At 69.9% G+C, this 228,609-nt stretch carries 209 protein-coding genes, 3 rRNA genes and 7 pseudogenes (2 of these 219 running past the window's edge); 78 read left to right on the forward strand and 141 right to left on the reverse strand.

Going from position 1 to position 228,609, the window contains the following annotated elements; translation table 11 throughout:
- On the reverse strand, positions 1–78 hold the 5' portion of the coding sequence (locus M3Q35_RS21420; RefSeq protein WP_273943721.1) for a TetR/AcrR family transcriptional regulator. It extends 966 nt beyond the left edge of the window; 78 of the gene's 1,044 nt are visible here — the first part of the coding sequence; the start codon lies at positions 76–78; the stop codon falls past the left edge of the window.
- Between the two features lie 306 nt (positions 79–384).
- Here M3Q35_RS21420 and M3Q35_RS21425 point away from each other — a divergent pair, with 306 nt between their 5' ends.
- From M3Q35_RS21425 to M3Q35_RS21440, 4 genes are all read left to right on the forward strand, one after another.
- Entirely contained in the window at positions 385–1,503 is a 1,119-nt protein-coding gene (locus tag M3Q35_RS21425) for a cytochrome P450 (RefSeq protein WP_273943722.1), read from the forward strand.
- Positions 1,504–1,513: 10 nt separating this feature from the next.
- Positions 1,514–2,242: an aminoglycoside adenylyltransferase domain-containing protein gene (locus tag M3Q35_RS21430; protein ID WP_273943723.1), complete on the forward strand. Its 729-nt coding sequence runs from the start codon at positions 1,514–1,516 to the stop codon at positions 2,240–2,242.
- Positions 2,243–2,274: 32 nt separating this feature from the next.
- Positions 2,275–2,742 (forward strand): anthrone oxygenase family protein, encoded by a 468-nt coding sequence (locus M3Q35_RS21435; RefSeq protein ID WP_273943724.1) that lies wholly within the window; start codon positions 2,275–2,277, stop codon positions 2,740–2,742.
- A gap of 251 nt (positions 2,743–2,993) precedes the next feature.
- Entirely contained in the window at positions 2,994–4,262 is a 1,269-nt protein-coding gene (locus M3Q35_RS21440; RefSeq protein WP_273943725.1) for a ThuA domain-containing protein, read from the forward strand.
- A gap of 64 nt (positions 4,263–4,326) precedes the next feature.
- On the opposite strand, the gene M3Q35_RS21445 is transcribed toward M3Q35_RS21440, so the two are convergent.
- A complete protein-coding gene (locus M3Q35_RS21445; RefSeq protein ID WP_273943726.1) occupies positions 4,327–5,511 on the reverse strand; it encodes an ROK family transcriptional regulator in 1,185 nt (394 codons plus the stop codon).
- A 153-nt stretch (positions 5,512–5,664) separates the two neighbouring features.
- Here M3Q35_RS21445 and M3Q35_RS21450 point away from each other — a divergent pair, with 153 nt between their 5' ends.
- The 3 genes and pseudogenes from M3Q35_RS21450 to M3Q35_RS21460 all read left to right on the forward strand — a co-directional run.
- A complete protein-coding gene (locus tag M3Q35_RS21450) occupies positions 5,665–9,210 on the forward strand; it encodes a glycoside hydrolase family 3 C-terminal domain-containing protein (protein WP_273943727.1) in 3,546 nt (1,181 codons plus the stop codon).
- Between the two features lie 193 nt (positions 9,211–9,403).
- Positions 9,404–10,462, forward strand: a complete 1,059-nt coding sequence (locus M3Q35_RS21455) for a glycoside hydrolase family 71/99 protein (protein WP_273943728.1) — start codon at positions 9,404–9,406, stop codon at positions 10,460–10,462.
- Between the two features lie 38 nt (positions 10,463–10,500).
- Positions 10,501–13,245 (forward strand): annotated as a pseudogene (locus M3Q35_RS21460) (Bbp16 family capsid cement protein); the annotation flags it as partial.
- A 96-nt stretch (positions 13,246–13,341) separates the two neighbouring features.
- On the opposite strand, the gene M3Q35_RS21465 reads toward M3Q35_RS21460, so the two are convergent.
- Genes M3Q35_RS21465 through M3Q35_RS21475 form a run of 3 tightly spaced genes read right to left on the reverse strand, consistent with a single transcriptional unit; the run spans position 13,342 to position 15,187 of the window.
- Complete coding sequence (locus M3Q35_RS21465; protein ID WP_273944414.1) at positions 13,342–14,250, reverse strand: ribonuclease Z; 909 nt, start codon at positions 14,248–14,250, stop codon at positions 13,342–13,344.
- A 17-nt stretch (positions 14,251–14,267) separates the two neighbouring features.
- The gene (locus M3Q35_RS21470) at positions 14,268–14,858 is read right to left on the reverse strand and encodes a cation diffusion facilitator family transporter (protein WP_273943729.1); all 591 of its coding nucleotides are present in this window, start codon (positions 14,856–14,858) and stop codon (positions 14,268–14,270) included.
- A complete protein-coding gene (locus M3Q35_RS21475) occupies positions 14,840–15,187 on the reverse strand; it encodes an ArsR/SmtB family transcription factor (protein WP_273944415.1) in 348 nt (115 codons plus the stop codon). Before M3Q35_RS21475 ends, M3Q35_RS21470 begins: the two co-directional genes overlap by 19 nt.
- A gap of 159 nt (positions 15,188–15,346) precedes the next feature.
- Here M3Q35_RS21475 and M3Q35_RS21480 point away from each other — a divergent pair, with 159 nt between their 5' ends.
- Positions 15,347–15,730 (forward strand): VOC family protein, encoded by a 384-nt coding sequence (locus M3Q35_RS21480; RefSeq protein ID WP_273943730.1) that lies wholly within the window; start codon positions 15,347–15,349, stop codon positions 15,728–15,730.
- Positions 15,731–16,066: 336 nt separating this feature from the next.
- Here M3Q35_RS21480 and M3Q35_RS21485 read toward each other — a convergent pair whose 3' ends face one another.
- The 10 genes from M3Q35_RS21485 to M3Q35_RS21530 form a co-directional block, all read right to left on the reverse strand.
- Positions 16,067–17,197 carry an NAD(P)/FAD-dependent oxidoreductase gene (locus M3Q35_RS21485; RefSeq protein ID WP_273943731.1) on the reverse strand — a complete coding sequence of 377 codons (1,131 nt, stop codon included), beginning with the start codon at positions 17,195–17,197 and terminating at the stop codon, positions 16,067–16,069.
- The gene (locus tag M3Q35_RS21490; protein WP_273943732.1) at positions 17,194–17,391 is read right to left on the reverse strand and encodes a ferredoxin; all 198 of its coding nucleotides are present in this window, start codon (positions 17,389–17,391) and stop codon (positions 17,194–17,196) included. Before M3Q35_RS21490 ends, M3Q35_RS21485 begins: the two co-directional genes overlap by 4 nt.
- A gap of 11 nt (positions 17,392–17,402) precedes the next feature.
- Positions 17,403–18,614, reverse strand: a complete 1,212-nt coding sequence (locus M3Q35_RS21495; protein WP_273943733.1) for a cytochrome P450 — start codon at positions 18,612–18,614, stop codon at positions 17,403–17,405.
- Positions 18,615–18,705: 91 nt separating this feature from the next.
- On the reverse strand, positions 18,706–19,296 hold the full coding sequence (locus tag M3Q35_RS21500) for a TetR/AcrR family transcriptional regulator (RefSeq protein ID WP_273943734.1): 591 nt from the start codon (positions 19,294–19,296) through the stop codon (positions 18,706–18,708).
- Positions 19,297–19,311: 15 nt separating this feature from the next.
- The gene (locus tag M3Q35_RS21505) at positions 19,312–19,908 is read right to left on the reverse strand and encodes a LuxR C-terminal-related transcriptional regulator (RefSeq protein ID WP_273943735.1); all 597 of its coding nucleotides are present in this window, start codon (positions 19,906–19,908) and stop codon (positions 19,312–19,314) included.
- 3 nt (positions 19,909–19,911) lie between these two features.
- Positions 19,912–21,327 (reverse strand): ribosome biogenesis GTPase Der, encoded by a 1,416-nt coding sequence (der, locus tag M3Q35_RS21510; RefSeq protein ID WP_273943736.1) that lies wholly within the window; start codon positions 21,325–21,327, stop codon positions 19,912–19,914.
- Complete coding sequence (locus M3Q35_RS21515; RefSeq protein WP_273943737.1) at positions 21,324–22,001, reverse strand: lysophospholipid acyltransferase family protein; 678 nt, start codon at positions 21,999–22,001, stop codon at positions 21,324–21,326. Before M3Q35_RS21515 ends, der begins: the two co-directional genes overlap by 4 nt.
- On the reverse strand, positions 21,991–22,722 hold the full coding sequence (gene cmk, locus M3Q35_RS21520) for a (d)CMP kinase (RefSeq protein ID WP_273943738.1): 732 nt from the start codon (positions 22,720–22,722) through the stop codon (positions 21,991–21,993). Before cmk ends, M3Q35_RS21515 begins: the two co-directional genes overlap by 11 nt.
- 172 nt (positions 22,723–22,894) lie before the next feature.
- The gene (aroH, locus tag M3Q35_RS21525) at positions 22,895–23,257 is read right to left on the reverse strand and encodes a chorismate mutase (protein ID WP_273943739.1); all 363 of its coding nucleotides are present in this window, start codon (positions 23,255–23,257) and stop codon (positions 22,895–22,897) included.
- A gap of 25 nt (positions 23,258–23,282) precedes the next feature.
- The gene (locus M3Q35_RS21530) at positions 23,283–24,413 is read right to left on the reverse strand and encodes a DUF1015 family protein (RefSeq protein ID WP_273943740.1); all 1,131 of its coding nucleotides are present in this window, start codon (positions 24,411–24,413) and stop codon (positions 23,283–23,285) included.
- A 45-nt stretch (positions 24,414–24,458) separates the two neighbouring features.
- Between M3Q35_RS21530 and M3Q35_RS21535 the strand changes: the two genes are divergently transcribed.
- The 3 genes from M3Q35_RS21535 to M3Q35_RS21545 all read left to right on the forward strand — a co-directional run bounded on the left by M3Q35_RS21535 (position 24,459) and on the right by M3Q35_RS21545 (position 31,342).
- On the forward strand, positions 24,459–25,601 hold the full coding sequence (locus M3Q35_RS21535) for an epoxide hydrolase family protein (RefSeq protein ID WP_273943741.1): 1,143 nt from the start codon (positions 24,459–24,461) through the stop codon (positions 25,599–25,601).
- Between the two features lie 121 nt (positions 25,602–25,722).
- Positions 25,723–28,470 (forward strand): AfsR/SARP family transcriptional regulator, encoded by a 2,748-nt coding sequence (locus M3Q35_RS21540; protein ID WP_273943742.1) that lies wholly within the window; start codon positions 25,723–25,725, stop codon positions 28,468–28,470.
- A 133-nt stretch (positions 28,471–28,603) separates the two neighbouring features.
- Positions 28,604–31,342, forward strand: coding sequence for an AfsR/SARP family transcriptional regulator (locus M3Q35_RS21545; protein WP_273943743.1), 2,739 nt, complete (start codon positions 28,604–28,606; stop codon positions 31,340–31,342).
- Between the two features lie 3 nt (positions 31,343–31,345).
- Here M3Q35_RS21545 and M3Q35_RS21550 read toward each other — a convergent pair whose 3' ends face one another.
- Together M3Q35_RS21550 and M3Q35_RS21555 are read right to left on the reverse strand one after the other, a co-directional pair.
- A complete protein-coding gene (locus M3Q35_RS21550) occupies positions 31,346–31,654 on the reverse strand; it encodes a hypothetical protein (protein ID WP_273943744.1) in 309 nt (102 codons plus the stop codon).
- Positions 31,655–32,000: 346 nt separating this feature from the next.
- Complete coding sequence (locus tag M3Q35_RS21555) at positions 32,001–32,219, reverse strand: hypothetical protein (RefSeq protein WP_273943745.1); 219 nt, start codon at positions 32,217–32,219, stop codon at positions 32,001–32,003.
- 109 nt (positions 32,220–32,328) lie between these two features.
- Here M3Q35_RS21555 and M3Q35_RS21560 point away from each other — a divergent pair, with 109 nt between their 5' ends.
- The 6 genes from M3Q35_RS21560 to M3Q35_RS21585 all read left to right on the forward strand — a co-directional run bounded on the left by M3Q35_RS21560 (position 32,329) and on the right by M3Q35_RS21585 (position 35,105).
- Positions 32,329–32,541, forward strand: a complete 213-nt coding sequence (locus tag M3Q35_RS21560) for a hypothetical protein (RefSeq protein WP_273943746.1) — start codon at positions 32,329–32,331, stop codon at positions 32,539–32,541.
- Entirely contained in the window at positions 32,538–33,047 is a 510-nt protein-coding gene (locus tag M3Q35_RS21565) for a hypothetical protein (RefSeq protein ID WP_273943747.1), read from the forward strand. The genes M3Q35_RS21560 and M3Q35_RS21565 overlap by 4 nt, the downstream gene beginning before the upstream one ends.
- Before the next feature lie 21 nt (positions 33,048–33,068).
- Positions 33,069–33,257: a hypothetical protein gene (locus M3Q35_RS21570; RefSeq protein ID WP_273943748.1), complete on the forward strand. Its 189-nt coding sequence runs from the start codon at positions 33,069–33,071 to the stop codon at positions 33,255–33,257.
- Between the two features lies 1 nt (position 33,258).
- Complete coding sequence (locus M3Q35_RS21575) at positions 33,259–33,588, forward strand: hypothetical protein (protein ID WP_273943749.1); 330 nt, start codon at positions 33,259–33,261, stop codon at positions 33,586–33,588.
- Positions 33,589–33,804: 216 nt separating this feature from the next.
- The gene (locus M3Q35_RS21580) at positions 33,805–34,497 is read left to right on the forward strand and encodes a hypothetical protein (protein ID WP_273943750.1); all 693 of its coding nucleotides are present in this window, start codon (positions 33,805–33,807) and stop codon (positions 34,495–34,497) included.
- Positions 34,498–34,520: 23 nt separating this feature from the next.
- On the forward strand, positions 34,521–35,105 hold the full coding sequence (locus tag M3Q35_RS21585) for a hypothetical protein (RefSeq protein WP_273943751.1): 585 nt from the start codon (positions 34,521–34,523) through the stop codon (positions 35,103–35,105).
- A 9-nt stretch (positions 35,106–35,114) separates the two neighbouring features.
- Here the strand turns inward: M3Q35_RS21585 and M3Q35_RS21590 are convergent, their stop codons facing one another.
- The 4 genes from M3Q35_RS21590 to M3Q35_RS21605 all read right to left on the reverse strand — a co-directional run bounded on the left by M3Q35_RS21590 (position 35,115) and on the right by M3Q35_RS21605 (position 37,083).
- Positions 35,115–35,267, reverse strand: coding sequence for a hypothetical protein (locus tag M3Q35_RS21590; protein WP_273943752.1), 153 nt, complete (start codon positions 35,265–35,267; stop codon positions 35,115–35,117).
- A 5-nt stretch (positions 35,268–35,272) separates the two neighbouring features.
- Entirely contained in the window at positions 35,273–35,905 is a 633-nt protein-coding gene (locus M3Q35_RS21595) for a hypothetical protein (protein WP_273943753.1), read from the reverse strand.
- Between the two features lie 133 nt (positions 35,906–36,038).
- Positions 36,039–36,245, reverse strand: a complete 207-nt coding sequence (locus tag M3Q35_RS21600) for a hypothetical protein (RefSeq protein WP_273943754.1) — start codon at positions 36,243–36,245, stop codon at positions 36,039–36,041.
- A gap of 70 nt (positions 36,246–36,315) precedes the next feature.
- On the reverse strand, positions 36,316–37,083 hold the full coding sequence (locus tag M3Q35_RS21605) for a TauD/TfdA family dioxygenase (protein ID WP_273943755.1): 768 nt from the start codon (positions 37,081–37,083) through the stop codon (positions 36,316–36,318).
- Between the two features lie 152 nt (positions 37,084–37,235).
- Between M3Q35_RS21605 and M3Q35_RS21610 the strand changes: the two genes are divergently transcribed.
- Complete coding sequence (locus M3Q35_RS21610) at positions 37,236–37,652, forward strand: NUDIX hydrolase (RefSeq protein WP_273943756.1); 417 nt, start codon at positions 37,236–37,238, stop codon at positions 37,650–37,652.
- 9 nt (positions 37,653–37,661) lie between these two features.
- Positions 37,662–38,915, forward strand: a complete 1,254-nt coding sequence (locus M3Q35_RS21615) for a helix-turn-helix domain-containing protein (RefSeq protein ID WP_273943757.1) — start codon at positions 37,662–37,664, stop codon at positions 38,913–38,915.
- Positions 38,916–39,004: 89 nt separating this feature from the next.
- On the opposite strand, the gene M3Q35_RS21620 is transcribed toward M3Q35_RS21615, so the two are convergent.
- From M3Q35_RS21620 to xerD, 8 genes are all read right to left on the reverse strand, one after another.
- A complete protein-coding gene (locus M3Q35_RS21620) occupies positions 39,005–40,345 on the reverse strand; it encodes an MFS transporter (RefSeq protein WP_273943758.1) in 1,341 nt (446 codons plus the stop codon).
- Positions 40,342–40,761 (reverse strand): MarR family winged helix-turn-helix transcriptional regulator, encoded by a 420-nt coding sequence (locus tag M3Q35_RS21625; RefSeq protein WP_273943759.1) that lies wholly within the window; start codon positions 40,759–40,761, stop codon positions 40,342–40,344. Before M3Q35_RS21625 ends, M3Q35_RS21620 begins: the two co-directional genes overlap by 4 nt.
- A gap of 266 nt (positions 40,762–41,027) precedes the next feature.
- Positions 41,028–41,783 (reverse strand): pseudouridine synthase, encoded by a 756-nt coding sequence (locus M3Q35_RS21630; protein ID WP_273943760.1) that lies wholly within the window; start codon positions 41,781–41,783, stop codon positions 41,028–41,030.
- Positions 41,773–42,648, reverse strand: coding sequence for an SMC-Scp complex subunit ScpB (gene scpB / locus M3Q35_RS21635; protein WP_337960618.1), 876 nt, complete (start codon positions 42,646–42,648; stop codon positions 41,773–41,775). Before scpB ends, M3Q35_RS21630 begins: the two co-directional genes overlap by 11 nt.
- On the reverse strand, positions 42,645–43,478 hold the full coding sequence (locus tag M3Q35_RS21640; RefSeq protein WP_273943761.1) for a segregation and condensation protein A: 834 nt from the start codon (positions 43,476–43,478) through the stop codon (positions 42,645–42,647). The genes scpB and M3Q35_RS21640 overlap by 4 nt, the downstream gene beginning before the upstream one ends.
- Complete coding sequence (locus tag M3Q35_RS21645; RefSeq protein WP_273943762.1) at positions 43,471–43,788, reverse strand: hypothetical protein; 318 nt, start codon at positions 43,786–43,788, stop codon at positions 43,471–43,473. Before M3Q35_RS21645 ends, M3Q35_RS21640 begins: the two co-directional genes overlap by 8 nt.
- Entirely contained in the window at positions 43,785–44,735 is a 951-nt protein-coding gene (locus M3Q35_RS21650) for a ParA family protein (RefSeq protein WP_273943763.1), read from the reverse strand. The genes M3Q35_RS21645 and M3Q35_RS21650 overlap by 4 nt, the downstream gene beginning before the upstream one ends.
- Positions 44,736–44,865: 130 nt before the next feature.
- Positions 44,866–45,783 (reverse strand): site-specific tyrosine recombinase XerD, encoded by a 918-nt coding sequence (xerD, locus tag M3Q35_RS21655; RefSeq protein ID WP_273943764.1) that lies wholly within the window; start codon positions 45,781–45,783, stop codon positions 44,866–44,868.
- Between the two features lie 310 nt (positions 45,784–46,093).
- On the opposite strand from xerD, the gene M3Q35_RS21660 reads away from it, so the two are divergent.
- On the forward strand, positions 46,094–47,386 hold the full coding sequence (locus M3Q35_RS21660; protein WP_273943765.1) for a GGDEF domain-containing protein: 1,293 nt from the start codon (positions 46,094–46,096) through the stop codon (positions 47,384–47,386).
- Here M3Q35_RS21660 and M3Q35_RS21665 read toward each other — a convergent pair.
- Both M3Q35_RS21665 and M3Q35_RS21670 read right to left on the reverse strand, forming a co-directional pair.
- Positions 47,383–48,612 (reverse strand): GGDEF domain-containing protein, encoded by a 1,230-nt coding sequence (locus M3Q35_RS21665; RefSeq protein ID WP_273943766.1) that lies wholly within the window; start codon positions 48,610–48,612, stop codon positions 47,383–47,385. The genes M3Q35_RS21660 and M3Q35_RS21665 overlap by 4 nt on opposite strands.
- A gap of 265 nt (positions 48,613–48,877) precedes the next feature.
- Positions 48,878–50,098 carry an MFS transporter gene (locus tag M3Q35_RS21670; RefSeq protein WP_273943767.1) on the reverse strand — a complete coding sequence of 407 codons (1,221 nt, stop codon included), beginning with the start codon at positions 50,096–50,098 and terminating at the stop codon, positions 48,878–48,880.
- A gap of 153 nt (positions 50,099–50,251) precedes the next feature.
- On the opposite strand from M3Q35_RS21670, the gene M3Q35_RS21675 reads away from it, so the two are divergent.
- The gene (locus M3Q35_RS21675) at positions 50,252–50,659 is read left to right on the forward strand and encodes a nitroreductase family deazaflavin-dependent oxidoreductase (RefSeq protein ID WP_273943768.1); all 408 of its coding nucleotides are present in this window, start codon (positions 50,252–50,254) and stop codon (positions 50,657–50,659) included.
- A 9-nt stretch (positions 50,660–50,668) separates the two neighbouring features.
- Here the strand turns inward: M3Q35_RS21675 and M3Q35_RS21680 are convergent, their stop codons facing one another.
- Entirely contained in the window at positions 50,669–51,337 is a 669-nt protein-coding gene (locus tag M3Q35_RS21680; protein ID WP_273943769.1) for a GAF and ANTAR domain-containing protein, read from the reverse strand.
- A 271-nt stretch (positions 51,338–51,608) separates the two neighbouring features.
- Here M3Q35_RS21680 and M3Q35_RS21685 point away from each other — a divergent pair, with 271 nt between their 5' ends.
- Positions 51,609–52,466: a phosphotransferase gene (locus M3Q35_RS21685; protein ID WP_273943770.1), complete on the forward strand. Its 858-nt coding sequence runs from the start codon at positions 51,609–51,611 to the stop codon at positions 52,464–52,466.
- 92 nt (positions 52,467–52,558) lie between these two features.
- Here M3Q35_RS21685 and M3Q35_RS21690 read toward each other — a convergent pair whose 3' ends face one another.
- From M3Q35_RS21690 to steA, 4 genes are all read right to left on the reverse strand, one after another.
- Entirely contained in the window at positions 52,559–53,218 is a 660-nt protein-coding gene (locus M3Q35_RS21690) for an NUDIX domain-containing protein (RefSeq protein ID WP_273943771.1), read from the reverse strand.
- The gene (locus tag M3Q35_RS21695) at positions 53,215–54,888 is read right to left on the reverse strand and encodes a CTP synthase (protein WP_273943772.1); all 1,674 of its coding nucleotides are present in this window, start codon (positions 54,886–54,888) and stop codon (positions 53,215–53,217) included. Before M3Q35_RS21695 ends, M3Q35_RS21690 begins: the two co-directional genes overlap by 4 nt.
- 113 nt (positions 54,889–55,001) lie before the next feature.
- Complete coding sequence (locus M3Q35_RS21700) at positions 55,002–55,943, reverse strand: copper transporter (RefSeq protein ID WP_273943773.1); 942 nt, start codon at positions 55,941–55,943, stop codon at positions 55,002–55,004.
- On the reverse strand, positions 55,940–57,124 hold the full coding sequence (gene steA, locus M3Q35_RS21705) for a putative cytokinetic ring protein SteA (protein ID WP_273943775.1): 1,185 nt from the start codon (positions 57,122–57,124) through the stop codon (positions 55,940–55,942). The genes M3Q35_RS21700 and steA overlap by 4 nt, the downstream gene beginning before the upstream one ends.
- Before the next feature lie 263 nt (positions 57,125–57,387).
- On the opposite strand from steA, the gene M3Q35_RS21710 reads away from it, so the two are divergent.
- On the forward strand, positions 57,388–60,090 hold the full coding sequence (locus M3Q35_RS21710; protein ID WP_273943776.1) for a helix-turn-helix transcriptional regulator: 2,703 nt from the start codon (positions 57,388–57,390) through the stop codon (positions 60,088–60,090).
- A 61-nt stretch (positions 60,091–60,151) separates the two neighbouring features.
- Entirely contained in the window at positions 60,152–60,892 is a 741-nt protein-coding gene (locus M3Q35_RS21715; protein WP_273943777.1) for a MerR family transcriptional regulator, read from the forward strand.
- On the opposite strand, the gene M3Q35_RS21720 is transcribed toward M3Q35_RS21715, so the two are convergent.
- Genes M3Q35_RS21720 through M3Q35_RS21730 form a run of 3 tightly spaced genes read right to left on the reverse strand, consistent with a single transcriptional unit; the run spans position 60,871 to position 64,362 of the window.
- The gene (locus tag M3Q35_RS21720) at positions 60,871–62,331 is read right to left on the reverse strand and encodes a class I adenylate-forming enzyme family protein (protein ID WP_273943779.1); all 1,461 of its coding nucleotides are present in this window, start codon (positions 62,329–62,331) and stop codon (positions 60,871–60,873) included. The two genes, M3Q35_RS21715 and M3Q35_RS21720, sit on opposite strands and share 22 nt — an antisense overlap.
- 16 nt (positions 62,332–62,347) lie before the next feature.
- Positions 62,348–63,706, reverse strand: coding sequence for a DHA2 family efflux MFS transporter permease subunit (locus tag M3Q35_RS21725; protein ID WP_273943780.1), 1,359 nt, complete (start codon positions 63,704–63,706; stop codon positions 62,348–62,350).
- Positions 63,703–64,362 carry a VC0807 family protein gene (locus M3Q35_RS21730; RefSeq protein ID WP_273943781.1) on the reverse strand — a complete coding sequence of 220 codons (660 nt, stop codon included), beginning with the start codon at positions 64,360–64,362 and terminating at the stop codon, positions 63,703–63,705. Before M3Q35_RS21730 ends, M3Q35_RS21725 begins: the two co-directional genes overlap by 4 nt.
- Before the next feature lie 130 nt (positions 64,363–64,492).
- Here M3Q35_RS21730 and M3Q35_RS21735 point away from each other — a divergent pair, with 130 nt between their 5' ends.
- Positions 64,493–65,098, forward strand: a complete 606-nt coding sequence (locus M3Q35_RS21735) for a TetR/AcrR family transcriptional regulator (protein WP_273943782.1) — start codon at positions 64,493–64,495, stop codon at positions 65,096–65,098.
- Positions 65,099–65,232: 134 nt separating this feature from the next.
- Here the strand turns inward: M3Q35_RS21735 and recN are convergent, their stop codons facing one another.
- The 25 genes and pseudogenes from recN to M3Q35_RS21860 all read right to left on the reverse strand — a co-directional run bounded on the left by recN (position 65,233) and on the right by M3Q35_RS21860 (position 94,580).
- Entirely contained in the window at positions 65,233–67,023 is a 1,791-nt protein-coding gene (gene recN, locus M3Q35_RS21740) for a DNA repair protein RecN (RefSeq protein WP_273943783.1), read from the reverse strand.
- A gap of 83 nt (positions 67,024–67,106) precedes the next feature.
- Entirely contained in the window at positions 67,107–68,018 is a 912-nt protein-coding gene (locus M3Q35_RS21745) for an NAD kinase (RefSeq protein WP_273943784.1), read from the reverse strand.
- Positions 68,015–68,821, reverse strand: coding sequence for a TlyA family RNA methyltransferase (locus tag M3Q35_RS21750; protein WP_273943785.1), 807 nt, complete (start codon positions 68,819–68,821; stop codon positions 68,015–68,017). Before M3Q35_RS21750 ends, M3Q35_RS21745 begins: the two co-directional genes overlap by 4 nt.
- 2 nt (positions 68,822–68,823) lie before the next feature.
- The gene (locus M3Q35_RS21755) at positions 68,824–68,994 is read right to left on the reverse strand and encodes a hypothetical protein (RefSeq protein WP_273943787.1); all 171 of its coding nucleotides are present in this window, start codon (positions 68,992–68,994) and stop codon (positions 68,824–68,826) included.
- A gap of 43 nt (positions 68,995–69,037) precedes the next feature.
- Positions 69,038–70,039 (reverse strand): HAD-IIA family hydrolase, encoded by a 1,002-nt coding sequence (locus M3Q35_RS21760; RefSeq protein WP_273943788.1) that lies wholly within the window; start codon positions 70,037–70,039, stop codon positions 69,038–69,040.
- Positions 70,036–72,414, reverse strand: a complete 2,379-nt coding sequence (locus M3Q35_RS21765) for a hypothetical protein (protein ID WP_273943789.1) — start codon at positions 72,412–72,414, stop codon at positions 70,036–70,038. The genes M3Q35_RS21760 and M3Q35_RS21765 overlap by 4 nt, the downstream gene beginning before the upstream one ends.
- A gap of 162 nt (positions 72,415–72,576) precedes the next feature.
- Positions 72,577–72,693: ribosomal RNA gene (gene rrf / locus M3Q35_RS21770) — 5S ribosomal RNA — on the reverse strand.
- Positions 72,694–72,796: 103 nt separating this feature from the next.
- Positions 72,797–75,911, reverse strand: a 23S ribosomal RNA gene (locus tag M3Q35_RS21775).
- A 350-nt stretch (positions 75,912–76,261) separates the two neighbouring features.
- A 16S ribosomal RNA gene (locus M3Q35_RS21780) occupies positions 76,262–77,778 on the reverse strand.
- Together the 16S, 23S and 5S rRNA genes form the textbook arrangement of a ribosomal RNA operon.
- A 447-nt stretch (positions 77,779–78,225) precedes the next feature.
- On the reverse strand, positions 78,226–79,500 hold the full coding sequence (gene tyrS / locus M3Q35_RS21785; protein ID WP_273943790.1) for a tyrosine--tRNA ligase: 1,275 nt from the start codon (positions 79,498–79,500) through the stop codon (positions 78,226–78,228).
- 35 nt (positions 79,501–79,535) lie between these two features.
- Positions 79,536–80,150: a DNA-3-methyladenine glycosylase gene (locus M3Q35_RS21790; protein ID WP_273943791.1), complete on the reverse strand. Its 615-nt coding sequence runs from the start codon at positions 80,148–80,150 to the stop codon at positions 79,536–79,538.
- 12 nt (positions 80,151–80,162) lie between these two features.
- Positions 80,163–81,575 (reverse strand): argininosuccinate lyase, encoded by a 1,413-nt coding sequence (argH, locus tag M3Q35_RS21795; RefSeq protein WP_273943792.1) that lies wholly within the window; start codon positions 81,573–81,575, stop codon positions 80,163–80,165.
- A 25-nt stretch (positions 81,576–81,600) separates the two neighbouring features.
- Positions 81,601–82,050 carry an adenine nucleotide alpha hydrolase family protein gene (locus M3Q35_RS21800; RefSeq protein WP_273943793.1) on the reverse strand — a complete coding sequence of 150 codons (450 nt, stop codon included), beginning with the start codon at positions 82,048–82,050 and terminating at the stop codon, positions 81,601–81,603.
- Positions 82,043–82,534 (reverse strand): arginine repressor, encoded by a 492-nt coding sequence (locus M3Q35_RS21805; protein ID WP_273943795.1) that lies wholly within the window; start codon positions 82,532–82,534, stop codon positions 82,043–82,045. Before M3Q35_RS21805 ends, M3Q35_RS21800 begins: the two co-directional genes overlap by 8 nt.
- Positions 82,535–82,701: 167 nt before the next feature.
- Positions 82,702–83,616, reverse strand: coding sequence for an ornithine carbamoyltransferase (gene argF / locus M3Q35_RS21810; protein WP_273943796.1), 915 nt, complete (start codon positions 83,614–83,616; stop codon positions 82,702–82,704).
- Positions 83,617–83,619: 3 nt separating this feature from the next.
- On the reverse strand, positions 83,620–84,810 hold the full coding sequence (locus M3Q35_RS21815; RefSeq protein WP_273943798.1) for an acetylornithine transaminase: 1,191 nt from the start codon (positions 84,808–84,810) through the stop codon (positions 83,620–83,622).
- Positions 84,807–85,700: an acetylglutamate kinase gene (gene argB, locus M3Q35_RS21820; protein WP_273943799.1), complete on the reverse strand. Its 894-nt coding sequence runs from the start codon at positions 85,698–85,700 to the stop codon at positions 84,807–84,809. Before argB ends, M3Q35_RS21815 begins: the two co-directional genes overlap by 4 nt.
- Positions 85,697–86,868 (reverse strand): annotated as a pseudogene (argJ, locus tag M3Q35_RS21825) (bifunctional glutamate N-acetyltransferase/amino-acid acetyltransferase ArgJ). Before argJ ends, argB begins: the two are co-directional and overlap by 4 nt.
- Positions 86,869–86,885: 17 nt before the next feature.
- Positions 86,886–87,905: an N-acetyl-gamma-glutamyl-phosphate reductase gene (gene argC, locus M3Q35_RS21830; protein ID WP_273943800.1), complete on the reverse strand. Its 1,020-nt coding sequence runs from the start codon at positions 87,903–87,905 to the stop codon at positions 86,886–86,888.
- A gap of 32 nt (positions 87,906–87,937) precedes the next feature.
- Positions 87,938–90,775 (reverse strand): nSTAND1 domain-containing NTPase, encoded by a 2,838-nt coding sequence (locus M3Q35_RS21835; protein WP_273943802.1) that lies wholly within the window; start codon positions 90,773–90,775, stop codon positions 87,938–87,940.
- Positions 90,776–90,879: 104 nt separating this feature from the next.
- Positions 90,880–91,296, reverse strand: coding sequence for a PIN domain-containing protein (locus tag M3Q35_RS21840; protein WP_273943803.1), 417 nt, complete (start codon positions 91,294–91,296; stop codon positions 90,880–90,882).
- Positions 91,293–91,541 (reverse strand): type II toxin-antitoxin system VapB family antitoxin, encoded by a 249-nt coding sequence (locus M3Q35_RS21845; protein WP_273943804.1) that lies wholly within the window; start codon positions 91,539–91,541, stop codon positions 91,293–91,295. Before M3Q35_RS21845 ends, M3Q35_RS21840 begins: the two co-directional genes overlap by 4 nt.
- Before the next feature lie 109 nt (positions 91,542–91,650).
- Positions 91,651–92,610 carry an asparaginase gene (locus M3Q35_RS21850; protein ID WP_273943805.1) on the reverse strand — a complete coding sequence of 320 codons (960 nt, stop codon included), beginning with the start codon at positions 92,608–92,610 and terminating at the stop codon, positions 91,651–91,653.
- A gap of 106 nt (positions 92,611–92,716) precedes the next feature.
- Positions 92,717–93,433, reverse strand: coding sequence for a Clp protease N-terminal domain-containing protein (locus M3Q35_RS21855; RefSeq protein ID WP_273943806.1), 717 nt, complete (start codon positions 93,431–93,433; stop codon positions 92,717–92,719).
- Positions 93,434–93,521: 88 nt separating this feature from the next.
- Positions 93,522–94,580, reverse strand: a complete 1,059-nt coding sequence (locus M3Q35_RS21860; protein ID WP_273943807.1) for a CdaR family transcriptional regulator — start codon at positions 94,578–94,580, stop codon at positions 93,522–93,524.
- 80 nt (positions 94,581–94,660) lie between these two features.
- Here M3Q35_RS21860 and M3Q35_RS21865 point away from each other — a divergent pair, with 80 nt between their 5' ends.
- Positions 94,661–95,965, forward strand: coding sequence for an MFS transporter (locus M3Q35_RS21865; RefSeq protein ID WP_273943808.1), 1,305 nt, complete (start codon positions 94,661–94,663; stop codon positions 95,963–95,965).
- A complete protein-coding gene (locus tag M3Q35_RS21870) occupies positions 95,962–97,182 on the forward strand; it encodes an NAD(P)/FAD-dependent oxidoreductase (RefSeq protein ID WP_273943809.1) in 1,221 nt (406 codons plus the stop codon). The genes M3Q35_RS21865 and M3Q35_RS21870 overlap by 4 nt, the downstream gene beginning before the upstream one ends.
- 263 nt (positions 97,183–97,445) lie before the next feature.
- Here M3Q35_RS21870 and M3Q35_RS21875 read toward each other — a convergent pair whose 3' ends face one another.
- The 4 genes from M3Q35_RS21875 to M3Q35_RS21890 all read right to left on the reverse strand — a co-directional run bounded on the left by M3Q35_RS21875 (position 97,446) and on the right by M3Q35_RS21890 (position 102,588).
- Positions 97,446–98,075, reverse strand: a complete 630-nt coding sequence (locus tag M3Q35_RS21875; protein WP_273943810.1) for an RICIN domain-containing protein — start codon at positions 98,073–98,075, stop codon at positions 97,446–97,448.
- 209 nt (positions 98,076–98,284) lie between these two features.
- Entirely contained in the window at positions 98,285–99,511 is a 1,227-nt protein-coding gene (locus tag M3Q35_RS21880) for a chitinase (protein ID WP_273943811.1), read from the reverse strand.
- A 20-nt stretch (positions 99,512–99,531) separates the two neighbouring features.
- The gene (locus tag M3Q35_RS21885; protein WP_273943812.1) at positions 99,532–100,998 is read right to left on the reverse strand and encodes a carbohydrate binding domain-containing protein; all 1,467 of its coding nucleotides are present in this window, start codon (positions 100,996–100,998) and stop codon (positions 99,532–99,534) included.
- A gap of 177 nt (positions 100,999–101,175) precedes the next feature.
- Complete coding sequence (locus tag M3Q35_RS21890; RefSeq protein WP_273943813.1) at positions 101,176–102,588, reverse strand: phosphatidylinositol-specific phospholipase C domain-containing protein; 1,413 nt, start codon at positions 102,586–102,588, stop codon at positions 101,176–101,178.
- Between the two features lie 256 nt (positions 102,589–102,844).
- On the opposite strand from M3Q35_RS21890, the gene M3Q35_RS21895 reads away from it, so the two are divergent.
- Entirely contained in the window at positions 102,845–103,708 is an 864-nt protein-coding gene (locus tag M3Q35_RS21895; RefSeq protein WP_273943815.1) for a CHRD domain-containing protein, read from the forward strand.
- Positions 103,709–103,782: 74 nt separating this feature from the next.
- On the forward strand, positions 103,783–104,178 hold the full coding sequence (locus tag M3Q35_RS21900; protein WP_273943816.1) for a VOC family protein: 396 nt from the start codon (positions 103,783–103,785) through the stop codon (positions 104,176–104,178).
- Between the two features lie 62 nt (positions 104,179–104,240).
- On the opposite strand, the pseudogene pheT reads toward M3Q35_RS21900, so the two are convergent.
- From pheT to infC, 6 genes and pseudogenes are all read right to left on the reverse strand, one after another.
- Positions 104,241–106,714 (reverse strand): annotated as a pseudogene (gene pheT, locus M3Q35_RS21905) (phenylalanine--tRNA ligase subunit beta).
- A 5-nt stretch (positions 106,715–106,719) separates the two neighbouring features.
- Positions 106,720–107,787, reverse strand: a complete 1,068-nt coding sequence (pheS, locus tag M3Q35_RS21910; protein ID WP_273943817.1) for a phenylalanine--tRNA ligase subunit alpha — start codon at positions 107,785–107,787, stop codon at positions 106,720–106,722.
- Between the two features lie 74 nt (positions 107,788–107,861).
- Positions 107,862–108,674 (reverse strand): TrmH family RNA methyltransferase, encoded by an 813-nt coding sequence (locus M3Q35_RS21915; protein WP_273943818.1) that lies wholly within the window; start codon positions 108,672–108,674, stop codon positions 107,862–107,864.
- Between the two features lie 32 nt (positions 108,675–108,706).
- The gene (gene rplT / locus M3Q35_RS21920; RefSeq protein ID WP_184866759.1) at positions 108,707–109,087 is read right to left on the reverse strand and encodes a 50S ribosomal protein L20; all 381 of its coding nucleotides are present in this window, start codon (positions 109,085–109,087) and stop codon (positions 108,707–108,709) included.
- Positions 109,088–109,161: 74 nt separating this feature from the next.
- Positions 109,162–109,356 carry a 50S ribosomal protein L35 gene (gene rpmI, locus M3Q35_RS21925; protein WP_273943820.1) on the reverse strand — a complete coding sequence of 65 codons (195 nt, stop codon included), beginning with the start codon at positions 109,354–109,356 and terminating at the stop codon, positions 109,162–109,164.
- A 73-nt stretch (positions 109,357–109,429) separates the two neighbouring features.
- Positions 109,430–110,035 carry a translation initiation factor IF-3 gene (gene infC / locus M3Q35_RS21930; protein ID WP_273943821.1) on the reverse strand — a complete coding sequence of 202 codons (606 nt, stop codon included), beginning with the start codon at positions 110,033–110,035 and terminating at the stop codon, positions 109,430–109,432.
- A 223-nt stretch (positions 110,036–110,258) separates the two neighbouring features.
- On the opposite strand from infC, the gene M3Q35_RS21935 reads away from it, so the two are divergent.
- The gene (locus M3Q35_RS21935; protein ID WP_184866756.1) at positions 110,259–110,609 is read left to right on the forward strand and encodes a DUF1844 domain-containing protein; all 351 of its coding nucleotides are present in this window, start codon (positions 110,259–110,261) and stop codon (positions 110,607–110,609) included.
- Between the two features lie 76 nt (positions 110,610–110,685).
- Here the strand turns inward: M3Q35_RS21935 and M3Q35_RS21940 are convergent, their stop codons facing one another.
- Genes M3Q35_RS21940 through M3Q35_RS21950 form a run of 3 tightly spaced genes read right to left on the reverse strand, consistent with a single transcriptional unit; the run spans position 110,686 to position 113,948 of the window.
- On the reverse strand, positions 110,686–112,101 hold the full coding sequence (locus tag M3Q35_RS21940; RefSeq protein ID WP_273943823.1) for an amidase: 1,416 nt from the start codon (positions 112,099–112,101) through the stop codon (positions 110,686–110,688).
- Between the two features lie 19 nt (positions 112,102–112,120).
- On the reverse strand, positions 112,121–113,563 hold the full coding sequence (locus M3Q35_RS21945) for an ABC transporter substrate-binding protein (protein WP_273943824.1): 1,443 nt from the start codon (positions 113,561–113,563) through the stop codon (positions 112,121–112,123).
- Between the two features lie 49 nt (positions 113,564–113,612).
- Positions 113,613–113,948 carry an ArsR/SmtB family transcription factor gene (locus M3Q35_RS21950; RefSeq protein ID WP_273943825.1) on the reverse strand — a complete coding sequence of 112 codons (336 nt, stop codon included), beginning with the start codon at positions 113,946–113,948 and terminating at the stop codon, positions 113,613–113,615.
- A gap of 169 nt (positions 113,949–114,117) precedes the next feature.
- Here M3Q35_RS21950 and M3Q35_RS21955 point away from each other — a divergent pair, with 169 nt between their 5' ends.
- Positions 114,118–114,375, forward strand: a complete 258-nt coding sequence (locus M3Q35_RS21955) for a hypothetical protein (protein WP_273943826.1) — start codon at positions 114,118–114,120, stop codon at positions 114,373–114,375.
- Positions 114,376–114,432: 57 nt separating this feature from the next.
- Here the strand turns inward: M3Q35_RS21955 and M3Q35_RS21960 are convergent, their stop codons facing one another.
- The 3 genes from M3Q35_RS21960 to M3Q35_RS21970 are packed head-to-tail and all read right to left on the reverse strand — an operon-like array spanning position 114,433 to position 116,523.
- Entirely contained in the window at positions 114,433–114,810 is a 378-nt protein-coding gene (locus M3Q35_RS21960; protein ID WP_273943827.1) for a RidA family protein, read from the reverse strand.
- Positions 114,797–115,561: an IclR family transcriptional regulator gene (locus tag M3Q35_RS21965; protein ID WP_273943828.1), complete on the reverse strand. Its 765-nt coding sequence runs from the start codon at positions 115,559–115,561 to the stop codon at positions 114,797–114,799. Before M3Q35_RS21965 ends, M3Q35_RS21960 begins: the two co-directional genes overlap by 14 nt.
- Complete coding sequence (locus M3Q35_RS21970; RefSeq protein WP_273943829.1) at positions 115,558–116,523, reverse strand: sugar kinase; 966 nt, start codon at positions 116,521–116,523, stop codon at positions 115,558–115,560. The genes M3Q35_RS21965 and M3Q35_RS21970 overlap by 4 nt, the downstream gene beginning before the upstream one ends.
- Positions 116,524–116,647: 124 nt before the next feature.
- Here M3Q35_RS21970 and M3Q35_RS21975 point away from each other — a divergent pair, with 124 nt between their 5' ends.
- The 4 genes from M3Q35_RS21975 to M3Q35_RS21990 all read left to right on the forward strand — a co-directional run bounded on the left by M3Q35_RS21975 (position 116,648) and on the right by M3Q35_RS21990 (position 122,545).
- On the forward strand, positions 116,648–117,919 hold the full coding sequence (locus tag M3Q35_RS21975) for an amino acid deaminase (protein WP_379794635.1): 1,272 nt from the start codon (positions 116,648–116,650) through the stop codon (positions 117,917–117,919).
- Entirely contained in the window at positions 117,919–119,502 is a 1,584-nt protein-coding gene (locus M3Q35_RS21980; RefSeq protein ID WP_273943830.1) for an N-acyl-D-amino-acid deacylase family protein, read from the forward strand. Before M3Q35_RS21975 ends, M3Q35_RS21980 begins: the two co-directional genes overlap by 1 nt.
- Positions 119,499–120,899 (forward strand): GntP family permease, encoded by a 1,401-nt coding sequence (locus M3Q35_RS21985; protein ID WP_273943832.1) that lies wholly within the window; start codon positions 119,499–119,501, stop codon positions 120,897–120,899. The genes M3Q35_RS21980 and M3Q35_RS21985 overlap by 4 nt, the downstream gene beginning before the upstream one ends.
- A 65-nt stretch (positions 120,900–120,964) precedes the next feature.
- On the forward strand, positions 120,965–122,545 hold the full coding sequence (locus M3Q35_RS21990) for an AMP-binding protein (protein ID WP_273943834.1): 1,581 nt from the start codon (positions 120,965–120,967) through the stop codon (positions 122,543–122,545).
- A gap of 76 nt (positions 122,546–122,621) precedes the next feature.
- On the opposite strand, the gene M3Q35_RS21995 is transcribed toward M3Q35_RS21990, so the two are convergent.
- The 3 genes from M3Q35_RS21995 to M3Q35_RS22005 all read right to left on the reverse strand — a co-directional run bounded on the left by M3Q35_RS21995 (position 122,622) and on the right by M3Q35_RS22005 (position 124,619).
- A complete protein-coding gene (locus tag M3Q35_RS21995) occupies positions 122,622–123,329 on the reverse strand; it encodes a zf-HC2 domain-containing protein (RefSeq protein WP_273943836.1) in 708 nt (235 codons plus the stop codon).
- Positions 123,326–123,871, reverse strand: a complete 546-nt coding sequence (locus M3Q35_RS22000; RefSeq protein ID WP_273944420.1) for a sigma-70 family RNA polymerase sigma factor — start codon at positions 123,869–123,871, stop codon at positions 123,326–123,328. The genes M3Q35_RS21995 and M3Q35_RS22000 overlap by 4 nt, the downstream gene beginning before the upstream one ends.
- A gap of 154 nt (positions 123,872–124,025) precedes the next feature.
- On the reverse strand, positions 124,026–124,619 hold the full coding sequence (locus M3Q35_RS22005) for a hypothetical protein (protein WP_273943837.1): 594 nt from the start codon (positions 124,617–124,619) through the stop codon (positions 124,026–124,028).
- 107 nt (positions 124,620–124,726) lie between these two features.
- Here M3Q35_RS22005 and M3Q35_RS22010 point away from each other — a divergent pair, with 107 nt between their 5' ends.
- A complete protein-coding gene (locus M3Q35_RS22010; protein ID WP_273943838.1) occupies positions 124,727–125,887 on the forward strand; it encodes a hypothetical protein in 1,161 nt (386 codons plus the stop codon).
- Between the two features lie 93 nt (positions 125,888–125,980).
- Positions 125,981–126,820, forward strand: coding sequence for a C1 family peptidase (locus tag M3Q35_RS22015; protein WP_273943839.1), 840 nt, complete (start codon positions 125,981–125,983; stop codon positions 126,818–126,820).
- A 71-nt stretch (positions 126,821–126,891) separates the two neighbouring features.
- Here the strand turns inward: M3Q35_RS22015 and uvrA are convergent, their stop codons facing one another.
- Positions 126,892–129,753, reverse strand: a complete 2,862-nt coding sequence (uvrA, locus tag M3Q35_RS22020; protein ID WP_273943841.1) for an excinuclease ABC subunit UvrA — start codon at positions 129,751–129,753, stop codon at positions 126,892–126,894.
- Between the two features lie 191 nt (positions 129,754–129,944).
- On the opposite strand from uvrA, the gene M3Q35_RS22025 reads away from it, so the two are divergent.
- On the forward strand, positions 129,945–130,724 hold the full coding sequence (locus tag M3Q35_RS22025) for a maleylpyruvate isomerase family mycothiol-dependent enzyme (protein WP_273943843.1): 780 nt from the start codon (positions 129,945–129,947) through the stop codon (positions 130,722–130,724).
- A 69-nt stretch (positions 130,725–130,793) separates the two neighbouring features.
- Positions 130,794–131,471, forward strand: a complete 678-nt coding sequence (locus M3Q35_RS22030; RefSeq protein ID WP_273943845.1) for an MBL fold metallo-hydrolase — start codon at positions 130,794–130,796, stop codon at positions 131,469–131,471.
- A 47-nt stretch (positions 131,472–131,518) separates the two neighbouring features.
- Here M3Q35_RS22030 and M3Q35_RS22035 read toward each other — a convergent pair whose 3' ends face one another.
- Entirely contained in the window at positions 131,519–131,953 is a 435-nt protein-coding gene (locus M3Q35_RS22035) for a hypothetical protein (RefSeq protein WP_273943846.1), read from the reverse strand.
- A gap of 121 nt (positions 131,954–132,074) precedes the next feature.
- Positions 132,075–132,335: a hypothetical protein gene (locus M3Q35_RS22040; protein WP_273943847.1), complete on the reverse strand. Its 261-nt coding sequence runs from the start codon at positions 132,333–132,335 to the stop codon at positions 132,075–132,077.
- Positions 132,336–132,614: 279 nt separating this feature from the next.
- On the opposite strand from M3Q35_RS22040, the gene M3Q35_RS22045 reads away from it, so the two are divergent.
- The 3 genes and pseudogenes from M3Q35_RS22045 to M3Q35_RS22055 form a co-directional block, all read left to right on the forward strand.
- Positions 132,615–136,445 carry a DUF6531 domain-containing protein gene (locus tag M3Q35_RS22045; RefSeq protein WP_273943848.1) on the forward strand — a complete coding sequence of 1,277 codons (3,831 nt, stop codon included), beginning with the start codon at positions 132,615–132,617 and terminating at the stop codon, positions 136,443–136,445.
- Between the two features lie 26 nt (positions 136,446–136,471).
- Positions 136,472–136,900, forward strand: coding sequence for a hypothetical protein (locus tag M3Q35_RS22050; RefSeq protein ID WP_273943849.1), 429 nt, complete (start codon positions 136,472–136,474; stop codon positions 136,898–136,900).
- Between the two features lie 127 nt (positions 136,901–137,027).
- A pseudogene (locus M3Q35_RS22055) lies at positions 137,028–137,189 on the forward strand (MBL fold metallo-hydrolase); the annotation flags it as partial.
- A 45-nt stretch (positions 137,190–137,234) separates the two neighbouring features.
- Here M3Q35_RS22055 and M3Q35_RS22060 read toward each other — a convergent pair.
- Both M3Q35_RS22060 and M3Q35_RS22065 read right to left on the reverse strand, forming a co-directional pair.
- Positions 137,235–137,696 carry a type II toxin-antitoxin system VapC family toxin gene (locus M3Q35_RS22060; RefSeq protein ID WP_273943850.1) on the reverse strand — a complete coding sequence of 154 codons (462 nt, stop codon included), beginning with the start codon at positions 137,694–137,696 and terminating at the stop codon, positions 137,235–137,237.
- The gene (locus M3Q35_RS22065) at positions 137,686–137,955 is read right to left on the reverse strand and encodes a type II toxin-antitoxin system Phd/YefM family antitoxin (RefSeq protein ID WP_273943851.1); all 270 of its coding nucleotides are present in this window, start codon (positions 137,953–137,955) and stop codon (positions 137,686–137,688) included. Before M3Q35_RS22065 ends, M3Q35_RS22060 begins: the two co-directional genes overlap by 11 nt.
- Before the next feature lie 217 nt (positions 137,956–138,172).
- Here M3Q35_RS22065 and M3Q35_RS22070 point away from each other — a divergent pair, with 217 nt between their 5' ends.
- The 11 genes from M3Q35_RS22070 (at position 138,173) to M3Q35_RS22120 (ending at position 147,215) form a co-directional block, all read left to right on the forward strand.
- The gene (locus M3Q35_RS22070) at positions 138,173–138,313 is read left to right on the forward strand and encodes a hypothetical protein (protein ID WP_273943853.1); all 141 of its coding nucleotides are present in this window, start codon (positions 138,173–138,175) and stop codon (positions 138,311–138,313) included.
- Between the two features lie 468 nt (positions 138,314–138,781).
- Positions 138,782–139,537, forward strand: coding sequence for a glycoside hydrolase family 75 protein (locus M3Q35_RS22075; protein ID WP_273943854.1), 756 nt, complete (start codon positions 138,782–138,784; stop codon positions 139,535–139,537).
- A gap of 268 nt (positions 139,538–139,805) precedes the next feature.
- Positions 139,806–139,976 (forward strand): FDLD family class I lanthipeptide, encoded by a 171-nt coding sequence (locus M3Q35_RS22080; protein ID WP_273943855.1) that lies wholly within the window; start codon positions 139,806–139,808, stop codon positions 139,974–139,976.
- A 12-nt stretch (positions 139,977–139,988) separates the two neighbouring features.
- Positions 139,989–140,171, forward strand: coding sequence for a hypothetical protein (locus M3Q35_RS22085; protein WP_273943856.1), 183 nt, complete (start codon positions 139,989–139,991; stop codon positions 140,169–140,171).
- A gap of 211 nt (positions 140,172–140,382) precedes the next feature.
- Positions 140,383–140,583 carry a hypothetical protein gene (locus M3Q35_RS22090; RefSeq protein ID WP_273943857.1) on the forward strand — a complete coding sequence of 67 codons (201 nt, stop codon included), beginning with the start codon at positions 140,383–140,385 and terminating at the stop codon, positions 140,581–140,583.
- Between the two features lie 12 nt (positions 140,584–140,595).
- Positions 140,596–140,781, forward strand: a complete 186-nt coding sequence (locus M3Q35_RS22095) for a hypothetical protein (RefSeq protein WP_273943858.1) — start codon at positions 140,596–140,598, stop codon at positions 140,779–140,781.
- 12 nt (positions 140,782–140,793) lie between these two features.
- A complete protein-coding gene (locus M3Q35_RS22100) occupies positions 140,794–140,973 on the forward strand; it encodes a hypothetical protein (RefSeq protein WP_273943859.1) in 180 nt (59 codons plus the stop codon).
- A gap of 11 nt (positions 140,974–140,984) precedes the next feature.
- Positions 140,985–141,179 (forward strand): hypothetical protein, encoded by a 195-nt coding sequence (locus M3Q35_RS22105; RefSeq protein ID WP_273943861.1) that lies wholly within the window; start codon positions 140,985–140,987, stop codon positions 141,177–141,179.
- A gap of 87 nt (positions 141,180–141,266) precedes the next feature.
- Complete coding sequence (locus M3Q35_RS22110) at positions 141,267–142,448, forward strand: lanthionine synthetase C family protein (protein ID WP_273943862.1); 1,182 nt, start codon at positions 141,267–141,269, stop codon at positions 142,446–142,448.
- Between the two features lie 13 nt (positions 142,449–142,461).
- A complete protein-coding gene (locus tag M3Q35_RS22115; RefSeq protein ID WP_273943864.1) occupies positions 142,462–145,332 on the forward strand; it encodes a lantibiotic dehydratase in 2,871 nt (956 codons plus the stop codon).
- Positions 145,329–147,215 carry an ABC transporter ATP-binding protein gene (locus M3Q35_RS22120; RefSeq protein WP_273943866.1) on the forward strand — a complete coding sequence of 629 codons (1,887 nt, stop codon included), beginning with the start codon at positions 145,329–145,331 and terminating at the stop codon, positions 147,213–147,215. The genes M3Q35_RS22115 and M3Q35_RS22120 overlap by 4 nt, the downstream gene beginning before the upstream one ends.
- A 272-nt stretch (positions 147,216–147,487) precedes the next feature.
- Here the strand turns inward: M3Q35_RS22120 and M3Q35_RS22125 are convergent, their stop codons facing one another.
- Positions 147,488–148,057 carry a DUF7711 family protein gene (locus M3Q35_RS22125; RefSeq protein WP_420704766.1) on the reverse strand — a complete coding sequence of 190 codons (570 nt, stop codon included), beginning with the start codon at positions 148,055–148,057 and terminating at the stop codon, positions 147,488–147,490.
- Between the two features lie 32 nt (positions 148,058–148,089).
- Between M3Q35_RS22125 and rnhA the strand changes: the two genes are divergently transcribed.
- Complete coding sequence (gene rnhA / locus M3Q35_RS22130) at positions 148,090–148,539, forward strand: ribonuclease HI (protein ID WP_273943870.1); 450 nt, start codon at positions 148,090–148,092, stop codon at positions 148,537–148,539.
- Here rnhA and M3Q35_RS22135 read toward each other — a convergent pair.
- Positions 148,505–149,320 carry an alpha/beta fold hydrolase gene (locus tag M3Q35_RS22135; protein WP_273943871.1) on the reverse strand — a complete coding sequence of 272 codons (816 nt, stop codon included), beginning with the start codon at positions 149,318–149,320 and terminating at the stop codon, positions 148,505–148,507. The two genes, rnhA and M3Q35_RS22135, sit on opposite strands and share 35 nt — an antisense overlap.
- Before the next feature lie 11 nt (positions 149,321–149,331).
- On the reverse strand, positions 149,332–150,093 hold the full coding sequence (locus M3Q35_RS22140) for an alpha/beta fold hydrolase (RefSeq protein WP_273943872.1): 762 nt from the start codon (positions 150,091–150,093) through the stop codon (positions 149,332–149,334).
- A gap of 85 nt (positions 150,094–150,178) precedes the next feature.
- Between M3Q35_RS22140 and M3Q35_RS22145 the strand changes: the two genes are divergently transcribed.
- The gene (locus tag M3Q35_RS22145; protein ID WP_273943873.1) at positions 150,179–151,099 is read left to right on the forward strand and encodes a LysR family transcriptional regulator; all 921 of its coding nucleotides are present in this window, start codon (positions 150,179–150,181) and stop codon (positions 151,097–151,099) included.
- On the opposite strand, the gene M3Q35_RS22150 is transcribed toward M3Q35_RS22145, so the two are convergent.
- Together M3Q35_RS22150 and M3Q35_RS22155 are read right to left on the reverse strand one after the other, a co-directional pair.
- The gene (locus M3Q35_RS22150; RefSeq protein WP_273943874.1) at positions 151,055–151,927 is read right to left on the reverse strand and encodes a DMT family transporter; all 873 of its coding nucleotides are present in this window, start codon (positions 151,925–151,927) and stop codon (positions 151,055–151,057) included. The genes M3Q35_RS22145 and M3Q35_RS22150 overlap by 45 nt on opposite strands.
- Positions 151,924–152,550 carry a TetR/AcrR family transcriptional regulator gene (locus M3Q35_RS22155; protein ID WP_273943875.1) on the reverse strand — a complete coding sequence of 209 codons (627 nt, stop codon included), beginning with the start codon at positions 152,548–152,550 and terminating at the stop codon, positions 151,924–151,926. Before M3Q35_RS22155 ends, M3Q35_RS22150 begins: the two co-directional genes overlap by 4 nt.
- A gap of 59 nt (positions 152,551–152,609) precedes the next feature.
- On the opposite strand from M3Q35_RS22155, the gene M3Q35_RS22160 reads away from it, so the two are divergent.
- The 5 genes from M3Q35_RS22160 to M3Q35_RS22180 all read left to right on the forward strand — a co-directional run bounded on the left by M3Q35_RS22160 (position 152,610) and on the right by M3Q35_RS22180 (position 158,777).
- On the forward strand, positions 152,610–153,476 hold the full coding sequence (locus M3Q35_RS22160; protein ID WP_273943876.1) for an SDR family NAD(P)-dependent oxidoreductase: 867 nt from the start codon (positions 152,610–152,612) through the stop codon (positions 153,474–153,476).
- Positions 153,473–154,204 carry an SDR family NAD(P)-dependent oxidoreductase gene (locus M3Q35_RS22165; RefSeq protein ID WP_273943877.1) on the forward strand — a complete coding sequence of 244 codons (732 nt, stop codon included), beginning with the start codon at positions 153,473–153,475 and terminating at the stop codon, positions 154,202–154,204. Before M3Q35_RS22160 ends, M3Q35_RS22165 begins: the two co-directional genes overlap by 4 nt.
- Before the next feature lie 111 nt (positions 154,205–154,315).
- On the forward strand, positions 154,316–155,224 hold the full coding sequence (locus M3Q35_RS22170; RefSeq protein WP_273943878.1) for a hypothetical protein: 909 nt from the start codon (positions 154,316–154,318) through the stop codon (positions 155,222–155,224).
- Positions 155,225–155,574: 350 nt separating this feature from the next.
- Positions 155,575–158,169: a YCF48-related protein gene (locus tag M3Q35_RS22175; protein ID WP_273943879.1), complete on the forward strand. Its 2,595-nt coding sequence runs from the start codon at positions 155,575–155,577 to the stop codon at positions 158,167–158,169.
- Entirely contained in the window at positions 158,166–158,777 is a 612-nt protein-coding gene (locus M3Q35_RS22180) for an RraA family protein (protein ID WP_273943880.1), read from the forward strand. Before M3Q35_RS22175 ends, M3Q35_RS22180 begins: the two co-directional genes overlap by 4 nt.
- A gap of 157 nt (positions 158,778–158,934) precedes the next feature.
- Here the strand turns inward: M3Q35_RS22180 and M3Q35_RS22185 are convergent, their stop codons facing one another.
- From M3Q35_RS22185 to M3Q35_RS22235, 11 genes are read right to left on the reverse strand one after another with little or no spacing between them, the layout of a single operon-like run.
- Positions 158,935–160,155: an MFS transporter gene (locus M3Q35_RS22185; protein WP_273943882.1), complete on the reverse strand. Its 1,221-nt coding sequence runs from the start codon at positions 160,153–160,155 to the stop codon at positions 158,935–158,937.
- Between the two features lie 14 nt (positions 160,156–160,169).
- On the reverse strand, positions 160,170–161,408 hold the full coding sequence (locus M3Q35_RS22190; protein WP_273943883.1) for an ATP-grasp domain-containing protein: 1,239 nt from the start codon (positions 161,406–161,408) through the stop codon (positions 160,170–160,172).
- On the reverse strand, positions 161,405–162,637 hold the full coding sequence (locus M3Q35_RS22195) for an ATP-grasp domain-containing protein (protein WP_273943884.1): 1,233 nt from the start codon (positions 162,635–162,637) through the stop codon (positions 161,405–161,407). The genes M3Q35_RS22190 and M3Q35_RS22195 overlap by 4 nt, the downstream gene beginning before the upstream one ends.
- A gap of 2 nt (positions 162,638–162,639) precedes the next feature.
- On the reverse strand, positions 162,640–163,116 hold the full coding sequence (locus M3Q35_RS22200) for a flavin reductase family protein (protein WP_273943885.1): 477 nt from the start codon (positions 163,114–163,116) through the stop codon (positions 162,640–162,642).
- Positions 163,113–164,429: an LLM class flavin-dependent oxidoreductase gene (locus M3Q35_RS22205; protein ID WP_273944421.1), complete on the reverse strand. Its 1,317-nt coding sequence runs from the start codon at positions 164,427–164,429 to the stop codon at positions 163,113–163,115. The genes M3Q35_RS22200 and M3Q35_RS22205 overlap by 4 nt, the downstream gene beginning before the upstream one ends.
- Positions 164,430–164,459: 30 nt before the next feature.
- Positions 164,460–165,407, reverse strand: coding sequence for a D-2-hydroxyacid dehydrogenase family protein (locus M3Q35_RS22210; protein ID WP_273943886.1), 948 nt, complete (start codon positions 165,405–165,407; stop codon positions 164,460–164,462).
- Position 165,408: 1 nt separating this feature from the next.
- Positions 165,409–166,392 (reverse strand): mandelate racemase/muconate lactonizing enzyme family protein, encoded by a 984-nt coding sequence (locus tag M3Q35_RS22215; RefSeq protein ID WP_273943888.1) that lies wholly within the window; start codon positions 166,390–166,392, stop codon positions 165,409–165,411.
- Positions 166,389–167,771 carry a DUF6025 family protein gene (locus M3Q35_RS22220; RefSeq protein ID WP_273943889.1) on the reverse strand — a complete coding sequence of 461 codons (1,383 nt, stop codon included), beginning with the start codon at positions 167,769–167,771 and terminating at the stop codon, positions 166,389–166,391. Before M3Q35_RS22220 ends, M3Q35_RS22215 begins: the two co-directional genes overlap by 4 nt.
- The gene (gene acnA / locus M3Q35_RS22225) at positions 167,768–170,191 is read right to left on the reverse strand and encodes an aconitate hydratase AcnA (RefSeq protein ID WP_273943890.1); all 2,424 of its coding nucleotides are present in this window, start codon (positions 170,189–170,191) and stop codon (positions 167,768–167,770) included. The genes M3Q35_RS22220 and acnA overlap by 4 nt, the downstream gene beginning before the upstream one ends.
- A 26-nt stretch (positions 170,192–170,217) precedes the next feature.
- Complete coding sequence (locus M3Q35_RS22230; protein WP_476408950.1) at positions 170,218–171,549, reverse strand: citrate/2-methylcitrate synthase; 1,332 nt, start codon at positions 171,547–171,549, stop codon at positions 170,218–170,220.
- Positions 171,431–173,137: an amino acid adenylation domain-containing protein gene (locus M3Q35_RS22235; protein WP_273943892.1), complete on the reverse strand. Its 1,707-nt coding sequence runs from the start codon at positions 173,135–173,137 to the stop codon at positions 171,431–171,433. Before M3Q35_RS22235 ends, M3Q35_RS22230 begins: the two co-directional genes overlap by 119 nt.
- 323 nt (positions 173,138–173,460) lie before the next feature.
- Between M3Q35_RS22235 and M3Q35_RS22240 the strand changes: the two genes are divergently transcribed.
- Both M3Q35_RS22240 and M3Q35_RS22245 read left to right on the forward strand, forming a co-directional pair.
- Positions 173,461–176,391: an AfsR/SARP family transcriptional regulator gene (locus M3Q35_RS22240; RefSeq protein WP_273943893.1), complete on the forward strand. Its 2,931-nt coding sequence runs from the start codon at positions 173,461–173,463 to the stop codon at positions 176,389–176,391.
- 78 nt (positions 176,392–176,469) lie between these two features.
- A complete protein-coding gene (locus tag M3Q35_RS22245; RefSeq protein ID WP_273943894.1) occupies positions 176,470–177,369 on the forward strand; it encodes a hypothetical protein in 900 nt (299 codons plus the stop codon).
- Here the strand turns inward: M3Q35_RS22245 and M3Q35_RS22250 are convergent.
- A complete protein-coding gene (locus tag M3Q35_RS22250; protein WP_273943896.1) occupies positions 177,366–179,171 on the reverse strand; it encodes an HEXXH motif domain-containing protein in 1,806 nt (601 codons plus the stop codon). The genes M3Q35_RS22245 and M3Q35_RS22250 overlap by 4 nt on opposite strands.
- 6 nt (positions 179,172–179,177) lie before the next feature.
- A complete protein-coding gene (locus M3Q35_RS22255) occupies positions 179,178–179,330 on the reverse strand; it encodes a hypothetical protein (RefSeq protein WP_273943898.1) in 153 nt (50 codons plus the stop codon).
- Positions 179,331–179,659: 329 nt separating this feature from the next.
- Here M3Q35_RS22255 and M3Q35_RS22260 point away from each other — a divergent pair, with 329 nt between their 5' ends.
- Positions 179,660–180,286, forward strand: coding sequence for a Crp/Fnr family transcriptional regulator (locus M3Q35_RS22260; protein WP_273943899.1), 627 nt, complete (start codon positions 179,660–179,662; stop codon positions 180,284–180,286).
- A gap of 34 nt (positions 180,287–180,320) precedes the next feature.
- Here the strand turns inward: M3Q35_RS22260 and fxsT are convergent, their stop codons facing one another.
- The 4 genes and pseudogenes from fxsT to M3Q35_RS48940 form a co-directional block, all read right to left on the reverse strand.
- Positions 180,321–184,589: an FxSxx-COOH system tetratricopeptide repeat protein gene (gene fxsT, locus M3Q35_RS22265; RefSeq protein ID WP_273943901.1), complete on the reverse strand. Its 4,269-nt coding sequence runs from the start codon at positions 184,587–184,589 to the stop codon at positions 180,321–180,323.
- Position 184,590: 1 nt separating this feature from the next.
- Entirely contained in the window at positions 184,591–185,682 is a 1,092-nt protein-coding gene (locus M3Q35_RS22270) for an AAA family ATPase (protein WP_273943902.1), read from the reverse strand.
- Between the two features lie 23 nt (positions 185,683–185,705).
- Positions 185,706–186,473: a VMAP-C domain-containing protein gene (locus tag M3Q35_RS22275; protein WP_273944423.1), complete on the reverse strand. Its 768-nt coding sequence runs from the start codon at positions 186,471–186,473 to the stop codon at positions 185,706–185,708.
- A gap of 126 nt (positions 186,474–186,599) precedes the next feature.
- A pseudogene (locus M3Q35_RS48940) lies at positions 186,600–186,866 on the reverse strand (hypothetical protein); the annotation flags it as partial.
- Positions 186,867–186,868: 2 nt separating this feature from the next.
- Between M3Q35_RS48940 and M3Q35_RS48945 the strand changes: the two are divergent.
- Complete coding sequence (locus M3Q35_RS48945) at positions 186,869–187,492, forward strand: hypothetical protein (RefSeq protein ID WP_420704767.1); 624 nt, start codon at positions 186,869–186,871, stop codon at positions 187,490–187,492.
- A 215-nt stretch (positions 187,493–187,707) separates the two neighbouring features.
- On the opposite strand, the gene M3Q35_RS22285 is transcribed toward M3Q35_RS48945, so the two are convergent.
- The 5 genes and pseudogenes from M3Q35_RS22285 to M3Q35_RS48950 all read right to left on the reverse strand — a co-directional run.
- Positions 187,708–188,280: an HhH-GPD-type base excision DNA repair protein gene (locus M3Q35_RS22285; protein ID WP_273943905.1), complete on the reverse strand. Its 573-nt coding sequence runs from the start codon at positions 188,278–188,280 to the stop codon at positions 187,708–187,710.
- 13 nt (positions 188,281–188,293) lie between these two features.
- Complete coding sequence (locus tag M3Q35_RS22290) at positions 188,294–189,166, reverse strand: ABC transporter ATP-binding protein (RefSeq protein ID WP_273943907.1); 873 nt, start codon at positions 189,164–189,166, stop codon at positions 188,294–188,296.
- Positions 189,163–189,555, reverse strand: a complete 393-nt coding sequence (locus tag M3Q35_RS22295; RefSeq protein ID WP_273943910.1) for a GntR family transcriptional regulator — start codon at positions 189,553–189,555, stop codon at positions 189,163–189,165. Before M3Q35_RS22295 ends, M3Q35_RS22290 begins: the two co-directional genes overlap by 4 nt.
- A 36-nt stretch (positions 189,556–189,591) precedes the next feature.
- Positions 189,592–190,575: an ABC transporter permease subunit gene (locus M3Q35_RS22300; RefSeq protein WP_273943911.1), complete on the reverse strand. Its 984-nt coding sequence runs from the start codon at positions 190,573–190,575 to the stop codon at positions 189,592–189,594.
- Positions 190,576–190,940: 365 nt separating this feature from the next.
- Positions 190,941–191,435: pseudogene (locus tag M3Q35_RS48950) on the reverse strand (ATP-binding cassette domain-containing protein); the annotation flags it as partial.
- A gap of 181 nt (positions 191,436–191,616) precedes the next feature.
- Between M3Q35_RS48950 and M3Q35_RS22310 the strand changes: the two are divergent.
- Positions 191,617–192,093 (forward strand): DM13 domain-containing protein, encoded by a 477-nt coding sequence (locus M3Q35_RS22310; RefSeq protein ID WP_273943915.1) that lies wholly within the window; start codon positions 191,617–191,619, stop codon positions 192,091–192,093.
- Here M3Q35_RS22310 and M3Q35_RS22315 read toward each other — a convergent pair.
- Both M3Q35_RS22315 and M3Q35_RS22320 read right to left on the reverse strand, forming a co-directional pair.
- Positions 192,090–192,665 carry a helix-turn-helix domain-containing protein gene (locus M3Q35_RS22315; protein WP_273943916.1) on the reverse strand — a complete coding sequence of 192 codons (576 nt, stop codon included), beginning with the start codon at positions 192,663–192,665 and terminating at the stop codon, positions 192,090–192,092. The genes M3Q35_RS22310 and M3Q35_RS22315 overlap by 4 nt on opposite strands.
- 11 nt (positions 192,666–192,676) lie before the next feature.
- Positions 192,677–193,456 carry a class II aldolase/adducin family protein gene (locus M3Q35_RS22320; protein ID WP_337960619.1) on the reverse strand — a complete coding sequence of 260 codons (780 nt, stop codon included), beginning with the start codon at positions 193,454–193,456 and terminating at the stop codon, positions 192,677–192,679.
- A 67-nt stretch (positions 193,457–193,523) separates the two neighbouring features.
- Here M3Q35_RS22320 and M3Q35_RS22325 point away from each other — a divergent pair, with 67 nt between their 5' ends.
- Positions 193,524–194,225 (forward strand): SDR family oxidoreductase, encoded by a 702-nt coding sequence (locus tag M3Q35_RS22325; protein ID WP_273943917.1) that lies wholly within the window; start codon positions 193,524–193,526, stop codon positions 194,223–194,225.
- A 22-nt stretch (positions 194,226–194,247) separates the two neighbouring features.
- On the opposite strand, the gene M3Q35_RS22330 is transcribed toward M3Q35_RS22325, so the two are convergent.
- Together M3Q35_RS22330 and M3Q35_RS22335 are read right to left on the reverse strand one after the other, a co-directional pair.
- On the reverse strand, positions 194,248–194,811 hold the full coding sequence (locus M3Q35_RS22330) for a CGNR zinc finger domain-containing protein (RefSeq protein WP_273943918.1): 564 nt from the start codon (positions 194,809–194,811) through the stop codon (positions 194,248–194,250).
- Between the two features lie 15 nt (positions 194,812–194,826).
- Positions 194,827–195,936 carry an MFS transporter gene (locus M3Q35_RS22335; RefSeq protein WP_273943919.1) on the reverse strand — a complete coding sequence of 370 codons (1,110 nt, stop codon included), beginning with the start codon at positions 195,934–195,936 and terminating at the stop codon, positions 194,827–194,829.
- A gap of 73 nt (positions 195,937–196,009) precedes the next feature.
- On the opposite strand from M3Q35_RS22335, the gene M3Q35_RS22340 reads away from it, so the two are divergent.
- Positions 196,010–196,603 (forward strand): helix-turn-helix transcriptional regulator, encoded by a 594-nt coding sequence (locus M3Q35_RS22340; RefSeq protein ID WP_273943920.1) that lies wholly within the window; start codon positions 196,010–196,012, stop codon positions 196,601–196,603.
- A gap of 18 nt (positions 196,604–196,621) precedes the next feature.
- On the forward strand, positions 196,622–197,545 hold the full coding sequence (locus tag M3Q35_RS22345) for a ketopantoate reductase family protein (RefSeq protein ID WP_273943921.1): 924 nt from the start codon (positions 196,622–196,624) through the stop codon (positions 197,543–197,545).
- 48 nt (positions 197,546–197,593) lie between these two features.
- On the opposite strand, the gene M3Q35_RS22350 is transcribed toward M3Q35_RS22345, so the two are convergent.
- The 13 genes and pseudogenes from M3Q35_RS22350 to M3Q35_RS22410 all read right to left on the reverse strand — a co-directional run bounded on the left by M3Q35_RS22350 (position 197,594) and on the right by M3Q35_RS22410 (position 209,903).
- The gene (locus M3Q35_RS22350) at positions 197,594–198,409 is read right to left on the reverse strand and encodes a GNAT family N-acetyltransferase (protein WP_273943922.1); all 816 of its coding nucleotides are present in this window, start codon (positions 198,407–198,409) and stop codon (positions 197,594–197,596) included.
- Positions 198,410–198,495: 86 nt separating this feature from the next.
- Positions 198,496–199,962, reverse strand: a complete 1,467-nt coding sequence (locus M3Q35_RS22355; RefSeq protein ID WP_273943923.1) for a catalase — start codon at positions 199,960–199,962, stop codon at positions 198,496–198,498.
- Positions 199,963–200,057: 95 nt separating this feature from the next.
- On the reverse strand, positions 200,058–201,167 hold the full coding sequence (locus M3Q35_RS22360; RefSeq protein ID WP_273943924.1) for a serine hydrolase domain-containing protein: 1,110 nt from the start codon (positions 201,165–201,167) through the stop codon (positions 200,058–200,060).
- Positions 201,168–201,425: 258 nt separating this feature from the next.
- Positions 201,426–202,124: a DsbA family oxidoreductase gene (locus M3Q35_RS22365; RefSeq protein WP_273943926.1), complete on the reverse strand. Its 699-nt coding sequence runs from the start codon at positions 202,122–202,124 to the stop codon at positions 201,426–201,428.
- Positions 202,093–203,448 (reverse strand): annotated as a pseudogene (locus M3Q35_RS22370) (purine-cytosine permease family protein); the annotation flags it as partial. The pseudogene M3Q35_RS22370 and the gene M3Q35_RS22365, both read right to left, overlap by 32 nt.
- A gap of 64 nt (positions 203,449–203,512) precedes the next feature.
- Positions 203,513–203,770 carry a Rieske (2Fe-2S) protein gene (locus M3Q35_RS22375; protein ID WP_273943927.1) on the reverse strand — a complete coding sequence of 86 codons (258 nt, stop codon included), beginning with the start codon at positions 203,768–203,770 and terminating at the stop codon, positions 203,513–203,515.
- On the reverse strand, positions 203,767–204,579 hold the full coding sequence (locus tag M3Q35_RS22380) for an iron-containing redox enzyme family protein (RefSeq protein ID WP_273943928.1): 813 nt from the start codon (positions 204,577–204,579) through the stop codon (positions 203,767–203,769). The genes M3Q35_RS22375 and M3Q35_RS22380 overlap by 4 nt, the downstream gene beginning before the upstream one ends.
- Positions 204,576–205,352, reverse strand: a complete 777-nt coding sequence (locus M3Q35_RS22385; RefSeq protein WP_273943929.1) for a dihydrodipicolinate synthase family protein — start codon at positions 205,350–205,352, stop codon at positions 204,576–204,578. Before M3Q35_RS22385 ends, M3Q35_RS22380 begins: the two co-directional genes overlap by 4 nt.
- On the reverse strand, positions 205,352–205,846 hold the full coding sequence (locus M3Q35_RS22390) for a DUF6190 family protein (RefSeq protein ID WP_273943931.1): 495 nt from the start codon (positions 205,844–205,846) through the stop codon (positions 205,352–205,354). Before M3Q35_RS22390 ends, M3Q35_RS22385 begins: the two co-directional genes overlap by 1 nt.
- Positions 205,839–207,017, reverse strand: coding sequence for an aminotransferase class I/II-fold pyridoxal phosphate-dependent enzyme (locus M3Q35_RS22395; protein ID WP_273943932.1), 1,179 nt, complete (start codon positions 207,015–207,017; stop codon positions 205,839–205,841). The genes M3Q35_RS22390 and M3Q35_RS22395 overlap by 8 nt, the downstream gene beginning before the upstream one ends.
- Before the next feature lie 295 nt (positions 207,018–207,312).
- Positions 207,313–207,987 carry a DsbA family oxidoreductase gene (locus M3Q35_RS22400; RefSeq protein ID WP_273943933.1) on the reverse strand — a complete coding sequence of 225 codons (675 nt, stop codon included), beginning with the start codon at positions 207,985–207,987 and terminating at the stop codon, positions 207,313–207,315.
- A gap of 40 nt (positions 207,988–208,027) precedes the next feature.
- On the reverse strand, positions 208,028–208,918 hold the full coding sequence (locus M3Q35_RS22405) for an oxygen-binding di-iron domain-containing protein (protein ID WP_273943934.1): 891 nt from the start codon (positions 208,916–208,918) through the stop codon (positions 208,028–208,030).
- A gap of 16 nt (positions 208,919–208,934) precedes the next feature.
- Positions 208,935–209,903: a DMT family transporter gene (locus M3Q35_RS22410; protein WP_273943936.1), complete on the reverse strand. Its 969-nt coding sequence runs from the start codon at positions 209,901–209,903 to the stop codon at positions 208,935–208,937.
- A 106-nt stretch (positions 209,904–210,009) separates the two neighbouring features.
- On the opposite strand from M3Q35_RS22410, the gene M3Q35_RS22415 reads away from it, so the two are divergent.
- The 4 genes from M3Q35_RS22415 to M3Q35_RS22430 all read left to right on the forward strand — a co-directional run bounded on the left by M3Q35_RS22415 (position 210,010) and on the right by M3Q35_RS22430 (position 215,241).
- Positions 210,010–210,630 carry a TetR/AcrR family transcriptional regulator gene (locus M3Q35_RS22415; protein WP_273943937.1) on the forward strand — a complete coding sequence of 207 codons (621 nt, stop codon included), beginning with the start codon at positions 210,010–210,012 and terminating at the stop codon, positions 210,628–210,630.
- Positions 210,631–210,893: 263 nt separating this feature from the next.
- On the forward strand, positions 210,894–211,928 hold the full coding sequence (locus tag M3Q35_RS22420) for an AMP-binding protein (protein ID WP_273943938.1): 1,035 nt from the start codon (positions 210,894–210,896) through the stop codon (positions 211,926–211,928).
- A 25-nt stretch (positions 211,929–211,953) separates the two neighbouring features.
- Complete coding sequence (locus M3Q35_RS22425; protein ID WP_273943939.1) at positions 211,954–213,477, forward strand: aminotransferase-like domain-containing protein; 1,524 nt, start codon at positions 211,954–211,956, stop codon at positions 213,475–213,477.
- Positions 213,478–213,735: 258 nt separating this feature from the next.
- Positions 213,736–215,241 carry a hypothetical protein gene (locus M3Q35_RS22430; protein WP_273943940.1) on the forward strand — a complete coding sequence of 502 codons (1,506 nt, stop codon included), beginning with the start codon at positions 213,736–213,738 and terminating at the stop codon, positions 215,239–215,241.
- 5 nt (positions 215,242–215,246) lie between these two features.
- Here M3Q35_RS22430 and M3Q35_RS22435 read toward each other — a convergent pair whose 3' ends face one another.
- Positions 215,247–215,669, reverse strand: a complete 423-nt coding sequence (locus M3Q35_RS22435; RefSeq protein WP_379794630.1) for a VOC family protein — start codon at positions 215,667–215,669, stop codon at positions 215,247–215,249.
- 34 nt (positions 215,670–215,703) lie between these two features.
- Between M3Q35_RS22435 and M3Q35_RS22440 the strand changes: the two genes are divergently transcribed.
- Positions 215,704–216,066 (forward strand): hypothetical protein, encoded by a 363-nt coding sequence (locus M3Q35_RS22440; RefSeq protein ID WP_273943944.1) that lies wholly within the window; start codon positions 215,704–215,706, stop codon positions 216,064–216,066.
- On the opposite strand, the gene M3Q35_RS22445 is transcribed toward M3Q35_RS22440, so the two are convergent.
- Positions 216,063–218,228, reverse strand: a complete 2,166-nt coding sequence (locus M3Q35_RS22445; protein WP_273943945.1) for an FtsX-like permease family protein — start codon at positions 218,226–218,228, stop codon at positions 216,063–216,065. The genes M3Q35_RS22440 and M3Q35_RS22445 overlap by 4 nt on opposite strands.
- Before the next feature lie 22 nt (positions 218,229–218,250).
- On the opposite strand from M3Q35_RS22445, the gene M3Q35_RS22450 reads away from it, so the two are divergent.
- Complete coding sequence (locus M3Q35_RS22450; protein WP_273943946.1) at positions 218,251–218,379, forward strand: hypothetical protein; 129 nt, start codon at positions 218,251–218,253, stop codon at positions 218,377–218,379.
- Between the two features lie 13 nt (positions 218,380–218,392).
- Here M3Q35_RS22450 and M3Q35_RS22455 read toward each other — a convergent pair whose 3' ends face one another.
- On the reverse strand, positions 218,393–219,061 hold the full coding sequence (locus M3Q35_RS22455; protein ID WP_273943947.1) for an ABC transporter ATP-binding protein: 669 nt from the start codon (positions 219,059–219,061) through the stop codon (positions 218,393–218,395).
- 108 nt (positions 219,062–219,169) lie between these two features.
- Here M3Q35_RS22455 and M3Q35_RS22460 point away from each other — a divergent pair, with 108 nt between their 5' ends.
- Together M3Q35_RS22460 and M3Q35_RS22465 are read left to right on the forward strand one after the other, a co-directional pair.
- On the forward strand, positions 219,170–220,282 hold the full coding sequence (locus M3Q35_RS22460; RefSeq protein ID WP_273943948.1) for a sensor histidine kinase: 1,113 nt from the start codon (positions 219,170–219,172) through the stop codon (positions 220,280–220,282).
- A 1-nt stretch (position 220,283) separates the two neighbouring features.
- Positions 220,284–220,928 (forward strand): response regulator, encoded by a 645-nt coding sequence (locus M3Q35_RS22465; protein WP_273943949.1) that lies wholly within the window; start codon positions 220,284–220,286, stop codon positions 220,926–220,928.
- Here M3Q35_RS22465 and M3Q35_RS22470 read toward each other — a convergent pair.
- From M3Q35_RS22470 to M3Q35_RS22490, 5 genes are all read right to left on the reverse strand, one after another.
- Positions 220,908–221,576: an alpha/beta hydrolase gene (locus tag M3Q35_RS22470; RefSeq protein ID WP_273943950.1), complete on the reverse strand. Its 669-nt coding sequence runs from the start codon at positions 221,574–221,576 to the stop codon at positions 220,908–220,910. The genes M3Q35_RS22465 and M3Q35_RS22470 overlap by 21 nt on opposite strands.
- Before the next feature lie 82 nt (positions 221,577–221,658).
- On the reverse strand, positions 221,659–222,027 hold the full coding sequence (locus M3Q35_RS22475) for a hypothetical protein (RefSeq protein WP_273943951.1): 369 nt from the start codon (positions 222,025–222,027) through the stop codon (positions 221,659–221,661).
- A 95-nt stretch (positions 222,028–222,122) separates the two neighbouring features.
- Positions 222,123–222,929, reverse strand: coding sequence for a carbohydrate ABC transporter permease (locus M3Q35_RS22480; RefSeq protein WP_273943953.1), 807 nt, complete (start codon positions 222,927–222,929; stop codon positions 222,123–222,125).
- Positions 222,926–223,804, reverse strand: coding sequence for a carbohydrate ABC transporter permease (locus M3Q35_RS22485; RefSeq protein WP_273943954.1), 879 nt, complete (start codon positions 223,802–223,804; stop codon positions 222,926–222,928). The genes M3Q35_RS22480 and M3Q35_RS22485 overlap by 4 nt, the downstream gene beginning before the upstream one ends.
- Positions 223,801–225,063, reverse strand: coding sequence for an extracellular solute-binding protein (locus M3Q35_RS22490; protein ID WP_273943955.1), 1,263 nt, complete (start codon positions 225,061–225,063; stop codon positions 223,801–223,803). Before M3Q35_RS22490 ends, M3Q35_RS22485 begins: the two co-directional genes overlap by 4 nt.
- 133 nt (positions 225,064–225,196) lie before the next feature.
- Between M3Q35_RS22490 and M3Q35_RS22495 the strand changes: the two genes are divergently transcribed.
- Together M3Q35_RS22495 and M3Q35_RS22500 are read left to right on the forward strand one after the other, a co-directional pair.
- Complete coding sequence (locus M3Q35_RS22495; RefSeq protein WP_273943956.1) at positions 225,197–226,204, forward strand: LacI family DNA-binding transcriptional regulator; 1,008 nt, start codon at positions 225,197–225,199, stop codon at positions 226,202–226,204.
- Positions 226,189–228,456, forward strand: coding sequence for a beta-xylosidase/alpha-l-arabinosidase (locus M3Q35_RS22500; RefSeq protein ID WP_273943958.1), 2,268 nt, complete (start codon positions 226,189–226,191; stop codon positions 228,454–228,456). Before M3Q35_RS22495 ends, M3Q35_RS22500 begins: the two co-directional genes overlap by 16 nt.
- Here M3Q35_RS22500 and M3Q35_RS22505 read toward each other — a convergent pair.
- Positions 228,432–228,609, reverse strand: the final stretch of a protein-coding gene (locus tag M3Q35_RS22505; RefSeq protein WP_273943960.1) for an NAD(P)-dependent oxidoreductase. 488 nt of this gene lie beyond the right edge of the window; only the last 178 of its 666 coding nucleotides appear in the window; its start codon lies beyond the right edge, outside the window — the gene reads right to left on this strand; its stop codon occupies positions 228,432–228,434. The two genes, M3Q35_RS22500 and M3Q35_RS22505, sit on opposite strands and share 25 nt — an antisense overlap.

Here is a 228,609-nt window from a genome sequence, read left to right on the forward strand (position 1 = left end):
CGCGAACTCCGCCCTGGCCGCCGCCAGCACCCTGCCCCGGTTGCGCTCCTGCGCCTCCGCCCTGGTCAGCCGAGCCATGCCTCTCCTCGCTCACGCGGCACCGCCACCTGCGACCCGCCCCTCGCCGAGCCCGCCACCTTGTCACTGCTCCCCGCCGCCGGAACCGCCGCCGATCATGCCGCCGCGCCGCCAGGCCACTGAGCCGCTTGCCACCCGTCCCGCAACCACGCCGCTGCCGGCACCACGCCAGCCTTCTCCACCCACTCGCCGTCAGGCCCGCTTGCCGCGGCGACCAGCTCATGGTTGCACCGCTGCCTGTCGCGAAGATACCGTCATCACTCAGATGGTAGAAACATATGATCTCATCATCTGAATGGAGTGATCATGCGGATTGACCCGACCGACCCCGCTGCCCTGCTCGACCCGGTGGCCACCTATGCCCAGGCCCGGAAGGAGTCGGCGGTGGCGACGATGGAGGTGCCGGGGCTGGGCACGTTATGGATCGTGACCAGGCACGACGAGGCCCGGCAGGTGCTCACGGATCCCCGGTTCCGGCTGGCCCGGGAGAGCTACGCGATGCGGCCGGAAGGCCTGCCGGAGACGCCGAACCTGGGCGAGCTCGAAGGCCAGGACCACGCCCGGCTCCGACGGCTGGCGGCGCCGGCGTTCACGGCGCGCCGGATCGCCGAGTTTCGGCCACACATCGAACAAACGGTGGAGAGCCTGCTCAGGGACCAGCCGGACGTCTTCGATCTGCTCACGGACTTCGCCCACCCGATGCCGATCGAGGTGATCTGCGACCTGGTGGGCATCGCCGACGAGGAACGGCCGATGTGGCGCAAGGTCGGCATCGCGGTGGCCGGCGGTCAGGGGCAGGCGTTCCAGGAGGCGATCCCCGACGTGATCGCCGGCGCGAAGGCGGCGGTGGCACGGGCCAGGGCCAAGGCGGGCCAGGGCGTGCTCGCGGATCTGGTGCAGACCGAGGCCACGGACGACGAGCTGGTGGTCTTGGTGTGGCATCTGGTGCTGGCCGGGCAGGTCCCGGGCAACCTGATCGCCAACGCCGTGGCGGCGTTGCTCGACAACCCCAACCAAATCCCACTGCTGCAAGAAGATCCGGCGCGAGCGGTGGAGGAGCTGCTGCGCTGGTGCACGCCGCAGCTGCTGACGGTCCCCCGCTTCACCACGGAGGACGTGGAGATCGGCGGCGTACGCATTCCGAAGGGCGAGCGCGTCACGGTGTCGATGCTGTCGGCCAACCGCGACCCGGCGGTCTTCCCCGACCCCGATCGCCTGGACGTCACCCGCACCCCGGGACCACACCTGGCTTTCGCCCACGGCGCGCACTTCTGCCTCGGCGCAGCACTGGCCCGGCTGGAGACCGAAGTCGCCCTGACGACGTTGTTCGCACGCTTCCCCGACCTGCGCCTGGCCGCCGATCCGGTGCGCGTGCCCGACCCCGGCAACTGGCGGCTCGCCACCCTGCCGGTCCGGACGGCCTAATGTGGTGATCATGTTGCCACCACGGGCGCAGGACCTCGTCGACCGCTACACGCAGCGCATGGACCAGCGGAGCCCGGGCTCCCTGCAAGGCCTCTACCTGGTCGGGTCCCTTGCCCTGGACGACTTCCACGACGAGGTCTCGGACGTCGACTTCATCGCGGTCGTCGACGACCCCGACCCGGAGCTGCTGCGAGAAGTCCACCAGGGCCTGGACAAGCTCGACGGCCAGTACGTGACGTTCGACGATCTCCGCACCAGCCCGGCAAAACTGAGCGGCGGCTACTACCAGCTCGACGGCCGACTCAGCCTCGGCAACGAGGGCCGGTCGCCGGTGGAGTGGACCACGCTGGCCAAGTACGGCGTGACCCTGAGGGGCCCGCGGCCGGCGGAGCTGAACGTGCACGCGGATCCTGACGAGCTGCGGGAATGGGTGCGCGGCAACGCGAACACGTACTGGCGACAGCACCTCGACGACCCGGCCGACCTGGCCTACGCGGTCGGCATCGCCTGGGTCGTGCTGGGCATCAGCCGGCTGCACTACTCGATGGTCACGGGCGACATCACCTCCAAGTCGGGCGCCGCGAAACACGCCGTCCAGGCCTTCCCCGAACACCGGGCGATCATCGAGGAAGCGTTGCGGCACCGGACAACCCGGCTGGGCGAAGGCGGACCGCCGGACCCCGACCGGCAGGCCGCCGGCTTCGCCTACCTGCAAGCGGCGATCACAAGTTGCTGTTGACGCCAGGCCGCGCCTGAGCATCACTGGATGCCATGTTCGGACAAATCGTGCTCGTCCTCGCGACCGTGGCGACCGGCCTGGGCGCGGGCTTGTTCTACACCTTCAGCGTCGCGGTCATGCCGGGGCTGCGGCGCACCGACGACGCGGTCCGCGTGCGGACCATGCAGGGGATCAACGTCGCGATCCTGAACGGCTGGTTCGCCCTGAGCTTCGTCGGCGCACCGCTGCTCACGGCCGTGTCGATCGTCGTGGACGGGCTCGCCGGCAACTGGCCGAAAGCGCTCGGCGAGGCGGCCGGCCTTGTCCTGTTCGGCACGGCGCTGATCATCACCTTCCGCATCAACATCCCGCTCAACAACGCCATCGACAAGGCCGACCCGGCCGATCCCGGCACGGCGTGGCGCGAGTTCGAGCCGCGCTGGGTGCGCTGGAACAACGCGCGCACGCTGACCAGCACCGCCGGCCTGGTCGCATTGGTGGTCACGCTCGCGCTGAACTGAAACAAAGAAACACGACAATTCCCACCCCCTGAGTGCCGGTAAGGCACCCAGGGGGTTCTTTTCCCGATCGGCGCATGAGTCCATCCGGGGCCAAAAGGCGCAATGACCGTGACCGCCGCGCCGAACGTCGACCCTCCCCTAATTAGAGTCTTGAACTAAGTGGTGGATTTATGCTTCCTTGACTGCACGTCGCTCCGCAGACCGCCAGCTCGGACGGCCCCTACCCGTCGCCCTGAACGGAAAGGGTCCCAGTGAAATCGAGACTCGCGCGCGCGGTCGTCGCCGCGCTGTCCCTGGTGTTGCTGTTGTCCACGGCAGCCAACACCCCCGCCGCGCCGCAGGCGCCGCAGTTCAAGGTCATCGCCTTCTACAGCGGCACGTACGACGACGCGCACATCGCATTCGAAAAGGAGGCAGCGGTCTGGTTCCCCCAGGTCGCGGCGCAGTACAACTTCTCGTACACCCAGACCAACAACTGGTCGATGCTCACCAGCCTCACCACCGCGCAGGCCAATGTCGTCATGTTCCTCGACGATGTGCCGACGGATTCCGGCCAGCGCGCCGGGTTCCAGCACTATATGCAGAACGGTGGCGCCTACTTCGGTTGGCACGTGTCGGCCTACAATGATTCCGGCACCGGCTGGTCGTGGTTCAACAACACGCTGATGGGCACCGGAACCTTCAACAACAACACATGGTTCCCGACCACCGCCATTCTGCACACGGATTCGTCCCACCCGGCGACGCGGCGACTGCCGACGACCTGGATGGCCGGCGTGAGCGAATGGTACAGCTGGCACAACGACCTGCGACAGAACCCGAACATCCAGGTCCTGGCCTCGGTCGACGCGTCGAGCTTCCCGGTCGGCACCGACCCCAACCAGTCCTGGTACAGCGGCTACTACCCGATTCTGTGGACGAACAAGCAGTACAAGATGCTGTACGCCAATTTCGGCCACGACGCGATGAACTACCAGACGAAGACGCCACTGTCGTCCACTTTCGCGGATCCGACCCAGGACAAGTTCATCATCGACGGGCTGCTCTGGCTCGGCGGCGGCGCCACCACGGACGCCCCCACTGACCAGATCAATCCGGGCGGCTACTTCAGCCTGGTCAACAAGGGCAACAACAAGTGCGTCGACGCCCGCGGCGCCGGCACCACCAACGGCACCGCGATCCAGCAATACGCGTGCAACAACAGCAACGCCCAGCAGTTCCAGTTCCAGGGCACGAACGGCCCGTGGCTACGGGTGAACAACCGGGCCAACACCGCGGAATCGCTGGACGTGTCCGGCCGCTCCACCGCCGACGGCGCCGGCATCCAGCTGTGGGCCTACGGCGGCGGCACGAACCAGCAGTGGCAGGCGGTCCAGGAGCCCGGCGGCTACTGGCACTTCACCAGCATGGCCACCCAGAAGTGCCTGACCACCTCGGGTTCCGGGGACGGCACGCAGCTGACCCAGGCCACCTGCACCGGGGTCGCGTCGCAGTCGTTCCGCTTGCAGCAGCAGCCGTAGCAACGCAGGGAAGGACGCCTTACCTGCATTCAACGCAGGTAAGGCGTCCTTCCCTGCACCACTGTCACGCCGCGCTGGCGGCCGTCGCGAGCAGCCGGGGCGCGTTGGACAGCACGATCCCCGCGGCACCGCGTACCTCGGCCCGATCTCCCAGCTCCCCCGCCACCACGGACACCTGCTGCCCGCCCAGCGACAGCGCGTGCTTGCGGATGTTCCACCGGATCGGGGCCAGCACCAGCTCACCGGCCGAGGCCAGATCCCCGCCCACCACAACGAGTTCCGGGTCGACGAGGGTGACGACCGACGCCAGCACCCGGCCGACGGCCTCGCCGGCGTCCTCGATCGCCCGGCAGGCCCCGGGATTGCCCTCGGCGACCAGCCGCGGCAGGTCCAGCGGCGTCACCGGCTCGCCCCAGCTGCGGGCCAGCAGCTCGGCCACCGCGACCGGGCTGGCCACCGTCTCCAGGCAGCCCCGGTTGCCGCAGCGGCAGATCCGCCCGCCCGGCTCGGCCAGCAGGTGCCCGACCTCGCCGGCCAGGCCGCGGGCGCCCAGCATCAGTTGTCCGTCAACGACAATGCCCGCGCCGATACCGGCCGACAGCCGCACGTACACCATGTCCCCGGTGTCGCGGGCGACCCCGTAGAGCCGTTCGGCCAGTGCGCCGGCGTTGGCGTCGTTGGTGACCAGGCCGGCAAGACCGGTGCGCCGCTCCAGCTCCCACGCCGGTCGCAGGCCGGCCCAGGCCGACATGATCATCGAGTGGCCGAGCTCGCCGCTGCGCTCGACCGGAGACGCGATGCCGGCGCCGATGCCGAGCACCCGCTGCACCGGGATGTCGTTGTCCTGCAAGGCCTGCGCCACGAGATCGGCGACCAGGTCCAGGGTCTGGGACGGCTCACGGTCGACCTCCTTGACCACGAACCGGTCCCACAGCGGCGTGCCGAGCAGGTCACACAGCACCACCCGGACGTGCTGGTGGCCGATGTCCGCGCCGAGCGCGTACGCCGCGGTCGGCACCAGCGACAGCCCCTGGGCCGGCCGCCCGGTGCGGCGGGTCTCGCCCGTCGGCTCGTCGTCCTCGCGCACCAGCCCGCCCGCCATCAGGTCCGCGACGAGTGTGGACACCGTGGCCTTGGACAGCCCGGTCTGCCGGACCAGCTCCACCCGGCTGCTGTGGCCGGTGCGGTGCAGGGCCTGAAGGACCCGCAACCGGCCTTCTTCCCTGAGGTTGAGCGGAGCCTGCGCCATGCGGTCACGGTAACACCTTGACTTAGGTTCACTACCGGACAATCCTAAGCTTGTAGTCCTGCCGGGGCGTCACTTTTGGGCTAAAACCAGCCTTAGTGGCCTTGCCGCCAGCCCCGCACTCGAGCTTCTCCAACGACGGAGGCAGCCAAAGTCATGCGGATAACGGCGACTGTGGCCTCGGCGTGCGCGGTGGTCTGCGCCCTGGCCCTCACCAGCGGCAGCGCGGCTGCCACCGATCCCGCCCCCATCTACAAGGACACGCACTACTCCTTCGCCGAGCGCGCCGCCGACCTCGTGTCACGGATGACGCTGGAGGAGAAGGTACGCCAGCTGTCCACCAACAGCGGGCCGGCGATCCCCAGACTCGGTGTGCAGCAGTACACCTACTGGAACGAGGGCCAGCACGGCATCAACCGGCTCGGCGCGTCGACCAACCCCAACACCCCGCCGGAGCAGGTGCACGCCACCAGCTTCCCGACCAACTTCGCGTCCAGCATGGCCTGGGACCCCGACCTGGTGTACCAGGAGACGACGGCGGTGTCCGACGAGGTCCGCGGCTTCCTGGACAAGTCGCTGTGGGGCGTGAGCGCCAACAACATCGGGCCGGACGTGAACAACTACGGCTCGCTGACCTACTGGGCCCCGACCGTCAACATGGACCGCGACCCGCGCTGGGGCCGCACCGACGAGGCGTTCGGTGAGGACCCTTATCTGGTCGGTCAGATCGCCGGCGCGTTCGTCAACGGCTACCAGGGCAACAAGGCCGACGGCACGCCGGACAAGTACCTCAAGGTCGCGGCGACGGCCAAGCACTACGCCCTCAACGACGTCGAGCTCAACCGCACCGGCATCAGCTCGGACGCCAGCGACACCGACATCCGCGACTACTACACGGCGCAGTTCCGCGACCTGATCGAGAACGCGCACGTCGCCGGGCTCATGACCTCGTACAACGCGATCAACGGCACCCCGTCGGTTGCCGACACGTACACCACGAATGCCTTGGCGCAGCGGACTTACGGCTTCGGCGGCTACATCACGTCGGACTGCGGCGCGGTCGGCACCACCTACCGGCAGCCCAACGGCGGCCACAACTGGGCGCCGCCCGGCTGGACCACCGACGGCAAGGACGTCGGCGCGACGTGGACGAACACCGCCAGTGGCACCAAGGTTTCCGGCCCGGCCGGCGGTCAGGCGTACGCGCTGCGGGCCGGCACCGCGCTGAACTGCCCGGGCGAGGAGAACACCCTGCCCAACATCCAGGAGGCGATCAACGCCGGCGTGCTCAGCGAGGGCGTGCTGGATGCCGCGCTGGTGCCGGTGTTCACCATCCGGATGCGGACCGGCGAGTTCGACCCGGTCGGCAGCGTGCCGTACACGAACATCACCAAGGACACCATCCAGAGCCCGGCGCATCAGGCGCTGGCCCAGAAGGTGGCTGACAACTCGTTGGTGCTGCTGAAGAACGACCACAACGTGCTGCCGGTGACGCCGTCGAAGGTGCACAAGGTGGTGGTGCTGGGCGACATGGCCAACAAGGTCACCCTGGGCAACTACTCGGGCTCGCCGAACGTGCAGGTCGGGGCGGTCGGCGGCATCAAGGCCGCGCTGCCCGGGGCACAGGTGATCTTCGACGCCGCCGGCACGTCCACCGGATCCACCGGCCCCGCGGTGCTGTCGGCGCAGACCCAGGCCGACATCAAGAGCGCCGACCTGGTGGTGGAATTCGTTGGCACGGACGGAAGTGTGGCCAATGAGGGCCACGACCGCAGCACGCTGGCCATCCCGGGCAACTACCACTCGCTGATCACGCAGGTCGCGGCGCTGGGCAACCCCAACACCGCGCTGGTCGTGCAGTCCGACGGGCCGGTCGTGCTCGACGATGTGCAGGGTTCCGTGCCGGCGATCGTGTTCTCCGGCTACAACGGCCAGGCTCAGGGCGCGGCGCTGGCCGATGTGCTGACCGGCAAGCAGAATCCGAGCGGCCACCTCAACTTCACGTGGTACAAGGACGATTCGCAGCTGCCGCCGATGAACTCCTACGGGCTGACTCCTGGTGACACCGGCGGTCTGGGGCGGACCTACCAGTACTTCACCGGCACGCCGAGCTATCCGTTCGGCTACGGCCTGAGCTATTCGACTTATCGCTACTCGCCGGCGTCCATCGACAAGTCCACGGTCAACGCCGACGGCACCGTGAACGTCTCGTTCACCGTGACCAACACCGGTAGCGTCGCCGGTGCCACGGTCGCGCAGCTCTACGCGGCGCAGAAGTTCACCGTGCCGAACGTGCAGCTGCCGGTGAAGCGGTTGGCCGGCTTCAAGAAGACCGACGTGCTCAAGCCGGGGCAGTCGCAGAGGATCACCATTCCGGTGCGCCTTGCCGATCTGTCCCAGTGGGACGGTGCCAAGCAGGCCGTGTACGACGGCGTGTACCAGTTCCAGGTGGCGTCGAACTCCCGTGACGTCGCCAGTAGCGTGCAGACCACGGTGACGGGGGCGATCACGCCGAAGATCTCCTACGTCACCGTGCAGCCCGGGGCCGTGGTGTACCGGGCCGGCGACACGATCGACCTGACCGGCAGGAACAAGTGGATCGCCGACGACACCGGTCAGCAGCACGCCGCGGCCGACAACATCGTGCTGGCCGTGAACAACGACCAGTCCTTTGTGGACCTGTCCAAGGCCAAGGTGACCTACGCGTCGAGCAACACCGCCGTGGCCACCGTCGACGCCAAGGGCCTTGTCCGCGCGGCGGGCGACGGCGTGGCCACGATCAAGGTCACGGTCAACGGCGTCTCCGGCACTGCGGTGATCGTCGTCGGGCACTCGCTGACGCTGTCCATCCCGCCGATCGTCAAGGCGGGCAACAGCATCACCGCCACGACGACGTTCGCCAACGGCGGCAGCTCGGCCATCAGCAACGTGACGATGTCGATCACCGCGCCGGCCGGCTGGACGGCGACGGCGACCTCTCCGGCCACGTTCCCGTCAGTCGCCGGCGGCCAGACCGTGAAGACGACCTGGCAGATCACCGCCCCCGCTGACGCCGCGGCTGCCACTTATCCGTTCAGTGCCACGGCGACCACCAGTGCCGGCACCAGAACGGATGTCGGCCAGACCTCGGTGCCGTACCCGTCGCTTTCCGCCGCGTACAACAACGTCGGCATCAGCGACGACCACAACACCGGCGCCGCCAACCTGGACGGCGGCGGCCTGAGCTACTCGGCCCAGGCGCTGGCCGCGGCCGGGCTCGCCTCCGGCGGCGCCGTGCAGCACGACGGCCTGACCTTCACCTGGCCGACTTCCGGCGGCGGGCAGCTGGACAACGTGCTCACCGGCGGGCAATCGGTGCTGCTCAACGGGTCCGGCAGCAAGCTGGGCTTCATCGGCACCGGTGATTCGGGCACGCCGTCGGGCGGTGGCACCATCGTCTACACCGACGGCACCACGCAGCAGTTCGCGTTGGGCTTCAACGACTGGTGGCAGTCGCCGTCGATCCCCGGCGAGGACGTGGTGGCCGCGCTGCCGTACCTGAACAACGGTGGCGGGCAGCAGACGCAGAAGGTCAACATGTACTACTCGTCGGTCCCGCTCCAGGCCGGCAAGACGATCTCCGTGGTGACGCTGCCCAACGTCACCTCGGTCGCCACGCAGGGCCAGCCCAAGCTGCACGTGTTCGCCATCGCCGTCGGCTGACGGCCGTCGAGACCGCCCCGCCCGGTCAGCGTCGACCGGGCGGGGCACCCGCATGCCCGCACCGCTTCCCCGCACGTCCAGAGTCATTCGTGTCAGTATTTTGCGTTAGCCAGTCGCTCTCTTGCGGCTTTCCGTTCAGATGCCTATGGTCGGTGCACATCCGTGTCACCCCGGCTTCCGAATGGACCCTGCCATGCGAAGCTTGCGAAGCCTGATCGCGGTCGTGGCCCTGCTGCTCGGCGCCCTGGTCGCCGTGCACACCCCGGCGGCGCTCGCCCGCAATTCGGCCGGACTGTCCGACAAGGTCCAGCTGTTCTACTACCCCTGGTACGGCAGCCCGACCGTGAACGGCAGCTACCGGCACTGGGACCAGGGCGGGCACACCCCGCCCGACGACATCGGCGCCAACTTCTACCCCTCGCTCGGGCCGTACGACTCCGGCGACTTCGCCGGCGCGGTCGACCAGCAGATGACCTGGATCGCACGCTCCGGCGCGGGCGTGATCATCTACAGCTGGTGGGGCCAGGGGTCCTATGAGGACGGTCTGGCCGCCGGCGTACTGGCGGCCGCCGCCCGCCACGGCATCCGCGTCGCCTGGCACATCGAGCCGTACGGCAACCGCACCGGGGCCTCGGTGGCGTCGGACGTCAACTACCTCAACGCCCACTACGGTTCCAGCCCGGCGTTCTACCGGGATCCCTTGCACGGCAACAAACCAGCGTTCTACATCTTCGACAGCCTGAACATCACCGACTGGTCCGCACTGGACTCGGTGACCGGCAACAACATCGTGCTCGCGCAGACCACCGACACCACCAAGGTCGCTCACTTCAACGGCATGTACACCTATGACGGCATCGCCGCCGCGACCGCGCCCGGCTGGGCCAACGCCGGGGCGTACTGCCACCAGCACGGCATGGTGTGGGCACCTTCCGTTGCCCCTGGCTACCTCGACGACCGCGCGGTGCCCGGCAACACCACGCCGACCGTCAACCGGGACAACGGGGCCGAGTACGACAAGACGTGGAACAACGCGTTGAGCCCGAACATAGGCGGCAACCCGGACTGGGTGTCGGTGACCTCGTTCAACGAGTGGCACGAGGGCTCCCAGATCGAGCCGGCCAGCTCGAATCCCCTGCGGGGCAAGGATATCTCACCTACGACGGCGCATACGGCCAGACCGGCACCGCCTCGTCGACGGCGTACCTGGACCGGACCAAGTACTGGGTGGACAGGTTCGATCCGGCCGTGACGGTCCCGAACGACGTGAACCTGGCGCTGGGCAAGGCAATGACCGCCAGCGGGTCGCAAGGCGGCTTCCCACCGGGCAATGCCAACGACAACAACACCAACAGCTACTGGGAAAGCGTGAACAACGCGTTCCCGCAATGGCTTCAGGTCGATCTCGGCGCTGGCAGCCCGCTCAATTCGATCACCCTCACGCTGCCGCCGTCCACCGCGTGGGGCGCCCGCACGCAGACCCTGACCGTGAGCGGCAGCAGTGACGGCACCAACTTCTCCACCTTGGTGGCCAGCAAGGGTTACGGCTTCGATCCGGCGACCGGCAACAAGGTCACGATCTCGCTGCCCGGCAGCACGCAGCGGTACGTGCGACTGACGTTCACCGCCAACACCGGCTGGCCGGCCGGGCAGGTGTCGGAGTTCCAGGTCTACGGCACGCCGTCCGCGCCGCCGCCGACCGGCTCGCCGGAGCAGCGGGCGGATGCGCTGCTGGCCCAGATGACCACCGACGAGAAGCTGACCATGATGCACGGCGGGGCGTCCTGCGGCTACGGCGCCTGCGTAGATCCCATTGCCCGCCTTGGGATTCCCGGCCTGCACCTCCAGGACGGCCCGGCCGGTGTCGCCGACGGCGCGGTCGGCGTCACCCAACTCCCGGCGCCCGTGGCCGGCGCCGCAACCTGGGACAGCGCGCTGATGAAGCAGTACGGCGGCGTGATCGGGGCCGAGGAGTGGGGCAAGGGCGCGAACCTCGTCCTTGGTCCAACGATCAACATCGTTCGGGATCCACGTTGGGGCCGGGCTTTCGAGTCGTTGGGCGAGGACCCGTACCTGGCCGGCCAGCTCGGGGCGGCTGACCTGCAAGGGATTCGCACGCAGGGGCCGATGACACAGGTCAAGCACTACGCCGTCTACAACCAGGAGACGTACCGGAACACCGCCCAGGACAACGCGATCGTCTCCGACCGGACCGAGCAGGAGATCTATCTGCCGGCGTTCCAGGCGGCCGTGCAGCAGGGCCAGACCGACTCCGTGATGTGCTCGTACGCGGAGATCAACGGCACCTTCGCCTGCGAGAACGGCCAGCTGCTGAACACGATTCTCCGGCAACAGCTGGGTTTCTCGGGTTTCGTCACCTCGGACTGGGGCGGCACCCACTCCACGGTTCCGTCCGTGACCAACGGCATGGACATGGAGATGGACGGCAGCCAGTACTACGGCGCGCCGCTCACCCAGGCCGTGGCCAGCGGGCAGGTTTCCGTTGCTACCATTGACAGCCATGTGCGGGCCATCCTCGTGGCCATGTTCCGCGCCGGGCTGTTCGACCACTCCCCGACCGGCACGATCAACTCCGTGGTGACGTCCGACGCCCATGCCGCCGTCGCCCGTCAGGTGGCGCAGGAGGGCGCGGTCCTGCTGAAGAACAGCAACTCCGCGCTGCCACTGGGTTCCGGCTCCATCGCCGTGATCGGTGACGACGCCGGTCAGAACGCCCTGACCGCCGGCGGCGGCTCCGCGCACGTCAACGCCCCGCACGTCGTCACTCCGTACCAGGGCATCAAATCCCGCGCTTCGGGCTCTACCGTCACCTATTCCCAAGGCGTCGCCGCGCCGAACGGCGAGATCGTCGACCCGTCGGCCTTCGGCAACGGCCTCACCGCCACCTTCTACAGCGGCACCGGCCTGTCCGGGCCGCCGCTGCTGACCAGGACCGATCCGAACGTCGACTTCATCTGGGGCACCCAGTCGCCCACCGCCGGCGTGCCCGCCACCAACTGGTCGGCCAAGTGGACCGGCACACTCACCCCACCCACCACCGGCACCTACACGTTCTCGCTGACCAGTGACGACGGCAGCCGGCTGTTCGTCAACGGGCAGCAGGTGATCAGCAACTGGGCCGACCAGCCGCCGACCACCAAGACCGGCACCATCTCGCTGACCGCCGGGCAGGCCGTCAGCATCGAGGTCGACTACTTCCAGGACGGCGGCGGCAGCCAGCTCAACCTCGGGTGGCAGATCCCCAACCAGGACCTGTTGGGCCAGGCCGTTTCCGCCGCCCGCGCCGCCTCCACCGCCGTCGTCTTCGTCAGCAACGCCGGCTCCGAGGGCGGCGATCTCCCGAACATCGACCTTTCCGCCGACCAGAACACCCTGGTCAGCCAGGTCGCCGCGGCCAACCCCAACACCATCGTCGTCGTCAACTCCGGCTCCGCCGTCACCATGCCGTGGGCCGGTTCCGTGCGCGGCATCGTCGAGAACTGGTTTCCCGGTCAGGAGGACGGCACCGCCATCGCCTCACTTCTGTTCGGCGACACCAACTTCTCCGGCAAGCTCCCCGTCACCTTCCCCACGTCACTGGCCGACGTTCCCGCCCACACCACCGCCCAGTGGCCCGGCGCCAACGGCACCGTCCAGTATTCCGAGGGCCTCAACGTCGGCTACCGCTACTACGACAGCCAGCACGTGACCCCCATGTTCCCCTTCGGCTTCGGCCTTTCCTACACCAGCTACGCCTATTCCGGCCTCACACTGTCCACTCCGGACTCAGCGGGCAACGTCACGGTCGCCTTCGACGTCACCAACACCGGTTCACGCGCCGGCACCGAGGTCGCCCAGGTCTACGTCGGCCAACCCTCGTCCGTCGGCGAGCCGCCCAACAACCTGCGCGGCTTCACGCGCGTCACCCTCAACCCCGGCCAGTCCCAGCACGTTTCGCTGACCCTGGACGCCCGCAGCTTCCAGTACTGGGCCAACGGCTGGACCAAGGCCACCGGCGCCAACACCATCCGTGTCGGCGGCTCTTCCCGCTCTCTCCCCTGTCCGGCACGGTCACGATCTCGTGACCCCGCGCGGTGGCCGGCCGGTTCCCTTGTCCCGGCCGGCCACCGCTCAGCGGCGTTTGGGCAGCGGAATCGTCGCCAGGTCGACGGCCAGGTGGATCTCGCCCTTGAACTCCTGGGCGGCTTCGTCGCGGAAGCGTTCGGCCTCGTCGTACGGGTAGCGCTGGGAGAAGTGGGTCAGCACCAGCTCGCGGGCGCCGGCCTCAGTGGCGAGGCGGCCGGCCTCGCGGGAGGTGAGGTGGTAGTAGGTGTGGGCCAACTCGCGGTCGTCGTCGAGGAAGGTGGACTCGGCGACGAGCAGGTCGGCGTCCTGGGCCAGAGTCACAGCGCCCGGGCAGAGGCGGGTGTCCATGACGAAGGCGAAAACCTGGCCGGGCCGGGGGACGCTGACCTCGTCCAGGGAGATCGTGCGGCCGTCGACGGCGATGGTGCCGGCGCGTTGGAGCTGGCTGACGAGGGGGCCGCGAATGCCAAGGGCGGCAAGGCGATCGGGCAGCATGCGGCGGCCGTCGGGCTCGGCGAAGCGGTAGCCGTAGCAGTCGATGCGGTGCTCCAGCGCGGCGACGGAGAGCTGGTCGTCGACCGGACCGTCCACATGCAACGGATGAGTGACCAGCGTTGCCCGCTCGTGGAAGGAGGTCGAGTGCCGGAGGCGGTCGAAGTACACCTGCCCGGATGCCGGGTAGTAGCAGTGCACCGGGTGCCGCACGTCGTCGAGTGACAGCCGCTGGATGGTGCCGGCGAGGCCGAGGCTGTGGTCGCCATGGAAATGGGTGACGCAGATGCGGGTGATCTCGCTGGCCGCGCGCCCGGCCTGGATCATCTGCCGCTGCGTGCCCTCGCCGGGGTCGAAGAGGATGCCCTCGGCGTCGAAGCGCAGCAGGTAGCCGTTGTGGTTGCGGTTCCGGGTCGGCGTCTGGCTGGCCGAGCCGAGCACCACGAGTTCACGCTGGGACACCCGTCCATCCTGGCCAATCAGCAGCAGTCGTCGCCACGCCAATTCTCGATGCCTTCACGGACGGCGAGGCCGGCCACGAGCAGCGCCACCGCCAGGTCCAGCCACCAGAGGCCGAACAGGGCGTTGCCGAGCAGGCCCAGCAGCACCGCCCCGGCCAGGTACGCACACAGCAGGTTCTGCGTCCCTTCCCCGGCCGTCGCCCCCGAGCCCAGCCGCGCGCCCAGCCGTTTCTTGGCCACGCCCAGCAGCGGCATCACGATCAGGCTCGCCACCGCCAGGCCGATGCCGACCCAGCTCGGCTCCGGCCGTCCCGACAGCAGCACGTCGATCACGATGTACGGCGCGAGCAGGAAGAACGTCACCGCCACCGCCTTGCGCGCCCGCCCCTCCGCCTCCTCGGAGAACGTCCTGGCCCCGCTGAACCGCCAGATGACAATCATGCTGGCCAGGCCCTCGATCACCGAGTCCAGCCCAAACCCCAGCAGCGCCGCCGAATCCGCTTTCGCGCCCGCCCACAGCGCCACTGTCCCCTCGACCGCCATGTAGGCCAGCGAGATCCAGGACAGCAGCCGGGCCCGGGCCGCCAGCTTCAGTCGCAGGTCGGACACAGCGCCACCGCGTTGCCCGTCGCCGCCAACACCGACTCCGCCGCCGCCAGCAGCTCCACCACCGAGGGCTGCGTCAGCCGGAACACCGACGCCCGCCCCACCGGCTCCGAGTCCACCAGTTGGCAGCCGCGGAGGCAGGCCAGATGCTTCGACACCGTCGACTGCGCCAGGCCGAGCGCCGCCACCAGGTCCGTCACCCTCGCCGGCCCCACCGCCAGCCTTCGCAGGATCGCCAGCCTGGCCGGATCCCCCAGCGACCGAAACAACGCCGCCGCCGGCAGCAGCCCCTCCCGCTCAGCCTCGGGCGATTCCGCTTGCAGCGATATCATCGTCACTGAGCGATGCTAACACCGTCACATGCGGTCCGCAGGTGCCGCAGAGAGGCAAGTACGACGCGTATGTGACATTTGCTAGTGCGAGCTGAGGGGGTGTTTGCGCGGGAAAACAGCGCTGGACCTCCAGCGGACTTGAGGTTCTACCGTGGAGACATGGCCGTCGAACTGAACCACACCATCGTCCCCGCTTCCGACCCCCACAAGTCCGCGACGTTCCTGGCCGAGCTGCTCGGGGTGGCCGAGCCGGTGACGTTCGGGCCGTTCCAGGTGGTCACGCTGGACAACGGCGTGAGCCTCGACTTCATGCGCGCGGAGGGGGAGATCGGCTCGCTGCACTACGCCTTCAAGGTGGCGGACGAGCAGTTTCAGCCGATCTTCGACCGGATCCGGGCGGCGGGGCTGCCGTACTGGGCGGACCCGCACCGGCAGCAGCCGAACGAGATCAACACCAATGACGGGGGCCAGGGCGTCTACTTCCCGGACCCCGACGGGCACAACCTGGAGATCCTGACCCGCGACTACGGCAGCGGCGCCTGAGGAACGGCTCGCCGGACCCCGGTTCTGGGGGTCCGGGCCCGGCGAGCCGAGAGCCGCGGGGCGCGTCCCCTCCCCCAAGGACGCGATGCCCGTGACCGACGAGATCCATCCTGCCTGGCCGCGGTTGCCCGGACCAGGTCACCGACCGGTCATAAATGGCCGGTCGGGTGAGCTGGGCGAACCAGGGCGTTCAAGATCGACCGGAGCTGAGCCGCCCCCGAACCGAGCCAACCAGATCAACCTGGCAACGCCGGCCGAGTGGCGGTGCGCCGAGCTCGGCCGGGAGGGGTTCCCAGGTTGGGCCGGTAGAATGGATTCGGGGGCTGCTCAAATCGATCAAGCCGGCTCGCCGATACGGGCCCGCAGCTGCCGGGTCTCCCGGGGCAGGTTCCAGCCGACGACACCGGTCACCCGACCGTCGGCCACGTACACCGCCGCGAAACGGCCGGTGCCGACATCGCCGGCGGCGACGGAGGGCACGGCGTCGACCGGGAACGTGCCGTAGGCCTGGATCTTGACGTCGTACTGGTCGGTCCAGAAGTACGGGATCGGCGAATACGGCGACCCCTTGCCCAACAGCGTCCGAGCGGCGGCCATGCCCTGCTCGGTGGCGTTCATCCGATGCTCGACCCGAATCCGCCGTCCCTGCACTGGATGTGTCCACGAGGCGACATCGCCGCAGGCCACGACGTTGGGCGCGGCCCGGCAGAGGGAATCGCAGTCGACGCCATCGGTCAACGAAAGACCGCTGCCAGCAAGCCACGAGGTGTTCGGCACGGAACCAATGGCCACCAGCACCACGTCGGCCGGCAACGACGTGCCGTCGGCCAACTCCACCGCGGAAACCCGGCCGGAACCGACAAGCCCGGAAACGCCGACGCCCAAACGCATCCGTACGCCATGGTCGGCATGCAGCTTGGCGACAAGATCGCCGAGCCACGGCCCGAACTGACGGATCATGGGCGCTGCCAAGGGATCGACGACGGTGACGTCAGCCCCCAGCGACGACGCCACCGCGGCGACCTCGGAGCCCATGAAGCCGGCGCCGACGATCACCACCGACCGAGCGGCGGCCAGCTCCTCCTTGAACGCCAAGGCATCGTCCAAGGTCCGCAAGGTGTGCACGCCGGCCAACGAGGAGGGCAGCCGACGCGGCGAGACCCCGGTGGCGACGACGAGCTTGTCGTAGTCCAGAGAGTCCCCTGTGGACAGTGCGAGCCGACGACCCCCGACATCCAAACCGACGGCTCGCACGCCCAGCTTCCAGTCCACATCCTCCACAGTGGACGGCAACGACACCTTCGACGGTTCCCAAACGCCGGAGAGAACCTGCTTGGACAGCGGCGGACGGTCGTACGGCATGTGCTGCTCGTCGCCGATGACCGTCAACGGCCCCGTATATCCCTCACGGCGGAGCGTCTGGGCCGCGGTGAGGCCCGCGGCCGACGCCCCGACAACAGCGATCACTGCTCGTCCAGCTCGATGGCCAGCGCCGGACACACCCGGGCGGCCTGCCGGACGTCGTCGTGCAGCTCCGCAGGAGGAAACTCCTGCAACAGCACGACAACGCCGTCCTCGTCCCGCTGGTCGAACACGTCCGGGGCGAGCAGCACGCACTGCCCGGCGCCGACGCACTTGTCCTGATCGACGACAACCTTCATGACAGAAGTCCTTACCAGGTAACGGGAAGCGAGTGGACGCCGTACACGAACGCGTCGTGCTTGAACTGGATCTCCTCGAACGGGACGGCCAGTTCCAGCGTGGGAATGCGGCGGTACAACGTGCTGTAGACGACCTGCAACTCCATCCGCGCCAACGGCTGCCCGAGGCACTGGTGCACGCCGAAGCCGAAAGCGACGTGGTGGCGGGCCTGCCGGTGGATGTCCAGCCGGTCGGGCTCCGGAAAGGCGTCCTGGTTGCGGTTGCCGGCGTCGTTGGCCAGGATGACGCCCTCGCCGGCCCGAACGAGCTGCCCGGCGATCTCGACGTCCTCGGTGGCGACGCGACGACGCCCGCCGTGCACGATCGTCAGGTACCGCAACAACTCCTCGACCGCATTGGCGATCAGCCTGGGGTCGTCGGTGCCCCGCAGCTCGGCCAACTGGGCCGGGTGCTCCAGCAACGCGAGCGTGCCGAGGGCGATCATGTTGGCGGTGGTCTCGTGCCCGGCGATGAGCATCAGCGAGGCCATGCCGACGACCTCGTCACGGGTCAGCTCGCCGTTGGCCAGCTGGTCGGCGACCAGCCGCCCGATCATGTCGTCGGTCGGCTCCTTCTCCTTGGCCAGCACCAGGTCCATCAGGTACGAGCGCAGCTCCTCGGTGGCCTGGACGGCGTCCTCGACGGTCGTGCTGCGGCTGACGATCTTCTTGCTGCGGGCCTGGAAGAAGTCGTGGTCGGCGTAGGGCACGCCGAGCAGCTCGCAGATCACCAGCGACGGCACCGGCAGCGCGAAGTCGGCCACCAGGTCGGCCGGCTGGTCGCCGGCCAGCATGTCGTCGATCAGGCCGTCCACGATCTCCTGCACGCGCGGCCGCATGGCCTCGACCCGCTTGATCATGAAGTTGCGGGTGAGCATCTTGCGGTGCCGGTCGTGCTCCGGGTCGTCCATCGAGATGAACGCACGGCCGCGTTCGCGCCGGGCCCGCACCGCGGCCGACACGACGGGAAAGCCGTCCTTGCGGCTGTCGGCGCTGAACCGCTGGTCACCGAGCACGGAGCGTTGCGTCTCGTAGTCGGTGATCAGCCACGGCGTGCTGCCGTCCCAGATCCGCACCCGGCTGATCGGCTCGGCCGCCAGCAGCTGGGGCGGCGGGTCGAACGGGCAGCCGGCCGCCCGGGCCATGGGATAGGCGGGCAGGGTTTCGGTCCCAGCAGAAGTCATCGTGACCCCCAGTCACCAAACGATCGTTCACTGACTTGGCCAGCATAGCGTCATTTGGTTGCACTATCCAACTATGAGTGGGTGACCGGGGTCACTCCGTGACGAGCGAGATCAGCTCGTCGACGAACTCCAGGACCAGGTTCTCCTGGGCCGGGTCCTCGGAGGCGTGCCAGAGGGCGACCCGGCCGTGGGTGGCCACGAACACCACGACCGCGGCCCGCCGCGGCGGCACCCGCAGCCGCACCCCGGCCTGCTCGCAGCGCTCGAAGGCCGCGATCATCTGCTTCACCACGTCGACCAGCGGCCCGGTGCGGGTGGCCGGCCGGTTGTTGACCATCAGCCGGTAGTGGCCGGGGCTGTCCAGCGCGAACCGGCAGTACGCCTTCATCTGCGCCCGTACCCGGTCCAGCGCCGCATCGGCCGGGCACCGCTCCTCGGCCGCGGCCATGGCCGCCGTCAACTGCTGGTAGTCGTACTCGATCAAGCCCTTGACCAGCGCGGCCTTGTCGGCGAAGTGCTGGTAGATACTGGCCGGCGCGATGCCGGCGGCGCGGGCGACGCCCCGGATCGTCAGCCCCTCCTCGCCGCCCAGCTCGGACAGCAGGCGCGCGGCGGCCTCGAGGATCTCCAGGCGCAGCCGCTCACCCTGGCCCCAGGGATTGCGCACACGCTGCGAGGTCACGAGGCACTGTAACCGTTACGGCCGGATCTGTCGGACGATCAGCGCGGCCTGCACGCGGTTGCGCACACCGAGCTTGCCCAGCAGCGTCGACACGTAGCTCTTCACGGTCGCCTCGGTCAGCCCCAGCTCGACGGCGATGTCCCCGTTCGACCGGCCACCGGCGATCAGGTCCAGCACCTGACGCTCGCGTGTGGACAGACCAAAGTCGTTGTCCGGCAACGGATTCGTCCGCAGCGAAGGCAACAGCGAGACCACCACCCGCGGGTCGAAGACGGCACCGCCGGCGGCCAGGTCGAGCACCGCCCGGACCAGGCTCTCCGGTTCGGCGTCGGCCAGCAGGAAGCCCAACGCGCCGAGATCGATGGCCCGCCGCACGTCATCGTCCACAAGCGACGACACGAGCACCGCCGCCGGCGGGCCGCCGGCCAGCCCGCGCAGCGCCGACACGGCGTCGACCAGCACCACATCCGGCCGCTGCGTGCGGACCAGGGCCGGCAGTCCCGGCCCCGGCGAAGCCTCGACGACCTCGACCCGGCCACCGGCCTCCAGCAGCAGCCGCAGGCCGGCCCGCAGCGCGGGATCGCCCTCGGCCAGCAGCACCCGAACGGCCATGCGCTACCCCTTGCGCGGCTTCTTCTCCCGCACTCGCACCGAGATCTGGATGGGTGTGCCGACAAAACCGAACTGCTCGCGCAGCTTGCGCTCGATGAACCGGCGGTAGCCGGCCTCGAGGAAGCCGGACGTGAACAGCACGATCGTCGGCGGGCGGGTCTGGGCCTGGGTGGCGAACAGCACCTTGGGCTGCTTGCCGCCACGCACCGGCGGCGGCGTCGCGGCGATCAGGTCGGACAGCCACGAGTTCAGCGTTCCGGTCGGGATCCGGGAGTCCCACGAGGTCAGCGCCGTGCGCAGGGCCGGGGCCAGCTTGCGCACCGACCGCCCGGTGGCGGCCGAGACGTTGATCCGCTGCGCCCACGGCACCCGGACCAGGCCCCGCTCCAGCTCCTTCTCCAGCTGGTAGCGGCGGCCCTCGTCGACCAGGTCCCACTTGTTCATGGCCAGCACCAGCGCCTTGCCGGCCTCCACGACCATGGTGACCACGCGCAGGTCCTGCTCGGCGATCGGCTCGCTGGCGTCCAGCAGCACGATGGCCACCTCGGCCGCGTCGATGGCCGCCTTGGTGCGCAGCGAGGCGTAGTACTCGGTGCCGCTGGCGAAGTTGACCCGCTTGCGCAGGCCGGCGGTGTCGACGAAGCGCCACACCTCGTCGTCCAGCTCGACCAGCGAGTCGACCGGGTCGACGGTGGTGCCGGCGACCGAGTCGACCACCGCGCGCTGCTCGCCGGACAGCCGGTTGAGCAGGCTGGACTTGCCCACGTTGGGCTTGCCGATCAGCGCCACCCGGCGCGGGCCGCCGATGCGCTCGACGAAGTCGTCCCGCGGCGTCTCGGGCAGCGCCGCCAGGATGGCGTCCAGCAGGTCGCCGGAGCCACGGCCGTGCAGGCCGCTGACCGGGTACGGCTGGCCGAGGCCGAGCGACCACAGCGAGGCCACGTCGGCCATCAGCCGGTCGTCGTCGACCTTGTTGGCCACCAGCAGCACCGGCTGCTTGGACCGGCGCAGCACCTTGGCCACGGCCTCGTCGGTCGCGGTCGCGCCGACCGACGCGTCCACCACGACCATGATCGTGTCGGCGGTGCGCATGGCCATCTCGGCCTGCTGGGCCACCGAGGCCTGTAGGCCGGCCGCGTCGGGCTCCCAGCCGCCGGTGTCGACGACCGTGAACTTGCGGCCGCTCCACAGCGCGTCGTACGCGACCCGGTCCCTGGTCACGCCGGGCGTGTCCTGCACGACCGCCTCCCGGCGGCCGAGGATCCGGTTGACCAGCGTCGACTTGCCCACGTTGGGCCGGCCGACGACGGCCAGCACCGGCTGCGGGACCGCGCCCGCGTCGCCGTCGCCCTGCTCCGCACCGCCGTCGACGGCGGCCCACTCGGCCTCGTCGCTCCAGGTGCCGTCCAACTCACTCACGCCTCGTGCTCCTTGCTTGTGCTCGCCGGCGGGCGACCTGCCCGGCGGCGATCCAGTTCGGCCACGAGGTCGGCCAGCTCGACCCGGACCCGCTCGGTGGCGGCGGTCAGCGCGGCACGGCCCTTGTCAGCCGGAAGTTCGAACGGTTGGCCCACGAGCACGTCCACCGCGGGCCGGAAACGGCGCCTGCGCAGGCCGGCCGGGCGCAGCGTGCCGCGGCAGGCCACCGGCAGCACGACCGCGCCGGCCGTGCGGGCCAGCCAGGCGGCGCCGTTGTGCGCGGCGTCGACGTCGCCGGCGCCGCGGGTGCCCTCGGGGAAGATGCCGACCATGCCGCCGGCCTTGAGCAGGCGGACGGCGGTCATCAGCGGCTCACGGTCCGGCTCGCCGCGCTTGATGGCGATCTGGCCGATCCGGGGCAGCAGGAAACCCAAGGGGCCTTTGAACATCTCCTGCTTGATCAGGAAGACCGGCCGGCGCGGCGAGGTCGCGAACAGCACCGGGCCGTCGACCATCGTGCTGTGGTTGGCGATCATCAGCACCGGGCCGGTGGCCGGCACGTTCTCGCGGCCGTGCACCCGCAGCCGGTAGAACGGCACGAAGATGAAGGTGCCGAGCCAACGGGCGAACTCGTGCAGCCAGGGCCAGGAGCCGGCCGGTAGTTCAGTGTTCACGTGCGCTCCCGGTCGGGACCGCTCGCAGGCCGCGGTCCTCGACCATCGCCATGAGCTCGGCGAGCACGCCGGCGAGGTCGAGGTGCGTGGTGTCCAGCTCGACGGCGTCCTCGGCGGCCTTGGCCGGCGACACCGCGCGGGTCGAGTCGTACGTGTCGCGGCGGCGCACGTCGGCCAGCGTCGCGTCCACCGTCGCCTGCCGGCCGGCGGCCGCGTCCTGCCTGGTCCGGCGCTCGGCCCGGGCCTGCGCGTCGGCCGTCAGGTACACCTTGAGCGCGGCGTCCGGGACCACCACGGTGCCGATGTCGCGGCCTTCGACGACGATGCCGCCGACCTCGGCCAGCGCCTTGGCGATGATGGAGCGCTGCTGGGCCACCAGCTGGGCCCGGACCTCGGCCACCGCCGACACCGGGGAGACCGCGGTCGTGACCTCCTGGCTGCGGATCTCCGCGCTGACGTCGGTGCCGTCCAGCGTGGTCGCCTGGGCCCGCGGGTCGGTCGTGACCTTCAGGTCGGCGTGGGCGACGGCGTAGCGGACCCGGTCGGCGTCGGCCGGGTCGACGCCCGCGCGCAGCACCGCGACCGTGGCCGCGCGGTACATCGCGCCGGTGTCGAGGTAGCGCGCGCCCAGCTGCATCGCGAGCTTGCGGGCGACGGTGGACTTGCCGGTGCCGGAGGGCCCGTCCAGGGCCACCACACCACGCAGCTCGCCGCGTTCCACCGTAAGCCTCCTGAAGTCGCCGACCGTTCAAGCACCATTCTGCCTGGTGCCCCCGCTCAAGAACGAATCAGGCCGATACCGGCAACGTCAGGAAGGGCCCCTTACTGACGTTGAACGTCAGTAAGGGGCCCTTCCTGACGTTCAACGCGAGGATCGGTCCCTTGATCTTGGCTCAGTGCGGGAGGTCGGTACGGAGGGCGGCGGCGCCGCGGAGGTAGGCGTGCTTGATCTCCGCGCGGGTGAGATCGGTCTCCACGTGGGCCAGCAGCCGGATGACCCGGGGCATGGCGCCGGTCACGTCGATCTCGGTGGCCGACAGCAGCGGCACGTCGGCCAGGCCGGCGATCCGCGCGGCGTAGGCCGGGAACTCGCAGGTGATGTCCGGAGTGGCCGTCAGCACCACGCTGATCAGGTCGTCCGGCACCAGCCCGTTGCGCTTGAGCACCTCCTCGACCAGCTCCGCGGTCGCCTCGAGCAACTGCTCCCTCTCGTCGGCGTCGATCTGCGTCGCGCCCCGAACTGCCCGCACTGCCATGCCCCGACCCTAACGGAAGTCCCCGTCACAACGCCGCGAGCAACAGCCCGCTGCGACACTTCGGCGTGAAATACGTTGCCTTTCGAGGCATGCGGCGGCCTTCGGCGTGCACGGCCAGCACGTCGGCGAACGGCACCGGGGCCAGCTGGATGAGGATCCCGTCCGGCACGGGCCGACCGGCCGGCAGGATGCGAAGCGAGGAACCGTCGGGATCGATGCCGAGCGCCTCACGGACCAGCACCTGCTCGACCACACCGTGATCGATCTGCGGCTTGTCCCCGCCCAGGTCGGGCAGCACGACCCGGAGCCGCTCGTCGCCGGCCACCGCGACCACGACCCCGGGCCGCGGCGTGGGATCACCGCCACGGGTGACCGCGAGCCCGATGTCCCGCCACCGTCGATACAGCGTGTCCAGGGAGAGGCCGGTGCCGACCAGCACCCGGTGGATCGCCCCGATGTGCAGCGACGGACCGGCGGTGATCAGCGCCAGCAGGGACGGGCCGGCCGCGGCGACCCGGTGGTTGCCGTCGGCCACCAGCAGCGACTGCTCCTGGAGCAGCTCCAGCAGCTCGGTCTGCCGGGATCCTTTGCCCAGCAGCCACATCTGATGCCGCCGGCCGGCCGTGTCCACAACGGACACCGCCGGTTCGGCCAGTTCCGCGCACACGTCCACGAGCAGCGAGGTGAGGACCGCTCCGTCCGAGACCGGCACGAGCATGGCGGCGCTGGTGGCGCAGCCCAGCCCGGACAGCACGGCCGAGCGTTCGGCGACGACGTCCGGGAACACCTCCTCGGTGTGCCGGACTCGTCCCACTTCGGCCGGATCGACCAGGCACAGCACGCCGTGCGCGGACCCGTCCGGACCGTCCACCCGGTACGGCGCGACGACGTCGTGCACCTCGCGGTAGTGGTTGTCGCGCAAGTGATCCAGGGCCTCACGGGCGATCGGCAGCGCGTCGGTGAGGCTCAGCCCACGGGCTCGTGCGGCCGGCGTGCGGTGCGGGTGCTGCACGGCCAGCAGCGTGCCGAGGGTCGCGCCGGGCCGGGCCAGTTCGGCGGTGATCTGCTCCGGTTCGGCGAATTCGTCCACGTCCGGGCCGGGCACGAAGTCGCGCACCACCCACCCGGTTTTCACTGGACGCACCCAACCGTTCATGACCACCATGATGACCGGCACCGAGCGACCACTGGAGGCGAGGGCGTGAAGCCGTTTCGAATTTCGGTCCCCACCCGTGACCTGGACGACCTGCGCGAACGGCTGGCCCGCACCAGATTCGCGCCGGCGCTGTCCGAGGACTGGACGCACGGCACGCCGCCGGGCTACCTGGCCGAGCTGGTCGAGTACTGGCGGACGAAGTTCGACTGGGCCGCGGCCGAGTCGAGGCTGAACGAGCTGGCCCAGTTCACCGCGACCGTCCAGGACGCCGAGCTGCACTTCGTGCACGTCGAGGGCAAAGGCCCGAATCCGTTACCGCTGCTGTTCAGCCACGGCTGGCCCGGCTCGTTCTGGGAGGTCAGCAAGATCATCGGCCCGCTGACCGACCCGGCCGCGCACGGCGGCGACCCGGCCGACGCGTTCACCGTCGTCGCGCCCAGCCTGCCCGGCTACGGCTTCTCCCAGCATCCCGGCACGCCCGGCATCAGCCCGCTGGCCATCGCCGAGCGCTTCCACGAGCTGATGACCGGTGTCCTGGGCTACCAGCGCTACGCGGCGCAGGGCGGCGACTGGGGCTCGATCATCACGACCTGCCTCGGCCGGGACCACGTCGAGTCGCTGGCCGGCATCCACGTGAACATGATGGCCGCTCGGCCGATCGTCGGGGAGCACTCCGAGCCGCTGACCGAGGCCGAGCAGTCCTACCTCGACGGGCAGGCCGCGTGGCGCAACACCGAAGGCGCCTACGCCCAGATCCAGAGCTCCAAGCCGTCGACGCTCGGCGCCGGCCTGTCGGACTCGCCGGCCGGCCTTGCCGCGTGGATCGTGGAGAAGTTCCGCACGTGGAGCGACTGCGACGGCGACGTGGAGTCGGTGTTCAGCAAGGACGACCTGCTCACCAACATCAGCATCTACTGGCTGACCAACTCCATCGCCACCTCGACCCGCCTGTACTACGAGGCGTGGCGGGACCAGGCGACGCCGATCCTCAGCCCCGGCTACATCGACACGCCGACCGCGTACGCCAGCTTCCCGCACGAGATCTCGCGGCCACCGCGGGAATGGGTGGCCCGGGCGTACAACCTGAAGCGGTACACGGAATTCGAGCGCGGCGGGCACTTCGCCGCCATGGAGCAGCCGGCGGCGCTGGTCGAGGACATCCGGGCGTTCTTCCGCGACCTGCGCTGATCAACCGCGGCCGGCCCGCCGTTCCCGGCGACCCCTCACGCCAGGACCGGCGGGCCGGCTGTCGGCTAGTCTGCCCAATGGGGCGTCCGCAAACGTTGGATTCGGCTTGAATCCGCAGGTCATGGGGGTTGTCGTGGTGGTCGAGATCCGCCTGTTGGGCGGCGTCGATGCCACGGTCGACGGTCGCGCCGCGGCAATCGGGCATATCCGGCAGCAGCATGTGTTCGCCGCGCTGGCGATCGACGTGAACACCGTGGTCCCGGTGGACGAGCTGGTGGACCGGGTGTGGGGCGAGCGGCCGCCGCAGCGGGCCACCGGCACGTTGCAGAGCTACCTGACCCGGTTGCGGGCCGCCGGGCTGACGATCGTGCGCCGGTCCGGCGGCTACGTGCTGACAGTTGACGACCCGCTCGCCGTGGACGTGCTGCTGTTCGAGCACCTGGTCGAGCGGGCCCGGCAGGCGAGCGAGCCGGCGCGGGCCGTCGAGCTGTTCGAGCAGGCCATCGGGCTGTGGCGGGGTTCAGAGGCGTTGGCCGGTCTCGACTCGCCGTGGGCCGTCGCGACCCGTGAGCTGCTGGGCCGGCAGCTGTTGGCCGCCGAGCTGGACGTCGCCGACCTGCGGCTCCAGCTCGGCCGGCACGCCGCGCTCGTGCCGGAGCTGGTCGAGCGGGCCGCGGCCCATCCACTGGACGAACGGGCCGCCGGGCAGCTGATGCTGGCCCTGTACCGGAACGGGCGGCAGGCCGAGGCCCTGTCCCACTACGAGGCGTTGCGCACCCGGCTGGCCGTGGAGCTGGGCGCGGATCCCGGCGTTCAGCTGCGGCAGCTGCACCAGCGGATCCTCACCGCCAACCCGGTGCTGGCCGTGCCGGCGCGACAGTCGGACCAGGTCGTGCCCCGTCAGCTGCCGGCCCCGCCGATCGCGTTCGCCGGCCGTACCGCCGAGCTGGCGGCTTTGAGCGAAGCGCTGGGCGACACCGCCGGCGTGCCGATCGCGATGATCATCGGCAGTGGCGGTATCGGCAAGACCTCGTTGGCCCTGCGCTGGGCGCATCTGCGGACCGAGGACTTCCCGGACGGCCAGCTGCACGTCAACCTGCGCGGTTTCGACCCGTCCGCGCCGCCCGTGTCGCCTTCCGTGGCCGTGCGGGGCTTCCTCGGCGCGCTGGGCGTCGATCCCCGGGCCGTGCCGGCCGACCCCGACGCACAGGCCGCCCTCTACCGCAGCCGCGTCGCCGGGCGGCGGTTGCTGGTCGTGCTGGACAACGCCGCCGACGTCGCCCAGGTCGAGCCCCTGCTGCCCGGCAGCCCCGGCTGCGCCGTGATCGTGACCAGCCGCAACCGCCTGGCCGGGCTCGTCACCAAGCACGGCGCCCGCCCGCTCATCACCGACACCATGGCCGACTCCGAGGCGCGGACCTTGCTGGCCAACCGCGTCGGTGCGCAGCGACTGACCGCCGAGCCCGCCGCCGTCGCCGAGATCTTGGCTCTGTGCGGCGGTTTCCCGTTGGCCTTGAGCATCGCCGCCGGCCGCGCCCAGATCCGCCCCGGCCTGCCGTTGTCGCAGCTGGCCGCCGAACTCCGCGACGCCTCCACCCGCCTCGGCGTGCTGGACGAGGACGACCCCGGCTCCGGGGTCACCGCCGTGCTGGCCAGCTCGTTCGCCACGCTGACCGCCGACCAGGCCCAGGTCTTCACCCGGCTCGGCCTGGCCCCTGGCGACGACATCGACCTGCACGCCGCCGCCTCCCTGGCCGGCCTGCCCGCCGGCCGCACCGCGCAGGCCCTGCGTGATCTGGAACAGCGCAGCCTCGTGACGCAGGACAGCCCGGGCCGCTGGCGCATGCACGACCTGATCCGCCTGTACGCCGCCAACCGGGCCGAGGACCCCGAGGCGGCATTGACCCGGGTCGTCGTCTTCTACGCGAACAGCGCGGACGCCGGCAACCGAGCACTGGACCCCAGCTTCCCGTTCAGCGACGAGGAACTGGAGAACCCGCCCGGCTGCCAGCCGCTGGTGCCGGCCGAGCCGATGGCGTGGTTCGACGCGGAACGGCGCTGCCTGCTCGCCGCGCAGCGCGTCGCCATGGAGCGAGAGTGGTACGCGCCGGCGTTCCGGCTGGCTGAGGCGCAGGTCACCTACTACTACCGACGCGGCCGCCACCACGACAACCTCGCGCTCTGGCAGGTCGGGGCGGCCGCCGCCGAACACCTGGGCCTTGGCGCGCAAGGGGTCGCGCATCGTCAGCTCGGACGGGCCCACTCGCGGCTGCACCAGCTGCCCGAGGCCATCGACGAGCTCAACCAGGCGCTCGAGCTGTTCGAGCGGTCCGGCGATCGCGGCCAGCTGGCCCGCACCCACCAGGCCATGGCCCTGGTGCTGGAACGGCGCGGCGACGACCTGGCCTCCCTCGAACACGCCAGCAAGGCGCTCGACCTGGCGCTGTCGATCGGCCACCGGCTCTGGGTGGGCGAGATGCGCAATCTCGTCTCCTGGTACCTGGCCCGGCTGGGCAAGCTCGACGTCGCCCACGAGGAGGCCGAGCAGGCGCTGGCGGTGTTCCGGGAGCTCGGCGACCGGCCCGGCGAGGCCGATGTGCTCGATGCCCTCGGCTTCATCGCCGACCGCGACGGCCGGCACGCCGACGCAGTCGAGCACTTCCGGCAGTCCATCGAGTTGTACCGCGAGCTCGGCAATGTCACCGTCGTCGCCGCCCTGCACGACCGGCTGGGCCGGGCGCTGCTCGGACTCGGCGACCGACCGGCGGCCCGGCAGGCGTGGCAATACGCGCTGGAGCAGTTCCAGATCCAGCGCCGGGACACCGACTCCGAACGCATGCGCAACCAGCTGGCCGAGCTGGAACAGTGAGCGGTCACGCCGCGGCCGCGGATCCCCCTGGAGCCCTGGACGCGGCGTGACCTGGCCACATCGTGCGCCACCCGATGGCCGCGTTTCTTGCATTTCGCTTGAATCCGCAGGCCAGAGGCACTAAGCACGGAGTGTGACTGCGCGGTTTGCCCTGTTGGGCGGGATCGAGGTGACGGTCGGCGGGCAGCCGGTCGACATCGGGCACGCGCGGCAGCAGTGCGTGCTGGCCGCCCTGCTCATCGACGTCAACACGGTGGTGTCGGTCGACGAGCTGGTGGACCGGGTGTGGGGCGACCGGCCGCCGCAACGGGCCACCGGCACCCTGCACAGCTACCTGACCCGGCTGCGCCGGGTCGACGGCGTGACGATCGTGCGGCGGACCGGCGGCTACTCGATGGTCGTCGAGGATCCGTTGGACATCGACCTGAACCTGTTCCGCAGCCTGATCGCGCAGGCCCGCCGGGGCGAGGACCCGGCGCTGTTCGAGCGGGCGTTCGGACTGTGGCGGGGTGAGGCGCTGGCCGGGCTGGACTCGGACTGGGCCGTCGAGGAACGCGAGCAGCTGGCGCAGGAGCGGCTGGCCGCCGAGTTGGACCACACCGACCTGCGGCTACGGCTCGGGCAACACGCGGCGCTGGTGCCGGAACTGCTGGCCCGGGCCGCGGAACAGCCGCTGGACGAGCGCGTCGCCGGGCAGCTGATGCTCGCCCTGTACCGGACCGGGCGGCAGGCCGAAGCGCTGAGCCGGTACCAGGCCGTACGGCTGAAGCTGGCCGACGAGCTTGGCACCGATCCCGGCCCTGAGCTGCGGAAACTGCACCAGCGCATGCTCACCGCCGACCCGGCGCTCACGGTTGCCGCGCCGCGGCGGCCGGCCGTCGTGCCGCGCCAGCTGCCGGCGCCGCCGGCCTGGTTCTCCGGGCGGTCGCCGGAGCTGGCGGCGCTGTCGCAGGCGCTGGAGTTCCGCGACGGCACCATGCCCGTCGCCACGCTGTGGGGCAACGGCGGCATCGGCAAGACGGCGCTGGCGCTGCGCTGGGCCCACCAGCACGCCGACGAGTTCCCCGACGGGCAGTTGCACGTGAACCTGCGCGGCTTCGACCCGCTGGCCGAGCCCGTGCCGACTTCCGTTGCGGTACGGGCGTTTCTGGGCGCGCTGGGCGTCGCCGCCTCGGCCGTGCCGACCGATCTGGACGGGCAGGCGGCGCTGTACCGGAGCCTGCTCTCGGATCGGCGGATGCTGGTGGTGCTGGACAACGCCGCCGACTCCGCGCAGGTCGGCCCGCTGCTGCCGGGCAGCCCCAGGTGCGCGGTGATCGTGACGAGTCGGGACCGGCTGGCCGGGCTGGTGGCCAACCAGGGCGCCCGGCCGCTGCCCGTCGGCCTGCTCGACGACGCCGCCGCCGGGCTGCTGCTGGGAAACCGCATCGGCGACGCCCGGTTGGCCGCCGATCCCGGGGCCGTGCGCGAGTTGTTGACCCTGTGCGCCGGTTTTCCGCTGGCGCTGAGCCTGGTCGCCGGCCGGGCGCAGACCCGTCCGGGCTTTCCGTTGTCCGCCTTGGCTTCCGAGCTCCGTGATGCGCAGACCCGGCTCGGCGTGCTCGACGAGGACGATCCCGGCGCCGGCATCAGTGCCGTGCTTTCCTGCTCCCACAAGGCGTTGACCGTCGAGCAGGCCCAGGTTTTCGCGCTGCTCGGCCTGTCCCCCGGGCCGGACATCAGCCTCGGCGCAGCCGCCGCGCTGGCCGGCATGCCGCCGGCCCGGGTCAGCCGGGTGCTGCGCGCGTTGGAGCGGCTTTCCCTGCTGCACCAGGATGTTCCCGGCCGGTGGCGGATGCACGACCTGGTCCGGTTGTTCGCCGTCGAGCAGGTCGTGGACGCCGAGCCGGCCCTGCGGCGGCTGGTGGCGTTCTACGTGCACTCCAGCCTGCGGGCCGACCTGACCTTCGGCGTGCTGGCGCAGGACGTCGAATTCGTTGCCCTGCCGCCGGCTTGTCAGCCCGACGCGCCGACCGACGGCCTGCGCTGGTTCGACGCCGAACTCGGCTGCCTGCTGGCTGTGCAGCAGCTCGCCCTCGAACACGGCTGGCACGACGCCGTGTGGCAGATCGCGTGGAACGCCGTGACCCACGGCTATCGACGGGGCCTGCACATCGACAACCTGGCCTTCTGGGAGGCCGCGCTGGCCGTTGTGTCCCATGTGGACAATGTGACCGCGTCGGTGATCCACCGGATGGTCGGCCGGGCCTATTCCCGCGTGCAGCGGCTGCCCGACTCCCTCGACCAGCTCCAGTTGGCACTGTCGCTGATCGACCGGGAGCACGACGTCGTCAACCTGTGCCGCACCGAGCAGGCCATCGCCTTGGTGTACAAGCGACTTCGCGAATGGCCGGCCGCGCTGGACCACCAGCTGGCCGCCCTCGAGGCGGCCCGCCGCACCGGCGAGGAGATCTGGATCGGCGAGTCGCTGACCCTGGTCGGCACCTTCGCCACCCGCCTCGGCCGGCACGACTGGGCCCGCCAGTGCGGCGAGGAGGCGCTTTCCCTGTTCCGGCGGCACAACGACGTGGAGAACGAGGCCGACGTCACCGACGTGCTCGGCATCATCGCCGCCAACACCGGCGACCACGCCGCCGCCGTGCGCCACCACCAGCGGGCCCTCGACCTCTACCGCCAGATCGGGAACAGCACGGTCATCGGCGCCACCCTGGCCGACCTCGGCCGGGCCCACCGCGCGCTCGGCCATCTCGACGAGGCCCGCGACGCCTTCCGCGAGTCCATCGCCGTGTACGCGCGCCAGTCCCGCGACGCCGAGGCCGAGGACGTCCGGACCGAGCTGGCCGCCCTGCTGGTACCGATGCCGCGCTGTTAGGCGTCAGCCGGCCTGGCAGGACGCCCAGTTGTCCGCCGAGTTCGGGTCGCGGGGGTTGATCGGCTCCTTCACCGCGCCGTCACGCCAGGTGTTGTAGATCTTGAAGAAGCGGGTCTGGCCGCTCTGGTGGTCGAAGACCGCGTCCACGTCCTCGCCCAGCGGGTAGTTGTCGGGGTGGTAGAAGTAATGCGTGCCCATGCACCTGCCGCCGGGGAACGGGTACGGGTAGGCGTTGGCCACCCCCGCCGTCACCACCAGTGCCGCCGCGCTGGTCGCCAGCACCAGTGCCGCGCCGGTCAGCCGCTGATACATCTGTTTCCTCCCTTGACCGAGTACGACTGAAATTGAACCATGCTCGGTTGTGCCCCGTCCTGCGAACGACCTTGCCGAACGGTGAGCCGTGTGCGAAGTGCTGGCAGGCGTCACGGGACTCGGCGAAGGGGAAGACACGGTCGATCACCGGGACCAGCACCTCCATCGACTGCGTGATCCCGCCGCCGGCCGGTCCGTGCGGGCCACGTTCGCTCTGCTCGACACCGAGGCCTCCGAGGGCGGCATCGGGGCCGAGCTCATCGCCGGCCGGCTCGCGAGGGCGTCTCCCCTGGCGCGTGGCGCAGAGCCCGCCGGCACCCGGCCGCCGCTTGATCAGGCCGCCGTCTCAGGCTTTCTTGCGGCACAGGGGAACCACCGCCGCAACAAGGAGCAGCAGGCTGATCACCGAGATCACCATGGCCAGCACATGCAGGCCGGAGTCGGTGGCGTGGTCGCCAAGGCCCAACCCGACCAACGCCGCCGCGAGGTTGGCGCCGATGTACTGGGACGTCCGGTACAGGCCCGAAGCGGTGCCGACCTGCTCGGCGGGGGCGGCGGCGTACATGGCGGTCTGGTTCCAGTGACCTTGTGTATGGCATCCACTGGAGCCAAGACGGCCCCGCCCGGTGCTGGACACACCGAAACGGGGCCTCGACGGACGTAGGAGGTCCGCCGTGGCCAACGATCTTGCCACCTTGAACGCGCCCGCTGAGCGTATTCCCTTTGACATCAACCAGTTGACCCCCGCCCAGACTGACGGCCTGTCCTGTGTGGTCTGCGGTACCGACTACCTGACCGTGGCCGTGCCGCACCGCCCGGTTGGCCGCTCGGCGACCGGCGCCCAGGTGTTCGCCTGCTCCTGGACGTGTGCGGGCGGCCGGCCGTGAGCATCGAACCGATCTCGTGGGCGTTGAACAGCGCCCCGATCCCCCGCGACCGGCACGACGCGTTCCCCGCCGTGTCGACGCTGGTGCGGTACACGCGCCTGTCGGAGCGGTCCGTGCAGTACGCGTTGCGGTCGCTGGAAGTCCTGGACCTGATCTGCCCGTCCGACCCGGACATCGTCGCCGCCTACGTGAAGCGGGTCGACCGGCGGCCGAAAGGCTGGGACCTCGCCATCCACAGCGGGGTGCAGAGTGTGCGCCCCGCTGACCTGGACGGGGTGCAAACCCAGCGCCACGGGGTGCAGACAACGACGTCACAGGATGCAATGGTTGCACCCGATCCTTCCCCGTCGGACCAGAACGTTCCGCGTGACCTGGCGGCGGTCACGTCGAACCGGGAGTGTTTCGCGATCGGCGACAAGACCCGCAATAACTTCGTGTTGGGCGACAAGGCGCACGAGAACGGCATCTCCGCGTTGGGGTTGAAGCCGAAGACGAGGGCGCGTTGAACGACGTCGGCACGTTCGTGGGTGTCTGGGTTCCTGGACGTCGGACCCGGCACGGTGCGGACGTACTTCGTCAGCCCGGTGCAGCAGTGGCGCGTCACGAACATCACGAAGCAAGCGGACGGGTTCCGCCAGTTCGACGCGGTCAACGTCGACACGGGCGCGGGTGGCTACCTGTCCGGCCCGGGCGACCAGAAGCGCGAGGTCCGCTGATGTGCCGCACATTGCCACCCGCACCAGCGAGTTCAGGCCGTTCAAGTGGATCGGGGCCGCCGCCATGGCCTGCGCGGTCGCGTTCGTGCTGGGGCTCGGGTACGGCCAGCACGACGCGAACCAGGCCGGATCGAAAACGACCGCCGCGCCGGCCTGGCGTTCGGGGGCGCTGTCCGAGCCGTTCGACCAGTTCGTGCGTGACGGCTCGGCCCCGGGGAGCGTCTTGTACACGGAGTACCGGGCGGAGCTGGCCGGGATGCAGGGCTATGGCGTGCAAGGGCCTGTGGATCAGGGTGCGGTCCTGCTTGCGTTGGCGTTGCGCTGCTACTGACCGAACAGCACGGCCCCGTCCACTATGGACGGGCCGTGTGTGCAGACAGGATCCGGGCGGCCCTGAAGTCGCTGTGGCGACTGACAGAGGGTTCTGACCATGGACGAAACGGCGGGAGCCCGAAAGGGCAATCTCTCGGGTACCCATGGCGCTCACCGCACGTAACGGTCTCTCCATGAGCGACGACTGTCAGCACACCAGTCAGAGGAGACCAAGGTGGATACCACTGAGCTTGCGTTGATCGTCGCGGCCATCACGGGCGGCTCCGCGGTGGTGCAAGGAATCGTCCAGGGGGCGTTGACCGCTCGCAGCGCTCGTGTGGCAGCCCGCCAACAAGCCGTACGAGCCAATATCGAATTGCTCCAACGTCTTCAAGTCCAACTCGCCGAGTTGGGTCAAGCGGCGAACGTTTACATGATTGGCGTCGTCTTTGAGGCCGACTTCTTCACCGCAGAAGGATGGAATTCTAAGCGGCGACAGCCGGCCGAACGACTCCAAGAGGCTCACGGCAACACATACGCCTCCATTCACGCACTACCAGTGAAGTCGCCAGCCAGGGGCGCCGCTTTAGATGCAACCAACCTGATAGAAACAATCATGATACACGGCGATCCGAAAGATCTTAATTCCGAATGGAAACAAGGAAATCGCAAGATCGCCACCGCACTAGAAGCTGTCGGGTTAGCCCTGCGCGAACAGTACAAGGAACTACAAGAGGTTACCCATGGACCGGCGACACGAAGCGCAAGGTGGGCATTAAATCGATTGCAAAACCTATTCAGACCTAACACGGGAGAGGAAGTTAAGAATTCGATCGAAGTAAGCCCCGAAACATTTCAGGTCACCGGCAGCGAAAGCTTTATGCTGCCAACACCGGACACCAACGCCCGTACCGAATACCACGACTAGTCGGCGCCGCTTAAGAAGTCACTATGGACGGGTCAACGATTGTTGCCATCATCGCCGCAGTCATCGCGCTCGTGGCCGCCGGCTTCGCCTGGTGGCAAGCGCTCTCCGCGAAGCGCCAAGCCGTTGCTGCTGAAGAGAGCACCCAAGCCGCCAAGCGTCAGGCCGAAGCTGCCGAACGTTCCCTTGAGCTCGCACAAGAGCAGTGGGACGACGAGAAGCGCGACCGTGCAGCACTGGGACTCGCACAAGCCCGCATGATGCACGTGGAGATCGACAACTTCGGGGCGCTACGGGTCACGGTCACCAACTACGGCGAACACCCCGTGTTCTGCGTGGAGCTGGACAACATCGTCGCCGAGGACGCCCCGACGCTGCCGTGGAAGTTCAACAGCCGAACCATCGGCGCGGACACGGTCCGATCCGTTGTCGAACCAAACGACAAGGCAGAGTTCTGGATCGAGTTCCAGAACCCGGACGGCTCCCTGAACCGCTCGCCCGGCGAGCGATACGACATTACGGTCAGGTACACGGACTGGCTTGGCCAGCGATGGCAGCGAGACGGCAACGGCAATCCTGAACGTGTCGACGACCTCGCCAGCTCCTGCTGACCCTCGCAATCAGCCCTTGCCGACCGCACCCGCGTCCGCGTCCAACTTCACCAAGTCCTGCTCCACCTTCGCCGCCAACGCGCCCAACTCCGCCTGCGCCTTGTTCCGGACCTGGTAGTCCGCCGCCGCCGCCGACACCCAGTCGTTCAAGTCGAACGTCATCGGCGTTAGGTCGGTGCGCCAGTCCAGGATCGCTTGCGGCTCGGTCGTGGCCGTGAAATGCCATCCGCCTGGCCGAACGCGTCGTCACAGCTCAAATCCCGCTCCGGCCCCGGGTTCTGCCAGTAGTCCCGGAACCGGGCGGCCGCCGAGTTCGGGTCGTCCATCGCCGCCAGCCCAGCGAAGGCGTCCGCGTACTGGGTGTGGCCGATGATCGCCTGCCCCTGGTGGAACATGTCCCGGTAGTGCTGGGCGTTGGCGGTGAGGATCGCGACGGCCGCCGCGCGGTCCTGAGCGGAGGCGACCGGCGGTGCCGCCGACGTCGCAGTGGTCGTGGTCGGCCGGGCGCTCGATGACGATGCCGTGGTCGTTGTCGGCGGTGCCCTCGTGGTTGTTGTCGGTGCCGCCTTCGTACTCGTCGGCGCGGGCGTGTGTGTGCGGAACGCCGCCGGGTTCGACATGACCTCGGCCAGCGCCACCCAGAACATGACCGACAGCCCGAGGACCGGCACGGCCACGGCGACGATCGTGATCTTCTTCCACCGCGCCATCGGCCGTCTCGGCGGCCGAGGCGGGGAGACAACCACCTGCTCCATCGGCACCTGGACGGTCGGCTCCTGGCCGGGCTCGTCCGCGCTCACGTCCTGCACTCCTCACATGTCGTTGGCTGCCCGAACCGTCTGCCGAAGTCGATCAACCGTTACTCGCGCCCCCCGACCGGACGCGCACGGGCCGCACCGGGCAGCGGAGCCGGCCACCACCGGACTGCGCCGGTCACGGCTCCATCGGCGTGTGCGTGTGCACGGAGATCATGTCCATTACCGAGCTGTACATCTCGTCCCCGTCCCGGGACCGGACGTCCTTCAAGTAGTCGTCCGCGCTGCGCACGTCACCGACGGACAAGAACGCCATCGTGAAGTGGAAGTGCACCAATGCCCGGTTCGCGCGCTGCTGCTGCTCAGTCTGCTCACCGGTCGTCATCGCCGGCTCCCGGCGGTCGTGTGAAGCCCGGTCGACGCAGCGGCCGGGGTCTCGGTGTGGGAGTGCTGGTTCACCGTGCGGCCTCACGTAGTGGGACGAAACCAGCCGGAATGCGCCATGCGGGCCGAGGCCGAACCAAAGCGCGGCACACCATCCGGTGCCCGGCGAAAGCACGCCGGCCGTGCAGGAAGCGCCGGTTGTTCACGACGTAACCGGCACCAGCCGGCAACGGGAAGCTGACCGCGCAGTGGTCGATCGTGCGCCGCAGCAACGGAATCCACCGCTGCGCCTGCGGCGCGAACCGCGCAAGCTCGTCGAGCCGAAGACGCACACCGACAAAACCATCAGCGCTCGGCTCGAACACCGCCGCCAGCAACCCGGACGAACCGCCGAACAGCGCGCTTCTCGGTGCAGACAAGTCCACCAACGCGTCCGGCGCGGCGGCGGCGAGCTCGGCGTACACGGCCTGCCCGTCCACGATCACGCACTCGCCGCCCTGCTGACCGGCCCGGACGCAGGTCATGATGACCAACTCGGCCGGGTGCTGCTGGTCCGAGCAGTCCGTGTGCGGAATGAGGGCCTGGGCGGTGAAGCCTGCGTGCCCTGGTCGCCCCGTCGGCTGGCCACGGTCGGCGATCACCGTGACGCCGGAGGAGCCGCTGTCTCGGTGCCGCACGACCTGGCCCAGGCGTCCAGCGAGCTGGAGCAGCGCATCCTCACCGGGGACACCGTCGAATGTGGCGAAGCCGTGCATGGCCAGCACGGCGGCCAGCTCGCCGACGCCGCCAGCGGCGCGGAGTTCGACGTGGCGGTCGGAGAGCGGAGTGGCCGCGAGCATGGGATCCCCTCTCGACGGGTGCGGGTCGCAATGATCAGGAGATCGCACCAGGTCAGCGGGCGTCCACTGACAGATTGTCAACGTCGCCGGCCGGGGTGGCGGCTGCGTCCGCTGCTACCGTGCGGTCACTGGCCCACACGGAGAGGCAGATCATGACCAAGCCCGCCTACCCGGTGTCGGTGAAGGGCGTTCTCGTCCGGGACTGCCGCGTCCTGCTCGTCCGCAACGAGCGCCAGGAGTGGGAGCTGCCCGGCGGCCGCATCGAAGCCGGCGAGACGCCGGAGCAGTGCGTGGCCCGCGAGATCGCTGAGGAGTCCGGGCTGCCGGTGCAGGTGGTGGAGATCCTGGACGCCTGGATGTACCACATCACCGTCGCCGCCAAGGACGTGTTCATCGTGACCTACGGCTGCCGCTCCGACTCGGACGCGCCCCCGGTGGTCAGCCACGAGCACAACCGGATCGGCGAGTTCACCGAGGACGAGGTGCCCGGCCTGACGATGCCGGACGGCTACAAGCGGTCGATCGCCACGTGGTTCGACCGGCTCCGTGTCCTTCAGGCGGCAAGGTAGTCCAGGGCTATGGCGGCCAGGTGCGAACGCTGCGGGACGGCCCTGAGCCGCTACGCCGCGACCTCGGCGTGCCCGACATGCCGCGCCACCCTCGCCGCGCTGCCGGCACCGCCGCCACGGCTGGCACCCGCCGTGTGGATGTGGTCCGACCCGAACGCCGCCGCCGCGCTGTCCACTCGGGACCTGGCGTTGATCATGCGGGCCTACAGGCGGTCCAACCACCTGTCACAGGCCGCCGTCGCCCAGATCCTCGGCTACGACCCGTCGTACATCGCGATGATCGAGAAGCGGAAACGCGAACCCGGTGACGTCGCCGGCCGCCGGCACATCGCCCGCCGGCTCGGCCTGCCCTACCACCTGCTCGGCGTCACCGACCCCAACGACGGCGACTTCACGGCGATGGTGCAGTTCGGCGACAGCGTCATCCGGCTCGCCGAGATCGCCCGCCAGTCCGGCCGCGCCGTGGAGGCGGTCAACGAGCTGTGGCCGCTCGCCGCCCGGTTGGAGGCCCGCGCCGCCGAGGGCCGCTTGGAGCCGGACACGGTGCTGTTGCTCGCCTCGGCCCGGCTCGCGCTCGGGGTGTCGCTGGGCACCGTGCTGCCGGAGGAGCGGCTCAACGGCGCGGCCGTGTGGACCGGCAAGGCGCTCATGGTCGCCCGGCACGTCGAGGACGGCGCGTTTCTCGCGCACACGCTGCGGATGCACGGCAACGAGCTGCGGAAGGCGAACCGGTCGCGGGCGGCGGTTGCTCGGCTCGAACAGGCTGTTGCCGTGTCGGCCGACCCGACCGGGCGCGGCTCAGCGCTGACCCTGCTGGCGCGTGCCGCTGGGGAAGCTGGCCGTGGCGACGAGTTCTCCGCCGCCATCGAGGAGTGTCGGAGGCTGCTGGACGCCGGCACCGAGCACGGCATCCTGTTGAACCCGTTCACCGTCCGCGAGGTGCACGCCCGCGGACTGCTGGCGCTTGGCCAGCCACGGGAAGCGCTCCGTGTGCTCGACGGGGATCGTGTTGGTGAGCCGGCCGCGCCGCAGTGGCAGGTGATCGAGCGGGTGACGGCGGGCGAGGTGCTGGCCGCCAGCGGCGACCGCGACCGTGCCAGCGAAGCGCTGCTGAACGCGGTCGCCATGGCCGAGTACCGGCGGCTTCCGCACCAGCTTCAACGTGCGATCCGCGCGGCGGAACGCGGCGGCCTGGCCGCCGCCGTAGACGCCGGCAAAGCAGCCCTCCGGCGACTTCGTGGGCTCCTTGCGCCAGCTGTGTGAGGACATACCGGCCGCGATCGATGACCGCATCACCGGCGCCGCCTTGGGCCCTTCCTTCGCCGAGATGTTCGAGCAGGGCACCCGCATGTCTATCCCTGCCGCGGTCTCATCCTTCGAAGCCGCGCAGTAGGCCGAAACACCGCCGTCGCCAACAACCCCGCGCTGATCACGGAGATCACCACGGCCAGCACGTGCAGGCCGGAGTCGGTGGCGTGGTCCCCGAGGCCCAACCCGACCAACGCCGCCGCGAGGTTGGCCCCGATGTACTGCGACGTCCGGTACAGGCCCGAAGCGGTGCCGACCTGCTCGGCGGGGGCGGCGGCGTACATGGCGGTCTGGTTGCCGAGGCTGTTGAAACCGTTGGGAATGCCGAGGATGGCGGAGACGAGGACGAGGAGGACGACGGGGGTGGAGGCGCCGATGAGGAGCAGGGCGAGGGAGCCGACGAGGAGGCCGAAGGAGCCGATGACGAGGAGGGGTAGGCGGGGGTGGCGGGTGGCGACGACGGTGGCGACAATGCCCATGCCGGCGATGGGAAGCACGACGAAGCCGGCCTCGGCGCTGGAGAGCAGGCGGCCCTGTTCGAGCCACTGGGGAACGCCGTAGAAGATCGTGTAGAAGACGACGTAGGTGACGGCGACGCGGGTGTAGGTGCGGCTGAGGGCACGGTTGGCCCAGAGCATGCGGACGTCGATGAACGGGCGGGAAACGCGGAGTTCCCACCACAGGAGGACGGCGGCGAGGACGACAAAGGTGGCCAGGAAAAGCCATTGGAACTCAAGGAGAAACACCAACAGCCCGACCATCGCAGCGGCGAAAAGCAGGATTCCCAACGGGTCAAGGCCGACCGAAGTGGACTGACGGGGCCGGTCGCGCGGTATCCAGAGGAGGACGAGGATCATGGACAGGGCGGCGATCGGGAGGTTGACCCAGAAGATCGACCGCCAGCCGGCGAGCAGCACCAGCAGGCCGCCCAACGGCGGCCCGAGCGCGACGGCGACCTGGCCGGCGGCGGAGATGGCGCCGAGGGCTCCGGTGGCCTCGCCGCCGATTCCCCGGCGTATCAAGGAGATCCCCGACGGATACGCCGCGGAGGTGCCGATGCCGAGCAGGACGCGGGCGGCGACGAGCCAACCGAGACCGGGCGCGAACGGCGCGCCGATCGCGGCGGCCATGACGATCACCAGGCCCCAGCAGAACACCCGTCGCGCGCCGAACCGATCAGCCAAGCGGCCCATGGTCGGCTGAGCGACGGCGGTGGCCAGATACAGCCCGGACACCAGCCACACGACCTCGGCCCCGGCGTGGAACTCACGCTGGATGTCGACCAGCGCCACCGCGATCATCGACGAGTTCACGGCGTTGAGCAGCGTCCCGAGCACCACGGGCAGCACCAGCCGCAGCCCGGTGGAGCGCGAGAGCACGGTCATCGCGCCAGCACCTCGAGCAGTTTCGCCGAGGCCCGCAGGAATTCCCGCTCCGCCGGCGTGAGCCGCTGGGCGATCACCTCGGCCAGCCACGCGTCCCGACGCGAGCGGTCCTCGTCCAGCACGGCCCGCCCGGCCTCGGTGATGCTGATGACCGTCTGCCGACGGTCGGTGGGGTGTGGTTCACGGGCGACCAGGCCGCGTTCAACCAGGGTGGCCAGCGCCCGGGTCATGGACTGGGGTTGCACGTTCTCGGCGGCGGCCAGCGCCGACGGGCCGGCCGGGCCGAGCCGGTAGAGCCGCGACAGCACGGACAGCGAGGTCAGTCCCAGCTCGTGCGGCGGCCGCTCCTGGCGCAGCCGGCGGGCCAGCCGGGACACGGCCTCCCGAACCTCGACGGCCAGCTCGTTGTCGTCCACAAGTATTAAGCCTAGCTGATGACTTTCGCGGCACACTGCACCCCGACGCGGCGAAAGTCATCAGCTAGGGGAAGGAAGTTACCGCGGCACCGGCCACGGCTTGGGAGCCGGGTTCGAAGGTTCGCTCACGTGTTCGATTCTACCATCTCGACCATGAAAACAGGGGTCTTTCCGTGAAGGAAAGACCCCTGTGGGACAAGATCATTAGCCCGGCGACGACACCGCTCCCGGACGCTCATTTTCAGTTGTCGCTGAAGCGGTAGTGGTTACATACCCACGGCCGAGTAGAGCTGGCCGACCTCGGCCCGGGTGAGACGGCGCAGCGAACCGGGCCGCTGGTTGCCCAGCTGCACGCCGGCGATCTCGGTGCGCACCAGCCGCTGCACCGGGTAGCCGACCTCGTCCAGCAGGCGCCGCACGATGTGCTTGCGGCCCTCGTGCAGCACGACCTCGACCATCGCCTTGCCGGGCATGGAGTCGACCAGCCGGAAGGCGTCCACCTTGATCGGCCCGTCCTCCAGCACGATGCCGGACTTCAGCCGCTTGCCCACGTCCTTGGCCACCGGACCCGGCACCTCGGCCAGGTAGGTCTTCAGCACCCGGTACGACGGGTGCATCAGCCGATGGGCCAGCTCGCCGTCGTTGGTCAGCAGCAGCAGGCCCTCGGTGTCCACGTCCAGCCGCCCGACGTGGAACAGCCGGGCGCCTCCCGACTCGGCCCGTTCACGCACGTAGTCGCCGACGCAGGGCCGCCCCATCTCGTCGGACATGGTCGAGTGCACGCCCTTGGGCTTGTTCAGGGCGAAGTGCAGCACGTCCTCGCGGACGATGACCCGGCTGCCGTCCACGTGGATGACCGCGTTGTCCGGGTCGACGCGGCGGCCCATCTCGCGCACGACCTTGCCGTCCACGCTGACGCGGCCCTCGGCGATCAGCTCCTCGGCCGCGCGCCGCGAGGCCACGCCCGCCTGGGAGAGCACCTTCTGCAGGCGCACACCGTCATCAGAGTTCTTAGCCGACATCGTCGATCGCATCCACTTCGGGCAGCAGCGGAGCGATCGGCGGCAGGTCCTTCAGCGAGGACAGCCCCAACCGCTCCAGGAAAAGTTCGGTGGTCCGGTACAGGATGCCACCCGTGTCCGGGTCGTTGCCCGTCTCCTCGATCAGGCCCCGCGTCACCAGGGTCCGAATCACCCCGTCGACGTTCACGCCGCGCACCGCCGCGACCCTCGACCGGGTGACCGGCTGCCGGTAGGCGATCACCGCCAGCGTCTCCAGCGCGGCCCTGGTCAGCTTGGCCCGCTGGCCGTCGAGCAGCAGCTTCTCCACGTACGGGGCGTAGGTGTCGCGGGTGTGCATCCGCCAGCCGTCGCCGACCCGGCGCAGGTCGATGCCGCTGCCCGACTCGGTGTACCGGGCCGACAGCGCCTCCATCGCCTGCCGGATCCGCTTCACCGGCTGCTCCAGCGTGGACGCCAGCAGCTCGTCCTCGGCCGGCGAGTCCACGACCAGCAGCAGCGACTCCAGGGCGGCGTACAGCGTGGCGTCGTCGGAGAGATCGGGCAGGCCGGAGCCGACCAGCACCTCGTCGCCGGCTTCGTCCTCGGGGGTCTCGGCCTGGTAGGCGGCGGCCTCGTCCAGGATCGAACCCATCACCGCCGCGACGTCCACGACCTCGCCGTCCTCGGACGCGCCGTCCTCGGACGGCTCGGCCTCGGGCTCGGGCGCGGCGGTCTCGCTCGGCTCCGCGGTCTCGCTCGACTCCGCGGCCTCGCTCGGCTCCTCGGCCTCCACCGGCTCGACCTCGGCCGGCGCGGGCCTGGCCGCGCCACCGCCCGCCGGTCCCTCGAACTGCTGCTCGCCGCTGTCGTCCTCGGGTTCGGTCACCCGTACTCCTCCTCGTCGGCGAACGCCCGATCCACCTCGGCCGCCGCCCGTGCCTCCTCAAGGCTGCCGCCGGCCCAGCGCAGCGTCAGCTCCCCAAGCGCCTCGTCCTGCTCGAACAGCACGACGGTCTCGCGGTACAGCTCCAGCAGCGCGAGGAACCGCGCCACCACCTCGATCGTGTTGTCGCAGTCGGCCACGAGCTCGCCGAACGTGGCGACGCCGGCCTCGGCCAGCCGCACCCGCAGCACGGCCGCGTGCGCACGGACCGAGACGGCCCCCATGTGCAGGTGGGCCAGTGACACCGTCGGCGGCGGCTTCGGCCGGAACACCGTGGCCGCGAGCTCGGCGAACCGCTGCGGGCTCATGCCGATCATGACCTCGGGCAGCAGCGCGGTGTAGCGCTCCTCCAGCGACACCGACCGCGGGTACCGACGCAGCGCGCCCGCCTCCAGCTCGCCGAACAGCGCCGCGACCTGCTTGTACGCCCGGTACTGCAACAGCCGCGCGAACAGCAGGTCGCGGGCCTCCAGCAGGGCCAGGTCGTCCTCGTCCTCGACGTCGCCGGCCGGCAGCAGCCGGGCCGCCTTCAGGTCGAGCAGGGTCGCGGCGATCACCAGGAACTCGGTGGTCTCGTCCAGGTCCCACTGCTCGCCCATGGTCTTGAGGTGGGCGATGAAGTCGTCGGTGACCCGGCTCAGCGCCACCTCGGTGACGTCCATCTGGTGCTGCGAGATCAGCTGCAGCAGCAGGTCGAACGGGCCCTCGAAGTTGGTCAGCCGGACGGTGAACTTCCCGTTGGCCGGTGGGGACCCGGGGTCCACATCAGTCATCCCCGATGATGCCCTTGACCAGCTGCGAGTCGGCGCCGTGACGGCTGAAGTCGGCCAGCAGCGCGGCGATGGCGGCGCGCACCACCCGGCCGCGGTCCACGGCGATGCCGTGCGCGGCGCGCAGCGCCAGCCGAGCGTGTTCCAACGCCAGCAGCTCCTCGTCGGACAGGTAGACCGTGATCTTCGCCTCGTGCTTGCGGCGACCGGTTCCCGCCGAGGATACGGGCTCCTCGACCACAGGTAGTTCTCTGGGCACGCTGGTGGACCGGAACAACTCGGCCGCACCCGGAAGCTGGACGCGACGAGTCACCTGGCGATCACCTCGCGGGCCAGCGCGCGGTAGGCCTTGGCGCCGGAGGAGCGCGGCGCCCACGTGGTGATCGGCTCGCCGGCGACCGTGGTCTCCGGGAAGCGCACCGTCCGGTTGATCACGGTGTCGAAGACGGTCTCGCCGAAGGCCTCGACGACGCGCGCCATCACCTCCCGCGAGTGCAGCGTCCGCGGGTCGTACATGGTGGCGAGGATGCCCGTGATCTCAAGCTTGGGGTTCAACCGTTCCTTGACCTTCTCGATGGTGTCGATCAGCAGCGCGACCCCGCGCAGGCTGAAGAACTCGCACTCCAGTGGGATTAACACGCCGTCGGCCGCGGCCAGCGCGTTGACCGTGAGCAGCCCCAGCGAGGGCTGGCAGTCCACGAGCACGTAGTCGTAGTGGTCCATCACGGGTCGCAGCGTGCGCACCAGGGTGTGCTCGCGGCCGACCTCCGACACCAGCTGCACCTCGGCAGCGGACAGGTCGATGTTGCTGGGCAGCAGGTCCATCTCGGGGACGCAGGTCTGCATCACGACGTCCTCGATGCCGACCGTGCGCTCCATCAGCACGTTGTAGATGGTGCGGTCCAGTTGGTGCGGCTGGATGCCCAGCCCCACCGACAGGGCGCCCTGTGGGTCGAAGTCCACCAGCAGCACGCGGCGGCCGTACTCGGTCAGCGCCGCGCCGAGGTTGATGGTCGAGGTGGTCTTGCCGACGCCGCCCTTCTGGTTGCACACGGCCAGAATCGTGGCCGGGCCGTGGCTGGCGATCAGCGCCGGTTCCGGGACGTGGCGCACCGGGCGGCCGGTCGGGCCGATCTGGCCGTCGCGGGCGACGTCGGGCTCGTCGTTCTCGGGACGGGCGTGCGGCGCCAGGCTGAGTTCGACGGAGGGACCACGCACGAGCCGCTCCCCGGTTTCCCCGGAAGGCTGCGGTGTCGACATGGCTCCAGTCTCCTCGTGGCCTGACTCTCCCTGAGCCGCAGCGTAAGGCGCTACGGGTACCTCGGCAACGCGCCTCGCCGTGGCGTGTCGCGCGCGTTTGAGCTGCGGCGATTGATCTGAACGGCCTAAGTCAGGCCAGGGCCCTGGGGTGAGCGGTGGCGTAGACCTCGCGCAACGTGGTCACCGTGACCAATGTGTACACCTGGGTCGTGGTCACCGAGGCGTGGCCGAGCAGCTCCTGCACCACCCGTACGTCAGCCCCGCCTTCCAGCAGGTGGGTGGCGAAGGAGTGGCGCAGGGTGTGGGGCGAGACCTCCACGTCGATGGACGCCCGATCGGCCGCGTTCTTCAGCGCCTGCCACGCGCTCTGCCGCGACAGGCGGCCACCGCGGGAGTTCAGGAACACCGCTGGCGTACCTCGACCGTGGCGAGCCAGATCCGGGCGGGCGCGGACCAGGTACGCGTCGACCGCCGCCAGTGCCGGTCGCCCGATCGGGACCAGGCGCTGCTTGCCGCCCTTGCCGTCCAGCAGGACCGTGCGCTCGGCGCGGTCGATGTCGTCCAGATCCAGGCCCACGGCCTCGGAGATGCGTGCCCCCGTGGAGTACAGCAGTTCCAGCAGCGCCCGGTTGCGCAGCGATCGGGGATCTTCGCCGGTGGCCGTGTCCAGCAGGCGCAGCACTTCGTGCACCGGCAACGCTTTCGGCAGCCTTCGCGGCGGCACCGGCGGATGCACCTCCCGGGCCGGATCTTGCTGCGCGATGCCCTCGCGGAACGCGAACTTGTGCAGGCCGCGCACCGCCACCACCGCCCTCGCCGCCGACGAGGCCGCCAGCGGCGGGTGGTCCGGGTCCCCTTCGCGCAGCGCCGCCAGGAACTCCGTCACGTGCAGCTCCGCCACCTCGGCCAGTGAGGTCACGCCCTTCGACGCCAGGTGTTCGCCGTACCGACGTAGATCGCGGGCGTAGGAGTCGAGCGTGTTGCGCGCCGTCCCCCGCTCGACGGCCAGGTGGTCCAGGTAGCCCGCGGTGGCATCGCGGAGTGCCACGGGCAGCTCGGTGACGTGCGGCGCGCTCAGCGGGAGTTCACCTCATTCCGGGCCGGCTCACGCCGTAGCCTAGCCCCGCGATCAAGCCCCGGCCCGGCTAACGAACCGCAGGTGGCCGCCGACAACACGGGTGAGATCGACACTTATCGACGGCCACCGGGTCGGGGAGTGCTCAGCTGTCACGGTTGCTCATGGCGGCCGCACCTCCCCTCGCTGATCCATCCAGGTCACGGTGGCTGACCTGGCTCGCTCGGTGTGATTGGCTGACCGGGTCAGCGTCAGTCGCCGCAGGGAGTGCCGGAGCACGATTATGGACGACACGAGGCCGGTAGCCGGTGCCTCGCTGCACGTCCGTGACCTCCTGGTCACTCCCCGTCGCTGGACCCTGTGGCGGCAGCGGCCGCGGCTGATCGTCTTCTGTCTGGTGACCGAGGCCGTCGCGATCGGGAGTACGGCGCTGGCCGCCGGGTGGGTTCATCCGAGTGGCAAAGACGTGCTGGTGATGCTGGCCCTGGCGGTGCTCGGTGTCACGCAGGCGGAGCTGGGCCGGCAGGTGGAGCGGGTCCGTCGCCGGGTGAACGGCACGCCGCACATCAACATGACCTCGGTGTGGACGTTCGCCGGTGTGCTGCTGCTGCCGCCGGCACTGGTGGCCGCGCTGGTCGCGATCCTGTACGCCCACCTGGCGCTGCGCAGCTGGTACCGGCTCCAGCGGGTGCCGGCGTTCCGCAGCGTGATCAACGGGTCCGTGGTGGTGCTGACCTGCTACGTGGCCCGCCTGGTGCTGGAACTGTTCGGCGTGCACGGCATCGAGGGCGCCTTACTGGACGGCTGGCTCGGCGTGGGGGCGATCGCCGGCACCGTGGCGGCGTACTTCGTGGCCAACGCGCTGCTGATCCTGGGCGCGCTGAACATGACGTACCGCTCCATCCGCGAGCTGTTCGGCGGCTGGGCCGACAACCTCGTCGAGCTGGCCACGCTATGCCTGGGCACGCTGACCGCGCTGGCCATCACCACGCAGCCCGTGCTGGTCGTGATGGTCGTGCCGCCGCTGCTGGTGTTGCACCGCGGCGTGCTGGTCAAGCAGCTGGAAGTGGCCGCCACCAAGGACGAGAAGACCGGCCTGTTCAACACCCTCGGTTGGCACAACCTCGCCACCAGCGAGCTCGCCCGGGCCGGCCGCAGCAACGAGACCACCGGCGTGCTGATGGTCGACCTCGACCACTTCAAGCAGGTCAACGACACCTACGGGCACCTGGCCGGCGACCTGGCGTTGAAGGCCGTCGCCGACACCATCACCGCCCAGGTCCGTTCCTACGACTCCGTCGGCCGCTTCGGCGGCGAGGAGTTCGTCGTGCTGCTGCCCGGCGTCGGCGAGGAGCACGTGGTGACCGTCGCCGAGCGCATCCGCCACGCCGTCAGCGAGCTCGTCGTCCCCGTCGACTTCGCCGACGACGGCCGCGTCATCCGCGACCTCTCCGTCTCCATCGGCGTCGCCATGTACCCCAACGCCGGCACCGTCGTCGACCGCCTCCTGCACGCCGCCGACACCGCCTTGTACAGCGCCAAGAACACCGGCCGCAACAAGGTCGTCAGCTTCTAGGCGCTGCGCTCCCGAGCGGCCGCCGTCACGATGCGGCTGGCCATCACCGTGCGGTTGCGGCCCTGGCGCTTGGCCTGGAACAGCGCGCCGTCGACGGCCAGCAGCAGGTCGCTGAGCTCAGCCCCGGAAGCCGGATAGACGCCGGCGCCGATCGACACCGTCAAGTCGTTCACGGTGACGTCCTGGCCCTCGAGGTCGTGGATGTCGACGGTGAGGGCCTGCACGGCGGCGCGGACGCGTTCGGCGGCGGCGGTGAGCTCGTCGACGCCGACGGCGGGCACGAGCACGGCGAATTCCTCGCCGCCCCACCGCCCGACGAGGTCGAGGGACCGCACGGAGTGCCGCACGGTCTCGGCGACGGCAGTCAGCACCTGGTCGCCGGCGAGGTGCCCGTAGCAGTCGTTGACCTCTTTGAAGTGGTCGAGGTCGATCATCAGCACCCCGACGGTCCGAGCGAGCCGCCGGGCCCGGTCGAGCTGGTCGGCGGCCCGGTCGGACCACCACGCGGCGTCCACGAGCCCGGTCTTGGAGTCGGTGTGCGCGGCGATCCGGAACTGCGGCAGCAGCAGACCCATGTGCAGCGCGAGCACGGTGACGAGCAGGATCGGCATCGACCACGGCCGGTCCACGGTGAACACGCCGACGGCATAGCCGAGCCCGACACTGGCGGCGATGATCAGCTGGTCGGAGGCGTGCCCGAGGGCCTTGCGGGCCGGCTGCTCGGGATTGGAGGCGACGATGGCGCCGACCACCAGGGCGTAGTTGACCAGCCGGTACGCCAGCCCGGCGACGATCACGGCGACTGCGCCGAGCGGACCGTCGAGCTGGGCGGCGTACGGCGGCCCGTCGGACGGGAAGAACGCGGCGAACGCCAGCTGGCCGGCCCCGACAGCCAGCACCACGGTGGCGGCGGAGAAGACCTTCCGGTACGCGATCGCCTGCCCGCGGAACACCCGGAACCACTCATGGGTGAACGACAAAACGATCAACAACGCCAGCAGCGGCAGCGGCAACAACAGCACGCCGGCGAAATACCAGACGCTCTGCATATGCGTGTAAGGGCTGCCCTCAGCGGAGACTTCGCGAATACGTTCGATTCCCTGGGCGGCCTCGAGATGAATCACGGAAGCGCCGAGCAGCAGACCGAACCAGAGCCAGGACGAGGACGTAATCGGGGTCAGTGTTGCCGTCGCGACCAGCATGAGTACGGTCGCCAACTCCACCATGAGGACGTACGCGAGTAGTCCACGTGGGAGGGACCATAGACGCCAGCGGCGTGGGTCGACCCGATTCACGACGCGGCACCCCCGTCCCGGAAAACAGTCACTGTAATCAGGGATCGACACAGTGTCGTGCTCCGCTCGGGGGAAACGAAAATCACGTTCCACCCCCACACGGAGGCACATCATGATCAAGCGCAGCGAATCCCCCGCACCGGCCGTCCCTCCGAGTGGCGCCGCGTCGGCCGTCCCAGCGAATGGCGCTGACGGCTTAACCGGGGGCGGGCGTCGGCCGTGTCGAGGGCACGGCCGACGCGCCACCGGCCCCTCGCCAGAGCAGGCTGACGCCGACGGCCGCCGCCACTCCGACCACGCCGGCCAGCGCAACCGTGCCGTGCGCGGACAGCGCCTCGGCGACGACACCGGCCAGCCCCACCCCGATGCCCTGGGACACCTTCAACGCCGTCACGGCCAGCCCGAACGCCTGCCCACGGCGGTCGTCGGGCACGCTCCGCATGAACGTCGTGCTCGCCGTGACCTGGTAGCCGCTGGCGACGCCGCTGAACACGAACAGCAGCACCACGATCGGCGCCGGCGGGTCAATCAGGCACACGACCAGCGGCAGGCACGAGCCGATCGCCAGCAGCGGCAGCGCCCGTAGCTGCGTCGGCCCCGACAGCCGGGTCAGCACGAGCATGCCGGCGACCGCGCCTGCGGCGAAGCCGGCGAACAGCAGGCCGACCAGCGTCGGGCCGCCGCCCAGCTCGGCCGCGTACGGGGCGGCCAGCGCCTCCCCCGCGATGTAGATCCCGGAGATGCAGGCGAACGCGATCAGCGCGCGGAGCCGGGGCGTCCTCGCCACCAGCCGTGCGCCCGCGACCAGGTCACTCCCCCAGCCGCGCTTGACGATCTCGGTGGTCTTGGCCGACGCCTCGCGGGGGCGGATTCCGAGCAGCACGAGCGCCATGGATGCGCCAAACGTCGCGGCATCCGCCACCAGAACGCCGCTCGTGCCAATCGCCACCACGAGTGCCCCGCCGCCCGCGAAGCCCGCGACCTGGGCCGCCTGCCCCGCCGAGGACAGCCCGGCCTGCCCCGCCGGATAGTCGTCGTCGCCGAGGATCTGCGGCAGTAGCGCCCCGCGAGCCGCGTTGGCCGGCGCCCCGGCCAGCTGCACGACCACCAGCAGCACCGCGATCACCGGGAACGACGTGCCCGGTATCGCCATGACCGCCACCAGCACCGCCCGCAGCCCGTCCGCCGTGATCATCACGGTCGGCCGCGGGCACCGGTCCGCGATCCCCGCCAGCAGCGGCCCGCCGACCAGGTCGGGCAGGAAGGTCAGCGCGTAGGTCAGCGCCGTCAGGGCCGGCGACCGGGTCCGCTCGAAGATCAGCACCGACAGCGCCACCCGCGCGAACTGGTCACCGGCCATGGAGACCGTGTACGCGGACAACAGCGCGCGGTACTCGCGGCTGGCGAACACGGCCATGCACCCACCCCCAGGTGACCCACCGCAGCAAGGATGTGACGCAAGGTACACCGAACGGGCCATACGCCGACCCCGCCGATGGGGTGCATCCACGATCGCGGGAAATCCCGCCGGCCGGGGATGGATCTGGCCACCACGGTCGTTCCACCGCACATGAGCGACTTCAACACGCAGGTCATCGAGGAGTTCCGGGCCAACAACGGCAAGGTCGGCGGCAACTTCGCCGGCGCCAACATGGTGCTCATGACCACGGTCGGCGCCAAGAGCGGCGCCGAGCGGACCAACCCGGTCGTCTACTTCAACGATGGCGACCGCATCTACGTGATCGCGTCGGCCGGCGGCTCGACGAAGCACCCGGCCTGGTACCACAACCTGGCGGCGCACCCGGAGCTGACGGTGGAGGTCGGCGCGGAGACCTACCGCGCCAAGGCCAACCCGGTCACCGACGACGGCGAGCGGGACCGGCTCTACGCCGACGCCGTGGCGCAGATGCCGGGCTTCGGCGAGTACGAGAAGACGGCCAACCGCCGCATCCCGGTAGTGCACCTCGACCGAATCTAGGGACCGGGTCTAAGCGTCGTCGCGGTCGAAGCGCAGCCGCCCTTCGATCACGTCCTCGGCGACGTCGGCGAGGCCCCGCCCGGTGAGAAAGGCGTGGCCTCGCAAGCGAAGGAACGCCTCGCTCAGGCCGCTGCTGAGCTGCACGGAGATCACGCCGGTGGCCTGGTGCACCACGTCCCAGCGGTTGCCGAAGCCACCGGCGAACAGGTCCTCCTCCTGCCGGCTCGGCTCGTCGTCGACGTGCTCCAGCAGCAGCGCCATGGCCGCGTCGGAGTACAGCAGCGCGTCGCGGTACTCGACGGTCGTCAGGTCGCCGGGCACGGAGCGGTAGATCTCGAGCACGCCCACCGCGATCGAGCCCATCTGCAGCGGGAAAGCGAACACTGCTCGCACGCCGGCGCCGACGGCCGCCTGCGCGAACACCGGCCAGCGCGACGGCGCGGTCAGATCCGTGGTCACCATGGGGCGTTCCTCGGCCAGCGTGTCGACCGCCGGCCCCTCGCCCAGCGTCACCTGGAGTTCGGCGATCTGCTCGGCCGCCAGATCCGTGGCGTACACCGGCTCGCCCTGCCCGAGATCCGACACCACGTACTGGACGACACCGACCGCGCGCATCCGTTCGGCGCAGGCCCGGCACACATGACGAACGGCGACCGGCACCCCCTCGTCCTGCGCCATCTTGTTGATGGACGCAGTGACCTCACGCGCCCGGCCGTCCTCCACACGCCACCGTCCCCGGCCTTCGGGCCCCCCGCGTGCAGCGGTACCACGTGGTGCGCCAGGCTGGGAGGGCATTTCGTCCTCGGTCGACGCCACCGTAACAGCGGCCACTACAAAGCCCGTGTGAGCGTAGGTATCGTCGAAGCGCGTCGAGTCCCCGCGCGCTGGGTAACCCTGTTCGGCGGAAGGGGACACGATGCTCACCGGCGAGCCAACTGGCATCAGAGCGGTGCTGGCTCGTGCGTGCGCGGACGTCGGTCTCGACGACACCGGCGCGCGGGTTCTGCGCTGTGTCAACAACGCCGTGTACCGGCTGGATCGCCATCCGATCATCGTGCGGATAGCGCTCACGCCCGGCCTTCGCCGCCGCGCCTTCGCCGCCGTGGAGGCCGCTCGGCTGCTGGACCGGCACCGTGTTCCCGTCGTGCAGCCCGCGCGGGGCGTGCCACAGATCGTGCACGTCGAGGGACACGTCGTGACTTTTTGGCTGCGCGCCGCCGATACCGGTCGCACGCCGACCATTGTCGAGCTGGCCCGGCTGTTGCGGCGGCTGCACCGCGTGCCGTCAGCCGGGGCCGCACTGCCGCAGTGGGATCCCGTCACCGATCTGCGGATCCGGATCCACGACGCACGCCTGCGGGGTTGGCCCGACGCCGACCTGGACCTGTTGGCCCGTCGATGCGACGCCATCGAGGAGGCGTTGTCGACCGTTCGCTATCAGCTGCCCGAGAGCGTCATCCACGGCGACGCCCAGGTTGACAATCTGATCGCCACTCCCGGCGGCGCCATCTGGTGCGACCTCGACACCGCGTGCGTCGGACCCCGTGAGTGGGATCTCGTGCCCGTCGCCGTGCGGCAGCTGCGTTTCCGGCACCGCACCGATCAGCACCGCCAGTTGGCCGACGCCTACGGTTTCGACGTCATCCGCTGGCCCGGATTCCCCGTGCTGCGCGAACTTCGCGAGCTGAAGCTGGCCGCCGTCGGCATGCCCATCGCGCGCGATGTCCAGTCCCGCACCGAGTTGCGCCGCCGCCTGCACTCCATCCGCACCGGCGACACCACCACCCAGTGGACCCCCTACCGCTGAGCCCCCGCGAGTCCCGCCCACAGTCACACCGAACTGCTGAATCCGTTTCACACATTCGTTGTGACGCTAGGCGGGACTCGCGGGGGTGGGGATCAGCGGGCGGCGAAGCGGGTGGGGCGGTCGGTCCACGGGGTCTCGGCCGGGCGGGCTTCCGCCGCGCCGGACAGGACGGCGTGGGCGGCGAGGATGCCGCCGACCGACGCGCCGTTGACGATCTCGCCGGCCAGGGCCATCCGGACGGCCTCCGACAGCGGGAACTTCCGGGCCACGAGGTCGGTTTCCTCGTCGCCGTCGGGAATCTCGCGGCCGACCGACGAAAGCTCACGAGCCAGGAAGACCCGCACGACCTCGTCGGTGAAGCCGGGAGAAGCGGCGACATCCACCAGCGTCACCCACGACGCGGCGGCGAGACCGGTCTCCTCGGCCAGCTCACGCTGGGCGGCGAGCACGGGCTCCTCGCCGACGACGTCGAGCAGACCCGCCGGCAGCTCCCAGATCCGACGCCCCAGCGGATGCCGGTACTGATGGATCAAGGTCACCTGACCGTCGTCGTCCAGAGCAAGGACGGCGACGGCGCCGAGGTGCTCGACGACCTCACGGGTCGCCACCCCACCACCGGGCATCACCACGGAATCGGCCCGCAGGGCGATGACCCGACCCTGATAGATGTCCTTGGTAGCAGCGACATCGAAGACATGCGTCTGTTCCGGCGAGCTGGCAGTGCTGGATGGTTCGCTCGCAAGCTCGCTCACGCGTTCACCTCGGCCAGCTCGACGGGCAGCCGCTCGGCGGCGACGTAGTCCAGGGCCGCCCGGATGAACGCGGCGAACAGCGGATGCGGCCGGGTCGGCCGGGACTTGAGCTCGGGATGGGCCTGGGTGCCGACGAAGAACGGGTGCACCTTGGCCGGCAGCTCGACGAACTCGACCAGCCGCCCGTCCGGCGACGTGCCGGAGAACACCAGACCGGCCTTGCTCAACCGGTCCCGGTAGGCGTTGTTGACCTCGTAACGGTGCCGGTGCCGCTCGGACACCTCGGTCGTCCCGTACGCCTTGGCCGCCTGCGAACCGGCCAGCAGCTTGGCCGGGTACGCCCCCAGCCGCATGGTGCCGCCCATGTCCCGCTCGCCGGCGACGACGTCGGTCTGGTCGGCCATGGTGGAGATCACCGGGTTCTTGGTCGGCTCGCCGAACTCGTCGGAGTTGGCGTCGGCGATGCCGGCCAGCCCCCGCGCGGCGTCGATGACCATGCACTGCAAGCCCAGGCACAGGCCCAGCGTGGGAATGCCGCGGGTACGGGCGTACCGGATGGCGCCGATCTTGCCCTCGATGCCGCGCACGCCGAAGCCGCCGGGCACCAGCACACCGTCCACACCGGACAGTGCGTGGGCCGCGCCGGCCTCGGTCTGGCACTCGTCGGACGGGACCCAGCGGATCTCGACCTTGGCCCGGTGGGCGAAACCGCCTGCGCGCAACGCCTCGGTCACCGACAGGTAGGCGTCGGGCAGGTCGACGTACTTGCCGACCAACGCGATCCGCGCGGTGTCACCGGGGTTGTGCACCCGGTCGAGCAGGTCGCCCCACACGGTCCACGACACGTCGCGGAACGGCAGGCCGAGCCGCCGCACCACGTACGCGTCGAGGCCCTCGGCGTGCAGCACCTTGGGAATGTCGTAGATCGACGGCGCGTCCGGCGCGGCCACCACGGCGTCGGTGTCCACGTCGCACATCAGCGCGATCTTGCGCTTGAGGCCGTCCGGGATCTCCCGGTCGGCCCGGCACACGATGGCGTCGGGCTGGATGCCGATGTTGCGCAGCGCGGCCACCGAGTGCTGGGTGGGCTTGGTCTTGAGCTCCCCGGACGGCGCCAGGTACGGCACCAGCGACACGTGCAGGAAGAAGCAGTTGTCCCGGCCGACGTCGTGCCGGACCTGACGGGCGGCCTCGAGGAACGGCAGCGACTCGATGTCGCCGACGGTGCCGCCGACCTCGGTGATCACCACGTCCGGCGCCGCGCCGGACTCGTCCGGCTCGGCCATCGCCCGGATCCGCGACTTGATCTCGTCGGTGATGTGCGGGATGACCTGCACGGTGTCGCCCAGGTACTCGCCGCGGCGCTCCTTGGCGATCACCGCCGAGTACACCTGGCCGGTGGTGACGTTGGCCGACCCGGACAGGTCACGGTCCAGGAAGCGCTCGTAGTGGCCGATGTCCAGGTCGGTCTCGGCGCCGTCCTCGGTGACGAAGACCTCGCCGTGCTGGAACGGGTTCATCGTGCCCGGGTCGACGTTGAGGTACGGGTCCAGCTTCTGCATGGTGACCCGCAGGCCCCGCGCGGTGAGCAGCTGGCCGAGGCTGGAGGCGGTGAGCCCCTTGCCCAGCGAGGAGGCCACACCTCCCGTCACGAAGACGTGTTTGGTCATACGTGCCTGTGACAAGAGTGGCTCCCGTGGTGACTGGTCCGTACGTAGGCGATCGGCTGGGCCGACCGGCCTGTCCACGGGATTTCACAGTAGCAGCTCACCCGGTCCGCGACTCATCCAGTCTGCTGAGCGGGTGCCGGTGCCTGCGCGTTGCCGGCCGTCCCGTAGTTGCCGGACTTGCCGGCGGCCGCGTCGCGCAGCGCCAGCACCGTGACGACCTGACCGGCGGCGTTGTCGACGTCGTCCACGGTCGACAGCACCGACGTGCTCGCGCCGTCGGCCCGCACAACCGCCAGCGGCCCGAAGTTGTCGGCCGAGCCGGTACGGCCGGCCAGCACGGTGCCGCCGCCGGAGCGCTGAACCTGCGTCGCGAAGCGGGCGATCACCGCCGCCCGGTCGGCGGCCGAGTTGCCGGCGACGGAACCGCCGGTCAGTACGAGCGCCAGCTGGGCGGCGTGCAGGCCCTGGCCTTGCCGGACGTAGCCGCCGCTGGCCAGGCCGGTCAGCGCGGCGGCGGTCTCGTCCGGCGAGGCCTGCGGCTTGCCGGAGGACTTGTCGAGCAGCAGCAGGGGGCCGATCAGGCCGCCGGCCAGGGTGCCCGGATCGGACGCCGTCGGCAGCTGCACGCCGGCCGGCAGCAGCCGGGTGACCAGCGACCGCAGCTGGTCGGACTTGGTCGGGTCGGTGAACGCGTCGGTGAGCTGGAGCTCGCCGGTCACGGTCGCGCCGGCCGCACGGAGCAGGGCGGCGACGCCGTCCCGGTCGGTGGTCTTGGCGTCGGCGGTGGTGATCAGCACGACCGACTTGCCGTCCAGCGCGCCCTTCACCGCCAGCGGACCGGTGGCCAGCGCGTACCGGTCGGCGTCGGTGAGCCGGCCGGACAGGTCGGTCTGCCGGGACTGCAGGTCGGACACCTGTTTGCCGAGGTTGGCCCGGTCGTCGGCCAGCCCGCCGAGCACCCGGTTGCTCAGCGAGGTGGAGCCGAGCACCACGCCGACGGCGAGCGCGAGGAACACCGCGGCGATGGAGATGACGTGATTGCGCAACGAGATCACTGGAAGAGGCCCCCAAGCCAGCTGACGAAGTTCTGCCACGCGCCGGCCAGCAGCGCCGGGTAGACGCTGCCGACGTCGGACACCAGCAGCGCGACCGCGACCACCGCGGCCACGGCGAGCACCAGCAGCAGCACGGTGCCCGCGGACACCCGCGACCGGTGCAGCTCGGCGACCGCGTGCGAGTCGACCAGCTTGCTGCCCAGCTTCAGACGGGTGAGGAAGGTGGACGGGATGGACCCGCCGGTGCCGCGGTCGAGGAACTCCCGCAGCGTGGCCTGGAAGCCGACGGTGACGACCAGGCTGGCGCCGTGCGCCTCGGCCAGCAGCAGCGCCAGGTCCTCGGCGTTGCAGGAGGCCGGAAAGGTCACCGCGCCGATGCCGAGGTCCTGGATCCGCTCCAGGCCCTGCGCGTGCCCGTCGGGCTGCGCCGGCAGCACCACCTCGGACGCCGCGCGCAGCGCCTCGGTGCTGATGCCGTCCGGATCGCCGACGATCACGTCCGGGTTCAGTCCGACGTCCAGCAGCGTGTCCGCGCCGGCGTCCACGCCGAGCAGCACCGGCCGGAACTCCTTGATGTAGCGGCGCAGCCGGCGCAGGTCCTCGACGTGGCCGTAGCCCGGGGCGACCACGAGCACCTGCCGGCCGCGCATCGGCACGTACAGCTCGGGCACGCCGTGGCCGTCCAGCACCAGGCCGCGCTCGCGGCGCAGGAACTCGATCGTGTTGGCGGAGAACGCCTCCAGCTGCGCCGACATGCCGGCCTTGGCCTCGATCAGCTGGTCGGCGACGGATTCCGGGGTCTGTTCGACGCCGCGGGCCAGTTCCCGCTCGTTGTGGAAGACGACGCCGTCGTGCAGACGCAGCTTGGTGCCGTCCTTGATCGCGGTCAGCACGCCGGAGCCGACGTCGTCGATCAGCGGGATGCCGGCGTGCAGCAGCGCTTCGGGGCCGAGGTTGGGGAACCGCCCGGAGATCGAGGGCGACGAGTTGACCACGCCGACCACCTCGGCGGCGATCAGCGCCTCCGCGGTGCGGCGGTCGAGGTCGAGCGCGTCGAGCACGGCGATGTCGCCGGGCCCGATCCTGCGCAGCAGGTCGTCGGTGCGTCGGTCCACCCTGGCGACACCGGTGACGCCTGGCAGCACTTCCTGTGTCCGCGACAGCAGTCCGGTGAGCTTCATGTCCTCGATGGTCACTCAGCCCAACGGGTTGACCCGTTCGCCACGCCGCACTGGTGCCGGCAGGTCAACCGGTACGGGTGAGTTTTCACCGGGACCGCACGCAAGTTGCACTGACGGCAACGGACACCGCCTGACACAACCGACACCGGGAGAACACTCACATTCGGCCAGACCACCGGTCAGCCACAGTGGACTAATTGGCCGTTTCATGATCACTCTTTCCAGCGGTACCAGAGTGGACGGTCGGCGATAGCGTGTTTCCCGTGGTCATCGGGACGCCGTTCGTGGGCCGTCGGCACGAACTGGATCTGTTGCGGGGCAAGCTGTTCGCCCCCGGCCTCGGTACCGCGCGCTTCGTCGGGGTCACCGGAGAGCCCGGCATGGGCAAGACCCGGCTGCTGGCCGAGTTCGCCGACCTCGCCGCCGACGCCGGGGTGCTGGTGGTGGCCGGCCGGGCCGGCGAGTTCGAGCGCCACGTTCCTTTTGGCGTACTTTCGGGCGACACTTTGTCCACCGTGGACATCCACGGCGCGATCGATGTCGAGCGCTACCAACTGCACCGTGCAATCCGCACCCGGCTGGTCGAACTGGCCGCCCCGGCCGGGCTGGTGCTGCTGCTCGACGACGTGCACTGGGCCGACGACGCGTCCCTTGAGCTGCTCGACCACCTGGTCCGGCACCCGCCGCGGGCCCGCGTGGTGATCGTCGCGGCGTACCGGCCGCGGCAGGCGCCGCCGCGCCTGTCGGCCGCACTTTCCGACGGTGTCGAGGAGATCCGGCTGAGCGCGCTCACCTTCGCCGAGGCACAGGAGCTCGTCGGCGACGATCTCGACCGGGCCCGCTACGAGGCCGCCGGCGGCAACCCCCTGTATCTGGAAGCGCTTACCCGTCACCCGGACGCGGAAGGCAACGGTGCGCTGGCCGCCGAACTGGCCACGCTCGGCCACATCGACCTTCAGGTGGCACGGGCCGTCGCGGTCGTCGGCGAGGTCGCCGAGCCGACGCTGGTCGCCGCGGCGGCCGATCTCCCGCTGCCGGAAACGCTTGCGGCGCTTGATCGCCTGACCGAGCGCGACCTGCTTCGTCCACTGGGGACCTCGGGCGGCGTGCGCTACCGGCACCCGCTGCTGCGAAGCGTGGTATACCAAGGAATCGGCAGCGGCTGGCGGTTCGCCGCGCACGGCCGCACCGCCGCCGCGCTGGCCGCGAGCAAGGCCCCTGCCACGATTCAGGCCCACCACGTCGAGCAATCCGCCGTGCACGGCGACCAAGCCGCCATCGACGTCCTTGTAGAAGCTGCTGTCGCGTATATGAACACTGCTCCGTCCACGGCGGCGCACTGGCTGCGGACCGCGCTGCGGCTGCTGCCGGCCGACCCTGGGCAGGAGCCGACGCGCCTGATACTGCTGGGAATGCTGGCCAAGGCCCTCGGCGTGACCGGCGAGTTCGAGAGCAGCCGCGAGGCGCTGCACGAGGTGCTGACGCTCATGCCGGCCGAGCCGGCCGTTCCGCGGGCCCAGGTCGTCGGCTTCTGCGCGCAGATCGAGCGGCTGCTCGGCCGACACGCCGAGGCGCATGCGTTGGTACTCGGTGAGCTGAATGGACTGTCCGATCCGGACAGCGCCGCCGCCGCGGTGCTCAAGCTGGAGCTGGCCGCCGGCACGCTCGTCGGCGGCAACTTCGCCGACGCCAGGGACTGGGCCCGCGAGGCGCTGGCCACCGCGCGCCGCGTCTGCGACGCCCCGCTGCTGGCCGCGACCATCGGGGCCAGCGTGCAGCACTCGTACATCAAGGGCATGGTCGACGACGAGGTGCTCGGCCTGCTGGACGAGTCGACCACGATGGTGGACTCGTTGCTGGACAACGATCTCGCCCGGCACCCGGAGGCCGTGGTCCTGCTCGGCTGGAACGAGCTCCTGTACGAGCGGCTCGACGGCGCCCTGCGCCACCTCGCCCGCGGCCTGCACCTCGCGCGGACCACCGGCCAGAACCATCTCGTCACGTATCTGCGGATCGGGCAGGGCACCTCGTACGGGCTGCTCGGCCAGCTGCACGAAGCCGCCGCGTGTTTCGAGGACGCCGCCGAGGCCGCCGTGCTCACCCGCAGCGACGAGCTCCGCACCATGGCGCTCGCGCAGCAGTCGTGGATCGTCACCTGGCTGGGTGATCCCGCGGAGGGTGTCCGGCTCGGCGCCGAGGCCGTGCGGCTGGCCGGGCCGGTGCGCGACTGGTTCTCCGGGGTGGCGCACGGCATGCTCGCCCAGGCCAAGATGTACGCCGGCGATCCGGCCGGTGCCGTCGAGCTGCTGCGACGGGCCGGCGGCGACGCCGAGCTGTCCGGCTTCGAGCCCGTCACCCGGGTGAGTTACCTGGAGTTGTTGGCCGCCGCCGAAGCCGAATGCCAGCGTCCCGACGCGGCCTTGGCCTGTGCCGACCTCGCCCAGAAGGTCGCGGAGTCCGTCGGCCGGCAGCTCCCGCTGGCTTTCGCCGCGCTGGCCCGGGCCCACGCACTACGGACCGGGTCACCGTTGGAGGCGGCCGAGCACGCCCTCGCCGCCGCCGAGAGGTTCACCCGCATGGGTGACCGCGTCGACGCCGGGCGGGCCCGGCTCGTCGCCGCCGGCGCGCTGTGCGCGGCCGGCCGGGCCAAGGCCGCCCAGGTCGAGGGCGAACTGGCCAACTCACTGTTCCGTGCCTGCGGCGCGGCGCTGTTCGAACGCATCGCGGGCCGGTTGCAGCCCGCCGTGCAGGTCCTGCTGACGCCGCGCGAGCTCACCGTGCTCGCGCTGGCCGCCGAGTCGCTCACCGCCGAGGCCATCGCCCGGCGGCTGGGCATCGCGACCGGGACCGTGCAGAAGCACCTGGAGAACTCGTACCGGAAGCTCGGCACCGGCGACCGGCTCACCAGCGTGTTGCGAGCCCAGGCGCTCGGCTTGGTGCCGCGCGCTGAGGCCCAAACCCATTGACTCTGACGTTACGTCAACTTCTACCGTGGTTTTCACACCGAACGAGATCAGGAGGGCAGCGGTGGAGTGGTCGATCCAGGACATCGCCCGCTCGGCCGGCACCACCAGCCGGACCCTGCGCCACTACGGCGAGATCGGGTTGCTACAGCCCAGTCGCGTCGGCAGCAACGGCTACCGCTACTACGACCAGGACGCCCTTGTCCGGTTGCAGCGGATCCTGCTCCTGCGGGAGCTGGGGTTGGGGCTGCCCGCCATCGCCGAGGTGCTCGAGGGGCAGCGGGACACCGCGGCCGCCCTGCGCACCCATCTCGACCTGCTCGAGCAGGAGCGGCAGCGGATCACCCGCCAGATCGCTTCGGTGCGGACCACGTTGGAGAAGACGGAAGGGGGCCAGCAGCTGATGGCCGAGGAGGTATTCGACGGGTTCGACCACACCCAGTACAAGGAGGAGGTGGTCGAGCGCTGGGGGAAGGACGCCTACGACAAGGGCGACCAGTGGTGGACGTCGCTGAGCGAGGAGGACAAGCGGGCCCATCAGCAGCGGCAGCTCGACATCGCCGCCGACTTCGGCCGGGCCCACCAGGCCGGTCTCGGCGCCGACAGCGAGGCCGTGCAGGCCATCACCAAGCGCCTGCACGAGTGGATCGGCGCGGCCGCGACCGTGACCAAGCCGTACTTCATCGGCCTTGGTGAGATGTACGTGGCCGACCCCCGGTTCACGCAGAACTACGACCGACACGGGGCCGGCACCGCCGAGCTCGTGCGCGACGCCATGAAGGTCTACGCCGACCGCAACCTGTAGTCGGCCAGCGCCTTCTTGTCGACCTTGCCGGCGGCGGTGAGCGGCAGCTCCGGCAGCACCGTCACGGTCGCCAGTTGCGGGCCCCGGGCCACCTTCGTGTGGACCAGGGCCCGCAACTCGTCCGCCGTGACGTCACCGCGCAGCACCACAAAGGCGTGGATCGATTCGCCCGTGCCCGGATCCGGCAGCCCGACCACGGCCGCATCGGCCACGGTGGGGTGGGTCGCCAGGCAGTCCTCGATCGGCGCGGCGTAGTGGTTCACGCCGTCGACGATGACCATGTCCTTCACCCGTCCCACGAGCTGGAGACAGCCGTCGGCGGTCATGCGCCCGAGATCGCCGGTGCGGACGAAGCCGTCCCGCACGACCTCGGCGGTGAGGTCGGGGCGACGCCAGTAGCCCGTCATCGCCGCGGCGCTGCGCACCCACACCTCGCCGACCTCGCCGCCGCGCACCTCGACCGTGACACCGGGCAGGGGCCGCCCCACCGTGGCCAGCAGCTCCGGTCGTGACGTGACGGCCAGCGCGTGGTCTTCCGGCCCGAGCGCGGCGATGGCCGGCGCCTCGGTGCTCGCGTACGTCTGGAGCATGCCCGGCCCGAACTCGGCTATCGCCTGCCGCAGCCGTTCCGGCAGGATCGGCGCGCTGCCGTAGATCAGGAACTTCAGGCTCTCCAGGTGCTCGCCGGTGGCTTCGAGGTGGTCGAGCAGGCGGTAGATCCACGACGGGTACAGGTACGTCATGGCCAACGGCGCCCGGCGCACCGCTTCGGCGAACCCGGCCGGGTCGAAGCCGTCCAGCAGCTCCACGGTGCCGCCGGCCCGCAACACGTTGAGCGCGATGTCGCCGGACCCCGCGGCGAACGGCGAAGCCAGCACCATCCGCATCCCCGGCGGCAACGCCCCGCCCGCCTCCCAGGCCCGTGTCGCGTCACCGAGACCGCGATAGGTCGTCGGCACTCCCTTGGGCCGCCCGGTCGTGCCGCTGGTGTACAGCACACGGCACACGTCGTCCTCCCGCGCCGCCGACAGCATCGCTTCGGCGACCTCGTTGCGGGACAGGGCCATCAGCTCGTCGAGTTGGAAGACCACTCGGATGTCCGCGGCCACGGCGACCTCGCTCACCAGTGCCGCGGCGTCCACATCGGCCAGGATGTCCTTGGCGGTCAACGGGTTCTCGACGACTTCGGGCAGCAGCGGCGTCACCCGCAGCCCGAGCAGGCCCGCCGCGAGACGGACGGTCACGGCCTCCGGGCGGTTGCCGGACACCACGACAAGGCCGTCGCCGCGCGCCAGCCCGGCTCGGCGCAGGCAGCGGGCGACGCGGTACGCGTCGTCGCGCAGATCCTCGTAGCTGACGTGCTTCCCGTTGTGCAGCAGGGCAATGTTTCCCGCGTGCGCGGTCAGCCGCGCGAAGGTGCTTTCGACGTACCAGGACATGATGGAAGTTCCTCTCTCAGTTGGCCGCGACGGCGTGCGGCCGGTGGGTGCGCATCGCCGCGGCGGCCAGCGCGCCGAGCAGCAGGACTGCCACCGGCAGCAGCAGGCTCACGCGCACGGCGTCAGCCATCGAGCCGCCCGAGGCTTGCAGCAGCATTCCGACGGCGGCGGTGCCCAGCACCCCGCCGGCCTGCCGGACCGTGCTGAAGACGCCGGACGCGGTCGGAATCAGACGGGGATCGAGCGTGCTCATGGTCACCGTGCTCATCGGGGCGAAGACGCAGCCGATCCCGATGCCGGACAACAACAACGCCGGCTGCATCGCCCACGGGTCCGCGCCCGGGCGGAGCTGCCAGGCGGTGAGGGCCAGCCCGGCCGCGAACGCCAGCAGGCCGCCGACCACGAATCGCTGACCGGACATCCGCCCGGTGAGCCGGCCGACCAGCGGTCCCAGTGCCCCGGCGAGCAATGCCGACGGGGCGTTGAGCAGACCCGCCTCGGTGGGGCTGAGCCCCAGCGTCACCTGGAAATAGAGCACCAGCGGCAGCACCATGCCGGCCATGGCGAAGGCGAGCGCGCCGCCCATGAAGGTGCCGGCCGAGAAGTTGCGGTCGGCGAACACGCCGAGCGGAACGAGCGGCTGCCGGCGGTTGTGCCGCTGCCACACCACGAACGCCACCAGCAGGGCGACGCCGGCACCGAGAACCAGCCCCGGCGCGAGCCCGAACACCCGACCGCCCTGGAGCCCGCAGACGAGACCGGCCAGGCCGGCCGACGAGAGCACGATGCCCGGGATGTCGAAGCCCGTGGTCCGCCCCGGCCGCCAGTCCGGCACGAACAGCACGTTCAGCCCGACCGCCAGCACCCCGACCGGGACGTTGACGAAGAAGATCCACCGCCACCCGGCCCCGTCGACCAGCAGGCCCCCGATCACCGGGCCGGCCACCGTCGCGAGGGCGGCGACCCCGGTCCAGACGCCCCTCGCCGGGCCGCGCCGGGCCGGCGGGAACAGGTGGCTGATGAAGGCGAAGGTCTGCGGGGTCATCAGTGCCGCGGCCAGTCCCTGGACCGCACGGGCCGCGATCAGCAGGGCCGCCGAGCCGGCCAGGCCGCAGCCCGCCGACGCGGCGACGAACAGGACCAGCCCGGTCAGGTACACCCGCTTCGGCCCGAACCGGTCGCCGAGTCGGCTGCTGAGCAGCATCGGGGCGGTGTAGGCGAGCAGGTACGCGGTCAGCGTCCACACCAGCGGGTCAAGGCCCGACCCGAGCGATGTGCCGATCGCCGGCAGCGCGACCGCCACGATCGTGCTGTCGAGCAACAACATGAAGAAGCCGAGGCAGAGCGCGCAGAGGGCGGCCCAGGGACGGCTCACGGCGCCGGCACCCCTTCGACGCGGCGCCGCGCTTCGCCGGCTTTCCTTCCGTACCAGGCAGTCCAGCTCATCAGCGCGGCCAGCACGACAGCGGTCAGCACCGGTGACAGCGCGGCCGCGTAGGCCACCGGGAACCCGCCGTAGACGACCGCGATCCGCGTGACCGCCTCGACCAGCAGGCCGACGCCCCAGACCACGGTCATCGTGCGCATGCCGCGCCGAAACAGCGGCGACACCCAGGCGGCGTTCCACTCCGCGACCTTGGCCGGGTCGCCGTCCTCGGTCGCGAACGGCCGGATCAGGGCGAACATCAGCGGCCGCCGTGCGGCCAGGCTCACCAGCATGGCCAGCCCGAACACCGCGGTGTAGAGCGAGTCCTTGGCCACCCCGAACCGCGCGTCGCCGCTGATCCCGGTCAGCACCGCGCCCACCACCAGGCCGGCGACGACGCAGACCGCCGCCGCGTTGACCTTGCGGGTGGCCAGCAACTGGCCGATCGTCCACAGCGCGCCGACGCCGACCGAGACCAGCAGCGACGCCGCCGTGCTGGCGCCGGCCACCCCGGACATCAGGAAGAAGGCCAGCGGCGACACGCCGATGTCCAGGGTCAGCCGCACCGGCCATGGCAGGCCGCGGCGGTTCCTCGTGGGGCTCATGTCCGCTCCTCGCTCCCGGAAACTGAGACTCAAGTATCTACAGATATCTCAATCTCACAAGAGTGTCCCGTCTCACTCAAACTGAGACTCGGGTGTCAGATGACTCGGTCCGCGGGGTAGGCTGCCGGCCATGCCGAGCACCGCCGATTCCGACCCGCAGCCCCGGCCGGGCCTCCGGGAACGCAAGAAGCTCATGGCCAAGCAAGCCCTGCGCACCGCCGCACTGGAGCTGTTCGCCGGCCAGGGCTTCGAGGCCACCACGGTCGACGACATCGCCGATCGCGCCGAGGTGTCGCGGGCCAGCTTCTTCCGGTACTTCAGCGCGAAGGAGGACGTGCTCACCGTCGACGACGAGGAGCGCCGCCGGGCGTTCATGGCCGTGCTGGCGCGGCAGCGGGTCAAGTCGCCGGCCCGGGCGCTGCGCGAGGCCGTGCTGGCCCACGCCGCCGGGATGGACGAGGCCGACCGCGAGCGGACCATGGCCTACACCAGGATCATGCTCAGTTCCCGGGTCGTGCTGGGCCAGGCCTACGAGAACCGCATCAAGTGGCTGCGCGACATCGAGCAGTTCGTCCGGGAGCGCCTGGCCGGCGAGGACGACGCCGACCTGGTCGCCCCGCTGCTGGCCGACGCCGCGCTGGGTGTGCTGGAGACCGCCACCCGTCTCACCGCCGAGAACCCCTCGCGTTCCTTCGAGGAGGTCGTGGACCGCGGCTTCCGCATGATCCGGCTCTAGGTCCCGCGATAGAGGTCCCGCAGCAGGGCGGCCTCGGCCCCGTGATGAATCAGCTCGTCAAGGACGTGCAGCACGAAGGCCCGCCGGGTGTCCTTGGCGAAGAACCCGCCGCACGGCCCGATCGGTCCCCACGGCTACGACTTGGCGGCCTTCTTCCGGGTCTTCCGCACGGGCTCGTCGGCCTTCTTGTCGCTGCGGGCGGCGTCGAGCAGCTCCTCGGCGTGGGCCCGGCCGGTGTAGGTGAAGTCGAGGCCGGCGAGCATGCGGGCGAGCTCGACGACCCGCTCGGACTCGTCGAGGACCTTCACACCGCTGCTGGTGAGACCGCCCTCGGCGACCTTGTTGACGACCATGTGCCGGTCGGCGTAGGCGGCGACCTGAGGCAGGTGGGTGACGACGATGACCTGGTGGCTCCGGGCAAGGCGGGCCAGACGGCGGCCTACCTCCACGGCAGCACGCCCGCCGACGCCGGCGTCGACCTCGTCGAAGACGAGGGTCGGCACGGGATCGGCGTGGGAGAGCACGACTTCCAGGGCCAGCATGACGCGGGAGAGCTCGCCGCCGGAAGCGCCCTTGTTCACGGGCAGCGCGGGCGAGCCGGGATGCGGCATCAGGCGCAGCTCGACATCGTCGACGCCCTCACGGCCGGCGTGCAGGCGCTGCCCGTCGACCAGGAGCGCCACGGGATCGTCGGCCTCGGCGACCCGCGCCAGCACGGCAACCTCGACGGTGGCCTGGGCCATCGCCAACCCGGCCAGCTCCTCGGTGACAGCCTTGCCCAGGTCCTCGGCGGCGGCCACGCGCTCGGCGCTGACCTCCACGGCCGCCTCGGCCAGCTGGCCGGCGAGCTCGTCGCGACGGCGGGCCAGCTCGGCCAGCGCCTCCTCGGACGTGTCCAGCCCGGCCAGCCGCTCCTGCGACACCCGCGCCCACTCCAGCACGCCATCGATGTCGGCGGCGTACTTCCGGGTCAGCTGCTTGAGTTCCTGCTGCCGCGCCAACACCTGCTCCAGCCGGGCCGGGTCGGCGTCCAGCGACTCGAGATAGCCGACCAGCTCGGTCGCCACGTCGGTCAGCAGCACGGACGCCTCGGCCAGCCGGGGCTCCAGGTCACGCAGCTTCGGGTCCTCGGTCGACGAGAACCGCCGCCGCGCCTCGGCGATCATGCCCAGCGCGCCGACAGCCTCAACTTCGGCGTCGGCGGCGCCGCTCAAGGAGTACTGGGCGCCGGAGGCGACCTCGCGGAGCTGGTCCACGTCGGCGAGGCGACGGGCCTCGGCGTGCAGCTCCTCGTCCTCGCCCGGCTTCGGGTCGACGGCCTCGATCTCGGCCAACCCGTGCTTGAGCAGGTCGGCCTCGCGGGCCATCTCACGCGACTTCTCGGTGCGCTCGATCAGCTCGGTGCAGACCTGGACCCATTCCTCACGCAGCGCGCGATAGCGGCCCAGCGGCTCGGCGACGGCCTCGCCGGCGAACCGGTCCAGCACGGCGCGCTGCTCGGCCGGCCGCGTCAGCCGCAGCTGGTCGTTCTGCCCGTGCACGGCGATCAGCTGCTCGGACAGCTCCGCCAGCACCCCGACCGGCACCGACCGGCCGCCGAGGTGCGCGCGGGACCGGCCATCGGTGCTCACGGTCCGCACCGCGATCAGGCTGCCGTCCTCATCCGGGTCGGCGCCCGCATTGGCCGCGACCTCCGCGGCCGGGCTGCCCGGTGGCGTGTGGAAGCGCCCCTCGACCACGGCGCGCTCCACCCCGGTACGCACACGCGAGGCCTCGGCCCGCCCCCCGCTCAGCAGGTGCAGGCCCGTGACCACCATCGTCTTGCCGGCGCCGGTCTCGCCCGTGACCACCGTCAAACCCCGGTGGAGTTCGATGCTGGCCTCATCGATCACGCCCAGACCCTGGATACGCATCTCGATCAGCACAGGTCGAACACTAGTGCCAACCCCTGACGTTCCACGACCGGGGCGGGCCAAACCGGTCAGCGCCGCCAGCCCGAACGGGCTGGTCAGTCGAGAACGGGACCGCGCCATCCCTGCACCGGCAGGGCGAACTTGTTCACGAGGCGGTCCGAGAAAAGATCTTGCTTGAGCCGCACCAGCTTGACCGGCGTGCTGGAGTGGGCCACCTCGACACGGGTGCCGGCGGGCAGCTCGACCAGCCGGCGGCCGTCGCAGCACAGCACCGCCGGATGCCCGTGCGGGTCGATCTCGAAGGCCACCACCGAGTTCGGCGACACCACGAACGGCCGGGCGAACAGGGCGTGCGCGTTGCTCGGCACGACCAGCAGCGCGTCCAGATCCGGCCACACCACCGGGCCGCCGGCCGAGAACGCGTACGCCGTCGAGCCGCTCGGTGTGGCGCACAACACACCGTCGCAGCCGTAGGCCGACACCGGCCGGGCGTCGACCTCGACGACCACGTCCAGCACCCGCTCCCGGCTGCTCTTCTCCACGCTGGCCTCGTTGAGCGCCCAGGTGTGGGCGATGACCTCGCCCTGCACGGTGGCGGCCACGTCCAGCGTCATCCGCTCCTCGACGTGGTAGCTGCGGTCGATGACCCGCTGCACGGCCTCGTCCAGGTCGTCCATGTCGGCCTCGACCAGGAAGCCGACCCGGCCCAGGTTCACGCCGAGCACCGGCGTGCCGTACGGGCGGGCCAGCTCGGCCGCCCGCAGCAGCGTGCCGTCGCCGCCGAGCGCGAACACCAGCTCGGTGCCGACGGCGGCGGTGCTGGCCGGGGCCACTTCGGCGTAGCAGGAGCGGTCCAGGTCGGCGGCCTCGTCCTCGACCACCCGCAGCCGGATGCCGGCCTCGGCGAACCGGCCGGCGACCTTCTCGGCCAGCCGCAGGTTGGTCTGCCGGCCGGTCTTCACGACCAGCAGGATCTCGCGGTCGCCGTTCACGTTGAGCTGCGTCATTTCGGCCCCTCACGTACCGCGGTGGCGACCAGCTCCTCGGCCTGCTCGGCCGGCAGCGGCTCACCGCGCCGCAACCACACGAAGTACTCGACGTTGCCGGACGGGCCGGGCAGCGGGCTGGCGACCACACCGTGCAGGCGCAGGCCCAGCTCGGCGGCCTCGCCGACCACGCCGAGCACGGCCTGCGCGCGCAGCCGGCCGCCGCGCACCACGCCGCCGGGTCCGACGTTGTCCTTGCCCACCTGGAACTGCGGTTTGACCATCGGCACGATGTCGCCGTCCTCCGCTGTGCAGGACAGCAGGGCGGGCAGCACCAGGCCGAGCGAGATGAAGGAAAGATCGGCGACCACGAGATCGACGACGCCACCGGTCAACTCCGGGTTCAACGCCCGGACGTTCGTTTTGTCCAGAACCACCACGCGGTCGTCGGTCTGGAGCCGCCACAGCAGCAGGCCGCGGCCCACATCGGCGGCGACGACCTCACGCGCGCCGCGGCGCAGCAGCACGTCGGTGAAGCCGCCGGTGGACGCGCCCGCGTCCAGGCAGCGGCGGCCGTCGACCGGGATGTCGAACGCGTCGAGCGCGCCGACCAGTTTGTACGCGCCGCGGGACGCCCAGTTCGGGTCGTCGTCGTCCTCGCGCACGATGACCGGCGTGTCGGCCTCGATGGCGGTGGCCGGCTTCGTCGCCACGGTGCCGCGGATGGTGACGCGGCCGTTGGCGACCAGTTCCGATGCGTGCGCGCGCGACCTGGCCAGTCCCCGACGGACCAGTTCCGCGTCCAGCCGCGCCCTGCGGGTCACGGTCAGAACCCGTCGATGGCCGACAGCGCGTCGGTCAGCGTGGCGTGGACGGCCTCGAACCGCGCCGGGTGCTCGGCGACGTCGAGCGTGTCGAGCTCCGCCAGCCTTGCCACCGCGTAGTCGATGGTCGCGGTAGGTGAAGGCGGTGGACCCGGGATTGGCGGCTGGGTCATCTCTCGCTCCTGGATGGAGTAACTCGTGCGGCTCCGTATAACGCTAGCCGATATTCAGGGCGGCCAAGGCGGTCATTGACGCCTCATCGCCGGCCCGGACGGTTACTGGACCGCCACCGGCCTCCCACCACGTCGCGCACAGGCCACGCAGCAGGGCCAGCGGGTCGCCGGAGCCGGTGACGGCGAGCGTGTCGGCGTCGACCTGCACGTCCCAACCGGGCTGCTTGCCGACCTCCACGTCCGACACGGGGACCAGCAGGCCGCTCAGGTCGGCGGAGATGTAGCGGGGGCGCAGCTCCGGCTCGGCCTGCAGCACCTGGGCCGGCGTGGCGACGCCGGTGAGCACCAGCAGCGCGTCCAGCTCGGCGGCGGTGGCGCCGGCGATGTCGGTGTCCAGCCGGTCGCCGACGACCAGCGGCCGGCGCGCGCCGGCCGAGCGGATCGCCTGGTCCATCAGCGGCCGCGCCGGCTTGCCGGCGACGACCGGATCAGCGTCGGTCCCCGTGCGCAGGGCGGCGACCATGGAACCGTTGCCGGGCAACAGTCCCCGCTCGGTCGGCAGGGTCGCGTCCACATTGCACGCGACCCAGAACGCCCCGCCGCGGATGGCGATACCGGCCTCGGCGAGGTCGCGCCAGCCGGTGTCCGGCGAGTGTCCCTGGACGACCGCCGCGACCTCGGGCGAGTACTCCCGCGTCGTGGTCAGCCCGACCGCCTCGACCTCGTCGGCCAGCGCCTGGGTGCCGATGATCAGCACCAGGGCCCCCTGGTCGAGCCGGTCGGCCAGCACCGCCGCCGCGGCCTGCGAGCTGGTGCTGACCTCCTCGTCGGCGGCCTGGAAGCCCAGCTCGTTCAGGTGCGCGGCGACGCTGCCCGGCTTGCGCGACGCGTTGTTGGTGACGTACCGGATGCCGACGCCGCGGCCCCGGCTCGCCTCGATGGCCTCGGCGGCGCCGGGCACGGCCTCCCCGCCGCGGTAGACGGTGCCGTCGAGATCGAGCAGCAGCGCGTCGTACGCGGCGAGCAGGTCGTCCGGCTGGGTCACTCCCGCTCCTCGCCGACCGGGGCCAGGTTCTCGCTGTCCTCCACGCCCTCGCTCAGCTCGACGGCACGCTCCGAGGCGTCGGTCTCTTCCTCGTCGTCGAACTCGGCGGCCTGCATGAACCAGCGGATGGCCTCCTCGGTGCGGCCGACGGCCGCGAGGTTGTCCGCGTAGGCGTAGAACAGGCGGGCGCTCCACGGCTCATGCTTGGCCGGGTCGAGGTCGTCGCCCTGCAGCGCCACCACGGCGGCGTCCAGCTGGCCCATGTCGCGCCGGGCGCCGGCGGCGACGATGCGCAGCTCGATCTGCTCGGCCTTGGTCAGCTGCTGGACGTCGGCCTCCTTGGCCAGGTCCAGGGCCCGCTCCGGGCGGCCGAGGGCGCGCTCGCAGTCGGCCATCACAGCCAGGTGACCCGGGCCCGCGCTCATGCGGCGGGCCGCACGCAGCTCGGACAGCGCCTCGGCCCACTCACCCGCGTGGTACGCGGTCAGGCCGGCCGCCTCACGGACCAGACCGACACGGGCCGCCTTGGCCCGGGCGAACCGGGCGTGGGCCAGCGCCTCCTCCGGCTCGTCGTCGACCAGCATGCCGGCGGCGACCAGGTGCGCGCCGACGACCTCGGCCAGGGCCTTGGGCAGGCTGCGCAGCTCGACGCGGGCATCGGCGTCGAGCGCCGAGAAGACCGCGCCTTCCGGCAGCTCCGGCGCGCCGGAGCGGTCACGCGGCTGCTCGCGGGGCGCCTCGTCCGCACTCTGCGCGTCCTCGGACTCCGACTCGCCGGCCTCTTCGGACTCCTCGCGGTCCTCCGCAACGGCCTCGGTGTCAGCGGTCTCGACCTTCGCGACCTCGTCGGCAACCGCAGCCTCTACGGCTTCGGCCTGCTCGGCGATCTCCAGCTCCTCGAGCGGGGCGTCGTCCGACACCGCGCGCAGCGGAGCACGCTCCTCGAACGCGCGCGGGCTCTCGTGCTTCGACTCACGCCGAACCTGGTTGGCCCGCGGCTTGCGCTCGCCGTCGAACTTCTTGGGCCGGTCGTAGCTCGGCGCACCCTGGCCCGCACGGTTGCGGTCCTGGAACTTGGCCGGCCGCTGCGGACGGCTGCTCGCACCGTCACGGACGTCGTCGCGGTCCCGGTCGTTGACCCGACGGTCATCCCGGTCGTTGTACCGCGGCCGGTCGCCACCCCGGTCGTTGAACCGAGGGCGGTCGTTGCCGCGGTCATTGTTGCTGTGCTTGTTGAAGTGGGCAGGACGGTCACCAGAGTCGGAGCGGTTACCGCCACCGGAGCGCTGGTCGTTGCCCCGGTCGTTGTTCCAACGCGGGCGGTCGCCGCCACCACGCTGGTCGCGGTTCCCGTAGCTGGGACGGTCGCCGGAGCCGCCACGGTCGGAGCGGTAGCCGCCGCCCGAACGCTGGTCGCGGTCGCCGAAGGAACGCGGCCGATCGCCACCCTCGCGGTTGCTGTTGTAGCGGGGGCGCTCACTGTCCCGGTCGTTGTACCGAGGACGGTCGCCACCGCGGTCGTTGTTGTAGCTCGGGCGCTGGTTGTCGCGGTCGCCGTAGGAACGCCGCTCGCCACCACGCTGGTCGCCACGGTCGTTGAACGAGCGTCGCTCGCCGCCACGCTGCTCGCCGCGATCGCTGTTGTAGCGCGGCCGGTCGCCGGAGCCGGCGCGGTCGGAGCGGTAGCCGCCGCCGGAGCGCTGGTCGCGATCGTTGTTCCAACGCGGACGGTCGCCACGGTCATTGCCGCGGTCGTTGCTGCGCTCGTTGTTCCAACGCGGACGGTCGCCGCCATCGCGCTGGTCGCGGTTGCCGTAGCTGGGACGGTCGCCCCGGTCGCTGTTGTAGCGAGGGCGATCTCCCGAGCCGCCGCGGTCGCTGTTGAAGCGCGGCCTGTCGCCACCGCCGGAGCGCTCGCTGTTGTAGCGGGGGCGGTCGCCGGAGCCGGACCGGTCGCTGTTGAAGCGGGGGCGATCGCCAGAGCCGCTGCGCTCGTTGTTGTAGCGCGGCCTGTCGCCACCGCCGGAGCGCTCGCTGTTGTAGCGCGGACGGTCACCGCTGCCGGAGCGGTCGCTGTTGTAACGGGGGCGGTCGCTGCTGCTGCCGCCGCTGCCGCGCTGGTCGTTGCCGCGGTAGCCACCACCGCCGGCGCCGCCACGGTTGCCGCCGCGGTCGCTGCTGTTGTTGCTGTCCCGCGACCAGTTGCCACGGTCCTGGCGGGGCGCGCCACCCTGCTGACGGTCACCGAAGGACCGCCGCTCGCCGCGATCGCGCTGCTGCCCCCGGCCTTCACTTGATCCATAGCCGCCGGTGCGCTGCTGACGGTCACCCTGACCGCGCTCACGATCGCCGGGACGCTGCCCGAACCTGGACACAACAACCTCCTAGAACAACATGACAGAGCCCACGAAGCGATCTGTGTAGGGCTCCGGGTACCACGGTAGCCGTCACGTGACCCCGGGCGCCTCTTCGGGGCACATACGAAGAAGGCCCCTGCGCTCGTGTCGCCACGACGCAGGGGCCTTCCCCAACATTTAGTCCGGCGGCGTCCTACTCTCCCACACCCTCACGAGTGCAGTACCATCGGCGCTGGAGGGCTTAGCTTCCGGGTTCGGAATGGGACCGGGCGTTTCCCCTCCGCTAACACCACCGAAACACTATGAAGATAACCCACAGACCACAACCACAGACCCACACAGGTCCAGGTCATGCCTGATTGGTTCCCTCAGAACCACACAGTGGATGCGAAGCGTCTTTGTAGACAAGCCCTCGGCCTATTAGTACCAGTCAACTCCACCCATTACTGAGCTTCCATCTCTGGCCTATCAACCCCATCGTCTATAGGAGGCCTTACCCTCTCAAGGAGGTAGGAGATCTCATCTTGGAACAAGCTTCCCGCTTAGATGCTTTCAGCGGTTATCTCTCCCGAACGTAGCCAACCAGCCATGCCCCTGGCGGGACAACTGGCACACCAGAGGTCCGTCCATCCCGGTCCTCTCGTACTAGGGACAGCCTTCCTCAAATCTCCAACGCGCACGGCGGATAGGGACCGAACTGTCTCACGACGTTCTAAACCCAGCTCGCGTACCGCTTTAATGGGCGAACAGCCCAACCCTTGGGACCTACTCCAGCCCCAGGATGCGACGAGCCGACATCGAGGTGCCAAACCATGCCGTCGATATGGACTCTTGGGCAAGATCAGCCTGTTATCCCCGGGGTACCTTTTATCCGTTGAGCGACCACGCTTCCACAAGCCATGGCCGGATCACTAGTTCCGACTTTCGTCCCTGCTCGACCCGTCAGTCTCACAGTCAAGCCCCCTTGTGCACTTGCACTCAACACCTGATTGCCAACCAGGCTGAGGGAACCTTTGAGCGCCTCCGTTACCCTTTGGGAGGCAACCGCCCCAGTTAAACTACCCACCAGGCACTGTCCCTGAACCGGATCACGGTCCGAGGTTAGACACCCAGAACGACCAGAGTGGTATTTCAACGACGACTCCACCAGCACTGGCGTGCCAGCTTCACAGTCTCCCACCTATCCTACACAAGCCGAACCGAGCACCAATACCAAGCTATAGTAAAGGTCCCGGGGTCTTTCCGTCCTGCCGCGCGTAACGAGCATCTTTACTCGTAATGCAATTTCACCGGGCCTGTGGTTGAGACAGTCGAGAAGTCGTTACGCCATTCGTGCAGGTCGGAACTTACCCGACAAGGAATTTCGCTACCTTAGGATGGTTATAGTTACCACCGCCGTTTACTGGCGCTTAAGTTCTCAGCTTCGCCCCGAAGGACTAACCGGTCCCCTTAACGTTCCAGCACCGGGCAGGCGTCAGTCCATATACATCGTCTTACGACTTCGCATGGACCTGTGTTTTTAGTAAACAGTCGCTTCTCGCTGCTCTCTGCGGCCGAAAAACCCTAGCCCGCAAGGGGCTTCAAGTCCCTCGGCCCCCCTTCTCCCGAAGTTACGGGGGCATTTTGCCGAGTTCCTTAACCACAGTTCACCCGAACGCCTCGGTATTCTCTACCTGACCACCTGTGTCGGTTTGGGGTACGGGCCGCATAAACACTCGCTAGAGGCTTTTCTCGACAGCATAGGATCACTCTACTTCGCCTCAATCGGCTACGCATCACGTCTCAGCCTTAACGTCAGGACGGATTTGCCTACCCTGACAGCCTACACGCTTACACCAGTATTACCACTGACTGGCGGAGCTACCTTCCTGCGTCACCCCATCGCTTGACTACTACTAGATCGGATCCCGCGCAATTATTGCTTCCTCCGAAGATTCCACAACTCTCGGGCGGTTAGCATCACTAGCCTCACCATGGACGCGTTTACACGGGTACGGGAATATCAACCCGTTGTCCATCGACTACGCCTGTCGGCCTCGCCTTAGGTCCCGACTTACCCTGGGCGGATTAGCCTGGCCCAGGAACCCTTGGTCATCCGGCGGACGAGTTTCTCACTCGTCATTCGCTACTCATGCCTGCATTCTCACTCGTGTAGTGTCCACGGCTAGGTTCCCCTGCCGCTTCATCCCCCACACGACGCTCCCCTACCCATCCACACGACTGCACACGCTCCAAAGAACGCGCGGATCAATGCGTGAATGACACAGCTTCGGCGGTGTGCTTAAGCCCCGCTACATTGTCGGCGCAGGACCACTTGACCAGTGAGCTATTACGCACTCTTTAAAGGGTGGCTGCTTCTAAGCCAACCTCCTGGTTGTCTGGGCGACCCCACATCCTTTCCCACTTAGCACACACTTTGGGGCCTTAGCTGGTGTTCTGGGCTGTTTCCCTCTCGACTACGAACCTTATCGCCCGCAGTCTCACTGCCGCGCTCTCACGTAATGGTATTCGGAGTTTGGTTGACTTCAGTAAGCTTGTAGGCCCCCTAGGCCATCCAGTGCTCTACCCCCACCACGAAACACGCGACGCTGCACCTAAATGCATTTCGGGGAGAACCAGCTATCACGGAGTTTGATTGGCCTTTCACCCCTAACCACAGCTCATCCCCCAGGTTTTCAACCCTGGTGGGTTCGGGCCTCCACACGGTCTTACCCGCGCTTCACCCTGGCCATGGCTAGATCACTCCGCTTCGGGTCTAGAGCACGCGACTAAAACGCCCTATTCGGACTCGCTTTCGCTACGGCTACCCCACACAGGTTAACCTCGCCACGTACCACTAACTCGCAGGCTCATTCTTCAAAAGGCACGCCATCACCCCTGCAAAGGAGGCTCTGACGGATTGTAAGCACACGGTTTCAGGTACTCTTTCACTCCCCTCCCGGGGTACTTTTCATCTTTCCCTCACGGTACTAGTCCGCTATCGGTCACCAGGGAGTATTTAGGCTTAGCGGGTGGTCCCGCCAGATTCACAGCAAATTCCACGAGCTCGCTGCTACTTGGGAATATTGTAAGGAAGACAGCATGTTTTCGCGTACGGGACTATCACCCTCTACGGTCCAGTTTCCCAAACTGATTCCACTAACACACTGTTTTCTGACTCCCCGCCTGGTCAGCAGCCCAGACAAACAACATCCCACGACCCCACAAACGCAACCCCTGCCAGGTATCACACGTCCATGGTTTAGCCTCATCCGCTTTCGCTCGCCACTACTCACGGAATCACGGTTGTTTTCTCTTCCTGTGGGTACTGAGATGTTTCACTTCCCCACGTTCCCTCCACACGCCCTATATATTCAGGCGCGGGTGACCCCACATGACTGAGGCCGGGTTTCCCCATTCGGACACCCTCGGATCACAGCTCGGTTGGCAGCTCCCCGAGGCTTTTCGCAGCCTCCTACGTCCTTCATCGGCTCCTGGTGCCAAGACATCCACCGTGTGCTCTTCATAACTTGCCACAAAGATGCTCGCATCCACTGTGTAGTTCTCAAAGAACAACCAGGAAGAACGACCCACCACTGAGACACCTCTTCCGCGCGCTCCGCGCGGCCGGTTTGATCTCGGAGTCGAACCCTGCGGTTGAGTAACACCAAACCGCGTGTTCCCTCAGGACCCAACAGCGTACTGACAACCCCAACCAGCCCGCCGACACCGCGTTCCACGCTCTTACGAGCAGTACTAGCGAGCCGACCAACCAGCTCTGTTGCTTCTAGCCAGTATCCACATCTATGAGCAACCACCCCACGAACACTCGCCGTGGTAGGCGGTCCTCCGCTCGACCCTAGAGCCGGCGTTGGGTGCTCCTTAGAAAGGAGGTGATCCAGCCGCACCTTCCGGTACGGCTACCTTGTTACGACTTCGTCCCAATCGCCAGTCCCACCTTCGACAGCTCCCTCCCTTACGGGTTGGGCCACCGGCTTCGGGTGTTACCGACTTTCGTGACGTGACGGGCGGTGTGTACAAGGCCCGGGAACGTATTCACCGCAGCGTTGCTGATCTGCGATTACTAGCGACTCCGACTTCACGGGGTCGAGTTGCAGACCCCGATCCGAACTGAGACCGGCTTTATGGGATTCGCTCCACCTCACGGCTTAGCAGCCCTTTGTACCGGCCATTGTAGCATGTGTGAAGCCCTGGACATAAGGGGCATGATGACTTGACGTCATCCCCACCTTCCTCCGAGTTGACCCCGGCAGTCTCCCATGAGTCCCCGCCATTACGCGCTGGCAACATGGAACGAGGGTTGCGCTCGTTGCGGGACTTAACCCAACATCTCACGACACGAGCTGACGACAGCCATGCACCACCTGTACACCGGCCACAAGGGGGCCAATATCTCTACTGGTTTCCAGTGCATGTCAAGCCCAGGTAAGGTTCTTCGCGTTGCATCGAATTAATCCACATGCTCCGCCGCTTGTGCGGGCCCCCGTCAATTCCTTTGAGTTTTAGCCTTGCGGCCGTACTCCCCAGGCGGGGAACTTAATGCGTTAGCTACGGCACGGAGGACGTGGAAGCCCCCCACACCTAGTTCCCACCGTTTACGGCGTGGACTACCAGGGTATCTAATCCTGTTCGCTCCCCACGCTTTCGCTCCTCAGCGTCAGTATCGGCCCAGAGACCCGCCTTCGCCACCGGTGTTCCTCCTGATATCTGCGCATTTCACCGCTACACCAGGAATTCCAGTCTCCCCTACCGAACTCAAGTCTGCCCGTATCGACTGCAAGCCCACAGTTAAGCTGTAGGTTTTCACAGTCGACGCGACAAACCGCCTACGAGCTCTTTACGCCCAATAATTCCGGACAACGCTCGCACCCTACGTATTACCGCGGCTGCTGGCACGTAGTTAGCCGGTGCTTCTTCTGCAGGTACCGTCACTTGCGCTTCGTCCCTGCTGAAAGAGGTTTACAACCCGAAGGCCGTCATCCCTCACGCGGCGTCGCTGCGTCAGGCTTTCGCCCATTGCGCAATATTCCCCACTGCTGCCTCCCGTAGGAGTCTGGGCCGTGTCTCAGTCCCAGTGTGGCCGGTCGCCCTCTCAGGCCGGCTACCCGTCGTCGCCTTGGTAGGCCACTACCCCACCAACAAGCTGATAGGCCGCGGGCCCATCCTGCACCGCCGGAACTTTCCACCCTCCACCATGCGGTAGAGGGTCATATCCGGTATTAGACCCAGTTTCCCGGGCTTATCCCAGAGTGCAGGGCAGGTTGCCCACGTGTTACTCACCCGTTCGCCGCTCGTGTACCCCGAAGGGCCTTACCGCTCGACTTGCATGTGTTAAGCACGCCGCCAGCGTTCGTCCTGAGCCAGGATCAAACTCTCCAATAAGGTTTTGTTTGATCGAGACTAGTACAAACTGGCATTTTCAATCCAGTTTTAACCATCTCAAAGGAACCCACTAAGGGGTTATTCATTCAAGTACTGGCTATTACAGTACGCTGTTGAGTTCTCAAAGAACACACGCACACCGTCACTTGGCTCTTTCAAGCCGCGTTCAGGGGCCTTGGTGTTTCGCTTGTATTCGTAGCTTAGCCGGTTGTTTTCCACCTTGCAAATCGGCCTCTGAGAGGCGACTTGCCGGGGCTTCGGTCCCGGATCGTCAGGCTCGTCCTCTGCGTCCCAGCCGGGGAAGTCCCTGGCGGTCCGAGCGAGTCCGTGTTGCGCTGACTTGGAGAAAGTTACGCGCCGGGGAACGAGAAGTCAAATCGCGCCCGTAACCGCATCGGCAGAGCGGAAGTCCCAGCTCAGCGGCCTTCCGCCCGGCCGACGTCCACGCTAGTCGAGGACCTCGACACCAGCAGTGTGGCGCTTGCCACGTCGCAGCACAAGACACCGCCCGTGCAGCAGGTCCTCCCGGCCCGGAGTCCACTCCTCATCGGTCACCTTGACGTTGTTGACGTAGGCGCCGCCCTCCTTGACGGTGCGCCGCGCGGCCCCCCGGCTGTCGGCCAGACCAGCGGAAACGAGCAGGTCGACGACGGTGGGCTTGTCCGCGAGACGGACCTGTCCGGTGGGGATCTCCCGGAATGCCGCGAGCAGGGTGGACAGCTCCAGGTCCCGCAGCTCGCCCCGGCCGAACAGCGCCTGGCTGGCCACGGTGACCTGCTCGGTCTCCTTCTCCCCGTGCACCAGCGTGGTCAGCAGCTCGGCCAGCCGGCGCTGCGCGGTGCGCAGGTGCGGCCGCTCCCTGGTCTCCTCCTCGATGCCGGCCAGCTCGTCCCGGTCGAGGAAGGTGAAGATCCGCAGGTAGTTCAGCGCGGTCTCGTCGCTGACGTTGAGGAAGTACTGGAACCAGGCGTACGGCGAGGTCATCGCCGGGTCCAGCCAGACCCGGCCGCCGCCGGTGGACTTGCCGAACTTGCGCCCCTCGGCGTCGGTGACCAGCGGCATCGTGAAGGCGTGGACCTGCTTCTGCTCGACGCGCCGGATCAGGTCGACGCCGCCGAGGATGTTGCTCCACTGGTCGGAGCCGCCGATCTGGAGCGTGCAGCCGTGCCGCCGGAACAGCTCCAGGTAGTCGTTGGACTGCAGCAGCAGGTAGCTGAACTCGGTGAACGACATGCCGTCCGACTCGAGGCGCTTGCGGACGGTCTCCCGCGACAGCATGGAGTTGATCGAGAAGTGCTTGCCGACGTCGCGCAGGAACTCCAGCACCGAGGTCGGGCCGGTCCAGTCCAGGTTGTTGACCACGACCGCGCCGGTCGGCGAGTCGTCGAAGTCGACGAAGCGCTCCAGCTGGGCCCGGATCCGCACCCCCCACTCGGCAACCACGTCCAGCGTGTTCAACACGCGTTCGCCCTGGTCACGGGGGTCGCCGATCATGCCGGTGGCGCCGCCGGCCAGGACGATCGGGCGGTGCCCGGCGCGCTGGAACCGGTGCAGGCCCAGCAGCGGGATCAGGTTGCCGGCGTGCAGGCTGGGCGCGGTCGGGTCGAAGCCGCAGTACAGGGTGAGCGGGCCCGCCGACAGGTCTCGGCGCAGCGCGTCGAGATCGGTGGACTGCGCGGTCAGGCCGCGCCAGGACAGCTCGTCGAGGATGTGCTCACTCACGGGATCCATCATCCCGTACCAGGGCAAAGCAGTTGTCAGCGCCTCTTCGCGCGGCGGTAGGCGCTGACCGCGGGCGAGTCGATCCAGAACCGCCACGGCCGGTCCATGGCGGTGGCCACGCCGACCCGTGGGCCGGCGTGGATGGAGTCCAGCGGCACGGTGTCGCCGGCCAGCAGACGCACGGGCGAGTCCGGCAGCAGCAGGTTGACGCCGTTGTCCTCACGGGTCAGCGACAGCGTGCTGGTCAGCCGCGCGGGTCCCTTGGCCATCTCGGCGTCGCTACGCGCGCTGGGGCGCAGCTTGCGCGCGATCTCCACGCCCGTGACGACCTCCCCGGCGCGCACCAGCACCGCGCCGGGCACGCCGTCGGTCAGACACACGATGTTGGCGCAGTAGTGCATGCCGTAGACGAAGTAGACGTACAGGAAGCCGGGCGGTCCGAACATGACGTCATTGCGGGCCGTACGGCCGCGGTAGCAGTGCGACGCCGGGTCGTCGCCGCCGCGGTACGCCTCCACCTCGACCAGCCGCACGCCCACGGGACCGTCGGGCGTTTCGGCTTCCAGCACGCTCCCGAGCAGGAGCTTCGCCGCATCGACGGGGTCGATGGCGAGCTCCTGCTGGGTGAACTGGCGACGTGTGGCGGTCACAAGACCACAACCCTAAGGGCGCGCTGCCTGAGCGGACCACCCACGGGCAGCCGCCACCCGTTCACCCACTCGGACCAACTGCTCGGCGACGCGGATGGGCGCGGTGCCGCCGCGGCCGTCGCGCGAGGCGATGGAGCCCTCGACGGTGAGCACCTCTCGCACCTGCGGGGTGAGGTGCTCGGAGACCTTGGCGAACTCGGCGTCCGTGAGCTCGTCGAGGCCGACGCCGCGGCCTTCGGCCAGCCGCACGCACTCCCCCGCGGCCTCGTGCGCCACGCGGAACGGCACGCCCTGGCGCACCAGCCACTCGGCGATGTCCGTGGCCAGCGTGAAACCGGCCGGCGCCAGCGCCGCCATGCGCGCGGTGTCGAACGTGAGCGTCCCGAGCATTCCGGCGATGGCCGGCAGCAGCAGCTCCAGCTGGGCCACCGAGTCGAACACCGGCTCCTTGTCCTCCTGGAGGTCCCGGTTGTAGGCCAGCGGCTGGGCCTTGAGCGTGGCCAGCAGGCCGGTCAGGTTGCCGATCAGCCGGCCGGACTTGCCCCGGGTCAGCTCGGCGACGTCCGGGTTCTTCTTCTGGGGCATGATCGAGCTGCCGGTGGCCCAGGCGTCGTCGAGCACGGCGTAGCCGAACTCGGCGGTGGTCCAGATGATCACTTCTTCGGCGATGCGCGACAGGTTCACGCCCAGCATGGCCAGGCAGAACGCGATCTCGGCGGCGAAGTCGCGGGAAGCGGTGCCGTCGATGGAGTTCTCCACCGACTCCTGGAAGCCGAGCTCCTTGGCCACGGCGGCGGGGTCGAGGCCGAGCGAGGAGCCGGCCAGCGCGCCCGAGCCGTACGGGGACACGGCGGTGCGCGCGTCCCAGTCACGCAGGCGGTCGACGTCCCGCAGCAGCGACTGCACGTGGGCCAGCAGGTGGTGGGCCAGCAGCACCGGCTGCGCGTGCTGGAGGTGCGTGCGGCCGGGCATGACCGCGCCGGGGTGCGCCTTGGCCTGCGCGACGAGTGCATCGACGACATCGAGCGTCCCGTCGGCGACGCGGCGCGCGGCGTCACGCAGCCACATGCGGAACAGCGTGGCGATCTGGTCGTTACGGGAGCGGCCGGCGCGCAACTTGCCGCCGAGCTCGGCGCCGGCGCGGTCCATGAGGCCGCGCTCGAGGGCGGTGTGCACGTCCTCGTCGGCGACGACGGGCGTGAAGGTGCCGGCGACGACGTCGGCCTCCAGGACGTCGAGCGCCGCGATCATGCGGGTCAGCTCGTCGTCGGTGAGCAGGCCGGCCTGGCGCAGGGCACGGGCGTGGGCGCGCGAGCCGGCGATGTCGTACGTGGCGAGCTGCCAGTCGAAGTGCGTCGACAGGCTCAGCGCGGCCATGGCGTCGGCCGGACCGCTGGCGAACCGGCCGCCCCAGAGCTTGCTCACTGCCCTCTCCTCAATGTGGTTTCGATCAGGCGGCCGGGCTGAGCCGGTCGCGCGGGTCAAGGCGGACCTCGCCGCTGACCCGGTCCTGAGACGCGGCGATGAAGGCGTCGAGCGCCTCCTTCAGGGGTGACGCCCACCGGCCGTCGGCGACCAGTTCGGCCCAGCGGCGCTCGATACGGCGCTTGAACGCCAGCAGGTCCGGCTCGATGGTGGCCTCTTCGAGCCTCATGTGCGCGTCGATCAACGTGGCGGCGCCGGGCTGGTGGCGGCCGCCGACGCGCCAGTTCAGTTCCTGCACGGCCTGGGTCATGGTGACGGTCTCGCCGTCGATGGCGACCGGCACGCCGTGCTCGAAGGTGATCACGATCTCGACGTCGTCGGAGCCGGTGAACGCGGTGCTCGGCGACCAGAGTTCCGGTCCGGGGACGAGGGCGTTGGCCTGCACGGCCTGCCGGCAGAAGTCGGCGTCATTCATGGCCGGCCGCCAGGCCCGTGAAGCGCTCGGCCAGCTCGGCGCCGCTGAGCGGCTCGCGGGCCACCACGAAGATCGTGTCGTCGCCGGCGATGGTGCCGACCACGTCGTGCAGTGCGGCCCGGTCCAGGGCGCTGGCCAGGAAGTGGGCGGCGCCGGGCGGGGTGCGCAGCACGGCGAGGTTGCCGGAGGAGTCGGCCGAGACGAGCAGCTCGCCGAGCAGGCGGGTCAGGCGGGAGATGCCGCCCTCGACGCCGCGAACCGGGCTGCCGTCCTCGGGGATGACGTACACCGGCGCGCCGCCGTCGGCGCCGCGGAGCTTGACCGCGCCCAGCTCGTCGAGGTCGCGGGACAGCGTGGCCTGCGTGGTCTCGATACCCTCGGCGGCCAGCAGCTTGGCCAGCTCGGACTGGCTGCGCACGGCCCGCTGGGCCACCAGCTCGACGATCCGGCCTTGGCGGGCGGCGCGGGTGGTCGGCGAACTCATACGCATGAGTATGCACCAGAATGCGTAACTACTCAAGCACGCCCCCGCGAGTCCCGCCCACAGTCACACCGAAATACACGAAACGTGCAGAACCGAGCCGCGGGGCTCAGTTCTGCACGAAACCGACATTCGGTGTGACGCTAAGCGTGACTCACGGGGGTTGGGGGTCAGCGTAGGAGCCAGGCCAGCAGGGCCTTCTGGGCGTGCAGGCGGTTCTCGGCCTCGTCCCAGACGGCGCTGGACGGGCCGTCCAGGATGTCGTCGGTGATCTCCCAGCCGCGGTGCGCCGGCAGGCAGTGCAGCACGATCGCGCCGGGGTTGGCCCGGCCCAGCAGCTCGGCGTTGACCTGCATGGACCGGAACGGCCCGACGCGGTCGAGGCCGTCGTTCTCCTGGCCCATGGACGTCCACGTGTCGGTGACCAGCACGTCGGAGCCGTCGACGGCCTGGTGCGGGTCGACGATCACCTCGGCGCTGCCGCCGGTCTCGGCGGCGAGCTTCTGGGCGTCACGCAGGATGCTGTCGGCCGGCTGGAAGCCCTCGGGTGAGGCCACGCGCACGTGCAGGCCGGCGTTGATACCGCCGAGCAGCAGCGAATGGGCCATGTTGTTGGCGCCGTCGCCGAGGTAGGTCAGGGTGAGGCCGGCGAGCCGGCCGTGACGCTCGCGGATGGTCTGGAGGTCGGCCAGCACCTGGCACGGGTGGAACTCGTCGGTCAGCGCGTTGATCACGGGAATCCGGGACACCGAAGCCATGGCGTCCATGCGCTTCTGGGCGAAGGTCCGCCACACGACGGCGTCGACGTACCGGGAGAGCACCCGGGAGGTGTCCTCGATGGTCTCCTCCCGGCCGAGCTGCATGGACCGGCCGTCGATCATGATCGAGTGCCCGCCCAGCTGGGAAATACCGACGTCGAAGGACAACCGGGTGCGGGTGGAGTTCTTCTCGAAGATGGCGGCCACCGACTTGCCGGCCAGCGGCTTGTGCCCCAGGGGATCGGCCTTGAACGTGGCGGCGAGGTCGAGCACCTCGAGCTGCTCGGCCGGGCTGAGGTCGTCGTCGCGGAGGAAGTGCCTGGGCATGGTTCAGGACTCCGAACTGTCGAGGAACTCTGGCAGGGCGGCGACGAAGTCGTGCGCGTCGGCCTCGGCGAGCACGAGCGGCGGGGCGAGCCGGATGGAATCCGGCTGCACGCTGTTGATCAGGTAGCCGCCGGCCTGGGCGGCCTTGGCGACCGCGCCGGAAACCGGCTTGTTGAGGGCGATGGCCATCAGCAGGCCGACACCGCGGACGCCGGCGACCAACGGGTGGTGCAGCTGCTCGACGCGGGCGGCGATGTCCTTGCCCAGCACGGCGGCGTGTTCGTGCAGGCCCTCGGCGGCGATGGTCCGCACGGTGGCGAGGCCGGCGGCGCAGCAGATCGGGTTGCCGCCGAAGGTGGTGCCGTGGTGGCCGGGCTTGAACAGCTCGGCGGCCGCGCCGACCCCGATGCACGCGCCCAGCGGCAGCCCGCCGCCGAGGCCCTTGGCCAGCGTGATCACGTCCGGCACGATGCCGCTCTGCTGGTACAGGAACCAGCTGCCGCAACGGCCGAGCCCGGTCTGCACCTCGTCCAGCACCAGCAGCGCGCCGTGCCGGCTGGTGATCTCCCTGGCCGCCTGGAGGAAACCGTCCGGGGCGGGGATGACGCCGCCCTCGCCCAGGATCGGCTCGATGAACACGGCGGCCGTTTCACCGTCCACAACGGACTCCAGCGCGGCCGTGTCGCCGAACGGGATGTGCACGACCTCCGGCGTCAGCGGCACGAACGGGGTCCGCTTGGCCGGCTGCCCGGTCACCGACAGCGCGCCCATGGTGCGGCCGTGGAACGCGCCGTCGAAAGCGACGATCTTGGTCCGGCCGGTCAGCCGGGACAGCTTGAACGCCGCCTCGACCGCCTCCGCGCCGGAGTTGGTGAACACCACCTTGGCCGGCTGCCCGACCAGGCCGACGAGCTCTTCGGCCAGCTCCAGCGCGGGCTGGTTGACGAACATGTTGGAGGTGTGGCCGAGCGTGTTGACCTGCTCGGTGACGGCCTGCACGACGGCCGGGTGGGCATGCCCGAGGGCGTTCACCGCGATACCGGTGTACAGGTCGAGATAGCGTTTTCCGTCGGCGTCCCAGACATGCGCGCCGTCGCCTCGGACCAGGGCCAGCTGGGGGGTGCCGTAGTTGTCCATCAACGCCGACCGCCAACGGCTCCGGCTGTCCTCATTGGACAAGATGGTCACTGTCATGCCTCCTCGTCTGGTAGCACCATGGTCCCGACACCCTTGCTGGTGAACACTTCCAACAGCACCGAATGCGCAAGCCTGCCGTCGATCACGTGCGCGGCCGGCACTCCGCCGCGCACCGCTCGAAGGCACGCCTCCATCTTCGGCACCATGCCGCTGGTCAGGCCGGGCATCAGCTCCTCGAGCCGATCCGCGCCGATCTTGGCGACTAACGACTCGCGGTTGGGCCAGTCCGTGTAGAGGCCCTCGACGTCGGTCAGCACGACCAGCTTCTCCGCGCCCAGCGCGACGGCTAAAGCCGAGGCCGCGGTGTCGGCGTTCACGTTGTGCACCACGCCATCCGCGTCCGGCGCCACCGTGGAGACGACCGGGATCCGGCCGGCCCGGATCAGGTCGAGCACCGACTCCGGATCGACGGTGACGACGTCGCCGACCAGGCCGATGTCCACCGCCTCACCGTCCACAATGGCCGCTCGGCGCTCGGCCGTGAACAGCTGCGCATCCTCGCCGGAGATGCCGACGGCGTACGGGCCGTGGGCGTTGATCAGGCCGACGAGCTCCCGTCCGACCTGGCCGACCAGCACCATCCGGACCACGTCCATGGTCTCCGGTGAGGTGACGCGCAGGCCGCCGACGAACTCGCCCTCGATGCCAAGCCGCTTGAGCATGGCGCTGATCTGCGGGCCGCCGCCGTGCACCACGACCGGGTGGATGCCGGCCAGCCGCAGGAACACCATGTCCTCGGCGAAGGCGCGCTTGAGGTCCTCGTCGATCATGGCGTTGCCGCCGTACTTCACCACGACGACCTTGCCGTGGAAGCGCTGCAGCCACGGCAGCGCCTCGACGAGAACCTCGGCCTTGAGGGCCGCTTCCGCCTTCGTCACTTCGGTCATGAGGAGTATGCGCTGTTCTCTTCGACGTAGTCGTGGGAAAGGTCCGTGGTGAGCACGGTCGCCGTGGCGTCGCCGAGGTGCAAGTCGATCAGCACCTCGATGTCGCGGCCGGACAGGTCGGCGCCTTCGCGGTCGGCCGCGCGGACGCCGCCCGCGCACACGAGCACCCCGTTCAACGTCACGTCGATCTTGTCCGCGTCGACCCGCGCCGGGGCGTTGCCCAGGGCCATCAGGATCCGGCCCCAGTTCGGGTCGGAGCCGAAGAAAGCGGTCTTGACCAGGCTGTCCCGGGCGACCGCGCGGGCCACCGCGACGGCGTCCGACTCGCTGGCCGCGCCCTGCACGGTCACCGCGATCTCCTTGGTCACGCCCTCGGCGTCGCCCTGGAGCTGCCGGACCAGGTCGTGGCAGACGGCGTGCAGCGCCTCGGCGAAGTCCTCTTCGGACGGTGCGACGCCGGAAGCGCCGGAGGCCAGCACGAGCACGGTGTCGTTGGTGCTGGTTCCGCCGTCCACGTCGAGCCGGTCGTAGGTGACCTTGGTGGTGGCCTTGAGGATCGCGTCGAGGCGGGCCGGCGCGATCACCGCGTCGGTGGTGATCACCGACAGCATGGTGGCCAGGTTGGGCGCGAGCATGCCGGCGCCCTTGACGAAGCCGCCGATCGCGAAGCCGGTCGGGTGGGTCAGCGCCGCCTGCTTGGGGTGCGTGTCGGTGGTCATCACGCCGGTCGCGGCGTTCAGGCCGGCCTGTTCGGTGCTGTCCAGCGCCTGGGCCGCTTTGTCCACTCCGGACAAAAGCGCCTCCATCGGCAACCGCTCGCCGATCAGGCCGGTCGAGCACACGGCGACGTCGACCGCGCTGATTTTCAGGGTTTCGGCGACGTGTTCGGCCGTCTTGTGCGTGTCCTGGAAGCCCTCCGGGCCGGTGCAAGCGTTTGCGCCGCCCGAGTTGAGCACGACCGCGCGCAGCCGGTTGTCGCTGACCGCCTGCTGCGACCACAGCACCGGCGCGGCCTTCACTTTGTTGGTGGTGAACACAGCGGCCGCCGCGTCATCGGGACCGTCATTGATCACCAGCGTCAGATCGAGGGCGCCGGAGGCCTTGATGCCGGCGGCCACCCCGCGGCGCGGAACCCGGCCGGCGTGGTCACGCCCGAAGTGCGGGTCACGGCGATCTGCGAAGTGGTCACGGGGCGACTCCCACGGTGGAAAGGCCGGTGGTCTCGGGCAGCCCGAGGGCCAGGTTCATGGACTGCACGGCGGCGCCCGCCGTGCCCTTGGTCAGGTTGTCGACGGCCGCGACCACGACCAGCCGGTTGGTGTCGGGGTCGGTGACCACCTGGACGTGCAGGGCGTTGGCGCCCAGCGTCGCCGCGGTGGTCGGCCACGCGCCCTCGGGCAGCAGGTGGATGAACGGCTCGTCGCCGTAGGCCTTCTCGTACACCGCGCGCACGTCCACAGTGGACTTCAGCGGGGCCGTGCAGGTGGCCAGGATGCCGCGGGGCATCGGCACCAGCACCGGCGTGAACGAGACGGCGACCTTCTCACCGGCGATCTTGCTCAGGTTCTGGGCGATCTCCGGGGTGTGCCGGTGCTTGCCGCCGACGCCGTAGGCGCTGGCCGAGCCCATCACCTCGGAGCCGAGCAGGTTGGGCTTGAGCGACTTGCCCGCGCCGGAGGTGCCGGTGGCCGCGACGACGACCACGTCCGGCTCGACGATGCCGGCCGCGAAGGCCGGGGCCAGCGCGATCGAGGCGGCGGTCGGGAAGCAGCCGGGAACCGCGACGCGCTTGGTGCCCTTGAGCTTCTCGCGTGCGCCGGGCAGCTCGGGCATGCCGTACGGCCAGGAGCCGGCATGCTCGCTGCCGTACCAGCGCTCCCAGTCCTCGGCGTCGGTCAGCCGGTGGTCGGCGCCGCAGTCGATCACCAGCACGTCGTCGCCGAGCTGGGCCGCGAGCTCGGCCGACTTGCCGTGCGGCAGGGCCAGGAAGACAACGTCGTGGCCGGCCAGCTCGGCCGCGGTGGTGTCCTTGAGCACGCGGTCGGCCAGCGGAACCAGATGGGGTTGGTGCTGGCCGAGCGGGGTGCCGGCGTTGCCGCCCGCGGTCAGCGTTCCGATCTCCACCTCGGGGTGGCCCAGCAGCAGCCGGAGCAGCTCCCCACCCGCGTACCCGCTCGCGCCCGCGACAGCGACCCGTACCGTCATGCGAATGAGTATGCATGACGATGTGTATTTACTCAACCGTGAGCGTCCTCGCACGGCATCGGCGCGGCCAGCATGGGGAAGTAGGAATCCCACTGGGCCTGGGAGATCACGCCGGCGCGGGGCAGCTTGCACACGGCGTCGGCGGCGACCTCGGGACGCATCGTCCAGACGGTGACCGCGGTGTCGCCGACCGCGACCAGGTCGCCGCCGGGCGTGAAGAACGCCCGGTCGGCGCCGGCCGGGGCGTACCGGAGCTCGACGGTCTTGCTCAGGCTGTCGGCGTCGAGCTGCGAGACGAAGATGGTCGTGTCGGCCTCGATGTCGGCGATGGCGCCGCGGGAGCCGAACGCGGGGGCGACGGCCGCCGGGGCGTCCGACACGGTGTCGATCTTGAGCAGCCGGCCGTCCTGGATCCGCCAGAGCGTGCTGGCCTTGAGGTCGCCGGACACCGCGGTGACCAGGGAACCGTCCTCGCTGATGGACTCCTGCCGGCCGGCCTGGTTGTCGTCGGCCCGCCCGCGGTCGGTCTGGCTCTCGTCGGCGGGCAGCGTCGCCCAGTGGTCGCCGGTCCGGCGCCACACCTGCGGCGTGCTCGCCTCGCCGCCGCTGGGCACCGTGACGACCGTCTGGCCGTCGGCCGAGAACTCCGCCGGTCCCAGCGCCGAAGGCAGGGTTGCGAGGATGACCGGCTTGGTGGGGTCGGCCATGTCCCATAGCGCGGTGTCCATCGCGACCGGCGCGCGCGAGACCTCGTCGGCGGGATGCCCGCCCATGGCCAGCACGCTGCCGGTGCGGCTGAAGCTGACCACGACGCGTTTGCCCTGGTGGGACCACTTCCGCACGGGTGTCGAGCGGACGTCCCACAGCACTGTCGAGCCGTCGTTGTAGGAGGCGGCGAGGAGCCGACCGTCGGCCGACAAGGCCAGCGAGTCCACTGACGCACCGGAACCGGGGATGTCGATGCTGTGGCCGGACGCGAACTCGGTGAGCGTGACAGTGCCGTTCGTTGCGCTGGACGCCACCAGCGTCGCTTTCGCGTCAACCGCGATGCCCGGCCCGCCGCCGGGCACGGCACGCTGCCGGGCAGTGAACTCCAGCAGCCGGCCCAGGGTCTGCGGGCAGGGATTCAACCGGTACGCGGCCAGCGCGAGTTGGCCGGCGAGGTACTTGTTGGTGTGCGTCAGCGCCGGCACCTGGGCGTCGACGTTGAGCGCGGCCTGGGCCCGCAGGTGCTCCTGGCTGGTGAGCCAGGCCGTGCCGCCGGTGACCGCCGTGGCCACCAGCAGCACGCCGAGCAGAACCACCAGCTGCCGCAGGCGTCGAGTGCGCTTGCGGTCGAACCGCTGGCGCGTGCGCTCGGCGTACAGGCTGGCTTCGAAGAACCGGCGCTCCCGCGCCGACAACACCGGGCCGGCACGGTTGACCCAGTCCTCGGCGATCAGCAGCCGCAGGCCCCGGTACAGCGCGCCGGGGTCGTAGTCGAGCGCCGCCCACGCGGCGGCGGCCTCGGTGAGTTGGCGGTGCGTGCGCAGGCCCTGCCGGTCCTCGGACAGCCATTCGCGCAGCCGCGGCCAGGTGACCAGCAGCGCCTCGTGGGTCAGCTCGATACCGTGCTCGCCCAGCGTGATCAGCCGCTGCCGCACCAGTTCGGCCAGCACGGCGTCGGTGTGCCTGCTGTCGTCGAGCTCGGCGCGGTCGATGCGGCGGGTCGTGTCGCCGGTGCCGTCGCCGAGCGCGACGAGCCGTAGGAACAGCTGCCGGGCGATCTCCCGCTTGCTCGGCTCGAAGGCCAGGTAGGTCGTCTCGGCCGTGCGGGCGATCGCGTGCCGGATGCCGCCGGCTTCGTCGTACGCCGCGAGCGTGAGCGTCATGCCCTGCCGGCGGTGCCACGTCTCCTGCAACGCCCGCGACACCAGGGGCAGCGTGCGGCCGCGGTCACCGGCGTCGGCGATCACGCGGGCCACCAAAGCGGTTTCCAGTGTCAGTCCGGCCACCACAGCGGGTTTCGTGGCCGCCTCGCGGAGCTCGTCGACCGTCATCGCACGCATCGGGAACAGATGGGCGTCGGCCAGCTCGGGTCGGGCGAGGAAGTCGCTGCGGACACCCAACACGATCCGGCAGCGGCTGGTGGCGGCGGTGGCGGCGTGGGCCAGCGCCTGGACGAAATGGTCGCGCTCCGACTCGTCACGGCAGCGGGTGAACACTTCCTCGAACTGGTCGACGATCAGCAGCAGTTCGCCGTCCGCGGCGGCTTGGCGGATCCGCAGGTGCAGGTTGGCCGGGTCGGCCGCCAGCTCCTCGCGCAGCCGGGGCGCCGACCAGCCCGCGACCACCGCCAGGCGCACCGCGCACTCCTCGATCGGGTGCGGACCCGGCGTGAACACCACCACCTTGTGTCCGCTTTTCGCCGCCAAACCCGCTTTGAGCAGCGACGACGTCCCCGCGCCCGACGCACCGTGCACGCACACCAGCCGGTGCTCCCCCACCGCCGCCGTCAGTTCGTCGACCAACGCGTCCCGGCCGAAGAACCGATCCGCGTCCGTCTGCTCGAACGCCTCCGCGCCCAGGTAGGGCGCGTGGATCACCGTCTTCGACTCCACCGGCAGCAGCTCCGCCGCCACCTCCCGCCAGCGCTGCTCCCACTCCCGCGGGTCGCCGTCACAGGCCGTGACATAGGCCAGCGTCACCGCCAGGCTCGGCAGCTTCCGCCCGCCCGCCGCCTCCGACAGGACCGCCGTCGAGTAGTGCGCCCGCCGGCTCAGCTCCCGGTACACCGGGCTCCCCGCCCGTTCCCGCAGCCGTCGCAGGTCCGCCGCGAACCGCAGCAGCGGGCCGTCACCCTCGTCGAGCGGCCTTTCCCCCCGTGGCACTGACCCCACCCCCAGCGTGACCGTGACCGATGATTGTGGCATCGGACCCGGGCCCACCGGGGACGTTGGAGCCGTTCTAGGTCAAGTCCGAAACGCCGCCCGGATCACCCGGCCACAGCGCGGATGTCCCGCTCCCGTACCTCGGTGAGCACCGTGCCGACCGCCGCGAAGTCGTTGTCCACGTGGAGCACGGTCATGTCGTGGTGCACCGCCGTCGCGCACAACAGCAGGTCGATCGGGCCCGCTGAGCGGTGCTGCCCACGCTGGGTGAGCTTGTACTGAGCCGTCTCGACCCACCGCCAGGCCGCCTTGGGCACCGGCGCCAGATCGCACAACGCGTCCAGCTGTTCGGCCATCTCGTCGCGGTGCACGGGCCCCTTGGCGGAGCAGAGGAATTCGGTACGAGTGGCTTCGCAGACATGGAGTGCGCGTTCTCTTGCCGCGGACCGCCACTCCTCGGCCACATCGCGATTGCGGAAGATCTGCCAGAGGGCGGAGCTGTCCACCAGGTAGCGAATCACGCCTCGACCTCCATGCCCCACGCCTGCTTCCAAGCCTTCTTCGCGGCGGCGTGCGCCTCCGCGGCCTGGTCGAAGTCGCCGCGCTGCCCCATCTCAAGCAGCTGGTCGAAGGCCTCCATGCGCCTCTGGCGTTGCACGACCTCGCGCAGCGCCATGTTGATGGTTTCCTTCTTGGTCTTCGTCCCCAGCAGGCGCATGGCCTCGTTCAGCGCCTCGTCGTCCAGGTCGACCTGTGTGACGCTCACGGCTACCCCCGCTTTGTGGGTGATGTATGCAGTAATCACACTCTACCAACATCCTCATCAAAGTTTCGGGCCCCGTCCGGGCGCGTACGGCCGGAACCGGGGCTGGCGATCAGCTACGAAACATCTGACGGGCCGCGCGTACCCCGCCGTGGCCGAGGGCGACCATCAGCGCCACCCGCGCGTGGCCGGCGGTCATGCCCGTGGCGATGATCGCGCCGGCCTTCTCGGCCAGTTCGGCGCCGGTGGCGCCGTGACCGATCACCGGGACCCGCGGAACGACCACGACGGGGATCTCCCAGTGGGTGAGTTCCATGATCGTAGCGAAGAGCTCGATCGGGATGTTGCCGGCGCCGGAGCCCTCGAGGACGATGCCGCGGGCGCCGGCGTCGACGACGGTGTTGACGATGGCGGCGGGCATGCCGGCGTAGACCCGGATGACGGCGACGTCGCTCTCCGGCTCGGCCGGCGGGCGCGGGTGCAGCGGCGGGGGCGAGGTCGCAAATGCCGCTTTGCCGTCGACCACGGCACCGAGACGTGGATAGGGCGCGGAGGTGAAGGCGGCGGGCCGGGTGGGGTCGGCGAGGCGGGCCCAGCGGGCGGCGTGCAGTTCGTCGTCGAAGCAGACCAGGACGCCGGCGCCTCTCGCTGTGGGATCCGCCGCCACCGCCAGCGACGACGCCAGGTTGCGGGGGCCGTCGCTGGACAGGTCGTCGAGGAACCGCGTCGCGCCCGTGAACACGATGCCGCCGAGTGCCGCCGCCGGGCCGACCAGCAGGTCGGTCAGGTAGGCCGTTTCTTCCAGGTTGTCCACGCCGTGCGTGACGACAACGCCGTCGAAGCCGTCCTCCGTGAGCGCCGTGTGCACGCGGCGGGCGATCGCCAGCATCGTGGCCACCGAGGTGTCCCAGCTCGGTTCGGCCAGCAGGTCCTCGACGACCACTTCCGCCGATACCGGTCCCACGTGCGTCAGAAGGTCTTTGCCGGTGGCCACCTGGGACACGCTCGGCCGCTGGGCGATCGTGTCGCCCGTGGCGATCAGCAGCACCCGGTTGCTCACACGATCCCCCACACGATCAGCGTTGCGGCGACCACGACAAGCAGCATTCTCGCGCCGGATCCCCAAGCCGCTCCACCGGAATCGGGTGATCCGGCCCGGGGTCGGTCGTGGAGCATTGTCACTCCAGGCCCACGTGCCGTTCCAGCCGTGCGAGGCGGTCGAGCAGCGGCTTGAGCTGCTGGCCGACCAGCGCCGCGACGGCGGCGGCCGGGTTGGTCGGCGTGCTCTGGTCGCGATGGTGGACGAAGCCGGCGAGCGCCGCTGCCGTCGCGCCGCGGAGGCTGCGCAGCTCCGCCCCTGCCGCGCGCAGTGCCTGGCCGGCCGTGCCGTCCTGCTCGGCCACGAGCCCCAGCAGGAGGTGTTCGCAGCCGATGTAGTTGTGGCCCATGGTGATCGCCTCGGTCACCGCCAGCTCGAACGCGTTGGCCAGCGGTCCGCTGAACTTGTCCGCCCGGTGTTCCTGCGCCGTCGGCTGCGGCAGCTCCCGCAGCAGCTTCCGCGGCTCGATCTCCGACGCCGTCAGCACCCGCAGGGCCATGTTGTTGCCCTCTTTGATGATTCCTTGCAGCAGGTGCTCCGTGCCGACCAGCGCCGCCGCTTCCTCACGGGCGCTGTCGATCGCCAGCTTCACCGTCTGCCGAGCCCGTTCGGTGAAGTGCGGCAGCTTCTCCGTCGGGTCCCCGCCGTCGAGGTCCCCGATCGTCGCCTCGCGGATCGCCGTCACCCGCTTCACCGACGTCTCCAGCGCCCGCTGGCAGATCGCCGACACCGGCACCCCCGACTCCCGGACCGCGTCGGCCAGCTCGTCGGGCAGATACACGTTGATCTTGGGCATCACGATGTCTCCCCTTCCCGGTTCCGAGTGCTAACCCCATGTATACCCCTGACTGGGGTTACAGGCAAGAAGGTGCGCGGGCGGCCGGTCACACCACCAAGCACGCCAGATAGACCGCCAGGCCGACCGCTGGTTCCCGGATCGGGCGGCGGAGCAGGTTGGTGATCTTGTCGAGGCGGTAGAGCAGGGTGTTGCGGTGGATGTGCAGGGACTCGGCGGCGCGGACGAGGGTGAAGCCGGACTCGGCCCAGGCGACGGCGGTGGCGCGGAGGGTGGGCCACTCCGGTTCGGCGCGCAGCGGACCGATGGTGACCTCGGCGAAGCGAGAGCGGGCGTGCGGGCCGCAGCCGGCGAGGAGCTGGTGCACGCGGAGGTCGGAGATGGGGTGCAGGGGCGTGGTCCGCGGGGCGATGGCGAGGGCGTCGGAAGCGTCGAGGCAGGCGGCGTGCAGCTCGGCGACGCCGGTGGCGGGATCACTGAGTCCGATGTGGACCGCCGGCAGCAGCTCGGCCAGCCGGGAGCAGGGCGCCATTGGGTCGCCGAGGTGGAGGACGACGAAGCGGCCGGTGGCGATCTCGACGGCGTCCGGAAAAACCGAGCGGACGGCGTGTGGGTCCGCGGCGTGGATGAGGAGGGCGGTGCGTGGGCGGGAAAGGTCGAGGCCAAGATCGGCGGCGCGGCGAGAGACGGCCGCGGCGGAGACGACGGCGGGGTCGAAGGAGACGACGTCCCGCACGAGATCGGCGACCGCCCGGTCCCGCAGCAGCCGGGACCGCAGCAGGATGGCCTCGCGGACCAGGATCTCGGTGTGCCGCTGGACCAGCAGCCCGAACCTGCGGACCTGCCGCGGCGAGCCGGTGATGCCGACGGTGCCGAGCGCCTCGCCGTCGACGACGATCGGCAGCGTCATGCCGGGCCGCACGCCACGCAGCAGCCGCGCCTGGGCGGCATCGTGCCAGGCCGGCACGAGCGTGCGGACGACCTCGACCGAAGCCTCGTGCAGCGACCCGACCCGAGCCTGGTCGCCGCTGCCGATGACCAGGCCGTCCCGGTCGGTGACCAGCACGTTGAAACCGACGATACGACTGGTCTCGGCCGCTATCTCCTGCGCAACGGCGGCAGTGAGCGGACTGTGCGAATCGTCCAAGGAACACCTCGAAACGCCGGCAACGGTCATACGAAGCATACGATGACGGCCGGCCGAAGTGTGTCTACCGTCACAACACCATGGCGACCACACTGGAGCGGGCGAGACCGTCCCGCACGCACTGGCTCATCACGATGTACGCGGGCGGCGGGGAGTTCTGCGACGGGTACATCCTCAGCATCATCGGGGTGGCCCTGCCGCTGGTCACCGGAGCGTTCTCGCTGGACGCGGCCGGGGCGGGGCTGATCGGGTCGGCCTCGCTGATCGGGATGTTCGTGGGCGGCCTGGTGTTCGGCCGCGTGACGGACCTGGTCGGCCGGCAGAAGGTGTACCTGTTCGACATCGCGGCGTTCATCCTGCTGTCGGTGCTCCAGCTGTTCGCGGACGCGCCGTGGCAGCTGGTAGTGCTGCGACTGCTGATGGGAGTGGCGATCGGCGCGGACTTCGCGATCGCCGGCACGATCGCGTCGGAGTTCGCGCCGCAGCGCTCGCGCGGCCCGCTGCTGGTGGTGATGGTGACGATGTGGTCGGTCGGCGCGGCCGTCGCCTACGTGGTCGGCTGGGCGATGCTGTCGGCGGGCCCGGAGGCGTGGCGGTGGATGCTGGCCAGCAGCGCGATCCCGGCGGCGTTGATCCTGTTCCTCCGCATGGGCACGCCGGAATCGCCGCGCTGGCTGCTGTCCAAGGGCCGGGTCGACGAGGCGCGGGCGGTGGTGCGGCAGATGCTCGGACCGGACGCGGACCTCTCGGACATCGAGGCCGACACCGGTGCCACCGGTCGGTACCGCGACATGTTCCACCGGCCGTACCTGCGGCGGACGGTGTTCGTGTGCGTGTTCTGGGCCTGCCAGCTGCTGCCGATCTACGCGATCAGCACGTACGAGCCGACGATCCTGCACTCGTTCGGCCTGGCCACCGGCGACGCGGCGTACCTGGGCGCGGTGGTGATCCAGATCTTCTACGTGCTGGGTTCGCTGTCCGGGGCGCTGTTCGTCAACCGCGGCCGGCGCACGCTGCTGCTGTGGAGCTTCGCCATCTCGGCCCTGCCACTGCTCGGCCTGGCCGCGCTGGACGGGCCGTCGGCGATCACGGTGGTGACGCTGTTCGTGGTGTTCGGCGTGGCCTCCTTCGCCAGCCAGTGCCTCCAGGCGATCTACCCGTCGGAGCTGTTCCCGACCGGGATCCGGGCCACCGCCAACGGTTTCGCCACCGGCATCAGCCGGGTCGGGGCCGCGCTCGGCACCTTCGGCGCGCCGATCCTGCTCGGGTACAGCACCCGGCTGGCCATGCTGGTCGGCGCGGTGATCGCGGTGGTCGGCTGGCTGGTGTCGTACTGGCTGGCGCCGGAGACGAGCGGCAAGACGCTGAGCGAGTCGTCCCGGTGAGGGTGGCCGTGGTCGGCGGCGGCGTGATCGGCCTGTGCAGTGCGCTCTCCTTGGCGCACAAGGGTTTCGATGTCACGGTGGTGGAACGCGACCGGCTCGGCAGTGGGGCGTCGAGGGGCAACGCCGGGGAGATCTGCCCGGACCTGGTCGAGCCGCTGCCGGCGCCCGGCGTGATCGCCGGGGCGCTGCGGACCCTGCACCGGCCGGACGCCGCGTTGCACATCCATCCCGCGATCAGCCCGGGCCTGGTCCGGTTCCTGGCGGCCTTCGCCCGCAACGCGACCCGCCGCCGCTACCGGCACGGGGCGACCGCGCTGAGCACCTTGGCCGCCGGCACCTTCGAGCTGTTCGACGAGCTCGGGGTGTCGGCGATCCGTGACGGATTCCTGTTCGCCTACGGCTCGGCGACGTCGGCCCAGGAGGCTCGGCGGGGGTTCCTCGCCTTGGGAGCGCCGGTCGGCGAGGTCCGGCTGGACCTGGCCGAACCGTGCCTGGGCCCGGGTGCGGTGGCTGGATTCGTCGTGGAACGGCAGTGGTCCATCGATCCGGGCGCGTTCGTCGACGCCCTGGCGGCGCGGCTGCGTGGGCTCGGCGTGGAGATCGTCGAGGGGGCGCGGGTCACCCGCGTGGACGAGGCCGATGGGCGGGTCCGGGTGCACACCAGCGCCGGCGAGGTCGAGTCGGAAGCGGCGGTCCTGGCCGCCGGGGTGTGGACCCGTGAGCTCGGCCGCACGCTGGGCGCGGACCTGAACCTGTTTCCCGGCAAGGGATACAGCTTCTCCGTGGCCGCCGACAAGCCGCCGAGCCGACTGGTCCACCTCGGCGACGCGCACGTGGCCGTGACGCCGCTCGGCGACCGGCTGCGCATCGCCGGCACGATGGAGTTCGACCGCGACCACGACCGGTTCAACCCGCGCCGGATCGACGCCATCGTCCGCGCCGCCCGCCCCTACCTCAGCGGCGTCGACTGGGCGGGCCGCCGCGAGGAATGGGTCGGTCCACGTCCCATGACGCCCGACGGTCTGCCGGCCATCGGCCGTTTTCCCGATCGTGCCAACGTTTTTGTCGCCACCGGCCACAACATGCTCGGCCTGATGCTGGCCCCGGCGACCGGCCGCCTGGTCGCCGGGATGCTCGCGGGTGAGCCTGCGCCGGCGGCGTTCGATCCACGGCGGCTGGCCCGGCGTTGCGGCGACCGGCTCGGCGGCCGTGGGTGACGGTGCCGAGGATCAACAACCCGAGCACGACGTAGGGCAGGATCGAGGAGATGCCGACCATGGTCGACACGGGCAGGGTGTAGCTGAGGATGATGCAGCGGGGCCAGCAGGGACGCGAGCAGGACGAGCCCGAACAGGCCGGTCACGGCGGAGTCCTTGACCAGCAGCAGGCGGGCGTCGTTGAAGGCGAAGCCGACGACACCCTGCGCGACCCACGCGCGGACGGGGAGACGGGCCGCGGCCCGCCTCCCCGGATCAGTCACTTACAAACTGAACAGCTTCCAATACTGCCACGATTGACCGTTGCAGTCCCAGAGCTGGATCTTCCAGCCCCGATTGGGCGGGGAATAAGGATTGTTCGAGTCAACGCGTATCTCAACACACTTGCCACCGACACGGATCTCGCCGTAGCCGAGGGTGTTGGGCCCCGGGTCGTACCAACGGAAGTTCTGATTGGGCGGGATGCCGGTCTTGCAGGGAAACACCCCGACATCCTGACCGTTCCAGAACTGACCGGTATTGCCCGGATCGCCGGCGTCCATACACTTCTGACTGGCCTGGTTGATCAGCGCACAGCACGCTGTCCCGCCGGGCGAGTTCAAGGCGAACTGCTGGTTGTCCCCGAAGTTGCAGTCCCACACGGTCAGTGGAACCCAGGCCTCCTTGGCATTGTCCGACATATTGACATCCAGACACATACCCCCGTCCAGGCTCTTGAAGGTCGGATAAGCCTGGCTGGGCCGAAGAGCCCGATGCGCGGAGTGGGACACGCGGTCCGGGTTCGCTCCGGACGCCGATGCCGTTGACGTGCCACCAACGAGAGCGATGACAGCCACGAAGAGGAACACCGCCACAGCGCCGATCGAACGCCGCAGCAGGGAGAATCTGAGCATATCTTCTCCTGACATTCCGCTGGGATGACGTCACTCAGTGCTAGCAGCGGAAGGCTTGTCCAGCTTCGGCGAACGGAGAGTGGACAACAACGGCTGAACAACCGTAGTCGGCCATGGATTCCCGCAACGCTTGGGTCAGCGGCTCGGGCGGAGTTCTGCGTGTGCTGACCCCGCGGCTCACCCGGACGCCGGGTGAGCCGCGGGGTCGCTCAGCAGGCGCCGTTGTCCTGCCAGATGTTCCAGGCGATCGGCGAGCCGGGCGTCACGCCGGTCGACCAGTACAGCGACGTCCACTTGTGGCCGTTGTAGGAGACGACGTTGCCCGGCACGTAGGCGGTGCTGACACTCCACGCGGCGATGCCGGCGCAGCCGCCGCCGGGTGGCGTGGTGGTGGTTGTCGTCGTCGTGGTGGGCGGAGTGCTGCCACCCCCGCCGCCGTTGTAGCTGTCGAAGATCTTGCTGAAGTCCAGTTTTGACTGACTGATGTTGGTGCACGACGGCAGACCGCTCACGCCGCCGCCGCACGGCTGGTCACGGTCGACCGACCAGAACGCCAGCCGACCGATCCCGTTGGCATTGGCGAAGTTCACCACCGTGTGTGCGTCGTTCTCGCTGAACACCTCGGCCGCGTCGTCGTTCTGGCCGATCATCGGCGTGATGCCGATGTTGCCGTAGGTGTCGGACGGCCACAGGCCGCGGGCGACGTTCAGCGTGGCGGTGGCGGCCTGGGTGGCGTACGGGCCCATCGTCGGGTTGCCGTCCCAGGAGCCGTAGTAGTCCATCGTCATGATGTTGATCAGATCGATGCGCGCGCCGTCGTTCTTGGCGTCCTGGAGGAAGGTCTGCCCGTTGTTGTCGGGACCGCTGGGCAGCACCGGAATCGTCACCGACACCACGAGACCGGGGTTGGCGCTCTCCAGGCTCCTGATGGCGGCGAAGCGGTTGTTGATCGAGGTCGGGTCGGCGATCGCCGCGCCCTCCACATCGAAGTCGATGTGGTTGACGTGCAACGTGTTCACCACCGACTGGTAGGCCGCGGTGAGCGAGCTGGTGTTGGTGCAGGACTGCGCCAGTTCGACGCCGCCGGCGCCGCCGAAGGACACGATCGCCTGCGCACCGGCCGACACGGCCGCGCTGATCTCGCCGTTGACCGTCGGGTCGTTGCTGACCGGCAGCGTGTCACCCCAGATCGGGGTGCAGCCGGCGCCGATCACGAACGCGGCGGTGAACGCCTTGAGGCCGGCGCCGCTGATCGCGGCCGGCAGCATGGGCTCCTGGTTGTTGGTCATGTCGACGTACGGCGCCACGCCGAAGCCGGTCGCGGCCGGGGTCAGCACGGTCTGGTCGGCCGCGCCGGCGTAGCCGACCAGGCCGACGGCAAGCAGCAGACTGGCGGCCGCGGCCGGCCAGGCCACCTTGGGACGTAAGAGTTTCATCGCCACACCTCGCAGGGGAGTCAGTACTGGACGACGATCTTGGTGAAGTCGTAGGCGCCCTGCGTGATGTTGCTACAGGTGCCGGGCGCCCAGTTCTCGGGCACGCCCGCGGGACACTGGAAGTCCCGGTTGACCGACCAGAACGAGAACCAGGCGGGGTGGTTCGCCCTGGCGAAGGACAACAGCTGGCTGAAGGTGTCCTGGGTGAACAGCTCGCTGGGCTGGTCGCTGTGCCCGTTCATCAGCTGCAAGCCCAGGTGTGCCCACGCGGTCGCCGTGCTCCAGCCGTAGATGGCGGCCAGCTGCGAAGCCGCGGTGGAGGCGATGTTCTCGGTCTGCCCCACCTCGGTGCCGCTGGTCAGGCCGGTGTCGAAGTCCATGATGTTGACGATGTCCAGCCGCGCGCCGGCGGCGACCGCGGCGCGGATCTCGTCGGTGCCGCTGCCCGGGAAACCCACGGTGGTCATCGGGATCGTCAGCGAGACGACGAGGTTCGGGTTGTTGCGCTCCAGGATCGCGACGGCGCCGAAGCGGACCGCGGTGTTGGCGTCCAGCGCCCCGTTCTCGTAGTCGAAGTCGACGTGTTTGAGCTGGTACTTGGTGATCACCTGCTGGTAGGCGTTGGCCAGCGCGGCGGCGCTGCCGCAGGTGGTGCCCAGCTCGGTGCCGTTGTAGCCGCCGAACGAGACGGCCGCGTCGCCGCCGGCCGCGCGGATGGCGTTGATCTGCGCCGCGACGGCGGTGTCGGTCGAGACGAGCGAGCTGCTGCTGCCGTCCCACGCCGGCGTGCAGCCGCCGGAGTCCAGCACGAAGGCGAGGTTGAACTCCTTCTCGCCGGAGCCGGCCACGATGGCGCTGATCGACGGCGGCGTGTTGTCCAGCGGCATCAGGTACGACGGGTGGGTCCAGCCGGTGTTCGGCGGCGGCGTGACAGTGGTCGTGGTCGTTGTCGTGCTGGTCGGCGGCGGGCCGCCACCGGCCGGGCCGCTCAGGTTGACGTCGTCGGCGTAGTAGGTCGGCTGGCCGTACCAGCCGTGCACGAACACGGTGACGCTGGTCATCGACGCGCCGGTGGTGAAGCTGGTGCTGAGCTGCTGGAACGACGGCGCGGCCTGGGTCCAGGTGCTGGCGTTGACGCCGGTTCCGGTCGCGCCCAGGTAGACGTAGGAGCCCTGGACGAACGCGGTCAGCGTGTAGGCGCTGTTCGGGGCGACGCTGATGGTCTGCGTGCACTGGGCATCGGCGGCGCTGGACGGTGTGCCGGCCAGCGCCTTCGTGCCGGCGTGCACCGGCGAGGACACCGTGGTCGCGGTGCCGGCGTCGCAGGTCCAGCCGGTCAGGCCGGATTCGAAGCCGGGATCGGTAACCAGGTTGGTCGCCGCGGTGGCGGCCGGCGCCGTCGTCAGGACGGCGGCGGTGAGCAGGGCGGTCATGGCGGCCGCGAGGGCCGCCGCCAGGGCGAGGCGGGTGCGTGACAGGGACGGCATGTGTTGCCTCCAACGGCGGCCGTGGAGTACCACCCCGAAAGTGGACTAGACCACCTGGCGCCGTCAAGTGCTGTCAACTGTGAAAGCCCGCCGGGGGCGGACCACCGGAGCCGGTGGTCCGCCCTGGTAGTGCGTGGTAGTAAACGGATTGACCGAATCGTCACTATCCACAGTGGACTACGGCAGGGTCCACCGCTGGTTCGTGCCGCCGTTGCAGTCCCAGATGATCAGCTGCGAGCCGTTGTTCGTGGACGCCCCGGGGTCGTCGAGGCACTTGCCGGACGCCACGCTCACCAACGAGCCGTTCGCGCCGGAGGTCCACTGCTGGTTGCTGGCGCCGTTGCAGTCCCACAGCTGCACGTGGGTGCCGTTGGCGGTCGCGCCGCCGGTGACATCCAGGCACAGACCGGCGGTGCGCAGCGTGCGGTCCGGCTGCACGGTCCACTGCTGCGCGCCGGTTCCGTTGCAGTCCCACAGATCCACGGTCGCGCCGGGCGTGGTCGACGAGCTGTAGTCGTCAAGACACTTGCCGGGCAGGCCCGACGGCACCGCCCCGGCCAGCTGCCCCGACTGCTGCCGGATCAGCGCGGCGATCAGTGCGTGACCGGGGAAGTCGGTCAGCACCACACCGACATGGCTCGTGGCGCCGCTGTTGAGGAAGTCGACCGCCTTGGGGTTGACCGCGCCGGCCACGTCGGCCGGACCGGCGCCGAACGGCGTGCAGTTGGCGGACAGGTAGGTGGTGTACATCGCGGTGGAGGCATTGGCCTTCTGCATGTTGGCCTGCGCCTCGCCCCACTTGGTGGTGGTGTCGCACTGCGTCCAGTCGTTCTCGACGTACTGGCCGAAGTTCCCGGTCGTCAGCTGGGTCAGGCCGTAGCCGCCGTACATCCCGCCGCGCGGGCCGGTGAACGTGGTCAGCACGATGTGCCCGCGTGCCTGGCCGACCGTCGGCATGTCGGCGGTGCTGTTGCCGGTCACCGTCGGCGCGTAGAACAGGCCGGGGTAGCTGGCCACGTAGCCGTCGAAGATCCGGGTCCGGTCGGCCTGGGTGATGTTCGACGGGTCGTCGGCGCAGTGTCCGATCGAACTGCTGCCGCTGCCGCCCTCGGTGGAGTCGCCGTCGCACTCGCCGTGCAGGTCCATCAGCACGGTCTCGCCCGGGTGCGCGGCCAGGAAGGTTCTGGCGTGCGTGAGCACGTCGTCGAAATTGGCGTTCTGGTAGACGTCGGTGTGGTGGATGGCGAAAGCGGTGTCGTTGTTCACCACCCGTACCCGGATGTCGATCGCCCGCACCCCGGCGTTGAGCTGGGCGTCCAGGGTCGCCGCGCTGTCGCCGTGATCCTCCTGGGCCTCATACGCCCACGGCGCCCATCCGCCGTGGATGGCCAACGTGTCGTGGGTGCCGGGAATGGTCAGCGAGCCCAGGCTGGTCTGCGCCGGCAGGCCGGCCATCCAGTCCGGGTGGCTCTCCACGCCTAGGCTGTTGAACGCGTCCGACGAGGTGATCGGCTGCGCGGTCGCGGTGCCGGCGAACGCGGGCAGCAGGAGCAGGGAAGTGGACAGCACGGCCACGGCGGTCCGCCGCATGGTCTTCCTCCACAGGGTTTCGGTCCACAAACGACCCGTACGGTCGACTGGATCTTCCGTGGTGTCAAGGAAAACGGCGCGAGCTGTCCACATGTTGTCGGTGCCGGACATTCGGGCGCGCGCCGGTTGGACGGCGACGACCCCATGAACCCGTCAACTGTCAAGGAAGATCCTTGTGAACCAACGGGTTCCGGTGTCCGTGGCGGTGCTGTCGGCGACATTCCAGTCGCCGCCCATCTGGTGGAGGACACGGTCCATGTTCAAGCGAGCACTGCTGAGCACGCTGTCCCTGGCCGTCGGTATCACGCTCACCACCGGCGGAGTGGCCGCAGCGACACAGACACACACCAACACCATCTTCTACGCCGCCGTGCTGACCGGCGCCAACGAGGTCCCGGCGGCCGACCCGGCCGACCAGGCCTCGGCGATCGTCAGCGTCACCGGCACCACGGTGTGCTTCGCGGAGCGCTGGTCGCATTTGACCACGCCCACCGCGTCGCACATCCACGCCGGCCGGCCCGGCGCCCCCGGGCCGGTCAAGATCCCGTTCTTCGCGGGCCAGCTGCCGGCCAGCATCACCGCGCTGACCGGGTGCACCACGTCCGACGCCGCCACGTTGGACGCGATCGCCGCCGACCCGGCCGCCTTCTACGTCAACATCCACACCCCGCTGTTCCCGGCCGGCGCCGCCCGTGGCCAGCTGACCAGGCTGCACCATGCCGTCGACCTGCAGCAGTTCCTCGGGCATCCCAACTTCGCCGCGCTCGCTCGCGGCGCCAACGAGGTGCCCAACCCCGGCGCGCCGAACGGCCTGATCATCGGCCTGTTCGACATCGGCGCCAGCACGGTCGGCTTCGCCATGCACTGGCAGGGCTTCGTCTCCCCGGTCGCCGCGCACATCCACAAGGCGCCGGCCGGCACCGCCGGCCCGGTCGTGGTGCCGTTCTTCGCCGCCCCGGCCGGTCTGCCCGCGACGCTCACCGGCGTCGCCGGCTCCGTCACGGCCGATCCGGCGCTGCTGACCCAGATCCGGCAGAACCCGTCGGGGTACTACTTCAACATGCACACCGCCGCGTTCCCCGCGGGCGTCGCCCGGGGTCAGCTCGTGATCGTCATCTAGTCGATCGGACGTGTGCCGGGACTGCCGCCTCCCGGCACACGCCGTCAGCCGCACGGTGTCGCTAGGGTTCGGCCATGACGTCCCGTTTGCACAATGTCACCATCGACTGCGCTGATCCCGTCGCACTGGCCAACTTCTGGGCGGCCGTCACCGGCTACGAGCAGCATCCGGAGAACGGGGTCGATCCCGAGGACGACGAGACGCTGCTGTTCGCACCGGGCGACGGCCCCCGCATCCTGTTCATCCGGGTCCCCGAAGGCAAGGCGGTGAAGAACCGGCTACACCTCGATCTCCAGCCGGACATCCCGCGGGACGAGGAGGTGGAGCGGCTGCTGGCCCTCGGCGCAACGATGGTGCTGGACATGCGTCGACCGGACGGCCGCGGCTGGGCACAGCTGGCGGACCCGGAAGGCAACGAGTTCTGCGTGGAGCGCAGCGCCGCCGAACGCAAGGCGCTGGGCGACGCCTGAGTGCAGGAAGGGGCCTTCCTACACTCGGAGTGTAGGAAGGCCCCCTTCCAAGCGTTATGGGGTCAGCGGAGGGTGGCGCCGTGGGCGGAGGTGGCGGAGGCGACGGCGGCGTCGCGGGCGGCGGTGGCCTCCTCGACGGTGAGGGTGCGGTCGCCGGCCCGGAAACGGAGGGCGTAAGCCAAGGAACGCTTGCCCTCGCCGAGCTGCTCGCCGGTGTAGACGTCGAACAGGCGCAGGTCCTCCAACAGCTCGCCGCCGCCGGAACGCAAAGCGGAAGCGACGTCGGCGACGGGCACCGAGGAGTCCACGACCAAGGCCACGTCCAACAACACCGGCGGGTACGGCGAGATGACGGGCACCGGACGGCGCTCGACGACCGGCAGGGCGTCGAGGTCGATCTCCATCGCACAGGTGCGCTTGGGCAGACCGAGCTTCTCGATCACGGCCGGGTGCAGCTCGCCGGCGTGCCCGACGGGCCAACCGCCGACGCGCAGCTCGGCGCACCGGCCGGGGTGCCACGGGGCGAGCTCGGAGGCGACGACGGTGAGCTCGACGCCCCACGCGTGGGCGACGGTCCGGGCGGCCTCGACGGCGTCGGCCCACGAGGCCTCGCGGCCCTTGCCCCACCAACCGGCCTGCTCACGCTGGCCGGACAGCACGACGGTGGCGTGCAAAGGCTGGTTGGGCAGCGATGCCTCGAGCTTGCCGAGGTCCTCTTCGGACGGACGGCCCTCGACGCCGACGGCCGGCACCGCGACCGGCTGGGCCTTGGGCAGGAAGACCTGTCCGATGTGGAACAGCGCCAGGTCCCGCTGCCCACGGGAAACGTTGCGGCGCAACATGTCCAGCATGTTGGGCAGCAGCGTGGTGGCCAGCTCGGGGTGGTCGGCCTCCAGCGGGTTGAGCACCTTGACGGTGTTGCGCCGGATGTCGTCGTCGTCCAACCCGAAGTCGTCCCACGTGGTGGTGGCGACGAACGGGAACGGCAGCACCTCGGCGTAACCGGCCTCGGCCAGCGCGCGGGACGCGGCCCGGCGACGGCGCTGCGACTCGGTCAGCCCCGCTGCGGCGGCGCGGGCGGCAGCTCGGACGGAATCGTGTGGTACCCCTCCAGCCGCAGCACCTCCTCCACCAGGTCGGCGGGCTGGGTGAGGTCGGGCCGCCACGGCGGCGGCGTCGCGATGACGAACGTGCGGCCGTCGTCGCTGGTGGTGACCTCGACGCCGCAACCGATCTGGCCGAGTCGCCGCGCGGTCACGCCACGGGCGTAGCGCTGGCCGGCGACGCGGTCGGGCAGGTCGATCGGCATCGACACGGGAGACGGCAGGATCGGGTTGCCGACGTCCGTACGGCCGGGGCGGATGCTGCCCTCGCCGAACTCGTCGAGCAGCTTGGCCGCACGGTCCACCGCGGCCGCGGCCACCACCGGGTCGACGGCCCGCTCGAAACGCCGCGACGCCTCGCTGGGCAGCTTGTGCCGGCGGGCGGTGCGGGCGATCGAGGCCGGCTCCCAGTTGGCCGCCTCCAGCAGGATGTCGGTGCTGTCGTCACCGACCTCGGTGGACGCGCCGCCCATCACGCCGGCCAGCGACACCGGGCCGCTGTCGTCGCAGATGACCAGGTCGTCGGTGTTCAGGGTGCGCTCGACATCGTCCAGCGTGCGCAGCTTCTCGCCGGCCTGCGCCCGCCGCACCACCAGCGTGCCCTTGAGCTTGGCGGCGTCGAAGGCGTGCAGCGGCTGGCCGGTCTCCAGCATCACGTAGTTGGTCACGTCGACCGGCAGCGAGATCGACCGGATGCCGGCCAGCATCAGCCGGCGGCGCATCCAGAACGGGGTCGGCGCGCCGGTGTCCACGCCGGTCACCCGGCGGGCCACGAAACGCCGGCAGCCCTGCTCATCCTGCACGTCGACCGGCCACACCCCGTTGTCGGTCGGGCGGATCTCGGCGCCGGCCGGGTCGCCGAACGGCAGGTCGAAGGCGCAGGCCAGGTCGCGGCCGAGACCACGGACGGACAGCGCGTAGCCGCGGTCGGGCGTGATCGACAGCTCCAGCACGGCGTCGTCCAGGCCGAGCAGGCCCTTCGCGTCGTCGCCGGGGCTGGCCGTGCCGGGCGGCAGCACCAGGATGCCGGTGTGGTCGTCGCCGAGGCCGAGCTCCTTGACGGAGCAGATCATGCCCTCGCTGACCTTGCCGTACGTCTTGCGCGCGGCGATCTCGAAGCCGCCGGGCAGCACCGCGCCGGGCAGCGCCACCACGACCAGGTCGCCCTCGACGAAGTTGCGGGCGCCGCAGACGATGCCCTGGATCTGGTCCTCGTCCACCTCGACCCGGCAGTACCGGATCGGCTTCTTGAACTCGGTGAGCTCCTCGATCTCCACCACCAGGCCGACCACCAGCGGGCCGTCCACGGTTTCGAGCCGCTCGACCGCCTCGACCTCGTGGCCGATCCGGATCAGGGCCTCGGCCACGTCCTCGGGCGTGGTCTCCTCGGGCAGCGGCAGGTGCTCGGCGAGCCAGCTGACAGGAATGCGCACGGGACTCAGAACTCCGTTCCGAAGGGCAAGGTGAAGCGGACATCGCCCTCGACCATGTCGTGCATGTCGGGGATGCCGTTGCGGAACATCAGCGTGCGCTCGAGGCCCATGCCGAACGCGAAGCCCGAGTACACGTCGGGGTCGACGCCGCAGGCCCGCAGCACGTTGGGGTGCACCATGCCGCAGCCACCCCACTCCACCCAGCCGGCGCCGCCCTTCTTCTGCGGGAACCAGACGTCGGGCTCGGCCGAGGGCTCGGTGAACGGGAAGTAGGAGGGGCGCAGCCGGATCCGCGACTCGTCGCCGAACATGGCCTTGGCGAAGGCGTCCAGCGTGCCCTTGAGGTGGGCCATGGTGATGCCCTTGTCCACGACCAGGCCCTCGATCTGGTGGAAGACCGGGGTGTGGGTGGCGTCGAGGGCGTCGGTGCGGAAGGTGCGGCCCGGGCAGATCACGTAGACCGGCAGGTCACGCTGGAGCAGCGAGCGGATCTGCACCGGCGAGGTGTGCGTGCGCAGCACCAGCCCGGAGTCCTCCGGCGCGACGTAGAAGGTGTCCTGCATGGTGCGGGCCGGGTGGTCCTTGCCGAAGTTCAACGCGTCGAAGTTGAACCACTCGGTCTCCAGCTCCGGACCCTCGGCGATCTCGTAGCCCATGCCGGTGAACACGTCGGCGATGCGCTCGGACAGCGTGGTCAGCGGGTGCCGGGCGCCGCGCGCGACGCGGTCCCACGGCAGCGAGACGTCGACCTGCTCGGTGGCCAGGACCTGCTTGGCCCGCTCGGCCTCCAGCGCGGCCTTGCGCGCGTCGAACGCGGCCTTGATCTCCTGCTGGGCCTCGTTCACCCGCTTGCCGGCCTCGGAGCGGGCGGCCGGCGGCAGCGCGCCGATCTCCCGGCGGGCGGTCAGCAGCGGCGACCGGTCGCCGAGGTGCGCCCGCTTGACCGCGGCCAACTGATCGAGGTCGGACGCCTCGCCGAACGCCTCGTGCGCCTGCTCGACCGCGGCTTTCAGCGTCTCCGGCGCGAGTGCCGCGACCTGCTTGGGGTCGAAAGGATCGTTGACTCCGGACATGGTCGCCTGACAACTCCTGGGGCTTCATGCGGGTGGTGAACAGACCGATCCTAGAGGGTCGGACTGAAACGATTTCACGCGGAGCGCTGCACCCGGGCCGAGGTGTAGAGACAGATGGCCGCGGCGGTGGCGAGGTTAAGGCTCTCGGCCTGTCCGTGGATCGGCACCCGCAGCGCGGTGTCGGTCTCGGCCAGCAGCTCGTCGGGCAGGCCGTGGGCCTCGCTGCCGAACACCCACGCGGTCGGCCCGGCCAGCTCGCCGGCCCGTTCCGCCTGGTCCAGGTCGTGCTCCGCGTAGCCGTCGGCCGCGACCAGCCGCAGTCCGGCGTCGCGACACGCCGCCAACACCGCGTTCGTGTCACGCGAGCGGGCGACCGGGAGGTGGAACAGGCTGCCGGTGGAGGCACGCACGCACTTGCCGTTGTGCGGGTCGACGGTGTCACCGGCCAGCAGCACCGCGTCCGCGCCGGCGGCGTCGGCCACCCGCAGCACGGTGCCGGCGTTGCCCGGATCGGACACGCCGACCAGCACGGCCACCAGCACCGGGGCGGCGCTGAGGGCATCGGCCAGCGAGCGGTCGACGAGGTCGCAGACGGCGACGAGGCCCTGCGGTGACACGGTCTCGGACAGTCCGTCGGCGGCCTTGTCGGTCACCTCGCTGACCGGGATGCGCTGGTCACGGGCCCGGTCGAGCAGTTCGGCGTTGCGCTGCGCGGCCACGGCGGTGGTGAACACCTCGTGCACGCGACCACGGCCGGCGTCGGCCCAGGCCAGCGCCTCACGCACGGCCTGCGCGCCCTCGGCCAGGAAGCGGCCGTCCCGGTCGCGGCCGGCACGCCTGGTCAGCTGCCGCGCCGCGGCGACCCGGGGAGTGCGTTCGGTGAACACGTCGGCCCCGGGTCGCGCCTGGAACGTCTTGCTCAGCCCTGGCTCACCGGGGTCTGGGCCGGCACGTTCTTGCGGGCCAGCTCGACCAGCGCGGCGAACGCGTCGGCGTCGTTGACCGCGAGCTCGGCCAGGATCTTGCGGTCGACCTCGACACCCGCGACCTTGAGGCCCTGGATGAAGCGGTTGTAGGTCATGCCGTTCTGGCGCGCGGCCGCGTTGATACGCGTGATCCACAGCTGCCGGAAGTCACCCTTGCGGGCACGACGGTCCCGGTAGGCGTAGTTGAGCGAGTGGAGCACCTGCTCCTTGGCCTTGCGGTACAGCCGGGAGCGCTGGCCGCGGTAGCCGCTGGCGAGCTCCAGGGTCGTGCGGCGCTTCTTCTGGGCGTTGACCGCCCGCTTGACGCGTGCCACTGGTTCATCCTGTCAATCTCAAGGGGGTGTTCGGGGCACCCCGGGGGTGTTCGTGGGGAGGCAGCGCTCGCGCGTCAGAGGCCGAGCATCTTCTTCATGCGCGACACGTCGCTCTTGGCGACCTGCTTGTCACCGGCGTAGCGGCGGGTCAGCTTGCTGGACTTCTTCTCCAGCAGGTGGCGCTTGCCGGTGCCCTCCCGCATGAGCTTGCCCTTGCCGGTCACCTTCACGCGCTTGGAGATGCCGCTGTGCGTCTTGTTCTTGGGCATTGTCGTCCTCGTTGTCGTACCGCCGCCCGGATCGGGCGGCGGTGCGTCGTCGTACCTCGGGGGTTCCCGGGTATCACTCCTGCTCGGAGCCGGTCTCCGGGGTGGCGGCCTTGATCGGCCGGGTCTTCGTGGTCTTGTGCGGCGCCAACACCATGATCATGTTGCGGCCGTCCTGCTTCGCGCTGGACTCGACGAAGCCGAGCTCGTTCACGTCCTCGGCCAGCCGCTGCAACAGCCGGAAGCCGAGCTCCGGCCGGGACTGCTCGCGGCCGCGGAACATGATCGTGACCTTGACCTTGTGCCCGTGCTCGAGGAAGCGAACCACGTGGTTCTTCTTCGTCTCGTAGTCGTGCGGGTCGATCTTCGGCCGGAGCTTCTGCTCCTTGATCACGGTGAGCTGCTGGTTGCGCCGGGACTCGCGGGCCTTCTGCGCGCTCTCGTACTTGTACTTGCCGTAGTCCATGAGCTTGCAGACCGGCGGGCGGGCCTGCGGTGCGACCTCGACGAGGTCCAGATCCGCTTCCACGGCGAGCCGCAGGGCGTCCTCGATGCGGACGATCCCCACCTGTTCGCCGTTCGGTCCGACGAGCCGAACCTCGGGCACCCGGATGCGTTCGTTGATCCGGGCCTCGGGAGCGGCGGTGGGGCCACCACGGTCTCGACTAGAGGGAGCTGTCATGCACGTCCTTCACTGCCTTCATGCGCCAGGAACAGCAACGGCCCCACATGTCCGTGACATGCGGGGCCCGCTTCCTTCCGATCGCCCGGCGCTGGCGCCGAACTGCTCCAGCCAGGGCTGGAGGACCGGACCCGGCTGCCCGTAGGCGGCTCGGGTGGGAGCGGGGCTCCACTTGCCGCCCCCGCACATACGGGGGCTGGTCGCACGTGTAAGGGTAGCAGACGTGACGGAACTGCCCGAAATCGACGGCCCCCAGCTGCGGGAGCTGGCCGCCGTGCCCAGCGTGGAGATCATCAGCCGGGCCGCGGTGATGCTGCTGTCGGCCGCGGCCGAGCGGCTCGGCCTGGCCGACACCGAGCCCGAGTCCAGCCCGCACCGGGACCTGGACGAGGCCCGGCGGCTGATCACCGCGCTGGCCGGCCTGATCACCGCGTCCGCCGAGTACCTCGGCCCGCACGCCGGCCCGTTGCGGGACGGCCTGCAAGCCGTGCAGCGAGCGTTCCGCGAGGGCTCCGCCGTGCCCGACGAGCCCGGCCAGGGCCCCGGCGAAAAGTACACCGGCCCGGTCTACTGACCCCGAATCGACGCTTGGAAGGGGCCTTCCTGCACTCCGAGTGCAGGAAGGCCCCCTTCCAAGCGTTAGAGGTTGCTCACAGGGCGGGGCGGCGGAGGTGCCAAGGGGTGGCCTGCTGGTAGGCGTGGGCGGCGGCCGCGAGGTGGGGTTCGGTGTGGGCGGGGCCTAGGAGCTGGACGCCGATGGGCATGCCGGAGTCGGTGACGCCGGCGGGGAAGGCGACGGCCGGCAGGCCGGTGACGCTGGCCAGCAAAGCGAACCTGGTGAGCACGGGGATCAGCGGCAGGCCGTCGACCTCCTCGGTGCCGTGCGGCAGGTCGGGCACGGGCGAGGTCGGCATGAGCACCACGTCGACCGTGCCGAACAGGGCGTTGACCTGCGCGATCAGCCGTCGCCGGACGCGGCGGGCCTGCACGTAGTCCTCGACGGGCGCCTCAAGGCCGGCTTCGAGGAACGCCTGGATGCCGTGGCTGAACGGCTCGCCGGCCAGGTGCTCGCGGTAGGCTTCGGCGGCCTCGCGGAAGACCAGCAACGAGGACACCGAGCCGTACAGCTCGGCGGCGGGCAGCCGCACCGGGACCGTGGTGGCGCCGAGGTCGCAGAGCACGTCGGCGACGGCGTCCATGGCGGCGAGGACGTCGGGGCGGGCACCGGCAAGGAAGGCGTCGTCGGGAATTCCGACGCGAAGATCCTTCACGCCGGGCAGCCGGCCGACGGTCACGACGGGGTCGCCGAGCGACTGACCGGCGAGGACGCGGAGCAGGAGCAGCGCATCGCGGGCGTCACGGGCCATCGGGCCGACGACGTCGTGCGACCAGGCCAGCGGGCGGATGCCCTCGACCGGCAGCAGGCCGTGAGTGGGCTTGATCGCGGTGGTGCCGCAGAACGCCGACGGCAGGCGGAGCGAGCCGCCGGTGTCGGTGCCGAGCGCCGCGGCGACCTGGCCGGCCGCCAACGCGGCGGCCGAACCGCCGGAGGAGCCGGACGTCATCTTGGTGGTGTCCCACGGGTTGTGGGACTGGGGCGTGGAGACGCCGTAAGCGATCTCGTGGGTTTGAGTCTTACCGATGACGATGCCGCCGGCCTCGCGGATGCGGGTGACGACCGTGGCATCGGTGGCCGCCGGTTCGGTGAAGACGGTGGTGCCGGCGGCGGTGACCGTGCCGGCGACGTCGATGAGGTCCTTGATCGCGACGGGAACGCCGTGCAGCACGGCCTGCGGACGCTCGACCGACAGCGCCGCGGCGTTGGCACGGACATCCTCGGCGACGGAGACGAAGGCGTGCACCGCAGGGTCGGTCGCGGCGATCCGGCCCAGGCATGACTCGACCAGCTCTAACGGCGTCAGCGCACCGTCATGGATGGCGCAGGCGGCGTCGACCAGGCCCAGCTGCCACGGCTCGACGGCGTCCACTGCGGCGTCGGCGGCGCGAACGGCGTCAACCGCCGCGGTGACGAACGGCTGCGCCCATTCGAGGCGCGAATGGCTCATGCCGTTGATCAAACTGGGCTCAGTCGATCCCGGCAAGCCCCTGCTGGGCCCGGATCCGGAAGCCGCCGGTCACCGCCTCGGCCAGGTACAGCGGCTGCCGCAGCCGGCCGGTCGGCGTGACGGTGACCTCGCCGCGCGGACCGGTGAAGCTGACCCCGGGCAGGGCCCCGACCAGCGACGTCGGCTCGATCGTGCCGGCTGCCTCGGCCGCGCGGGCGTAGAGGTGGATACCTTCGTAGACGGATTCGGTGACGCTGGAGACCGGCGGCGCGGCCAGGCCGAAGCGGGCCCGGTAACGGCTGATGAAGTCCCGGTTCTCCGGCGTGGGCAGGTCCATGAAGTAGCCGAGCACGGACCACATGCCCTCGGCCGCTTCGTCGCCGATGTGGTCGCGGGTCGCCTCGTCCAGCAGCGCCCCGAAACTGCGGACGCGGCAACGCAGGCCAGCCGCGTGCAGTTGCCGTTCGAACGCCACGGCGTCACCGCCGACCAGACTGTTGACCACCAGCTCGGCGTCGGACTCCTCGATCGACTCCAGCACCTCGTCGAAGTCGGTGGTGCTGAGCGGCACGTAGCGCTCGCCGAGCAGCCGGCCGCCCTCGTCCTCGACGGTGCGGCGGGCGCAGGCGCCGACCGCGCGCGGCCACACGTAGTCGTTGCCGATCACGTACCAGCCCTTGCCGCCGTGCTCGCGCATCATCGCCGGCACGGCCTGGCCCAGCTGCTCCCCCGGCACCTCGCCCCAGCGGAACAGCCGTCCCGCCGGCTTTCCGCCCTCGTTCACCGGTGTGTAGAAGTACGGCAGGCCGACCCGTTTCGCGTACGGGCGAACGGCGTCCAGGGTCGCCGAGGTGTGCACGGCGATCACCATGTCCACGTGGTGGCGCAGGTGCAGGCGTTTGAGCTCGGCCAGGCCGGTGGCCGGGCTGGTGGCGTCGTCGGCGGTGATCAGGCGCAGCGGCCGGCCGTGCACGCCGTTCTCCGCGTTGATCTCATCGACGGCCAGGCGTGCGCAGTTCTCCACCGCCGGGCCGAACACGCCGGCGCTGCCGCTGTAGCTGGTCAGCAGGCCGATGCGGACCACCGGCTCGTCGGGGTCCTCGGCCAGGTCGCTGCCGAGCAGCCGGGCCAGCGGGGCGATGCTGCCGTCCTCGACCGAAGTGACCAGACGGACCCGGGTGTTGGGGCCGTCCGGTTCGAAGTCGATGATCACGCGTCCGCGCCACGGGGATTCGTGGCGCAGCACGATGCGTTGGGCCGGCAGGACGCGGTGGACGCGGGCGATGCCGGCCAGCGGCGTGCCGCCGATCGGGAACGCGACCCGCACGGTACGGCCCGGGCGCAGGTCGTCGGTGCGGGCGTCGAAGGTCCAGTCGGCCCAGCGGCCGCCGCCGAACGACGCATAGGCCGCGTCGCGGGTCGCCGGCACTGTCACCTCGGCGGTGAACAGGATGTCGGCCATCTGCGCTCCCCGGGACAAGGGCCAGGTCGCGCGAGCGTACCGGCGATGATCATCCGCCGGTCAGCCGCATCGGATGCTCCACCCGATGGTGTGTCTGATGACTGTGTGTAGCCACCAACCGGGCCAGGACGTTGACCGCGTCCTGCACCGGGCGGGGCCGCAGCGAGTACAGCCGGAACCGGCCCTGGCGGCGTTCCTGCACCAGACCGGCCTCGCGCAGGATGCGCAGGTGGGTCGAGACGGCCGTCCGTCCGATGTGGTGGAAGGCGGCGGCGATCTGCGAGGCCGTTAACTCCGGGTGTTCGGACAGCAGGCGCAGCACCGCCCGCCGACTGGGGTCCGCCAGCGCGCCGAACGTCGCCGACTCGGTGTCCCTCTCGTGCACGCGCCCTCCCCGATCCGTCCCGACCTTGGTCCTTACGGCTGCGAGCCATGGGGAGTTCATCGGTGACGTTCCGGGCAAGGTTTTCGCGAACCGCTTGCCGGAAAGCGCTTACCGTCTACATTCTAGACGGTAACGCCGCTTCCGAGTCCGCCGCCAGGGGAGGAAAGCGATGCCCGAGATCTTCATGGCGCGCCTGCGCCCGGAGTTCGCGCGGGGCGAGCGGGAACGGTGCTGCCACCTGTTCCCCGTGCCCCTGCCCGACTCCGCGCCCAGGATGCTGCACGCTTACTGCGGCGCCACCATCACGCCCGGCCAGGCCGAGCTGCTCGACCGTCCCAAGGGCATGCCCTGCGTCACCTGCATCCTGCTGTCCCCGGCCGGCGACCCGACCCCGATCGACGGGGTCGACCTGCTCGGCATCGCCTGACGACGTGAAGGGGCTTTCCCGCACTCGGAGTGCGGGAAAGCCCCTTCACGCACTGACTCAGTCCACAACCGCCAGGGCGTCGATCTCGACGAGCAGACCCGCCGGAAGGCCGACGTAGACGGTGGTGCGGGCGGGGAAGGGCTCCTTCATGAACTCGCCGTAGGCCTCGTTCATCTCGCCGAAGTGGGCGGTGTCGGTGAGGTACACGCGCAGCATGAGCACGTCATCCATGGACGCGCCGGCGGCGGCGAGCACGGCGTTGACGTTGCGCAGGGCCTGGCGGGTCTGGTCGGCGACGGTGGTGCCGACGATGTTGCTCTGGGCGTCGAAGGCGACCTGCCCGGCGACCTGAAGCACGTTGCCCTTGCGCACGCCCTGGGAGAAAGCCGCCACGGGGGTGGGCGCCTCGGACGTCCTGATCTCAACCTTGGCCACCGGCCATCCTTTCGTCTCCGGTCCAACCGCACTCGGACGAGGCGGCGGCCGCGGTCGCGAGCAACCGCGGCACGAGGGCGATGAGCCCGTCGTAATCGAGGAAAACCTTGGGCACGGACAGCGACGCGGCGGCGATGACCTCGCCACGCTGGCCGCGAATGGGGGCGGCTACGCAGTGGATGAAGTCCTCGTGCTCGGAGTTGTCCACGGCGTACCCGCGCTGCCGCACGAGCGCCAACTCGGCGAGGTATTCGCCGGCGCTGGTGATGGTGTTGGCGGTGAGCCGCGGATACTCCATGCGCGCGGCGATCTCCCGGGCCTCGGGGCGCTCGGCGAGCAGGACCTTGGCGACGGCGGTGCAGTGCAGAGGAGCCCGACGGCCGATGCGGGAGTACATCCGCACGGGATGCGTGCTGTCGTACTTGTCGATGTAGACGACCTCGCCGTCCTCGTAGCTGGCGAGGTGCACGGTGTGCCCGGTCTCCAGGTTGAGCTGCCGCAGCGCGGACTCGGCGGCCCGCCGCACGTCGAGATCGTCCAGAGCCCGGTTGGACAGGTCGAACAGCGCGGTGCCGAGCCGGTAGTGCCGCACGCCCTCGCGCTGCACGAACCGGTGCTCCTCCAACGTCCGCAGCAGCCGCAGCACGGTCGACTTGTGCACGTCGATCACGGCGGCCAGCTCGTCGAGCGTCTTGCGGCCGTCGGCCATGGCCCGCAACAGCGTGAGCGCGCGGTCCAAGCTCTGGCTCACGGCAGGATCACTCCCCCGGCGGTGACGTGTGCGCCGGCCCAGGTGTCGGCGTCGGCGTCGAGCAGCTTGGTGACGACGTCCTCGGGCAGCGGATCGCCGAGGTCGTCGGTGGTGAGCAGCACGCCGGCGGCGGTGAGATGCCCACGCCGCAACCTTCTGCGCACGGATTCGCCGTTGAGGTCGGCGGCGAGGAAGCCCGCCGCGAAAGCGTCGCCGGCGCCGACGGGCTCGACCACATCGACCGTCAGGGCGGCCTCGAAGACTTCTTCGGAGCCGGCCGACAGGGTCGCGCCACGGGCGCCGTGCTTGATCACGATCTCGGCCGGATTCGGCAGCAGGGCACGGATTTCCGCCGGCTGGTCGACGCCCCACACGGCCTGCGCCTCGTCATCGCCGACGAACACGATGTCGGCGGCGTCGGCCAGTTCCCGCAGCACGCCCCGGTCCAGCTCGGTCCACAGTTTGGGCCGCCAGTTGACGTCGAACGACACCCGGATCGGCAGCGCCAGCACGGCCCACAGCAGGTCGAGACAGGTCGACGACAGGGCGGCGGTGATGCCGCTGATGTGGATCAGCGAGGTACCGGAAACGTCCAAAGTGGACAATAACTCGGGGCCCAGGCCGGACGCGGCCGAGCCGCGCCGGTAGTAGCGCACGGGACTGCCGTCGGCGCTGGCCTCCTTGACGTACAAACCGGTCGGCCGCACCGGATCGGTGCGCACATCGGTCACGTCGACGCCGACCCCGGCGATGCTGTTGCGCACCGACAGCCCGAGCGAGTCCTCGCCCAGCGCGCTGACCCAGCGGGCGTGGAACCCGGCCCGGGCGAGGTGGCTGGCCACGTTGGACTCGGCGCCGCCGACGCTGAGCGTCCAGTCCCGGGCCTCGTGCACCGGCCCCGGCTCCGCCGGCACGAACAACGCCATGGACTCACCGAGGCAGACGACCTCAAGGCGCTCCATCGGCACCCCTTCCCGGAGTTCAGGTTCGTTGACGGCGGCTGACGGGGAATGCTACACACCTCCGAAGCACATTGCGCAACTACCGTTGCATATTTTGCAACACTCGGGACGGGGTGGGGCAGTGATCAACTCTGACGCGGTTGCCGCGTTGCGCTCGGAGAAGATCGATTGGCGGTTCAAGGGCATGCCGGCCTGGGCCTACGGCACGACCGTCGGCGAGCTGGCCAAATCGGGCCTCGACCTGTTCGAGGGCGGCTTCGTCGGCCCGCTGGTCGTGCTGGACGAACCGGCCCTGGCGCACAACATCCGCGTGATGGCCGACTGGTGCGCGTCGGCCGGGCTGGCCCTGGCCCCGCACGGCAAGACGACCATGGCCCCGCAGCTGTTCCAACGCCAGTTCGAGGCCGGCGCGTGGGGCCTGACCACGGCCAACATCAGCCAGCTGCGGGTGTACCGGGCGTTCGGCGTGTCCCGGATCCTGATGGCCAACCAGCTGGTCGACCCGTACGCGCTGCGCTGGCTGGCCAACGAGCTGGCCACCGACCCCACGTTCGAGTTCACCTGCTGGGTCGACTCGGTCGAGGGCGTGGCCCGGATGACCGAGGTGCTCCAGCACCCGGTCGACGTGATCTTGGAGTTGGGCGGACCCGACGGGCGCACCGGTGTGCGGAGTCTGGAGCACGCGGTCGAGATCGCCGAGGCGGTGCGCAAGAGCCCGGTGCTGCGGCTGGTCGGGGCCGGCGGTTACGAGGGCGCACTGGCCCACGGCACCGAGGACGAGGAACTGGCCAAGATCGACACTTATATGTCGCGGCTGCGCGAGCTGATCACGCGTCTGGCTGGTCAAGGCCACTTCGACGGGGTGAAGCAGGTGATCGCCACCGCCGGCGGCAGCGCCTACTTCGACCAGGTCGCCGAGGGGCTGACCCAGCCGTGGCCGGACGGGCTGCCGGTGCTGGGCGTGCTGCGCAGCGGCTCGTACCTGATCCACGACGACGGCCTGTACCGGCGGATGTCGCCGTTCTCCCGCAAGCACCGGCTGCCCGGCGGCGAGCCGTTCCGGCCGGCCATGCACGCGTGGTCTCAGGTCACCTCGCACCCCGAGCCGGAGCTGGCATTGCTGACCATGGGTCGCCGTGACGTGTCGTACGACCAGGAAATGCCGGAGCCGCAACAGGTTCGCCGTCTCGACGGGTCCATTGTGGACTTCAAGGGCGCGTCGGTGAGCGCATTGAACGACCAGCACGCCTTCCTCCGGCTGGGCGAGCAGCCGGTCGAGGTCGGCGAGTGGGTGCGGAGCGGGCTTTCCCATCCCTGCACGGTGTTCGACAAGTGGCAGCTGCTGCCGGTGGTCGACGGGACGCGGGTGGTCGACCTGGTCAGGACGTTCTTCTGATGGACATCGTCTTTCGTGGGGCCAAGGTCGTCGACGGCACGGGGGTCGAAGGCCGGATCGCCGACGTCGGCATCGCCGACGGCCGGATCGCGGAGATCGGCTCGGGCGTCACCGGCGCGCGGGTGATCGACGCCACGGGATTGGTGCTGTGCCCGGGTTTCATCGACATGCACTCGCACTCCGACCTCCGAGTCCTGGCCGAGCCCGATCACCTGGCCAAGGTGTCGCAGGGCGTGACGACCGAAGTCCTCGGCCAGGACGGGCTGTCGTACGCACCGGTGAACGACGAGGTGCTGGCGGCGATGCGGGCCCAGCTGGCCGGCTGGAACGACGACCCGCCCGGCTTCGACTGGAACTGGCGGTCGGTCGGCGAATACCTGGACCGGCTGGACCAAGGCATCGCCGTCAACGCCGCCTACCTGGTGCCGCAGGGAACCGTGCGGATGATGCACGTCGGCTGGGACGACCGGCCGGCCACCGAGTCCGAGATGGCCGCGATGAAGTCCACTGTGGACAAGTCGCTCGACGAAGGCGCTTTCGGCCTGTCGTCCGGGCTCACCTATACCCCCGGGATGTATGCCGACACGGCGGAGCTGGTCGAGCTGTGCCGGGTCGTCGGCGCGCGCGGCGGCTACTACAGCCCCCATCACCGCAGCTACGGGGCCGGCGCGCTGGAGGCGTACGCGGAGATGGTCGACGTGTCGCGGCGCGCCGACTGCCCGCTGCACCTGGCCCACGCCACCATGAACTTCCCGGTCAACAAGGGGAAAGCCGGCGACCTGCTGACCCTGCTGGACGCGGCCATCGACGACGGCGCGGACATCACCCTGGACACCTATCCGTACCTGCCGGGCGCGACCTACCTGTCGGCGCTGCTGCCGAGCTGGGTGAGCGCGGGCGGGCCGGACGCGGCCGTGGCACGATTGTCCGATGTGGACACCCGGGAGCGTATCCGGGCCGAGCTGGAGGAGATCGGCTCGGACGGCAACCACGGCGTGGTGATGGACTGGCGCACCATCGAGATCAACGGCGTGCGGCACGAGCGCAACGCCGCGCTGGTCGGGCACACCGTCGCGGAATCCGCCGCGGCGCGGGGAATCGCGCCGGCCGAGCTGTACTTCGACGTGCTGGTCGACGAGCGGCTGGGCACCTCGTGCCTGATGCACATCGGCCACGAGGACAACGTGCGGGCGATCATGCGGCACCGCACGCACACCGGCGGCAGCGACGGCCTGCTGGTCGGCGACCGGCCGCACCCGAGGGCGTGGGGCACCTTCCCCCGCTACCTCGGCCGGTACGTGCGTGAGCTGGGGGTACTGGGGTTGGAGGAATGCGTGGCGCACCTGACCGGACGTCCGGCGCGCCGCCTGGGGTTGACCGGCCGTGGCCTGGTCCGCGAGGGATTCGCGGCCGACCTCGTGCTGTTCGACCCCGAGACCGTCGCCGACACGGCCACGTTCGACCAGCCCCGGCAGCGCGCCCTGGGCCTGCCCTACGTGCTGGTCAACGGGGTTGCGGTGATCGACGACGACCGGCCCACCGGCGCCGCGCCCGGGGGCTCCCTGCGGAGAGGAAACCGATGAACTGGCTGCAACATTCGACCGGCGGGCTGCTGCTGCTCGCCGCGGTCGGCATCGCCGTGCTGCTGTTGTTGATCATCCGGTTCAAGACCGAGCCGTTCATCGCGCTGGTCGTGGCCGGCCTGCTGGTGGCGCTGGGCGCCGGGCTGCCGGTGTCGGCCATCGTCGGCTCGGCCCAGTCCAGCTCGAAGTCGCTGCTGGAGACCGGGTTCGGCGGCATCCTCGGGCACATCGCGCTGATCATCGGCCTCGGCACGCTGCTCGGCTCGATCCTGGAGGCCTCGGGCGGCGCGCAGGTGCTGACCACCGGCCTGCTGCGGGCGTTCGGCGAGAAGCGGGCGCCGCTGGCGATGGGCCTGTCCGGCCTGATCTTCGGCATCCCGGTCTTCTTCGACATCGGCATCTTCGTGCTGGCCCCGCTGGTCTACGTGGCGGCCAAGCGTGGCGGCCGGTCGATCGTGCTGTACGCGCTGCCGCTGCTGGCCGGCCTGTCGATCACGCACGCCTTCCTGCCGCCGCACCCCGGTCCCGTCGCGATCGCCGGCCTGCTGCACATCGACCTGGGCTGGATGATCCTGATGGGCCTGGCCTGCGGCCTGCCCGCCTGGTTCGTCGGCGGCATCCTGTACTCGACCTGGATCGGCAAGCGGATCAACCTGCCGGTGCCGGAGGAGATGCTGGCCGCCGCGGAGAAGGCCGCCGCGGACACCGGCTCGGCCGACCGCAAGCCGGTGTCGCTGGGCCTGGTCGGCTCGATCATCGCGGTGCCGCTGGTGCTCATCCTGTGCGGCACCTTCGGCAGCATCCTGCTGCCCAAGGATTCCATTGCGCTGAACGTCTTCGCCTTCCTCGGCACGCCCGGTATCGCGCTGACCATCGCCGTGCTGCTGGCGTTCTGGCTGCTGGGCTACCGCCGCGGCATGAGCAAGGAGCAGGCGGCGCAGCTGTCCGCGGCCTCGCTGCGGCCGGTGGCGATGATCCTGCTCGTGGTCGGCGCCGGCGGCTTCTTCGGCGCGGTGCTGTCCGCGACCGGCGTCGGCACCGCGCTGTCCGGCTCGCTGCGCGCGGCCGGGCTGCCGGTGATCGTGCTGGTGTACGTGATCAGCTGCGGCCTGCGGCTGGCCCAGGGCTCGGCCACGGTGGCCATCGTGACCACCGGCGGCATCATCGCGCCGCTGCTGCCCGACCTGCACTACTCGCAGCCGCACACCGCCCTGATCGCCATGGCCATCGCATCCGGCTCGATCATCGCCTCCCACGTCAACGACGGCGGGTTCTGGATCGTCTCCCGGTACTTCGGCATCCCGGTCAAGGAAACCCTGGCCAGCTGGACCGTGCTGGAGACGGTGCTGTCGGTCGTCGGCTTCGCCATGGCCGCGCTGATCAGCGTGTTCGTGTAGTTCGCCCGTGACCGAAGGCCCGGGAGGTCGAACCTCCCGGGCTGCCGCGGCGTTAACTGTTCTATATGAGCGGGGTGCGGGACGTCAGGGTGCTGGCCAGGGCCGGCATGATCAGTCCGGGGCACGCGCTGCGCAGTCGGCGCGCGCTGTCGGACGTGCGCCACTGGGGCGCCGTGGTGGGGGCGGCCAAGCTGGCCGCGCGCCGACGACCCGAGGTCGCCGGCATCGTCGACGACCGCGGCGAGGTCACCTTCGCCGAACTCGAGCAGCGGTCGACCGCGCTGGCGAAGTCGTTGCGGGCCAAGGAGGTCGGGCCGGACAGCGTGGTCGCGGTGCTGTGCCGTGACCATCGCGGGCCGATCGAGACGCTGCTGGCCTGCGGCAAGCTCGGCGCCACCACGATCCTGCTCGGTACCGGCCTGGCCGCCCCGCAGCTGGCCGGACTGATCCGCCGCGAGCGCGTGAACGTTCTCGTGCACGACCAGGAGTTCGCGTCGGTGCTGACCGAGCTGGATCCGTCGGTGCAGCGGTTCGTGGCCTGGCGGGACGAGGCCGGCGCGGGCGTGCCGACGCTGGACGAGCTCATCGCCGACGCGCCCAAGGGCCGGCTGCGGCGGCCGCCGGACGTGTCCCGGGTGGTGCTGCTGACCAGCGGCACCACCGGCGCGCCGAAGGCGGCCCCGCGCAAGATCCGCTCCGGGCTGGCCGCCGCCGACTTCCTCGACCGGATTCCCCTGCACGCCGGGGAATCCACCTTCATCGCGGCGCCGATCTTCCACGGCATCGGCTTCCTGCACGTGGTGCTGGCGCTCGGGCTCGGCTCGACCATGATCGTGCGGCGGCGGTTCGACGCCCGGCAGACCATGGCCGCCGTCGACCGCTACGGGTGCAGCACGCTCGTGGTCGTGCCGACCATGCTGCAACGGATCATGGAGCTGGGCGAGCGGGAGCTGTCCGGCTACGACCTGGCGCGGTTACGGGTGCTGTTCTGCTCCGGCTCCGCGCTGTCGCCGTCGCTGGCTCGGCTGGCCATGGAGCGGCTCGGCGATGTGCTCTACAACTTCTACGGCACGACCGAGGTCGCCGTGGCCACCGTCGCCACGCCGGAGGACCTGCGGGCCGCGCCCGGCACCGTCGGCTTCAGCCCGCACAACTGCACGGTTCGGCTCTACGACGTGGACAACAACGAGGTGACCGGGTCCAACCGGGTCGGCCGGATCCACGTCGGCGGCACGCTGCGGGCCGGCGGCCGGGCCGTGCGGGACGGCGTGGACGGCCTGGCCGACACCGGCGATCTCGGGCACTTCGACGAGGCCGGCCGGCTGTTCATCGACGGCCGCGAGGACGACATGATCATCTCCGGCGGCGAGAACGTGTTCCCCGGCGAGGTCGAGAACCTGCTCATGACCCACTACCAGGTGCGCGACGCGGCCGTGATCGGCGTGCCCGACCACGAGTTCGGGCAGCGGCTGCGGGCCTTCGTCGTGCCGACGCCCGGGGCCACGCTGGATCCGGTCGAGCTGCGGGAGTTCGTCCGGGTCAGCCTGGCCCGGCACAAGGTGCCCCGTGACGTCGTCCTCGTGCCCCGGCTCCCCCGCACCGCCACCGGCAAGGTCATCCGCACCCAGCTCGAGTCAACCCCTTGACCGACGTGAACGCTTGGAAGGGGGCCTTCCTGCACTCGGAGTGTAGGAAGGCCCCCTTCCAAGCCTGAGGGCTTGCTCAGACGGGGGTGTTGACGAGGGTTTGGCCCTGGTCGTTGACGACCGAGACCGAGGCGACGTCGTTGATGGACATCAGGGCGGTGCCGTCGAGGGTGATCGACTTGCCGGGCGTGGCGTTCGGGCCGACCAGCCAGCCGCCGAACTGCTCCTGCTTGCCCGCCTTGGACGTGACGAACAGCTTGCAGCGTTGACCCGGCGCGATGTCGCTTGCCTGCACCTGGAGCTTGACCCAGCCGTTGCTAGCCGGGATCACGGTGGCGGCCAGGTGTGCCCCGGTGACCGGGTCGACGTTGGCCGAGTGCTTGGTGCCGGACGGCAGCGGGCTCGCGGTCGGCGCGGCGATGCCGCCATTGCCGGTGGCGCTCTGGTTGCCGACGAGCACGCCGGCGCCGACGCTGAGCGCCACCACGGCGACGAGACCGGCGGCGGCCAGCGAGCCGCCCCACACGCGCTGGCGGGACGTGATCCCGCGGACCTCACGCAGCGTGCGCTGCAACAGCAGATCGCCGCCCTCGGGCGGACCGTCGAGGAACGCCTCCGGCGGCACCTCGCCGAGCTCGTCGTGCAGCAGCCGCAGCTCTTCCAGCTCACGGCGGCACTCCGGGCAGCTCTCCAGATGCGCCTCGGTCGCGGTGTTCTCCTCGGGCGTCAGAACGCCAAGGACGTACGCGCCGACGAGCGCCTTGTCGTGCTCGGGAGCGGTCATCGGGTCACCTCCGCCGGCTGCTCGGCCATCGCCGTGCGCAGTGCTTTCAACGCGTAGTGCGATCGGGACTTCACGGTGCCCGGCGGCAGCCCCAAGGTGGACGCCGCTTCGGTCACCGACCTACCACGGTAGTAGATCTCGACCAGCACGTCGCGGTGCTCGGCCGAAAGGGTGTTCAGCGCCGACAGCACGGCCATCGAGTCCACCACGCCCTGGGCGTGGTCGCGCTGGATCGGCGGCGTGGTCGGCGTCTCCGCGACCTCGGTCGGCCGGACCGCGCGGGCCCGGGCCCGGTCGGTGATGATGTTGCGGGCCACCGTGAGCAGCCAGCCGCGCACCGAACCCTTGTTGTTGACCATGTCGTCGGCGTGCTTCCACGCCCGCACCAGGGTCTCCTGCACGACGTCCTCGGCCGCGGCGCGGTCGCCGGTCAGTCGCGTCGCGTAGGCGAGCAGACTCCGTCCGTGCTCCTCGTACAGGGATCGGATCAGTGCCTCGTCGCCGGCAGACCTCCCTCCCCTGCGCGACCACCGTTCTGCGATCCCCACCCGCGTACCTCCACGTTGCTGCCGTCGATTCGCGGTATTGGGTATCAGATCGGCCGGACGGTCGACAGCTCGGGTCGGGCCGGCGAACCAGCCTGGCGTCGACGAGACTGCGAGCAGCTGCATCTCATTGCACTTTCGGACGGGAGTCTCAGTAGCCGTAGCCGCCGGCACCGGGATCGATGCTGGTGGTCGGCGCGACCTTGGTGGCACTGCTGCCCTGGGTGTTGGCGCCGCCGGTCGCCGGGGCGCCCGCGGCCTTCTTGCCCTGCGGCGTGATCGCGTACCACTTCTGCATCAGGCCCTGGCCCTTGGCGTCGCCCGGGGCCTTGTCCTGCTTGTAGCGGTAGACGGCCCAGCCGTTGATGGTGATCTGCTTCTGGCCGTCCTTGCGCAGGATCACGCCGACCGCCGACTGGTCGATGCCGTCCAGCGTCGCCGTGCTGGACGTGGCCAGCTCCGGCGGCCAGGTGTCGGCGCACTTGTCGTAGCAGTTGGACACCGGCGGGTTGGCCGAGTCGCTGTCGAAGCGGTACAGGGTCATGCCGGCGGCGTCGGTGACGACCTGGCCGAGCTGGCCGACCGTGGTGGCGATCAGCTTGACCTGGTTGGGGTCCGGCGGCTGCTGGTTCGTCTGCTGCTGGGCGGGCGGGGCTGCGGTCTGCTGCCCGCCGCCGCAGGCGGCCACAGTCGTCAGACCTAGGGCCGCCGACGTCGCCAGCACAAGAATGCGGGTCCGGTTCATGGGCAGGGCTCCTCGGGGTCGACGTGGACACCCCAGAACACGGCAGCCATGGCTGACTGGTTCAGGTAACGGGGGAAGTTTTTGGCCGACCCCCTACGGTGCACCCCGTGACGAGGCGAAACCTGCTCCCGGCCGTCGTGCTCCTGCTGGCCACCGCCGGCGCCGCGGCCGACGGGGGCCAGCAGAGCGAGCTGGTCGTGTACGCCGGCGGTCGATTAGGGGCCGGCGTGGCCTGGCTGGACGCCCTGCTCGTGCTGGTCGCCGTGGTCGGCGCCACCGGAGCCGGGCTCGGATTCGGCCGCCGCTGGCCGGATGTGCTGGTCGTCACCGCGCCGGTGGACATCGCCCTGTTCGTCGCGGCCCTCGATCCGCCGGCTGATCTCCGGCTGGCGCTGGTGGTCGCGGCCACGGCCGTACGGATCCTGACGTTGTTGGCCGTGCTGGCCGGGGCGCAGGACGTGGGACTGCCGGCGTTGGCCGGCTTCGCCGTTGGCGGCTACGTGCTGGGCGGCTATCTGCCGGGGGCGCACTGGTTGCTGAGCGTGGGCGCGGTCGGCGGATTGCTGGCCGCTGCTGTGCGACGGCCTGCCGCTTCTCGTCCGACGCCTACCCCACGCGGGAATTCCGAGTTCTCCGAGGCCTCCGGGTCCACTTCGGTCCGGTCCACTGTGGATCTGCGCGCGCTGGTCATCGGCGTGATCGCGGCCCTGCTTTCCCTTTTGTCCCTTCTCCTCCAGGGCATCTCGGCCCAGGAGACCCTGGGCGTGACCGGGTTCGCCTTCGCCGCAGCGGCCCTGGTGCTCGGCTCGCTGTTCGGCTGGCGATCACTGGCTTGGCTGGTGGCAACGACGCTGGTCGTGCTGGGCATCGGCCTGCCGACCGGCGTCGTGTGGCCGTTGGCGATCCTGGGCGTGGTCGCGGGCTGTGCACTGTCGTTCTTGCCGTTCCGAGCATTCATCGCCGCAGGACTGTGCGTGATTGCCGCCTTTGTCGGCGGTTTCGTCGTGTTTGCCGCATTGGCCGCCGTCGCCGCGTCGGCATTGCCGGCGCTTCGTGACCGCCGGTCGACACCGGTTGTGTTCGGACCGTTGCTCGCTGTCGCGGTGACGGCCGGCGCGGAATTGATTCTCTGGGCGACCGTCACGTTTGGCGGCCAGGAGGGCGGGGTACTTTTCGGCGACGGCCACGTGACGATTCCTCTGTTGTGCACGGCCGCCGTGCTGGCCGGGACACTTGCGGTCGTTGACCGGCGAACGATTAACAGTTAACCCCACCAGACCAAAGTAGCTACATCACGAGCGTTGCTCACACTTAGTTTTGCCTTTCCAGATCCCCTGCACCTGATCTGAAAAGGACAGTCCATGAGCAACACGCTCTCACGCGTGGCAATCGCGCTCGCCGTGGCGGGCGCCGTCGGCGCCATGGTGACGCCGATCGCCACCGCGGCCCCGGCCCATCCCCTGCACCGGGCCAACGGCGCGCTGCCCTCCCAGCACCGCGTCCAGCACCGTGACGCCCTGGCGTTCCGGTCGGTCCCGAACACCCCGACCAGCGCCTCGCTGGCCCAGTACGCGGTCACCCCGGGCGACCAGGGCCAGGTCGGCTCCTGCGTGTCCTGGGCCATCGACTACTCGGCGATGAGCATCCTGGAGAACGAGCAGGGCATCACCGGCCACCCGCAGGCCCCGATGTACACCTACGCCCAGCTGGCCCGGGGCAACGACCAGGGCAGCACGCCCTCGGACACGTTCGACATCCTCACCTCGCAGGGCGTCGACACGATGGACGACTACTGGCAGGGCAACTTCGACTACACCACCCAGCCCGACAGCAACGAGCGGGCCAACGCCGCGAACTGGAAGCTCTCCGGCTACACGCCGATCAGCACCGGCAGCGGCATCAAGGCCGGCGTGCAGCAGGCCATCGCCAGCGGCCTGCCGGTGGCCATCTCCATCCCGGTGTACCAGAGCTTCGAGCGGATCTCCCGCTCGCAGGCCACCGACTACAGCTACTACCCGACCTCGGGCGACCAGTACATGGGCGGCCACGAGATCACCATCATCGGCTACAACAGCAGCGGTGTCCGCGTGCAGAACTCGTGGGGCACCAACTGGGGTGACGGCGGCTTCATCAACCTGTCCTGGAACTACCTGGCCAACCAGGTCGAGGAGGCCAACGCGGTCGGCAAGCTCGTCCAGTAATCGCATAGTTCGTGCTTGGAAGGGGCTTTCCTGCACTCCGAGTGCAGGAAAGCCCCCTTCCAAGCGTCATGTCAGTTCTTCAGGACGTCCCGCAGGAACTCGGCGGTGTAGCTCTTCTTGTGCTCGGCGATGTCCTCGGGCGTGCCCTCGGCGATCACGGTGCCGCCGCCCGAGCCGCCCTCCGGGCCCATGTCGATGATCCAGTCCGACGTCTTGATCACGTCGAAGTTGTGCTCGATCACGATCACCGTGTTGCCCTTGTCGACCAGGCCCGAGATGACGCCCAGCAGCTTGCTGATGTCCTCGAAGTGCAGGCCGGTGGTCGGCTCGTCCAGGATGTACACGGTCTTGCCGGTCGAGCGCTTCTGGAGCTCGCTGGCCAGCTTCACGCGCTGCGCCTCGCCGCCGGACAGCGTCGGCGCCGGCTGGCCCAGCCGCACGTAGCCGAGGCCCACGTCGACCAGCGTCTTGAGGTGCCGGTAGATCGCGTTGATCGGCTCGAAGAAGCCGGCGGCCTCCTCGATCGGCATGTCCAGCACCTCGGCGATGGTCTTGCCCTTGTAGTGCACCTCGAGGGTCTCCCGGTTGTACCGGGCCCCCTTGCACACCTCGCACGGGACGTAGACGTCCGGCAGGAAGTTCATCTCGATCTTGATCGTGCCGTCGCCGGCGCAGGCCTCGCAGCGGCCGCCCTTGACGTTGAACGAGAACCGGCCCGGCTGGTAGCCGCGCACCTTGGCCTCGGTGGTGGAGGCGAACAGCTTGCGAATGTTGTCGAACACGCCGGTGTAGGTGGCCGGGTTGGACCGCGGGGTGCGGCCGATCGGCGACTGGTCGACCTGCACCAGCTTGTCCACCTGCTCGAGGCCCTTGATCCGGGTGTGCCGGCCCGGCACCTGGCGGGCGCCGTTGAGCTTGTTGGCCAGCACCGTCGCCAGGATGTCGTTGACCAGCGTGGACTTGCCCGAGCCGGACACGCCCGTCACCGAGACCAGGCAGCCCAGCGGGAACGACACGTCGATGCCGCGCAGGTTGTGCTCGCGCGCGCCGACCACGGTCAGCTGGCGCTTCTTGTCCACCGGGCGACGGATCGCCGGCACCGGAATCTCCTTGCGGCGGGACAGGTACGCGCCGGTCATCGACTGCTTGTTGGTCAGCAGCTGCTTGTACGGGCCGCTGTGCACCACCTGGCCGCCGTGCTCGCCCGCGCCCGGGCCGATGTCGACGATCCAGTCGGCGGCGCGGATCGTGTCCTCGTCGTGCTCGACCACGATCAGCGTGTTGCCCAGGTCGCGCAGCCGGCTCAGGGTCTCGATCAGCCGGTGGTTGTCCCGCTGGTGCAGGCCGATCGACGGCTCGTCCAGCACGTAGAGCACGCCGACCAGGCCGGAGCCGATCTGGGTGGCCAGCCGGATGCGCTGCGCCTCGCCGCCGGACAGCGTGCCCGCGGCCCGGTCCAGCGACAGGTAGTCCAGGCCGACGTCCAGCAGGAAGCGCAGCCGGGCCTGCACCTCCTTGAGGACGGCGCCGGCGATCATCTTCTCGCGCTTGCCCAGCGTCAGGCCGTCGAGGAACTTCGAGCACTCGGCCACGCTGAGCGCGCACACCTCGGCGATCGAGCGGTCGCCCTGGGTCTTGTGGGCGAGCGTGACGGCGAGGATCTCCGGCTTGAGGCGCGTGCCCTGGCAGGCCGGGCAGGGCACCTCCCGCATGTAGCCTTCGTACTTCTCCCGCATGAACTCCGACTCGGTCTGCTCCTGGCGGCGTTCCAGGAACGGGATGACGCCCTCGAAGTTGGCGTAGTAGGAACGCTCACGTCCGTAGCGGTTGCGGTAGCGGACGTGCACCTGCTCGTCGACGCCGTGCAGGACGGCCTTCTGCACCTTGGCCGGCAGCTGCCGCCACGGGGTGTCCATCCGGAAGCCGATGGTGGTGGACAGCGACTCCAGCAGGCGGATGAAGTAGTCCGCGGACTGGCCGCCCTGCCACGGCGCGATCGCGCCCTCGGCCAGCGAGAGCTCGTCGTCCGGGACGACCAGCTCCGGGTCGACCTCCTTGCGGGTGCCCAGGCCCGTGCAGACCTGACAGGCGCCGTAGGGGGAGTTGAACGAGAAGGAGCGGGGCTCCAGGTCCTCGATGGCCAGCGGGTGCGCGTTCGGGCAGGCCAGCCGCTCGGAGAAGCGCCGCTCGCGGGCCGGGTCGTCCTCCGGGAGGTCGACGAAGTCCAGCACGACCAGGCCGTCGGCCAGGCGCAGCGCGGTTTCCACCGAGTCGGTCAGCCGCTGCTTGGAGGACGGCTTCACGGTGAGCCGGTCGATCACCACCGAGATGTGGTGCTTCTCCTGCTTCTTCAGCTTCGGCGGCTCATCGGACAGCAGGTGCACGGCGCCGTCGACCAGGGCGCGGGCGTAGCCCTGGGACTGGAGGTTGGCGAACAGGTCGACGAACTCGCCCTTGCGGCCGCGCACGATCGGGGCCAGCACCTGGAACTTGGTGTTGGCCGGCATGACCAGGACCTGGTCGACGATCTGCTGCGGGGTCTGCTTGGTGATCGCCTCGCCGCAGACCGGGCAGTGCGGCTTGCCGGCGCGGGCGTAGAGCAGGCGGAGGTAGTCGTAGACCTCGGTGATCGTGCCGACGGTGGACCGCGGGTTGCGGTTGGTCGACTTCTGGTCGATGGAGACCGCGGGCGAGAGGCCCTCGATGAAGTCGACGTCGGGCTTGTCCATCTGGCCGAGGAACTGCCGGGCGTAGGCCGACAGCGACTCGACGTAGCGCCGCTGGCCCTCGGCGAAGATCGTGTCGAATGCCAGGCTCGACTTGCCGGAGCCGGACAGGCCGGTGAACACGATCATGCTGTCGCGGGGCAGGTCGAGGTCGACGCCGCGGAGGTTGTGCTCACGGGCGCCGCGGACGACGAGGCGGTCAGCCACTGGTTCCCCTCTTCACGCAAGGACTGGCGGACGGAAAGATCGAAAGTGTGGTCGAGCCCCCATGTTATGCCGCGGGTCCGACAATTTGCGTCGAGGGTGGAGATCCGCAGGTCCAGGGCACTACCGGTCTGTGGTGGGTGGCCGTACGCTGGGTTAGGTATCTGATCACGCCGCGACGTCGGGATGAGCTGATGGTCAGTAATACCTCCGCCACGCACACGTCCGAAGCCACTGGGGTCACCGTGCCGCCGCAACGGGTCCAGCAGTCCGACGCGGTCCGCGAGGCCGCCGCCGGCCTGGCCGCGGTGGAACAGGCGACCGGCAGACTTCTCCAGGTCGTCGCGGACATGGACGACGCCGCGGCGCGGGGCGCCAGCGCCCTGCCCGGGTGGACGCGGGGACATGTGCTGACCCATCTGGCGCGCAACGCCGACGGGCTGGTCAACCTGCTGACCTGGGCCCGTACCGGCGTCGAGCACCCGATGTATGCCAGCAATGCCGACCGGGACATCGACATCGAGGAGGGCGCGCCGCGGTCGTTGTGGCTCCTCGAGCAGGACGTCGTGGCCGCCTGTGGGCGGTTCGCCGCCGCTGCCACCGGACTGGGTGACACCGCCTGGCAGGCCGAGGTGATGCTGCGCGGCAACCGGGCCGTACGGGCCCATCAGGTGCCGTGGAAGCGGGTCAGCGAGCTGTGGATCCACCTGGTCGACCTCGACGCCGGCGTCTCGTTCGACGACGTGCCGGTTGACGTGGCCGAACGCATCATCGGCGATTCACTGGCCCACTACCGTTCGCTGCCCGCTCGGCCGTCCTTCCGCCTCACCGTCGGCAGCCGCAGCTGGGACGTGGCCGGTGATGGCGACGTGCACACCGTCACCGGCAGTAGCGGCGCCGCACTCTCCTGGGTGACCGGCCGCGGGGCTGCCGGCCTCTCCGGCGACGTCCCCGCGCTGCCACCCTGGCTGTGAGATCCACCCCATCGTGTGAACGCTCGGCCGCCATGGAGGGACGGTGGCCGAGCGACTAAGTTCGGTGGTGTGGACGTTGTCGAGGAGTACACGGGACATGTCGAGCCCAACGGGCCGGCCGCGCGGCGCACGCTCGAGGCCCTGACCATCACCAAGATTTCCGTCGGGCCGATGGACAACAACGCGTATCTGCTGGTGTGCCGCCGTACCGGCGATGCCCTGCTGATCGACGCCGCCAACGACCCCGAGCGCTTGGCCGACCTGCTCGGCCACGACCCCGAGCGGCCGCGGTTGAAGACCATCGTCACCACCCACCAGCACGCCGACCACTGGCAGGCCCTCGGCGCCGTGGCCGGGGCCAACGGCTCCAACACCGCCGCCCACCCCCTCGACGCCGCTCCGCTGCCCGTCCCCCCCGACTTCCTCGTCGAGCACGGCTCCACCCTCGAGGTCGGCGAATCCGTCCTCGAGATCATCCACCTCCGCGGCCATACCCCCGGCTCCGTCGCCGTCCTCTACCGCGACCCCGCCGGCCACCCCCACCTCTTCACCGGCGACTCCCTCTTTCCAGGTGGCGTGGGCAAAACGTCGTCGCCGGAGAACTTCACGTCGCTGCTGAACGACGTGAAGTCGCGGTTGTTCGACGTCCTGCCGGACGACACGTGGTTCTACCCGGGGCATGGCGACGACTCGACGCTCGGCGAGCAGAAGCCCCACCTCGACGAATGGCGTTCACGCGGCTGGTGAGCAGGACACGGGGGCCGCCGACAGTCATGCGGCGGCCCCACGTGGGTTCAGTCTTCGTATCGTTTCGTCACAACGAAGGCAGTGCCCGCGAGTGGCTCCCCAACGGGGGTCTTCGCCCAGCTGGCCAAGACTTCAGATTGCCCATCACTACGGTTCAGCAGTTCGACTATCTCCTCGAGAGCCGGCGGATCAGCCCTCACACAATCGAGCACCGGCTCACCCGTGGCGCTGCCGTATTCCTCCTCCGGCTCGTCAGGCACCCATTGGCAGATCTCGACTTTCCAGCCGTTGCGTTGCCACCGGCAGCCGGGGATCGGCGCCAGGACATTGAGGAAGTACCAGCCCGCTTCCTCGTCGTACGGATCGTCAGTGATCCCTAGATGCTCGATGAGCAACCGCGCTTCACTGTTGGCGCACTGCCGACTCGCCGCGAGAAGCAGCCGCAGGTCCGCAGCGGCGGGTTCAAGACGGGACTTGACCACGCCCCACTCCAGGTCATTTAGGTTGTCACGATCCTCCTGAGCAAGCCCCGGTGCCGACTCGCCGAAGGCAACGAAGGGGAACTGGAATTCCCAGCAGCGACGCTTGTCCGATTCCGGAGGCTCAACTCCCTCGCGCGTTTCGATCGGTCAACGCAGCCAGATGTGTGGTCGGATAGTGCGCGAGCCGCTCGCCTCGCTCGTCATACATGCTGACCGGCACCGTGGCGTAGGAGGAAATCCGATTCAGTGCATCAACGATCGGCGCAGCTAGCGCCATATTGTCCACGCTCGTGACCGTAGACGACACGACTCCGCCCGGCCCACGGTAGGTGGCCAGGATCTGCACTTTGCCACGGCTGGCATGGCGTGAATAGATTGTCATGGGCATGCCCCTTCAGCCGGCGCCACGACAGTGAGCTGGCAAGTAACAAGGAAGTTCAGTGGCGAGGCGGTGGCGCAAGCGCGATCCAACGCTCCATGCCTCGAAAGAAGTCAGCGGTGGCTCAGGTCCGATCCCGCGCTCCTTGCATCACCGCAACGGCACCCATGACCCGACCGGGACGGCAACAACTGACACGCGTGCCCATCAGCATCATCCGATCCGGTCGCACCGGTTCGGGCGATATGCCAGGATCGACGAAGGTCGAAGGCAGGGGGCGACTTGAGCGGATTTCATGTCGATCCGGATCACCTGGACAGGTCCGGCGGCAAGCTGGGGGACTTCGCGGAGAAGGTCTCGAGCGGCGGCGAGCGCCTACAGCAGGCGGGGCAGAACCTGCTGTCGCACGCCAGCGGCGACCGGTCGGGTGTGGGCGCGGTGGTGTCCAAGGTGTTCGGCCGCGGCCTTGAGATCACCGGCAAGGTGTTCAGCGAGGGCGGCCGGGTGGTGGGGGCCGCGGGCGGCCGGCTCAAGCAGAGTGGGCGGCTGTACCGGGAGTCGGACGAACACGCGCACAGCCTGCTTAATCGGCACAACCCGAAGGGTGCGCCGACGGGGCGGCGACCAGGCGGCGGCAACAAGCAACCGAGGTCGGTTGGTGGTCGAGGCCAGGGCCGGAGGAACCGGTCGGCGCGGCGAACGGCGGGCGGCGACGCGCGTCGCGCTGGCCAGAGCGAACGGTCCGGGTGCACCAACGGCGACCCGATCAACATGCGGACTGGAGAGGTCGTCCTCCCCCAGACCGACGTGGGGCTGCCGGCAATTCTGCCGCTGGTGCTGACCCGCCGTCACCTGAGCGGTTACCGCCTCGGTCAGAGTTTCGGCCCGACCTGGGCATCCACCGTGGATCAGCGACTGGAGGTGGACGAGGAGGGCGTCTGCTTCGTCGCCGACGACGGCCGGGTGCTGATTTATCCACCCGTGACGGGCGACGGTGTGCTGCCGGTGGAGGGCGAACGCTGGCCACTGCACCGCGACGAGCACGGCGATTACGTGCTGAGCCAGCCGGACATGGACCGCACCCTCCACTTCGGACACGGCGACGATGTGTTGCCAATCGACGCGGTGGTGTCCTTGTACGGGCAGCGGATCGATTTCCGCTACGACGACAGTGGAACGCTGGTCGGCATCGACCACTCTGGCGGGTACCGGCTGACCGTGCTGACAGAGCACGAACGGGTGACCGGGCTCCGGCTCGGTGAAACGGTGCTGGTGGACTTCGGCTACGACGAGGACGGCCGGCTCACCGAGGTGATCAACTCGTCCCACCGGCCACAGGTCTTCGAATACGACGACGCCGGCCGAATGGCGCGATGGGTGGATCGCAACGGCGAGTGGTATCGGTTCCACTACGACGGCCGGGGTCGCTGCCACCGCGCCGAGGGTTCGGGCGACGCGCTCGCCGGCCTGCTGGAGATCGACGACGACCGGCGGATCTCGGTGTGGACGAACTCGCTGGGCCACCGCACGACGTTCGAGTTCAACGAGCTGGACCAGATCGTCCGGCAGGTCGACCCGCTGGGCAACGCGACGCTGTCGGAGTGGGACCGCTACGATCGGCTGCTGGCGCGAACCGATCCACTGGGCCGCACGACCCGCTACACCTACGACGACCGGGGCAACCTGACCGCGGTGACCCGTCCCGACGGCACTCAGGACCGCACGGAGTACGACGACCGGGACCGACCGGTCGTGCTGGTGGATCCGGACGGCGCGGTGTGGCGTCGATGGTACGACGACCGCGGCAACCTGGCGGAGGTCGTCGACCCGGCGGGTGCGACCACCCGCTACGGCTACGACGAGCGCAACCATCTGTCGTCGATCACGGATCCGCTCGGCGGCGTGTACCGCGTGACGACCGACGACGCCGGCCTGCCGACGGAGACGGTCGACCCGCTCACCGTCACCGTGAGATACGAACGGGACGCCTTCGGCCGGATCAGCGCGATCACCAACCCGCTCGGGGACGTGACCCACTACGGCTGGTCGATCGAGGGCAAGCTGCTGTGGCGCACGACGGCGGACGGCTCGACGGAGCGCTGGGGATACGACGGTGAGGGCAACCAGATCGACGAGGTCGACGTGCTCGGCCGGTCGGTCCTGGTCGAAAGCACGCACTTCGACCTGCCGAGCGCGATCACCGAAGTCGACGGGACCCGCGTGGAGTACCGCTACGACAGCGAACTGCGGCTGACCGCCGTGGTGAACCAGCAGCGCCGGACCTGGCGCTATGACTACGACCCAGCTGGCCGGCTGATCAGGGAGACCGACTTCGACGGGCGCGAGACCGGCTACGGCTACGACGCCGCCGGCCAGTTGGTGTCGAAGGTCGATGCCATGGGGCAGACCACCGAGTTCCGCCACGACAGCCTGGGCAATCTGGTGGAGCGGCGGTCGTCGGACGGCATGGTCGCGCGGTTCGAGTACGACGAGGTCGGCCGACTCTCCCGGGCTGTCAACGCGGACGCGGACGTCCGGTTCGAGCGGGACGCGCTCGGTCGGGTCGTCGCGGAGACCAGCAACGGCAACACGGTGTCCTGCCGGTACGACGCGCTCGGTCGCATGATTCAGCGGCGCACGCCGTCGGGGGCCGAGAGTGCGTGGAGCTACGACGCGGTGGGCCGACCGGCGGCGCTGCGCGCGGCCGGGCACGTGCTGGCGTTCGGCTACGACGTCGCCGGCCGTGAGGTACTGCGTTCCGTCGACGGCGGCCGACTACTGGCGCAGGCGTGGGACAGCAATCACCGACTGGTCGGCCAGTCCGTGGCGGGACTGCCGCAGCCGCGCCGGTTCCACTACCGGCGCGACGACTTCGTGACCACAGTGGACGATCCGTTGCGCGGGACTCGGCAGTACTCCCTTGACCCGCTGGGACGGGTCACCGCCGTGACCGGGCAGGGCTGGCAGGAGAGCTACCGCTACGACCAGACCGGCAGTCTGGTCCCGGCCGGCAACACCAGGCACTCCTTCGACCGGCTGGGCCGATTGGTGTTGCGGCAGCGCAAACTTCCCTCGTCGAAGCCACAGAACTGGCACTACGCCTGGAATGCCGACAACCAGCTGGTCGAGGTGGTCACGCCGGACGGCAGCCGCTGGCGCTACCGTTACGACGCGTTGGGACGCCGCGTCAGCAAGCAGCGGCTGACTCCCAACGGCTCCGCGGTGGCGGAGCAGGTCGAGTTCACCTGGGACGACACGGTGCTGGTCGAGCAGGTACATTCCGGCGGCCGGGCCACGACGTGGGACTGGACGCCGGACGGCGAGCGCCCGGTCGGCCAGACCGAGCGGACCCGCGACCCGCAGGGCTGGGTCGACGAGCAGTTCTACGGCATCGTCACGGACATCGTCGGCACGCCGACGGAACTCGTTGATGTGCAAGGGAATCTCGCTTGGGAGTCGACGCAGACGCTATGGGGTGAACCACTCGCCCCGCACCCCGGCCGCGCGTACACGCCGCTGCGTTTCCCTGGGCAGTACCACGACACGGAGAGCGGTCTCAACTACAACCATCATCGCTACTACGTGCCGGAGTTGGCCTCGTACGCCAGCGCTGACCCGCTCGGCCTGATGCCGTCGCCGAATCCTCGCGCGTATGTGCCGAACCCGCTGACCTGGTCGGACCCGCTCGGCCTCGCGGCCTGCAAGGACTGCGGCAAGAAGCCGGAGGAGCTGCCCAAGGGCGACAACCGCTGGTTCAACAACCGGAAGGAGGCGTTCAACGCCGCCCGGGACCGAGCCGGCATCCCGCGTACCCAGCAGCCGACACGGCAGTGGACCGTCGGCGACGATCCGACGCAGAAAGGCCGAGCCAACTACCACCACGATCCGGCGCCGGGCTCGCACGGCCGATACTACGAGTACCAGACACCGAATGGGCCTCGCGTCATCGCCGAGCACACCAACGACCCAACCGCGCCGCACGGACACTTCCATGCGTATCAACCGAAGAAGGACCACACCGGCATCACCGTCGGTGAGAAGTACGATCGGGTGGACGGCCCACACCACTACTACTACGGACGGCACGATCCGAAATGGCCGAAGAAGCACTGAGCCCGCGAGAGCGTCGACTGGCGCTGGTGCATCGCAAGGAGGCGGAACAGCTGCGAGGGCGCCTGCCGTCGTTGGAGACCTACGACTTCGCGGACAGAGACGCGTTGCCGGCCTGGGCGCTGGAGGAGTTGCCAAAGATTGCGCGCACGACGGCCGAGCCGGACGCGAGGCTGCCTGAGAAGGCACCGGACGTTCGTGGCTGGATAAGGGACTTCGTGGTGACCTCCGGCATCGGTGACCGATTCCTGGTGGCAACCGGCATCGAAGGCTACCGGTGGCTGGAGGTGCGCATCCGCGGCGTGTCGTGGCTGGACGAACTGGTGGACGCGCTCGGCGAAGACCTACGGCTGGTGTCGCCGGACGTGCTGGTGGCGATCTATGCCGAGGAGTACGAGTATCAGGCATTCCTGGCGACCCCTACCCATCGCCGCGACGCGGACGGCGCGATCGTCTAGGCCGTGTTCCGTCAGCGAGATCCTGTGTTCGCGACCAGTCCGTCATCGCGGTCGTGAACCGTAGGACCTCGAATCACGGGCATGGCCTGATCGTCAGTTATCTTCACCGCTGCGGTGATGCGCTGTTTCCGGGTCGCCGGAGAACTTCACGTCGCTATTGGACGACGTCTCATCGCGGCTGTTCGACGCCCTGCCGGACGACACCTGGTTCTATCCCGGCCACGGCGACGACTCGACGTTGGGCGAGCAGAAGCCCCACCTCGAAGAATGGCGCGCCCGGGGCTGGTGAGCATGCACGGTAGGGCCGCCACAGAAGCGGTGGCCCTACCGTTGATCACCCCTCGTGGGGCAGTACGGGACGGTTGACCGGCACGATCGTCAGCAGCGAGTCGACGCCGACGAAATCCTTGGGATTCGTGGTGAACAACGGTAGTCCCTCGGCAATAGCGGTCGACGCGATCATCAGATCGGCGAATCGACCGCGTGGCTTACGTCCCGCTCCGATCACGGCCGCGGCAACACGGCCGTAGATCCGCGCAGCTTCGGCGTCGAACGGGATCGGGTCGAACTCATTCTCCACTCGTTGGAGAATCTCCAGCCGACGTGCCCGTTCCGCGTGCTCCTCGTACGCGCTCTGCTCGCTGTTGCCCCGAACCTCGTGCGGCCCGGCCGACAGTTCGGCCAGTGTGACCGCGCTGATCGCCATCTCGTCGGGCAGCTCGTTCGGGTCGATCCACCTGCGCAGGATCACGATGGTCGTGTCGAGCAGTCCCTGCGAGTGTCGCTCACCGGTCATACGGGCTGTCCGCCTCGTGGTCGACCACGGCTTCCTGGTCCGCCCGGAAGGTCTCGATGTCGATGCTGGGCGCGTTGCGCGACATGGCGGCGAACTCCTGCCGCGGGACGAACCGCCGCCGGCGACGCAACGGGATCAACTCCCCGATCCGGTGGCCGTCGCGAGTGACCGTGAACGACTGCCCGTGCTCGACCGCGTCCATGATCTCCTTGGACCGGTTACGCAGGTCGCGCTGGGTGATCTCGGGTTGGATCGACATGGCACTCATCGTAGGCAGGTGTGCCACCAGGTGCTACCCGGTGCCGCTGGTGTGGCGGCCGCGGTGCCGACGAGGTAACGCCCATGTGCGCCGGGTCGACCATCCGCGTGGCGACGACGGAGGGCACCGATGGTCAGCAGCGAAGACATCAACGCACTGGACCGCACGGCCCGCGTCGAGTTGACCATCACGTCGCGCGGACGGCGTCATTGACACAGTGAAGGAACAGCGGCTCGACGCCTTCATCCACGACGTCCGGACGGCGGGCGTCGAGCGCTTCGCCGCCAACGTCATCGGCAACCGGCAACGCACGAGCACCCGGGGCGGTGTCCTCAAGGCCGAGGCGGCGTTGTCGTAGGCGGACTTGGCGGCCATGGGACTTGGATCCGCGATCTGGCGGGCGGAGTCTCCGCGCGGGAGTGCGAAGCGGTAGGCCACCGCCGATCGACGGATCGGGGCAGCCGATGTCCGTTGTGGACGTCGCGCCAGCCGGCAGCCCGGCCCATTCGACGGCGCAAACCCTGGTATGCCAAGCACTTCAGGCATGTGAACCGCTGGACACAGTGAACTGAACGAGCGCGTTCCGGTTGCGGCGGTTACTCGACCGCCTGCCGGACAGGACATGCGGCCGATCGTCGCAGCCGGAAGGTAAGGCGTACGGGCGTACTGACGTCAAAGTGCTGGTCGAGGCCGGTTACCGGCAGGTTGAATTCTGGGAAAGATGATCACGTGACAAGGGTCTCCCTTGGTGCTTCAATATGTTAGGAAAGGTTCCTAACTAAATGGAGGCCCTGCACTCATGTCCATCCCCCGTACGCGCTTAGCCGTGGCAGCCGTTGCGGCTATCGCGCTCGCCACGCCGCTCGTCACCCAGTCCGTCGCGACCGCGGCCCCGAACACCGCGGCGACCGACGGCGCGTCGGCGGCCCAGACGTACACGGCCGCCCAGGTGCTGGCCGGCGTCAAGAAGAACAGCACGTCCGCGAACCAGGTCAACTCCAAGCCGCACATCAACACGATGACGCGGGCCAAGAACGTGAACGTGTACCAGGTGACGTCCGGCGTCTACGCCTACAGCTCCAGCCTGGCGGTCGACGACGACGGCAGCGACCCCGACTCCGACCCGGACCACCAGGACTCGACGACCTTCCAGGACAGCAACGGCAAGCAGCTGGCCGCGCACCACGTGCCGTTCTACGTGCTGGGCGACGACTGCTACGACCGCAAGTCCCCGTGCCCGCACTTCTTCTACAAGGAGCACGGCATCAAGGGGCGGCAGTTCGCGCTCATGTTCTACAAGAGCAAGGTCATCGGCGCGATCTTCGGCGACACCCAGACCGGCAACGACCAGACCACGTCGGACAACGACTCCCGTGAGCTGGGCGAGGCGTCGGTGAAGGCGGCCGCGTCGCTGGGCATCCCGAGCAGCGGCACCTCCGGCGGCGTCGACAACGGCGTCACCGTGGTGATCCTCTCCGGCTCGCAGTGGGTCGTGAACGGCAGCAACGCCAACCTGAACGCCAACGCCCAGGCGATGGTTCAGAAGGCGCTGGACACCCTCGGCGCGAGCATGCACCTGTAGTTCCCGCGATCTGATCACCGCCATTCCCGCCGATGGCGGGTATCAGATCCGATGAAACACCACAAAGGGACCGTCCGCACACGCGGGCGGTCCCTTTGTCATGCCATAACCCCGCAAAGGACGTATTACGGACAATGGTCGTATCCCGGATCGCCGGACAAAGTCCTGGATCAGCTGGGTGATCGTCCCGGTCGGGTAGGGAATCGCGCTCTTCACCCCGGGAAGGCCGGCCGATCAGGCTTGGGGGTCCCCAACCAGGAGGAGACCCATGACCACGCGGCTCGACGACTTCGACCTCGACATCCGCATCGGCGACCGGCCGGCGGCGGGGGTGACCACACCGGCGACGGTGACCTTTCCCACCGACCCCAGGGCCTGCGACCCGTTCACCCAGGAGTGTCCGGACACCGATTCCTGCCACCGGACCGTCTGCTGCTGAAAGGCCACGATCATGACTGCGCTGCTCGACGACTTCGACCTCGACATCCGCATCGGCGACCGGCTGGCCACGACCACGCCGGACGCGAGCCCCGACACCAGCAAGTGCCCCACGGAGGCCAGCGGGTGCAGCTTCTGCGGCACGACCGAGATCACCTGCACGACCGGCTCGGGCAATCGGACCGTCTGCTGCTAAGGGGAAGGACCAGGCCCGGGCCGGCCGCCGAAATGGCCGGCGCCGACCGAAAATCCGTTCGACAACCGGACCTGACGTTGTGGTTGTCCCGTTCGCCCGGGAAATCGTCCCAGGTCGTCTGGGGCCGGTCACCCTTCTGACCGGGAACGGTCCCGAAGCAGGGTTGAGGGCCCGGCGCACGCCGGATTCTTCCGATGAGAGGGGGCCGCGAATGACCGCGGTGCTCGACGATTTCGACCTCGACATCCGCATCGGCGACGCGCTCGGCCGGCTGGCCGTGATGCAGCGCGAGACCGAGGACTGCTCGACCGAGATCGCCTGTGAGACCGACAGCGGCCTTGGCTGCGGCCCGGTCCGCAGCCAGGACATCTGCCCGACCGAGTCCTGTCACCCCCAGACCCGCTGCTGCTGAGGAGGACCGGCCATGACCACCGTGCTCGACGACTTCGACCTCGACATCCGCATCGGCGACGTGCCGGGCCGGCTGCTGGAGATGCAGCCGCCGTCCACGCAAATCGGCTGCGAGACCGACAGCGGCATCGGCTGTGGCCCGGTCCGCAGCCAGGACATCTGCCCGACCGAGTCGTGCCACAAGACCGGCTGCTGCTGAAAGGGATCCACCATGACTGCCGTACTCGACGATTTCGAGCTGGACATCCGCGTCGGCGACGCATTCGACCGCCCGCTGGAGATGGCCACGACGTCGGACCAGGGCTGCGACACCAACATCGCCTGCGGGACGCAGCGCAGCGACTGCGTCTGCCCGACCGACGGCTCCTGTCACAAGACCAACTGCTGCTGAAGGAAGCGACCATGACCGCGATGCTCGACGACTTCGACCTCGACATTCGCATCGGCGACCTGAAGGTCCAGCCGCTGGCGATGCAGACGACCAGCGACAACGGCGGCTGCACGGAGAACACCGAGGGCGGCATCACCTGCACCACGGGCAACACCGCCCGCGTCTGCCTCACCGACGCCTCCTGCCACAAGACCGTCTGCTGCTGAGCCGATGACGACAACCGTGCGACCACCGGTCGAGCACTGGAATCCCCGCTGTCGCCCGCCCTCGCCGACCGGGCGCTGTCGGTCGCGATGGACGTGGCGGAACGGGTGCGCGGGGCGGCAAGAGAGGATCGTCCCGACTCTCCGCTCGCCGGCGGTGGCGCGGGCATCGCGCTGCTGTACGGCCAACTGGACCGGCACCAACCGGACCAGGGCTGGGACGTCACCGCGCACGACTTCCTGCGCTGGGGCGTCCGGCAGACCGAGCAGGCCGGGCGAACCGGGCCCGGCCTGCTCGTCGGCTTCGGCGGCGTGGCCTACGCGGCGCGGCTGCTGTCCAAGGGCGGCACCAGGTACGGCAGCCTGCTGTCCACATTGGACGCTCAGGTCAGCCGCTGGGTGCTGGCCAGCACGCCGCCAGGCCACGGGGTCCGGGTCGGTTCCTTCGACGTGATCGCCGGCGCCTCGGGCACCGTGCCGTACCTGCTGGACAGCGGGATGGAGCCGGAGCTGCGGCATCTGCTGGCCAATCTGGTGGACGTCTGCGGCCAACGCGATGGTCTCCAGAACTGGCACACGCCCCACGACCTGATCGTGAATCCGTTGACCGCCACGCACTATCCGGACGGAAACCTGAATTGCGGGCTGTCCCACGGCAGCCCCGGCATCCTGGCCGCGATGTCGTTGGCCGCCACGGCCGGGTACACGGTGCCCGGCCAGGTCGACGCCATGCGTGAGCTCGTGAACTGGGTGCTGGGCAACCGGATCGACGACGAGCACGGCCCGAACTGGCCGGCCATGGTCGCACTGCCGCTCGGCTCCGAAGAGCCCAGCCCGGCCCGTACGACCTGGTGCTACGGCGCGCCGGGCGTGGCCAGGACGCTGTGGCTGGCCGGTGCCGCGCTGGGCGATCCCGGCCTGCGGGAGTTCGCGGTGGCGGCGATGGTCGCGGCGTGCGAGCGGCTGCCGAACGACCATCAGGTCAACGGGGCCTGCCTGTGCCACGGTTTTTCCGGCGTGCTCCAGATCGTGCTGCGGTTCGGCCACGATTCCGGCGACCCGCGCTTCGCCGCGGCCGCCGAGATGATCACCGAGCGGCTGCTGGCCTGCTACCAACCCGATTCCCGGCTCGGCTTCCGCAGCCTCGAGCCGGACGGCTCGGCCGGGGACCAGCCCGGTCTGCTCGAAGGCGCGGCCGGGGTCGCGCTGGCGCTGCTGGCCGCGACCGTGCCGGTGACGCCGACCTGGGATCGCGCGCTCGCCCTGTCCTGACGAGGAGAAGTCCGTGGCCAACCCGATGTACCGTGCGCTGGACTGGGCGATGGTCCGCACCCCGCTGCTGCCGGCCCGCGGCCACCAGGAGCTGGACGCCGAGGATCCCGTTGTGCGCCAAGCGCTCGCGGTTGGCGCCGGCGATCTCGTGCCGGCGCTGGAGAAGTCGTCGGCCGATCCGAAGGCGCGGGACAAGGTGGCGGCCAAGCTGGCCCGCTACCTGATCCGGATGTCGACCCGGTCGACGCCGTACGGCATGTTCGCCGGGGTCGGGCTGACCGGCTGGGGCGACCGCACCGACCTTGCCCTGACCGACGAGCGGCCGCGCACCCGAACCCGGCCGGACATGGGCTGGCTACTGGAACTCGTGGCCGAGCAGGAGGCCCGTCCTGAGGTGCGGCAGAGCCTGCGCTGGTGGGCCAACCCGACCGCGATCGTGCACGCGGACCGGGTTTTCCTGGCCGAGCGGGCAAGTCCGGGTGAGAGCGCCAAACTGGCCCCGGTGACGCTGCGGGCCACCGGCGCGGTGAAAAAGGCACTGGCCGCGGCGCGCACGCCGATTCCGTACGGGGACTTGGTCGACGAACTCGTTGCCAGCACAGGGGCTCCGACAGACAAGGTCGAGTGGCTGCTCACCACACTGTGGGAGCAGTCGGTACTGATCACCGATCTCCGTCCCGGGCCGACCTGCGTCGAACCGACTCAGCACGTGGCCGATCGGCTCGACCTCGACACCGGCACGGCCCTGCGCGACCTGTTGGCAGAACTGCACAAGTGGGACGAGCTGTCGGCCGAGGAGGCTGCGGCGGCCTATCCGAAGCTGTTGGCGGCAGCTCGATCCTTGCACGAAGGCACGTCGAAGAGTCCACTTCAGACGGACATGGCCTCGCCTTTCGGTGAGGGCACGCTGAACCGGTCGGTGGCCGCCGATGCGGCCAAGGCGGCCGAGTTGTTGCTGCGCATGTCACCTGCGCCGCTGGGGCCGCGCACCATGCACGAGTTCCGGGAGCGGTTCGTCTACCGGTACGGCACCGATCGCGATGTGCCGCTGCTGGAGCTGATCCATCCGGAGATCGGCATCGGTTTGCCGAAATCGCCCGGGCAGCGGCCGCCGAACGAGCGCCGGGACAACCTGCTGCGCAAGCTCGCGGTCGAGGCGATCCGGAATCGCAGGATGATCGTCGAGCTGGACGACACGATGATCGCCACGCTGGAGACGTGGGACCCGGCGAACGCGCCCGATTCCGTTGACGTCACCGTGTTCGTGGTGGCCGAGTCCACCGCGGCCATCGACCGGGGCGACTTCCAGGTCGTCGTCGGGCCGAACGTGGGCGCCCAGGCGGCGGGCCGGACCCTGGGCCGGTTCACCGACCTGCTGGGCGAGCCGGCGCGGGAGGCGCTGCTGGCCGTGGACGAGGCCGAGCGCCGCCCCGATGTGTGTCGGGCCGAGGTGACCTACCTGCCGCTGCGTGACCGGCTGATCAACGTGACGATCCGGCCGCAGCTGCGGGAACGCGAGTTGCCGGTGAACGTGGTTCCCGGCACCGCGCACGTGCCGCTGGACGAGCTCGTGGTCGGCGTGCGCAAGGACCGGATCGTGCTGTGGTGGCCGGCGCGGGACGTCGAGGTCGTGCCGAGCACGTGGCACATGCTGAACACCGCCAACGGCAACGGGTTGGTGCGGTTCCTCGAAGAGCTCGCCCGCAGCGGGACGGCGCAGATGAGCTCGTTCGACTGGGGTCCGGCCACGCAGTTCCCCTTCCTGCCCCGAGTCCAGTGTGGACGGATCGTGCTCGCGCCGGCCAGCTGGCGGCTGTCCTCGGTCGACGAGCTGGCCGACTGGGATCTCCCCCGGCACGTCTACCTGGCCCAAGGGGACAACCGGCTGCTGATCGACCTGCACGACCCGGAGCAGGTGAAACAGTTGAGCGGCAAGCAGATCGTGCTGGAAGAGGCGCTGCCGGCGCTCGAACACGCCTGGCTGGACGGTCCGACCGGCGGCCATCTCGCCGAGATCGTGGTACCGCTGGTGCTCGCCCGTCCCGAACGACCGACGTTGGAACGCAAGCGGCACAGCGTCTCCGACGCCGACCGGATGCGGATGCCTGGCGACGACTGGTTCTTCCTCAAGCTGTACCACCTTCCGTCCTATGAGGACGATCTGCTGGCCTGGCCGCTGCGGGAACTCCGGGACCGGCTCGGCGGGCTGGCCGACAACTGGTTCTTCATGCGGTACGTCGATCCAGACCCGCATCTGCGCATCCGCTGGCACGGCGACCCCGACCGGCTGCTCGGCGAACTCGCGCCCGAGGTGATGCGCTGGGCGGCCGGTCTGGTCCGTGACGGCTACTGCCACCGGTTCATGATCGACACGTACGAGCGTGAGGTGGAGCGGTACGGCGGCGTCACGCAGATGCCGCTGGCCGAGGGCGTGTTCGGCGCCGACAGCGATGCCGTCGTCGACCTGCTGCACCTGGTCAAGACCGACCAGCTGACCATGGACCGGAGTCTGCTCGCGGCCAACACCGTCGATGATCTGCTGTCCTGTCTGGGTTTCGAGCCCGGCGACCGGGCCGAGCTGTACCGGACCGGGACGGTGGACCGCAACGCCACCGGCAAGGCGTACCGGGAGCTCAAGGGCGACTTGATCACCGCGCTCACCGATCCCACGTGGCTTGACCCACGTGCGGTCGAGATCCTGGCCCGACGGCGGGCGCGAATCGCCGCGCTGGGCGGGGAATTCGACCTCAAGCTGGCGCGCAGCTACGTACACATGCACTGCAACCGGCTGCTGGCGTGCGGCCATCCGCCGGAGCAGAACGTGCTCGGCCTGCTCGCTCGAACCCGGGAAACGTTGGCGCACATCAAGAAGGCCAAGCCATGAGCGAGCCATTGGTCGGCGTGGACGCCATGGTCGAGCCCAACTGGACTCGACAGGATCGCCAGGTCGCCGAGTCCGGCTTGTGGCGCACGCTGTTGGCGCTCCCGTCCGCGCTCCGCATGGTGATCAGCCTGTCGTGGCAGGCTTCTCGGCCGCACACTGTGCTCGCGGCCGTGCTGACCGTAGCCAGCGGCGGCGCGACCGCGTTCGGGCTGATCGCCACCACCACCGTCTTCACCTCGCTGCTGGAGTCCGGTCCGACGGCCGACCGCGTGCTGGCAGCCCTGCCGGCCGCGGTGTCCATGGTCGTCGCGTTCATCCTGCGGGCACTGCTGGACTCGGCTGCCACGGCCGAGCAGAGCATCTTACGGCCGTTGGTGGAGAAGGCGGCCAACGAGCGGGTGCACCGCGCTGTGTCTACTGTGGACCTGATCACGTTCGAGGACGCCGAGTACGTCGAGCTGCTGCGTCAATGCCTACAGATGGGCGTGCGCAACATCGGCACAAGCGTGCAGTCGATCTCCGGACTCCTCAGCTCGATGTTCAACCTCGCGGCTGCCGTGGTGACTTCGGGACTGCTGCATCCCGTGTTGCCCATACTGGTGCTGGTCTCCGTACTGCCGCAGGTGTGGGCCTCGACACGGGCCGCGCGGCTCGGCTTCGCCTCGTATCTGAGGACGTTGTCGCGCATGCGGCGGTTGAGCGTGGCCAGCCAGCTGCTCACCGACCGCACCACCGCCGCCGAGATGCGGGCCTGCACCGCCGGTCCCGCGCTGCTGGCCGAGTACCGGCGGATCAACACGCAGATCGCCGACGAGGCTCGGCGGGTCGACCTGCACAAGACCGGCATCCGGCTGATCGGCCGTGGCGCGACCGGCGTTGGCACCGGCGCGTGCTACCTGGCCCTGGGTTTCTTGCTGTACAACGGTTCCCTGCCGCTCGGACTGGCCAGCGGCGCGGTCGTGGCGCTGCGGCTGGCGTCGTCCGCGCTGGGCGGCACCATGTCCAACATCAACGCGCTGTACGAGAGCTCCCTCTACCTCGACCTGTACACGACCTTGCTGGACAAGACCGCCGCCGCTACCCGTCCCCCGCTCGCCGCGCAGGCGCCGGCCAATCCGGCCGTGATCAGCCTGGATCACGTTGCCTTCAGCTATCCCGGCCAGAGCGATGAGGCGTTGCGGGACATCAGCCTCACCATCCTGCGCGGCCAGACCGTCGCGCTGGTCGGGGAGAACGGTTCCGGTAAGTCCACGTTGGCCAAGCTGATCACCGGCTTGTACCGCCCGGCCGACGGTTCCGTGTCGTGGGACGGCGTCGATCTGTCCGATGTGGACGACGGTTCCGTACGGCAGCGCATCGGTCTCGTCATGCAGGAGCCCGCGCGGTGGCCGATGACCGCTCGGGACAACATCCGCATCGGCCGGCTCGACCGCCCCGACCCTCACGGCGAGCTCCTAGCCTGGGCCGCCGCCGAGTCCGGCGCCGCCGACGTCGTCGCCGGTCTCGACCTCGGCCTGGACACCGTCCTCTCGCGCCAGTTCGAGGGCGGCCGCGACCTTTCCGGCGGTCAGTGGCAGCGCATCGGCGTCGCCCGTGGGCTCTACCGCGACGCCCCCGTGCTCGTCGCCGATGAGCCCACCGCCGCCATGGACGCCCGCGCCGAGCAGGCCGTCTTCGAGTCCCTCCGCCGGCTCGGCGACGACCGCACCACCATCCTCATCACCCACCGCCTGGCCAACGTCCGCCACGCCGACCAGATCATCGTCCTGAGCGCCGGCCGCATCGTCGAGTCCGGCCGCCACGACGACCTCGTCGCCGCCGGCGGCGAGTACGCCCAGATGCTGGCCATCCAAGCCGCCGCCTTCACCGACTCGGTGGTCTGAGGAACTCCCCGGACAGCCGGATTTCCGGGAGACATCCCGGCCCCGGCCAATACCCTCGGTGATCACTCATCGGGAGGTCGGGGCGTGGCTGCACGACGAATCGGCGGGGCCGGCGGCGGATCGGACAAGGGAAAGCGGAAATCAACCACGGCGGGCACGATCGTCACCGCCGCTGTCGTCGCCGCACTTGTCGGGTCCGCGCTGCCACCACTGTGCGGCAGCGGGTCGGTCGGGCTGCCCGCACCGGTTCCCTGCGTACCCGGGATCTGAACTCAGCGGGCGTCCAGCAGGTCGAGGTAGCCGTCGGTGGCGCGCCAGAGGGAGTCGGCGAAAGGCTCGAGCTTGCCGGGGGCCCAGCGCTTGTCGTCGTACGTGCGGTGCTGGCGGCGCAAGGCGCGGAGGGAGGTGGCGAGCTCGGCGTCGAGCTGGGAGCGGAGGTCGGAGGGGGTGGGGGCGTCGGTACGGACGGTGGAGCCGAGGCCGTCGTGGAGGGCGGCGAGGGTGGACTCGCGAACACCGTCGGCGTCCCAGATGAGGGCGGGCCGGGAGATGCGGTGGTTCCACACGGGACGGGCGGCGGAGCGGTAGCAGGCGAAAAGGGGCTCACGGAGGCGAACGGCCTGGGCCCAGTGCGAAGCGCCGCGAGGGAGGTCGAGCCAGGCAACGTCGTCGGCGGGCAGGTCGACGACGACGGCGACGTCGACGCGGGTCAGGTCCTGGGGCTCGCCGAGGAGGTCGCCGAAGACCCAGAGCGCCGTCACGGGCAGCATGGGCACGGGCGAAGGGGTGTCGCACCGCCGGGCGAGTTCCTCTAGGTGGTGCACACCGCGGCTCCATTTCACGGCGGCGATCCTCGCACAAGTAAGGTCACGGGGTGGACCAGGCGGTGGAGATCTACACGGACGGCGCGTGCAGCGGAAACCCGGGCCCGGGCGGCTGGGGAGCGGTGCTGCGCTACGGCCGCCACGAACGGGACCTGTACGGCGGCGACAAAGGCCCGACGACGAACAACCGCATGGAGCTGATGGCGCCGATCCGCGCGCTGGAGACGCTGACCAGGCCGTCGACGGTGCAGGTGTACACGGACAGCACCTACGTGCGAAACGGCGTGCTGAGCTGGATGCCGCGCTGGAAGGTCAACGGCTGGCGGACGAGCACCCGCGAGCCGGTGAAGAACGCGGACCTGTGGCAGCGGCTGGACGCCGCGATGGCCCCTCACCAGGTGGAATGGCACTGGGTGAAGGGCCACGCGGGCCATCCGGAGAACGAACGGGCGGACCGGCTGGCGGTCAAAGGCGCGCAGGAAGCGCAGGCTGAGCGCTAGCGTCGAGGAAGCCGGCGATGCGGGTGATGAAGCCCTCGGGGTCCTCGGCGGGTGCGCCGTGGCCGGCGTCGATCTCGGCGTAACGGGCATTGGCGATGCCGTCTAGCAGGGCCTGCTGTTGGTCGGCCTCGATGATCCGGTCGTACGTGCTGGCGAGCACAAGTGTCGGCGCGGCAATGGATTCCAGCACGGACGTGAGGTCCACGGCGAGGTCGACGTCGACCTGCCTGACCGTGCCGGGGGCGATCATGGCGGTGAGTTCCCGCACGACGGCTTCGTTGTCGGGATCGGCGGCCCAGTAACGCGGGCCGAAGGCCATCAGCGGCAACGACCGTGCAAAGAGGGCGACGTCGGCGGCCAGGAGTTCCTTCCAGTACTGGAGTTCGGCGGCCATACGCGGACCGGTCCGCACCCAACCGGCATGCAGGGCAAGGGAAAGCACGCGCTCCGGATGCGTGCCCGCGAGGTGGGTGGCGATGGCGGCGCCGAGGGAATGGCCGACGAGGTGAAAGGACTCGAGCCCGGCATGGTCGGCGGCGGCCAGCATCTCCGCGGAGAGGTCGGCGAGGGTGACCGGGCCGCCGTGGTCGACGGTCCCGCCGGAGCCGGAATAGTCCGGCGCTACAACGGTGAACCGGTCGGCCAGCGCGGAAGTCAAGCCCTCCCACTGCAAACGGCTGGCGGCGGTGCCGTGCACGAGCACAACGCCGGGGCCCGAGCCACTGATGTCGTACTGGACGACGGCGTCGCCACCGCTGAGGCGAACGGGTGCGTGAGGCATGGAACTTCCTTTCAGGACAAGAGCTTGCGCAGGGCGAGGTTGAACGACTCGGGGTCTTCCTGGTGGGGCAGGTGTCCGACGCCGGGGATAACGGTGACCGACGCGCCGGGCGTCAGGGCGGCGCATTCCTCTGCGACGGCAACGGGAATCTCGGTGTCGAGCTCGCCGTGGAGGTAGTGGATCGGCACCATCAGGCCGGGCAGCACGGGACGGGGATCGTACGTGAGGAAACCGTCGAAGTGCTCGTCGATGTACACGCCGGAGTCGAGCACCTGCCGGACGGTCCAGTCGACCAGCGCCGGCTCGGCGCCGCGGGCGAACCACTGCGGCACCCAGCCGGCGATGACGCCGGCCCGGTCCTGGCGCAGATCGCGGCGCAGCTGCTCCAGCGGCATGCCCATGGACGGCCAGAACCCGGGCCCGTCAACGGAAATCGCGGCAGAGATCAGTTCGGGATGGCAGACGGCGAGCTCGGTGGCGAAGGTACCGCCGATGGACGAGCCGACGACGGTCGGCCGGTCCAGCTCGAGCCGCTCGATGATCGCGGCGAGGTCGGTCAGCACGCAGTCCATGGTGTTGCCGTGGGCCGGCCGGTCGGAGCGTCCGCAGCCCCGCCAGTCGAGCGTGACGACGCGGTGGGTCCGCACGAACTCGGGCAGCTGAGCGCCCCAGACCCGGCCGCTGGTCGCCCAGCCGTGCAGGAACAGCAGCGCCGGGCCGGTCCCCTCGTCCTCGTAGTAGATCTTGGTGTCGTTGACGTCGATGATCGGCATGCGCTCAGCCAACCTCGGCGAAGGTCCGCGACCAACGAGCGATCAGCGCTTACACTCATCACGAAAACTGATCAATCGGAGGGTCATGGAGATCCGGCAGCTGCACTACTTCCTCACGGTCGCCGAGGAGCTGCACTTCGGCCGGGCCGCCGAGCGGCTGCACATCGTGCAGTCGGCGGTGAGCCAGCAGATCCGGCGGCTGGAACGGGATCTCGGCATGGACCTGTTCGACCGCACCACGCGGACCGTGCGGCTGACCGAGGCCGGCAAGACGCTGCTCCCCCACGCCCGGCAGATGCTGGCCACCGCGGCCAAGGCCCGCACCGCCATCGACGAGCTGCGAACCGAGCAGGCCGCCACCGTCCGACTCGGCACCAGTGTCGGCCTCGGCTCCCGGCTGGAGATCATCCTGGCCGAATTCGCCCGGTTGAGCGGAAATGCCACGCTCGAACTGGTCACCGCCGACACCGACGAGCGCCTGCGGCGGGTGCTCTCCGGCGAGCTCGACGCCACCCTGCTGCGCGGCGAGCGACCGGTGCCCGGGCTGGAACTGCTGCCGCTGTGGGCCGACCCGCTCATGGTCGCGCTGCCCGCCCGACACGACCTCGCCGTACGCGCCGTGATCGACCTCGCCGACCTGGCCGGACTGCCGCTCCGATTGGCTTCACGGCAGCGAAATCCGACCTTGCACGATCTCGTCACCCGCTGCTGCCGCGAAGCCGGCTTCGAGCCCGAGTTCGGCCCGGAGTTCACCACCGACCAGGACACCCTGGCCGCCATCGGCTTCGGCCGGCCGTCCTGGACCGTCTTCTACGCGCCCAAGGCCGAGCAGCTCCCCGGACCCGGCGTCGTGTTCCGCCCGCTGCGCAACCCCACCCCGATCATGCGGGCCTTCCTCGCCGTCCGCCCGGACCCGCCCGGCGCCGGACTCCGGGCACTGATCGACGCCTGCAATGCCGTGCTACGCCACGGCGATGGCGGCGATGCCGGCCAACACGACCAGTGAGCCGATGAGTCGGCGGGCGGCCTGGGCTTCGCCGAGGAGGCGCCAGGCGGCGAGGCCGCCAAGGACGATGGACAGCTCGCGGGCGGGGGCGACGAGGCTGACGGGGGCCAGCCGCAAGGCGTAGAGGACGAACAGGTAGCCGACGGGTGAAAGCAGGCCGACGGTGAGGATCTGGCGGCGGTGGCGGCGCCACAGCGAGGCGACGGAAGCCCGGTCGCGGAGGACCGAAGGGGCCATGAGCAGGCTCTGGAAGACGGAGCCTGCGCCGAAGTAGGCGATGGGCGGAATGCCCAGAGCGGTGACGGAATGGGCGTCCCACAAGGTGTACGCGGCGATGAAGGCACCGGTGAGCAAGCCGTAGAAGACGCCGGCGCGGCGGCGGGTGGGATCGGCGTGGGTGGGTTTGCCGGAGCTGATGACGAGCACGCCGGAGATGACGAGGAAGGCGCCGAGCAGGCCGGACCAGCCGGGATGCTCGTGCAGGAACAGCACGGCGACGAGCACGGACAGCAGCGGGCCGGTGCCACGGGCCAGCGGATACACGACGGAGAGATCGCCGACGGCGTAGCCGCGTTGCAGGACGATGCCGTAGCCCACGTGAAGGACTGCGGTGCCGACGGCGGCCAGCAGCCAGATCGCCAGCACGGTCCACTGTGGACCAGTTAAGCACAGTTGGACCACAGCGATGGGGCCGAAGATGACGGCGGAAACGGTGTAGTACAAGAAGACGAACCGGGCACCGCCGTCGCCGACCTGCTTGGCGGCGAGGTTCCAGATGGCGTGCACGACAGCGGCGATCAGCACGAGCGTGAGGGCAACGCCGTTCACGAGGCCGCGCCGTTCAAGATCGCGGTGAGGATGTCGGTCAGCTGCGGTTCGACGTCGACGACGGCATGGCCGAGATCGGGATGGGACTGGTAGAACTCGCGCAAGCGCGTGCCGGGCGCCGCCATCTGCCACAGCGCGCCGGCCATGCTCGACCCGGTGGTGGTGAGCAGCGCCGCGCCGCGCTCGCTGATCCCCAGTTGTCGCAACGATTTCCGTACGGTGGCGATCTCGCCGAGCACGATGGTCTTGAACTGGTGGACGGCGTCGAGGGACACGTTGCGTTCCAGGTTCATCGGGGCCTGACCGAGCAGGTCGCAGAACAGCGGCCGGGACACGAACGAGCGCGCCAAGATCGCCGGGACGTCGTCACGGTCGGCAACGGCCAATGTCTCACGGACAGCAGCCGCCCACTCCTGCCAGGCCTCGGCGGTGATCAGCAGGAAGATCTGCTCGCGCGTCTCGAAGTAGCGAAGCATGGCCGATTTGTGCAGGCCGACAGCGGCGGCGATGTCGGTGAGGGTCACCTCGCGCACGCTGCGCTCGGCGGCGAGAACACGGGCGGCATCCAGGATGGCCCGCTCGCGCCCCTGCTTCGCCGTCACGCTTCGTGCACGCTGTGTCATACGGCACATCATAGCAAAACAGGGTTGCGTTATTAACGCAACGGCGTTGTACTAACTACATGACACAGACATGGTTCATCACCGGATCGTCCCGGGGCTTCGGCCGCCAGCTCGTGATCGCCGCACTGGAGGCCGGCGACCAGGTCGCCGCCACCGCGCGGCGGCCGGAACAGCTCGACGATCTCGTGCAGAAGTACGGGGACCGCGTCCTGCCGCTGGCCCTGGACGTGACCGACCGGGCCGCGGCGGTGGCCGCCCTCGATGCGACGGTCGCCCGGTTCGGCCGGGTCGACGTCGTGGTCAACAACGCCGGCTACGCGAACATCGCGCCGGTGGAGACGGCGTCCGAAGAGGACTTCCGGCGGCAGTTCGACACCAACTTCTGGGGCGTGTACAACGTTTCCACCGCGGCGATCCCGGTGCTGAAGACCCAGGGCGCGGGCACGATCGTGCAGTTCTCGTCGATCGGCGGCCGGGTCGGCGGGACGCCGGGGCTCGGGTCGTACCAGGCGGCGAAGTTCGCGGTGGACGGTTTCACCCGGGTGCTGGCCACTGAGCTTGCGCCCCTTGGGGTTCGCTTTCTCGTGGTGGAGCCGGCCGGGTTCGCCACCGACTGGGCCGGCGCGTCCATGGCGGTTCACGACATCGCCCCCGAGTACGCGGCGACCGTCGGCGCGATGGCCGGCGGCCTCGACCGGCCCGAGCTGTCGGCCGGGGATCCCCGCCGGGCCGGGGAAATCCTGGTGCGGGTGGTGAAGAACCCGGAGCTGCCATCGCATCTGCTGCTCGGGGCCGGGGCCGTGACGAGCGCGCAGGCGTATTCACGTGGGCAGCTCGCGGAGGCCGAGGCGTGGGCGGCGGTGAGCCGGTCGGCCGACTTCGACCAGGAGCACCCGGTGGAACTCCCGTTTGGAGCACAGCAATGAGCACAGTGGCCTTGGTGACCGGTGCGGGCAGCGGCATGGGCCGCGCGACCGCGATTCTGTTGGCCCAGCGCGGGGCCGCGGTCGCCGTTGTCGGACGGCGAGCAGGCAAACTCGACGAAGTCGTTGCGGAGATTGAGAAGTCGGGCGGCCGCGCGCTGGCCGTGCCGGCCGATGTCGGACGGCCCGAGGAGATGGAACGGGCCGTCGCGCAGACCGTCGATCGCTTCGGCGGGTTGGACTGGGCGGTCAACAATGCCGGCGTGGCCGGGAAACAGGTCCCGACCGGCGAGCTGCCCGTCGACGAGTGGCGGCGGGTACTCGACATCAACCTCGACGGCCTGTTCTACGGGATGCGGTACCAGATTCCGGCAATGCTGGCCCGCGGCGGCGGGTCGATCGTCAACATCTCCAGCGTGTTCGCCGACCTCGGCGGCCCGGCCGTCCAGTATTCGACGGCCAAGCACGGGATTCGCGGCCTGACCCGGTCCGCCGCGAAGGAGTACGCGGCGCAGGGCATCCGGGTCAACGAATTGCAGCCCGGGATCATCGAGTCGGAGATGACCGCCGCCGACCCCGAGGGCGCGCAGCGAGTGGCCGACCGTGGCGTCCCCATCGGGCGAATCGGGACCGGCACGGAGATCGCCGCAGCAGTGGCATTCCTTTTGTCGGACGAGGCGTCGTACATCACCGGCGCGCACTTGGCCGTCGATGGCGGCTTTCTCGCCTAGGGGTCACCCGTCCGGCCGAGCAACTCGCCTCCACCCCCACCGCTTTCCTCGCTACCGTTGACTGGTCACTTACGGCCGTCCGCTCTTCGCGCGAGGTAAGGGGAAAGCACGGTGCTGCGCAGTTTCATCGACTGGCTCGACGATTACCTCGCCGGCGAGGGACCGTCCGGCCTCGCCAGGGCCGTCGTCGGATTACTTTCGTTCGCGGCACTCTGCGGCGCGATCCTCGGAGATATCGCAATCAGGGCCGGCGCGATCGTCGCGATCATGCTTCTGGTGCTGGGCGGTGGGCTCGTACTGCTGGCCGACCGACGTTCGCTCCAGCGCCGGATCCGGGCCGACCAGCGACTCATCTTCGACTATGCCCACGCGTTGCACGGCAGGACTCCGGGCTACCACATCACCTCGTGGGACAAGACGATCGTCGTCGCCGCCAATGGCGATGCGGTCGACACCATGAAGGTGCGGGCGAGAGCGGAGAGGACCGGCGTCCAGGCTTTCTACCTGTGGTTCGGCTGTGGTTGGCCGCAGCCGGCCAAGTACCAGCGCAAGGTGCACGTGGAGGTGCGGACCCTGCTAGTGGACGACGTCCCGGGCACCAGGCTGGACCGGACGGTCGTCTGGTTCCCCAACGGCCGCTTCGTGGTCATCGTCCAGTTTCCGTCGACACTGGAAGCGGGCAACGACATATACCTCCAGCTCGAGGTGGCGTGGCCCGGAAAGTGCCGACCCTTGATTCGCGGTGAATGCGATCGGTACACGCTGACTCTGAGTCACCTGCTCACACAGGCTCGGTACAAGATCGTGCTGCCCAAGGGAGCCGACACCTACAGCGATCCGATCGGCTTCCAGGAGGGCGTCACACTGAAGTCGGGAACGGATGTCGAGGGGCGCCCGACCCATGTGATCGAGGCCCACGACGTGCCGCCCAATCACGCGATCGGTCTGCAGCTGGAACTGAAGAAAGGGGCCTACCCCGCGACACGCCAGGGAAGGCCCTTTCAGACCGCGGACCAGTGAATCAGCCGCCGTTTTCGTCGCCGAGGTCGGCCATTGCGTTCCCACTTCCTCTCTGTCCGAGGGTCACCAAAGCCGGACGCCCCCGAAGGCCGCGACCGGAAGCGTAATTGATCGATTTCTTCGGCCGATACCGACCCTCCCGCGCATTCACACATACCCACCGGGTAGAATTCGCCATCTACGCCGAAACTTCGCGGTGAATGATCCTCGCATTGGTCATGAGGTTTCCTCGCTCAGGGCCGCCTGGAAGGTCACTCGGGGGACCGTGACTGCCTTGCTCGAGAGCCTCTGTGGCGCGGATGTCGGTGCTAGCCTGCGCACGGGTGGGATCGACGAGGGGGAGTCGGCGGATGATGTGCAGCATTGCCCCGCGCAGCGTGAACCTGCAAGGCGTGGCGCTGGTGAACGACCGGTGCGGCTGGGCGGTGGGCGACGGCGGCATGATCCTCATGACGACCGATGCGGGAGGGACGTGGCTGCCGCAGGGAGAGACCGAGAAGGACCTGCGCGCGGTGAGCTTCGTGGACACGGAGCGGGGCTGGGTGGCGGGTCGGGACGGGACGATCCTGCGGACCGAGGACGGTGGCAGCACCTGGGAAATCTGCGCATCGGGGACGGATCGGAACCTGTACGGCATCGCGGTCGCACCGGAGGGCCGGACGGGCTGGGCGGTGGGCGACAGCGGCACGATCCTGGTCACGACGGACGGCGGCCGGACCTGGGGCCGGCAGGACGGGATCGACGACACGCACCTGTCCCGATGCTACGCGCTGGACGACGACACGGCCTGGGTGGTGGGCATGCGGGGCCGGATCCTCGCGACCACGGACGGCGGCGAGACCTGGCGGATCCAGCCGACGGGCGTGGAGAACGACGTCAGGGGCATCTACGCGATCTCCAAGGACGAGGTCTGGGCCAGCGGCCGCAAAGGCACGCTGCTGCACACCGAGGACGGCGGGGCGACCTGGACGAAGGTCGACGCCGACACGGAACTGGACATCTACGGCCTGTGGGTGTCGCCGGACGGCGGCAAGATCAGGGCCTCCGGTGACGACGGCTACATCTTCGCCTCGGACGACGGCGGCAGGACCTGGGCCCCGCAGAACAGCGGCACGGGCAAGGATGTCGTGTCGCTGTCCTTCGACCGCAACGCCGAGAACGGCTGGGCGGCCGGCGATGACGGCCTGATCCTGGGCACGCCGGACGGCGGCGAGACGTGGCGGCCGCAGCTGGACGGCACGTACATGGATCTTGTCGGCATCCACGGCACGGGCGAGAACCGCTGGGTGGTCGGACAAAGCGGCACGGTCGTACTCAGCACGGACGGCGGCACGACCTGGCGTGGCGGGCACATCGGCGTCGACGAGCTGCTGTGGGCCGTGCACCAGGACAACGCGGTCGGTGCGAACGGCACGATCGTCGTCACCGAAGACGGCGGCCAGACCTGGCGGCGCGAAGACAGCGGCACCACCGAACACCTCTACAGCATCCACTCGGGACGGGCCGTAGGTGCCAACGGCACGATCCTGGTCAAGGACGGCGGCACGTGGACGCGGCAGGACAGCGGCACCGACCGTCACCTGTGGGCGGTCACGTTCGTCCACAAGAAGGGCTGGGCGGTCGGGGCCGACGGCACGATTCTCGTCACCGAGGACGGAAACACCTGGCACAGCCAGGAATCACCGGTCGATGTAAACCTGACCAACGTATGCGCCCTGGACGACAATACGGCCTACATCGTCGGCCGAAACGGCACGATCCTGGCCACGCAAGACGGCGGAACCACCTGGCAGCAACAGAAGAGCGGCACTGAAAACGCCCTTTGGGGAATTGCATTCGACGGCCGGAACGGCTGGGCGGTCGGCGACGGCGGCACGATCCTGGCCACCCGGGACGGCGAGCTCTGGCAGCCCCAGGACAGCACGGTTTCCGGTGCCCTCAAAGACGTCTGGGCCGGTGCCGGCAAGGCCACGGCGGTCGGTGACGGCGGCCAGATCATCGCTACGACCGACGGCGAGAACTGGGCCGCACGGGTGGAAAGCACCGGCAAGAACCTCTACGGCGTGCTGATCGACCCGGCCACGAACAACGGCTGGGTGGTCGGCGACGGCGGCACGGTCCTGGCCTCGCGCCGCGGCGGCCGCTGGCATCACCAGCGCAGCAACACCACCCGCAACCAGTACCGCATCGCGATGCCCAACGGCCGCAAGGGATGGACCATCGGCCGCGGCGGCACGATCATGACCACCGAGGACGCCGGCCGGACCTGGCAGCCGCAGCAGAGCGGCTCCACCAGGGATCTGCTGTCGGTGCACGCCCGTCCCGACGCGCGCCGAGCGTGGGCGGTCGGCGACTGCGGCACGATCGTGCACACCGGCGACGGCGGCAACACCTGGGTCCATCAACCGACCACCGGCATGGCCGACATCCCGTTGTGGGAGATCGGTTTCGCCGATGACACGACCGGGTGGACGACCGGTGAGCGGGGCAAGATCCTGGCCACCACGGACGGCGGCCGGACCTGGACCCACCAGCACAGCGGCACCGTGGACGACCTGCTCGGCGTGCATGTCATGGACAGCAACAAGGTCTGGGCCGTGGGCGACGGCGGCACGATCGTCAGCACCACCGACGGCGGCCGGACCTGGCGCGGCCACGAGAGCGGCACCACGCAGAACTTCGTCACCGTGCACTTCTCGGCCGACGGCCGCACCGGCTGCGCGGTCGGCCGCAGCGACGTCGTGGCCATCACCCGCGACGGTGGCGACACCTGGCAGGTCGGCGTGACAGGATCGGGCATGTCGTTGTGGGATGTCGCCGTGCTGTCGCCGGACCGGTTGTGGATCGTCGGCGACGAGGGCACCGTGCTGTCCACCGACGACGGCGGCGCCAGTTGGAACCAGCATTTCTACAGCCCGGAGAAGGACCTGAAAGGAACGGTATGAGCTTCAAGGACGTCCCGCCGACCACCCTGGCCGACATCCTCGGTCGCCAGCAGGTGATGGACATCGGCATCCGTCCACTGTGGACGGGTGCGCCGCGGGTGGCCGGTCCGGCGTTCACGGTGAAGTGCGCGCCCGGCGACAACCTCATGCTGCACGCCGCGATCTACCGCGCCGAGCCGGGTTCGGTGATCGTGGTGGAGTCCGGCGACCTGGACTACGCGCTGGCCGGCGGCAACGTGTGCGCGGTCGCGCACCGCCGCGGCGTCGCCGCGTTCGTGGTCGACGGCCTGATCCGCGACCTCGGCGAGGTCCGCGAGGACGGCTTCCCGGTGTTCGGCCGGGGCGTCATCCCGATTCCGGGCACCAAGAAGGAGGTCCGGCCGCTGGGCGGCCAGGTCACCGTCGGCGGCGTGCGGATCAACCCCGGCGACATCGTGGTGGCCGACGAGGAAGGTGTCGTCGTGGTGCCGGGCGACCGGCAGGACGAGGTCCTCGCGCAGGCGCAGGCCAAGCTGGCCAAGGAAGCCGCCGAGACCCTGGACGACTGGGAGCAGGCGCACCGGGCCCGCATCGACAAAACGTTGGCGGACAACGGCTTCGTGGGCTGAAGAGAGGCGGCCGGCCTGGCGAACGACCAGGCCGGCCGAACAGCCGGGCCGAGCGGCCGGGGAGGCCCCGGCAGGCAGGCCGAGCAACCGGGCCTGACAGCCGGGCTGAGCGGCCGGGAGGCCCGGCAGGCGAAGTGCCGGGCCGCTGCCGAGCCGGCTAAGCCGGAGCCGCGACTGCCTCCGAACCGCGTTTGCGGGTGGCCAGCGCGACGATCGGGGGCATGGCCGCACCCAGCGCGACGAAAGCCGCGGCCAACACGAACCATCCGGGCACGCCCAAGACCAGGGTCAACGAGGTGAAGATGGCCGGGGCGATCATCTGGCCGATGTCCTGGCCCATGGCATGGGTGCCCTGGTACTGCCCCATGGCGTGATCGGGGGCCAGCTCGAAGGCGATGCCCCAACTGCCGGCGGCCTGCCGGACCTCGCCCAAGGCATGGGCGACACCGCCGGCGACGAGCAGCAGACAGGCCAGCCAGACGTCGGCGCCGCTGCTGAAGGCGAAGATGACGCAGGCGGCGGCGACGCAACCGGCGCCCTGGAGGCTGGCGCGGGCGGACCTGGCCGGGGTGTCGGTGCCGCGGGCGGCGCGAGTCTGCACCAGCACAACGAGAATCGTGTTGGTCAAGAGGATCACGGCGCTCATCCACTTGGGGGCGTTGGTGTGGTTCAACACCCACAGCGGCAGCACCACGTCCAGCAGCACGGAGTGCGTGGACAGCAAGCCGTCGAAGACGGTGAAGCTCAGGAACGGCAGATCGCGCAGCACGCCGAAGGTCGGCCCAGGCTTGGGCGGCACCGGCGGCACCTTGGGCTCCTTGGCCGTCAACAAGCCCGTGACCAGGAAGCACGCGGCGGTCAGCAGGACAGCTCCGTGATAGGCCGGCAAAGACTGCGAGGCCAGGACAAGGCCGGCGATCATGGCGCCGATCGACACGCCGACATTGCACGCCGAACGGATGTAGGCCAACACCTTCACGCGTTCGCCGGACGGGACGAGACCGGCGATCATGGCCTTCCGCGCGCTGCGACCGGCCCGGTACGCGATGCCCTGCACGGACACCACCACCAGGTAGCTCCAGAACCCGGTGACGAACAACAAGCCGGCGGTCAGCGGGGCCAACAGGAGGAAAGACCACATCTGCACGCCCCGTGGACCCAGCCGGTCGGCCAGGTGCCCCAACGGAATGCTGAACAGCAGCACGATCCCGGCGGCCACGGTGGCGCTGATGCCGAGCTGGGCCGGGCTGAGGTGCACGACGGTCACCGCGTAGATCGCGTTGAGCGCCATCCACAGCCCCTGCCCCAGCGTCATGATCCCACTGAGGATGCTGAACAGCCGGACCGGGCCCGGCGGCAGCAGAAAACGGCTCAACACGAAAGTCTCCCCCTTCAGACGGTCGCGCCGTCGTGGGCCTTGGCCCGCACCAGGAATCCCAGCCGCCGCACGCCTTCCCGCGCCGCCGCAACGGCATCAGCTGGCCTATCCGCGACGGCTCGCACCTGCGCGACCCGGGACTCCGACGACGCCAGCCCGTCCAACACAGCGCCGGGCTTGGCCAGCAGCTGCACAGAGGTCACGCCCTCGACCGCCGAAGCCTCGTCCTGCCCGGAAACGCTCTCCAGGACACCGGATCCGGCCAACGCGGCGAACCAGATCGCCGAACTGCCCTGCCCGGACGAAGAACGGATCGACGGCAGCACCTTCTCGCCGAGTGTCTGCCGCACAACACAATCCGCCAGGTCGACGCCGGTGACATCCAGGGTCAGCGAGGGAATGTCGTCCCCGCCGAAGCGAACGTGGGTCTCGATCAGTCGAGGACCGTCAGCGCCCAGCACGATTTCCGTGTGCGTGGGACCGAATTCGACGCCGAGGGCGGCCAGCACACGGTTCGTGTACTCCTCGATAGCCGAGCGCTCCGCAGCCGTCAGCGGCGCCGGGGCGACGTGTCCGAGCTCGACGAAGGTCAACGGATCGGAATACTTCCGCGTCACCGACACGGTCACGTGCTCGCCGGCCTCGGCGAACCCCTCGACGCTGTACTGGTCCCCGTCATGGAACTGCTCGACGATCACGCCGGCCGCCGGAATGCCCTCGTGCGAACCGCTGGCCCGCACCCACGCCGCCGGAACGTCCTCGGCAGCACGAACCAGCGCCACCCCGGCACTGCCGGCGCCCTCGATCGGCTTCACCACACAGGGTCCATTAGCCCGGAAGAAGGCCAGCACGTCACTTTCGGCGTCAGCAAAGACAAAAGCCGTCGAGTCGACGCCAAGATCGGCCAACTTCTCGCGCATGCGCAGCTTGTCGTGCACCAACGCCACGGTCTCCACACTGTGCGTGTATAACTCCAGCGCCGCCCCGATCGCCGCGCAGCGGTCCTGCTCCCGCTCACCCACGGTCGCGATGCGAGTGAACGGATGCACGGCGTGCGCCGCCGCGGCCAGGGCCACCCACTCCTCATCGGGTGCATCCGCCCGCACGCCGATGACTCGCCGATTCAAGGCCGGCTCGCGCACCTTGTGCAGCGACTCGACCCGCACGATCACCGAGGTCTCGGCACCGGTTTCGCGGAAGCGGGCCGGGAACTCCCGGCCCGTGCCGACGACGAGAACATGCTCCGTTGTCACGACTCCCCCACCCAGCTCGTGTTCAGCCGCCACCAGTCCACCAACTGGGTCATCCGCTTGTCCACCTGATCGGGCGTGTCGCCGAAGACAGTCGCGCCGAGGGCGGCGTCGGTGGCATGGGCCAGGCCGTCACGCTCCGTGCCGGCGGCCAGCTGCGTGACGATCTCCACGCCCGGAATCGGGCAGGATTCCGAAGGCCCGACCAGCTTGCCGTGACCGGGCGGCACCAGAATCCAGCCGTAGGCCGATCGCGGCGCGGCCGGCTGCTCCGTCAGGGTGAGGTCGTCGCCACACTGCACGCGCAACCCCTCCTTGGCCAGGTGCACACCGAAGGCCCGCTCGTACGTCTCCGCGACCAGCGCCCCGCCGGAACGGCTGGCGATCTCGCAGAACACCGGCTGGCCGTCGGCCCGGATCCACGCCTCCAGGTGAAACACCAACGGTTCCTCGCAGCGGGGCAGCGCCGCGATGACGTCCGCGGTCAACCCCATGAGCAGCGTATTTCGCGGGTCCTCGGGAGCCAGTAGAACACTGCTCAAGCACGTCGAGTCGCGGACCCGCTCGGCCACGCCACCGTTGTACTGCGACGGCCAGCCATGCAGGATCCGGCCGTCGACCATGACCCCGTCCACGTGGAAGAAGTCCCCGCGCACGAAGGACTCCGCCATCCACTGCCCGGGCAGGTGCGGCACATCCCCTTGCCGGCCAAGGAACTCGTCAAGATCATCGTCGCAAGACAGCACGCTCACGCCCGAGGCGCCGGCACCGTCGCGCGGCTTGACCACTACGGGAAAGCCATGCGCTTCAACGAAATCGAGCAGATCGAGCGGGTCATCGATGGCGACGAAGGCCGGCACCGGCACCCCGGCCTCGACCGCGAACCGCTTCATCACGACCTTGTCCCGATGGGCCAACGCGGACGCGACGCCCTGCCCGGGCACGCCCAGCCGCTCCCGCAGCCGGGCCGCCCGCAGCACGTCGTGCTCACTGGTGCTGGCCACCAGCTCCACGCCGTGCGCGCGGGCGGCCGACTCGGCGGCCCGCAGCGCCGACCAGCCGTGGTAGTCCTCGACCAGCCGGTGCCGCGGGAAGTGCTCGGCCAGCTCGGCCTCCGACCCGGCCACCGCCTTGGGCGTGGTGAACAGGACGACCGACGACGTGTCGTCCAGCCAGTCCTGCAGCGGCCGCTTGGACAGCGGCTGCCGGGACAGCAGAAGCACCTTGGGCATGATCAGATCCTTGCGTGGGAGGGGCGCACGGTGCCGTGCACGTGGACCAGGCCGTCGCCGGGCTCGCCGGACTCCGCGTGCTCGACCGCGCCGACCACCAGGTGGTGGTCGCCGAGCCGGAACACGCCGTGCCGGGAGCAGACGAGCCAGGCCAGGCAGCCGTCCAGCAGCGGAACGCCGTGCGGGCCGGGCCGCCAGCGGGTCGGCGGCCCGAACCGGTCGACGCCCTTGGCGGCGAACCGCTCGGCCACCTCGACCTGGTCCGCGGCCAGCACCTGGATGCCGAACCACTCGGCGTCGGCCACCCGGCCCCAGGTGGACGAGGTCTCGGCCAGCGCGAACGACACCAGCGGCGGGTCGGCGCTGAGCGAGGTGAACGACGTGACGGTGACCCCGACCGGCCCGGGCGCGGTCAGCACCGCGACCCCGGAGGCGTGCGAGCGCAGGACGCGGCGCAGGGTGTGGCCGTCGACGGTCATCGCGCGAAGGCCGGCCGCGGCAGGCCCAGGTTGTCCCGCAGCGTCCGGCCGTCGTACTCGGTGCGGACCAGGCCACGGCGCTGCAACTCGGGCACCAGCAGCTCGACGATGTCGTCGAGGCCGTCGGGCAGGTAGTCGGGCATGATGTTGAAGCCGTCGGCGGCCTCGTTGAGGAACCACTCCTCCAGGTCGTCGGCGATGGTCTCGGCGGTGCCGATCAGCCGGCGGTGGCCGCGGCCGGCCGACACGGACTTGTACAGCTCGCGCAGGGTCAGGCCCTCCCGCTTGGCCTGCTGGTAGATCATCTGCTGCTTGCTGGTGCTGCCCTCGGTCGGCGGCAGCTCGGGCAGCGGCTCGTCCAGCGGGTAGCCGGACAGGTCGATGTCGCCGAGCTGCGCGGTGAGCAGGCTCAGGCCCAACACCGGATCCACCAGGTCTTGCAGCGTCTCGTACTTGTCCTCGGCCTCGGCCTGGGTGCGCCCGATGACGATGAACGCGCCGGGCAGGATCTTGACGTGCTCGGGGTCGCGGCCGGCGTCGGCGATCTGCTTGCGCATGCCGCGGTAGTAGTCCTGGGCCTGCTCCAGCGTCTGCTGCACGGTGAAGACGACTTCCGCCCACTGCGCGGCGAAGGCCTGCCCGTCCGGCGATGACCCGGCCTGCACGATCACCGGGTGGCCCTGCGGCGGGCGGGCCACGTTGAGCGGGCCGCGCACCGAGAAGTGCTCTCCCTTGTGCCCCAGGATGTGCAGCTTGTCCGGGTCGAAGAAACGGCCGCTCTCCTTGTCGTACGTGAAGGCGTCGTCCTCCCAGCTGTCCCAGAGACCGGCGACGACCTCGATGAACTCGCGCGAGCGGCGGTAGCGGTCGGCGTGCGCGGCCTGCTGCTCCAGGTTGAAGTTGCGGGCCTCGGCGTCGGTCGCGGAGGTGACGACGTTCCAGCCGGCGCGGCCATGCGACAGGTGGTCCAGCGAGGCGAACTTCCGCGCCACGTTGAACGGCTCGTTGTAGCTGGTGGAGGCGGTGGCGGCGAGGCCGATGTTGGTGGTGTGCACGGCCAGCGCGGACAGCAGGGTCAGCGGCTCGAAGTGGACCATGCGGCCCTGCCGGCTGAGCTCCTCGGCGTTGCGGTAGTGCGTGCGCACGCCGGCCCCGTCGGACAGGAAGATCATGTCGAACTTGCCGCGCTCGGCGGTCTGCGCCAGCCTGCGGTAGTAGTCGAAGTCCAGGCAGCCCTGCGGGTAGGCGTTGGGGTGGCGCCAGGCGGCGACGTGGTGTCCGGGCGCCGGCAGGAAGGCCCCGAGCTTCATCATGCGGTCCACTGCTGTGCTCTCCTTTGTTGGTCAGGGCAGACGGCGAACGGGGGATCCGGCGAGGAAAGCCTGGATGTCCTCGACGGCTTCGCCGTAGTAGCGCCGGTAGTTGTCTTGTGACACGTAGCCGAGGTGCGGCGTGGCCAGCAGGTTGCTCGCCGTGCGCATCGGGTGGTCGGCCGGCAGCGGCTCGACGTCGAAGACGTCGACGCCGGCCCCGGCGATTCGGTTGTCGTTCAAGGCATTGACGAGCGCGTCCTGGTCGACGATGGCCGCACGGGAGGTGTTGACCAGGTACGCGGTCGGCTTCATCGCGGCTAGTTCGCCGGCACCGATGAGGTTTCGCGAGCGGTCGCCCAGTGCCAGGTGGATGGAGACGAAGTCGCTGTCGGCCAACAGGTCTGCCTTGGCGACGAGTTCGACGCCGTGCTCGGCGGCGCGCTCCTTGGTCAGGTTCGGGCTCCAGGCCACGACTTTCATGCCGAAGGCCAGACCGACCGCGGCGACGCGGCTGCCGATCTTGCCGAGGCCGAGCAGGCCGAGGGTCTTGCCGTGCAGGTCGGCCCCGACCGTCTGCTGCCAGGGACCGTTGCCGCGCAAGGCATTGCTCTCCGTGACGAGGCCACGGGCCAGGCCGAGCAGCAGCGCCCAGGTCAGCTCGACCGGCGGGGTCGAGGAGCTGGCCGTGCCGCAGACCGTGATCCCCTGCTCCTCGGCGGCCGCGTAGTCGATCACCGAGTTGCGCATGCCGGAGGCGATCAGCAGCTTGAGCTTAGGCAACTTTTGGATGAGCGCTTTCGAAAACGGGACGCGTTCGCGCAGCGTGACGACGATGTCGAAGTCGGCCAACGCCTCGGCCAGCTCCGGGTCACTGAGGTGCTGGTCGAAGATGGTCACGTCGACGCGGTCGGCGATCGGCGACCAGTCGGCCGCGGTGGTCGCCACCCGCTGGAAGTCGTCGAGGACGGCACAGCGCATGTCAGTGTTCTCCGATGTCGTAGGTGCTGACGCCCAGGCCGGGGGCCGCCGGCAGGGTGAGCACGCCCTGATCGATGGCCAGGCCGGTGAACGGGTCGTCGACCAGGAGCAGCGGCCCGTCCAGGTCGAGGTAGTCGGCCAGCCCGGCCAGCTGGGCCATCGCGGTCACGCCGAGCGTGCTCTCGTTCTTGCAGCCCAACATGATCCGCAGTCCGGCGGCCCGGGCCAGCGTGATCATGTCGAGCGCGGCCAGCAGGCCGCCGCACTTGGTGAGCTTGATGTTCACGCCGGCGACGTGGCCGCGCAGCTTGAGGATGTCGTCGCGGCCGACGCAGTCCTCGTCGGCCAGCACCGGAATCGGCGAATTCTCGTGCACGTAACGGAGTTCGGTGAGCTGGCCGGCCGGGACGGGCTGTTCGAGCAGCTCGACGCCGTGTTTGGCCAGCTCGCGAGAGACCTCGACGGCGCGTTCGGCCGTCCAGGAGCAGTTGCCGTCGACCCAGATCCGCCCGTCGTAGACCTCGCGCAGCACACCGGCCCGCCGCCCGTCGTCGGCCGGGGTCATCTTGAGCTTGAGGATGGGCCAGTCGGCAAGTTCCCTGCCCCGACGGGCCAATTCGTCGTCCGGGCAGGCGCCGATCGACACCGCCGTCGGGGTCAGCGGCAAGTCGGCCGCGCCGATGACGTGGCTGAGCGGAAGGTTTGCGGCCTTGCCCAGCAGGTCGTGCAGCGCCATGTCCATCGCCGCCAGCACGTTCGGGCGGACGTTGAGCCGGGCCAGCGTGGACCTGATGGCAAACGGGGTGGTGTCGCCGAGGGCGAGTCCGTCCAATTCGGACGGATCGGCGGCCAGGGCGGTGCCGTAGCCGGTCAGGCCCTGCCAGTCCAGGCGGACAACCTGTTGGCGCACTTCGCTGACGACACCGCGGCTGCTGGCGAACGGTTCCTTGAAGGCGATGGCGATGTCGCGGTGCGTGAGTCTCATCGCTCGTACACCTCCTCGAACGCCGCCACGATCGCCGACGCCTGCTTGAACGTCAGGTCGCGGAAGCCTTCCGGCTCGGTCGGAACCGCCGGCTCGCGAAGCTCGCCGCCACGCGGCACGCCGCTGTTGGCGGCGAACCGGCCGCGCATGTACGCCGACAGCTCGTCGCCGCGTGAACCCAATTCGGCCAATGCCGTGTCGTAGGCCGTGTCCGGCTCGGCCAGCACCGACTTGATCAGGGCGCCCACGAGATCGACGTCCCGGGGCTCGGTGCTGGGCGGGCACAGCATGAACACCTGGGCCGGCAGCAGCACGAAGCAGATCGGGCTCACCTCGGGGAAGTGCTCGACCAGCGGCGCGATGATGTCCTTCATCGGCCGCACCCGTGACCGACGCCCGAAGTAGCCGTTGCGGCGCGGCGGGCAGCCGGCCATCGCGCGAGCGCCCCAGTGCAGGTGGGTGATGAACGGGCCTTCGTCGGGCACACCGGTCTCGTCCGGGCGGTGATCACCGAACACCGCGAACAGCACGTTGGTCAGCAGCAGCGACGGCACCGGCAACACCGTTGGGAAGTCGGCGATGCGCGCGAAGAACCACTGCGGATCGGTGAGTGCCTTGAGCGGCAACAGAACCGCTTCGGCCAGCTCACGGGCCGAGCCGTAGCGGTAGTCGTCCAGCAGGTAGCCGGTGCCGTCGTGGCGGAGGTCGCAGCGCTCGACACCGCCGTCCAGCGTGGCGGCGTGGCTGATCAGCTCGATCAGCGTGCGGTCGGGATACCTGCCCTTGCCGGCCTCGGTGATCAGCGCGGTCAGCATGTCCAGCAGCAGCGGCTCGTTGTCGACCAGCGAGTGCGCCCAGTTCTTGAACCGGTAGCCGGGAATGTCGGCCAGCCGCCGCCATTGCACGTCGATGAGCCCGGTCAGCTCACCGTCCACTTCGGTCTGGACGACCGGACAGAACAGGGGCTTGCCGCGGTCCCGTTCGGTGAAGGCGTGACCGTCCCATGTGTACAGTGGCAGCGGTTTGCGCTCCCCTGCCTCGATGATCGCGCCGGGCTGGTAGACCTCGTCGCCGCCCTCGGTCTCGGCCTCGGTGCGATTCATCCCGTATACCAACGGATAGCCGTGGCCGGCCCCGCAGATGGCCGTGTTGAAGTCCATCGCGCCGGCCCGGCCCTGGGCGATGTCGGTCCAGTTGCCGAGATGCCCGGTGCGGGGCGGCAGCAGGCCGTCGCGCTGGTGCACGGCGTCGAGCAGGTCGCCGATTCGCACGTCGTGCAGGCCAAGGTGCACCGGGGAGAACGTGCGCTTTCGGCTGGTCAACGCATCGACGTCGGCCGCCTTGACCAGCCCGAGCTCCTCGAGGATGTGCTGGCTCACCTTTCCTCCTCGGCCAGCCGCTGGGCCAGGTACGGCAGCGTGCCGCCGGACCGCAACAGAGCCCACTCGGCCGCGTGCACCTCGGCCCGGGCCGTGAAGCTGATGTCACCGGCCGTGACCTCGACTTGCCCGGTGCGCTCGTCCAGGGACAGGTCGAATTCCTCGCGTCCGGTCAGCCCGAGGGCGGCCCAGGCCTTGGGCAGCAGCAGCGGCAGGATGCCCATGGCGCACAGGTTGGCGCGGTGGATGCGTTCGAAGCTCTCGGCCAGCACCGCCCGCACGCCCAGCAGCCACGGCCCCTTGGCCGCCCAGTCGCGTGACGACCCCATGCCGTAGTTGTGGCCGGCCAGCACGATCAGCGGCGTGCCGGCATAGCGTTGCGCCGCTTCGAACACCGGCACCGTGTCGCCCGTCGGGACGTGCAGCGTCAGGCCACGGCCGTCGCCGTCGCCGACCAGCCGGTTGCGCAGTCTGGGGTTGCTGAACGTGCCCCGGGCCATCACTTCGTGATTACCCCTGCGGGAACCGTAAGAGTTGAACTCCGGTATGCCTCTTACAGTCAGGTAGCGACCGGCCGGGGAGTCGGCCGGGATGCCGCCGACCGGCGAGATGTGGTCCGTGCTGACGTCGTCGCCCAGCGCCACCAGTACGCGGGCGTTGCGGAGTTCGGCCGTCAGGGGCTTGCCGTCGACGTAGGCCGGCGGCCGGATGTAGGTGGAATCGGGGTCCCAGGCGAAGACTTCGCCGGTCTGGGCCGGGATGCTCGCCCAGCCGTCGGGCGCGGCGATCGGCACCGTGAAGACCTCGGGCTTGAGGCACTCCTCGGCCAGCGCCGCCAGCTCTTGCGAGCTCGGCCAGATGTCGCGCAGGAACACCGGCTCGCCGTCGCTGCCGATGCCCAGCGGCTCCGCCTCCAGGTCGATCCGCACGTGACCGACCAGCGCCAACGCCACGACCAGGGCCGGCGAGGCGAGGTAGCCCGCGCGGACCTGCGGATGCACCCGGCCTTCGAAGTTCCGGTTCCCGCTGAGCACCGCCGCCGCGACCAGCCCGTCGCGATCGACCGCCTCCGCGATCTCCGGGTGCAGGGCCCCGCTGCCGCCGTTGCAGGTCATGCAGCCGTAGCCCGCGATGTGGAAGCCGAGCGTCTCCAGGTCGTCGAGCAGACCGGTGTCCTTGAGGTAGCGGGTCACGGCCAGTGATCCCGGCGACAGGCTGGTCTTGACGTGCTTCGGCACCGTCAGTCCGCGCTCGACCGCCCGCCGGGCCAGCAACCCCGCAGCCAGCATGGCCTGCGGATTGGACGTGCTGGTGCACGAGGTGATCGACGCGATGGCCAGGTCGCCGTCACGCGAACCGGGTTCGCGGTCGAGCCGGGCGGCGAAGGAATCCGGCAGGTCGGACAGGTCGATGCGCTGGTCGGGGCGGCTGGGGCCGGCCAGGCTGGGGCGCACTGTGCCGAGGTCGAACTCGATGAGCCGGCCGAAGCGGGGTTCCGCGCCGGTCCGCAGCAGACCCTGCTCGCGACAGTAGCGCTCGACGCGCTGCACCTCGTCCGAGGGGCGGCCGGTCTCGCGGAGATAGCGAAGGGTCTCCTCGTCGACCGGGAAGAAGCCGGTCATGGCACCGTATTCCGGGGCCATGTTGGCGATGGTGCAGCGGTCCTGGGCGGAGAGCTGGGCCAGGCCGGGGCCGGTGAACTCGACCAGCAGGCCGCGTACGTTCTCCTTGCGCAGCAACTGGGTCAGGGTCAACACCACGTCGGTAGGGCCGACACCGGGTTTGATGGCGCCGGTCAGCCGGACGCCGACGACCGGCGGGATCTTGATCGGGTGGGCCAGGCCCACCAGGAGCGCCTCGGCCTCCAGGCCGCCGACGCCCCAACCCAGGACGCCGAGGCCGTTGACCATGGTGGTGTGGCTGTCGGTGCCGATCACGCTGTCGGGGAAGGATTCCCCGTCCTCGGTGGCGACGACGGTGGCCAACCGCTCCAGGTTGACCTGGTGCACGATGCCCTGGCCGGGCGGGATGACCCGCAACCGGTCGAACGCCCGCTCGGCCCACTTGAGGAAGGCGTAGCGCTCCCCGTTCCGGGAAAGCTCCAGGGATTCGTTGCGGGACAAGGCATCTGGCCGGCCAGCGAAGTCGGTCTGGACGGAGTGGTCGACAACGACGTCCACCGGCAGGGCCGGGTTGACCCGTGCCGGCTGGTCGACGCGGTCACGGAGTGCCGCCAGGTCGACGAGCAGCGGAATACCGGTGTAGTCCTGCACGAGGATCCGCGCCGGCCGGAACTCCATCTCCAGGTCCGGGTCCTCGCCGGCGGCCAGCCGCTTGACCAGCAGAGCCGCCTTGTCGGTGTCACCGTTGCGCAGCAACGACTCGGCGAGCACCCGTCCGCAATACGGGACAGAACTCAAGTCAGAAGTGAACTCCGGCAGACTGATCATTCCGCGGCCCCGGGGTACACCCGGGCGCGCGGGCCCGTGTAGTCCAGCAGCGGGCGGATGAGCACGTTGTTGGCGTGCTGCTCCAGGCCCTGCGCCACCCACCCCGCGGTCCGGCCGACGACGAACAGCGCCACGGCGAGGTCGTCGGGCAGTCCGAGCAGGCGATAGGCGAGGCCGGCGTACAGGTCGACGTTCGGGGCCACGCCGTGCCGGCTGTAGGGCCGCATGGCCCGCGCGACGGCGTCGAGGATCTCCAAGCCGCTGCGGTCGCCGCGCTCCTCGCTCAGCTCGACCACGGTCTCGCGCAGGTGGCGTACTCGCGGGTCCTCGGTGCGATACACCCGGTGCCCGAAACCCATCACCGGCTCGCCGCGGCCGAACCGCTGCGCCACATAGGTTTCGGCGTTCTCCGGCGTACCGACCTCGTCGACCAGCAGCGCCGCACGCTCGGCCGCGCCGCCGTGCACGGAACCGGCGAAGGTGGCGATGGCGGCCGTGACGGCGGCGGTCATGCTCGACCGGCTGCCGATGGCGATACGGGCGGTGAAGGCCGACGCGTTGGAGCTGTGATCGGCGTGCACGATGAAGCCCTTGTTGAGGAACCGCACCGCCGCCGGGCTCGGCCGTTCGCCCAGCAGCACGGTGAGGAATGCCTCGGCGTAGCTGCTGTCCTCGGCCGGCACCAACGGTTCCCGGCCACTCCGGAACGCGTGGTGCGCGGCGACGATCATCGGAATCTTGGCCACCAGGGCGATTCCGGCGTCGCGGGCCTGGGCATAGCTCTCGTCGACGCCGGGCGAGCGGGGCTGACCGTACGCGCCGAGCGCCGACACGCAGGTACGCAGCGCCTCGACCGGGTGCGCGTGGGCCAGCGAGCGGACGAGGTCCAGCACCGGCGCGGGCAGTTCCCGTTGCGCGCGCAGCTCCTTCTCGAACACGTTCAGCTCGTCGGCGTCCGGCAGCTCGCCGTTGATCAGCAGATAAGCGACCTCCTCGAAGGTCGCGTTGCGGGCCAGGTCGTGGATGCTGTAGCCGCGATACTCCAGCACGCCCTCGGCCCCGTCGATACGGGTGATCGACGTGTGATCGAAGGCGACACCCTCCAGTCCACGATGGACAGTGCTCTCCGGCCGAGCCTCGCGCTCCACGGTTCCGCCACCGATGAATTCCCTGATCGCTTCGACCGACCGCAGCTCGATCGTCAGGTCGTCATCGATACTGACGCCGTACTCCCGTTCCAGCGCCACCATCAGCGCGACGTGGGCCAACGAGTCCCACTCGTGCACCGACTGGTACTCCAGCTCGCCGGTGACCGACGACTCGTCGATCTTGAGCGTGTCGGCGATGACGTGCTCGACGGTGTTCATGATCCCCTCGGTTCCCCAACCAGGCCCGCAGCGCGCCGCGGTCGACCTTTCCGTTGCTGTTGACCGGCATCTCGTCGATGACGTGCACCGACCTCGGCACCATGTACGCCGGCAGGCTGGCCGCCACCGCGTCGGCGAGGCCGGTCGTCCCGGTGCCCGAGACCACGGCGGTGATCGTGTCGGCGTCCGGCCACACCAGGCACACCGCCTCGGCGCAGCCGCTGCGCCGCAGCACGGCCTCGATCTCGCCGAGCTCGATGCGGTAGCCGCCGATCTTGACCTGCTGGTCGTTCCGTCCGATGTAGACGAACTCGTCATGCTGCCGGCGGACCAGATCCCCGGTCCGGTAGTAGATCCGACCGTCACGCGAGAAGTACCGCTGCGCGGTCTGCTCCGGCGCCTGCCAGTAGCCCGGCGTGGTCTGCGGGCCGGCGACGCACAGCTCGCCCGTCTCCCCCTCGGCCACCGGAACGAGATTCTCGTCCACCACCAACGAATGCAGGCCCGGGTACAGCTGCCCGATCGGCACGTTGTCGTGCACACAGCGCGCCGGGCTGGTCACCGGATCCCAGCGGTGCACCGAGCAGGCGATGGTCAGCTCGGTCGGCCCGTACAGGTTCTCCACCACCGAATTCGGCGCCGCCTCCTGCCAGGCCCGGGCGATCCCGGCCGGCAGCGCCTCGCCGCAGAACAGGCTCCAGCGCAGCGTCGGCATCCGGCCCGGCGTCAGCGCGCCCCGCTTGTCGAGCACCATTGCCACCGACGGCACCGAGAACCACACGCTGATCTCGTTGCGCTGCAAGTACTTGAACGGGGCCAGCAGCTCGATCGGGTCCATCGCGCACACCCGGGCCCCGTTCTCCCAGGCCATGAACAGGTCGAAGACCGAAAGATCGAAGGTCTGATCGAAGGTCTGGGTGAACCGGTCCTCGGGGGTGATGCGGTACCGCTCCTGGTTGACGTCCACAAAGGACCGCACATTGCCGTGCGTGACCGGAACACCCTTGGGCGTGCCGGTGCTGCCGGAGGTGAACAGCAGATAGGCGATGTCGTCCGGCAACACCGGAACCGGCTCGGACAGCGTTGCTGCCGCCGCGAGATCCGTCGCGGTCAGCAGCGGCGCGTCCAGGCCATCCGGGAGACGGGAGCCGGGCGCGAGCACGAGCGGCTTGCGGCGCAGGCCGTGCAGCAGCTCCGGCAGCTGAGCCATGGAGGCATCGTCCACGACGATCGCGTCCAGGTCGGCCCGCTCGAGCATGGTCCGGGTCCGCTCCAGCGGAAACTTCCGGTTCAGCGGCACGAACGCCGCCCCGGCCAACAGCGCGGCCAGCACGCCGGCGTAGGACGCCTCGCTGCGGTGCGCGAAGACGCCGACCCGCTTGGGCGCGGTGGCGCCGTCCAGCAGGCGGGCGGCCCAGCGGCGGGCCGTGTCATCGAGCTCGGCATAGGTGTGATCACGCTTGCCGATGGTCAGCGCCACGTGGTCGGGACGGGTGGCGGCGTGTGCGAGGAAGCCCGCGCCCAGGCTTCGGTTGAGTGCGATGGTCATCGTGATCCGAACGTCTCGTCGCTGCGGTGGACCAGAAAACGAGTGGTGCTCACCAGTGCGTGTCGTCGGTCATGTCGTCGGCCCCCTCCGCCCGGGGCCGGTCCCCGCGCCCTGCCAGTTCACCCGGACGCCCTATCGAAAGCCCTCTCGGCCGCACAGTGCCGCCCCATAGCGGATGAGAAGGATTTGAGAAGGGTGCTCGACGTCCGCTCGAGGGCCCGTAAAGAGGCACACCCGTGACCGCCGTTGTCGATTGACAGTACGCGGGCCGGGCTAAGTAGAGTCGCGAACGCGCTGGTCGTGCGCGCATTCGGGGGGACGTCATGAGAGTAAGGCTGCTGGGGCCGGTCGAGCTGACCGCCGATCAGCATCCGCTCGACCTCGGCGGGCCGCGGCAACGGGTGGCGCTGGCCGTGCTGGGGCTCAACGTGAACCGGGTCACCTCGGTCGACCACTTGATCGACGCCATCTGGGGCGAGGCCCCGCCGCCGACCGCGCGGGCCCAGATCCAGGTCTGCATCTCCTCACTGCGCAAGCGCTTCGGCGAAGCCGGCCGTCCTGACGCGATCAAGACCCGGTCACCCGGCTATGTGCTCGAACTCGATTCGTCCGAGGTGGACAGCCTGGAGTTCGGCGAGCTGGTGGCCGTCGCCCAGCAGGACGCCGAGGCCGGCCGGACCGCCGCCGCGGCGGCAACTTTGCGTACCGCCCTCGGCTTGTGGCGCGGGCCGGCGTTGGACGGCGTGACCAGCGATCTGCTGCGGCACGAGGCCACCGTGCTCAACGACCGGCGGCTGACCGTGCTGGAGGAGCGGTTCCGGCTGGACCTGCTGCTGGGCCGGCACGAGGAGGCCAATGCCGAGCTGCCGGCGCTGATCGGCGTGCATCCGCTGCGGGAACGCCTGTACGGCCTGCTGATGGTGGCGCTGTACCGGTCCGGGCGGCAGGCCGAGGCGCTGGAGGTGTTCCAGCGGGCGCGGGCCCTGCTGGTCGAGGAGATCGGCATCGAGCCCGGCCCCGAGCTGTGCGAGCTGGAACACGCCATCCTGAATCGTTCCCCGGCACTGGACCTGGCCCCGGTCGACCTGGCCGCGCCGGAGCCCGAAACCCGGGTGACACCACGGCAGCTGCCCACCACCATCGGCGATTTCACCGGCCGGGACGGGCTTCTCGACGAGATCCGGCGGCTGGTCGGGGCCGAGGCCGGGCTGGCGGTGCCGATCGTGGCCATCTCCGGGCGCGGCGGCGTCGGCAAGTCGGCACTGGCCATCCACGCCGCGCACGAGCTGGGCCAGCACTTCCCGGACGGGCACCTGTACGTGGACCTGCACGCGCCGGAATCCGACGACCGGACACCGGCGCTGCTGGCCCGGTTCCTGCGAGCCCTTGGCGTACCGGCAACTTCGGTGCCGGACGGGGCCGAGGAGCGGGCGGAGCTGTACCGCAGCCGGCTGGCCGACAAGCGGGTGCTCCTGGTGCTGGACGGCGTCCGTGACGAGGCCCAGGTGTGGCCGCTGCTGCCCGGCAGCCCGACCTGCGCGGTGATCGCCACCAGCCGGTCCCGGCTGAGCGGCGTGCCCGGGGCTTTGTGTTTGGACGTGGGCGTTTTCTCGCCGGACGGCGGGTTGGAGCTGCTGGGGCGGATCATCGGCGCGGACCGCGTGCAGGCCGAGCCGGAGGCCGCGGCCGAGCTGGTCGCGCTGTGTGACGGGCTGCCGCTGGCCCTGCGGATCGCCGGCGCAAGGCTGGCGTCACGGGCGCACTGGCGGATCGACGGCTTGGTGCGACGGCTGCGTGACGAGCAGCGCCGGCTGGACGAGCTGAGCCATCGCGGGCTGGAGATCCGGTCCAACATCGGGCTCACCTACCAGGCGCTGCCCTCGGTCGCCCAACGGCTGTTCCGGCTGTTTTCCCTTGTCCAGGCCCCGGATTCGCCGGCATGGGTGGCCGCGGCGCTGCTGGACGTGGATCTGGCGACCGCCGAGGACATCCTGGACGCCCTCGTCGAGGCGCAGGCCATGGAAACCGTGCAGTACCCCGATTCGCCCCATCCGCGTTACCGGTTCCACGAGCTGATCCGGGCCTATGCGCGGGAACAGCTGCTGGACGTCGAGTCCACAGTGGACCGCGATGCCGCGTTGGCGCGGATGCTCGGCGGCTGGATGGCGTTGGCCGAGGAGGCGCATCGGCGGGAGTACGGCGGCGACTACACCGTGATCCACGGCACCGCCGCCCGGTGGCGGCTGCCGGCCGAGGTGTCTGCGGAGATCATCGGCACGCCCATGACGTGGTGGGACAGCGAACGGCATGCCCTGGTCGCGGCCGTGCGGCAGGCCGCTGAGGCCGGCATGGACGAGCTGTGCTGGGATCTGGCACTGACCTCCGTGACCTTGTTCGAAGCCAAGGGATATTTCGACGACTGGCGGGAGACCGCCTGTCATGCCCTCGGGGCTTCCTCGGAGGCCGGCAACCGCACCGGAACCGCGGCCGCGCAGTATTCCCTTGGCACGCTGCACATGTTCCAGACGCGGACCGCCGAGGCGGCCAACTGTTTCCGGGCCGCGCTGATGTTGTTCGAGGCCGTCGGCAACATGCACGGCCAGGCGCTGGTGCTGCGCAACGCCGCCCACGTCGACGGCATTCGCGGCGACAACGAGGCCATGCTGGCCAAGTACGACGAGGCGCTGGAGATCATGCCGCTGGTCGGGGACCGGATCGGCGAGGCCCACATCCAGCGCAGCCTGGCCGGCTGGTGGCTCGGCCAGGGGCAGACCACCCGCGCTCGCGGCCTGCTGGAGCAGGCGCTGAGCATTTCCCGGCAGGAACACTGCCTGCGCGTCGAAGCCCAGGTCCTGCACCGGTTTGCCGAGCTGCACGTGGCCGTCGAACGCTTCGATCTCGCCCGGGAGGCGCTGCACCGGGTGCTACGCATCGTGCGCAACATCGGCGACCAGATCGGCGAGGCCTATGCCGTGTACGGGCTCGGCGTTGTGCGGCAACGGGAAGGGCGGCTGGACGCCGCGGCCACCACCATGGCCCATGCGCTGGATCTGTCCCGCCGGCTCGGCGAACGTCTGGTGGAGGCCCGATCCCGCTACGCCCTGGGCGAGATCGCCTTGCTGCGGGCCGACTTCATGCTCGCGTCGACCCATTTGCAGGCCGCCAGAACGCTGTTCGCGGCGCTGGGCTCCACGGTGTGGCTCGATCGCACCCTCGGCCTGCTCGACGAGGTGGAGGTGGGTGTGCCCAGCTGATTTGGCCGACGAGAAGCGCTTCGAAAGCGTGCCGCTGTTCCATGGCCCCAGTGATCGTTGAGTTCGGAGGGGCATCGGATGAGTGGCTTCGTGCGGCAGCTCGGTTCTGACGAGCTGCTCCGCGCCCTCGACGAGATCGACCTCGTCGACGTGCTGGCCACCGAGCTCAGCGGCCGTGTCACCGATCCCGGCGCCGACCGCAGCGGCGGGTGGACGCTCGACACCGCCCGCTCCCGCAGCTCCGGGGCCGAGCTCGCCGTGCTGTCCGCGCCCGACGCCGACACCCGATTCGCCCTGCCCAGCGCCCATCTGCGGGCCTGCCGCTGCGCCGCCCTCACCACGTTGGCCTCTCAGCTGCTGCTGTCCCCCGGCGTTGTCACGGTCACTGTGCTGGGCTCCGGCTTTCCCGCCCATGTGCAGTCCGCCGTGCTCGGGCGGCTGCTGCCCGACGTCAGCCATGTGGCCGTGCACTCCGGCGTCGCCACTCCCCGCCTGGCCAGGCAGTTCGCCGCCGCCAGCATCGGGCTGTCCGTCGCCCCCACCGCCGACGACGCCGTTTTCGGCGCCACCCTGGTCGTCGTCACCGGCGACGAGCCGCCCGTGCTCCGCTCCACCCGGCTCGCCCGTGGCGCCGTCGTCGTCAACGCCAGCGGGCGCGAGCTGCCCGCCCCTTTCGTCGACTGCGTCAGCTCCGTCTACGTCGACGACCTTTCCCTGCTGGCGTCCCACCCTCGCCGCTATCTCACGCCCGAGGCCCCGCGCCGCCTGCTGCCGCGATACCACCGCGTCGAGGCCGATCTGGCCCAGGTCCTCACCGAGGTCGACGCCGGTCGTAGCCACCGCGACGACGTGCTGCTCGTCGAACTGCTCAGCACCGACCGCCTCGACGCCTACCTCGCGCTGCGCGTCTATCAGGCCGTCATCGAACTCGGCCTCGGCCACGTGCTGGCGACGGACATCATGGCCTTCGCCACCTAGTTCACGATTCGGCCGATCCAGTCCGCGAGCTGCACGGGATCGGTTGCGCGGACGTGACGGTGCACGGCCCGTACGAGCTCGGGACGTGACAGCAGGGCCCGGCCGGCGGCGCTCCGTCCGTAGCCGCGACAGGCCAGGCCGAGGCCGACCCAAGCGCTTGCGTGGTCGGGATCGTCGGCGAGTTGGGCCCGGTAGCGGTCGATGGCCTCGGTATAGCGCTCGGAGACGTAGGCGATGTCCGCGGGGGTCGCCTCCGGGACGTCAGCCCACGCGGCCTCGCGATCGACAGGGGCCGTGGTGATGCCGAGGCGAATCATGTCGGTACGGGCCGGCGACCACGCGCCGTCGGGTACCGGGGTCGGGCCGGTGCTGCCGGCCAGGTCGATACTCGACGGGCGGCGCTCGCCCGAGGACCAGGCGGCGGCGAGCACGGCAACGGTCTCGGGCGACGGGCGCATGTGCCGGATCCGCCACATGGCTCGATGGTCGGCGGCCACGGCGGCGGCGAGTTCCGCCTCGGCAGCAGGCACGGGCTCCTCCTGCCACGGCCGCAGCCGCTCGATAACGCCGTCAAGGAAGCGCCGGCCGGCGTCGGTGAGCCCGTGGTCGTGACGCAAGGTGCGGGCGGTGCGCCAGGTGGCGGCGCGGGCCAGCGCGAACTCGAACGCCGCCCTCCGCCGCGTGGACCGGTCCCCGTCACGCAGCACGGAACGCCAGAATTCGGTGACCCCGAAGAAGGCGTAAACTCCTTGCAGTACACCGGAAAGCGGCCGTGGATCGTCCCGCCACGGCGCGTAGATCCGCTCCTCGGGGTCGTCGCTGCGCAGGTTCGCCAGGTGCAGCAGGCCGCTGAGCCGGATGTGCTGGAACTCGTGCACCAGGGTGGCGGCCAGTGACAGCGGTTCCTCGGGCCGGCTGACCACGGCACTGCCGAACGCCTCGCCGGTGGACGCGCTGGGCAGCCGGAACGGGATCATCGGCCGCGGCACGATGCAGTCCAGCCCGGCCGACATGGTCGCGGCCCGCTCGGGCAGCCGGGCCAGCAGCACCTGCCACGCCTCGGACAGCAGCGACTGCCACTTGGTCACGGCGTCGTCGTCGAGTCGCTGCGGCAGCACCGGTTCGTAGAGGCCGCGGTACGGGTCGACGTCGTCGAGGCGTACCGACAGCCGCACATCGGCCGGCACCGTGAGCCGCCGGATCCCCCACCAACCCGGTGCGTCCGTCGACAGGTCCGCCGGCAGCACCAGGCGGGTGTTCGTGGCGCTGATCGCCACCCGCCCGGCACGGACCCGAACCCTGGCAACGGAATGAGGCGAGGTCGCCGCCACGTGCGCGACACCCAGCGTCGGCAGTGCGGCGAAGCCGCTCCACACCGGCACAGTGGCCTCGAAATCGAGCTTCGCTCGGATTGCCGCCGCCGCGGCGATGGCGTGCACATGGCCGAGGTGCGCCCATGCCGGGCCGACACCGGCGATTCCGTTACGCAGCAACCTCGTCGTGTAACCGGCCCAGCTGCCCGTGTACGGATGGTCGATGACGGCGTCCAGCTCGCCCGGCGCCCGGCGCTGGACCCGGGCCAGCAGCTCCCACGCGTCCTCCCACGACGGCAGCGGCCCGCACAGCTCCGGCTCCTTGGCCACCTGGTCGGCCAGCGCCCGCATCAGCAGCAGGCGCCGGCTCCGCTCGGCCCGGCGCAGCACCCGCACCACCGCCGCGCCGCCGCCACCGCGGGCCAACTCGTCGAAATCGGCCCAGGACAGGCGATGCGGCTGGAGCTCCCCGTCGTGTTCGGTGGCCACCCGGGGTCAGTCCCTCGACCCGGCGCAGTTCACCTCGGCGACGCCCTCGTGCGCGCTGCGCGCGACCACGTGCCGAAGGGACCGGACCACGGCCGCGTCCCGCGAGGTGCGCAGCTCGGCCAGCGGCATCCCGCCGACATCGACCAACTCGGTGTCCACATGCGATTCGCTATGACTCACGGGTGAACTCATGATGGCGGATTACCTCTCTGTCGGCAGTCCTCCAGAACAGTCTCGCGCCTCCGGCCACAATTGTGAAGGGTGCCCAGGTGAACACGGGCGATGCCGGCAGATGCACGTGCGCCGGCCTGTCCCGTGATCACCGTCCGAATCCCGGATATGCGGGAACCAGTGCGATATCCGTTCGGCCGTATAGACAGGCCGCTGCGCCAAAGGGATGATGTGCGCGAAGCCGGTCGACCCGCCGGTGCCGGCGCGGAGGTGCGGAATTGGGGGCCGGTCGACCGTTTCGACTCGACCACGACGCCGTGCTGGCGCTGGGCGTGCGCCGCCGCTGGGCCGCCGGCAGCACGCTGTTCCTGGCCGGCGAGCGCTCCGACCACGTGCTGCTGCTGGAAAGCGGCCGTGTGAAGGTGGCGTCGGCGGCGCCGACCGGGCGGCAGGTGGTGCTGGCCATCCGCGGCGCCGGCGACCTGCTCGGCGAGTTCTCCGCCATCGACGGGCGACCGCGTTCGGCCACCGTGACCGCGATTTCGGAGGTCACCGCGATCCAGCTTTCCGGCGCCGCGTTCCGTCAGCTGCTCATCACCGACGGCGCGACCACGTTCGCCCTGCTCCGCATGGTGGTCGAGCGGCTGCGAGAGGCCGACATACACCGTCTCGAATTCGGCGCCTACCTGAGCCAGCAGCGTATTGCGCTGCTGTTGCTCGACTATGCGGAAAGATACGGCCAGAAAGGCGAGGAAACCGGAGTCACGATTTCCATCGCGCTTTCCCAGGCCGAACTGGCCCAGGCGGTCGGCGCATCGCGGGAGGCGGTGACCCGCACGCTGAAGCAGCTTCGGGAACGCGGCGTGGTGCGTACGGCCAGGCGGCGCATCGAACTGCTCCAGCCCGACGTGCTGCGGTCGCTGGCCTCGGAGCCCGGAGACTGAGCGCGGCCCGCCGAAACGGGCCGCGCTCCAGCGGTCACAGTGGCAACGGGTCCAGGTCGCAGTTGGCGCGGGTCCTGGTCGACGCGGCCACCACGCCGGGGTGTTTGTCGCCCAGCACGCGGCGATAGCGGTTCATCACGTCGACGTACAGCGGGTCCGCCTCCTGCCCGCGGCCAAGCGCCCGCAGGTCGAACGTCCGGTTCACCGCCGCGGCCAACGTCGTCGGGTGATCGGCGCCGAGCACTCGTTCCGCCCGGGCCACGACGTCGTTGTCCAGCTTCAGCGCATTCTCGAACTCGCCGCGCGCGGCCAGATCGCTGGCCAGGTTGATGGCGGCGCCGATGGCGTGCGGCTGGTCCGGGCCGAACATGGTGCGGAACTGCTCGAGCGAACGCTCGTCCAGCGTCTGCGCCGCATCCGCGTCGCCCATCAGCCGCAGGGTCACGGCCAGGTCGACCGCCGCCGCAAGCGTGTGCGGGTGGTGCTCGCCCAGCACTGCGCGGTACCGGCCGAACGTCTCCTCGCCCAGCTGCTGGGCGGCGCTCAGCTCACCGGCGTTGCGCAGGTTGATCGACTGGCCGATGGCGCAGGCCAGCGTCTGCGGGTGCGAGTCGCCGTACCGAATCCGGTACCGCTGCCAGGCCTGCGTCGACCGTTCCAGCGCGCCGGCGTGATCGCCGTTCTTGCGCAACGCCATCGACAGGTGGTGCTGGCGCTGCAAGGTGGCCGCGGTGTCCTCGCCGAACAGCCGCGCGGCCCGCTCGGCCAGCCGCTCCTGTTCGACCGAGGCCCAGCCGTACTCGCCCAGCTCCATCCGGTCCAGGATCAAGCCGCCCAACACGTTCAGCGTCTGCGCGGCGTCGTAGCCACGCAGTTCCACCTGCCGCTTGTACATGTCCTCGTCCAGGACACGCGCCTCGGTGTACTCGCCGACCAGACGCAGGATCACGCCGAGGTCGTGGGCCGCGGACAGGGTGACCGGGTCGTCGTCGCCGAAGACGCCCTTGGCCTTCTGGTAGACGTCACGGTTCACCGCGAGGGCCCCGCTGAAGTCGCCCTTGGCCCGCCGGTCGACGGCCACCCGGCGCTCGGCCAGCAGCGTCTCCTCGCTGTCCTCGCCGGACACCCGCCGGTGCAGCGCCAGCGTCCGCTCGTTGATCGGGCTCGCCTCGCCGTACCGGCCGAGCGTCCACAGGTAGATCGCCTGCTGGCCCCAGGCCTGCAACAGCTGCGGATCGGTCTCGTCCAGCCGGTTCTGCCAGGTCTCGGTGGCCCGCTTGGCGAGGTTGGCCGCCTCCTCGTGGTCACCCCACTGGTAGAGGAAGGTCATCAGGTTCAACACCAGCTGGCGGACCCAGCGGTCGTCGCACTCGACGATGTCCGACGCGTAGGCGTGCGGCAGGATCGCCTGGTAGCGCGGCCACTGGCCGGCCGTGTTCGGGTCGTTCGGATCGAGGTTGGCCAGCAGCTGGTGGGCCCCGTGCTTCATGTCGGCCCGCCGCTGCGGCGGCATCCGGTCCCGCAACACCAGCTGGACCAGGCGGTGCAGCAGCAGCGTGTCGTTGCGGTGGTCGATCTTGGCCAGGCCGTAGCGGTTGATGTCCCGGATGGCCCGCCCCAACCGGATCGGGTCGCGCAGCGCGGCGTCCAGCTCCACCGCGATGGACAGCCCGCGCACGCCGGTGAACAGGCTGCGCGAGATCGGGTCGGGCGCGAAGAACGCGCACACCTGGAGCAGCTGGTGGGCCGCCGGGTTGCGCGATTGCAGCTCGTCGAACGAGACGTTCCAGGCCGCGGCCAGCGGCACCTCGTAGTCGTCCGGTCGGGTGGTGTCCAGGATCTCGGCCACTTTCTCGTCGAACAGGCGCAGGTACTCCCGCACCGGCATGCCGGTCTCCGCTCGCCAGGCCGCGGCCTGGGCGATGGCCAGGGGCAGGTCCCCCAGTTTCTGGGCCAGTGCGTCGGCCTGCGCGTCGTCGATCTCCGGGCCGCGGCGGCGCAACAGCTCCTTGCTCTCGGCCCGGCTGAACACGGCGATCTCCAGTGGCCGGGCCACCCCGGCCCAGTCCGGATTGCGCGAGGTGATCAGGATTTCGCCGGGGCCGTTGGACGGGAAGAACGGCCGGACCGCCTCCGGGCTCTCGGCCGAGTCGAACACCAGCAGCCAGCGCCGGTACGGCACGCCGATGCGCAGCGCCTCCCGTACGGCGGGCACCGCCGTGTGCGCCTCGCGGGCGCCGGGCAGCCGCAGCGCCTGGGCGAGATCGGTGAGGGCGGCCCGGATCTGGGCCGGCTGGGTGGCCTGGATCCACCACACCAGCTCGTAGTCCTCGAGATGGCGGTAGATGTACTCGGCGGCGATCTGGGTCTTGCCGATGCCGCCCATGCCGTGCAGCGCGGCCGGCAGGATCGCGGTGGTGCCGCCGGCCGTGAGCCGCCGGCTCAGCTGGCCGAGCAGGTCGTCGCGGCCGGTGAAGATCGGGTTGCGCGGGGGCACGTCGCCCCAGATGGTGGGCACGTCGTCGGCCCGGGGCGTGTGCGGGGCCGAGACGATCGCCAGCTCCGTGCGCCGTGGCGACGGGTCGGCCGGCGGCGGCACGGCGACCGGGTCACCGGGCCCGGCCGCTGGCACCGTGTCGGACGCGCTCGTGCTCACTGAACCGATCCTGCCGCCACCCTGGGTTCCCGCGAGTCCAACCTCCTTCGTGTTGAGGCGGGTTTCGCTCGATCGGGTGTCTTCCACGGCACTCTCCTCCAGTCGGGCGGCGCGGCGCAGGTACGGGCCGCTCAGGGCCCGCAGCACGGTGCGGTCCAGCGGATGCTCGGCGGTGGGTTCGGGGGCGTTGGCCGGATCGCCGATGATCTCGGCGAGAGACGTGAGTACCGAGTGGTGCTCGGCGACGGTGCGGACGACATGGGCCGTGTCCGTGCGGCGCGCACCGGACAGCAGCACCTCGCGCACGGCGGTGGACGCGAACTCGAACGACGTCGTCTGCCAGGAGTCCGGGCCGCTGGGCCGCAGCAGGCCGCTGTCGAGCACTTCGGCCAGATGCGCCGGGCCGGATTCGGGGACCAGCTCGGCCTGCACGGTGCGCGCGACGTCCAGATTCACCGGAACCGCCGCGAGCAGCGTGGCCAGCCGGTACGAGAGTGGGGACGCCCGGCCGAGAAACCGGGTCACCAGTTCGTGCGCCGACGGCGGGGCGACCGGCTCGTCCTCGGCGACGGCGGGCCGGGACTTGGTCCTGGCCAGCATGACCATCGCCTTCGCGGGCCGCGACCGAGCGCCGGTGAACAGCGCGGCGCAGCTCGCCATCCACCGTGGCATCAGCTCGAAAACCGGGATCGGCACCGCGTCGGCGGTGTCGGCCGCCGCCTGTTCCGGATCCACCCAGGCGTCGTCGAGCGTGACCTGCCAGCCGCGGTTGGGCGCGAGCGGCCGCGGCGGCAGCACGTCCGCGTGACGCAGTCCCAGCCGGCTGCGCGACCACATCCGTTGCGGCAGCATGTGAACGAGCGCCACCGGCATCACCGCGGCCCAGTGCGCGAGCATCGCGGCGACCCGCCCCTGCCGCCACGCCGCGCCGACGCCGTCGGTCAGCACCAGCACGATCCGGCGGCCGGAGAAGTCGACGACCTCGCCGGGGCCGTGGGCCGGGGTGTCGGCCCCGGACCGCAGCACCGGTTCCCCTGTTGCGTCAAGGAAGCAGTGGTGGACGGATCGGAACGCGCCGAGCTGCTCCACCACGGCGGTGAAGGCCCGCACGGTCGGCCGCCACAGCACCATGGACGGGCTCATGTCGACCACCAGCGTCAGATCCAGCCATCGGGTCTGGACCGGCTTGGTGATCGGCAGCCACACGCCGCTCTGTGCCGCCCGTTCGGCCGTTTCCTCTTCGTCGAGCTCGATCTCGTCCGGGCGCGGCGACGGCACCCGGCGCTTGAACGGCCGGAGCGCGCGGATCATGTCCGCCGGGGTCCACGGCAGCGTCGCGGTGGCACGGAGCTCGCCGCGAACCGGAGTGATCTCCGGTTCCGGCGGACGGCTCTCCGGTTCCGTCCGAGGGACTACCGGGTCCACTGTGGACGGATGCGGGGGCGGATCCGTCACAGGCTCGGGCACGGGCCGGGCAGTCGGGGGTGGGCGGTCGGCGGGCGGCGGCTCACCGGCGGCGTCCCGCGGCCGGTGCTGCCGCTCCCAGAACCGTTGCGTGGCCACGCCGAGCCAGACGGCGTCGGCGAACTCGCGCCAGCTCAACGCATCGCCCGTCCGGCCGGCCGGCCCGTCTACTGCCCCCGCCATCTCACGACACCGAGGTCAGTCGCCGCCACAGCGCGTCCAGCAGCCGTGGCCAGGATTCGTCCTGCTCGTCGTAGGCGCCGGAGGTGGCCAGGAACACCGCGTCCAGCAGCTTGTTGGCCGGCAGGCCGCCGGCCGCCGCACTGCGGTCCACGAACTCCTGGATCAACGCGGCGCGCCGCTCGTCGTCGCCGGCCCGCAGATGCGCGGCGACCATCGCGGTGAGCTGGTCGATGCCGGGCTCGGCCAGCCGCAGTTGCAGGCAGCGACGGAGGAACGCCTCCGGAAAATCCCGTTCACCGTTGCTGGTGATGACGACCACCGGGAATTCACGGCACCGCACCCGGCCGCCGTTGATCACGGCCCGCCGGTCCGGATCATCGGTGAACACGCTGACCTCGGGCGTTCTCTGCTGAACGCGCACCAATTCCGGAATTGAAAACTGCCCGTTCTCGAATATGCCGAGAAGATCGTTGGGCAGATCGACCTCGCTCTTGTCGAACTCGTCGATCAGAAGCACCCTCGGTGTCACGCTGGGTAGGAATGCGGTCCCCAATGGGCCCAACCGCACGAAGTCCCCGATCGGCGGTTCCTCGGGCGGGTCGCCGGTTCCCCTGGCGGCCGCGGCGGCCTGCACCCGGTCGATCGGGTCGTACCCGTACAGCCCGTTGCGCAGCGTGGTGCGACTGGAGATCGACCACTGCAGGACCCGTCCCAGCCCGAGCTCGCGGGCGATCCGGAAGGCCAGCGTGGACTTCCCGGTGCCCGGCCGGCCGGTCACGATCAGTGGCCGGCGCAGGTACAGCGCGGCATTGACGGCGTCGACCTCGTGCGGATCGACGTCCCGTTCGGACAGGTGCAGCTCGACGCCGAGCCGGCGCGTCCCCTCCCCGTCGCCGTCCTGGGGCGGCTCGTCGGAGTCCGGCAGCGGGCCGCCGTCGAAGGTCCGCCAAGGCGGTGGCGGTGGCAGTAGGTCGATCGGTCTAACGTCATGCCAGGGTCGCCCGACACCCCGGTAAATCCACCAGTCCGGCGTAGTGAATCGCGGGGTTCGATTACCCGCGGCGACTGCGTCGGGAGTTTGTTGGTCGCCCATTCGGATCGCCTCTCCGCTCGTGATCAACCCGCCCACTCGTCGAGATGGATCACACGGCCGGGGTCATCCCATAGCAGCACCACATCCTCAAGGGCAGTGTAAAGCACGTTCGTTGATTGATGGTTACGTCTTCTTGCTTTGTGTGTGCTCTCCGGTAACGCCATCAGACCGCCGTCCTCGATGAGTCCGGATACCAGATCACCAACAGTTTTCGGATCCGCGCCGTTCCGGTGCCAGAGGACGGCCGGCAGGCCCGACCGTAGCGCCGCGAGCAGCTCGTCACCACGGTCCGGCCGCACCGGCGGCGGCCCGGTCAACACGACCGTGACAACGGCCGGGTCGTCCTGCAGGACCGCGCCCAGCAGGTGCGGCCGGTCCGGATCCGGTGGCTGGGCCACGTGCACCCGTCCGCCGGCCGGGTCGGCCGCGAACGCCGTCCAGCGCGTCTTCCAGGCCCGGTGCCACTGGCGCGACATCATTCTTTCGAGTGAGCGCACCACCACCGGGTAGTCCAGGGACAGCGGCCGCGGATCACCCGACCGGTGTTCCTTCTGCCAGGCGTGGACCGGCAGGTTGAGCAGGGCGCGGGGCAGCAGCAGCTCGACCGTCACCGGGCCGTCGTGCCGTTCCCACGCGATCTCCGCGCCGACCACGAGATCGTCGACGTGCTGTTCGAGCTGGTCGACCGCGACCGTCACCGGCTCGCCGCAGGCCGGCGGCCAGACCTCCGGATCGTCCTGCCGCCAGTGGAAGAGCAGGACCTGGTCCCGGCTCACGCCGTCGGGCAGCACGGCGATCAACAGGTGCAACCGGGATTCCTTGTCCAGCTTCTCGACGACCGGCCGGTTGCCCGACCCGGCCGGCAGCCCGAGCCGGCGGGCCTGGTCCTCGGTCCAGCGGGCCAGCTGCTCCCCGCGGTCCCGGTCCACGATGCCGGCCAGGAGGCCGAGGAAGACCAATGCCGGCGGGACTCCGTCCGCTCCCGCGTTGAATTCGGCCAGGTGGCGCACGGAGGCCCAGGCGTCCGAACCAGGGGCGCCGGCGGCACGCCCGGGCCGCTCGCCCGTCCCACCAGCACCGGCAGGTGCGGCACGAAGACGCCGTCCAGCAGCGGGGCCAGTTGCTCGAGTTCCAGCTGCGGCTGCACGGCTTCCGGCTGCGGCGACTCCGCCACCCGCAGCCACGCGTGCGTCTGGGTTTGCTTGACGTCGACCGGAATCCGCCGGAACAGGTCCGGCGCCGCGGCCGGATCGGGTTCGATGACGTCACGGTAGAAGGCGTCCGAGGCGATCATGGCCAGGGCCGCGCCGGTCGCCTTGAGCACGTCTTTCGCCGCCGCCGCTTCGATGATGCGCGCCGCCAGGTTGATCGCCGGGCTGACCTCTCCCGCCGGGCCGCGCCACACTTCGCCCGCGTGGACCGCCACCCGCAGCTGCATCACCGCCGCCGCCGAGTGCAATGCGTTGTAGCGGCGCAGTTCCGCCACCAGCCGGCTCCACAGCTGGTCGACCAGCCTGATGTTGAACACGTCGCGCGGGGCGAGGATGAGTTTGCCGTCGCCCCGGTCTTCCACATCGCAGTCCTGCCAGGGGATCCCCGCGTCGTCGAAGGCCGTGGTCAGCAGTTCCACCAGCCGTTTGTGGATTTCGACCTGGTGCACGCCCCGCCGGTTGGCCGCCGTGAACCCCGCGACGTCCACGATGACGACCGTCCGATGCTGTGCCTCTGTGTACCCGAGCACCAGAGGTCCCTCCCACGGACCGCCACCTGCCGACCGTCAATGCATCCGATGCCGGCGCGACCGGGTTAGCCTCCGGCCGCACATGTTGCCAACATGTGACCAACCGCCTTCCGTCCACAGTGGACTCTCCGGCCCTGGTTGCCCCGCTGAGCCACTCTGCCCCCTCCCACCCGTCAGTTCTGCGTCATATGACGCACTCGGCCGGGCCTGTTATCGAGCGCGTGCCCCGCACGCACATTCGAGAAACGCCTCAGGGACAAGGCTTTTTGGTTACGGCGACCCGCTCAGCCCTTGGCGGCTGCCTTGGCCGCCTTCTTGAACGCCCGCACCTCACCCAGCGACTTCGCATCGGTCACGTCGGCGACGCTGCGGCGAGAACCCTCATCGCCGTAGGCACCCGCGGCCTCTCGCCAGCCTTCCGGCTTCACGCCCATCTGCTTGCCCAGCAGCGCCAAGAAGATCCGCGCCTTCTGGTCACCGAAACCCGGCAGAGCCGTCAGACGCTTGAGCACCTCGATGCCGTCCGGCTTGCCCTGCTTCCAGATCTTGTCGACCTTGCCGTCGTAGTTCTCGACCAGGAACTGGGCCAACGTCTGCAGGCGCTTCGCCATGGAACCTGGGAAGCGGTGAATGGCGGGTGGAGTGGAGACGAGGGCAGCGAACTCGTCGGGGTCGGCCTCGGCGACGGCGTGGACGTCGAACTTGCCCATACGGTCCAGGATGAGCTTCGGCCCCTTGAACGCCTTTTCCATCGGCACTTGTTGATCTAGCAGCATCCCGAACAAGAGCGCGAGGTAATCACGGGCGAGGAGGGCATCGGCCTCGGGTTCCTGGGCGAGACACACCGTGCGAGTCACGGGGCGGAGTCTCTCACACCGGCTGAGAGGTCGCCTGGACGTGGCGGGCGGCGCGGAGGTAGCCGACGACCAGGGTTTCCAGGTCGGGCTGGTCGGCGAGCCAGCCGGGAGGGGCGGGCTCGGCGTCGCGGACGAGGAGGGTGGCCTGGCGTTCGGTGCGGGAGGCGGAAATGACGGAGCCGGTGACGGCGGACTCCTGGTCGCGGGGGCCGACGAGGACGCGGTGGGCGGCGAGGACGTCCTCGACGTCGCCGGCGAGGCGGACCTGGCCGGCGACCACGAGCAGGAGGTGGTCGCAGACCTCGCTGAGATCGCTGAGCAGATGGGACGACATGAGCACGGTGGTGCCCCGGTCGGCGACCTCGGTCATGACGATGCGAAGGGTCTCGTCACGGGCCAGCGGATCGAGGTCGGAGAGGGGCTCGTCGAGCATCAGCACGCGAGGAAGACGGCCGAGGGCGAGGGCGATGGCGACCTGGGTGCGAGCGCCGGCCGAAAGGGTGCGGACCTTGGCGGAGCGGTCGACGCCGGCGAGCATGTCCAGCACCTCCTCGACCCGGGACTGGGACCACCGCTCGTTCATGCCGGCGACGGCGCGAATGACCTCGCGGACGGTGAAATCGGGGTAGAGCGGCCGGTTCTGGGCCAGGTAGGCGACGTCGGGATGCATCCGGCCGCGAATGGGCGTGCCATGGACGGCGATGGCGCCGGCGGTGGGGCGAATGAGGCCGGCGGCCAGGGAAAGCAGGGTGCTCTTGCCGGCGCCGTTGGGACCGACGAGTGCGATGACCCGACCCTCCGGCAGTGCGAAGGTGCAGTCGGCCAAGGCCTGGACGCGCCCGAAGGACCTGGACAGGCCCTCGGCGCTCAGGGCGGCAACGGTCATGACTCTCCGATCGGGAAACGCTCCGCGCGGACGTCGACGTAGAGGGCATCGACGTCGTCGACACCGAGGCCGGCATGCGCGGCGCGGCCCATCCACTCGGCCAGCTCGGCCCGCAGCGGGGCGCCACGGTTGCTGGCCGAGCTGGCCAGCGACTTCGTGACGAAGGTGCCCAACCCCCGCCGGGCCTCGACGAGCCCCTCCCGCTCCAGCTCCCGGTACGCCTTGAGCACGGTGTTCGGGTTGACGGCGGTGGCCTCGACGACCTCACGGGCGGTCGGCAGCCGGTCGCCGGGATTGAGCAGCCCCAGCCGCATGGCCTGCTTGGCCTGATGGACGATCTGCAGGTAGGTGGCGACCCCGGAGCGTCGGTCGATCCGGAACTCGATCACACCGCCAGCATAGGCCCCGGGGTCGGACGGCACGGCTCACGCCTGCCGGCGCACGGCCCAGCCGGTGCCGAGCACCAAGACCACGGCGAGGCCCAGGTAGATGGCGGCCTCCACCAGGTGCACGGTGCTGGCGGCACTGACCGGGATGACATCGGCGAACCACTTGGCCAGGCCGTGATCGCGGTAGCAGGCGGCGCTGTCGGTGATCGGCGCGGCGTCGCCCCGCGAGCCGCATTTCCCGATGGCGTCGGCAGCCTTGGCCGTCGGCACGATCGTGCCGTTGGCGTCGAGGTAGCCGCCGAACACCTCGAGCGAACCGCGCTCGTAGATCGACTGCGACGGGTCGTCGGAGACGATTCGCTGCGCCGGCACGAGGAACTGCTGTGCGGTGGACAAGATGTACCGCAGGACAACGGTCACGCCGAGCGTCACGGTCATCGCGACCAGGGTTCGCCGGGACGCGGCACCGACGAACATGCCCAGGGTGAAGGCAAACACGGTGTAGGCCAGCGGCGCGAAGCTGCTGGAGCCGAAGGTGACGTAGAAGTACGGTCCGGAGGCCAGCGGCCCGATCTTGCCGGCGGCGGCGACCCACCACTCGACCAGCAGCTGCACCACGGCCACCACGAGCAGCGCCGGCACCGCCGACACCAGCAGCTTGCTGGTCATCCACCGGAGCCGGCTCACCGACTGGGTGAACGCCAGCACGTGGGTACCTTGCTCGAGTTCACGGGCGAACAGCGGCGCACCGCAGAACAGGCCGATCAGCACGGGCAGCGCCAGCACGAACAGCTGCGCGACCTTCATCCGGTCGAACCAGATGTCCTGAAAGGACTGTGCGACGTCGTTGCCGCATCCGTTGCCCTGGACGCCACCCGTCACGCAGGCGGTGAGGCCATGGCCGTCCAAATAGGACGTCATCGAGGCGCGGGCGACGAGCACCACGCCGACGGCGACCACGAGCACACCCAACAGGGTGATCAACTGGGCGCGCTGCTGGCGCCATACGACACGGATCATGCCGCCACCTCACGGGCAGCGTCGCGCATGTAGCCCAGGGCGAGGTGCCCGAGCCGGGGTCGCAGTTGCCGCCATCCCGGCGCGTGGCCGGCGAGGGTCACAGGCACCAGAACCTCCTGTCCATGATCCGTGCGGCGGACGTCGATCACCGCGCTCGCCGGCACCGGCAGCGGGCCCTCGGCCGGTCCGACGAGCAGAACATGCCGGTCCAACAGGGAATTGACGTCACCGGCGACCCGGACCTGGCCGTCGGCCAGCAGCACCAGGTGATCGCAGACGCCTTCCAGCTCGGCCAGCACGTGCGAGGACAGCACCGCGGTGATGCCCTCCCGGCGGCTCTCCTCGACCAGGCTGCGCAGCACCGACTCGCGGGCCAGCGGGTCCAGATCGGCCAGCGGTTCGTCGAGCAGCAGCAGGCGAGGCCGTTTGCCCAGCGCCAAGGCCAGCGCGACCCGGGTCCGCTGGCCGCCGGACAGCGTGCCGACTTTGGCCGTCAGCGGCACGTTCGCCCGCCGCACCAGGCCTTCCGCGTACTCCTGATCCCAGGTGGGATTGGTGCGCTGCCCGAACCGCAGTGTCTCGGCCACCCTGAACTGCGCGTACAGCGGCTTGTGCTGGGCCAGGAAGGCCACCCCCGGATGCAGTCCGCGGCCGTTCGGCCGGTCGCCGAACACCGAGATCTCCCCCGCGGTCGGCCGGATCAGGCCCGTGACCAGGCCCATCAGCGTGCTCTTGCCGGCACCGTTGGGGCCGACCAGGGCGACCACCCGGTTCTGCGGGATGACCAGGCCGCAATCCATCAGTGCCCAGCCCCGCCGGTACTTCTTGCCCAGCCCCTCGGTCAACACCGGGTCCACCATGCCCGCTCCCCTTCGTCGTGTGCCGTCGACGCTACCACGTTTCACTACTTAAGTAGTGAAAGGGGTGAATGGGCACGTCACCGCTCCGTAAGCACCGATCGGGATCACGCGGCTACGGAGAGCTCGTTGCACCGGGCAGAAGGGTCGGCGCGGCCGGCCCACCGAAGGTGAGGGTGGTTCGATGCGGGCGCTCCTGGCACGGCGCAAGATCGTGGTTCCGGTGGCAGCGGCGGTGATCGTGCTGGTCGCGGTCGGACTGTGGGCGTTCCAGCCGTGGAAGCTGTTCACCAGCAGCACGGTGCACGAGAAGCTGGCCGACGGCGCGGCGCAGAAGGGGACGTTCCGGTCGCTGGCGCACCCGACGAGCGGGCAGGCGGAGGTGGTCAGGAATGCGGACGGCAGCTACGCGGTGCAGCTCAGGGACTTCAGCACGAGCGACGGCCCCGCGGTGCACGTGTGGCTGACGAGCCAGAGCCAGGACGCCGGAGACGCCAAGTTCAAGGAACAGGGCCACCTCGACCTGGGGGCGTTGAAGGCGACCAACGGCGACGAGGTCTACGCGGTGCCAGCCGGCACGGACATCGCGCAGTACAAGAGCGTGCTGGTGTGGTGCGACCGGTTCTCGGTCGGTTTCGGGGTGGCGGGTCTCGGGGCCTAGTGGCGGGGCAGGCCGGAGACGGGGTGCCGTGCGGGCGTGGCGGAAGAGGCGATCAACGCCCGCACGGCCCGCTTGGACGGGTTGTGCAGTGAGTGCACGACGGCCGAGTCGAACTGGAGGGAATCGCCGGGCTTGAGCACGATCTCGTTGCCGCCGAGGCGAACCAGCAGGGAGCCGACCACGGCGTGCAGCCACTCCTCGCCGGTGTGCTGGGCGTCGTCGGTGCCGGCCCCGGCGGGCAGCTCGACGGTGACGACGGCGATGCCGGCATGGGGCCCGCTGAGCACCTCGTACCGGGCGTCGCCGCTCCGGTGCACAGTGGCCTCGCCGGCCCGGACGAGGTGATAGTCCTGCTCGGGCAGGTCCTCGATCAGGGCGCCGATCGACACGCCGTAGGCCCGCGCGAGTTGCAGCAGGCTGCCGATGGACGGCTGCCGCTCGCCCTTCTCGATCCGCGACAGGTGCGCGATGGAGATGCCGGTGAGCTGCGCGAGCTGGGTCAACGTGAGCCCGCGGTCCAGCCGGACCTGCCGCAGCCGGTCAGCCACCAAGCGGTCGATGTCCTCGCCCATGAGGCAAAACCCTACTGGTCGAGCACGTCGGGCTCGGTGGCCAGCACCAGGTCGGCGAGGATCTGGAAGCTGTGCCGGGCCATGGTGGCGTTGCCGAACTGCCGGTGGGCCAGGGTGGCTTCGGAGTCGGTCATCACGCGGGGCGTGCCGGCGGCGTCGGCCAGCAGCTGCATCTGGCAGGCGCGGTCCATGGTGATGAACCACCACGCGGCCTCGGCCACGGAACGGCCGACGGTGAGCAGGCCGTGGTGCCGCAGGATCGCCGCCCGCTGCCGGCCGAGACGGGCGGCGATGCGAGCGCCTTCGGTCTTCTCCAGCACCAGGCCCTTGTACTCGTCGAACAGGACGTGATCGCCGTAGAAGGCGCACGACTCCTGGATGATCGGGTCCAGGGTCCTGCCCAGTGCGGCGAAGGCCCGGCCGTGAATGCTGTGCGCATGGGCCACGGCGACGACGTCCGGCCGTGCATTGTGGACGGACGAGTGGATCCAGAAGGCGGCCTTGTTGGTACGGCGACTGCCTTCGGCGACGCGGCCGTCCTCGTCGATCAGCAGCAGGTCGCCGACCGTGATCCGGGAGAAGTGCACGGCGTACGGGTTGACCCAGAACCGGTGCGGGAACTCGGGATCCCGCACGGTGATGTGCCCGGCAACGCCCTCGTCGAAGCCGTAGCGGGCGAACAGCCGGAACGCCACGGCCAGGTCGCGCTTGCGGGCCAGCCGCTCGGCCTCGACCGTCGCCGCCGCGGCCGGAAGTTCGTCCAGATCGAGCTGCATGTCCGAAGTGGTCACGTCACAACCTCCCCGTAAGGTTTTGCCTCCTAGGCAAGGCTAGCGCCTTAATGGCAAACTGCAAGCCATGGGAACCGCACTACAGGACAAGTCGGCACTGGTCATCGGGCGCGGCAGCGGCATCGCCCGGGCGATCGTCGAGGCGGCACGAGCCGAGGGCGCGCAGGTCATCGTGGCCGGCCGCGACGCCGAGAAGCTGCATGACGCCTACGACGGCGAACTGCGAGCCGAGGCCGTGGACGTCACCGATGAGGCTTCGATCCAGGCCCTGGCCAAGGCCATCGGGCCGGTCGACCACGTGATCACGACGGCGTCGGCCCGGGCCCGAGGCCTGCTGCCCGACCTGGACCGCGAGTCGCTGCTGAAGTCCTTCGACACCAAGGTGATCGGCCCGGTCATGCTGGCCAAGCACCTGCGCGTCAACGAATCCTTCACCCTGTTCTCGGGCGTCGCGGCGTTCAAGCCGGCCGTCGGCTACCTCGGCGTCGCGATCACCAACGGGGCGGCGGACTTCCTCACCCGCTCGCTGTCGCTGGAGCTGGCCCCGATCCGGGTCAACGCGCTGTCCCCCGGCGTGATCGACACCGGCATCTGGGACGCGCTGGGCGAACAGGGCAAGCAGGACTACTTCGAGCACTTCCGCACGCACAACCCGGCCCGCCGCATCGGCACCGTGGAGGACATCGCGCAGGCAGCGATCTTCGCGATGACCAACCGCTTCCTGACCGGCGTCACGCTGCGGGTCGACGGCGGCGAGCCGCTCACCTAGAGAACCCCGGCGGGAGCGTGGACTAGTGACCCCGGTTCCGGTAGGCGGCGGCCTTGCTGGTGTTGCCGCAGCGGCTCATCGAGCACCAGCGGCGCGGCCGGCCGCCGGCGCCGTCGAGGAAGATCATCCGACAGACCGGGGAGTCACACGTCCGCAGCCGGCCTCGGCGGACGGGGTCCAACAGCACGTCGATCGCGTCCCGGGCCAGCAGCGCCGTCAGGTCGGACGCGGTCCAGCGCAGTTCGTGAAGGTCGGGAACCAGCTGCGGCGCAACACTTCCAGCGGCGGCGTTGACCGCGGCGGGCGAGATCGGCCGGCCGGCCATGGCGTCGGTGACGACGGCGAAGATCTCCTCGCGCAGCCGGCGCAGCCCGGCCAGCGCGTCGGCGGTGGCCTCACCGTCGGCCAGCGGGTAGCCGATGCCCTCGGCCCAGGTCTTCAGCCTCGTCACGTCGGTCAGCCGCTCGATGCCGGCACTGGGCCGGCGGCCGATGGTGGCCAGCAGGTTCAGCGACGGCGAGCCCGCGTCGAACCGGAGCTCCCGCAGCTGGGCGGTGACCCGCACCGGGGGCAGCGTGGTGTCCACGTCACCCATAGTAACCTATTTCGCGGTTACCGGGACGAGCAGCACGACCACCCCGGCGGCCCCCACGAACACCACCGTGGCCGGCACGACCATGCTGACCGCCGTGAACAGGTACGGCGCGGCGAAGCCGGCGTAGGCCAGGCAGTAGAACACGGCGGTGACGCCGGCCAGTTCTTCGGCCGTGGCCAGCGCTTCGACCCGGCTGAGGCCGCCGACCAACAGCATGCCGTAGCCCGAGCCCAGCACGATCGCCGTCGGCACCAGCAGGATCACCGCGCCGAGGCCAACCGACAGCGCCGCGCAGAGGAAGCCCGCGACCGCCAGGACCAGGCCGAACGTCAGCACCGAGCCGCCGCGGCGCTCCAGCCGGCGGGCCAGCGGTTGCACCACGAGCCCACTGCCGAGCGTCAGTCCCGCGATCGCGCCGCTGCTGGCGATCGGCACGCCCGGCACCGGCAGCACCGTCGGCAACACCGCGAAACTCGTGGTCGCAGCGGCGAACACGAGCGGCGCGCTGGGCACCACGCGGCGCAGGAATTCGGGGTGTCGCAGCGCTTTGCCCAGCCGTGCGCGGCGGGCCGAAGCCGGGCTGGTCTCCGGCGCATTCCAGGACAGCACGGCCGCGATCGCCACCACGACCAGGTGCGCGAGGTAGGGCACGACCGCCGGCGCCGGCAGCCACTGCGCCAGCACACCCGCCACCAGCGGCCCGCCGCCGAACCCCGCCGACAGCGCCCCCGCCGCCCTCCGCGCTCCCCCGTCCCCCGACAGCTCCTTGATCCACGCACTACCCGGGCCGAACGCCGCACCCGAGGCCACGCCCGCGACCAGCCGGCCGATCGCCAGCAGCCAGAGATCGTCCGCGCCGACGATCAGGATCACCGAGGCCAGCGCCGACAGCACCAGCACCGGCCGCATCACTCCCCGGCGGCCCAGCTTCGCCGACAGCCGGGCACCGACCAGCAGCGCCGGGATCAGACCGACCACGTACGCCCCGAACACCGCCGCCACCAGCGAGGACGACAGGTGGTCGAGATCGCGGTAGACGATCAGCAGCGGCGAGAACTGATTGGCGCCCCAGCCCACCGCCAGCACCGCCGCCGCGGCTCGCAGCCATGGCTTCACCGTCGCCCCTCCTTAATAACCGAAATCATGGTTACTCAGGTACGCTGTCGAGGGCAAGCAGCGGGAGGCGACAGTGCTCGGGGTTCACGTGGTGGCGCCGGATGTGATCACGGGCAAGGCCGTGGCGTCGCTGCTGGACGGGCGGTTCGTGCTGGCGGACCCGGCCGATGTGGCGCTGGTCGTCGACGACCTCTTCCTCCCCTCGACCATGCGTGCGGTCCAGGACACGGCCCGTCTTGACGTGCCGATCGTGCTGCTGACCCGGGAGGTCCGCCCCGGCGCGCTGCTGGCGCTGGTGGGGCACGGGGTGGTGGCGGTGCTGGACAGGGCGGCGACCAGTGGTAGCGAGCTGGCCGAGGTGCTTGAAGCGGCGGCGGAAGGCGCGGGAGTGGTGTCGCGGGAGCTGATGGGAGCGCTGCTGAGGCAGGTCCGCGATCTGCAAAAGATGATCCTGCATCCGTTGGGCTACAACGGAGTCGGTTTGTCGACACGGGAAGTGGCGGTGCTGCGGATGCTGGCCGAAGGCCGCGAGACGCGGCAGATCGCCGACGCGCTGTCGTACTCCGAGAGCACCGTGAAGAAAGACCTGCACGAACTGCTCACCCGGTTCGGACTGCGCAACCGCGCCCAAGCGGTGGCCTTCGCGATCCGGGCGGGCGTGCTGTGAACGAACAGAGGAGGGCACATGCGGATCGCGGTGATGGGCACGGGCGGGGTCGGCGGCTACTTCGGGGCGCGGCTGGCGGCCGGCGGGCACGAGGTGGCGTTCATCGCCCGCGGCGCGCAGCTGAAAGCGTTGCGGGACAACGGACTCCAGGTGCGGAGCCCGCTGGGCGACCTGCACCTGCCCGAGGTCGTGGCGACCGACGATCCGGGTGAGCTCAAGCCGGCGGATCTGGTGCTGTTCGGCGTGAAGCTGTGGGACACCGAGGCCGCGGCCGAACAGATCCGGCCGCTGCTGCGCGAAGACACGGCGGTGGTGTCGTTCCAGAACGGTGTGGTCAAGGACGACATCCTGCGACGGGTGCTCGGGCCAGAACACGTGCTCGGCGGCGTCTGCTACATCGCGGCGACGATCGCCGAGCCTGGCGTGATCAACCACGCGAACACGTTGCAGCGGCTGGTGTTCGGCGAGTACGACGGCCAACGGACGCCGAGGGTGGAGGCGTTTCGGGAGGCCGCCGAGGAAAGCGGCATCGACGTCGAGGTGAGCCCGGACATCGCCCGCGCGGTCTGGGAGAAGTTCGTGTTCCTGGTCGGCTTGTCCGGCACGACCACGCTCGCCCGGACGTCGATCGGCCCGATCCGGGAAAACCCGCGCTCCCGGGCGTTCCTGCGTGACGTCATGGGCGAGGTGGTGCAGGTGGCCCGGGCCTCCGGTGTCGAGCTGCCGGCCGACTACGCCGAGGACCGACTGGCCTTTGTGGACACCGTGCCCGAGACCATGACGTCCTCGATGCATCACGACCTGGAGCGCGGCAACCGGCTGGAGGTGGCCTGGCTCAGCGGCGACGTCGCCGACCGGGCCCGCGCGCTCGGCCTGCCGGCGCCGGCGAACCGGGCAATCGCCGACGTGCTGTCCGTACACGCCGACGGCCGGCGCGACTGAATCGGGCGAGCAGCAGGACCCGGTTCGTGCCGGCGGTCGCCGACTTCGTCAGCTGACCCGCCACACCCACGTGGTCCGCTCGTACAGCGGACGGAAGCCGGCGCGGAGCATGTTGTGCAGCGAGGAGTTGTGCTGGCCCGGCTGCTCGGCGCCGGTCTCGGCGACCAGCCACTGGCAGCCCTCGGCCGCCGCCGCGTGCGCCCGGGCGGCCAGCAGCGCCGACTGCGCGCCGCGACCTCGGGCGTCCGGAAGCGTTGCGGCGCCGAACATGTCGCCACACTCGCCGTTCACGTACAGGCTGGCGATCGCGATGATCCGGTCGCCGTCGAAGGCCGCGTAGTTGCCCCAGTTCGGCCGGCCGACGGCGGCCGCGCCCATGCCGACCATGCCCTCGTCGGTCATGCCGTACGTGCTCATCATGACCGCCGCCCACTCGCCGGCCCGCGTCGGATCGACGAGTTCGACCCGCAGGCCGTCGGCCGGCGCGTCCAGCACGCGGCCGACCTCGTAGCCGAGCTTGACGAACGTGGCCCCCTCGACCAGCCCCAGCTTGGCCGCGATCGCCACCCAGTCGGCCGGCAGCTCGGACGGCGCGATCAGGACCGACGCCGCCGTCACGCCCTGCTCGCGGTAGAAGTCGCAGATCTCGGCGACCGCGTCGGCCGTCACGGGTGTGTCGCCACCGAAACCGCCGGCCCGGTTCAGGAAACGGGTGGAGTCGCCGCGGATGGCCAGCGCCGTGGCCGAGCCGACCCGCTTCACCGCGATTCCCAGCTGCTGCCGCACCGCTTCCGGCGCGCCGCCGACGAAGTCGGCGTAGGCCTGGATCTCGGTGCGCTCGGCCAGGGCGATGGGCAGTTCCATACCTGACTGTCTAGTTCGGACGGCAGCGCGCGGCAAGGTGAGCGGCCCGGACGGCCCGAATACCGTAACCGTCCGGGCAGCACGGGTCAGAGGACGCCGATCGCCTCGCAGGCCTTGCGCACGCCGTCACCGTAGGCCGGGTCGGCCTTGGCACAGTTGGCGATGTGCTTCTCAACGGTCGCCGCGCGGGCGCCCTTGATGGCCCGGGCGGTGTTGTCGAACAGGGCCTGCTGCTGGTCCCCGGTCATCAGCCGGAACAGGTCGCCGGGCTGCTGGAAGTAGTTGTCGTCGTCGGCCCGGAAGTCGAAGCGGTCGGCCGTGGCGCCGACGGCCTGGGCCGGGTCGGCATACGACGGCTGCTCGGCCCAGCGGCCGAAGTTGTTGGGCTCGATGCCCGGCACGCCGCCCTGGTTGCCGTCGACGCGCATGGCGCCGTCCCGGTGGTAGGTGTTGACCAGTTCGGCGGCCCGCGGGTAGTTGACCGGGATCTGGTGGTGGTTCACGCCGACCCGGTAGCGCGCCGCGTCGCCGTAGGAGAACAGGCGGCCCTGGAGCATCCGGTCCGGGCTGAACGAGATACCCGGCACCAGGTTGGCCGGGGTGAACGCGGCCTGCTCGACATCGGCGAAGTAGTTGTCCGGGTTGCGGTTCAGGGTCAGCTCGCCGACCTCGATCAGCGGGTAGTCCCGCTTGCTCCACACCTTGGTCAGGTCGAACGGGTGGAACCGGTAGCCGTCGGCGTCGGCCTCGGGCATCACCTGCACGTACAGTGTCCACTTGGGATGGTCGCCGCGCTCGATCGCCTCGTACAGGTCGCGTCCGTGCGACTCGCGGTCGCCGGCGATGACCTGCCCGGCCTGCTCGTCGGTCAGGTTCTCGATGCCCTGCTCGGTACGGAAGTGGAACTTGACCCAGTGCCGCTCACCGGCCGCGTTGATCAGGCTGAAGGTGTGCGAGCCGAAGCCGTGCATGTGCCGGTAGGACTTGGGGATGCCGCGGTCGCTCATCACGATGGTGACCTGGTGCAGCGCCTCCGGCAGGTTCACCCAGAAGCCCCAGTTGTTCTCCGGGTCGCGCAGGTTGGTGCGCGGGTCGCGCTTGACCGCGCGGTTGAGGTCCGGGAACTTCAGCGGGTCGCGGAAGAAGAACACCGGGGTGTTGTTGCCGACGACGTCCCAGTTGCCTTCCCTGGTGTAGAAGCGCACCGCGAAGCCCCGGATGTCCCGCTCCGCGTCGGCCGCCCCGCGCTCGCCGGCGACCGTGGAGAAGCGCATGAACAGCTCGCACTCGTTGCCCACCGTGTCGAACAGCGCCGCCTTGGTGTACCGGCTGATGTCGCCCGTCACACGGAACGTGCCGAAGGCTCCGGAGCCCTTCGCGTGCATGCGGCGCTCCGGGATCACCTCCCGGTCGAAGTGCGCCAGTTTTTCCAGGAACCACAGGTCCTGCAACAGCATCGGCCCCCGCGGGCCCGCCGTCAGGCTGTTCTGGTTGTCCGCCACCGGCGCGCCGGCCGCCGTCGTCAGCGGCTCGGTGTTCTCGTCGAAAGCCATCTCGCCTCCCAGGGGTCTGCGGCCACCCCACCACGTTGTCTGGAATGAGTCAAGAAAACGAGCGGATCCAGACAGGGTGATGTCCTGATGCGTGGTCAACTCCCCAAACACCCGTAAACCGCCTCGACCAGCGCTGCTCGGCGGGGGTCGGTGCGGAGGCCGGGGCCCATGCGGTTGGTGACGTAGGCGAAGCCGACGCCGCGTTCCGGGTCGGCGAAGCCGGTGCAGCCGCCGAACCCGTCGTGACCGAAGGCCCGCGGACTGGGACCGAAGCCGAGCATGAAACCGAGGCCGAACTCGGCGCCGAGGCCGGCGATGAGGTCGGCGCACGGGCCCTGACCGGACCGGCCGAGCTCGATGGTCGGGCGCTGGAGCAGCCGGCCGGAGCCGTCGGCGAGGCAGCCGTAGACGGTGGCGAGGCCGAAGGCGGTGGCATGGCCGTTGGCGGCGGGCACCTCGGCTACGCGCCAACCGGCCTGGTTGGCCAAGGCAGCGGTGAGCCGAGGGTTGGCGAAAGCGGCCAAGGCGGCGCACCCGACGGCCGGCAGTGCCGGGATCACGTCGGGCTCGACGGTGGTCGAACAGCGCGGCAGGTCCCCGGCGGACAGCCCGATGTGCACGTCGGCGTCGAGCGGCCGGGCCACATTGGCCAGCAGGAACTCGCCGACGGTCAGCCCGGTGATCCGGCGGATGACCTCGCCGACGAGGTAGCCGTACGAAAGGCTGTAGTGCCCGATGGCTCCACCGGGCTCGAACAACGGCCCCTGCGCGGCCAGCAACCCGATCATCTTCGGCCAGTCGAGCAGGTCGGCATCGGTGATCGGCTGCTCGAGACCGGTCACGCCGGACCGGTGCGACAGCAGCCACCGCACGGGAATGTGCGCCTTGCCGGCCTTGGCGAACTCCGGCCAGTAGCGGGCGATCGGCGCGTCCGGCTCCAGGTCGCCACTCTCGATCAGCTGCAACGCGCAGATGGCGAGCAGGCCCTTGGTCGCCGACCACACGTTGGTCAGGGTCCGCCGGTCCCACGGCGTCGTCCGATCCGGCCCGGTCCAGCCGCCCCACAGGTCGACAACGGGCCGGCCGTCCACCACGACGGCGACGGCCGCGCCGAGCTCGTCCCGGTGCGCGAAGTTCTGCCGGAACACGTCGGCGACCTGCTCGTATCCCTCGTGGACACGGCCGTCGACCGGGAAGTCAGTCACGCCCCGATCATGCCCGCCACCCGGCCGGCGGCCGGCGGATTTCGCCGGATGGACCGGATTTCCGGCGCGTCCGGCGTGCTCCGCGGCCGACAGCCAACCGACAGGCTGCGCCAAGGGAACGCCGATGATCGATCGCGATGGTGCGCCGCCGGTCGGCCCGAACGTCCACCCCAACCCCACCGGCTACTGCGTGATGGCTGGGGCGGTGCTGAAGCAGGCGAAACGCCCTGCGCCGGCACCGCGGGGTGCCGGCGCAGGTCACAGCAGCGAGGCGGCGTGGCCGAGCAGGCGCTCGAACACGGTCGGGTCGTAGGCACCGATCACCGGATAGCCGACGCCGAACCCGCCGTTCACCCAATCCACCCGTATGCCCGGGTTGGCCTCGTCGGTGCCGTCGGCCAGGAAGACGTGCGGGCTGCAGTTGACCCGGCCCTCCCGCGCCGCCTCGTACTGGGCCATCACGTCGGCCCGGGCCCGGCCGGTGTCCAGGTCCGCGGCCAGTTCCCCGACGTCGACGACGGTCGTCTCCTCGGCAACGTCCAGGATCACGTGCCGCTGGCTGATGCAGCGACCCTGGGCCCAGAACGCCTTGCGCAGGGCCAGATCCAGCTGCTCGCTGGCGTGCCGGCCCTGCCTTTTGGCCGCCTGCACGGCTTCCAGCGGCGGCAGCATGGTCACCGGGTACGTCCAGTCCGGGCCCTGCCACAGCCGCCAGCCGGCGTCCGGCTCCAGGCCGCCGACCACCGCCACCTCGGAGTCCACGCCGGGCCGCTCGTTCACGGTGCGGTTGAACAACTCCAGCGGGAACGCCCGGTGGTCGAACCAGATCCGCCCTTCCAGACCGAGCCGGCAGCGGGCCTCGTGCAGCTTGTGCACGGCCAGGTGGGCGAACGAGCAGTTCAGATCGGTGAACACGACGATCGTGTCAGGACTGCTGGGGTAGCGGGACTCGTCCATCGGACACCTCCGACCAGCGTGAGTTCAGTGCCACGTAAGCGATGGCCGTCGCGGCGAAGGACGTGAGGCAGCTCAGATCGAGTCCGCCCAACAGCTCCGCGATCGGTCCGATGTAGACTGCGTTGCCGACCGACAGCACGCCGACGATCACGCCCAGCGCCATCGAGCCGATTGCCCTGGGGTTGTATCCGTTGCGGTACCAGTATCTTCCGCCGCCACCGGTGGCGAACGTGCCGAGGTCGGCCGGGCGGTAGTCACCCTTGTGGTGCCAGTAGCCGATGATCATCACGGCCGCCCACGGCGACACCGCGACCAGCAGCATGGTCACGAAAGCGGCCATCGAGTCGACCGTGTCGAACACCATGGTGCCCACGTACAGCAGCACGAAGCCCAGCGCCGACACGAGAATCGTGGCGAAGGCCCGCGACTTGCGCCAGAAGATCGAGTTGGCCGACAGGCCGGCCGCGTACACGCACAGCGAGCCCTGCGGGAACGAGCCGACGAAGCCGAACACGATCACCACCACGGCGAACCAGGCCGGCACCGAGTCGGTCAGCGACTGCACCCACGGCTGGGTCTTGTCGACGAAAACCGTGGTCGCGTAGGCGCCGGCGAGCAGCGCCAGCAGACAGCTCAGCAGCAGCGAGCCGCCGTTCCACAGCATCAGCTTCGACGCCTTGGTGCCCGACGGGAAGTACCGGCTGTAGTCGCCCTGGAAAGTGGCGTAGGACAACGGAACCGAGGTGGCGACCAGCGCCGACAGGATCCACGTCGGCCAGAAGCCGCCCAGGGCATAGGAACCGCCGGCGTACTCGGCGGAGAACTGCGGCGCCAGCACGAGAACCAGGCCCAGCGTCACCAACCCGCCGACCACCGCCGTGATCTTGTACATCGCGATCAGCGTGGCATGGCCGTACACCGCGACCAGGATCACCGCCACCGCCACGACCGGCATGGTCAGCGCCAGGGCCGCCAAACCTGTTGGCGTACCGAACATTCGGTGCCCGGCGACCATCACCGCCGTGCCGCCGGTCCACACCGTGATGGCGAAGAAGCCCAGTCCCACCCCGATGGTGATCACGTTCGTGATCACCCGGCCCTTCACGCCGAAGTGCGCACCGCTGGCGATCGCGTCGTTCGTGCCGGTCCGCAGCCCGAACAGGGCCACCGGCGCCACCAGGGCGACGCCGAGCAGCAGACCGACGGTGATCGCCGTGACACTGGCCCACCAGCCCAGCCCGAACACCACCGGCAGCGCGCCGAGCACCACCGTGCCGAAGGAGAACTGCGCGGAATGCCATATCCACAGGAAGTCCGACGGCCGCGAGACGCGCTCCCCTCCGGGATCACGTCAATGCCATGGACTTCGAGCTTGCCGGCTCGGTCGCTCATCGCGGCAACTCCCTCACCGGCAGGGCCGGACAGTCGGGCCCGGCCACGCGCTCCCCCGTACCCAGGTCGAAAGTCGCGAAGTGCAGCGGACAGGTGATCCGCAGCCGCTTCTCGTCCACGTAGCCGTAGCGCAGGCGCCCGCCACGGTGGGGACAGGCGGCCGGCACGACAATGTGCCGGCCGCCCGCGGACACCAGGACCTCGTCCTCGCCGAGCGGGGTGAGGACGTCCGAGCCGGTCCGGCGGCCGATCACGGGGCCACCTCGCGGGCCTTGGCCACCGCGGCCTCGGTCGCGGCGGCGGCGATCTCGCTGGTCAGCTCCACGCCGGCCCACACCTTGGCCAGGTCGAGCCCCCGCTCGGCGTCCAGCTCCATCAGCGCGGTGCGCATCTGCTTGCTGTGGAAGTCATCGATGTACAGGTGCTCTGTGTAGTACTTGTCGTTGCGGACGCCGAGCCGCTTGGCCGCGGCGGCGTAGCACTTGAAGGCGTACAGCACGCTCGCCTCGAAGTACGCGTACGCGCCGAGGAAGGTCTCCGGCGCGGGCGCGCGCCGGGCCAGCCAGTGGAACAGGTTGACGTAGGCGTAGCTCTCCTCGTTCCCGTTGTCCACATAGGACTCAAGTTCGGTGCTCATACCCAGTTCGGCCAGCAGTTCCCGGTACAGCTGGGAATGCGCCTGCTCGACGTTGCCGCAGCCGAGCTCGTCGATCAGCACCCGGAACACCGCCATGCCGGCCCGGTGCGGCAGCCGCGGCACGATCGGCAGGTGCGACAACGACTCCACGAGCCCGTCGACCGCGAACTCCCCCACAACAACCTTGAACTGCTCCAGCGTCGCCTGCTCCGCGAGGTACGCCTCGGCCTGCGAGCCGGCGGCCTCCTCGTCCCGCAACCGCTCCGACAGTGCGGTGAACAACGCCGTGCGACTGGTGAACCGAGGGGCCGACGCGGTCAGTTCGGAAACCCTGGTGCCGAGCCACTTCTCCTCGATCTCCAGCATCTCGGCGTACTCGTCGGCGGTCGGCACCGACCGGTTGAGCTGGTAGAGCCGGCGCATCATGTCGCGACCACCTCGTCGCTGTCGAGCACACCCCGCTGGCGCAGCTCCTGCTTGACCCAGCGGTACCAGTCGTCCTTGAACACGCCGTACTTGACGCAGGCCTCGTTGATCGCCGACTGCTTGCGTGCCGACGGCTCGGCCAGCATTGCGTTGCACAGCCCCGGTTCCAGGTTGGCCAGCGGTCCGATCAGGCCGGCGACGCCGGTCACCTCGGACAGCAGGTTCTCCCAGCCCTCGAACACCGGGATGCTCAGCTCGGCGGCGATCCGACTGGTCAGCTCGGCGTCGCCGCTGGACTCCTTGATGCCGGCGATGCCCGGCAGCTCGCAGATCCGCAGCAGCGTCTCGACGGCGATATGGTTGCCGGACAACGCCTGCTCGTTGTACAGGAAGATCGGAACCTGCACCGCGGCCCGCAGTTCCCGATAGTGGGCCAGGATCGCGTCCTGGCTGACGTCCACGCCGAACGGCGTGGTGACGACCACCGCCGCCACACCGAGCTCCTCGGCCACCAGCGACCGCTCGATGACGGACCTGGTGTCGGGCAACTGGATCCCCGATAAGACCGGTAAACCGTTGGCGTGTCTCAAGGTGTAGCCGACCATGTCGAGCCACTGCTGCTCGGACAGCGCCCAGCCCTCGCCCGAGCTCAGCGTCGGCATCAGCCCGGTGACCTCGGCCCGCACCGACTCGATCAGCCGCTGCACGCCCTTCTCCGCGACCGCGCCACCGTCCATCGGCGTGATCAGCGGCACGATGGTTCCCTTGTGCATCAACGCTCCTCGAGGAATTCGGTCGGCACCCGCAGTGCCAGCGACTCGCCGTACATCCGCTCGAGCGGTTCGGGGAAAGCGGTCTCCCCGGCCGCCGACAGCGGCTTCACCGGCAGGTCGGTTCGAGCCGCCAGCCGCGGGTTCGGGGTGCGCAGCACCGAGCCGGTGGCCAGCACCATGCCCATCAGCAGCCGCTCGGGCATCGGCAGGTCCTTCAGCGCCGGCTCGTCCAGCGCGGTCCGCACGTCGTCCTCGGTGTAGGCCGGCCGCTCGATCCGCAGCACGGTGTGCAGGTTGTCCATGAACGGGTAGTAGGCGTCCTGGTCGGCCCGGCCGTAGGTCCACACCAGCGCGTCGCACCGGCCGACCTGCTCCTGGCTCATCAGGACCGAGCCGTCCAGCCGCTCGACGAAGAACGCCTTGCAGGCCAGGCGGATCGGCTCGTCCGCGCAGTGCATGCCCATGAACAGGGCGGCGTCGATGACCTCACGCATCGGCGCGCAGCGTCTCACTGATGGCCCGGATCGCCTGCGTGAACAGGCCGGGGTCGCGGGCAAGGGCCAGCCGCACATAGCGCTCGCCGCGCGCCGGCTCGTTCCAGTAGAAGTAGGTGCCGGGCAGCACGTACACGTCCCGCTCCTGAAGCATCTGCTGCAATCGGGTCGCGGTCAGCTCCGGGTCGGTGATCCGGAACCAGGCGACGCTGACGTTGACCACCGGCTCGATGTACTCCAGCACCGTGCCGGCCAGACCGGCCCTGGCCACCTCGCGGTTGCGGGAGATGATGTCGCCGACCGAGGCCAGCGAGTCGTCGATGGAGTCCTCGATGTAGTGGCTGACCATGTTCAGCACGAACGGGGACACGTTGAGCAGCACGCTGGTGTGCAGGTTGTAGACGTCGTCGTGGATGTCGTCGCTGGCGGTCAGCATGGCGCACTTGGCGTCCTGGATCGGCCAGGTCTTGCCGGTGTCCTCGATGATCAGGTACGTGACGCCGGACTCCTCGAGCAGCCGGTAGACGTCGAACCGGTCCACGTTCTTGTCGGCCAGCGCGAACGAGGCGAAGCACTGGTCGATCAGCAGCGTCTTGCCGTGGTCGACGCAGAACCGCACGATCTGCTCGAAGCCGGAGCTGCCGTCCTTGAGCAGGCTGAACCCGGTGGGGTTGTTGGGATCCACGATGAACAGGGCGTCGGTGGTCACGGTGGCCTTGAGGCCCTCGTAGATGCCGTCCAGGTCGTGCAGCACCGACTCGTCGACGGCGTTGAGCGGCACGTCCATGTTCTTGAGCAGGTCGACCAGGTTGTCGAAGCACGGCTCGATCAGCGACACCGACATGCCCCGCCGGCGCAGGAACATCGCCGCGACCATGGTGGACACGCTGGCCGCGTAGGACAGCATGGTCTTGCCCAGCTTGGCCGCCGTCGGCTGCTTGTGCAGGCGGAAGAAGGCGTCGATGAACTTGTGCTCGAAGAAGGACTGCTGGTTGTCCTCCGACTCGTACCACAGCTTGGGCAGCCGGGCGACGATGTCCTCCTGGCTGCTGGACTGGTGCTGGTGGGTGTGCGCGTCGGCCAGGTTGAACCGCGTCTTCAGCGCCTGGATCTCGTGCTGGGTCAGGTCGACGAGCCGGTTCTCGTCGATGACAACGGCATTGTCCGCCATTACTTCCCCTTAGATCGGGTAGCCCAAAGAATTCGGCATGACACCGAGATAAAACGAACGGGACATCCGTTCGCGAACTCCGATCGCATCGAGCAGCTCGGTTCATCGGAGCTAACGAAAGCCTAGGGCTAACCTGACGGAAACATGGTAACGGCAAGGTAACGATACCGAGGTCACGGCCGTTTTCGGGGCCAATTCGCGACGATTCATAAGGGCCAATTCGCCCGTCGCACGCGTACGAAAAAGGGGTGCCACCATGCCGGTGGCACCCCTTGTTCCGTTCGGAGCAGAGTCGTCAGAGAGAACGCTTGAGCAGCTCGTCGACCACCGACGGGTCGTCCCCGCCGATCACCGGCCAGCCGACGCCGTAGTCGCCCTGCCAGCCGACCTCGATGCCCGGGTTGGCGTGGTCGGTCCCGTCCGGCAGGAACAGGTGCGGGCTGCAGTTGACGACGTCGGTAGCCGACACCGCCGCCTGCTCGGACAGCGCCGTGCGGGCCCGGCCGTCGTTCAGCGACGCCTCGATGTGGCCGGCGTCGATGCCGACCTCGGCGGCGACGTCGAGGATCACCCGCTGGTTGGTGATGCACCGCGACTGCGCCCAGAAAGCCTTGCGCAGCCCCAGATCCAGCTTCTCGGAGGCGTCGAGGCCCTGCTCCTTGGCCGCCTGGACGGCCTCCAGCGCCGGCAGGGTCGACGACGGGTAGAGCCAGTCCTTGTCCTGCCACAGCTGCCAGCCGGCGCCCGGCTCGACGCTGGCCATCCGGCCGACCTCGCTGTCCGTACCGGTACGCGGACTCGGCGCGTTGTTCAGCAGCTCCAACGGAAAGGCCCGGTGGTCGAACCGGATCTCGTCCTCGAGGCCGAGTCGTTTCCGGGCCTCGTGCAGGCGGTGAATCGTGATGTGGGCGAACGAGCACCAGATGTCGGAGAAGACGATCACGACACCCTTGGGCGGCGTCACATCCATGGTCACTCCTCGGGAATCGGATGGCGGCCACCTGAGTGGCTCACTTGGCTCCGGGCGGCGCACGTGAGTGGCTCAGGTGGCGTCCAGGGCCAAATGAGCCACTCAGGTGGGAAAAATCAGGCGCCGGCGGCGGGTAGGGGTCGTTGAACTCGAGGCGGCCGAGCACGGCCTCGGGGTCGATCTCCTCGGGCGGCAGCACCTGCGGCAGCGACGGGATCCGGGCCATGGCGTCGAGCAGCCGGTCCACCCGCCCTTCCACGGCCGGCCCGTGCGAGCTGAGGATGCGATCGGCCCCCAGCGCCCGGATCTGGTGCAGCACCACCTCGAACTTGGCCGGGTCGGTCAACGCGACCCACGGGTGGTTGGACCGGTTGAACAGTGAGAAACCCTCGAAGTACTCGGCCTCGGTGACGTCGTCGACGTCGTTGGCCACGGTCGGCAGCACGGAGCCGAAGCTGTCCGCGCTGAACAGCGTGCGCGAGCCGTGGTCGTAGGCGGCGAGCGTGGCCGGCGAGTCGAAGGCCGGCGGGCGCAGGATGCTGATCTCACGGTCGCCCGCGGTGAACGAGCTGCCGGGGTTCACCAGCCGCAGCCGATCGCGCGGCAGGTCCCATTCCTCGGAGAGCCGCACGACCGACAGCTGGCTGGTGACGAGAACCGCGTCGGGCGCCTCCCGCATGATCTGCACGATGTTGCCGGAGTGGTCCCGGTCGTCGTGGGTGAGCACCAGCCACCGCAGGTCGGCCGGGTCGACCACGGACCACAGGGTGTCGGCGAAGTCGACGGCGTCGATGGGCATCCCGGTGTCGACGAGCACCGGCTCACTGCCCCGGACCAGGTAGCAGTTGACCGGTAACAGGCCGGCGCCGGGAATGGGTAACTGCGACGGCAGGACGTGCACGTCCTTGGCCGCGACATAGGCCTCACGCATGGGTGGTCTCCGCCGATCAGGTGAACTGGATCAGGACCGAGCCGACGACCAGCAGGCCGAGGCCCGTGATCCGCGGCGCGGTGAGCTTGCGCCTGACCATCCGGAACAGGCCGAAGCTGTCCACGGTGGCCGAGGAGATCTGCTGCCCGGTGACGGTCAGCGCGACGGTGCCGGCGGCGCCGATGGCCGGGATGGCCAGGAACGTGACCAGCACGTAGATGGACGCGCAGATGCCGCCGAGCCAGCCCCACCACGGCATCTCCCGCAGCGGCGCGAACTTGGGCGCGGGCGTCCTGTTCAGCGACCGCAGCACGACCAGCACGATGAAGATGGCCAGCACGGCGACCAGGAAGCTGATCATGTCGACGGTGACCGGGTTGCCGACCACCTCGCGCAGCGACGAGTTGATGCCGGCCTGGATGGGCAGCACCGCGCCGCCGACGATGCCGAGCAGGACCCAGGGGATCTGCCCGGCGCGGGTGCCGGCCGGGGCGCCGGCCGCGCCGACCGACTTGGCCAGCACGGGGGCCTTGGCCGCCGCGCCCTGGCCGCGGATGATCACGACGATGCCGGCGAGCAGGGCCAGCACGCCCAGCGCGATGCCGACGCTGACCGGCTTGCGCGGGATGTCGAACAGCCCCAGCAGGTCGATGCTCAGCGACGAGATCATCTGGCCGGTCACGAACAGGCCGCCGGCGGCCAGCGCCCCCAGTCTCGGGAACAGCAGGATGCCGCTGGTGATGTAGATCGGGCTGGCCAGGCCGCCGAGCAGCTGCCACGGCTGGGCGTGCGAGATCTGGGCCAGGCCGCCGAAGCCGCCGACCACGGCGGTGGCCAGCACCAGCACGCCGGCGGCCACCCCCAGTTGCAGGGTCGACGCGCCGTACGGCGTGCCGACCGCCTTGTTGAGCTGCACGTTCACCGAGGCCTGGATGGCGAGCAGGCCGCCGATGAGCAGTGCCGAGATCACGAAGATGGCGTCCATCCCCTACCTCACCGCTAAGTGGACACTGTGACCGGTTATGGGAGTGACGATAGACTAGAAGCGGACACGATGTCCAGTTACCGGCGACTGGGTTAAGGTGACGACCATGCCGAGCAGGACTCACCCCTTCGACCTGCCGATCGTGGGCTCCGACGGGCTGCCGGCCCGCCCGGTCGAGCGGGCCGACGCGGCGCGCAACCGGGCGAAGGTGCTGGCCGCGGCCGAGCGGCTGTTCGCCGAGGCCGGCACGGACAGCGTCACCATGGACGAGATCGCCAAGGCCGCCGGCATCGGCCGCGCCACCCTCTACCGGCGCTATCCGGACACCCGGTCCATCGCGCTGGCCCTGCTGGACGAGCACGAGCGGGCGCTCCAGGCGAAGATCATCCTGGGCGCGCCGCCGCTGGGCCCGGGCGTGCCGCCGGCGCAGCGGCTGGCCGCCTTCCTCGGCGCGATGGTCGACCTGCTCGAAGGACACCTGCACCTGGCGCTGGGCGCGGAGACCGGGCACGCCCGGTACACCACCGGCGCGTACGCCTTCTGGCGTTCGCACGTCCGGCTGCTGCTCACCGAGGCCGGCGCGAGCGACCCCGACACCCTGTGCGACATGGTGCTGGCGCCACTGGCCCCGGAGATCTACTGGTACCAGCGGCACACCCGAGGCCATTCGGTCGCGGAAATCGTGAGCGCATTGCACCTGCTGGCCGCGCGCACTGCCGCGTCCTGACCGACGGACCCTGCCGCCTGATGGCGGAAATCCCCGAATAGGCACGTCGACCTGACGCAGTTCGGGCGGTATGCCCGTCTCCTTGACATGGCGGAGATACGCTGTTTAGCATCCATTCCGCTATTCGCGGCACCTTTTCTGGGGACGAGGGATTCCGTGAACACATTCCGTGAGCGCTCGCTTCGCCCGCGAAGACCCGGGCCACTCGGGACCAATGTCGGCGGAGGAATATGTCGGATGGCCGAGATTGTCGGGGTCCGCTGATGCAGTGGCTGGAGGACGTGCTGCGGCGGGGCTGGACCTGTCACCGGCCGGCCGTGCACGCCGACGGCCGGACGCTGAGCTACGCCGAACTGTTGTCGGCCGCCGCCGCGCTGGCCGCGGAGCTGACTGAAACCGTTTCCCACCACCAACTTCAGGCCCTGATCGTGGCCGGGAACAGTGCCGAGCACCTCGTCGCCGACCTGGCCACGATGATCGCCGGCGCCGCGACCACCGCCCTGCCGCCGGACTCGACGGAAATCCGTCACACAGCCGCCGGTGCGGACGTCGTGCTGTGCGACGCCGACGGGCGTGTGGTCGTGGACGGGCTGGGCCTGGACCGTCCGATCAGGACGGTCGACGTCCGCGAAAAGCCTGGCGTGGCCCGACCCGAGCTGCCCGGGGATACCGACGACGCGCGCAAGGTGGTCGTCTGCCCGCTGGCCGAACGGGAATTCGCCCTGCCCTCCGCCGCGGTCGACGAGATGCTGCGGGCCGTACGGCTGCGCGCCCCGACCGGCGTCTGGCGGCGTTACCTCGCGCTGGCCCCGTTGAGTTCGCTCACCGAGCAGACTTTCGTCTATCTGACGTTGCAGCATCAGGGAACCGTTCTCCTGAGTAACGCCTTGCACGATGTCTCCGCCGCACAGCTGACCGCGCCGGTCGCCGAGTCGCTGCTTCGGCAGCATCCCGAGCTGGACGGCGAGGACCTGTGCCGGGCGCTGTTCGGCCCGACCACGCCGTACCTCGTGTGCTTCGATCCGGTCGCGCCGATCGACGAGCTCACCGCGCGCGGCGTGCCGGTGCATCGCGGCTTCGCCATCGGCACGTACCCGATAACGCTGGCGGCGCAAGGGACATCGGGGCACAGCGGCGAGCCGCTCAGCCACGTGTGGCTCAAGGTCGCCGACGACGGCGAGCTGATGGTCAAGAGCAAGTCCCACCTGATCATGCCGTGGCGGTCGGCCGACGACGGCTGGCTGGGGCTCGGCGTGCGGGGCAGTCTGGACACGGCCGGCCGCATCCTGGTCGGGTGACGGCCACTTCTCTTGGGGAGAACAGATGCCCGGGTTACCACCGCGCACGGTGCTGGACAAGGACGCGGAAACGCCGCTGTACCGCCAGTTGTACGACTGGCTGCGCAAGGACATCGAGTCCGGCCAGCTGCCGGTGGGCAGCCGGCTGCCGGCCACGCGGGCCATGGCCGAGCGGCTGGGCGTGTCCCGCAACACCGTGCTGGTCGCCTACGAGCACCTGCTGGCCGACGGATACGCCGAAGGCAAGGTCGGTTCCGGCACCCGGGTGGCCGGCCGCCGCGAGGACGATCGCTCGCCGGCCAAGCCTGAGCGCCGAAGACCGTTGGCGCAACGGCTTTCCGCCGCCGGACGGGCCATGCTGCGGGCCGAGCACGAGTTCGGCGGCGTGACCGAGGCCCGCCGGGACCCGACCCGCCCGTTCACGCTGGACGTGCCGGCGCTGGACCTGTTCCCGACCAAGATCTGGGGCCGGCTGCTGGCGACCAGGGCCGGTCGGGTGGATTCCCTGCTGGCCCAACAGTCGCCGGCCGGCTTCTGGCCGCTGCGCCAGGAGATCGCCGCCTATCTCGGCCTGCGCTACCGGATCCGCTGCACGCCGGACCAGGTGATCATCACCTCCAGCGCCTGCGCCACCGCCGGCCTGCTGGCCAAGCTGCTGCTGGCCGAGGGCACCCCGGTCATCGTCGAGGAGCCGTGCCGGCCGGCGATCCGGGCCGCGTTCACCGCCTTCGGCTTTCCCACCTGCCCCACGCCGGTCGACGAGCACGGCATGACCGTCGGGGCCTGTGCCGCCCGCTTCCCCGGCGCCCGCCTGGCCGTCACCACCCCGCACAGCCAGTTCCCGTTGGGGCACATCATGTCCCCGGCGCGGATGGCCGAGCTGCTGGCCTGGGCCGACCGGGTGGACGGCTGGGTGATCGAGGACCACGACGATCCCGGCAGCTGGTCCGAGCCGTCCGCGCCGACGCCGTGCCGGTTCGACGACGGCGGCCGGGTGATCCACATCGGCGAGTTCGGCCAGGTGTTGTTCCCCGGGCTGCGCATCGCATGGGCCGTGGTGCCCGAAGAACTGGCCGATGTGGTCACGACCGCCCAGCGTGCCTCGGTCGGGCTGCTGCCCATGCTGGAGCAGGCCGCGCTGGCCGATCTCATGTCCACCAACCACTTCATCCGCCACCTGCGGCGGGTCTCCGACGCCTACGGCGAACGCCGCGAGGTGTGCGTCGAGGCCATTCGCTCCTGCCTCGGCGACGGCCTGCCGCTCCAGACCTCGGCCCTGGGCACGCATCTCATCCTCGGCCTGCCGCCCGGCCTGTCGGCCGACGAGGTGGTGGCCACCGGCCGGCGGTTCCGGGTCCGGGCCCATGCCCTGTCCCAGTTCTACGCCAAGCCCTTCGACGTGCCGCAGAGCCTCGTGCTCGGCTTCGGCGCCACGCCGCCGGACGATCTCCGTGCCGGCGTGCACCGGCTCTGCTCGGTGTTCGCCGAGATCCAGCGGCCGCCGGCCACTCAGTCCACAGTGGACCACTCTCCGTCGGTCACGGTCTAGTCCCGGATTTCCGGGAGTACGCGGCGGATTTCCGTGTTAATGGCGTGGCAGACCCGCTGCGCCCATTCGGTTGAACATCACCTCGGGTCCGCTTTTCCGTGGTTATCGTGCTTGCGTGTTTTCGGCACCCGTCCGCGAGTGGAGGGCCGCTACGGCGGTCCTCTCACGGTGCGGCGACGAACCCGCGCCGATACTCGACCCCGTGCCGGAGCCCGTGCCCGAGCCGGAACCCCCGCCGCCGCTCAACGAGGTGATCAGATGAAGTGTCAGCAGTGCGGCTGGGACGACCACGGCGACTTCGCCTTCTGCGAGAACTGCGGGGCCAAACAGGCACCGGCCTCGATGGACACGGCGACGAAGGACGCGACCCGCTACCTGTGCGCGGCGGTGCAGCTCGATCCCGGGCTCAACGACTCCGCGCTGCGCGGCATTCTCCACGAGGAGCACCGGGCGGTCGCCTCGTCGCCCGGCATCGACCTCGTCACCGTGCTCAAGTACGGATTGGCGGCGCGGCAACGACATCTGTTACGCGACGGTGTACTGGGCGCGATCCTGTTCCTCTTCGTGATCGTGTTTCTCGGCTCGCCGGGGACCGCGCTGGCGTTGCTCGTCCCGTTGGGCCTGTGCGCCTGGCTGACCGTGTTCATCGAATCGATGGTCGCGAACTACAGCGTGGTCGCGGCCGAGCTCTCGCGTGACCGCTTCGACCCGGCCAAGGCGCCGCAGCCGGTGAACCGGCAGGACCGATTACGGCTGGCCGAGATCGAGGCCCGCGATCGGGGCAATGTCACCGTGTTCGCCGGCTACTCCCCGTTCGTCGGCTACGGCCGGACCGCCGGCCGGTGGTCGTTCACCCTCGACGTGGCCAAGCCGGCCGAGGACCGCACGCTCGTCGCGTTCACCGCGCAGGAACTGCGCGACTTCATCGCGGCCGATGTCGCCCGGCTCGCGCTGCCCGGCGTCGAGGTCGAGAACCGGATGTTCATCAACGGCCTCGATCTGTTGCACGGCTTCGAACCCGAGGTGCAGAAGGCGGTGTTGCCCGACGAGCTGGCCGCGCCGGTGTCCCGTGTGGACGATGCCGTGTTCGACCGGCTTCAGGACGATCCGCAGAGCCGGGCCCGGCCGTATCTGGTGCTGCGCATCGGCGGCTGGAGCGGTCAGCTGGTGGTGACGATGTTCCTGCGCTTCGCCCTGCTGCCGCAGAAGGACGTGCTGTTCGTCGAGGCCAACTACTCCCTGCTGACACCGATCCGGCACGAGTACCTGGCGATCGACCGCCTGTTGCCCCGGCCGACGTGGCGGCAGGTCAGCCGGCTCGTGTCGGCCAGCCTGGTCAAGACCTTGCCGGCGTTGTTCGGCGGCTTCTTCCGCACGGTCTCCGTGCCGCTGGCCGCGCTCGGGCGTCCGCGCAAGCTGCGGCGGGAGGCACGGGAGATCACCGAGGACCGCACGTTCAACTACGGCGCCGGGCCGAGCCTTCGGGAGCAGGCCGCCGACGGCGCGTACCACCGCTACTTCCAGCAGCTCGACCGCGAGATGTACGGCAAGCTGGCCGAGCGGCGCGTGATCGACGCACTGACGCGTTTCCTCGAGGACCACGGCGTCGACACCAGCGAGCTCGTCGAGCGCACCACCACGATCCTCAACCACGGCATCTACGTCGCCGGCGACGGCCGTATCGACGCCAAGAGCATCGCCGTCGGCAGCAACGCCGTGGCCCGCACCATCAACCGCGTGACCGAGGCCGGCCGTAAGGGATGACCGGACTAATGGGGCGAAACGAACACGCAGAACGGGTGGCCGGCCGGGTCGGCGTACACCCGCAGCGGCTCCTGCGGATCCTCGGACCGGTCGAGCAGCATCCGGGCCCCGAGCCGCAGCGCGCTGTCGTGGGCCGCGTCCAGGGCGTCGACCGTCGGCACCGTGAGATCGAGGTGCAGCTGCTGCGGGTGTTCGCCCTCCGGCCACGTGGCGGCCGGAAGGGCATCTACCTGCTGAAACGCCAGCTGTGACCCGTTCGGGTTACGCAGCACCAGCCAGTCCCGGCCGTTCGGGTCGGGTTCGCCCGGGGCCGGCGGCTCGTCGCCCTCACGGTAGTTCAGCCCGAGGAACCGGCGGTAGAACTCGGCCAGCCCGCGGGCGTCAGTGGTGTCCAGCACAACCTGACGGAAATTCGGCACTGTTTCCACACCACGCACCCTGGCACGGTTCTACGCTGCCGTCATGCCGGTCTCCAAGAAAGCCCGCGCCGCGGCCCGCCAGTTCCTCGATCCCGACGACGAGATCCGCTACATCTTCCCGGCGGACCTGATGCGGATGAGCCCCCGGCCGTCGGTGCTGATCGTGGTGACCCGCAAGGCGGTCAAGGTGCTGTCCACCGGGCGGTGGAGCCGGACCGCGCCCAAGTCGCTGGAAGCCGAGTACCCACGGCAGACCCGGCTCGGCCCGGTCAACACCCACATGGGCAACACCTTCAAGCTCGGCGGCTTCACCTACGAGGTGGACGAGGAGTACGTCGCCGTCCTCAACGCCGCCGACCTGGACCGAGCCGGCGACCTCCCGCCCGACCCGCTGCCCGACCTCTAGTCGACCCGCATGGCGGTCACCGGGCTCTCCCGGGCGGCGCGGCGGGCGGGGAGGAGGCCGGCGAGCATGGTGAGGGCGACCAGGCCGGCGGCGGTGGCCACCAGGAGCGGCACGGGCACGGTGAGCGGGGCGCCGAGGCCGAGGGAGAGCACGGCCAGCCAAGCGTGCGGAATGCCGATGATCAGTCCGAAGAGGACTCCGATCACGCCGTGCAGGGCGGCTTCCGAGACGGTGATGCCGCCGAGGGCGAGTCGGGTGAGGCCGATGGCCCGCAGCATCCCGGATTCCCGCCGGCGCTCGACCACCGAGAGCGCGGCGGTGGTGCCGACGCCGACGATGGCGATCAGCAAGGTGAGCCCGAGCACGGCGAGGGCCAAGATCTCCAGCGAGGCGATGAGATCACGCTGCTGTTCGCGGTACTGCGACAGCACGCTGACCTCGACGCTGGTGCCGAGGCTGGGCGGCGAATTCGTGGTGAGCAAGGCGTTCGTGGGGTGCGCGGACACGCCGAGCCTGTCCAGGTCGGCGGAGTTGATCACCACGCCGGCGCCGGCCAGCAGCTCGCCGACGACGATGGCGGTGACGTGCACGTGTACCGGGCCGAGGATGATGGTGTCGCCGAGCTTGAGCTTCAGTCGCTCGGCCTCGCTGGTGGTGATGACCGCCGTGCCGGGACCGACGTCGTCGAGCGAGCCCATGGTGGTCCGTAGGTCACCGAAGAGCGGCAGCTTGTGTATGTCCACATCGGACACCTTCAGGTTCCAGGGTGCGCCGTTGGCCACCAGGTTCTGTCGGGACAGGCGATATTTCAGACCGTTGATCTTGGCCACTACGGCCGCGGGGATCGGCTCGTCCTCCTTGAGCCCGGCCACCTCGACGTCGGCCGGGAAGGCCGCGGCGACCTGGGCGTCGTTGAACGCCCGCACGGTCTCGCCACCGACGAGCACGCCGGTCAGCAGCCCGGTCCCCAGCGCGACCACCGCCGACACGGCCGCAGCCCGCCGTGGCGCGCCGCCAACTCCTTGAACGGCAAGGCGAACCGTCGCACCGAGCGGGGCAAGCACCGCGCCGATGCCGCGCAGAACCGGCCGTAGCAACACCGACCCCAGGGCCAGCAGGGCGCAGAACGTCACCGTGCCGCTGGCGATGGTCAGCAGCAGGAAGTGCAGCACGGCACCGGACGGCCGATAGGCCGCGGCGATGCCGTCACCGAAGGCCTTGCGCACCAACAATCCCGCCACAGCCAGCAGCACGATCCCAATGGCCACGCGCAGCCGGCTCGCCGTCGACGAGTCACGGTCGGCGTCGGTCGCCCGCAACGCCTCCAGCGGGGACACGCGGGTCGCCGAGCGGGCGGGAGCCAGTGCGGCGAGCATCGTGACGAGCACCGATGCGGCGACCACGAGCGGCGTGAACGCCAGCGCCGGCCCGGGACCGCTTACGCCGAGGAGAAACGCCACCAGGTAGCCCGCGCCGACGGCGGTCGCGGTGCCGACGATGCCGGCGGCGAAGCCGACCAGAGCACCCTCGGCGACGAACGCCCGCACCAACTTCCGTTGCGGCGCACCGACTGCCCGCAGCAGCGCGGTCTGCCGGATCCGTTGCGCGAACACGATGCGGAACGTCGAGGTGGCCACCAGCAGCGCGGCGATCACGGCGACGATCACGAAGGCCGTCAGCACCGCGAGCAACGACTCGATCTTGCTGTCCTCGGCGGCCAGCGCCTCGTCCCGGGCCTGGTCGGCGGTGTGCACGCCAGGCAGCCCCGAAGATCCCTTGATGTCGATACGTTTGAGGTCGGCCGGAGTCACGGCGAGCAGGTTCGTGTCCGTCAGGTACGCGGCCGGCCCGTCGGCCGACGGCGCCTCGACGATCGCCGTGACCAGCAACGACTTCCCACCCACCGGGACCGTCGCGCCGATCTTCAGCCCCGACGCCGCCGAGGCGGCGATCTCGTTGCCGTGCTGCGGATACGTCCCCTCGACCACATGAACCCGGCTCAACGGCCCGGATCCTGGATCGGCGGTCAGCAGCAAGCGCTTTCCGTTCACGGTCAGCGTGGCGACCATCCGCCCGGCCGCCTCGACCACCCCGGGCGTGTGCCGGATCTTGTCCAGCTGGCCCGAGGCCGGGCTGCCGTCCGACTCCAGCACTTCGTCCACACCGGACGGAATGGTGGTTATTGTGGACAGTGCGGTGGCCTTGGCGATGTCGTGGGTCAGCATCGCTGCCGTGGCAAAGAAAGCCGCCACCATGATGGCGACGCCGGTCAACGCCAGCCGGGCCGGTTTGCGCAGCACGCCCCGCAGGTGAGTAGCGGTGAAGTTCACGCTGCCACCTGGCCGTCGGTCATGTTGATGATCCGGTCCGCGTACGACGCCGCGTGTGGATCGTGCGTGACCATCACCGTCGTCTGCCCGAACTCCCGCACCGCCGTACGCAACAACTCCAGCACCTGCTCGCTCGACGCCGAGTCCAGGTTGCCGGTCGGCTCGTCGGCGAAGATCACCTCAGGCCGGCCGAGCATGGCCCGAGCGATGGCCACCCGCTGCTGCTGGCCGCCCGACAGCTCCGACGGCAGGTGCCGCAGCCGGTCGGCGATGCCGAGCAGGTCGGCCAGATCGCGCAGCCTCGCCTTGTCCACCGACCGGCCGGCCAGGCCGGCCGGCAGCAGGATGTTCTCCCGCGCCGTCAGCTGCGGCAGCAGGTTGAACGACTGGAACACGAAGCCGACGCGGTCCAGCCGCAGCCGGGTCAGCCGGCGGTCGGACAGCGCCGTCATGTCGGTGTCGCCGAGCACCACCCGCCCCGAGGTCGGGGTGTCGAGGCCGGCCAGGCACTGCATCAGCGTCGACTTGCCCGAGCCCGACGCCCCCGTGATCGCCGTCAGCCGCGCCCGTCCGAACGCGACAGTGACCCCGTCCAGCGCCCGCACCTGCGCCGCCCCACGCCCGTAGACCTTGACCAGGTCCGTCGCGATGATCGCTTCCGCCATACCTCCAGCCTCGCCGCCACCCACTGCCCGCGCTTCTGCCCAAGGACCGGTCCGGCTATGACTTTCGGCCGACCTGCGCGGCCGGCCGGAGTGACTACGCTGCACCACATGCGCTATCTGTGGGCACTGTGCTGGCTGGCCGGCGCCGCGCTGCTGCTCACGCTGGGCGCGGTGGACTACGAAGCCGGCACGATCCGTGACGACCCGCTCGGGCTGCTTCAGCTGGGTTCGGGTCTGCTGGCCTGCCTGGTGGCGCTGGCCGGCCCTGGGCTGGGCCGCATCACGTTGCCGCTGGTCGCGGTGCTGCCGGCCATCTCGATGGTCGTCGCCACGGTGCTGACCGCGTTGGAAGCAGAGCGGCGGCCGCCGCTGACGTTCGCGGCCACGGTGGCGCTGTGCTGGCTGATCGCGCTGATCACCTGGCGGGGTCAGCGGGTGTTGGCGGCGATCACGGTACCGATCCTGGTGGCGGCGGTCGTGTTGCAGCCGCTCCTGCCCAGCACCAGCGGTATCACCGTGATCGTCGCGCTGGCGCTGGCCTTGGTGCTGGTGGTGTCGATCGCCGCCGGGCTGGCCGCCCGGCTGGTGGGGATCAGCCGGGAGCGGCAGGCGGCGGCGATCCGGCTGGCCCAACGGGCCGAGTTCGCCCGCGACCTGCACGACTACGTCGGCCACCACGTCACCGGCATCGTGCTGCTGGCCCAAGGGGCACGGGCGATGGCGGAGAAGAAGCCGGAACTGGTGGTACCGGCGCTGGAACGGATCGAGCAGGCCGGCACCGAGGCCATGGCGACCATGCGGCGCATGGTCGGGCTGCTGCGCGAGGCCGATGTCGGCGCGGACTTCAGTCCACCGGCGACGATCGAGGACATCTCCCGGCTGGTCACGGAGTTCGGGCCGGCGGCAACGCTGGAATTGGACGGCGAGTTCGACGGCATGCCGGCCGAGCTCCAGTCCACTGTGCACAGAATCGTGATGGAGGCGTTGACCAACGTGCGCAAGCATTCCGACGGCACACCGGCGGTCCGGGTCTCCCGGTCCGGGCAGTGGGTGCAGGTGCGGGTGGCCGACGACGGCCGGACGCGGCATGCCGGACGCGGCGGTTTCGGGTTGCGGGGGCTGGCCGAACGCGTCGCCGCGGTGGGTGGCAGCATCAAGGCCGGTCCAGGCGCCGCCGGCGGCTGGGTGGTCGAGGCGAGCCTGCCGGCGGGAGGTCACTGACGTGCCGATCACGGTTCTGATCGCCGACGACCAGGCGATGATCCGCACCGGGATCGCCATGATCCTGGCCGCCGAGGACGACATCGAGGTCGTCGGCGAGGCGGTCGACGGCCTGCACGCCGTGGAGCTGGCCGACCGGCTGTCGCCCGACGTGGTGCTGATGGACATCCGAATGCCCAAAATGGACGGTCTACAGGCGTTGCGGCAGCTGACCAAACCCGGTCGGGTCGCCCCGCCGAAGGTCGTCGTGGTGACCACCTTCGACGACGACGAGTACGTCTACCAGGCCCTGCGCGGCGGCGCCTACGGCTTCCTGCTCAAGGACTCCGGCTCCGCCCTGCTGGTCGAAGCCGTCCGCGCCGCCGCGGCCGGCGAGGCGCTGGTCAGCCCGGCCATCACCGTGAAACTGCTGCGGCAGCTCAGTTCCCCGTCCGGCGCCGCACCCGCCGCCGATCTCTCCGCCCGTGAGCTGGACGTCGTCAAGCTGGTGGCGCGTGGACTCACCAACACCGAGATCGCCGAGCGGCTGTTCATCTCCGTCGGCACGGTGAAGACGCACCTGGGCAATGTGCAGGCCAAGCTGTCGGCCCGCAACCGGGTCGAGATCGCGATGTGGGCCTGGCAGTCAGGCGTTGTCGACCGCTGACGCGAGCTCGTCCAGCAGCGCGGCGACCTCGACCGGCATGGACACCATGAGCGAGTGCCCGCTGGGCAGTCGCCGGACCGCGGTGGCGCGCTTGGCCATGATCTCCTGGAACTCCGGCGGGAGCGACTGGTCGCGCTCACACAGCACGTAGGTGGACGGAATGTCCCGCCACGCCGCGCCGACCTGCTTCTCCCGCCACGCCAACGCGCTTTGCGGCCGCAGCCGCGCCACCGCCTCGCGGGCCAGCTCGGGCGACACGTCGGAGTACATGGTGCCGATCGGGTCGTCCCGAACCGGGATCATCGTCAGCTCAGGTGGCAGCTCGCGGCCGGCGGTGGACATCAGGGACTCGCCGGCCTCGATCTGGAACGCCGCCAGGTAGGCCAGGTGCGCGACGTTCGGCGCGCCCACCGCGGCCTGCGACACCGGGATGCCGCCGTAGGAGTGGCCGACCAGCAGCACCGGGCCGTCGATCGAGTCCACCTTCTCACGGATCACCTTCGCGTCGGCCTCGACGCCGTAGGCCGGACCGGCCATGCTGGGCAGGTCCACCACATGCGACGGCCGGCCCAACTCCTTGCGCAGCAGGTCCCAACACCACGAACCGTGCCAGGCCCCGTGCACCAGCACGATCTCCGCTTCGGACATGAGGATCACGCTAGGCAGATCCAATCCGCCGCCGCCACCGCATTATCGGCGAACGCCGGGAAATCCTGCGCGATCGGTCGGCTCAGTTGTCGGTGTTCTCGGTGATGTCGGCGTCGCAGCGCACGGAGCCCTTGCCGTCCTTGGTGATCGGGCTGTCCTTCTCCAGCGTGATCGCACAGCTCACCGGCTGGCCGTCGGCGGCCTTCACCGACACCGTCACGTGGCCGAGACCGGAGGCCAGGATCTTCTGGTGGAACGGCAGGGTCTGCGGGCCGGTGCTCTTCTGCGGCGTGCTCTTCGGGCTCGTGCCGTCGGAGTTGCCCGGGTACTCGACGGTGACCTCGGCCGAGCCCGACCCGGTGACCTGGAGCGCGACCTCGTAGGTGTAGCTCTTGTGGCTGCACCCGCTGAGCAGGCCGGCGCCCACCGCGACCAGAGCGACCGTCGACATCACAGGAATCCTCGTCATGTCGGTATCGTCGCCGGTCGCGCCGCCCGGCCGCCTCTGTCCACGGACGGATCCGGCCTCTGACTTTCGGCCGATCCTCAGCCTTTGACCGAACCGCTCAGTCCGCCGACGATACGCCGCTCGGCCAGCACGAACACGCCCAGCGCCGGCACCATGGACAGCGTGGTGAAGGCCAGGATCCGGGCCGTGTCCTGGGAGTACTGGGATTGGAAGGTCGCCACGCCCAGCGGCAGCGTGAAGTGGCTCTGGTCGTTGAACACCAGCAGCGGCAACAGGTACGCGTTCCAGCTGGTCACGAAGGCCAGCACGGTCACGGTGCTCAGCGCCGGCATGGACAGCGGCAGCAGGATCCGCCAGAAGAAGCCCAGCCGGGACGCACCGTCCAGGATGGCGGCGTCCTCCACCTCCTGCGGGATGGCCAGCATGAACGGCCGCAGGATGAGGATCGTCACCGGCAGCGAGAACGCCGCTTCCGGCAGCGCCACGCCCAGCGGGTTTTCCAGCAGGCCGACCTGCCGCAGCAGCAGGTAGAGCGGTAGGGACGCCACGCCCAGCGGGAACAGCAGGCCGATCGTGAACACGCCGTACAGCGCTTCGCGGCCGCGGAACCGGTAGCGGGACAGGGCAAATCCCGCCATCGAGCCCAGCGCCACGGCCAGCCCGGTGGCGATCACGGCGATCACCGTGCTGTTCCAGAGGAATTCCCAGAACGCCGGCGCACCGAGGATGGCCGTGTAGTTGTCGGCCACCCACGGACTGGGCCAGCCGACCGGGTTGGCGTTGACCTGGGCCGTCGTGCGGAAGCCGCCGATCACGACGAAGAGCAGCGGGACGATGGTGATGCCGGCGACCAGAAGTCCGGCGAGGTAGGCGAGTTTTCTCATCCCATCGCCCCCTCGGTGTCCCGGCGCAGCGCGAAGCGCTGGTACACCAAGGCGAAGGCGAAGCAGATGATGAACAGGACCACCGCGACGGCGCTGCCGTAGCCGAACTCGTAGCGCTTGAAGCCGTGGTCGATGAGGTAGGTGGCCATGGTGGTGGAGGCGTTGGCCGGCCCGCCCAGGGTCATGATCCAGACGATGTCGAAGACCTGGAGCGAGCCGATCACGCTGAGGAAGATCCAGATGCGGATGGTGGGTCCCAGCAAGGGAAGCACGACGCGGCGGACGGCCTGCCCGGCCGACGCTCCGTCGAGGGCGGCGGCCTCGAGGAGCTCGGGGGGAATGCCCTGGAGGCCGGCGAGCAGCAGGATGATGCCGAAGCCGAGGTACTTCCACGTGATCACGGCGAACAGTGTGAACAGCACCACCTGCGGATCAGCGAGCCACTGGTGGATGACGCCGTGCAGGCCGAGGAAGGTCAGCGCCTGGTCGGTGAAGCCGCCGGGCTGCAGGATGAGCAGCCAGATCACCGCGGTGGTGGCCTCGGACAGCACGTACGGCGCGAACACGATCAGCCGCAGTGCTGCCCGCCCACGGAGCTTTCGGTTGAGCAGCAAGGCAATTGCCACGCTGACCGGCAGCTGCACGACCAGCGACAACACCACGATCACCAGGTTGTGCCCGACGGCGCCCTGAAAGACGTTGCCGCCCAGCACATCCCAGTAGTTGCCGAGGCCGACGAAGTCGGTCAGCGCGCCGAAACCCTGCCAGTCGTAGAGGCTGTAGTACGCGGCGACGATGATCGGCACGAGCACGAAGCCGACGAACAGCAGCAGCGCGGGGCCGAGCAGCAGGGCCAGTTCGAGCCGGCGCCTCACCTGTCCCCCGTCGCCGCCTGGCCGACCGTTGCCGCGACGCTGGCCGGGGTGCCCTTGCCCGCCACGAAGTTGGCGATGGCGTCGTCGAGCGCTTGCCCGACACTGGTCGGCAACGCGATGTCCAGGTAGGTCTGGATGTAGGTCGCCTTGCGGCTGAAGTCGAAGACCTGTCGCAGCGTCGGATCCTTCAGCGCGCTGGCGGCGTCCGGGTTGACCGGCAGGCCGATGCCGGCGGCGGCCAGCTTCGTCTGCACCTCGGCGCCGTCGATGTACTTCAGGAAGTCCGGGCAGGACGGCGGGGCCGCGGTGGTGCACGAGAAACCGTCGCCGCCGCCCAACGTGACGCCCGGGTCGCCGGCGCCGCCCTCGATCGTCGGGAACGGGAACCAGCCGAGCTTGCTGGCGAAGTCCTTGTCCTCGGTGAGCGCGGCCATGGTGCCGGGTTCCCAGTCGCCCTGTAACTCCATCGCCGCCTGCCCGTTGGCCACCATGCCGGCCGAACTGCCGGCGCCCTGCTGGGCCGGGGTGCCGAGGAAGCCCTCCTGGAACGGCTTCCTGGCCAGCAGCGCGGTGAGGTCGTCGCCGGCCTTGCGCCAGCACGGGTCGTCCAGCTTCTGCGCCTTGATCGACTGCTTGACCACGTCGGTCGAGCACTCGCGGACCGCGAAGTAGTCCCAGTAGAACGCGTCCGGCCAGCGGTCCTTGCTGCCGATGGCGACCGGCGTGACGCCGGCGGCCCGCAGCTTGTCGATGTCGGTGTAGAAGTCGGCCATGGTCGCGGGCGGGGTGGTGATCTGCGCTTTCTGGAACAGGTCCTTGCGATACCAGAAGCCGACCACGTGCAGGTCGAAGGGCACGCCGTACTGCTTGCCGTCGACCTGCCAGCCCTCGGCGGCCTTGCCGAGCGGGCCGATCCAGCTCGACACCGACGAGGTCAGGTCGAGCACCTTGCCGGACTTGATCTGGCTGGCCTCGCCGCCGCCACCCCACTGCTGGTAGAGGCCGGGCGGCGAGTCGGACTGCAGGGCCAGCGGCACCTTGGTCTGGAACTGCTCGTTCTGGATCGGATCGATGGAGATCGTGACGTCCGGGTGCGCGGCGTGATAGCCGTCGGCCACCGACTGCCACAGGCTCTTGAGCGGGTCGGAGGTGCCGTTGTGCCACCAGGTGAGCGCGCCGGAACCGGTGGTTCCCGACGAGCCGCACGCGGCGACGAGCAGCGCCGCGACCACGGCGGCGCACAGCCGGATGCTTCGCATGACTGGTCCACTCCTGACGACGTCGGCCGAGCTGGACCGGGCGGCAGAGCCCGAATTGGTGCCTGAGTCTGGAGTGGCCCGGACCTCGTGTCAATCGTTGTCGATAACGTTTTACACGGGTAGCGTCGGGCCCGTGCAGCCAAGCTCACGGGTCACCATCCGGGACGTCGCGGCCGCCGCCGGCGTGTCGGTGGCGACCGTCTCCAAGGTCATCAACGACCGCTACGGGGTGTCGGCCGACACCATGGCGCGGGTCCGCGCGGTCATCGCCGAGCTGGGCTACGAGGCCAGCCTGGTGGCGCAGAGCCTGCGCAACCACCGGACCAACGTGATCGGCATCCTGGTCGCCGACATCGAGCCGTTCAGCACCGAGCTGCTGCGCGGAGCGGCCGACGCGATCCGGGACACCGGCTACGAGCTGGTCGTCTACTCGGCCGGCGGCCGCACCGGCGACAAGCTGGGCTGGGAGCGGCGCTACCTGTCGCGGCTGTCCGGGACCCTGGTCGACGGGGCCGTGCTGGTCACGCCCAGCGTGCTCGACGTGCGCTTCGACGCCCCGGTGGTGGCCGTCGACCCGCACACCGGCCCGTCCGGGCTGCCGACCGTCGATTCCGACAATCTGCGCGGCGCGCGGCTGGCCACCGAGCACCTGCTTTCCTTGGGGCACAGGCGAATCGCCCTGCTGACCGGGCGGGAGGACCTCCAGTCGGCGCGGCTGCGCGAGCGGGGCTTCCGGGAGGCGATGGCCGACGCGGGCGTGCCGGTGGACGAGGAGCTGGTGCAGCCGGGCGACTACGACGCCGTGGTGTCGGCGGCGGCAGCAAAGCGGCTTTTGTCGCACCACACGCCACCAACTGCGGTGTTCGCGGCCAATGACACCTCGGCCATGGTCACCGTGGACACGGCCCGGTCGCTCGGGTTGCGCGTGCCGGAGGACCTGTCGGTGGTCGGCTTCGACAACATCCCGGAGTCGGCGCTGAACTCGCCGCCGCTGACCACCGTGAACCAGCCGATCAAGATCATGGGCCGGCAGGCGATCGAGATGCTGGTGCGGCTGATGCGCGGCGACGAGCTCGACAAGACGCACGTCACGCTGGACACCCACCTCGTGGTGCGGGGGTCGGCATGCGCCCCGCGGTAGAGCCGCCGGACCGGGTCCGCGACCTGCTGGCGCGGATGACCGTCGAGGAGAAAGTGGCCCAGTTGCAGAGCATCTGGGTCGGCGTGGACGAGGGCGGCGGGGTCGCGCCGCACCAGCACGACATGGCGGTCGAACCGGTCGACTTCGATGCCTCGATCAAGCACGGCATCGGTCAGCTGACCAGGGCGTTCGGCACGCGGCCGGTGGAACCCAACCTCGGCGCACGAGCCGTGGCACGCAGCCAGCGGCAGATCATGGAGGCCAACCGGTTCGGCATCCCGGCCATGGTGCACGAGGAGTGCCTCACCGGGCTGACCGCTTGGCAGGCAACGATTTTCCCGTCGCCGCTGTGCTGGGGCGCGACCTTCGACCCTGTGCTGGTCGAACACATGGGGGCGGCGATCGGGCAGACCATGCGGACGGCCGGCGTGCACCAGGGGCTGGCGCCGGTGCTGGACGTGGTTCGGGACCTGCGCTGGGGCCGGGTCGAGGAGACCATCGGCGAGGATCCGTTCCTGGTCGGCCTGATCGGCGGTGCCTACGTGCGCGGCCTGGAGTCCGCCGGCGTGGTCGCCACGTTGAAGCACTTCGCCGGCTATTCGTCGTCACGGGCCGGCCGCAACTTCGGGCCGGTGTCCATCGGCCCGCGTGAGCTGGCCGACGTGCTGCTGCCGCCGTTCGAGGCGGCGCTGAAGGACGGGGCCCGGTCGGTGATGAACGCCTACACTGACAACGACGGTGTCCCGGCCGCAGCGGACGAATCCCTGCTGACACAGCGACTTCGCGACGAGTACGGCTTCGATGGCACGGTCGTGGCCGACTACTTCGCGATCTCTTTCCTCCAGACCCTGCACGGCATCGCGCAGACGGCCGCCGATGCCGCCGGCCTCGCCTTGCGGGCCGGGATCGACGTCGAGCTGCCGACCGTGAACTGTTACGGCGAACCGCTGTTGGCCGCGATCGACGCCGGCACCGTCGACATCGGACTGATCGACCGCGCGGTTTCCCGGGTGCTGACCCAGAAATGGCAGCTCGGCCTGCTCGACGACGACTACTCCCCCGAGCCCGACGGCCCCGTCGACCTCGACCCCGCCGCCTCCCGCGCGCTGGCGCTCGACCTCGCCCGCCAGTCGATCGTGCTGCTACAGAACGATATTCTTCCGCTTTCTCCCGGCGCGCGGCTCGCCGTGATCGGGCCGCGGGCCGACGAGCGGCACGCCGTGATGGGCTGCTACTCGTTCCCCGTGCATGTCGGCGTGCACCATCCCGATGTGCCCCTTGGGGTTTCGGCGCCGACCGTGGTGGAAGCGCTGAGTAACGACTACACCGTTACTTACGCCCAGGGCTGCCCCGTGCTCGGCGGCGACGACGCCGGCATCGCCGAAGCGGTGGCCGCCGCCGAGGATGCCGACTGCTGCGTGGTCGTGCTCGGCGACCGGACCGGCATGTTCGGCGCCGGCACGTCCGGCGAGGGCTGCGACGTTGCCGACCTGCGACTTCCCGGCCGGCAGGAAGAGCTGCTGGAAGCCGTGCTCGGCACCGGCAAGCCGGTCGTGCTGGTGCTGCTGGTCGGCCGGCCCTACGAGATCTCCCGGCAGGCGGACCGCCTGGCCGCCATCCTCTGCGGTTTCCTGCCCGGGGAGGAGGGGTCGACCGCGCTCGCCGACGTGCTCAGCGGGCGGGTCGACCCCTCCGGCCGGCTGCCGGTGAGCTTTCCGCGCACCGGCGCCGGCCACCCTTCCACCTACCTGGCCCCCTCCCTGGGCCGGCGGACCGACGTGAGCAGCGTCGATCCGACCCCCCTGTTCCCTTTCGGGCACGGGCTCGGCTACACCCCCGTCACCTGGCTCGACGCCGACTGCTCGCCGTCCTGGCCCACCGACGGCGTGTGCCGCCTGTCGGTGACCTTGCGCAACGACCACGACCGCCCGGCGACCGAGGTCGTCCAGGTCTACCTGCACGACCCCGTGGCCGAGGTCGTCCGACCCGTGCAGCAGCTCATCGCCTGCTCCCGTGTCACCCTGCCACCCGGCGGCACCACCCGCGTCGACTTCGACCTGCACGCCGATCTCACCTGCTACACCGGACTTTCCGGCCGACGGCAGGTTGATCCCGGCACGGTCGAGCTCCGCATTGGACGGTCCAGTGTGGACATGGTGAGCACACTGTCCCTCGAGCTCACCGGCCCACGCCGGTACGTCGGCTTCGACCGGGTGCTGCGGCCGACTCAGGTGGCGATGCCGATCGCCTGACCGAAGGTCGCCCGGTCGGCGATCGAGGCCAGCATGAAATGGGCGACATCGGCCCGCGGGATGAACGCGCCGCCGCGGAGGTTCTGGTCGATCGCGGTGCGGTAATGCCCGGTCAGCGGCTTGTCGGTGAGCCGCGGCGGCCGGACGGAGGTC

Origin of the sequence: Kutzneria chonburiensis (assembly GCF_028622115.1) — a bacterium.
Lineage (GTDB): Bacteria > Actinomycetota > Actinomycetes > Mycobacteriales > Pseudonocardiaceae > Kutzneria > Kutzneria chonburiensis.

What these genes read in the sequence shown, in the direction of transcription:
- M3Q35_RS21425 (WP_273943722.1), top strand. Translation starts at nt 385, where the DNA reads ATGCGGATTGACCCGACCGACCCCGCTGCCCTGCTCGACCCGGTGGCC.
- M3Q35_RS21430 (WP_273943723.1), top strand. Translation starts at nt 1,514, where the DNA reads ATGTTGCCACCACGGGCGCAGGACCTCGTCGACCGCTACACGCAGCGC.
- M3Q35_RS21435 (WP_273943724.1), top strand. Translation starts at nt 2,275, where the DNA reads ATGTTCGGACAAATCGTGCTCGTCCTCGCGACCGTGGCGACCGGCCTG.
- M3Q35_RS21445 (WP_273943726.1), bottom strand. Translation starts at nt 5,511, where the DNA reads ATGGCGCAGGCTCCGCTCAACCTCAGGGAAGAAGGCCGGTTGCGGGTC.
- M3Q35_RS21450 (WP_273943727.1), top strand. Translation starts at nt 5,665, where the DNA reads ATGCGGATAACGGCGACTGTGGCCTCGGCGTGCGCGGTGGTCTGCGCC.
- M3Q35_RS21455 (WP_273943728.1), top strand. Translation starts at nt 9,404, where the DNA reads ATGCGAAGCTTGCGAAGCCTGATCGCGGTCGTGGCCCTGCTGCTCGGC.
- M3Q35_RS21475 (WP_273944415.1), bottom strand. Translation starts at nt 15,187, where the DNA reads ATGATATCGCTGCAAGCGGAATCGCCCGAGGCTGAGCGGGAGGGGCTG.
- M3Q35_RS21480 (WP_273943730.1), top strand. Translation starts at nt 15,347, where the DNA reads ATGGCCGTCGAACTGAACCACACCATCGTCCCCGCTTCCGACCCCCAC.
- M3Q35_RS21490 (WP_273943732.1), bottom strand. Translation starts at nt 17,391, where the DNA reads ATGAAGGTTGTCGTCGATCAGGACAAGTGCGTCGGCGCCGGGCAGTGC.
- M3Q35_RS21495 (WP_273943733.1), bottom strand. Translation starts at nt 18,614, where the DNA reads ATGACTTCTGCTGGGACCGAAACCCTGCCCGCCTATCCCATGGCCCGG.
- M3Q35_RS21505 (WP_273943735.1), bottom strand. Translation starts at nt 19,908, where the DNA reads ATGGCCGTTCGGGTGCTGCTGGCCGAGGGCGATCCCGCGCTGCGGGCC.
- aroH (WP_273943739.1), bottom strand. Translation starts at nt 23,257, where the DNA reads ATGGCAGTGCGGGCAGTTCGGGGCGCGACGCAGATCGACGCCGACGAG.
- M3Q35_RS21530 (WP_273943740.1), bottom strand. Translation starts at nt 24,413, where the DNA reads ATGAACGGTTGGGTGCGTCCAGTGAAAACCGGGTGGGTGGTGCGCGAC.
- M3Q35_RS21540 (WP_273943742.1), top strand. Translation starts at nt 25,723, where the DNA reads ATGGGGGTTGTCGTGGTGGTCGAGATCCGCCTGTTGGGCGGCGTCGAT.
- M3Q35_RS21550 (WP_273943744.1), bottom strand. Translation starts at nt 31,654, where the DNA reads ATGTATCAGCGGCTGACCGGCGCGGCACTGGTGCTGGCGACCAGCGCG.
- M3Q35_RS21555 (WP_273943745.1), bottom strand. Translation starts at nt 32,219, where the DNA reads ATGTACGCCGCCGCCCCCGCCGAGCAGGTCGGCACCGCTTCGGGCCTG.
- M3Q35_RS21585 (WP_273943751.1), top strand. Translation starts at nt 34,521, where the DNA reads ATGGACGGGTCAACGATTGTTGCCATCATCGCCGCAGTCATCGCGCTC.
- M3Q35_RS21590 (WP_273943752.1), bottom strand. Translation starts at nt 35,267, where the DNA reads ATGACGTTCGACTTGAACGACTGGGTGTCGGCGGCGGCGGCGGACTAC.
- M3Q35_RS21600 (WP_273943754.1), bottom strand. Translation starts at nt 36,245, where the DNA reads ATGACGACCGGTGAGCAGACTGAGCAGCAGCAGCGCGCGAACCGGGCA.
- M3Q35_RS21605 (WP_273943755.1), bottom strand. Translation starts at nt 37,083, where the DNA reads ATGCTCGCGGCCACTCCGCTCTCCGACCGCCACGTCGAACTCCGCGCC.
- M3Q35_RS21610 (WP_273943756.1), top strand. Translation starts at nt 37,236, where the DNA reads ATGACCAAGCCCGCCTACCCGGTGTCGGTGAAGGGCGTTCTCGTCCGG.
- M3Q35_RS21615 (WP_273943757.1), top strand. Translation starts at nt 37,662, where the DNA reads ATGGCGGCCAGGTGCGAACGCTGCGGGACGGCCCTGAGCCGCTACGCC.
- M3Q35_RS21620 (WP_273943758.1), bottom strand. Translation starts at nt 40,345, where the DNA reads ATGACCGTGCTCTCGCGCTCCACCGGGCTGCGGCTGGTGCTGCCCGTG.
- M3Q35_RS21630 (WP_273943760.1), bottom strand. Translation starts at nt 41,783, where the DNA reads ATGTCGGCTAAGAACTCTGATGACGGTGTGCGCCTGCAGAAGGTGCTC.
- M3Q35_RS21640 (WP_273943761.1), bottom strand. Translation starts at nt 43,478, where the DNA reads ATGACTGATGTGGACCCCGGGTCCCCACCGGCCAACGGGAAGTTCACC.
- M3Q35_RS21650 (WP_273943763.1), bottom strand. Translation starts at nt 44,735, where the DNA reads ATGTCGACACCGCAGCCTTCCGGGGAAACCGGGGAGCGGCTCGTGCGT.
- M3Q35_RS21660 (WP_273943765.1), top strand. Translation starts at nt 46,094, where the DNA reads ATGGACGACACGAGGCCGGTAGCCGGTGCCTCGCTGCACGTCCGTGAC.
- M3Q35_RS21665 (WP_273943766.1), bottom strand. Translation starts at nt 48,612, where the DNA reads ATGGTGGAGTTGGCGACCGTACTCATGCTGGTCGCGACGGCAACACTG.
- M3Q35_RS21670 (WP_273943767.1), bottom strand. Translation starts at nt 50,098, where the DNA reads ATGGCCGTGTTCGCCAGCCGCGAGTACCGCGCGCTGTTGTCCGCGTAC.
- M3Q35_RS21675 (WP_273943768.1), top strand. Translation starts at nt 50,252, where the DNA reads ATGAGCGACTTCAACACGCAGGTCATCGAGGAGTTCCGGGCCAACAAC.
- M3Q35_RS21680 (WP_273943769.1), bottom strand. Translation starts at nt 51,337, where the DNA reads ATGGCGCAGGACGAGGGGGTGCCGGTCGCCGTTCGTCATGTGTGCCGG.
- M3Q35_RS21695 (WP_273943772.1), bottom strand. Translation starts at nt 54,888, where the DNA reads ATGACCAAACACGTCTTCGTGACGGGAGGTGTGGCCTCCTCGCTGGGC.
- steA (WP_273943775.1), bottom strand. Translation starts at nt 57,124, where the DNA reads ATGAAGCTCACCGGACTGCTGTCGCGGACACAGGAAGTGCTGCCAGGC.
- M3Q35_RS21720 (WP_273943779.1), bottom strand. Translation starts at nt 62,331, where the DNA reads ATGTCCTGGTACGTCGAAAGCACCTTCGCGCGGCTGACCGCGCACGCG.
- M3Q35_RS21730 (WP_273943781.1), bottom strand. Translation starts at nt 64,362, where the DNA reads ATGAGCCCCACGAGGAACCGCCGCGGCCTGCCATGGCCGGTGCGGCTG.
- M3Q35_RS21735 (WP_273943782.1), top strand. Translation starts at nt 64,493, where the DNA reads ATGCCGAGCACCGCCGATTCCGACCCGCAGCCCCGGCCGGGCCTCCGG.
- M3Q35_RS21745 (WP_273943784.1), bottom strand. Translation starts at nt 68,018, where the DNA reads ATGACGCAGCTCAACGTGAACGGCGACCGCGAGATCCTGCTGGTCGTG.
- M3Q35_RS21755 (WP_273943787.1), bottom strand. Translation starts at nt 68,994, where the DNA reads ATGACCCAGCCGCCAATCCCGGGTCCACCGCCTTCACCTACCGCGACC.
- M3Q35_RS21800 (WP_273943793.1), bottom strand. Translation starts at nt 82,050, where the DNA reads ATGAATGACGCCGACTTCTGCCGGCAGGCCGTGCAGGCCAACGCCCTC.
- M3Q35_RS21805 (WP_273943795.1), bottom strand. Translation starts at nt 82,534, where the DNA reads ATGAGTTCGCCGACCACCCGCGCCGCCCGCCAAGGCCGGATCGTCGAG.
- argF (WP_273943796.1), bottom strand. Translation starts at nt 83,616, where the DNA reads ATGCCCAGGCACTTCCTCCGCGACGACGACCTCAGCCCGGCCGAGCAG.
- M3Q35_RS21815 (WP_273943798.1), bottom strand. Translation starts at nt 84,810, where the DNA reads ATGACAGTGACCATCTTGTCCAATGAGGACAGCCGGAGCCGTTGGCGG.
- argB (WP_273943799.1), bottom strand. Translation starts at nt 85,700, where the DNA reads ATGACCGAAGTGACGAAGGCGGAAGCGGCCCTCAAGGCCGAGGTTCTC.
- argC (WP_273943800.1), bottom strand. Translation starts at nt 87,905, where the DNA reads ATGACGGTACGGGTCGCTGTCGCGGGCGCGAGCGGGTACGCGGGTGGG.
- M3Q35_RS21855 (WP_273943806.1), bottom strand. Translation starts at nt 93,433, where the DNA reads ATGCCCAAGATCAACGTGTATCTGCCCGACGAGCTGGCCGACGCGGTC.
- M3Q35_RS21865 (WP_273943808.1), top strand. Translation starts at nt 94,661, where the DNA reads ATGGCGACCACACTGGAGCGGGCGAGACCGTCCCGCACGCACTGGCTC.
- M3Q35_RS21875 (WP_273943810.1), bottom strand. Translation starts at nt 98,075, where the DNA reads ATGCTCAGATTCTCCCTGCTGCGGCGTTCGATCGGCGCTGTGGCGGTG.
- M3Q35_RS21880 (WP_273943811.1), bottom strand. Translation starts at nt 99,511, where the DNA reads ATGAAACTCTTACGTCCCAAGGTGGCCTGGCCGGCCGCGGCCGCCAGT.
- M3Q35_RS21885 (WP_273943812.1), bottom strand. Translation starts at nt 100,998, where the DNA reads ATGCCGTCCCTGTCACGCACCCGCCTCGCCCTGGCGGCGGCCCTCGCG.
- M3Q35_RS21890 (WP_273943813.1), bottom strand. Translation starts at nt 102,588, where the DNA reads ATGCGGCGGACCGCCGTGGCCGTGCTGTCCACTTCCCTGCTCCTGCTG.
- M3Q35_RS21895 (WP_273943815.1), top strand. Translation starts at nt 102,845, where the DNA reads ATGTTCAAGCGAGCACTGCTGAGCACGCTGTCCCTGGCCGTCGGTATC.
- M3Q35_RS21900 (WP_273943816.1), top strand. Translation starts at nt 103,783, where the DNA reads ATGACGTCCCGTTTGCACAATGTCACCATCGACTGCGCTGATCCCGTC.
- pheS (WP_273943817.1), bottom strand. Translation starts at nt 107,787, where the DNA reads ATGTCCGGAGTCAACGATCCTTTCGACCCCAAGCAGGTCGCGGCACTC.
- rpmI (WP_273943820.1), bottom strand. Translation starts at nt 109,356, where the DNA reads ATGCCCAAGAACAAGACGCACAGCGGCATCTCCAAGCGCGTGAAGGTG.
- infC (WP_273943821.1), bottom strand. Translation starts at nt 110,035, where the DNA reads ATGACAGCTCCCTCTAGTCGAGACCGTGGTGGCCCCACCGCCGCTCCC.
- M3Q35_RS21940 (WP_273943823.1), bottom strand. Translation starts at nt 112,101, where the DNA reads ATGAGCCATTCGCGCCTCGAATGGGCGCAGCCGTTCGTCACCGCGGCG.
- M3Q35_RS21945 (WP_273943824.1), bottom strand. Translation starts at nt 113,563, where the DNA reads ATGGCCGACATCCTGTTCACCGCCGAGGTGACAGTGCCGGCGACCCGC.
- M3Q35_RS21955 (WP_273943826.1), top strand. Translation starts at nt 114,118, where the DNA reads ATGCCCGAGATCTTCATGGCGCGCCTGCGCCCGGAGTTCGCGCGGGGC.
- M3Q35_RS21970 (WP_273943829.1), bottom strand. Translation starts at nt 116,523, where the DNA reads ATGGAGCGCCTTGAGGTCGTCTGCCTCGGTGAGTCCATGGCGTTGTTC.
- M3Q35_RS21980 (WP_273943830.1), top strand. Translation starts at nt 117,919, where the DNA reads ATGGACATCGTCTTTCGTGGGGCCAAGGTCGTCGACGGCACGGGGGTC.
- M3Q35_RS21985 (WP_273943832.1), top strand. Translation starts at nt 119,499, where the DNA reads ATGAACTGGCTGCAACATTCGACCGGCGGGCTGCTGCTGCTCGCCGCG.
- M3Q35_RS21990 (WP_273943834.1), top strand. Translation starts at nt 120,965, where the DNA reads ATGAGCGGGGTGCGGGACGTCAGGGTGCTGGCCAGGGCCGGCATGATC.
- M3Q35_RS21995 (WP_273943836.1), bottom strand. Translation starts at nt 123,329, where the DNA reads ATGACCGCTCCCGAGCACGACAAGGCGCTCGTCGGCGCGTACGTCCTT.
- M3Q35_RS22005 (WP_273943837.1), bottom strand. Translation starts at nt 124,619, where the DNA reads ATGAACCGGACCCGCATTCTTGTGCTGGCGACGTCGGCGGCCCTAGGT.
- M3Q35_RS22015 (WP_273943839.1), top strand. Translation starts at nt 125,981, where the DNA reads ATGAGCAACACGCTCTCACGCGTGGCAATCGCGCTCGCCGTGGCGGGC.
- M3Q35_RS22025 (WP_273943843.1), top strand. Translation starts at nt 129,945, where the DNA reads ATGGTCAGTAATACCTCCGCCACGCACACGTCCGAAGCCACTGGGGTC.
- M3Q35_RS22040 (WP_273943847.1), bottom strand. Translation starts at nt 132,335, where the DNA reads ATGACAATCTATTCACGCCATGCCAGCCGTGGCAAAGTGCAGATCCTG.
- M3Q35_RS22060 (WP_273943850.1), bottom strand. Translation starts at nt 137,696, where the DNA reads ATGACCGGTGAGCGACACTCGCAGGGACTGCTCGACACGACCATCGTG.
- M3Q35_RS22065 (WP_273943851.1), bottom strand. Translation starts at nt 137,955, where the DNA reads ATGTCGATCCAACCCGAGATCACCCAGCGCGACCTGCGTAACCGGTCC.
- M3Q35_RS22080 (WP_273943855.1), top strand. Translation starts at nt 139,806, where the DNA reads ATGACCACGCGGCTCGACGACTTCGACCTCGACATCCGCATCGGCGAC.
- M3Q35_RS22085 (WP_273943856.1), top strand. Translation starts at nt 139,989, where the DNA reads ATGACTGCGCTGCTCGACGACTTCGACCTCGACATCCGCATCGGCGAC.
- M3Q35_RS22090 (WP_273943857.1), top strand. Translation starts at nt 140,383, where the DNA reads ATGACCGCGGTGCTCGACGATTTCGACCTCGACATCCGCATCGGCGAC.
- M3Q35_RS22095 (WP_273943858.1), top strand. Translation starts at nt 140,596, where the DNA reads ATGACCACCGTGCTCGACGACTTCGACCTCGACATCCGCATCGGCGAC.
- M3Q35_RS22100 (WP_273943859.1), top strand. Translation starts at nt 140,794, where the DNA reads ATGACTGCCGTACTCGACGATTTCGAGCTGGACATCCGCGTCGGCGAC.
- M3Q35_RS22105 (WP_273943861.1), top strand. Translation starts at nt 140,985, where the DNA reads ATGACCGCGATGCTCGACGACTTCGACCTCGACATTCGCATCGGCGAC.
- M3Q35_RS22110 (WP_273943862.1), top strand. Translation starts at nt 141,267, where the DNA reads ATGGACGTGGCGGAACGGGTGCGCGGGGCGGCAAGAGAGGATCGTCCC.
- M3Q35_RS22120 (WP_273943866.1), top strand. Translation starts at nt 145,329, where the DNA reads ATGAGCGAGCCATTGGTCGGCGTGGACGCCATGGTCGAGCCCAACTGG.
- M3Q35_RS22135 (WP_273943871.1), bottom strand. Translation starts at nt 149,320, where the DNA reads ATGCCTCACGCACCCGTTCGCCTCAGCGGTGGCGACGCCGTCGTCCAG.
- M3Q35_RS22140 (WP_273943872.1), bottom strand. Translation starts at nt 150,093, where the DNA reads ATGCCGATCATCGACGTCAACGACACCAAGATCTACTACGAGGACGAG.
- M3Q35_RS22145 (WP_273943873.1), top strand. Translation starts at nt 150,179, where the DNA reads ATGGAGATCCGGCAGCTGCACTACTTCCTCACGGTCGCCGAGGAGCTG.
- M3Q35_RS22155 (WP_273943875.1), bottom strand. Translation starts at nt 152,550, where the DNA reads ATGACACAGCGTGCACGAAGCGTGACGGCGAAGCAGGGGCGCGAGCGG.
- M3Q35_RS22160 (WP_273943876.1), top strand. Translation starts at nt 152,610, where the DNA reads ATGACACAGACATGGTTCATCACCGGATCGTCCCGGGGCTTCGGCCGC.
- M3Q35_RS22165 (WP_273943877.1), top strand. Translation starts at nt 153,473, where the DNA reads ATGAGCACAGTGGCCTTGGTGACCGGTGCGGGCAGCGGCATGGGCCGC.
- M3Q35_RS22175 (WP_273943879.1), top strand. Translation starts at nt 155,575, where the DNA reads ATGATGTGCAGCATTGCCCCGCGCAGCGTGAACCTGCAAGGCGTGGCG.
- M3Q35_RS22180 (WP_273943880.1), top strand. Translation starts at nt 158,166, where the DNA reads ATGAGCTTCAAGGACGTCCCGCCGACCACCCTGGCCGACATCCTCGGT.
- M3Q35_RS22195 (WP_273943884.1), bottom strand. Translation starts at nt 162,637, where the DNA reads ATGCCCAAGGTGCTTCTGCTGTCCCGGCAGCCGCTGTCCAAGCGGCCG.
- M3Q35_RS22200 (WP_273943885.1), bottom strand. Translation starts at nt 163,116, where the DNA reads ATGACCGTCGACGGCCACACCCTGCGCCGCGTCCTGCGCTCGCACGCC.
- M3Q35_RS22205 (WP_273944421.1), bottom strand. Translation starts at nt 164,429, where the DNA reads ATGATGAAGCTCGGGGCCTTCCTGCCGGCGCCCGGACACCACGTCGCC.
- M3Q35_RS22210 (WP_273943886.1), bottom strand. Translation starts at nt 165,407, where the DNA reads ATGCGCTGTGCCGTCCTCGACGACTTCCAGCGGGTGGCGACCACCGCG.
- M3Q35_RS22215 (WP_273943888.1), bottom strand. Translation starts at nt 166,392, where the DNA reads ATGAGACTCACGCACCGCGACATCGCCATCGCCTTCAAGGAACCGTTC.
- M3Q35_RS22235 (WP_273943892.1), bottom strand. Translation starts at nt 173,137, where the DNA reads ATGACCATCGCACTCAACCGAAGCCTGGGCGCGGGCTTCCTCGCACAC.
- M3Q35_RS22240 (WP_273943893.1), top strand. Translation starts at nt 173,461, where the DNA reads ATGAGAGTAAGGCTGCTGGGGCCGGTCGAGCTGACCGCCGATCAGCAT.
- M3Q35_RS22245 (WP_273943894.1), top strand. Translation starts at nt 176,470, where the DNA reads ATGAGTGGCTTCGTGCGGCAGCTCGGTTCTGACGAGCTGCTCCGCGCC.
- fxsT (WP_273943901.1), bottom strand. Translation starts at nt 184,589, where the DNA reads ATGGCGGGGGCAGTAGACGGGCCGGCCGGCCGGACGGGCGATGCGTTG.
- M3Q35_RS22270 (WP_273943902.1), bottom strand. Translation starts at nt 185,682, where the DNA reads ATGGGCGACCAACAAACTCCCGACGCAGTCGCCGCGGGTAATCGAACC.
- M3Q35_RS22290 (WP_273943907.1), bottom strand. Translation starts at nt 189,166, where the DNA reads ATGACCGTTGCCGCCCTGAGCGCCGAGGGCCTGTCCAGGTCCTTCGGG.
- M3Q35_RS22300 (WP_273943911.1), bottom strand. Translation starts at nt 190,575, where the DNA reads ATGATCCGTGTCGTATGGCGCCAGCAGCGCGCCCAGTTGATCACCCTG.
- M3Q35_RS22310 (WP_273943915.1), top strand. Translation starts at nt 191,617, where the DNA reads ATGCGGGCGCTCCTGGCACGGCGCAAGATCGTGGTTCCGGTGGCAGCG.
- M3Q35_RS22315 (WP_273943916.1), bottom strand. Translation starts at nt 192,665, where the DNA reads ATGGGCGAGGACATCGACCGCTTGGTGGCTGACCGGCTGCGGCAGGTC.
- M3Q35_RS22325 (WP_273943917.1), top strand. Translation starts at nt 193,524, where the DNA reads ATGGGAACCGCACTACAGGACAAGTCGGCACTGGTCATCGGGCGCGGC.
- M3Q35_RS22345 (WP_273943921.1), top strand. Translation starts at nt 196,622, where the DNA reads ATGCGGATCGCGGTGATGGGCACGGGCGGGGTCGGCGGCTACTTCGGG.
- M3Q35_RS22350 (WP_273943922.1), bottom strand. Translation starts at nt 198,409, where the DNA reads ATGGAACTGCCCATCGCCCTGGCCGAGCGCACCGAGATCCAGGCCTAC.
- M3Q35_RS22355 (WP_273943923.1), bottom strand. Translation starts at nt 199,962, where the DNA reads ATGGCTTTCGACGAGAACACCGAGCCGCTGACGACGGCGGCCGGCGCG.
- M3Q35_RS22365 (WP_273943926.1), bottom strand. Translation starts at nt 202,124, where the DNA reads ATGGACGAGTCCCGCTACCCCAGCAGTCCTGACACGATCGTCGTGTTC.
- M3Q35_RS22380 (WP_273943928.1), bottom strand. Translation starts at nt 204,579, where the DNA reads ATGATGCGCCGGCTCTACCAGCTCAACCGGTCGGTGCCGACCGCCGAC.
- M3Q35_RS22385 (WP_273943929.1), bottom strand. Translation starts at nt 205,352, where the DNA reads ATGCACAAGGGAACCATCGTGCCGCTGATCACGCCGATGGACGGTGGC.
- M3Q35_RS22390 (WP_273943931.1), bottom strand. Translation starts at nt 205,846, where the DNA reads ATGCGTGAGGTCATCGACGCCGCCCTGTTCATGGGCATGCACTGCGCG.
- M3Q35_RS22395 (WP_273943932.1), bottom strand. Translation starts at nt 207,017, where the DNA reads ATGGCGGACAATGCCGTTGTCATCGACGAGAACCGGCTCGTCGACCTG.
- M3Q35_RS22400 (WP_273943933.1), bottom strand. Translation starts at nt 207,987, where the DNA reads ATGGATGTGACGCCGCCCAAGGGTGTCGTGATCGTCTTCTCCGACATC.
- M3Q35_RS22405 (WP_273943934.1), bottom strand. Translation starts at nt 208,918, where the DNA reads ATGCGTGAGGCCTATGTCGCGGCCAAGGACGTGCACGTCCTGCCGTCG.
- M3Q35_RS22410 (WP_273943936.1), bottom strand. Translation starts at nt 209,903, where the DNA reads ATGGACGCCATCTTCGTGATCTCGGCACTGCTCATCGGCGGCCTGCTC.
- M3Q35_RS22415 (WP_273943937.1), top strand. Translation starts at nt 210,010, where the DNA reads ATGCCGAGCAGGACTCACCCCTTCGACCTGCCGATCGTGGGCTCCGAC.
- M3Q35_RS22420 (WP_273943938.1), top strand. Translation starts at nt 210,894, where the DNA reads ATGCAGTGGCTGGAGGACGTGCTGCGGCGGGGCTGGACCTGTCACCGG.
- M3Q35_RS22425 (WP_273943939.1), top strand. Translation starts at nt 211,954, where the DNA reads ATGCCCGGGTTACCACCGCGCACGGTGCTGGACAAGGACGCGGAAACG.
- M3Q35_RS22430 (WP_273943940.1), top strand. Translation starts at nt 213,736, where the DNA reads ATGAAGTGTCAGCAGTGCGGCTGGGACGACCACGGCGACTTCGCCTTC.
- M3Q35_RS22440 (WP_273943944.1), top strand. Translation starts at nt 215,704, where the DNA reads ATGCCGGTCTCCAAGAAAGCCCGCGCCGCGGCCCGCCAGTTCCTCGAT.
- M3Q35_RS22455 (WP_273943947.1), bottom strand. Translation starts at nt 219,061, where the DNA reads ATGGCGGAAGCGATCATCGCGACGGACCTGGTCAAGGTCTACGGGCGT.
- M3Q35_RS22460 (WP_273943948.1), top strand. Translation starts at nt 219,170, where the DNA reads ATGCGCTATCTGTGGGCACTGTGCTGGCTGGCCGGCGCCGCGCTGCTG.
- M3Q35_RS22470 (WP_273943950.1), bottom strand. Translation starts at nt 221,576, where the DNA reads ATGTCCGAAGCGGAGATCGTGCTGGTGCACGGGGCCTGGCACGGTTCG.
- M3Q35_RS22475 (WP_273943951.1), bottom strand. Translation starts at nt 222,027, where the DNA reads ATGTCGACGGTCGCTCTGGTCGCGGTGGGCGCCGGCCTGCTCAGCGGG.
- M3Q35_RS22480 (WP_273943953.1), bottom strand. Translation starts at nt 222,929, where the DNA reads ATGAGAAAACTCGCCTACCTCGCCGGACTTCTGGTCGCCGGCATCACC.
- M3Q35_RS22490 (WP_273943955.1), bottom strand. Translation starts at nt 225,063, where the DNA reads ATGCGAAGCATCCGGCTGTGCGCCGCCGTGGTCGCGGCGCTGCTCGTC.
- M3Q35_RS22500 (WP_273943958.1), top strand. Translation starts at nt 226,189, where the DNA reads ATGCGCCCCGCGGTAGAGCCGCCGGACCGGGTCCGCGACCTGCTGGCG.